214 protein-coding genes, 1 tRNA gene, 1 pseudogene and 1 riboswitch (2 of these 217 running past the window's edge) are annotated in these 230,686 nt (G+C 66.1%); of the genes and pseudogenes, 86 read left to right on the top strand and 130 right to left on the bottom strand.

The genetic code is table 11. The annotated features are described in order from the left end of the window. Positions 1–608, top strand: the 3' portion of a protein-coding gene (locus LG299_RS16190; RefSeq protein WP_404432085.1) for a Mur ligase family protein. 1,051 nt of this gene lie to the left of the window's left edge; only the last 608 of its 1,659 coding nucleotides appear in the window; its start codon lies beyond the left edge, outside the window; its stop codon occupies positions 606–608. Between the two features lie 7 nt (positions 609–615). Here the strand turns inward: LG299_RS16190 and LG299_RS16185 are convergent, their stop codons facing one another. Together LG299_RS16185 and LG299_RS16180 are read right to left on the bottom strand one after the other, a co-directional pair. Next, a complete protein-coding gene (locus LG299_RS16185) occupies positions 616–1,698 on the bottom strand; it encodes a 1-deoxy-D-xylulose-5-phosphate reductoisomerase (RefSeq protein ID WP_404432083.1) in 1,083 nt (360 codons plus the stop codon). Between the two features lie 62 nt (positions 1,699–1,760). Then, on the bottom strand, positions 1,761–2,747 hold the full coding sequence (locus tag LG299_RS16180; RefSeq protein WP_404432081.1) for an FKBP-type peptidyl-prolyl cis-trans isomerase: 987 nt from the start codon (positions 2,745–2,747) through the stop codon (positions 1,761–1,763). A gap of 141 nt (positions 2,748–2,888) precedes the next feature. Between LG299_RS16180 and LG299_RS16175 the strand changes: the two genes are divergently transcribed. After that, positions 2,889–3,605 (top strand): lysophospholipid acyltransferase family protein, encoded by a 717-nt coding sequence (locus LG299_RS16175; protein ID WP_404434926.1) that lies wholly within the window; start codon positions 2,889–2,891, stop codon positions 3,603–3,605. Between the two features lie 15 nt (positions 3,606–3,620). Here the strand turns inward: LG299_RS16175 and LG299_RS16170 are convergent, their stop codons facing one another. Next, a complete protein-coding gene (locus tag LG299_RS16170) occupies positions 3,621–4,091 on the bottom strand; it encodes an OsmC family protein (RefSeq protein WP_404432079.1) in 471 nt (156 codons plus the stop codon). 52 nt (positions 4,092–4,143) lie between these two features. Between LG299_RS16170 and LG299_RS16165 the strand changes: the two genes are divergently transcribed. Next, positions 4,144–5,133, top strand: a complete 990-nt coding sequence (locus LG299_RS16165) for an asparaginase (RefSeq protein ID WP_404432077.1) — start codon at positions 4,144–4,146, stop codon at positions 5,131–5,133. A 72-nt stretch (positions 5,134–5,205) separates the two neighbouring features. After that, a complete protein-coding gene (gene ald, locus LG299_RS16160) occupies positions 5,206–6,321 on the top strand; it encodes an alanine dehydrogenase (RefSeq protein WP_404432075.1) in 1,116 nt (371 codons plus the stop codon). Positions 6,322–6,441: 120 nt separating this feature from the next. Here ald and LG299_RS16155 read toward each other — a convergent pair whose 3' ends face one another. The 5 genes from LG299_RS16155 to LG299_RS16135 form a co-directional block, all read right to left on the bottom strand. After that, positions 6,442–8,052 carry an APC family permease gene (locus LG299_RS16155; protein ID WP_404432073.1) on the bottom strand — a complete coding sequence of 537 codons (1,611 nt, stop codon included), beginning with the start codon at positions 8,050–8,052 and terminating at the stop codon, positions 6,442–6,444. Between the two features lie 30 nt (positions 8,053–8,082). Beyond that, positions 8,083–10,947, bottom strand: a complete 2,865-nt coding sequence (locus LG299_RS16150) for an FtsK/SpoIIIE domain-containing protein (RefSeq protein ID WP_404432071.1) — start codon at positions 10,945–10,947, stop codon at positions 8,083–8,085. A gap of 66 nt (positions 10,948–11,013) precedes the next feature. After that, positions 11,014–11,814: a PP2C family protein-serine/threonine phosphatase gene (locus LG299_RS16145; RefSeq protein WP_404432069.1), complete on the bottom strand. Its 801-nt coding sequence runs from the start codon at positions 11,812–11,814 to the stop codon at positions 11,014–11,016. Between the two features lie 116 nt (positions 11,815–11,930). After that, positions 11,931–12,923: an aldo/keto reductase gene (locus LG299_RS16140; RefSeq protein ID WP_404432067.1), complete on the bottom strand. Its 993-nt coding sequence runs from the start codon at positions 12,921–12,923 to the stop codon at positions 11,931–11,933. A 40-nt stretch (positions 12,924–12,963) separates the two neighbouring features. Continuing rightward, positions 12,964–13,689, bottom strand: coding sequence for a large exoprotein (locus LG299_RS16135; RefSeq protein WP_404432065.1), 726 nt, complete (start codon positions 13,687–13,689; stop codon positions 12,964–12,966). A 176-nt stretch (positions 13,690–13,865) separates the two neighbouring features. On the opposite strand from LG299_RS16135, the gene LG299_RS16130 reads away from it, so the two are divergent. Further along, a complete protein-coding gene (locus LG299_RS16130; RefSeq protein WP_404432063.1) occupies positions 13,866–14,369 on the top strand; it encodes a DUF4282 domain-containing protein in 504 nt (167 codons plus the stop codon). A gap of 3 nt (positions 14,370–14,372) precedes the next feature. Here LG299_RS16130 and LG299_RS16125 read toward each other — a convergent pair whose 3' ends face one another. The 13 genes from LG299_RS16125 to prmC all read right to left on the bottom strand — a co-directional run bounded on the left by LG299_RS16125 (position 14,373) and on the right by prmC (position 25,455). After that, on the bottom strand, positions 14,373–15,122 hold the full coding sequence (locus LG299_RS16125) for a YaaA family protein (protein WP_404432061.1): 750 nt from the start codon (positions 15,120–15,122) through the stop codon (positions 14,373–14,375). Continuing rightward, complete coding sequence (locus tag LG299_RS16120) at positions 15,123–15,383, bottom strand: F0F1 ATP synthase subunit epsilon (protein WP_404432059.1); 261 nt, start codon at positions 15,381–15,383, stop codon at positions 15,123–15,125. It abuts the gene before it with no gap. 1 nt (position 15,384) lies between these two features. Then, entirely contained in the window at positions 15,385–16,845 is a 1,461-nt protein-coding gene (gene atpD, locus LG299_RS16115) for a F0F1 ATP synthase subunit beta (protein WP_404432057.1), read from the bottom strand. A 35-nt stretch (positions 16,846–16,880) separates the two neighbouring features. Continuing rightward, entirely contained in the window at positions 16,881–17,777 is an 897-nt protein-coding gene (locus LG299_RS16110; protein WP_404432055.1) for a F0F1 ATP synthase subunit gamma, read from the bottom strand. Between the two features lie 20 nt (positions 17,778–17,797). After that, positions 17,798–19,435 (bottom strand): F0F1 ATP synthase subunit alpha, encoded by a 1,638-nt coding sequence (gene atpA, locus LG299_RS16105; protein WP_404432053.1) that lies wholly within the window; start codon positions 19,433–19,435, stop codon positions 17,798–17,800. A gap of 78 nt (positions 19,436–19,513) precedes the next feature. Then, entirely contained in the window at positions 19,514–20,305 is a 792-nt protein-coding gene (locus tag LG299_RS16100; protein WP_404432051.1) for a F0F1 ATP synthase subunit delta, read from the bottom strand. Next, complete coding sequence (locus LG299_RS16095) at positions 20,305–20,859, bottom strand: F0F1 ATP synthase subunit B (protein WP_404432049.1); 555 nt, start codon at positions 20,857–20,859, stop codon at positions 20,305–20,307. Before LG299_RS16095 ends, LG299_RS16100 begins: the two co-directional genes overlap by 1 nt. A 28-nt stretch (positions 20,860–20,887) precedes the next feature. Continuing rightward, entirely contained in the window at positions 20,888–21,124 is a 237-nt protein-coding gene (gene atpE / locus LG299_RS16090) for an ATP synthase F0 subunit C (RefSeq protein WP_404432047.1), read from the bottom strand. Positions 21,125–21,169: 45 nt separating this feature from the next. Beyond that, positions 21,170–21,847, bottom strand: a complete 678-nt coding sequence (atpB, locus tag LG299_RS16085; protein ID WP_404432045.1) for a F0F1 ATP synthase subunit A — start codon at positions 21,845–21,847, stop codon at positions 21,170–21,172. Between the two features lie 249 nt (positions 21,848–22,096). After that, entirely contained in the window at positions 22,097–22,612 is a 516-nt protein-coding gene (locus LG299_RS16080; protein ID WP_404432043.1) for a hypothetical protein, read from the bottom strand. Next, positions 22,609–23,769 carry an MraY family glycosyltransferase gene (locus LG299_RS16075; RefSeq protein WP_404432041.1) on the bottom strand — a complete coding sequence of 387 codons (1,161 nt, stop codon included), beginning with the start codon at positions 23,767–23,769 and terminating at the stop codon, positions 22,609–22,611. The genes LG299_RS16080 and LG299_RS16075 overlap by 4 nt, the downstream gene beginning before the upstream one ends. A gap of 30 nt (positions 23,770–23,799) precedes the next feature. Further along, positions 23,800–24,531, bottom strand: coding sequence for an L-threonylcarbamoyladenylate synthase (locus LG299_RS16070; protein WP_404432039.1), 732 nt, complete (start codon positions 24,529–24,531; stop codon positions 23,800–23,802). A gap of 45 nt (positions 24,532–24,576) precedes the next feature. Next, on the bottom strand, positions 24,577–25,455 hold the full coding sequence (gene prmC, locus LG299_RS16065) for a peptide chain release factor N(5)-glutamine methyltransferase (protein WP_404432037.1): 879 nt from the start codon (positions 25,453–25,455) through the stop codon (positions 24,577–24,579). Positions 25,456–25,592: 137 nt separating this feature from the next. Between prmC and cysK (LG299_RS16060) the strand changes: the two genes are divergently transcribed. Genes cysK (LG299_RS16060) through epsC form a run of 3 tightly spaced genes read left to right on the top strand, consistent with a single transcriptional unit; the run spans position 25,593 to position 28,088 of the window. Further along, entirely contained in the window at positions 25,593–26,531 is a 939-nt protein-coding gene (gene cysK, locus LG299_RS16060; RefSeq protein WP_404432035.1) for a cysteine synthase A, read from the top strand. Between the two features lie 25 nt (positions 26,532–26,556). Then, entirely contained in the window at positions 26,557–27,510 is a 954-nt protein-coding gene (gene cysK / locus LG299_RS16055; RefSeq protein WP_404432033.1) for a cysteine synthase A, read from the top strand. Then, positions 27,507–28,088, top strand: coding sequence for a serine O-acetyltransferase EpsC (epsC, locus tag LG299_RS16050; protein WP_404432031.1), 582 nt, complete (start codon positions 27,507–27,509; stop codon positions 28,086–28,088). Before cysK (LG299_RS16055) ends, epsC begins: the two co-directional genes overlap by 4 nt. Positions 28,089–28,113: 25 nt before the next feature. Here epsC and LG299_RS16045 read toward each other — a convergent pair whose 3' ends face one another. Genes LG299_RS16045 through LG299_RS16030 form a run of 4 tightly spaced genes read right to left on the bottom strand, consistent with a single transcriptional unit; the run spans position 28,114 to position 32,282 of the window. Further along, positions 28,114–28,518 (bottom strand): hypothetical protein, encoded by a 405-nt coding sequence (locus LG299_RS16045; protein WP_404432029.1) that lies wholly within the window; start codon positions 28,516–28,518, stop codon positions 28,114–28,116. Positions 28,519–28,556: 38 nt separating this feature from the next. Next, positions 28,557–29,630: an ABC transporter ATP-binding protein gene (locus LG299_RS16040; RefSeq protein WP_404432027.1), complete on the bottom strand. Its 1,074-nt coding sequence runs from the start codon at positions 29,628–29,630 to the stop codon at positions 28,557–28,559. Beyond that, positions 29,627–31,225 (bottom strand): ABC transporter permease, encoded by a 1,599-nt coding sequence (locus LG299_RS16035; protein WP_404432025.1) that lies wholly within the window; start codon positions 31,223–31,225, stop codon positions 29,627–29,629. The genes LG299_RS16040 and LG299_RS16035 overlap by 4 nt, the downstream gene beginning before the upstream one ends. Positions 31,226–31,229: 4 nt before the next feature. Continuing rightward, a complete protein-coding gene (locus LG299_RS16030) occupies positions 31,230–32,282 on the bottom strand; it encodes an extracellular solute-binding protein (protein WP_404432023.1) in 1,053 nt (350 codons plus the stop codon). 112 nt (positions 32,283–32,394) lie between these two features. On the opposite strand from LG299_RS16030, the gene LG299_RS16025 reads away from it, so the two are divergent. Beyond that, the gene (locus LG299_RS16025; RefSeq protein WP_404432021.1) at positions 32,395–32,805 is read left to right on the top strand and encodes a PPOX class F420-dependent oxidoreductase; all 411 of its coding nucleotides are present in this window, start codon (positions 32,395–32,397) and stop codon (positions 32,803–32,805) included. 18 nt (positions 32,806–32,823) lie between these two features. On the opposite strand, the gene prfA is transcribed toward LG299_RS16025, so the two are convergent. From prfA to lysA, 6 genes are all read right to left on the bottom strand, one after another. After that, positions 32,824–33,903 carry a peptide chain release factor 1 gene (gene prfA, locus LG299_RS16020; RefSeq protein ID WP_404432019.1) on the bottom strand — a complete coding sequence of 360 codons (1,080 nt, stop codon included), beginning with the start codon at positions 33,901–33,903 and terminating at the stop codon, positions 32,824–32,826. A 21-nt stretch (positions 33,904–33,924) separates the two neighbouring features. Then, on the bottom strand, positions 33,925–36,033 hold the full coding sequence (gene rho / locus LG299_RS16015; protein WP_404432017.1) for a transcription termination factor Rho: 2,109 nt from the start codon (positions 36,031–36,033) through the stop codon (positions 33,925–33,927). 208 nt (positions 36,034–36,241) lie between these two features. After that, a complete protein-coding gene (gene thrB, locus LG299_RS16010; RefSeq protein ID WP_404432015.1) occupies positions 36,242–37,171 on the bottom strand; it encodes a homoserine kinase in 930 nt (309 codons plus the stop codon). After that, complete coding sequence (thrC, locus tag LG299_RS16005; protein ID WP_404432013.1) at positions 37,168–38,301, bottom strand: threonine synthase; 1,134 nt, start codon at positions 38,299–38,301, stop codon at positions 37,168–37,170. The genes thrB and thrC overlap by 4 nt, the downstream gene beginning before the upstream one ends. Position 38,302: 1 nt before the next feature. Then, complete coding sequence (locus LG299_RS16000) at positions 38,303–39,604, bottom strand: homoserine dehydrogenase (RefSeq protein ID WP_404432011.1); 1,302 nt, start codon at positions 39,602–39,604, stop codon at positions 38,303–38,305. Beyond that, on the bottom strand, positions 39,601–41,016 hold the full coding sequence (lysA, locus tag LG299_RS15995; protein ID WP_404432009.1) for a diaminopimelate decarboxylase: 1,416 nt from the start codon (positions 41,014–41,016) through the stop codon (positions 39,601–39,603). The genes LG299_RS16000 and lysA overlap by 4 nt, the downstream gene beginning before the upstream one ends. Positions 41,017–41,175: 159 nt before the next feature. Between lysA and LG299_RS15990 the strand changes: the two genes are divergently transcribed. Beyond that, a complete protein-coding gene (locus LG299_RS15990; protein WP_404432007.1) occupies positions 41,176–42,627 on the top strand; it encodes a glycosyltransferase family 39 protein in 1,452 nt (483 codons plus the stop codon). On the opposite strand, the gene LG299_RS15985 is transcribed toward LG299_RS15990, so the two are convergent. From LG299_RS15985 to LG299_RS15975, 3 genes are read right to left on the bottom strand one after another with little or no spacing between them, the layout of a single operon-like run. Then, complete coding sequence (locus LG299_RS15985; RefSeq protein ID WP_404432005.1) at positions 42,624–43,445, bottom strand: DUF2993 domain-containing protein; 822 nt, start codon at positions 43,443–43,445, stop codon at positions 42,624–42,626. The two genes, LG299_RS15990 and LG299_RS15985, sit on opposite strands and share 4 nt — an antisense overlap. A gap of 5 nt (positions 43,446–43,450) precedes the next feature. Next, complete coding sequence (gene argS / locus LG299_RS15980) at positions 43,451–45,115, bottom strand: arginine--tRNA ligase (protein ID WP_404432003.1); 1,665 nt, start codon at positions 45,113–45,115, stop codon at positions 43,451–43,453. Between the two features lie 41 nt (positions 45,116–45,156). Beyond that, positions 45,157–46,017: a transglutaminase family protein gene (locus LG299_RS15975; protein ID WP_404432001.1), complete on the bottom strand. Its 861-nt coding sequence runs from the start codon at positions 46,015–46,017 to the stop codon at positions 45,157–45,159. Between the two features lie 138 nt (positions 46,018–46,155). Between LG299_RS15975 and LG299_RS15970 the strand changes: the two genes are divergently transcribed. Both LG299_RS15970 and LG299_RS15965 read left to right on the top strand, forming a co-directional pair. After that, positions 46,156–46,968, top strand: coding sequence for an SGNH/GDSL hydrolase family protein (locus tag LG299_RS15970; RefSeq protein WP_404431999.1), 813 nt, complete (start codon positions 46,156–46,158; stop codon positions 46,966–46,968). A 42-nt stretch (positions 46,969–47,010) separates the two neighbouring features. Then, positions 47,011–47,086 (top strand) — tRNA-Arg (locus tag LG299_RS15965). Between the two features lie 24 nt (positions 47,087–47,110). Here LG299_RS15965 and LG299_RS15960 read toward each other — a convergent pair. From LG299_RS15960 to LG299_RS15935, 6 genes are all read right to left on the bottom strand, one after another. Continuing rightward, complete coding sequence (locus LG299_RS15960) at positions 47,111–47,623, bottom strand: hypothetical protein (RefSeq protein ID WP_404431997.1); 513 nt, start codon at positions 47,621–47,623, stop codon at positions 47,111–47,113. A 125-nt stretch (positions 47,624–47,748) separates the two neighbouring features. After that, on the bottom strand, positions 47,749–49,272 hold the full coding sequence (locus LG299_RS15955) for a SulP family inorganic anion transporter (protein ID WP_404431995.1): 1,524 nt from the start codon (positions 49,270–49,272) through the stop codon (positions 47,749–47,751). 280 nt (positions 49,273–49,552) lie between these two features. Further along, positions 49,553–49,873: a DMT family transporter gene (locus tag LG299_RS15950; protein ID WP_404431993.1), complete on the bottom strand. Its 321-nt coding sequence runs from the start codon at positions 49,871–49,873 to the stop codon at positions 49,553–49,555. Between the two features lie 9 nt (positions 49,874–49,882). Further along, positions 49,883–49,947, bottom strand: a riboswitch (guanidine-III (ykkC-III) riboswitch). A gap of 75 nt (positions 49,948–50,022) precedes the next feature. Then, a complete protein-coding gene (locus LG299_RS15945) occupies positions 50,023–50,910 on the bottom strand; it encodes a type II CAAX prenyl endopeptidase Rce1 family protein (protein WP_404431991.1) in 888 nt (295 codons plus the stop codon). Next, a complete protein-coding gene (gene trmB / locus LG299_RS15940; RefSeq protein ID WP_404434925.1) occupies positions 50,910–51,593 on the bottom strand; it encodes a tRNA (guanosine(46)-N7)-methyltransferase TrmB in 684 nt (227 codons plus the stop codon). Before trmB ends, LG299_RS15945 begins: the two co-directional genes overlap by 1 nt. 112 nt (positions 51,594–51,705) lie before the next feature. Then, entirely contained in the window at positions 51,706–52,545 is an 840-nt protein-coding gene (locus tag LG299_RS15935; protein ID WP_404431989.1) for a DUF3097 family protein, read from the bottom strand. Between the two features lie 171 nt (positions 52,546–52,716). On the opposite strand from LG299_RS15935, the gene LG299_RS15930 reads away from it, so the two are divergent. The 4 genes from LG299_RS15930 to LG299_RS15915 all read left to right on the top strand — a co-directional run bounded on the left by LG299_RS15930 (position 52,717) and on the right by LG299_RS15915 (position 56,977). Continuing rightward, positions 52,717–54,717: a TPM domain-containing protein gene (locus tag LG299_RS15930; RefSeq protein WP_404431987.1), complete on the top strand. Its 2,001-nt coding sequence runs from the start codon at positions 52,717–52,719 to the stop codon at positions 54,715–54,717. Between the two features lie 100 nt (positions 54,718–54,817). After that, positions 54,818–55,579, top strand: a complete 762-nt coding sequence (locus tag LG299_RS15925; protein WP_404431985.1) for a PspA/IM30 family protein — start codon at positions 54,818–54,820, stop codon at positions 55,577–55,579. 94 nt (positions 55,580–55,673) lie between these two features. After that, positions 55,674–56,495, top strand: a complete 822-nt coding sequence (locus LG299_RS15920; RefSeq protein WP_404431983.1) for an arginase family protein — start codon at positions 55,674–55,676, stop codon at positions 56,493–56,495. Next, on the top strand, positions 56,492–56,977 hold the full coding sequence (locus tag LG299_RS15915) for a Fe-S oxidoreductase (protein ID WP_404431981.1): 486 nt from the start codon (positions 56,492–56,494) through the stop codon (positions 56,975–56,977). Before LG299_RS15920 ends, LG299_RS15915 begins: the two co-directional genes overlap by 4 nt. On the opposite strand, the gene LG299_RS15910 is transcribed toward LG299_RS15915, so the two are convergent. The 3 genes from LG299_RS15910 to LG299_RS15900 are packed head-to-tail and all read right to left on the bottom strand — an operon-like array spanning position 56,961 to position 58,658. Beyond that, positions 56,961–57,419: an SIP domain-containing protein gene (locus LG299_RS15910; RefSeq protein ID WP_404431979.1), complete on the bottom strand. Its 459-nt coding sequence runs from the start codon at positions 57,417–57,419 to the stop codon at positions 56,961–56,963. The genes LG299_RS15915 and LG299_RS15910 overlap by 17 nt on opposite strands. Positions 57,420–57,456: 37 nt before the next feature. Then, positions 57,457–58,185 (bottom strand): tyrosine-protein phosphatase, encoded by a 729-nt coding sequence (locus LG299_RS15905; protein ID WP_404431977.1) that lies wholly within the window; start codon positions 58,183–58,185, stop codon positions 57,457–57,459. After that, positions 58,182–58,658, bottom strand: a complete 477-nt coding sequence (locus tag LG299_RS15900; protein WP_404431975.1) for a carboxymuconolactone decarboxylase family protein — start codon at positions 58,656–58,658, stop codon at positions 58,182–58,184. The genes LG299_RS15905 and LG299_RS15900 overlap by 4 nt, the downstream gene beginning before the upstream one ends. Positions 58,659–58,705: 47 nt before the next feature. On the opposite strand from LG299_RS15900, the gene LG299_RS15895 reads away from it, so the two are divergent. The 8 genes from LG299_RS15895 (at position 58,706) to LG299_RS15860 (ending at position 66,217) form a co-directional block, all read left to right on the top strand. Further along, complete coding sequence (locus LG299_RS15895; protein ID WP_404431973.1) at positions 58,706–59,653, top strand: alpha/beta fold hydrolase; 948 nt, start codon at positions 58,706–58,708, stop codon at positions 59,651–59,653. Between the two features lie 143 nt (positions 59,654–59,796). Next, complete coding sequence (locus LG299_RS15890; RefSeq protein ID WP_404431971.1) at positions 59,797–61,299, top strand: ABC transporter substrate-binding protein; 1,503 nt, start codon at positions 59,797–59,799, stop codon at positions 61,297–61,299. Beyond that, a complete protein-coding gene (locus tag LG299_RS15885; protein ID WP_404431969.1) occupies positions 61,296–62,246 on the top strand; it encodes an ABC transporter permease in 951 nt (316 codons plus the stop codon). Before LG299_RS15890 ends, LG299_RS15885 begins: the two co-directional genes overlap by 4 nt. Beyond that, entirely contained in the window at positions 62,243–63,172 is a 930-nt protein-coding gene (locus LG299_RS15880) for an ABC transporter permease (RefSeq protein WP_404431967.1), read from the top strand. Before LG299_RS15885 ends, LG299_RS15880 begins: the two co-directional genes overlap by 4 nt. Continuing rightward, complete coding sequence (locus LG299_RS15875; RefSeq protein ID WP_404431965.1) at positions 63,169–63,957, top strand: ATP-binding cassette domain-containing protein; 789 nt, start codon at positions 63,169–63,171, stop codon at positions 63,955–63,957. The genes LG299_RS15880 and LG299_RS15875 overlap by 4 nt, the downstream gene beginning before the upstream one ends. Beyond that, entirely contained in the window at positions 63,957–64,775 is an 819-nt protein-coding gene (locus tag LG299_RS15870; protein ID WP_404431963.1) for an ABC transporter ATP-binding protein, read from the top strand. Before LG299_RS15875 ends, LG299_RS15870 begins: the two co-directional genes overlap by 1 nt. 37 nt (positions 64,776–64,812) lie before the next feature. After that, entirely contained in the window at positions 64,813–65,880 is a 1,068-nt protein-coding gene (locus LG299_RS15865) for a M4 family metallopeptidase (protein ID WP_404431960.1), read from the top strand. After that, positions 65,861–66,217: a protealysin inhibitor emfourin gene (locus LG299_RS15860; RefSeq protein ID WP_404431958.1), complete on the top strand. Its 357-nt coding sequence runs from the start codon at positions 65,861–65,863 to the stop codon at positions 66,215–66,217. The genes LG299_RS15865 and LG299_RS15860 overlap by 20 nt, the downstream gene beginning before the upstream one ends. Here LG299_RS15860 and LG299_RS15855 read toward each other — a convergent pair. The 4 genes from LG299_RS15855 to LG299_RS15840 are packed head-to-tail and all read right to left on the bottom strand — an operon-like array spanning position 66,176 to position 69,157. Next, entirely contained in the window at positions 66,176–66,787 is a 612-nt protein-coding gene (locus LG299_RS15855; RefSeq protein WP_404431956.1) for a GNAT family N-acetyltransferase, read from the bottom strand. The genes LG299_RS15860 and LG299_RS15855 overlap by 42 nt on opposite strands. Positions 66,788–66,796: 9 nt before the next feature. After that, on the bottom strand, positions 66,797–67,492 hold the full coding sequence (locus tag LG299_RS15850; RefSeq protein WP_404431954.1) for a uracil-DNA glycosylase: 696 nt from the start codon (positions 67,490–67,492) through the stop codon (positions 66,797–66,799). Between the two features lie 13 nt (positions 67,493–67,505). Beyond that, positions 67,506–68,375: a metal-dependent hydrolase gene (locus tag LG299_RS15845; protein ID WP_404431952.1), complete on the bottom strand. Its 870-nt coding sequence runs from the start codon at positions 68,373–68,375 to the stop codon at positions 67,506–67,508. Continuing rightward, entirely contained in the window at positions 68,372–69,157 is a 786-nt protein-coding gene (locus LG299_RS15840) for an SDR family oxidoreductase (protein ID WP_404431950.1), read from the bottom strand. The genes LG299_RS15845 and LG299_RS15840 overlap by 4 nt, the downstream gene beginning before the upstream one ends. 129 nt (positions 69,158–69,286) lie before the next feature. Between LG299_RS15840 and LG299_RS15835 the strand changes: the two genes are divergently transcribed. Together LG299_RS15835 and LG299_RS15830 are read left to right on the top strand one after the other, a co-directional pair. After that, on the top strand, positions 69,287–70,609 hold the full coding sequence (locus LG299_RS15835; RefSeq protein WP_404431948.1) for a bifunctional o-acetylhomoserine/o-acetylserine sulfhydrylase: 1,323 nt from the start codon (positions 69,287–69,289) through the stop codon (positions 70,607–70,609). An 80-nt stretch (positions 70,610–70,689) separates the two neighbouring features. Further along, positions 70,690–71,709 carry a DUF2332 domain-containing protein gene (locus LG299_RS15830; RefSeq protein WP_404431946.1) on the top strand — a complete coding sequence of 340 codons (1,020 nt, stop codon included), beginning with the start codon at positions 70,690–70,692 and terminating at the stop codon, positions 71,707–71,709. A gap of 17 nt (positions 71,710–71,726) precedes the next feature. Here LG299_RS15830 and LG299_RS15825 read toward each other — a convergent pair whose 3' ends face one another. Together LG299_RS15825 and LG299_RS15820 are read right to left on the bottom strand one after the other, a co-directional pair. Then, entirely contained in the window at positions 71,727–72,422 is a 696-nt protein-coding gene (locus tag LG299_RS15825; RefSeq protein WP_404431944.1) for an SDR family NAD(P)-dependent oxidoreductase, read from the bottom strand. 75 nt (positions 72,423–72,497) lie between these two features. Continuing rightward, positions 72,498–73,451 carry a hypothetical protein gene (locus tag LG299_RS15820; protein ID WP_404431942.1) on the bottom strand — a complete coding sequence of 318 codons (954 nt, stop codon included), beginning with the start codon at positions 73,449–73,451 and terminating at the stop codon, positions 72,498–72,500. A gap of 103 nt (positions 73,452–73,554) precedes the next feature. On the opposite strand from LG299_RS15820, the gene LG299_RS15815 reads away from it, so the two are divergent. Next, complete coding sequence (locus LG299_RS15815; protein ID WP_404431940.1) at positions 73,555–74,760, top strand: homoserine O-acetyltransferase; 1,206 nt, start codon at positions 73,555–73,557, stop codon at positions 74,758–74,760. A 1-nt stretch (position 74,761) separates the two neighbouring features. Here the strand turns inward: LG299_RS15815 and LG299_RS15810 are convergent, their stop codons facing one another. The 4 genes from LG299_RS15810 to LG299_RS15795 all read right to left on the bottom strand — a co-directional run bounded on the left by LG299_RS15810 (position 74,762) and on the right by LG299_RS15795 (position 78,040). Next, positions 74,762–75,526: an NUDIX domain-containing protein gene (locus tag LG299_RS15810; RefSeq protein WP_404431938.1), complete on the bottom strand. Its 765-nt coding sequence runs from the start codon at positions 75,524–75,526 to the stop codon at positions 74,762–74,764. Positions 75,527–75,531: 5 nt separating this feature from the next. Beyond that, positions 75,532–75,861 (bottom strand): MTH1187 family thiamine-binding protein, encoded by a 330-nt coding sequence (locus LG299_RS15805; RefSeq protein ID WP_404431936.1) that lies wholly within the window; start codon positions 75,859–75,861, stop codon positions 75,532–75,534. A 43-nt stretch (positions 75,862–75,904) separates the two neighbouring features. Further along, complete coding sequence (locus tag LG299_RS15800) at positions 75,905–77,134, bottom strand: hypothetical protein (RefSeq protein ID WP_404431934.1); 1,230 nt, start codon at positions 77,132–77,134, stop codon at positions 75,905–75,907. Between the two features lie 66 nt (positions 77,135–77,200). Further along, a complete protein-coding gene (locus tag LG299_RS15795) occupies positions 77,201–78,040 on the bottom strand; it encodes an NAD(P)H-hydrate dehydratase (protein WP_404431932.1) in 840 nt (279 codons plus the stop codon). A gap of 28 nt (positions 78,041–78,068) precedes the next feature. On the opposite strand from LG299_RS15795, the gene LG299_RS15790 reads away from it, so the two are divergent. After that, complete coding sequence (locus LG299_RS15790) at positions 78,069–79,139, top strand: NADH:flavin oxidoreductase/NADH oxidase (protein WP_404431930.1); 1,071 nt, start codon at positions 78,069–78,071, stop codon at positions 79,137–79,139. 9 nt (positions 79,140–79,148) lie between these two features. Here the strand turns inward: LG299_RS15790 and LG299_RS15785 are convergent, their stop codons facing one another. From LG299_RS15785 to LG299_RS15775, 3 genes are all read right to left on the bottom strand, one after another. Then, positions 79,149–80,207: a hemolysin family protein gene (locus LG299_RS15785; RefSeq protein ID WP_404431928.1), complete on the bottom strand. Its 1,059-nt coding sequence runs from the start codon at positions 80,205–80,207 to the stop codon at positions 79,149–79,151. Further along, positions 80,204–81,547 (bottom strand): hemolysin family protein, encoded by a 1,344-nt coding sequence (locus LG299_RS15780; RefSeq protein WP_404431926.1) that lies wholly within the window; start codon positions 81,545–81,547, stop codon positions 80,204–80,206. Before LG299_RS15780 ends, LG299_RS15785 begins: the two co-directional genes overlap by 4 nt. Positions 81,548–81,660: 113 nt before the next feature. Beyond that, positions 81,661–83,115 carry a GuaB1 family IMP dehydrogenase-related protein gene (locus LG299_RS15775; protein ID WP_404431924.1) on the bottom strand — a complete coding sequence of 485 codons (1,455 nt, stop codon included), beginning with the start codon at positions 83,113–83,115 and terminating at the stop codon, positions 81,661–81,663. A gap of 176 nt (positions 83,116–83,291) precedes the next feature. Between LG299_RS15775 and LG299_RS15770 the strand changes: the two genes are divergently transcribed. Both LG299_RS15770 and LG299_RS15765 read left to right on the top strand, forming a co-directional pair. Then, positions 83,292–86,996 carry a multifunctional oxoglutarate decarboxylase/oxoglutarate dehydrogenase thiamine pyrophosphate-binding subunit/dihydrolipoyllysine-residue succinyltransferase subunit gene (locus LG299_RS15770; protein WP_404434924.1) on the top strand — a complete coding sequence of 1,235 codons (3,705 nt, stop codon included), beginning with the start codon at positions 83,292–83,294 and terminating at the stop codon, positions 86,994–86,996. 96 nt (positions 86,997–87,092) lie between these two features. Further along, positions 87,093–88,010 (top strand): diacylglycerol kinase, encoded by a 918-nt coding sequence (locus LG299_RS15765; RefSeq protein WP_404431922.1) that lies wholly within the window; start codon positions 87,093–87,095, stop codon positions 88,008–88,010. Here the strand turns inward: LG299_RS15765 and LG299_RS15760 are convergent. The 3 genes from LG299_RS15760 to LG299_RS15750 all read right to left on the bottom strand — a co-directional run bounded on the left by LG299_RS15760 (position 88,007) and on the right by LG299_RS15750 (position 89,122). Beyond that, entirely contained in the window at positions 88,007–88,249 is a 243-nt protein-coding gene (locus tag LG299_RS15760; protein ID WP_404431920.1) for an anti-sigma factor family protein, read from the bottom strand. The genes LG299_RS15765 and LG299_RS15760 overlap by 4 nt on opposite strands. Continuing rightward, positions 88,246–88,839: a sigma-70 family RNA polymerase sigma factor gene (locus LG299_RS15755; protein WP_404431918.1), complete on the bottom strand. Its 594-nt coding sequence runs from the start codon at positions 88,837–88,839 to the stop codon at positions 88,246–88,248. Before LG299_RS15755 ends, LG299_RS15760 begins: the two co-directional genes overlap by 4 nt. A 70-nt stretch (positions 88,840–88,909) precedes the next feature. Further along, positions 88,910–89,122, bottom strand: coding sequence for a hypothetical protein (locus LG299_RS15750; protein WP_404434930.1), 213 nt, complete (start codon positions 89,120–89,122; stop codon positions 88,910–88,912). Here LG299_RS15750 and aroA point away from each other — a divergent pair. From aroA to bcp, 3 genes are read left to right on the top strand one after another with little or no spacing between them, the layout of a single operon-like run. Continuing rightward, entirely contained in the window at positions 89,100–90,377 is a 1,278-nt protein-coding gene (aroA, locus tag LG299_RS15745; protein ID WP_404434923.1) for a 3-phosphoshikimate 1-carboxyvinyltransferase, read from the top strand. The genes LG299_RS15750 and aroA overlap by 23 nt on opposite strands. Continuing rightward, a complete protein-coding gene (gene rsgA / locus LG299_RS15740) occupies positions 90,374–91,438 on the top strand; it encodes a ribosome small subunit-dependent GTPase A (RefSeq protein WP_404431916.1) in 1,065 nt (354 codons plus the stop codon). The genes aroA and rsgA overlap by 4 nt, the downstream gene beginning before the upstream one ends. A 27-nt stretch (positions 91,439–91,465) precedes the next feature. After that, on the top strand, positions 91,466–91,930 hold the full coding sequence (gene bcp / locus LG299_RS15735) for a thioredoxin-dependent thiol peroxidase (RefSeq protein WP_404431914.1): 465 nt from the start codon (positions 91,466–91,468) through the stop codon (positions 91,928–91,930). A 6-nt stretch (positions 91,931–91,936) separates the two neighbouring features. On the opposite strand, the gene LG299_RS15730 is transcribed toward bcp, so the two are convergent. Continuing rightward, positions 91,937–92,344: a histidine kinase gene (locus tag LG299_RS15730; RefSeq protein ID WP_404431912.1), complete on the bottom strand. Its 408-nt coding sequence runs from the start codon at positions 92,342–92,344 to the stop codon at positions 91,937–91,939. 250 nt (positions 92,345–92,594) lie between these two features. On the opposite strand from LG299_RS15730, the gene LG299_RS15725 reads away from it, so the two are divergent. Further along, entirely contained in the window at positions 92,595–92,843 is a 249-nt protein-coding gene (locus LG299_RS15725; RefSeq protein WP_404431910.1) for a WhiB family transcriptional regulator, read from the top strand. Positions 92,844–92,852: 9 nt separating this feature from the next. On the opposite strand, the gene LG299_RS15720 is transcribed toward LG299_RS15725, so the two are convergent. Genes LG299_RS15720 through LG299_RS15710 form a run of 3 tightly spaced genes read right to left on the bottom strand, consistent with a single transcriptional unit; the run spans position 92,853 to position 96,274 of the window. Then, on the bottom strand, positions 92,853–94,340 hold the full coding sequence (locus LG299_RS15720) for a sensor histidine kinase (protein WP_404431908.1): 1,488 nt from the start codon (positions 94,338–94,340) through the stop codon (positions 92,853–92,855). 39 nt (positions 94,341–94,379) lie between these two features. Next, a complete protein-coding gene (locus tag LG299_RS15715) occupies positions 94,380–95,648 on the bottom strand; it encodes a CpaE family protein (protein WP_404431906.1) in 1,269 nt (422 codons plus the stop codon). Continuing rightward, positions 95,645–96,274 (bottom strand): SAF domain-containing protein, encoded by a 630-nt coding sequence (locus LG299_RS15710; protein WP_404431904.1) that lies wholly within the window; start codon positions 96,272–96,274, stop codon positions 95,645–95,647. The genes LG299_RS15715 and LG299_RS15710 overlap by 4 nt, the downstream gene beginning before the upstream one ends. Positions 96,275–96,372: 98 nt before the next feature. Between LG299_RS15710 and LG299_RS15705 the strand changes: the two genes are divergently transcribed. Next, positions 96,373–96,654, top strand: a complete 282-nt coding sequence (locus tag LG299_RS15705) for a helix-turn-helix domain-containing protein (RefSeq protein ID WP_404431902.1) — start codon at positions 96,373–96,375, stop codon at positions 96,652–96,654. Positions 96,655–96,665: 11 nt separating this feature from the next. On the opposite strand, the gene LG299_RS15700 is transcribed toward LG299_RS15705, so the two are convergent. After that, entirely contained in the window at positions 96,666–97,268 is a 603-nt protein-coding gene (locus LG299_RS15700) for a hypothetical protein (RefSeq protein WP_404431900.1), read from the bottom strand. 128 nt (positions 97,269–97,396) lie between these two features. On the opposite strand from LG299_RS15700, the gene LG299_RS15695 reads away from it, so the two are divergent. Next, positions 97,397–97,831 carry an Rv3235 family protein gene (locus tag LG299_RS15695; protein WP_404431898.1) on the top strand — a complete coding sequence of 145 codons (435 nt, stop codon included), beginning with the start codon at positions 97,397–97,399 and terminating at the stop codon, positions 97,829–97,831. Between the two features lie 65 nt (positions 97,832–97,896). Here LG299_RS15695 and LG299_RS15690 read toward each other — a convergent pair whose 3' ends face one another. Then, positions 97,897–99,123, bottom strand: coding sequence for a pyridoxal phosphate-dependent aminotransferase (locus tag LG299_RS15690; RefSeq protein ID WP_404431896.1), 1,227 nt, complete (start codon positions 99,121–99,123; stop codon positions 97,897–97,899). A gap of 50 nt (positions 99,124–99,173) precedes the next feature. Continuing rightward, entirely contained in the window at positions 99,174–101,996 is a 2,823-nt protein-coding gene (secA, locus tag LG299_RS15685) for a preprotein translocase subunit SecA (protein WP_404431894.1), read from the bottom strand. Positions 101,997–102,178: 182 nt separating this feature from the next. Between secA and LG299_RS15680 the strand changes: the two genes are divergently transcribed. The 3 genes from LG299_RS15680 (at position 102,179) to LG299_RS15670 (ending at position 106,052) form a co-directional block, all read left to right on the top strand. Continuing rightward, positions 102,179–102,769 carry a PadR family transcriptional regulator gene (locus tag LG299_RS15680; RefSeq protein WP_404431892.1) on the top strand — a complete coding sequence of 197 codons (591 nt, stop codon included), beginning with the start codon at positions 102,179–102,181 and terminating at the stop codon, positions 102,767–102,769. 96 nt (positions 102,770–102,865) lie between these two features. After that, positions 102,866–104,608, top strand: coding sequence for a DEAD/DEAH box helicase (locus LG299_RS15675; RefSeq protein WP_404434922.1), 1,743 nt, complete (start codon positions 102,866–102,868; stop codon positions 104,606–104,608). Positions 104,609–104,699: 91 nt separating this feature from the next. Beyond that, positions 104,700–106,052 (top strand): hypothetical protein, encoded by a 1,353-nt coding sequence (locus tag LG299_RS15670; RefSeq protein WP_404431890.1) that lies wholly within the window; start codon positions 104,700–104,702, stop codon positions 106,050–106,052. A gap of 87 nt (positions 106,053–106,139) precedes the next feature. Here LG299_RS15670 and hpf read toward each other — a convergent pair whose 3' ends face one another. The 5 genes from hpf to mtrA form a co-directional block, all read right to left on the bottom strand. Further along, entirely contained in the window at positions 106,140–106,799 is a 660-nt protein-coding gene (gene hpf, locus LG299_RS15665; protein ID WP_404431888.1) for a ribosome hibernation-promoting factor, HPF/YfiA family, read from the bottom strand. Positions 106,800–106,887: 88 nt separating this feature from the next. Further along, the gene (locus LG299_RS15660) at positions 106,888–107,571 is read right to left on the bottom strand and encodes a ComF family protein (protein ID WP_404431886.1); all 684 of its coding nucleotides are present in this window, start codon (positions 107,569–107,571) and stop codon (positions 106,888–106,890) included. Between the two features lie 94 nt (positions 107,572–107,665). After that, entirely contained in the window at positions 107,666–109,342 is a 1,677-nt protein-coding gene (locus LG299_RS15655) for a GerMN domain-containing protein (RefSeq protein WP_404431884.1), read from the bottom strand. Beyond that, positions 109,339–111,018 carry an MtrAB system histidine kinase MtrB gene (mtrB, locus tag LG299_RS15650; RefSeq protein WP_404431882.1) on the bottom strand — a complete coding sequence of 560 codons (1,680 nt, stop codon included), beginning with the start codon at positions 111,016–111,018 and terminating at the stop codon, positions 109,339–109,341. The genes LG299_RS15655 and mtrB overlap by 4 nt, the downstream gene beginning before the upstream one ends. 7 nt (positions 111,019–111,025) lie before the next feature. Continuing rightward, the gene (gene mtrA, locus LG299_RS15645) at positions 111,026–111,706 is read right to left on the bottom strand and encodes an MtrAB system response regulator MtrA (protein WP_404431879.1); all 681 of its coding nucleotides are present in this window, start codon (positions 111,704–111,706) and stop codon (positions 111,026–111,028) included. Between the two features lie 182 nt (positions 111,707–111,888). Here mtrA and LG299_RS15640 point away from each other — a divergent pair, with 182 nt between their 5' ends. From LG299_RS15640 to LG299_RS15615, 6 genes are all read left to right on the top strand, one after another. After that, entirely contained in the window at positions 111,889–113,229 is a 1,341-nt protein-coding gene (locus LG299_RS15640) for a hypothetical protein (RefSeq protein WP_404431877.1), read from the top strand. Further along, a complete protein-coding gene (locus tag LG299_RS15635) occupies positions 113,226–113,897 on the top strand; it encodes a DUF4129 domain-containing protein (protein ID WP_404431875.1) in 672 nt (223 codons plus the stop codon). Before LG299_RS15640 ends, LG299_RS15635 begins: the two co-directional genes overlap by 4 nt. Then, on the top strand, positions 113,894–115,084 hold the full coding sequence (locus LG299_RS15630) for a DUF4350 domain-containing protein (RefSeq protein WP_404431873.1): 1,191 nt from the start codon (positions 113,894–113,896) through the stop codon (positions 115,082–115,084). The genes LG299_RS15635 and LG299_RS15630 overlap by 4 nt, the downstream gene beginning before the upstream one ends. Continuing rightward, complete coding sequence (locus tag LG299_RS15625) at positions 115,081–116,046, top strand: AAA family ATPase (RefSeq protein ID WP_404431871.1); 966 nt, start codon at positions 115,081–115,083, stop codon at positions 116,044–116,046. Before LG299_RS15630 ends, LG299_RS15625 begins: the two co-directional genes overlap by 4 nt. 4 nt (positions 116,047–116,050) lie before the next feature. Beyond that, a complete protein-coding gene (locus tag LG299_RS15620) occupies positions 116,051–117,352 on the top strand; it encodes a DUF58 domain-containing protein (RefSeq protein WP_404431869.1) in 1,302 nt (433 codons plus the stop codon). 93 nt (positions 117,353–117,445) lie between these two features. After that, positions 117,446–118,240: an aquaporin gene (locus LG299_RS15615; RefSeq protein WP_404431867.1), complete on the top strand. Its 795-nt coding sequence runs from the start codon at positions 117,446–117,448 to the stop codon at positions 118,238–118,240. Between the two features lie 66 nt (positions 118,241–118,306). Here LG299_RS15615 and katG read toward each other — a convergent pair whose 3' ends face one another. Genes katG through LG299_RS15600 form a run of 3 tightly spaced genes read right to left on the bottom strand, consistent with a single transcriptional unit; the run spans position 118,307 to position 122,103 of the window. Further along, positions 118,307–120,580, bottom strand: a complete 2,274-nt coding sequence (katG, locus tag LG299_RS15610) for a catalase/peroxidase HPI (RefSeq protein WP_404431865.1) — start codon at positions 120,578–120,580, stop codon at positions 118,307–118,309. Between the two features lie 46 nt (positions 120,581–120,626). After that, positions 120,627–121,067, bottom strand: a complete 441-nt coding sequence (locus LG299_RS15605; protein WP_404431863.1) for a Fur family transcriptional regulator — start codon at positions 121,065–121,067, stop codon at positions 120,627–120,629. 40 nt (positions 121,068–121,107) lie between these two features. Next, positions 121,108–122,103 (bottom strand): stage II sporulation protein M, encoded by a 996-nt coding sequence (locus tag LG299_RS15600; RefSeq protein ID WP_404431861.1) that lies wholly within the window; start codon positions 122,101–122,103, stop codon positions 121,108–121,110. Between the two features lie 16 nt (positions 122,104–122,119). Between LG299_RS15600 and LG299_RS15595 the strand changes: the two genes are divergently transcribed. Beyond that, complete coding sequence (locus LG299_RS15595) at positions 122,120–122,965, top strand: RDD family protein (RefSeq protein WP_404431859.1); 846 nt, start codon at positions 122,120–122,122, stop codon at positions 122,963–122,965. Between the two features lie 23 nt (positions 122,966–122,988). On the opposite strand, the gene ahcY is transcribed toward LG299_RS15595, so the two are convergent. Beyond that, on the bottom strand, positions 122,989–124,506 hold the full coding sequence (gene ahcY / locus LG299_RS15590; protein WP_404431857.1) for an adenosylhomocysteinase: 1,518 nt from the start codon (positions 124,504–124,506) through the stop codon (positions 122,989–122,991). 40 nt (positions 124,507–124,546) lie between these two features. Beyond that, entirely contained in the window at positions 124,547–124,753 is a 207-nt protein-coding gene (locus LG299_RS15585) for a DUF3499 family protein (RefSeq protein ID WP_404431855.1), read from the bottom strand. A 93-nt stretch (positions 124,754–124,846) separates the two neighbouring features. Between LG299_RS15585 and LG299_RS15580 the strand changes: the two genes are divergently transcribed. Then, on the top strand, positions 124,847–125,290 hold the full coding sequence (locus LG299_RS15580; RefSeq protein ID WP_404431853.1) for a metallopeptidase family protein: 444 nt from the start codon (positions 124,847–124,849) through the stop codon (positions 125,288–125,290). 4 nt (positions 125,291–125,294) lie between these two features. On the opposite strand, the gene LG299_RS15575 is transcribed toward LG299_RS15580, so the two are convergent. The 4 genes from LG299_RS15575 to manA form a co-directional block, all read right to left on the bottom strand. Further along, complete coding sequence (locus tag LG299_RS15575) at positions 125,295–126,713, bottom strand: DUF5719 family protein (protein WP_404431851.1); 1,419 nt, start codon at positions 126,711–126,713, stop codon at positions 125,295–125,297. Continuing rightward, positions 126,710–129,553 carry a glycosyltransferase gene (locus tag LG299_RS15570; protein WP_404431849.1) on the bottom strand — a complete coding sequence of 948 codons (2,844 nt, stop codon included), beginning with the start codon at positions 129,551–129,553 and terminating at the stop codon, positions 126,710–126,712. The genes LG299_RS15575 and LG299_RS15570 overlap by 4 nt, the downstream gene beginning before the upstream one ends. Positions 129,554–129,630: 77 nt before the next feature. Beyond that, positions 129,631–129,957, bottom strand: a complete 327-nt coding sequence (locus tag LG299_RS15565) for a WhiB family transcriptional regulator (protein ID WP_404431847.1) — start codon at positions 129,955–129,957, stop codon at positions 129,631–129,633. A 180-nt stretch (positions 129,958–130,137) separates the two neighbouring features. Further along, positions 130,138–131,292 (bottom strand): mannose-6-phosphate isomerase, class I, encoded by a 1,155-nt coding sequence (gene manA / locus LG299_RS15560; protein WP_404431845.1) that lies wholly within the window; start codon positions 131,290–131,292, stop codon positions 130,138–130,140. Positions 131,293–131,333: 41 nt separating this feature from the next. Between manA and LG299_RS15555 the strand changes: the two genes are divergently transcribed. The 4 genes from LG299_RS15555 to LG299_RS15540 all read left to right on the top strand — a co-directional run bounded on the left by LG299_RS15555 (position 131,334) and on the right by LG299_RS15540 (position 135,873). After that, complete coding sequence (locus tag LG299_RS15555; RefSeq protein WP_404431843.1) at positions 131,334–132,731, top strand: O-antigen ligase family protein; 1,398 nt, start codon at positions 131,334–131,336, stop codon at positions 132,729–132,731. Next, the gene (locus LG299_RS15550; protein ID WP_404431841.1) at positions 132,728–134,041 is read left to right on the top strand and encodes an O-antigen ligase family protein; all 1,314 of its coding nucleotides are present in this window, start codon (positions 132,728–132,730) and stop codon (positions 134,039–134,041) included. Before LG299_RS15555 ends, LG299_RS15550 begins: the two co-directional genes overlap by 4 nt. A 31-nt stretch (positions 134,042–134,072) precedes the next feature. Then, positions 134,073–135,065, top strand: coding sequence for a glycosyltransferase (locus LG299_RS15545; protein WP_404431839.1), 993 nt, complete (start codon positions 134,073–134,075; stop codon positions 135,063–135,065). A 61-nt stretch (positions 135,066–135,126) separates the two neighbouring features. Further along, on the top strand, positions 135,127–135,873 hold the full coding sequence (locus tag LG299_RS15540; RefSeq protein ID WP_404431837.1) for a hypothetical protein: 747 nt from the start codon (positions 135,127–135,129) through the stop codon (positions 135,871–135,873). A 44-nt stretch (positions 135,874–135,917) separates the two neighbouring features. On the opposite strand, the gene LG299_RS15535 is transcribed toward LG299_RS15540, so the two are convergent. Next, the gene (locus LG299_RS15535; protein ID WP_404431835.1) at positions 135,918–137,369 is read right to left on the bottom strand and encodes a hypothetical protein; all 1,452 of its coding nucleotides are present in this window, start codon (positions 137,367–137,369) and stop codon (positions 135,918–135,920) included. 213 nt (positions 137,370–137,582) lie between these two features. Between LG299_RS15535 and LG299_RS15530 the strand changes: the two genes are divergently transcribed. Continuing rightward, a complete protein-coding gene (locus tag LG299_RS15530; protein ID WP_404431833.1) occupies positions 137,583–138,476 on the top strand; it encodes a hypothetical protein in 894 nt (297 codons plus the stop codon). 6 nt (positions 138,477–138,482) lie between these two features. Here the strand turns inward: LG299_RS15530 and LG299_RS15525 are convergent, their stop codons facing one another. From LG299_RS15525 to LG299_RS15480, 10 genes are all read right to left on the bottom strand, one after another. Then, a complete protein-coding gene (locus LG299_RS15525) occupies positions 138,483–139,490 on the bottom strand; it encodes a 3-oxoacyl-ACP synthase III family protein (protein ID WP_404431831.1) in 1,008 nt (335 codons plus the stop codon). A gap of 24 nt (positions 139,491–139,514) precedes the next feature. After that, a complete protein-coding gene (locus LG299_RS15520) occupies positions 139,515–140,282 on the bottom strand; it encodes an SDR family NAD(P)-dependent oxidoreductase (protein WP_404431829.1) in 768 nt (255 codons plus the stop codon). Continuing rightward, positions 140,275–140,499: an acyl carrier protein gene (locus LG299_RS15515; RefSeq protein ID WP_404431827.1), complete on the bottom strand. Its 225-nt coding sequence runs from the start codon at positions 140,497–140,499 to the stop codon at positions 140,275–140,277. The genes LG299_RS15520 and LG299_RS15515 overlap by 8 nt, the downstream gene beginning before the upstream one ends. 52 nt (positions 140,500–140,551) lie before the next feature. Then, positions 140,552–141,763 carry a glycosyltransferase family 4 protein gene (locus LG299_RS15510; protein ID WP_404431825.1) on the bottom strand — a complete coding sequence of 404 codons (1,212 nt, stop codon included), beginning with the start codon at positions 141,761–141,763 and terminating at the stop codon, positions 140,552–140,554. Positions 141,764–141,835: 72 nt separating this feature from the next. Then, a complete protein-coding gene (locus tag LG299_RS15505) occupies positions 141,836–142,576 on the bottom strand; it encodes an ABC transporter ATP-binding protein (RefSeq protein ID WP_404431823.1) in 741 nt (246 codons plus the stop codon). Further along, positions 142,576–143,385, bottom strand: coding sequence for an ABC transporter permease (locus LG299_RS15500; protein ID WP_404431821.1), 810 nt, complete (start codon positions 143,383–143,385; stop codon positions 142,576–142,578). Before LG299_RS15500 ends, LG299_RS15505 begins: the two co-directional genes overlap by 1 nt. A gap of 21 nt (positions 143,386–143,406) precedes the next feature. After that, positions 143,407–144,609: an L-2-hydroxyglutarate oxidase gene (gene lhgO / locus LG299_RS15495; RefSeq protein ID WP_404431819.1), complete on the bottom strand. Its 1,203-nt coding sequence runs from the start codon at positions 144,607–144,609 to the stop codon at positions 143,407–143,409. A gap of 29 nt (positions 144,610–144,638) precedes the next feature. Continuing rightward, positions 144,639–145,775, bottom strand: a complete 1,137-nt coding sequence (gene glf / locus LG299_RS15490; RefSeq protein ID WP_404434921.1) for a UDP-galactopyranose mutase — start codon at positions 145,773–145,775, stop codon at positions 144,639–144,641. A 10-nt stretch (positions 145,776–145,785) separates the two neighbouring features. Continuing rightward, positions 145,786–146,469, bottom strand: a complete 684-nt coding sequence (locus tag LG299_RS15485) for an acyl-ACP--UDP-N- acetylglucosamine O-acyltransferase (RefSeq protein ID WP_404431817.1) — start codon at positions 146,467–146,469, stop codon at positions 145,786–145,788. After that, on the bottom strand, positions 146,466–147,425 hold the full coding sequence (locus LG299_RS15480) for a lysylphosphatidylglycerol synthase domain-containing protein (RefSeq protein WP_404431815.1): 960 nt from the start codon (positions 147,423–147,425) through the stop codon (positions 146,466–146,468). Before LG299_RS15480 ends, LG299_RS15485 begins: the two co-directional genes overlap by 4 nt. 159 nt (positions 147,426–147,584) lie before the next feature. Here LG299_RS15480 and LG299_RS15475 point away from each other — a divergent pair, with 159 nt between their 5' ends. Both LG299_RS15475 and LG299_RS15470 read left to right on the top strand, forming a co-directional pair. Further along, on the top strand, positions 147,585–148,691 hold the full coding sequence (locus LG299_RS15475) for a DegT/DnrJ/EryC1/StrS family aminotransferase (protein WP_404431813.1): 1,107 nt from the start codon (positions 147,585–147,587) through the stop codon (positions 148,689–148,691). After that, positions 148,688–149,638, top strand: a complete 951-nt coding sequence (locus LG299_RS15470) for a Gfo/Idh/MocA family oxidoreductase (RefSeq protein WP_404431811.1) — start codon at positions 148,688–148,690, stop codon at positions 149,636–149,638. Before LG299_RS15475 ends, LG299_RS15470 begins: the two co-directional genes overlap by 4 nt. Before the next feature lie 122 nt (positions 149,639–149,760). Here LG299_RS15470 and LG299_RS15465 read toward each other — a convergent pair whose 3' ends face one another. The 11 genes from LG299_RS15465 to rfbA form a co-directional block, all read right to left on the bottom strand. Next, on the bottom strand, positions 149,761–150,198 hold the full coding sequence (locus LG299_RS15465; RefSeq protein WP_404431809.1) for an acyltransferase: 438 nt from the start codon (positions 150,196–150,198) through the stop codon (positions 149,761–149,763). A 57-nt stretch (positions 150,199–150,255) separates the two neighbouring features. Beyond that, complete coding sequence (locus LG299_RS15460; protein ID WP_404431807.1) at positions 150,256–151,182, bottom strand: NAD-dependent epimerase/dehydratase family protein; 927 nt, start codon at positions 151,180–151,182, stop codon at positions 150,256–150,258. A gap of 33 nt (positions 151,183–151,215) precedes the next feature. Beyond that, positions 151,216–152,346 carry a DegT/DnrJ/EryC1/StrS family aminotransferase gene (locus LG299_RS15455; RefSeq protein WP_404431805.1) on the bottom strand — a complete coding sequence of 377 codons (1,131 nt, stop codon included), beginning with the start codon at positions 152,344–152,346 and terminating at the stop codon, positions 151,216–151,218. Positions 152,347–152,516: 170 nt separating this feature from the next. Beyond that, a complete protein-coding gene (locus LG299_RS15450) occupies positions 152,517–153,377 on the bottom strand; it encodes a glycosyltransferase family 2 protein (protein ID WP_404431803.1) in 861 nt (286 codons plus the stop codon). A gap of 11 nt (positions 153,378–153,388) precedes the next feature. After that, positions 153,389–154,162 (bottom strand): hypothetical protein, encoded by a 774-nt coding sequence (locus LG299_RS15445; RefSeq protein ID WP_404431801.1) that lies wholly within the window; start codon positions 154,160–154,162, stop codon positions 153,389–153,391. Between the two features lie 180 nt (positions 154,163–154,342). Continuing rightward, positions 154,343–155,584, bottom strand: a complete 1,242-nt coding sequence (locus tag LG299_RS15440) for an ABC transporter ATP-binding protein (RefSeq protein WP_404431799.1) — start codon at positions 155,582–155,584, stop codon at positions 154,343–154,345. Then, on the bottom strand, positions 155,584–156,504 hold the full coding sequence (locus tag LG299_RS15435) for an ABC transporter permease (RefSeq protein WP_404431797.1): 921 nt from the start codon (positions 156,502–156,504) through the stop codon (positions 155,584–155,586). The genes LG299_RS15440 and LG299_RS15435 overlap by 1 nt, the downstream gene beginning before the upstream one ends. Before the next feature lie 58 nt (positions 156,505–156,562). Then, entirely contained in the window at positions 156,563–157,744 is a 1,182-nt protein-coding gene (locus tag LG299_RS15430; protein WP_404431795.1) for a glycosyltransferase family 2 protein, read from the bottom strand. A gap of 88 nt (positions 157,745–157,832) precedes the next feature. Beyond that, positions 157,833–159,746, bottom strand: coding sequence for a rhamnan synthesis F family protein (locus tag LG299_RS15425; RefSeq protein WP_404431792.1), 1,914 nt, complete (start codon positions 159,744–159,746; stop codon positions 157,833–157,835). Then, complete coding sequence (locus LG299_RS15420) at positions 159,743–161,575, bottom strand: rhamnan synthesis F family protein (protein ID WP_404431790.1); 1,833 nt, start codon at positions 161,573–161,575, stop codon at positions 159,743–159,745. The genes LG299_RS15425 and LG299_RS15420 overlap by 4 nt, the downstream gene beginning before the upstream one ends. Before the next feature lie 95 nt (positions 161,576–161,670). Further along, complete coding sequence (rfbA, locus tag LG299_RS15415; protein WP_404431788.1) at positions 161,671–162,543, bottom strand: glucose-1-phosphate thymidylyltransferase RfbA; 873 nt, start codon at positions 162,541–162,543, stop codon at positions 161,671–161,673. A gap of 88 nt (positions 162,544–162,631) precedes the next feature. Between rfbA and rfbB the strand changes: the two genes are divergently transcribed. Next, positions 162,632–163,630, top strand: a complete 999-nt coding sequence (rfbB, locus tag LG299_RS15410; protein ID WP_404431786.1) for a dTDP-glucose 4,6-dehydratase — start codon at positions 162,632–162,634, stop codon at positions 163,628–163,630. Further along, entirely contained in the window at positions 163,630–165,042 is a 1,413-nt protein-coding gene (gene rfbD / locus LG299_RS15405) for a dTDP-4-dehydrorhamnose reductase (RefSeq protein WP_404431784.1), read from the top strand. The genes rfbB and rfbD overlap by 1 nt, the downstream gene beginning before the upstream one ends. Before the next feature lie 15 nt (positions 165,043–165,057). Here the strand turns inward: rfbD and LG299_RS15400 are convergent, their stop codons facing one another. From LG299_RS15400 to LG299_RS15370, 7 genes are all read right to left on the bottom strand, one after another. Then, on the bottom strand, positions 165,058–167,652 hold the full coding sequence (locus LG299_RS15400; protein ID WP_404431782.1) for a hypothetical protein: 2,595 nt from the start codon (positions 167,650–167,652) through the stop codon (positions 165,058–165,060). Positions 167,653–167,761: 109 nt separating this feature from the next. Then, complete coding sequence (locus LG299_RS15395) at positions 167,762–168,889, bottom strand: glycosyltransferase (protein ID WP_404431780.1); 1,128 nt, start codon at positions 168,887–168,889, stop codon at positions 167,762–167,764. 4 nt (positions 168,890–168,893) lie between these two features. Beyond that, complete coding sequence (locus LG299_RS15390; protein WP_404431778.1) at positions 168,894–170,342, bottom strand: LCP family protein; 1,449 nt, start codon at positions 170,340–170,342, stop codon at positions 168,894–168,896. Next, positions 170,339–170,806: a 5-(carboxyamino)imidazole ribonucleotide mutase gene (gene purE, locus LG299_RS15385; protein ID WP_404434920.1), complete on the bottom strand. Its 468-nt coding sequence runs from the start codon at positions 170,804–170,806 to the stop codon at positions 170,339–170,341. Before purE ends, LG299_RS15390 begins: the two co-directional genes overlap by 4 nt. Positions 170,807–170,904: 98 nt before the next feature. Continuing rightward, positions 170,905–172,041 (bottom strand): 5-(carboxyamino)imidazole ribonucleotide synthase, encoded by a 1,137-nt coding sequence (locus tag LG299_RS15380; RefSeq protein ID WP_404431776.1) that lies wholly within the window; start codon positions 172,039–172,041, stop codon positions 170,905–170,907. Positions 172,042–172,074: 33 nt separating this feature from the next. After that, on the bottom strand, positions 172,075–172,632 hold the full coding sequence (locus LG299_RS15375) for a PH domain-containing protein (RefSeq protein WP_404431774.1): 558 nt from the start codon (positions 172,630–172,632) through the stop codon (positions 172,075–172,077). A gap of 78 nt (positions 172,633–172,710) precedes the next feature. After that, on the bottom strand, positions 172,711–173,508 hold the full coding sequence (locus tag LG299_RS15370; RefSeq protein ID WP_404431772.1) for a biotin--[acetyl-CoA-carboxylase] ligase: 798 nt from the start codon (positions 173,506–173,508) through the stop codon (positions 172,711–172,713). Positions 173,509–173,631: 123 nt separating this feature from the next. Here LG299_RS15370 and LG299_RS15365 point away from each other — a divergent pair, with 123 nt between their 5' ends. Both LG299_RS15365 and LG299_RS15360 read left to right on the top strand, forming a co-directional pair. Further along, on the top strand, positions 173,632–175,221 hold the full coding sequence (locus LG299_RS15365; RefSeq protein ID WP_404431769.1) for an acyl-CoA carboxylase subunit beta: 1,590 nt from the start codon (positions 173,632–173,634) through the stop codon (positions 175,219–175,221). After that, entirely contained in the window at positions 175,218–175,454 is a 237-nt protein-coding gene (locus LG299_RS15360) for an acyl-CoA carboxylase subunit epsilon (protein ID WP_404431767.1), read from the top strand. The genes LG299_RS15365 and LG299_RS15360 overlap by 4 nt, the downstream gene beginning before the upstream one ends. A 266-nt stretch (positions 175,455–175,720) precedes the next feature. Here LG299_RS15360 and LG299_RS15355 read toward each other — a convergent pair whose 3' ends face one another. Genes LG299_RS15355 through LG299_RS15340 form a run of 4 tightly spaced genes read right to left on the bottom strand, consistent with a single transcriptional unit; the run spans position 175,721 to position 180,046 of the window. Further along, the gene (locus LG299_RS15355; protein WP_404431765.1) at positions 175,721–176,800 is read right to left on the bottom strand and encodes a hypothetical protein; all 1,080 of its coding nucleotides are present in this window, start codon (positions 176,798–176,800) and stop codon (positions 175,721–175,723) included. Then, a complete protein-coding gene (locus LG299_RS15350; RefSeq protein ID WP_404431763.1) occupies positions 176,797–178,041 on the bottom strand; it encodes an ATP-binding protein in 1,245 nt (414 codons plus the stop codon). The genes LG299_RS15355 and LG299_RS15350 overlap by 4 nt, the downstream gene beginning before the upstream one ends. Further along, positions 178,038–178,718, bottom strand: coding sequence for a response regulator (locus LG299_RS15345; RefSeq protein WP_404431761.1), 681 nt, complete (start codon positions 178,716–178,718; stop codon positions 178,038–178,040). The genes LG299_RS15350 and LG299_RS15345 overlap by 4 nt, the downstream gene beginning before the upstream one ends. Next, positions 178,715–180,046, bottom strand: coding sequence for a class I SAM-dependent RNA methyltransferase (locus LG299_RS15340; RefSeq protein WP_404431759.1), 1,332 nt, complete (start codon positions 180,044–180,046; stop codon positions 178,715–178,717). Before LG299_RS15340 ends, LG299_RS15345 begins: the two co-directional genes overlap by 4 nt. A gap of 47 nt (positions 180,047–180,093) precedes the next feature. Here LG299_RS15340 and LG299_RS15335 point away from each other — a divergent pair, with 47 nt between their 5' ends. Together LG299_RS15335 and LG299_RS15330 are read left to right on the top strand one after the other, a co-directional pair. After that, complete coding sequence (locus LG299_RS15335; RefSeq protein WP_404431757.1) at positions 180,094–180,786, top strand: Maf family protein; 693 nt, start codon at positions 180,094–180,096, stop codon at positions 180,784–180,786. A 75-nt stretch (positions 180,787–180,861) separates the two neighbouring features. Beyond that, positions 180,862–182,628 (top strand): acetyl/propionyl/methylcrotonyl-CoA carboxylase subunit alpha, encoded by a 1,767-nt coding sequence (locus tag LG299_RS15330; protein WP_404431755.1) that lies wholly within the window; start codon positions 180,862–180,864, stop codon positions 182,626–182,628. Positions 182,629–182,736: 108 nt separating this feature from the next. Here LG299_RS15330 and LG299_RS15325 read toward each other — a convergent pair whose 3' ends face one another. Further along, positions 182,737–184,185, bottom strand: a complete 1,449-nt coding sequence (locus LG299_RS15325) for an NAD(P)H-quinone dehydrogenase (protein ID WP_404431753.1) — start codon at positions 184,183–184,185, stop codon at positions 182,737–182,739. Positions 184,186–184,277: 92 nt separating this feature from the next. Between LG299_RS15325 and LG299_RS15320 the strand changes: the two genes are divergently transcribed. The 4 genes from LG299_RS15320 to LG299_RS15305 all read left to right on the top strand — a co-directional run bounded on the left by LG299_RS15320 (position 184,278) and on the right by LG299_RS15305 (position 188,882). Then, positions 184,278–185,111 carry a purine-nucleoside phosphorylase gene (locus LG299_RS15320; RefSeq protein WP_404431751.1) on the top strand — a complete coding sequence of 278 codons (834 nt, stop codon included), beginning with the start codon at positions 184,278–184,280 and terminating at the stop codon, positions 185,109–185,111. Beyond that, positions 185,108–186,802, top strand: coding sequence for a phospho-sugar mutase (locus LG299_RS15315; protein WP_404431749.1), 1,695 nt, complete (start codon positions 185,108–185,110; stop codon positions 186,800–186,802). The genes LG299_RS15320 and LG299_RS15315 overlap by 4 nt, the downstream gene beginning before the upstream one ends. A gap of 72 nt (positions 186,803–186,874) precedes the next feature. Next, on the top strand, positions 186,875–188,263 hold the full coding sequence (locus LG299_RS15310; RefSeq protein ID WP_404431747.1) for an MFS transporter: 1,389 nt from the start codon (positions 186,875–186,877) through the stop codon (positions 188,261–188,263). 34 nt (positions 188,264–188,297) lie between these two features. Next, positions 188,298–188,882, top strand: coding sequence for a GNAT family N-acetyltransferase (locus LG299_RS15305; RefSeq protein ID WP_404431745.1), 585 nt, complete (start codon positions 188,298–188,300; stop codon positions 188,880–188,882). 172 nt (positions 188,883–189,054) lie between these two features. Here the strand turns inward: LG299_RS15305 and LG299_RS15300 are convergent, their stop codons facing one another. After that, positions 189,055–190,983 carry a BglG family transcription antiterminator gene (locus LG299_RS15300; protein WP_404431743.1) on the bottom strand — a complete coding sequence of 643 codons (1,929 nt, stop codon included), beginning with the start codon at positions 190,981–190,983 and terminating at the stop codon, positions 189,055–189,057. Between LG299_RS15300 and LG299_RS15295 the strand changes: the two are divergent. From LG299_RS15295 to LG299_RS15250, 10 genes and pseudogenes are all read left to right on the top strand, one after another. Next, positions 190,877–191,278, top strand: a pseudogene (locus LG299_RS15295) (hypothetical protein); the annotation flags it as partial. The gene LG299_RS15300 and the pseudogene LG299_RS15295 overlap by 107 nt on opposite strands. Positions 191,279–191,542: 264 nt before the next feature. Continuing rightward, positions 191,543–191,815: an HPr family phosphocarrier protein gene (locus LG299_RS15290; protein WP_404434919.1), complete on the top strand. Its 273-nt coding sequence runs from the start codon at positions 191,543–191,545 to the stop codon at positions 191,813–191,815. A 3-nt stretch (positions 191,816–191,818) separates the two neighbouring features. After that, positions 191,819–193,507 (top strand): phosphoenolpyruvate--protein phosphotransferase, encoded by a 1,689-nt coding sequence (gene ptsP, locus LG299_RS15285; protein WP_404431741.1) that lies wholly within the window; start codon positions 191,819–191,821, stop codon positions 193,505–193,507. Between the two features lie 16 nt (positions 193,508–193,523). Then, the gene (locus LG299_RS15280) at positions 193,524–195,086 is read left to right on the top strand and encodes a PTS mannitol transporter subunit IICB (RefSeq protein ID WP_404431740.1); all 1,563 of its coding nucleotides are present in this window, start codon (positions 193,524–193,526) and stop codon (positions 195,084–195,086) included. Positions 195,087–195,245: 159 nt separating this feature from the next. Next, the gene (locus tag LG299_RS15275) at positions 195,246–195,683 is read left to right on the top strand and encodes a PTS sugar transporter subunit IIA (protein WP_404431739.1); all 438 of its coding nucleotides are present in this window, start codon (positions 195,246–195,248) and stop codon (positions 195,681–195,683) included. After that, a complete protein-coding gene (locus LG299_RS15270) occupies positions 195,683–196,834 on the top strand; it encodes a mannitol-1-phosphate 5-dehydrogenase (protein ID WP_404431737.1) in 1,152 nt (383 codons plus the stop codon). Before LG299_RS15275 ends, LG299_RS15270 begins: the two co-directional genes overlap by 1 nt. Positions 196,835–196,897: 63 nt before the next feature. Continuing rightward, positions 196,898–197,626, top strand: coding sequence for a TSUP family transporter (locus tag LG299_RS15265; RefSeq protein WP_404431735.1), 729 nt, complete (start codon positions 196,898–196,900; stop codon positions 197,624–197,626). A gap of 107 nt (positions 197,627–197,733) precedes the next feature. Further along, positions 197,734–199,107 (top strand): flavin-containing monooxygenase, encoded by a 1,374-nt coding sequence (locus LG299_RS15260; protein ID WP_404431733.1) that lies wholly within the window; start codon positions 197,734–197,736, stop codon positions 199,105–199,107. Then, positions 199,104–200,078 carry a bile acid:sodium symporter family protein gene (locus LG299_RS15255; RefSeq protein WP_404431731.1) on the top strand — a complete coding sequence of 325 codons (975 nt, stop codon included), beginning with the start codon at positions 199,104–199,106 and terminating at the stop codon, positions 200,076–200,078. Before LG299_RS15260 ends, LG299_RS15255 begins: the two co-directional genes overlap by 4 nt. Continuing rightward, positions 200,075–201,028, top strand: coding sequence for an SDR family oxidoreductase (locus tag LG299_RS15250; protein WP_404431729.1), 954 nt, complete (start codon positions 200,075–200,077; stop codon positions 201,026–201,028). The genes LG299_RS15255 and LG299_RS15250 overlap by 4 nt, the downstream gene beginning before the upstream one ends. Before the next feature lie 128 nt (positions 201,029–201,156). Here the strand turns inward: LG299_RS15250 and LG299_RS15245 are convergent, their stop codons facing one another. The 8 genes from LG299_RS15245 to LG299_RS15210 form a co-directional block, all read right to left on the bottom strand. Then, positions 201,157–202,272, bottom strand: a complete 1,116-nt coding sequence (locus LG299_RS15245; RefSeq protein WP_404431727.1) for an adenosine deaminase — start codon at positions 202,270–202,272, stop codon at positions 201,157–201,159. Positions 202,273–202,325: 53 nt separating this feature from the next. Beyond that, positions 202,326–203,621, bottom strand: coding sequence for a thymidine phosphorylase (locus tag LG299_RS15240; RefSeq protein WP_404431725.1), 1,296 nt, complete (start codon positions 203,619–203,621; stop codon positions 202,326–202,328). Beyond that, positions 203,618–204,019 carry a cytidine deaminase gene (locus LG299_RS15235; RefSeq protein ID WP_404431723.1) on the bottom strand — a complete coding sequence of 134 codons (402 nt, stop codon included), beginning with the start codon at positions 204,017–204,019 and terminating at the stop codon, positions 203,618–203,620. Before LG299_RS15235 ends, LG299_RS15240 begins: the two co-directional genes overlap by 4 nt. A 2-nt stretch (positions 204,020–204,021) precedes the next feature. After that, a complete protein-coding gene (locus tag LG299_RS15230) occupies positions 204,022–205,302 on the bottom strand; it encodes an ABC transporter permease (protein WP_404431721.1) in 1,281 nt (426 codons plus the stop codon). Then, entirely contained in the window at positions 205,299–206,642 is a 1,344-nt protein-coding gene (locus LG299_RS15225; protein ID WP_404431719.1) for an ABC transporter permease, read from the bottom strand. Before LG299_RS15225 ends, LG299_RS15230 begins: the two co-directional genes overlap by 4 nt. Beyond that, positions 206,639–208,153 carry an ABC transporter ATP-binding protein gene (locus tag LG299_RS15220; protein ID WP_404431717.1) on the bottom strand — a complete coding sequence of 505 codons (1,515 nt, stop codon included), beginning with the start codon at positions 208,151–208,153 and terminating at the stop codon, positions 206,639–206,641. The genes LG299_RS15225 and LG299_RS15220 overlap by 4 nt, the downstream gene beginning before the upstream one ends. Before the next feature lie 92 nt (positions 208,154–208,245). After that, a complete protein-coding gene (locus LG299_RS15215) occupies positions 208,246–209,370 on the bottom strand; it encodes a BMP family protein (RefSeq protein ID WP_404431715.1) in 1,125 nt (374 codons plus the stop codon). Between the two features lie 150 nt (positions 209,371–209,520). After that, positions 209,521–210,636: a mannose-1-phosphate guanylyltransferase gene (locus tag LG299_RS15210; RefSeq protein ID WP_404431713.1), complete on the bottom strand. Its 1,116-nt coding sequence runs from the start codon at positions 210,634–210,636 to the stop codon at positions 209,521–209,523. Between the two features lie 223 nt (positions 210,637–210,859). On the opposite strand from LG299_RS15210, the gene sdhC reads away from it, so the two are divergent. The 10 genes from sdhC to LG299_RS15160 all read left to right on the top strand — a co-directional run bounded on the left by sdhC (position 210,860) and on the right by LG299_RS15160 (position 219,803). Beyond that, positions 210,860–211,300: a succinate dehydrogenase, cytochrome b556 subunit gene (gene sdhC / locus LG299_RS15205; protein ID WP_404431711.1), complete on the top strand. Its 441-nt coding sequence runs from the start codon at positions 210,860–210,862 to the stop codon at positions 211,298–211,300. After that, complete coding sequence (locus tag LG299_RS15200) at positions 211,300–211,752, top strand: succinate dehydrogenase hydrophobic membrane anchor subunit (protein WP_404431709.1); 453 nt, start codon at positions 211,300–211,302, stop codon at positions 211,750–211,752. The genes sdhC and LG299_RS15200 overlap by 1 nt, the downstream gene beginning before the upstream one ends. A 72-nt stretch (positions 211,753–211,824) precedes the next feature. Beyond that, positions 211,825–213,666, top strand: coding sequence for a succinate dehydrogenase flavoprotein subunit (gene sdhA, locus LG299_RS15195; protein ID WP_404431707.1), 1,842 nt, complete (start codon positions 211,825–211,827; stop codon positions 213,664–213,666). Between the two features lie 17 nt (positions 213,667–213,683). After that, positions 213,684–214,448, top strand: coding sequence for a succinate dehydrogenase iron-sulfur subunit (locus LG299_RS15190; protein WP_404434917.1), 765 nt, complete (start codon positions 213,684–213,686; stop codon positions 214,446–214,448). A gap of 22 nt (positions 214,449–214,470) precedes the next feature. Beyond that, positions 214,471–215,715: a YihY/virulence factor BrkB family protein gene (locus LG299_RS15185; RefSeq protein WP_404431705.1), complete on the top strand. Its 1,245-nt coding sequence runs from the start codon at positions 214,471–214,473 to the stop codon at positions 215,713–215,715. A 35-nt stretch (positions 215,716–215,750) separates the two neighbouring features. Beyond that, entirely contained in the window at positions 215,751–216,596 is an 846-nt protein-coding gene (locus tag LG299_RS15180) for an exodeoxyribonuclease III (protein ID WP_404431703.1), read from the top strand. A gap of 49 nt (positions 216,597–216,645) precedes the next feature. Further along, positions 216,646–217,650, top strand: coding sequence for a tryptophan--tRNA ligase (gene trpS / locus LG299_RS15175; protein ID WP_404431701.1), 1,005 nt, complete (start codon positions 216,646–216,648; stop codon positions 217,648–217,650). Between the two features lie 159 nt (positions 217,651–217,809). Then, positions 217,810–218,340: a DUF1697 domain-containing protein gene (locus tag LG299_RS15170; protein ID WP_404431699.1), complete on the top strand. Its 531-nt coding sequence runs from the start codon at positions 217,810–217,812 to the stop codon at positions 218,338–218,340. A gap of 4 nt (positions 218,341–218,344) precedes the next feature. Then, positions 218,345–218,908, top strand: coding sequence for a GNAT family N-acetyltransferase (locus tag LG299_RS15165; RefSeq protein WP_404431697.1), 564 nt, complete (start codon positions 218,345–218,347; stop codon positions 218,906–218,908). Positions 218,909–218,942: 34 nt separating this feature from the next. Further along, positions 218,943–219,803: an Fpg/Nei family DNA glycosylase gene (locus LG299_RS15160; protein ID WP_404431695.1), complete on the top strand. Its 861-nt coding sequence runs from the start codon at positions 218,943–218,945 to the stop codon at positions 219,801–219,803. Positions 219,804–219,805: 2 nt separating this feature from the next. Here the strand turns inward: LG299_RS15160 and glpK are convergent, their stop codons facing one another. The 6 genes from glpK to LG299_RS15130 all read right to left on the bottom strand — a co-directional run bounded on the left by glpK (position 219,806) and on the right by LG299_RS15130 (position 228,579). Further along, positions 219,806–221,335, bottom strand: a complete 1,530-nt coding sequence (gene glpK, locus LG299_RS15155; RefSeq protein ID WP_404434916.1) for a glycerol kinase GlpK — start codon at positions 221,333–221,335, stop codon at positions 219,806–219,808. A gap of 79 nt (positions 221,336–221,414) precedes the next feature. Next, positions 221,415–223,145: a glycerol-3-phosphate dehydrogenase/oxidase gene (locus LG299_RS15150; protein WP_404431693.1), complete on the bottom strand. Its 1,731-nt coding sequence runs from the start codon at positions 223,143–223,145 to the stop codon at positions 221,415–221,417. Positions 223,146–223,273: 128 nt separating this feature from the next. Beyond that, entirely contained in the window at positions 223,274–224,605 is a 1,332-nt protein-coding gene (locus LG299_RS15145) for an ABC transporter substrate-binding protein (protein WP_404431691.1), read from the bottom strand. A gap of 61 nt (positions 224,606–224,666) precedes the next feature. Beyond that, positions 224,667–225,587, bottom strand: a complete 921-nt coding sequence (locus LG299_RS15140) for a carbohydrate ABC transporter permease (protein WP_404431689.1) — start codon at positions 225,585–225,587, stop codon at positions 224,667–224,669. Next, on the bottom strand, positions 225,584–226,492 hold the full coding sequence (locus tag LG299_RS15135; protein WP_404434915.1) for a carbohydrate ABC transporter permease: 909 nt from the start codon (positions 226,490–226,492) through the stop codon (positions 225,584–225,586). The genes LG299_RS15140 and LG299_RS15135 overlap by 4 nt, the downstream gene beginning before the upstream one ends. A gap of 26 nt (positions 226,493–226,518) precedes the next feature. Next, positions 226,519–228,579, bottom strand: a complete 2,061-nt coding sequence (locus LG299_RS15130; protein WP_404431687.1) for a beta-galactosidase — start codon at positions 228,577–228,579, stop codon at positions 226,519–226,521. Between the two features lie 121 nt (positions 228,580–228,700). Between LG299_RS15130 and LG299_RS15125 the strand changes: the two genes are divergently transcribed. After that, the gene (locus tag LG299_RS15125; protein ID WP_404431685.1) at positions 228,701–229,720 is read left to right on the top strand and encodes a LacI family DNA-binding transcriptional regulator; all 1,020 of its coding nucleotides are present in this window, start codon (positions 228,701–228,703) and stop codon (positions 229,718–229,720) included. A gap of 19 nt (positions 229,721–229,739) precedes the next feature. Here LG299_RS15125 and LG299_RS15120 read toward each other — a convergent pair whose 3' ends face one another. Next, positions 229,740–230,675: a helix-turn-helix domain-containing protein gene (locus LG299_RS15120; protein WP_404431683.1), complete on the bottom strand. Its 936-nt coding sequence runs from the start codon at positions 230,673–230,675 to the stop codon at positions 229,740–229,742. Between LG299_RS15120 and LG299_RS15115 the strand changes: the two genes are divergently transcribed. Next, on the top strand, positions 230,665–230,686 hold the 5' portion of the coding sequence (locus LG299_RS15115; protein WP_404431681.1) for a phytanoyl-CoA dioxygenase family protein. 905 nt of this gene lie beyond the right edge of the window; the window shows 22 of its 927 coding nt (coding positions 1–22); its start codon is at positions 230,665–230,667; its stop codon lies off the right edge, out of view. The two genes, LG299_RS15120 and LG299_RS15115, sit on opposite strands and share 11 nt — an antisense overlap.

Genomic DNA, 230,686 nt, shown 5'->3' with positions numbered 1-230,686 from the left:
AAAGGCTCGTCGCCGCGCTCGACGGCCAGCGCATCGATGCCTACCTGCCCGGCCGAACACAACTCGTCTCGGGCGACCGAGGCCCCGCTGTGTATGTCGACTTCGGGCACTCCCCCGACGCGTTCGAGAAGACTCTCGCGGCAGTTCGCCGCGTCACCCCGGGCCGGGTGGTCATGCTGTTCGGCGCCGACGGCGACCGCGACGCCACCAAGCGGCACGACATGGGCCGCACCGCGGTGCTCGGCAGCGACATTCTTATCGTCACCGACCACCACCCCCGCCACGAAGATCCCGACTCGATTCGGGCGACCCTCATCGAGGGCGCGCGGCGCGCGAGGACGGATGCCGAGATCTACGAGTTCTCGCCCCCCGAGCGGGCGATCATCGAGGCCGTGAAGCTCGTCGGTGACGGTGACGCGATTCTCTGGGCCGGCCCCGGCCACCAGGACTATCGCGACGTCCGCGGGGTCCGCACGCCGTACTCGGCGCGCGAACTCTCTCGCCGGGCCTTGCGCGCTGCGGGATGGCCTGTGCCCGAGTCGCGCTGGCCCGTGCCGTACCCCGCCGACGAGACGCCCGCGTCAGATCCGCAGCGCCCGGCCTTTTGAGAAGGCGTCAAGATGCCGCGATCGCACGGTCTGCAGCATCCCGCGCCCACGCTTCTGCCTCGGCCAGCGATTCGCGCGAGAGCGCTGCAGGAGGCTCGTGCTCATCGACGATCCGCTCGACCGTGTCGAGAATTCCGAGGTAGGTCAGGCGCCCCTCGTGGAACGCGTCGACGGCTTGCTCGTTCGCGGCGTTGAAAACGGCGGGGTAGGTGCGGCCGGCGCGCCCGACCCTCTTCGCGAGCGCGACCGCGGGGAACGCGCGTTCGTCGAGCGGCTCGAATGTCCAGGATCCCGGGACCGTCCAGTCGATCGGCGCACCGACTCCTGCCACACGGTGCGGCCAGTCGAGTCCGAGTGAGATCGGCAGACGCATGTCGGGCGGCGAGGCCTGCGCAATCGTCGAGCCGTCGACGAACTCCACCATCGAGTGAACGATCGACTGCGGATGCACCACGACGTCGATCCGGTCGTAGTCGATGCCGAAGAGCAGGTGTGCCTCGATCACCTCGAGGCCCTTGTTCACGAGTGTCGATGAGTTGGTGGTGACGACCCGGCCCATGTCCCACGTCGGGTGGGCGAGCGCCTCCGCCGGGGTCACGCCCGCGAGCTGGTCACGCGATCTGCCGCGGAATGGCCCACCTGAGGCCGTCAGCACCAGCCTGCGGACCTCGTCGTGCGTGCCCGAACGCAGCGCCTGTGCGATCGCGGAGTGTTCCGAGTCGACGGGGACGATCTGGCCCGGAGCCGCGAGCGCTGTGACGAGGTCACCACCGACGATCAGCGACTCTTTGTTCGCGAGCGCGAGCGTGCGTCCCGTTTCCAGCGCAGCGAGCGTCGGGCCGAGTCCCACCGAGCCCGTGATGCCGTTGAGCACAACGTCGCACTTGACATCTCGCACAAGCTGTTCGGCTTCGACGGCACCGAGTGCCGTGTTCTCGACGCCGAACTCGACGGCCTGCGCCTCCATCTCGGCGCGTTTCGAACCGGCAGAAAGACCGACGATCTCGAAGCGCTCAGGGTTGGCGCGGATGACATCCAACGCCTGGGTGCCGATAGAACCGGTGGACCCGAGAATCAGAACGCGACGCATCCCGTCAGCCTATCGAGCGGACGGGATGCGTCGCGGGTGCCGCCACTGGGCGGGAAGTTCTCCTACTGGGCAGGCACAGCCTGGACGGCAAGGATGTCGATCACGAAGACAAGGGTTTGACCGGTCAGGTCTTCTTCGTTGATCTCGCCCTCGCCGTATCCGGCAGACGGCGGGAGCACGGCAATGACCTGCGACCCGACGGTCTCGCCGATGACGGCGTCTGCAAAGCCGGGAACCACACCACCGCTGGTCGAGAACGAGAACGGTGCGGCGCCCCAGCTCTGGTCGAAGACCTCGCCCGAGTTCCACGAGACGCCCTGGTACTGCACCATGACAGCGTCACCGTCTGCCACGACAGCGCCGTCGCCCTTGATGAGCGTGGACTTCTCGAATTCGGTCGGCAGATCGCCCTCAGGCAAAGTCACCGTCGGGACGCCGTCCTCGTCGAGCTCAACGGTGGGCATTCCGTCCACGGGGTCCTGCGCCTCGCCCGACGCGGTGGTGGCAGTTTCGGTGCCGAGCACGTCAAGTACCCACACGGCGGCCGAGGACTGCTCGGTCTGGGGAAGGGCCATCACGATGCGCGAGCCCACGGTGGCGCAACCGAAGAACTGGTCCGCGCCGCTGCCGAAGATGACCGAAACGGGGAGAATCGGGGTCTCGTAGCCCTCGACCGCTGCCTCTTCGCCGGTGGCTGCGTCGAAGACGGTCAGCGCGTAGTCGACGAGGTCGCCGTCCTCGATCGCGTCGCCGTCACCCTCGATGATCACGGTGCGCTCAGAGCTGGTGATCTCCATAGGAGACGTGAAGGTCGCGGTAGCGGGTTCACCCTGCTCGCCCTCCACCTCGACCGCGTCGGAGTTCGCACCGGACGGCACAGCCGAGCTGCAGATGTCGGTGGCAGCCGAGTCGGTCGAGGACGGCGTGGCATCGGGTGTGGCTCCACCGGCGCACCCGGCCAGCAGGAGGGCCAGAGTGGCAGCGGCGGAAAGAGCGACGAGCGGGCGAGTGCGCACGAAAATACCTCGGGTATCGATAGGGGTAGGCATCCATCCTCCCCCACCTTTCCTTTGACCCCGCTGAGAACCGCCATTCCGATACGGGAATGAAATCGGGGGTACCCTCGACGGGTGACGTCCGAAGTGGCACCCGAGCCCAGCGAAGAAGCGCCGCGCGAGCCTGCCAGCCGCATGGGCGCCACTTACGCGATCGGTCGCGGAATCATCACGCCGCTCGCGCGAGTGATCTACCGACCTCACATCGAAGGCAAGAACAACGTGCCGCTGTCGGGTCCGGTGGTCTTCGCCAGCAATCATCTGTCGTTCATCGACTCGATCGCGATCCCTGTGGCGGCCCCGCGTCCGGTGCACTTCTTGGCGAAGTCCACCTACTTCGACGGCACGGGCCTCTCGGGGTGGGCATCGCGGACCTTCTTCACCTCGATCGGCGCGATCCCGGTGCAACGCGGCGCGGGCCAGGCTGCGCTGGACGCTCTCGACCAGCAGCGCAAGCTTCTCGACGAAGGAAGCGCGGTCGCGCTCTACCCCGAGGGCACCCGCTCGACCGACGGCCGGTTGTACAAGGGTCGCACCGGCGTCGCCTTCCTCGCGCTGCAGGCCGGCGCACAGGTCGTGCCGGTCGGCCTGATCGGCACCGACAAGGTCATGCCCATCGGCGCCAAACGGCCCTCACTCCGCCACCGCATCACCGTGCGCTTCGGAGAACCGATCGATGTGTCACACCACGGCCCCGCGTCATCCGGCAAGGCTCGCCGCCAGGCGACGGACGAGATCATGGCCGCTATCCATGCCCTCTCCGGCCAGGAGCTCGCGAACGCGTACAACGAAGTGCCTGCGCACAACCCGATCGAACGAATCAAGCAGGTTCTGCCGCACGAGCGGCTCTAGCTCCTCGCGGCGCCGTCAGTCGACGACGATGACCGGCTCGTGCCGCACGGGAAAGTTCACCGAGTTCGCAATGAAGCACAACTCGTGCGCCTTTGCGTGAGCGGTGGTGGCAGCATCCACCATCGACGCGTCGGCGACGGTCACTCTTGGGCGCAACACAACCTCGGTGAAGGCGCCCCCGCCCTTGCCGTCTTCGAGCATGGTTCCGGATGCCTCGTCCGCATAACCGGTGACCACCACCCCGACACCGACGCACACGTGCAGGTACGACAGCAGGTGGCACTCGCTCAGTGCCGCCAGCAGTAGGTCCTCGGGGTTCCACCGCGCGGGATCCCCTCGGAACGGCTTGTCGCTGGAGGCGAGAAGGTCAGGCTTTCCATCGATCTCGATCGTCACGGCGCGGTCGTAGTCGCGGTAGCCGCTCGTGCCTGTGCCGCGGTCTCCGGTCCACGTCGCCCGGACGGAATATCGATGCTCACCGAACATGCGCAACAGTCTGTCATGCGGACGGCGGGTCACCCGGCGGTAGGCTGACGACGTGCCGCAGACCTTCGCTACGACCGATGCCGTCGAACTCGCCGTCGTCGAACGCAGCGGCTTCATCGAGTCCCGCCATGCCGGGGTCGCCGTCGTGCTGTCGGCGGATGGCACCACCGTTGAACAACTCGGCGATGCCGCAGCGCTCGTTCTCCCCCGCTCGAGCATGAAGCCTCTGCAGGCACTCGCGATGCTGACCGCCGGGCTGAAGCTCGACGGCGAGCGCCTGGGCCTCGCCACGGCGAGCCACTCGGGTACCGATCGGCATGTGTCGGTCGTTCGCGACATCCTGGACTCTGCGGGACTGGGCGAACAGGCCCTCGGCTGCCCACCTGCCTGGCCCGGCGACCAGCGCACACGCGACGAGCTCGTCCGCGAGGGTTCCGAACCCGCGCGCGTGCGCATGAACTGTTCGGGCAAGCACGCGGCGATGCTCGGGACGTGCGTGACGAATGGGTGGGATGCTGCCACCTACCTCGACCCTGAGCACCCGTTGCAGGTGCACATCCGGGACGTGATCGAGAGACTCGTCGGCGAGAAGATGGCGGCACCCGCGATCGATGGATGCGGAGCCCCCGTGTACGCGATGTCGCTCCTGGGCCTGGCGCGAGCGATCCACCGCATCGGCAACTCCTCGACGAGTTCGCCGTTCGCCCTCCATCGCAGCGCGGGTGCACTCGTGCAGGCCGTGCGCGAGAACCCGTGGACGATCGACGGCCCCGACCGCCCCGACACGGTCGTCATCGAACGCCTCGGCGTCTTCGCCAAGGGCGGCGCCGAGGGGGTCATGGTGATGACCGCGCCCAACGGCACGACCGTCGCTCTCAAGTTGCTCGACGGTTCGGGGCGCGCGGCAACGGCCGTCGCTCTTCGCCTGCTCGAACGAGCGGGCGCTCTCGCTCCCGCCGATGTCGCGGACGCGATGTCGAAGCTTTCGCTGTCGATCCTCGGCGGCGGTACACCAGTCGGGGCGATCCGCCCGGTCGTTTGAACAGCATGTTCTAGAGTCGCTCCCACCAGGAGCACAATCGCGCTCCAAAGGCGGAGCGGAAAGGATCACACGATGAGGATCAGCATCCCCACCGAGGTCAAGAACAACGAGTATCGCGTCGCCATGACCCCCGCCGGTGTCCACGACCTCGTCGCGGCAGGTCACGAGGTCTTCGTCCAGCGCGGAGCAGGGCTCGGTTCGTCGATGCCGGATGCCGAGTACGAGGCCGCCGGCGCCACAATGCTCGAAGACGCCGAAGACGTATGGGCGCGCGCTGAGCTGCTGCTGAAGGTGAAAGAGCCCATCGCAAGTGAGTACAGGTACTTCCGCGACGATCTCGTGCTCTTCACGTACCTGCACCTCGCCGCCGACCGACCGCTGACCGATCAGCTGGTCGCCGACGGCGTCACCGCCATCGCCTACGAGACCGTGCAGGGTGCAGGCGGCGGACTCCCCCTCCTCGCCCCGATGAGCGAAGTAGCCGGGCGTCTGGCCCCCATGGTCGGTGCCGCAACCCTGATGCGCTCGGCGGGCGGCCTCGGTCTGCTGATGTCCGGCGTTCCGGGCACGCGTCCGGCGAAGGTCACGGTCATCGGCGGCGGCGTCGCCGGCGCCAACGCTGCGGTGATCGCCGTGGGCATGGGCGCTGACGTCACCGTGTTCGACACGAACGTAGGCCGCCTCCGGTACCTGGACGATCACTTTCAGGGACGCGTGAAGACCGCAGCATCCAACCCCCTCGATTTGGACCGTGCGGTCGTCGACTCCGATATGGTCATCGGTTCAGTGCTCATTCCGGGAGCCAAGGCACCCAAGCTCGTGACGAACGACATGGTCTCGCGCATGCGCCCCGGCTCGGTGCTGGTCGACATCGCGGTGGACCAGGGCGGATGCTTCGCAGACACGCACCCGACGACCCACGCCGACCCCACCTTCGAGGTGCACGGCAGCATCTTCTACTGCGTCGCGAACATGCCGGGCGCCGTGCCGAACACCTCGACGTCAGCGCTCACCAACGCGACACTCCCCTACATCCGTCAGGTCGCCCGACGCGGGTGGAAGGATGCGCTCCGCGTCGACGCGGGCCTCGCCGCCGGCCTGAACACCGTTGGCGGCACTGTCGTCAACGCCGGTGTCGCTACCGCGCACGGACTCGGCCTCGCAGACCTGACCTCAGCCCTGAGCTGAGTGCGCGTTGCGGTCCGGGCTCAGGCCTGGACCGCCGAGCGCTACAGATTCCTACGAGCGCTACGTCGCTCGACGCCGCGCTCGCATGAATGTGCCGCGCTCGCGTGCCGTGAAGCTCGCCTACCGTCCGACAAGCCCGCCGTCGATCGACCGGCCGTACTCGGTGGGGTCGTCGGGGACGAGCACCGGGGTGTCACGGTTCAGGCTCTCGCCGCGGAAGAATGCCTTCGATCGCGGGAAGAAGTACCACAGCACCATCAGCAAGACACCGAACGCAAGCGAGCCGATGCCGAGCACGAAGACGCTGCCGATTCCCCAGTCCGTCACGTACCCGTAGTCGGGCTGGTACATGTCGATCGCGGACTGCACGAACGCGTACGTGAGCATGAGCGAGCCGAGCAGTGGGAAGAGGAACCGGAAGACGAAGTTGCGCGCTGAGGTGAAAAGCTCCTTGCGGAAGTACCAGACGCACGCGTACCCGGTAATGCCGTAGTAGAACGCGATCGCCAATCCCAGGGAGAGAATCGAGTCCTGCAGGATGTTGTCGCTGATCAGCGTCATGCCGACGTAGTAGATCGACGCCACGATCCCCATGACCAGTGTCGAGAACGACGGGGTCTTGTATTGCGGATGAACGGTGGCGAACTTCTTCGGAAGCGCTCGGTACGCGGCCATCGCCAGCGTCCCTCGGGCCGTCGGCAGGATCGTGGTCTGCGTCGAGGAGATCGCCGAGATCATGACGGCGACCACCAGCACCCAGCCGACCGGGCCGAGCAGGCCGTCCTTGATGGCGAGGAAGAAGTCATCGGCGTTGGCTTCGTTGCCCAACCCCGTGCCGGTCTCACCGAGCCCCGCGTACATCATGGCCGCAACCGTCACACCGACGTAGGTGAAGAGCAGGATGACCGTCGTGAGAAGTGCCGCGCGACCCGGGATGCGCTTGGGGTCCTTGGTCTCTTCGTTCAATGCGAGGCAGGTGTCCCATCCCCAGTAGATGAACAGCGCCAGCAGGATGGCCTCGATGAAGCCGCTCCATTCGCCGATCAGGAACGGGTTGAACCACTCCCAATCGAACGGAGTGGCATCGGGTGCCGATCCCGCGAAGAAATGCCAGAGCGCCGCGACGACGAAGATCGTCAGGGCCAGGTACTGGATCGCCAAGAGGACGTTCTGGATCTTCTCGCCGATTTCGACCCCGCGCCAGCTCACCCAGGTCATCGTGGCGATGAAGACCACACCGGTGGCGGTAACCAGCGGCACGTTGTCCGAGAGCAGAGCGTCCTCCGACGTGCGCACGATCCCGTCGATCAGCGCCCAGAAGTAGATGCCGGCGATCTGCGCGAGGTTGGCGAGCACGACCATTCCGGCGACCGCCACGCCCCAACCGCCCATCCAGCCGACCCACGGTCCGAACGCTTTGGTGCCCCACGTGAAGGTAGTACCGCAGTCGGGTACAGCGTTGTTGAGTTCGCGGTACGCGAAAGCGATGAAGAGCATCGGTATGAACGCGATGACGAACGCGATGGGCGCCTGGGCACCGACGGCCAGGACGACGAAGCCGAGCGTGGCGACGAGCGAGTACACCGGCGCCGTAGAGGCCAGGCCGATGACGGTCGAGCCCCAGAGTCCGAGTGTTCCCGCTGCAAGTCCCTTGCCGTCTGGGCGGTCGATTGTTGCAGGTGATATAGCCACACCCCGACGGTAGGTGCCACCCCGACGCCGGTCAAGCATGCGCGCGCGACGTTCCGGCCTAAGGTCGCCCTACGAGAGGACGATTCGGATCGGATCGGCACCAGAGTGCATCAACCACGCGCGCGAGCGGCCGGGCTCTGCGTAGGGCGGGAGAGTCCGCGATCCGGTCAGCGTCCGGAACTCCGCCGCGCACGAGGCTTCGATCACGAGGTCATGGTCGGCACGCGCGGTGGTGAGCAAGCGCCAGTGGCGCTGCCACTCGTCGGGGTCGCCACTGATGACCACCGGTCCGTTCGCGGTGACCGAGGGGTCGGCGACGTAGTCGTCGAGTGACAGCGACGGGATGCCTCGCGCCGCCCATTCCTGCATCGCCGTGCGCAGCATCGCCGGACGACGGGTGACGAGTGCGGTGATGGCCGCCGACGGTTGCCACGCGGGGGTCACATTGACTGCGTGGGATAGCCCGGCATGAACCGCGGAAGGGAGAGCCACCTGCACCGCGAGCGTCCCAAGACGGCCTCTGCCTGGCGTGGTGTCGGGACTGTAGTGCGCGGCCTCGCCTCCCGCGGCGATGTGGTCGGCCCGGCTCGACGTCGCGAGCACCAGTCGACGCGGCAGGAGGTCGGCAAGTCGCGCCGCGGGTCCGGCCAGACGATGCGCCGCAGCGACGACGAGAACACCCGCCTCGGCCGCGCCACGAAGGAAACGTTCGAGCCGGTCGAGAAGTTCGTGGGCATGATCGTGCGGCAGGCGAGTGGATGCTGCATCCAAGTCATCGATGATCACCAGGGTTCCCCGAGCAGGCGGAGAGTCCACAAGAGCCGTGACCGCATCCCACAGGCCTTCGGCGTCCGCCGGAACCCGGATCACAGCGCCAGGCGCCTGAGAGGCGAGGGTTTCGAGCGCGGTGGACTTTCCTGCACCCGGACCACCCACCACCAACAGCCCACGATCACCGGGCGCCAGCCCGACCGAACGTTGGCGCTGCTGCTCGGGTTCGTCCGCAAGGCCGAGCACCAGCATCCCGTCTTCCGCTGGCACATCCTCGAGGCTGATCTGCGACGGGAGCGCCGGCAACCACGGCCGACGGGGCACCGGGCCTTCCGCCGCCCGGGTGATGCGATCGACATCCTGCGTGCTCGAGAGCGCGATGCGCATGCGCCGCGGAGTGGTATCACACGCCCGACGCACCAGGGCGAGGCCGCGGCCTTCAGCGGTCCCGGGAATTGTCGCGGCATCTTCGACGCCGACGACCGCGCGACTGTCCGCGCCGTCGGCCACCCGCAGGCTGATACGCAACGAGCAATTGGCCAACAGGCTGTCGCGAATGACACCCGAAACCCGCTGCGTGCCGAGGATGAGGTGCATACCGAGAGCGCGACCGCGCGCCGCGACGTCGCCGAACACGGCGTGCAACTCAGGGTGCTCACCGAGGAGGGCCGCGAACTCATCCACGACGATCACCAGACGCGGCACCTCGACGCGAAGATCCAGCACGTCGCGTGCGCCCACACGGGCCAGCTCTGCCTCGCGCCACCGGACTTCTGCACGCAGACTCTCGATCGCCCGTCGTGCGCCCGCGCCGTCAAGATCGGTAATGACCCCGGTGACATGTGGCACACCCTTCAGCCCGTCAAATGCCGTGCCGCCCTTGAAGTCCGCCAGTAGGAAGCTCACCTCGCGTGTCGAGTGCGCATCCGCGAGCGCAAGGATCCACGAGATGAGCAGCTCGCTCTTGCCCGATCCGGTGACTCCGGCGACGACCGCGTGCGGCCCATCGGTGACGAGATCGATGACGGATGCCTCACCGCCTGCCCGCGCGAAGGCAGCCGGCAGAGCGCCCCGCTGCGCGGGCCGTGCCGCCGCGATCAGGTCACCGAGGAGAACGGGCTCGTCGTCCGTGTCGACGATGCCCAGCGTGCGAGTCGCGCGGTCGGAGAGCTCACCCGCGATCAGCATGGCCTGGTCGAGACCGACGGCTTCGACCTCGAGAGCAGTCACCTCGCCGGCGTAGTCGAGGTGAGCGATCGTGGGGCTGCTCACCCGGAGCACGGCCGAGCATGACGGCGGAATCGGCGCCCCGGTCGGAACGACGGCGAACACGATGTCGGCCTCCGGCGGCACGATGTCGTCACCGCTCACCAGGGTGAGTGTCCGCGGTGCGGCGCACCGTGCGTGCGGAAGAGCCTGAGCCCACTCCATCCCGGTACGCGGCACGGCCGAGACCTTCAAGGTGCCGGGTGCGTGCGCCAGGCAGAGTTGCAGGACCAGCGCCCTGTGCACGGCTGAGGCCACCACCGGAGGACCGACGACCGCGATCCCCGCGGCAAGGGGGAGCACGACGGGAGCGTGACGCAGTCGACCAGCGCGCGAGCGCAGGGCTGCAGCATCCGGATCCCCTGCTCCGCCTGTGATCTGCACCTCGCTCGGCATCTCCCCCGCGCCGACAACGACTCCCTCCGACCGTGCGGCGGTCGCGCGCCAAATCTCAGCGTCGCGGCCCAGCAACGACACTGCGTCCGGATACAACGCCCACCGCTTGCGACGCTCCCGCCCATGGCGGGCTTCAACCTCGGTAGAAACGCGCGCGCGAGCAACGGCCGCCTCCGCGCGGGCGCGGCGGCGGCCACGCCGCGCTGCACGTAGACCATCAATGACGGCTGCGACGGCGATCAGCGGCCCGAGGGCTGCAAGCAACAGCGAGAGAATCGAGCCGGTCACCAGCCACAGCACGACAGCACCGACGATCGGAACGAAGGAGGCGACGATCGGCAGCGGCGGGCGCAGCGGCGGCGTGTAGGCGTCGGGAAGCCGCAATGAATCGTCGTCGAACCGGCGATCGTCACGCGGATCTTCATCGGAGCGTGGTGACGCCGTTCGATCGACGCGGTTCGAAGCTACGGCGGCGGGTTGGGGCGCGAAAGTGGTGAGCACCTCCACAGTCCATCGCGGCGAACAGCACGCCAACTGCCGCGCAGCCGAAACTGTGAGCGATTCCGCTCAGTCGGCGTCTGGGGAGGAAGGGACGGCACTGCTGGGCAGTGCCGCGTCGAGGACGACGATCGTGACGTTATCTCGCCCACCGTTTTCGAGCGCCGCCTCAAGCATCGCGTCCACTGCCTCGGCGGGGTCAGCGTTCTCGGTGAGGAAGTGCAGGATGCCGTAGTCGGTGAGCTCTTTGGTGAGGCCATCCGAACAGATCACGAACCGATCTCCGTCGATCACATCCAACCGCACGTAGTCGGGTGTGACACCGTTGCTCGGTCCGACGGCGCGTGTGATCACGTTGCCGTAGGGGTGGTTCTCGGCTTCTTCGGGGCTCAGTCGGCCTGCGGCGATGAGTTCTTGCACCACGGAGTGGTCTGTGGTGATCTGCACGATTGACCCATCGCGCGCGAGATACACGCGCGAATCGCCGATGTTGAGCGTCACCCAGTGGGCGGGTTCGGTAGTCGCGTCCAGATAGACCCCGGTCACGGTGGTGCCCGTGCCGTCGTCGGTTGTTTCGGGGTGCCCGGCGATGTCTTTGACCGCGCGCGAGAGCGCCTTCTCGATCGATCTCGGGGTCACGTCTCCTGAGGTGGCGACCGCCGATAGACGGTCGATCGTGCTCGCGCTCGCGATCTCGCCACCGATGTGACCACCCATACCGTCCGCGACGATGAACAGCGGAAAGCTCGTCAGCATGGCATCCTGGTTGATTTCGCGCCGACGGCCGGTATGCGTCACCGATGCCCAGCGCAACTCAAGTGCGCCGCCGGGAAGATCGATCGTCTGCGAATGAGTGGATGCTTCAGCCACGCCGTCCCCTCCCCCTCGCCGACAAATTCGCCCCGACAATAGTCGCGACGACGTGCTCACATACTAGTCGGTTTGCCTCGTGCCCCCCGGTGTGGAGCCGCGCGGGCACGTGTCGCTCAGACTTTTGCGGCCGGATCTTCGGCGAGCGGGAAGAACTCATCGATCGCGGCAATGTCTTCTGCTGCGGGTGTCCACGCCGAGCCCGCGGCAGCGTTTGCGCGCACCTGATCGACGTTCGTCGCACCGGCGATCACGCTCGCGAGGGCGGGACGGGCAAGCAGCCAGCCGAATGTCGCCTGAAGCATCGTGATCTCGCGATCGTCGCAGAACGCCTGGAATGCCTCGAGGGCATCCCAGGGCGCGTCCTCCCAGACGTGCTTGCGCTGCCGCATGATCCGAGAGTCCTGCGGTGCATGCTCGCGGCTGAACTTTCCGGTGAGCAATCCGTTGTGCAGCGGGAAGTAGGGGAACAGCCCGAGGCCGAACCGTTCTGCGGCCGGCAGCACTTCGCGTTCGGCCGCACGTGCGAGGAGACTGTAGTGATTCTGCGCCGACACGAACGACACCAGGTTGCGCTCGCGGGCGACGTAGTGCGCCTCCGCGAGCTGCCAGCCGGTGAGATTCGAGTGCCCGATATAGCGGACCTTGCCCTCGCGCACGAGGTCGGTGAGCGTATCCAGCGTCTCTTCGATCGGTGTCTCCGTGTCGGGGGTGTGCAGTTGATACAGGTCGATCCACTCCGTCTGCAGACGGCGGAGGGATGCCTCGACCGCTCGCCGGATGTACGCCCTCGATGCCTTCGCTCCCGAAGGCGGGTAACCCATGTCGCGGCCGGAGTGGCCGAACTTCGTCGCGAGGATCACACTGTCGCGCTTTCCGCGCAGCGCCTCGCCCATGAGTGTTTCTGAAAGCCCCGGCTCGCCGCCGTACATGTCGGCGGTGTCGAGCAGCGTGATGCCGGCATCGATGGCCGCATCCAGGACCTCGATCGTGCCTTCGAGAGTCTCGGTGCGGGTGCCGGGCCGACCGAAATTGTTGCAACCGAGTCCGACCGCTGAAACGACGAGTCCGGATGCGCCGACACGACGCTGTGGCATGGATGAAGTCATACTTCCACGCTAGTACGGTGCCCGCTCGGCGGACGCCGAGTCAGGGCTTCGGATCTTCCGCCGGTGGTACGGGCGGCGGCGAGTAGCCGACGGGAGGCCCGGAAGGCGCCGGCGGGGCAGCAGGAGGCGCTGACGGCGCCGGGGGTGGTGAGTAGCCGACGGGAGGGCCTGAGGGCGCCGGAGGCTGCCCGTAGCCAGCGGGCGGCTGGTAGCCAGCCGGGGGTTGCGGAGGCTGATATCCCACCGGCGGCGGCGCATAGCCGGTGGGCGGAACGGCGCCCGCCGACGTCTGCACCGGAACGCCTTGCCATATCGTGCGGTCCGAGAGGAGGGCGTTGCCGGCCCACGGCGCGGGCGGAACGTTCGGGTTCCACCGCGAGGAGTCGAATGCGTTGATGCCGTACCAGACGATGGAGAGGAAGAAGAAGAGCACCATCCAAGCGGGCCCCTTCTGTAGCTTGAGCCCCACACGCCACGCAGCCATCAACAGGAGGACGAAGGTCGCGAGCGAAACGAGCGAGCCGATGATGGCCACGTTGCCGAGCACCGCCGTCGCCGCGAAGGCGATCAGGATGAGCCACGGGCTGAGGTCGCCGAGCTTCGAAAAGACCATCAGGTTGTAGACCGGCACCCAGGCTCGCCACGCGCCCTGCACGCCGGCTTTCTCGAAGATCTTCATGAGGAAGAACGAGCTGATCGCCCAGACGATGAGACCGAAGACCGTGATCCCCGTCAGCAGTCCCGGATAGTCGAAAACATTGAACATGAGTGTGCTCCTCAGCGGGAATGGCACGGATTCATGAAGCCGCTGCCCCACGCCTCACATGGTAGCGATGCAACCGTTCGCGCCCCACTCTGCGGATGTGGCGCGTCACGGGTCGTGCGAGCCCGCCGCGATCACTAGCCTGGCGAGTACGCCTGTTGCAACACGGAAGGATCCTCATGAGCGACAACCCGCCCGTCCCGCCGCTTCCCCCTCAGCCCGCTGAAGAAGCCGCCCGCACGGGAGGCGCCCCCGCCACGACGCCGACGGCGGCTGCCTATGATCCGTCAGCAGACCCCGACAACACCGGCGTTCCCACGTCTCTGCACGGCGAGGTCGATGACATCGGGCGGGGCTTCGTCAGCGCCCTCTTCGACATCTCGTTCCGAACATTCATCACGCGGCGCCTCGCCAGCGTCTTCTACCTCGTCGGCTTGATCGCGATCGCCATCGGGTTCATCGTCTACCTCGTCAGCGGCATCATCTCGGGTGTGTCCTACCTTGTGAACGGAAACGTCGGGGCGGGTCTCTCGCTGATCGTGGCGACGCTGATCCTCGTACCCGTCATTGCGATGTTCTCCGTGATCGCACTCAGGTTCGTGATCGAGGGCGTCGTCGCGCTGATCGCTATCGCCGAGAACACCGAACGTACCGCCGAGAACACCGGAACCAGCCCGCGTTGAGCCTCACGCGAAGAGTTCGAGCTCGCCGGACTCTCCCTCGCGGACACGGTGGCCCGCAGCATCCAACCACCGCACCAGCCCCGCCCGCGAACTGACCCGCGGGCGGGCCTCGGCGAGCGAACGCACCAGCGCACCCTTCGCGCGTTTATTGAAATGGTTGAGCGCGCGCACAGCGCCGGACTCAGACTCCGACACCACGCGCACATAGACCGACGGCACCGACGAGGGCACAGGCCCGAGCGCAACGTACGCCTCTGACCTGAGGTCGAGGATGAATGGGGCGGATGCCGCCGCCAACGCCTCCGTCACCGCAGCACCCCACAGCCGCCGCAGAGGCGGCAGCCCCGGCAGTGACGCTGCCGCGGCGAGACGATAGGCCGGTACCCGGTCCAGCGCACGCACCGGGCCGAAGGGCGCGGAGTGGATGAGCACATGCGCGCCCAACCAACGTCTGCCCGCCGAGCCCAGGGACGCCGCATCGAGGGCGTCGTAGAGCACACCTGTGTAGCGGTCCACCGCGGGCATGGTCGGTGCCGTGCGAATCTCGGCGTTGACCATGATCTCGTCGAGTTGGGTCGCGCTGAGCTTCAGTACCTTGGCTGCGGCATCCGGATCCTGCGACAACGCGACGAGCGCATCGATCGTCGCCTCACGCTCCCTGGCGAGCTGTGGCAAAGCGAGAGCGGGAGGATCGAGGACGTGCCTCGATCCCCCCGCTCGCTTGGTCTCGGATGGAGGTAGTAGTACGAGCACTCAGGCGATGAGTGCCGCGTTACCCGCGACAATCGTCAACTCGTCGCGTTCCATCGAAAGGAACCCGTCCTGGGCGTTGGCGATGATCTTCTCTCCGGAGGTCTGGGTGATGCGCACCTGACCCTCGGCGAGGATCGCCAGCACCGGCTCGTGACCGGGCATGAAGCCGATCTCGCCCAGCACGGTTTTGGCGACGACGAGCGACGCCTCTCCGGACCAGACCTCCGCGTCAGCGGAGACGAGACTCACCTTCAGCGGCATGTCAGCCGTTCTCCTTCTGGATCTTCGCCCACTGCTCTTCGACGTCGTTGATACCACCGACGTTGAAGAAGGCCTGCTCGGCCACGTGGTCGAAGTCACCCTTGACGATGGCATCGAACGACTCGATGGTCTCCTTGATCGGAACCGTCGAACCCTCGACACCGGTGAACTTCTTCGCCATGTAGGTGTTCTGCGAGAGGAACTGCTGGATGCGGCGTGCGCGCGAGACGACGATCTTGTCTTCTTCGGACAGCTCGTCGACACCGAGAATCGCGATGATCTCTTGCAGTTCCTTGTTCTTCTGGAGGATCTGCTTGACGGCCGTGGCTACGCGGTAGTGGTCCTCACCGATGTAGCGCGGGTCAAGGATTCGGCTGGTCGAGGTCAGCGGGTCGACGGCCGGGTACAGACCCTTCGATGCGATCTCACGCGACAGCTCGGTCGTCGCGTCAAGGTGCGCGAACGTTGTTGCCGGAGCGGGGTCGGTGTAGTCGTCAGCGGGAACGTAGATCGCCTGCAGAGAGGTGATCGAGTGACCACGCGTCGAGGTGATGCGCTCCTGGAGCACACCCATCTCGTCGGCGAGGTTCGGCTGGTAACCCACGGCGGAGGGCATGCGACCGAGCAGAGTCGAAACCTCGGAACCGGCCTGGGTGAAGCGGAAGATGTTGTCGATAAACAACAGCACGTCCTGCTTCTGCACGTCACGGAAGTACTCCGCCATCGTCAGAGCCGACAGGGCTACGCGCAGACGCGTTCCGGGCGGCTCATCCATCTGGCCGAAGACGAGTGCTGTCTTCTCGAAGACGCCCGCTTCTTCCATCTCGTGGATGAGGTCGTTGCCCTCGCGGGTGCGCTCGCCGACACCGGCGAACACCGACACGCCACCGTGGTCCTGCGCAACGCGCTGGATCATCTCCTGGATGAGGACGGTCTTGCCGACACCGGCACCACCGAACAGACCGATCTTTCCACCGAGCACATACGGGGTCAGCAGGTCGATGACCTTGATGCCGGTCTCGAACATCTGAGTCTTGGACTCGAGCTGGTCGAAGTTAGGCGCCTTGCGGTGGATGGGCCAACGCTCGGTGATCTCGACCTGTTCGCCGGGAGTTCCGTTGAGGATCTCACCGATGACGTTGAACACCTTGCCCTTGGTGACGTCGCCCACAGGAACCGTAATCTGGTCGCCCGTGTCGCGGACTTCCTGACCGCGGACCATGCCGTCGGTCGGCTTCAGCGAGATGGCGCGAACGAGGTCGTCGCCGAGGTGCTGCGCGACCTCGAGGGTGATCTCGTTCGACTCGCCGTCGACCGTGATCGTGGTCTTCAGCGCGTTGTAGATGTCGGGAATCGAGTCATGCGGGAACTCGATGTCAACGACCGGACCCGTGACGCGTGCGACGCGACCGACGACCGGCGCGACCGTGGTCGATTCCGTCTTGTCTGCGGTGAGGCTCATGGCTTCTTCTCTTTCGTGTTCTTTAGGAACAGTGTCTATTTGCCGGACGACAAGGCGTCGGCGCCGCCGACGATCTCGGCGATCTGCTGCGTGATCTCGGCCTGGCGCGCGTTGTTGCGCAGGCGCGTATAGGTGGTGATGAGCTTGTCTGCGTTATCGCTGGCGGACTTCATCGCTTTTTGCGTCGCGGCGTGCTTGGCTGCCGACGACTGCAGGAGGGCGTTGAAGACGCGGCTCTGGATGTACACCGGCAGGAGAGCGTCCAGCACGACGCCAGCATCGGGCTCGAACTCGTAGAGCGGGTAGACCTGCGCGGTCGCCGTCTCTTCGGCCTCGACGACTTCGAGCGGGAGCATGCGCACCGTCTCGGGCGTCTGCGTCATCATGCTCACGAAGCGGTTGTACACGAGGTGAATCTCGTCCACGCCACCGTCTTCGCCCGAGCGGTCGTAGGCATCGAGCAGAACTGCCGCGATCTCTTCGGCGGTGTGGAAGTGCGGCGTATCAGTGTCGCCCGTCCACTCTGCCGCGCTCTGGATGCGACGGAACTGGAAATAGCCGACCGCCTTGCGTCCGACGAGGTAGAACACCGGCTCTTTGCCCTGCTGACGCAGAAGCTCGGCCAACTCGACGCCCTCGCGCAGAACCTGCGAGTTGAAGGCGCCGGCGAGGCCGCGGTCAGAGGCGAAGACCACGACGGCGGACCGACGGATCACTTCGCGCTCTTTCGTGAGCGGGTGCTCGATGTTGGAGTGTGTAGCCACGGCAGAAACGGCCCTGGTCACGGCCCGCGCGAAGGGTGAGGACGCGCGCACTCGCGCCATCGCCTTCTGGATGCGCGAAGCCGCGATGAGTTCCATCGCCTTCGTGATCTTCTTGGTCGTCTGAGCAGTGTTGATCTTCTGCTTGTAGACCCGGAGTTGTGCGCCCATGGTTGTTGCCTCAGACCGCCTTAGCGGCGACCCTTGACGATCTTCTCCTGGTTCACGTCTTCTGCCTCAGCCGCTGCGACCTCTTCGTGGCCGAGCTTGCCGATCGCCTGACCCTTGCCGGCCTGGAACTCGAGGATGAACTCGTCGGTCTTCTTCGCCAGCTCTGCGGCCGTGTCGTCATCAAGGACGTTCGTGTCGCGGAGGGTGTCGAGGATCGTCGTGTTACGACGCAGGTAGTCCAGCAGTTCGCGTTCGAACGGCAGCACGTCTTCGACCTCAATCGAGTCGAGCTTTCCGTTGGTGCCGGCCCAGATCGAGACGACCTGCTCTTCGACGGGGTACGGCGAGTACTGGGGCTGCTTGAGCAGCTCAGTGAGTCGCGCACCACGGGAGAGCTGACGGCGGGATGCTGCATCCAGGTCGCTCGCGAACATGGCGAACGCCTCGAGCGAGCGGTACTGCGCCAGTTCAAGCTTCAGCGTTCCGGAGACCTTCTTGATCGACTTGACCTGAGCGTCACCTCCGACACGCGAGACCGAGATACCGACGTCGACCGCCGGACGCTGGTTGGCGTTGAAGAGGTCGGACTGGAGGAAGATCTGGCCGTCGGTGATCGAGATCACGTTGGTCGGAATGTACGCCGAGACGTCGTTCGCCTTGGTCTCGATGATTGGAAGACCAGTCATGGACCCTGCACCAAGCTCGTCAGACAGCTTCGCGCAGCGCTCGAGCAGACGGGAGTGCAGGTAGAACACGTCACCCGGGTAGGCCTCGCGTCCCGGAGGACGACGCAGCAGCAGCGACACGGCGCGGTAGGCCTCGGCCTGCTTGGTCAGGTCGTCGAAGATGATCAGGACGTGCTTGCCGCCGTACATCCAGTGCTGGCCGATGGCCGAACCCGTGTAGGGAGCCAGGTACTTGAAGCCGGCGGGGTCGGATGCGGGGGCCGCGACGATCGTCGTGTACTCCATCGCACCAGCGTCCTCGAGCGCGCCCTTCACGGCGGCGATCGTGGAACCCTTCTGACCGATGGCGACGTAGATGCAGCGAACCTGCTTGTTCTCGTCGCCGGACTCCCAGTTGGCCTTCTGGTTGATGATCGTGTCGATCGCGATCGCCGTCTTGCCGGTCTGGCGGTCACCGATGATGAGCTGACGCTGGCCGCGACCAACGGGGATCATGGCGTCGATCGCCTTGATACCGGTCTGCATCGGCTCGTGCACCGACTTGCGCTGCATGACGCCAGGAGCCTGCAGCTCGAGTGCACGGCGACCCTCGGACGCAACGGCGCCGAGTCCATCGATCGGGTTACCGAGCGGGTCGACAACGCGGCCGAGGTAGCCATCACCGACGGCGACGGAGAGAACCTCGCCCGTGCGGGTGACCTGCTGGCCGGCTTCGACGCCGGAGAACTCGCCGAGGACCACGACACCGATCTCGTGCTCGTCAAGGTTCAGAGCGAGACCCTGGGTGCCGTCGGCGAAGTTGACCAGCTCGTTGGCCATGACGCCGGGGAGCCCCTCGACGTGGGCGATGCCGTCGGCCGCGTCGATGACGGTGCCGACCTCGGTCGCCGCTGCGCCCGTGGGCTCGTAGGCGGCGACGAAATCCTTCAGCGCGTCACGGATGACGTCGGGGCTGATTGACAGTTCTGCCATTGTGTTCCTTCGTTCGGTGGGGACGGTGCCCCGAAGTCTCCGCGTCCGATCGATCAGATCGATGCGGGAAGTCTGTAGTTATCCAGCCAGGCGCTGGCGAAGATCCGCCAGGCGCGACGACACACTCGCGTCGATCACATCGTCGGCGATCTGCACGCGCAGTCCGCCCACGACCGTGGGGTCGACGACAGTGTTCAACGACACCTCGCGGCCGTAGCGCTGTGACAGCGTGCCGGCCAGACGCTCGAGCTGAGCGTCCGCCAAGGGCATCGCCGACATCACTGTGGCAACGATCCGTCCGCGCTGATCGGCGACAAGCGATGTCGCCCGCGTCAGCATCTGACGAACGCGACGCTCGCGCGGCTGCTGCACCAGGGAGGCGACGATCAGCGTGGTGGCTGCGCTGGCGCGACCACCGAGGAGCTTCTCGATCAGAACACCCTTTTCGGATGTCTTGCCCAAGCGGCTTCCCAGAGCAAGCTCGAGCTCCGGGTTCTCAGCGACCGTGCGCGAGAACCGAAAAAGCTCCGCCTCGACGTCGGCGTTCGGCTCGGAAAGAGCTGCCGAACGGATCGCGAGCTCTTCGATGCTGTCGACGAGGTCATCGGCCGACGACCAGCGCTCGTCGACTGCGCCAGAAAGCAGGGCCACGGTGATCGGCGAGAACACGGGGCCGAAGACATCCGTGACGACCTTGCGACGAGCCGCCGGGGCGGCCGCGGAGTCGGCGAGCGCGCCGCTCAGCTGCGACGAGTCACCGATCGCGCGCGCCGCGGCGAAGAGTTCGCCGGCGACGGTCAGATCGATGCCCGACGTGGCGTCGAGCGCCTTCGTCGTCGCTGCGAGTGCCTGAGTGGTCGCGCTACCCATTACTTCGTCGCCGTCTCTGCCTCGAGCTCGGCAAGGAAGCGATCCACGACAGCCTGAGCCTTCGCGTCGTCGGAAAGCGTCTCACCGATCACTCCACCGGCCAGGTCGAGCGCCAGGGTGCCGACCTCGCTACGGAGCGAGACGAAAGCGCTCTGGCGCTCTGCTTCGATCTGCGCGTGGGCGGAAGCGGTCAGGCGTGCAGCTTCGGAGGTAGCGGCATCCTTCGCCTCAGCAAGAATCTTCTTGCCATCCTCGCGGGCGGCGTCGCGGATCTCACCGGCCTCCTTGCGTGCATCAGCCAACTGCGCGGTGTACTCGACCAGCGCGGCCTCGGCCTTGCGCTGTGCCTCGTCTGCCTTGGCGATGTTGCCTTCGATCGCTGCGCCGCGCTCGTCGAGCATCTTCTTCATCTTGGGAAGGGCAACCTTCCAGAAGATGAAGAGGATGACGATGAAGCACACCAATGACCAGACGATGTCATAGATCGCCGGGAGCAGCGGGTTCGGCGCCGTCTCGCCCTCTTCAGCGGCGAATGTGACAAGAGCGTTCAGCATCCTGTCTCCTTACGTCGTGAGGTGGGGATCAGAAGCCGAAGATGAAGGCGGTGGCGATGCCGATGAAGGCGAGCGCCTCGGTGAAGGCGATACCGATCCACATCAGAACCTGCAGGCGACCTGCGAGCTCGGGCTGGCGGGCGACACCCTCGATCGTCTTGCCGACGACGATGCCCACGCCGATGGCCGGGCCGATAGCGGCGAGGCCGTAGCCGACCGTCGCGATTGATCCGGTGACCTGGGCGAGAACGGTAGTTGCGTCCACGGGTTGGTTTTCCTTTCGGTTACGGGTGGCTGAGCCGACCCGGGATTAGTGCTCTTCCGCCACCGCGAGCTGGATGTAGACCGCGGTGAGGAGGGCGAAGACGTACGCCTGGAGAACTGCCACCAGGAGTTCGAACAGAGTGAAGACGAAGCCGAAGGCAAGCGAGCCGACTCCGAGGAGTGTCCACCAGCCGCCGGCGGTGAAGAAGAAGAACTGCGTCGCGGCGAAGAACAGCACCAGCAACAGGTGGCCGACCATCATGTTCATGAGGAGTCGGAGCGTCAGCGTCACCGGGCGGATGACGAACGTCGAAATCAACTCGATCGGGGTGACGATGATGTAGATCGGCCAGGGCACACCCGCCGGGAAGAGCGAGTTCTTGAAGAAGTTCTTGGGGCTCTTCTTGATGCCGGCGTAGATGAAGGTGAAGTACGACACGAGCGCCAAGAGCAGGGGGACTGCGATGATGCTCGTGCCTGCGATGTTCAAGAACGGGATGATTCCCGTGATGTTCATGAACAAGACCATGAAGAAGATCGTGGTCAGGATCGGCAGGAACCGATCGCCGTCCTTCTTGCCCAGCAGATCGTGCGCAATGTTGACGCGGACGAAGTCCAGTCCCATCTCGACGAGGCTCTGGAATCGTCCCGGCACGATCTGCATGCGACGGGTGCCGAGCCAGAAGATGAGGACGAGGGCGATGGTGGCGAGGACCTGGATCATGTTGATCCGGGTCATCTCGAACCAGGTGCCCTCAAAGAGGATGGCGTCGGGGAAGAACTCCCAGATAGATGGCGCGTGGAACTCGCCATCGTCCGATTCGGCGGCAGTGGCGATCAGGCTCGCAGCTTCAATTAACAGCGCTGGCTCCAGCTTCGGGGCACCGGCGTAAACCGTTGCGACGATGGTCGGTGAGAGTCACTCCGCAAGCACTCGGATCGAGCGGGCGGGCGCAGAGTCAGCCTATCAAACTCAGCGGGTCCCTGAGTTCGCTTCGGGGTCGTTCTCGACCACCGGGGCACCGCCGACCGCATCATCGGGGTCTTCGGTCGGCAAAGTTATGTCGCTGACGTGCGGAATCCGCATCCGCGTGAGAACAACGACGTCGATGACGAGCGACGCAATGATGCTCACCACGACGGCGACGAAGAAGATCTGAGCATTCAGCCACGGCTGGCCACGTAGGACGACCAGCACGACGATGAACACGACGAGCTTGAGAATCCAGCCGCCCATCACGATGCCGAAAAAGATCTGGACGTAGAGCGGGTCGGCATACCAGCGGTTGGCGATCAGGATGCTGGCACCCGTGATCGCGAGAAATACCGCAGCGAGCACCACCCCGGTCAACGCGCTCCACAGTCCGGTCTGGCCGTCGACGAGGTAGCCGATGATGGCTCCGGCAAGAGCGAGAACGCCGGTAACGATCGCCGACCAGACGAGCGTCGTCCGAAGAATCGGGGTACTCGATACGGGATTGGTAGTCATAGGGATCTCTCTCGGGCGGGCTCGATCGACACGTCACGGCGTCGCGAGGGGAGGAAAGTAAGGACGAGGCACACCGCGACACCGACGACGCCGAAGGCGACGCCGAGGAGATACTCCCCCGGCCAGTCGGATTGCGTACCGATGTACATGAGAAGGAACGACAGGCTCACCACGGCCGTCCACGCGTAGAAGATCAGCACGGCATCACGGTCGGAGTGGCCCATGTCGAGCATCCGGTGATGAAGATGTTTGCGATCGGGCGAGAACGGCGACTTGCCCGCGCTCATGCGGCGGATCACCGCCAGGCCGAAGTCCAGCAGAGGCAAGAGCACGATCACCACCGGGAGAAGGATCGGGATGAACGCACCGAGCAGCTGCGAGCGGCCGAACTCATCGGGGTCGAGCATCTGCGGCGTGAGGTTGCTCGTGACGGCGATGGCCGAGCACGCCATGAGCAGGCCCAGCATGAGGGCGCCGGCATCCCCCATGAACAGGCGCGCAGGACTCCAGTTCAACGGGAGGAACCCGATGCACGCGCCGATCAGCACGGCCGCGATCAACGAGGCCAGGTTGAAGTAAGTACTCGCCCCCTGGTCGCGCACAAGAAGGTAGGAGTAGGCGAAGAACACGCTGTTGGCAATCAGGCACACACCGGCGACCAGACCGTCGAGGCCATCGATGAAGTTCACGGCGTTCATCACCACGACGATCGAGAACACGGTGAGGACGAAGCTCGCCCAACTGGAGAAGATCGTCATCCCGCCGATGGGCAGTGTGTAGATCTGCAGCTCACCAAACCACGCGATGATACCGGCGGCCAGAAACTGTGCGCCGAGCTTGATCATCCAGTCCAGGTCCCAGAGGTCGTCGGCGACACCGACGACGACGATCAGGAACGTGGCGCCCAGCACAGCCCATACACGTTCGGGCTGGGCCCAGATGATCGCGAAGAACGGGTTCTGCGACGACACCAAGAAGGCGGCTGTGACGCCCAGGAACATCGCGATTCCGCCGAGCCGGGGCGTCGGGGTCTTGTGAACGTCACGTTCGCGGATGCCGGGGTACAGCTTGTACTTCATGCTCAGTCGCCAGACAGCCCATGACAGGAAGAAGGTGACGGTCGCGGTGAAGAGAATCGTGAAGACGTACTGCTTCACCGGTCACCCCGATTCACTGGTCGTCCTGATTCACTGATCGCCCGCAGCCGGTTCGGCGGCAACGGCGGTCTCGTCGACAGCGGCGGGCTCTTCGGCAGGGTCTGGTTCGAGCAGATCGCCGAGCACCGTGCGGAGCTGCTCCCGCGAAATCGCGCCGTCGCGAAGCACGCGTACGAGCGGGTCGTCGCCGCCGACGAGGCTCGTCGCATCGATGATCGTCGAGGCGATGCCGGTTGCCGCGGGGCCGGCGTCGAGGTACACCGTGACACTGTCACCGAGCATGTCTTTGGCGTCCTGAGCGACGACGGCGGCCGACATGCCGGTCAGATTCGCGCTCGACACGGCAAGGGGGCCGGTCTCTTCGAGCAGTTCTCGGGCCAGGTGGTGGTCGGGCATGCGCACAGCGACCGTGCCATGCGTCTCGCCGAGATCCCAGGTCAAGGACGGCTGCGCGGGCAGAACGATCGTCAGTCCACCCGGCCAGAACGCCTCGACGAGTCGCTCGATGGGCTCGGGGAGTTCGGCAACGAGCGCGCGCATTGCGGGGATACCGGAGACGAGCACGGGCGGCGGCGACTGACGTCCCCGGCCCTTGGCCTCGAGGAGTGCCTTGACCGCTGACGCGCTGAAGGCATCCGCGGCGATGCCATAAACGGTGTCGGTCGGCATAACGACGAGCTGGCCGCGTGCGATGGCCTTGCGAGCCTCGCGCATTCCCGGAAGCAGCTGCGAGTCGTCGCGGCAATCGAAGAGGGTTGACATGGCCCGATCAGTCTAGTTGTGACGAGCCTGAGCCTTCCCTCAGCGTCACGGGCGGATCGCGGTCGTCGCGCGATCGCGCATCGTCAGATCGGGATGAGTGGATGCTGCGCGCCACCCGTCTGCGGTGAGGATCGCGCGGATCTCTGCGCCCTGCCACTCGCCGTGTTCGATGACGATCATCCCGCCGGGGTGCGCCAGGCGGAGGCCCACGCCGCTCAGTACACGTACGACGTCCAGGCCGTCCGCTCCCCCGTAGAGCGCCACCGGCGGATCGAAGAAGCGCACCTCAGGGTCACGCGGGATCGCAGCATCCGGAACATACGGCGGATTGGACGCCACTACCGAGACGGTGCCGTCGAGTTCAGGGAAGGCACGCGCGAGGTCGATGAAGGCGAGCGTGGCGTTCTCGGCTCCGATCAGGGCGAAGTTCTCCTTCGTCCAGATGAACGCATCGACCGAGTTTTCGGCAGCGAAGACTCGGGCATGCGGCACTTCGGTCGCCATGGCCAGGGCGATCGCGCCGCTACCAGTTCCGAGATCGACGGCGACGGGAGCTTCGGAGGCCGCTGCTCGGAGAGCATCGATCGCCAGTTGCGCCACCATCTCGGTCTCGGGTCGCGGGACGAAGACTCCCCGGCCCACACGCAGATCGAGGTGACGGAACGGTGCGTGACCGGTCAAGTGCTGCAGAGGTTCGCGGCTGGCGCGACGACGCACGAGCACGTCGAGGCGTTCGACGTCACCGGGTTCGATCGCGGCGCGGCGGATGAGCGCAGCTTGTACTTCGCCTCGAGACTGCCCGAGCACGTGAGCGACCAGCAATTCAGCATCCACCGTCGGGTCGGCGACCCCCGCCTGCGCGAGAAGGTCGACAGCGCGCCGAAGCACGTCGGAGAGCGGGAGGGAGCTGGGTGCAGAGGGCATGACGGCGTCAAGCCTATGCCGCCGGCAGCGGCGCGGCGATGTCATAGAACGACTCACACTCGCGCTCCCCGCACGGACAGCGAGACCGCGCCGTAGAGTTGTCTCCGCAAGATTCCGCCGCGCGAAAGGCCCTTGAAATGACTGGCATCCTCCCCGACATCACCGCCGCCTTCGGGAACACCCCGCTCGTGCGCCTGAACCGCGTCGCGGAGGGCCTGGCAGGCAACGTCCTTGCCAAGCTCGAGTTCTACAACCCGGCATCCAGCGTGAAGGATCGCCTCGGCATCGCGATCGTCGACGCCGCAGAGGCCTCGGGCGACCTGCAGCCGGGCGGCACGATCGTCGAGGCGACGAGCGGAAACACCGGCATCGCCCTGGCGATGGTCGGTGCCGCGCGGGGCTATCGCGTCGTGCTCGCGATGCCCTCATCGATGTCGATCGAGCGGCGCCTGCTGCTCAAGGGCTACGGCGCTGAGTTGGTGCTCACCGATCCCGCGCTGGGGATGAAGGGCGCGGTCGCCAAGGCCGTCGAGATCGCCGAAGGCATTCCGGGCGCGGTTCTGGCCCGTCAGTTCGAGAACGAGGCGAACCCCGCGATTCACCGCAAGACGACCGCCGAAGAGATCATCCGCGACACCGAGGGGGCCGTTGACTACTTCGTCGCCGGCATCGGCACCGGCGGCACCATCACCGGTGTCGGTCAGGTGCTCAAGGAGCGCGTGCCAGGGGCGAAGGTCATCGCCGTCGAGCCTGCTGACTCGCCGCTGCTGACCAAGGGAACCCCCGGCCCGCACAAGATTCAGGGCATCGGACCGAACTTCGTGCCCGAGATTCTCGACCAATCGGTGATCGACGAGGTCATCGATGTCGAGTTCGCGGACGCGGTCACCACCGCGCGCGCGGTCGGAACGAAGGACGGCATCCTCGTCGGCATCTCGTCGGGTGCCGCCGTGTGGGCGGCACTTCAGATCGCCGCACGCCCCGAAGCAGCCGGCAAGAACATCGTCGTGGTGATCCCCTCCTTCGGTGAGCGCTACCTTTCGACCCCTCTCTTCGAGGATCTGCGCGAGGATTGAGGTTCACCTCAACGAAAGGGACGCCGTGACGGGCTACCACCCCGACATCACCACCGCCTTCGGAAACACTCCGCTCGTGCGACTCAATCGCGTGGCAGAGGGGGTGGATGCGACGATCCTGGCCAAGCTCGAGTTCTACAACCCGGCTTCCAGCGTCAAGGATCGCCTCGGCATCGCGATCGTCGACGCTGCAGAGGCATCCGGAGAACTCCAGCCGGGTGGGACGATCGTCGAGTCGACGAGCGGCAACACCGGCATCGCCCTGGCGATGGTCGGAGCCGCGCGCGGCTACCGCGTCATCCTCACGATGCCCGCCTCGATGTCGAAAGAGCGTCGCACGCTGCTCGCCGCGTTCGGCGCAGAACTCGTGTTGACCGACCCCACGAAGGGCATGTCGCACGCCGTTGATGAGGCCAAGCGCATCGTGTCCGACACGCCCGGCGCGGTGTGGGCTCGGCAGTTCGAGAACGAGGCGAACCCCGCGATTCACCGCAAGACCACGGCAGAAGAGATCCTGCGCGACACCGACGATCACGTCGACTACTTCATCGCCGGCGTCGGAACCGGAGGGACGATCACCGGCGTCGGCCAGGTGCTGAAGGAGCGCGTACCCGGCGTCAAGATCATCGCCGTCGAGCCGGCCGACTCCCCCGTCCTCACCAAGGGACACCCCGGTCCCCATAAGATTCAGGGCATCGGGCCCAACTTCGTCCCCGCTGTGCTCGACCGCGACGTGATCGACGAGGTGATCGACGTCCAGTTCGACGATGCCATCCGTGTCGCCCGTGAGACGGCGACGAAGGACGGGATCCTGGTGGGCATGTCCAGCGGAGCCGCGATCTGGGCTGCGCTCGAGGTTGCCGCGCGACCGGAGGCTGCGGGCAAGACCATCGTCGTGATCATCCCCTCAGCGGGCGAACGGTATCTCTCCACGGCGTTGTACGAGCACGTGCGCGAACCGGAAAAGGCAAAAGCATGAGCCTCATTCGCACGGCCTTCGCAGCGGTCCGCGAAGACATCACCGCGGCGAAGCTGCGCGACCCTGCGGCGCGAAGCTCGGGCGAGATTGCTCTTCTGTACCCCGGCCTGCATGCCATCTGGGCGCACCGAGTGTGGCACGCGCTGTGGCGCCGACGCCTGCGCTTCATCGCGCGACTCGGGTCGCAGGTCACCCGGTGGCTCACCGGCATCGAGATCCACCCCGGGGCGACGATCGGGCGCCGCTTCTTCATCGACCACGGCATGGGCGTCGTCATCGGCGAAACCGCCGAGGTGGGCGATGACGTCATGCTCTACCACGGGGTGACCCTCGGTGGCCGTCAGCGCGAGGGTGGCAAGAGGCATCCGACCATCGGTGACGGTGTCGCCGTCGGTGCCGGCGCGAAGATCCTCGGGCCGATCACGATCGGCGCTCGCTCTCTCGTCGGCGCAAACGCCGTCGTCACCCGCGATGCTCCCGACGACAGCGTGTTGGTGGGCGTCCCTGCGAAGGCCCGGCCGCGCAAAGACGGCGAAGACAGCCGAGCGCTCCTGACGACGCTGGAATATCACATCTGATCTGTGGGTCGCCCGACGTGAAGGGCTAGGCGCGCCGTTCGTCGACCTTCTTCTTGATGAAGATCATCGGGAGGAAGAGGGTCGCCAGCGCCGTCACGAGCCATACGATCACCGGCGCCAGAAGCCACGTCAGCAGCACGGGCTCGCCGATCGTGATGCCCATGTCGGGCAGCACGGCGACGACGACCAGTGCGATCAGCGTCGAGATGATGCCGACGCCGCCCAACAGCGCCGGCGCGTTACGGCGCGCGACCGAAGCGATCCACGGGGTCAGTATGCTTTGCAGCACCGCGAAAATGACGCAGGCCAGCAGGAAACCCCACCAGTGCGTCCAATCGATCGAAAAGCCGGGAAGGACCCAATCGGCTACGAGGAGACCGACGGCGGCCGAAAGAAGAAAGATGAACGCCCGGATGAGGAACATGATCATGGGGCGAGCATAGTCCCGCGACTCGGTGCGACCTCGAATCACTTCGGTGCGAAAGCGAGCCCGGGACGCTGCGCTGCCAAACGCACAGAATCGCCGATGCTCGGCAATTCGACCGCCGTCATTCGAATGAGCACCGACGGACCGTCGAAGAGGTCCGCGGTGATCATCGCATCGTGGCCGGCGTAAGAGATCGCGGCGATCCGCGCATCGGCGCCGGCAGCGGCGTGGGCGAGCAGGTCGGGTCGCGGGACGATCCACTCGGGACGAAGCATCAACCGCACATCATCACCGTCCGCCGGAGCGAAACCGACGGCATGCGCCTCGACCGCGCCGAGTGCACACAGCACCCGACCGTGGCGCCACCGCCCTTCGAGTTCGACGACATCACCCACGAAGGAGGCCACCCAGTCGCTCGCAGGGTTCTGATAGATCTCTTCCGGGGTCGCGAACTGCGCCAGGCGCCCGTCATGGATCACAGCGACGCGATCTGCCAACGAGAGCGCTTCCTCCTGGTCATGGGTGACCAGGAGAGACGTGGTGCCCTGCGCACGCAGCAGTTCTGCGACCTCGCGGCGAAGACCCGTGCGCAGTTGGGTGTCGAGTGCTGCGAAGGGCTCATCCAGCAGGAGCAGATCAGGTCGCGGCGCGAGTGCGCGAGCGAGGGCGACGCGCTGCGCCTGCCCACCCGAAAGCTGGTGGGGCGCTCGGCCGGTCAGCTCTTCGAGCCCCACCAATCGAGCAAGCTCCGCGATACGCGTGGCGCGCGTTTGGCCACCCGCACCGCGGCCTCCCCGCCGAGGCACAGCGAAACCGATGTTCTCCGCCACCGATAGATGGGGAAACAGCGAGGCTTCTTGAGGCACCCACCCGACACCCCGCCGTTCGGGGACGACGGTGCGCCCGGCGCGCGAGATCTCTCGACCCCCGATCACGATGGTGCCCGAGCGCAGGGGCAGCAATCCCGCGATGGCCAGCAGAAGTGTGGTCTTGCCGCAGCCGGACGGACCGAGCACGGCGATCAGTTCGCCACTGGCCACAGTGAGCGACACGTCGTCGATCGCAAGCGTAGAGCCGTGCGCCACGCTGGCTCGGTCGATGACGAGCTCGCTCACAGTTCCTCCTTGGCCGCGCTCCGAACGCCCGACAGCACGACTGCGGGCACCGCCGCAACCAGTACAAGCAGCGCCGCATAGGGTGCTGCGGCGCCGAACTCGAAGACGACCGTACGGTTCCACAATTCGGTGGCGAGAGTCTGAAAACCGGTGGGCCGCAAGAGCAGCGTTGCGGGCAATTCTTTCATGGTCGCGATGGCCACCAGCAGTGCGCCGATTCCGATGCTGGGCAGCGCCAGCGGAACCGTGACTCGCCACCACGCCTGGAGTGGTGAGTGGCCCAGAGTGCGCGCGACGGCGACCAGGCGGGGCGGCACATCGCCGAGCCCGGCCCGCATCGTTCCGATCGCTTTGGGCATGAACAGCACTGCGTAGGCGAAGACGAGCACCGCAATGCTCTGATACAGACCCGGCACGACCGCCAGTGCAAAGAAGACCAAAGAGAGACCGACCACGATCCCCGGCACCGCGTGCCCGAGGTACCCGACCGACTCGATCGCTGCGACGAGGCGGCCCCGGTGGCGTGCGGTGAGCGCAGCGATCGGCAGCGCGAGCAGGATCGCCAGAATTGCCGCAGCTATCGCGACCCCGACCGTCGAAACCACCGCCTGAAGCAGGCGCGGTCCATCGATGGCTCGCACGGTCTCGGCATCGAGCAACGTCGAAAGCAATCCCAGCAGGGGCACGATCACGCCGACGAGCGGCGCAACCGCAACGACGGGCAGCAGAGAAAGCAGCACCGGTCGACTGACGGCGCGCGGCGCGACCGCGCGTGCGGCTGCGCGGGGAACGTTGCGGCGCGCGGTGCGCTCACCGATCACGACCACCAGCGCGAGAACCACCAGGAGCAGGGCGAGGGTCGCCGCCTGTGCGCGGTCAAAACTCGCCGAGTAGGCGGCGTTGATGCCCCACGTGAGCGTCGGATATCGCATCATCGCCACAAGGCCGAAGTCGCTCAACGCGTAGAGCGCCACGAGCAGCGATCCCGCAATGGCGGCCGGACGCACGCTTGGCCAGGTCGCCACCAGAAATGCTCGCCACGGGCCCCGACCGAGTGTGCGGGCAACGCCCTCGAGGTCTCCGGATGCACCTCTCAGGGCCGCCGCAACCGGCAACGACACGTACGGAACGGTCACCGCTGTCAGCAGGATCCAGCTCGGAACGAAGCCGTTGAGCCCGGGAAGACCGACGAGCCACCCGTACCCGGCCAGGTAGGACGGAACCGCGAGTGGAAGGGCCGAGATCAGTAGCCAGCTGCGCGCGAAAGGCACCCGCACTCGAGTGAGCACAAACGCCACCGCGACGCCGAGGACAAGTGCGGATGCCGTCGTCGCTGCCGCGAGCGTGAGCGAGTTGGCGGCGTACTGCAAGACCCGAGTACCCGTGAGGGTATCGATGATGGTCGGGAGACCCGCTTCGGCTGCCCGCACAAACAGATACACCAGCGGAATTGCCGCTGCCGCGGCCGACACCAATGCTGCGACGAGCAGCGCGAGCGGGGCGCGACGTGATCGTGCACCACCCGACCGTGCCCGGGCGTCGTCGGCAATGAGGGCCCCGGTGGCCCTCGAAGCGCGCTCGGGTGCGATCGTCATCGACTCAGATGAGCCCCGCATCGGTGAGCAACTGCTGCGTAGCGGCGAGATCGTCGAGATCACTCAGATCGAGGTCGGGGTTCACAAGGCTCTCGATGCTCGGCAGACCCTCCGGAGCATCGATGCCTGGAAGGAGCGGGTACTCGAACGTCTGCTCGACGAAGTACGTCTGGGCGGCTTCCGATACGAGGAATCGCAAGAATTCGAGCGCGTCAGCATCGTCTGCAGCGCCGGAGAGGATGCCGGCGCCGGTCACGTTCACGATCGAGCCCGCATCCCCGGCCGTCAAGAACTTCAACTGCGCGCGCATGTTCTCGGCGCCGGCCTCGGCTGCCGCCGCGTACCAGTAGTAGTGATTGATGAGCCCGGCATCGAGCACTCCCTGGTCGGCCGCGGCGAGAATCGCGCGGTTGTTCTCGAACACCTGAGGGCTTCCGGCGGCGAGGTCATCGACCCAAGTGGTCGCGGCATCCTCACCCTCCAGCACACGGAGCGCGGTGACGAAGGACTGGAAGCTGGCGTTGCTCGGCGCGACTCCGAGCCTGCCCGCCCACTCCTCGGTGACGTACTCGTCAATGGTGTCGGGCAGGTCGGCGGCATCGAAGCGCTCGCCGTCGTAAACGACGACCCGTGCGCGACCGGTGACTCCGACCCAGGTGGCGTCGGTGGAGGTGAATCCGGCCGGCACTGCTTCGGCGATGTCAGCAGGCAGGGCTGCGAACAGCCCGTCCTGGCTCAGCGCCCCCAGGGCGCCGGCATCCTGCGACAAGAACACATCGGCGGGGGTGGCATCGCCCTCTTCGAGAAGCAGCGCACCCAGTTCGGCGGTGTTGCCGTAGCGTACCTCGACCTCGATTCCGGTCTCTTGCTCGAATTGGTCGATGAGGGGTTGGATAAGGGCCTCATCGCGTCCGGAATAGAGCGTGAAGGCGCTGTCGCCCTGCGCGGGGCGAGCGTCGCCGGTCTCTTCGGGAGCGGGAGTGGTCCCGGCGCACCCTGAGAGCAGGAGCCCGGATGTTAGGAGGGCAGCGAGCGAAAGACGAGCGGTGACGCGCATGGGGAGAAAGCTCCAGAGTGAGAACGAGTGCGGGAATCGAGGAGTTGACGTAGGTAAGGCTACCCTTGCTGACGCGATCGAGACCAATCCAGCGTCACAGTAGGCTCCGAGGATGACCGAAACGCCGCAGACCGGCCCGACCGCGCGCGTGAGCAGCGATGGTTGGCGATTCGTGACCGAGTACCACCTCGCCACGCTCTCGACCATCGCACCGTCTGGCCTGATTCACGCCGTCGCGGTCGGCTTCACCGTGTCAGGCGGCATTGTTCGCATCATCACCAGCGACGGAAGTCAGAAGGTTCGCAACGTCGAGCGGGATTCACGCGCGACCGTGGCTCAGGTCGCGGGGCCGCAATGGCTGAGCATCGCCGGAACCGCCAGCATCGAACGGGACACGGATGCAGTCGCCCACGCGGTGTCGCTCTACGCGACGCGCTATCGCCAGCCCCGGGTGAACCCGAAGCGCGTTGTCATTCAGCTCGTTCCCGAGCGTATCCTCGGCTCGTCCGGCTTGCTCGATTGACGGGGCAGTGAGCCCGGGTCAGTCCTCGGAGCCGAGCGCAGAAAGGCGCTCTTCTTCATCGGCCGCGATGCACGACTCGATGATCGGGCCGAGGGCTCCGTCCATCACCTGATCCAGGTTGTACGCCTTGTACCCGGTGCGGTGATCGGCGATCCGGTTCTCCGGAAAGTTGTACGTGCGAATGCGCTCGGAGCGGTCCATGCCGCGGATCTGCGACTTTCGAGCGTCGGATGCTGCGGCATCCAGCTCCTCCTGCTGTCGTGCGAGAATCCGCGCACGCAGGACACGCATCCCGGCCTCGCGATTCTGCAGTTGCGACTTCTCGTTCTGCATCGACACGACGATCCCGGTCGGGAGGTGGGTGATACGCACGGCGGAATCGGTGGTGTTCACCGACTGACCGCCCGGTCCTGAGGAACGGAAGACGTCGATCTTGAGGTCGTTCGGGCTGATCGCGACCTCATCGGGCTCATCGACCTCAGGAAAGACCAGCACGCCCGTCGTGGAGGTGTGGATGCGGCCCTGGGACTCCGTGGCCGGCACCCGCTGCACGCGGTGCACACCGCCCTCGTATTTGAGGGACGCCCACACCCCCTGAGCGGGGTCGGTCGAGGAACCCTTGATCGCGACCTGGACGTCCTTATAGCCGCCGAGATCAGACTCGGTGCGCTCGAGCATCTCGGTCTTCCACCCGCGAGAGGCGGCGTACTGCAGATACATGCGCAGGAGGTCAGCGGCGAACAGCGCGCTCTCCGCGCCGCCCTCGCCGCCCTTGATCTCCATGATCACGTCACGGGCGTCGTCCGGGTCACGCGGGATCAGCAGACGTCGAAGCTTTTCTTGTGACTCTTCGACGCGCTCTTCGAGAGCGGGAACTTCGGCGGCGAACGCCTCGTCTTCCTTCGCGAACTCTTGCGCTGCTTCGAGGTCGCCGGTGGCGAGCACCCACGCATCGTACGCAGCGACGATGCGTGAGAGCTCGGCATAGCGGCGGTTCACCCGCTTGGCGCGGCCTGCATCAGCGTGCACGGCCGGGTCGGAGAGTTCCTCCTGGACGGCCTTGTGCTCGTCGATGAGGGTCTTCACCGATTCGAACATGAACTCTCCGAACGACGTGCGTCAGCGGATGCTGTTTTCGTGCCCGTGGCTGTTGCCACCGCCGGTCGGCGTCGGGATCGACTTCTGCATCTGAACCAGGAACTCAACGTTGGACTGCGTCTCTTTGAGCTTTCCCAGCACGACCTCGAGGGCCTGCTGCGGGTCGAGCCCTGCCAGAGCGCGGCGGAGCTTCCAGGTGATCTTGACCTCATCTGCCGACAGCAGCATCTCTTCACGACGCGTGCTCGAGGCGTTGATGTCGACCGCGGGGAAGATGCGCTTGTCGGCGAGCTGACGCGACAAGCGCAGTTCGCTGTTGCCGGTGCCCTTGAACTCTTCGAAGATCACGTCATCCATCTTGGAGCCGGTCTCGACGAGCGCCGTGGCGAGGATCGTGAGCGATCCACCGTTTTCGATGTTGCGCGCGGCACCGAAGAACCGCTTGGGCGGGTACAGAGCCGACGCGTCAACGCCACCGGAGAGCACACGACCCGACGCGGGAGCGGCGATGTTGTACGCACGGCCCAGGCGGGTGATCGAGTCGAGCAGCACGACGACATCGCGACCGAGCTCGACCAAGCGCTTGGCGCGCTCGATGGCGAGTTCGGCAACCGTGGTGTGGTCTTCGGCGGGGCGATCGAAGGTCGAGGCGATGACCTCGCCCTTGACCGTGCGCTGCATGTCGGTGACTTCTTCGGGGCGCTCGTCGACGAGGACGACCATGAGGTGGACCTCAGGGTTGTTCGTGGCGATGGCGTTCGCGATCTGCTGCAGGACGATCGTCTTGCCCGCCTTGGGCGGCGCGACGATGAGTCCGCGCTGGCCCTTGCCGATCGGCGCGACGAGGTCGATGATGCGCTGGGTGAGCTTCTCGGGTGCTGTCTCCAGACGCAGGCGCTCCTGCGGGTAGAGCGGAGTGAGCTTGCCGAACTCGACGCGGTTGGCCGCATCTTCGACCGAGAGGCCGTTGACGGCATCGACCTTGACGAGCGCGTTGTACTTCTGCCGGCTGGACTGCTCGCCCTCACGGGGCTGCTTGATCGAGCCGACGACAGCGTCGCCCTTGCGGAGGTTGTACTTCTTGACCTGGCCGAGCGAGACGTAGACGTCGCTGTTGCCGGGCAGGTAGCCCGACGTGCGCACGAACGCGTAGTTGTCGAGCACGTCGAGGATTCCCGCGATGGGGATCAGGACGTCGTCCTCGCCGATCTCTGTGTCGAACTCGTCACCCTGGCTGTTCGCCGGGCGGCGCTTGTTGCGCTGGCGACCGCGGCCGCCCTGCCCGTCGTCATCGGAGTCGGATGCGGCAGCCTGCGACTGCGGCTGGTTCTGGCCCGCCGGCTTGGCGTCGTTGTTGTTCTGGCCGCCCTGCGCGTTTCCGCCCTGTGCGTTGCCGCCCTGACCGTTCTGACCGTTCTGCGTGCCCTGGCCACCGCGGCTACGGCTGCGGCTGCGGTTACGGCTACGGTTTCGCGACGACGACTCAGCGCCTTCGGCGCTGTCCGCGTCTTGTGCGCCTTCGGCGTCGACAGGTGTCTCGGCGGGCGCATCGCCGGCCTCGGGGGCGGCGTTGTCAGTGTCGGATGCCTCGGCAGTGCCGGTTTCGACGTCGGGGGTGGCGGGGGTCTCCGCGTCCGGCGCGGCAGCATCGGCCGGCGCGGCAGCGTCGGATGCACCCTCGGGGGCAACCTCGGCGCCGGGCTGCGCAGCAGCCTCGGCGGCGGCTTCGGTGGCGGCGATGACCTCGGGGTCGGTGCTCTTGGCCCGGCGCGGGGCGCGCTTGCGCACCGGCTTGGTCACGGGCGCCTCAACGACGGGCTGCTCAACTACGGGCTGCTCCGCGACGGGCTGCTCAACTACGGGCTGCTCCGCGACGGGCTCCTCGACTACGGGCTGCTCCGCGGGCGCCTCGGGTGCGACCCCCTCGGCGGTAGCCTCGGGCGCCGCCGTCTCGTCAGCGACGGGCTCGTCAGCGACAGGCTCGTCAGCAGGCTGCTCTTCGGCAGCGGGGGCTTCGGTGGTCTCGGCGACGGTCTCACCGGTTTCGACGACGTTCTCGGCTGATTCGGGCGCTTCCGTGCGCTCGTCAGCCGAAAGGTCGGCTGTCTGGATCTCGGAGTTGGACTCCACGAGTTCTCCCTTGTGAATTTAGGAAATGGATATGCACTTCCGCACAGATCCCACACGGCTCTATGCCGCCACACGGCATATGCCGGTCGGGCCGCCCTTCGACAGGCTGGGACTGTTCCTCGCGGAACCGGCCTCAGACGAGATCGAGAATCGGCACGGGGGGTGTGCGGTGGTTTCGCAGATTTGCGACGGAGGCCAGATTCACCGGTTAGGTGGAACCCTCCGCGTACTCCCTCACTGTACCACCCTTGACATCGACGGCCAGCATGAGGGTTTCCCACGGGGTGTCGCCCGCACTCGAGGCAACCGCGGCCGCCTCAAGCCTGCGACCGGGCCCGTCGGCCAAGACCAAGACGCTGGGCCCTGCTCCAGAGACAACTGCCGCGAACCCCTGCGCGCGCAACGCCTGTACCAGTCGATCGGTGTCGGGCATCGCCTGCGCGCGGTAGCTCTGGTGAAGACGGTCGGCCGTCGCCGCCAGCATGAGTTCCGGACTCTGCGTCAGCGCGGCGATCAGCAGAGCAGACCGCGAAACATTGAAGACGGCGTCCTCGCGGGGAACATGCGCCGGCTGCAGACTGCGCGCAACGCTCGTCGACATCGTGAAATCAGGGACGAACACGATGGGCGAGACACCGCGGTGGACGATGAGCTTCTTGTGTTGGGGTCCGTCCTCGTCGACCCACGCGATCGTCAGGCCTCCGAACAGCGCCGGCGCGACATTGTCGGGGTGTCCCTCGAGTTCGGTCGCGAGCCGCAGCAGCGTTTCAGAGCTGAAGTCGACCTCACCCTCGAGCAGGCCCTTCGCGGCCAGCAGCCCCGATACGACGGCAGCGCCCGACGATCCGAGTCCGCGTCCGTGCGGAATCACGTTGCGTGCGTCCAGACGCAGGCCCGGCACCGGACGACCGACAGCCTCGAAGGCGTAAGCGATTGCGCGCACGACGAGATTCGAGGCATCCCTCGGTACGTCGTCCACACCTTCTCCGGCAACGATCACTTCGAGCCTGCCCCCGGGCAGCTCTGTCACGACGAGTTCGTCGTAGACGCTCAGCGCAAGACCCAGGGTGTCGAACCCGGGGCCGAGATTGGCGCTGGTGGCCGGTACCCGGACGAGGACGCGTCGTCCTTCGGTCACGCGTTCGTCCTGGCGTGCATCAGCGAGCCGGGGGTCTGGGGCGGAGCCCCTGAAGGAGAAGGAACAAGATCGAGGACGGATGCCACTTCCGACGTGGTCGCGTCGACCACGGTCGGCTCGACCTGCGTGCCGTCAGCGTTGCGGAGTGCCCACTGCGGGTCCTTCAGTCCGTGGCCGGTGACCGTGAGCACCACACGTGCGCCCTGCGGGACGATGCCGGCCTCGACGCGGTCGAGCAGTCCAGCGACGCTGATCGCCGAGGCGGGCTCGACGAAGACACCGACCTCAGAGGCAAGAAGCTTCTGCGCGGCGAGAATGCGGTCATCATCGATGGCTCCGAACCACCCGTCGGTGGCGTCGCGCGCTTCGAGCGCGAGATCCCACGAGGCCGGGTTTCCGATACGAATGGCGGATGCCACGGTGTCGGGGTTCTTCACGATCTCACCGCGCACGAGCGGGGCAGAGCCTGCGGCCTGGAAGCCGAACATCCGGGGCACGCGCGTCGAAACGCCGCGCTCGGACTCTTCGCGGTAGCCCCGCGAGTAGGCGGTGTAGTTGCCGGCGTTGCCGACCGGGATGAAGTGGAAGTCGGGAGCGTCACCCAGTTGCGACACGACCTCGTACGCGGCGGTCTTCTGCCCCTCGATGCGGTCGGGGTTGACCGAGTTCACCAGGTGCACCGGGTAGTGGTCGGCCAGCTCTCGGGCGATCTCCAGGCAGTCGTCGAAGTTTCCGCGGATCTGGATCAGACGTCCGTTGTGCGCGACGGCCTGGCTGAGCTTGCCCATCGCGATCTTGCCCTCGGGCACGAGCACGGCCGCCGTGATTCCGGCGTGCGCGGCGTACGCAGCCGCAGAGGCCGACGTGTTGCCGGTCGATGCGCAAATGACCGCCTTCGCACCGTGCTCCACCGCGCGAGAGAGCGCCACGGTCATACCGCGGTCCTTGAACGAGCCCGTGGGGTTCATGCCCTCGAACTTCACCCACACGTCCGTGCCTGTGCGCTGCGAAAGCGCGGGCGCCGCAATCAGGGGTGTTCCGCCCTCACCGAGCGTGACGACGGTCGAAGCATCCGTCACTCCCAGTCGGTCCGCATACTCGCGCATAACTCCGCGCCAAAGGTGTGCCATGTCAGTCTCCTTCTACTCGCAGTACCGAGACGACGCGCTGCACGACACCGCTCGCCGCGAGGCGGTCGACGGTTTCGCTGAGGTCGTTCTCAAGAGCTTTGTGGGTGCCGATCACCAGTCGAGCGGTGACGGCGTCTTCGCCGGTCACGGTCTGCTCGACGGTCGCGATCGACACGCGTCCTTCGCTGAGGATGCCGGCCACGGTCGCCAGCACTCCGGGCTGATCGGCCACCTCGAGCGTGATCTGGTACCGGGTGGTGACGTGCCCGATCGGCACGATCGGCATGTTGGCCCGCGTGGACTCCCCCACGCCGACCCCACCGGCGATGTGACGGCGGGCGGCCGAAACGACATCGCCCAGCACCGCCGAAGCGGTCTGCACGCCACCGGCGCCCGCGCCGTAGAACATGAGATTGCCGGCGGCTTCGGCCTGCACGAACACGGCGTTGTTCGCACCGTGGACGCTCGCCAGCGGGTGCGAGCGATCAACCAGCGCGGGATACACGCGCACCGAGATCGACTCCTGGTCGCCAGCGATTCGCTCACAGACGGCGAGCAGTTTGATGACGTAGCCCGCGTGGCGCGCGGCATCCATCATCGTCTTATCGATGCGGGTGATTCCCTCGCGATGAACGGAATCGAGCGGAACCGTCGTGTGGAAGGCGAGGCTCGCAAGGATCGCGGCCTTCTGTGCGGCGTCGTAACCGTCGACATCAGCCGTCGGGTCGGACTCGGCGTAACCGAGGGCCTGAGCGTCGGCCAAGACATCGAGGAACTCGGCGCCTTCGGTGTCCATCCGGTCGAGGATGTAGTTCGTCGTTCCGTTGACGATGCCCATGATGCGCTGCACGCGGTCGCCGGCGAGCGAATCGCGCAACGGGCGGATGATCGGGATGGCGCCAGCCGCAGCCGCCTCGTAATAGACCTGCGCACCGACCTGGTCGGCCGCGTCGAAGATCTCGGGGCCATGAGTTGCCAGCAGAGCCTTGTTCGCCGTGACGACATCGGCACCGGAATTGATCGCCTGAAGGATGTTCGTGCGAGCGGGCTCAATGCCACCCATCAGTTCGATGACGATGTCGGCACCGACGATCAGGCTCTCGGCGTCGGTCGTGAAGAGCTCCTTCGGGAGATCGGTCTCACGCGGAGCCTCGAGGTCGCGCACCGCGATACCCGCCAATTCGAGCGAAGCTCCCGCGCGATCGGCCAGTTCGTCGCCGTGCCGCAGAAGCAGCGCGGCGACCTGCGAGCCCACGGCTCCGGCCCCGAGCAATGCCACGCGCAGCTTGCGGTAGTCGGTCATGCAGTCTCCTTCGAGAAAAGTGTCGCGCCCACACCGGCGTCGCGCGCAAGCAGATCATCGATCGTCTCACCGCGGACGATGACGCGGGCAGTGCCCTCGCGCAACGCCACGATCGGCGGACGAGGCACGTAGTTGTAGTTGCTGGCGAGCGAGAAGCAATACGCTCCCGTGGCGGGGACAGCCAGCAGATCACCCGGACCGATGTCGCCGGGCAGGTACTCTGCGTCGACGACAATATCGCCCGACTCGCAGTGCTTGCCGACGACTCTGACGAGCGTGGGCGCGGCGTCGCTGGATCGCGAGACCAGACGCGCAGAGAACTCGGCGCCGTACAGTGCCGGGCGCGCGTTGTCGCTCATCCCGCCGTCGACGCTCACATAGAGGCGCGTCGCGTCATCGTCGAGGTCGACCGACTTGGTGGTTCCGACCTCGTACAGCGTCACTCCGGCTTGCCCGACGATCGCGCGACCGGGCTCGAAAGCGAGCGCCGGAACCTCGATGCCGCGCACCTCGCACTCGCGCGCGACGGCTTCGACGATTCCCGACGCGAGGTCCTCGATCGGCGTGGGCGCGTCGGCCGAGGTGTAGGCGATGCCGAACCCTCCGCCGAGATTGAGGACCGAGAGGTCACCGCCGGCCAGCAACTCGGCGTGCAGTTCGACGATGCGCGCTGCGGACTCTTGGAATCCGGCGGTGCCGAAGATCTGAGAGCCGATGTGACAGTGCAGTCCCGCGAGCGTCAGACCTTCGATTTCGCGCACACGCGCGGCGATGGCCGGGGCATCCTGCAGCGTGAAACCGAACTTCTGGTCTTCGTGCGCCGTCGCAAGAAAGTCATGCGTTTCGGCGTGCACGCCACTGTTCACGCGCAACAGGACAGTCTGTGTGCCACCCGTGCGCTGAACGATCGCGGCCAAGCGCTCGAGCTCGATCTCACTGTCGAGCACGATCGAGCCGATGCCGATGTCGACGGCGCGCTCGAGTTCGGCGACGCTCTTGTTGTTGCCGTGAAATCCGAGACGCGCGGGGTCTGCACCGGCGGCGAGCGCCACGGCGAGTTCTCCCCCCGTGCAGACATCGACAGCAAGCCCCTCCTCGGCGACCCACCGCACGACCTCTGTGGTCAGCAGCGCCTTGCCCGCGTAATACACACGCACCTGCGTGCCGTGTCGGCCGGCTGCGGTGCGAAAGGCCTCGAGAGTGCGGCGCGCATGTGCGCGAACGTCGTCTTCGTCGATCACATAGAGGGGTGTGCCGAACTCTTCGCGGAGCTCAGCGACCGAGACTCCGCCGACACGCACCACGCCCTCGTCATCGCGGGCGGCGCCTGTCGGCCATACCCCCGGGGGCAGCGCATTGGCATCGGCCGGCGGCTCGAGCCAATCGGGTGCGAGCGTGGTGCGGGCGGACACGGGGAGCCAATCGTGGAAGAGGTGCTTCGGCGCGGAAGATCCGGGCGCGGCCCGAAACAACGGTTGCCGCGGAACGGACGGATCAGGTGCCGGGCGGTCTCCTGAAGTCTAGAGCAACGCGCGATGGCGCATCGAAAGGCGATTGCTAGGCTCGGCCGCATGCGCGCGAGGTTGTCGTGGAAGGCCGTCGCCCCAGCGGCCGTGACGCTGATGATCTCGCTCGCTGTGACGGCGAACGGATACGGATACCACCGCGACGAGCTTTATTTCCGAATGTTGCCGTCGCAGTGGGGCTATCTCGACCAGCCGCCGCTGATCCCTGCGCTGGCACGCGCTCTCAGCGTCATCGACGAACCGTGGGCTTTGCGCATCCCCGCCATCGCGTGCGCCGTCGCGGCGGTATTCGTGATCGCCCTCATCGCGGCCGAGGTAGGCGGCACACCGTTCGCGCAAGGACTCGCGGCGTGGGGTTCGGGCTTCGGTGCGTTCGCGTTGCTGTTCGGTCACGTCATGCTGACCGCGTCCCTCGATCTGGTCGTCTGGCCACTGATCGCGCTTTTCGTCATCCGGGCGGTCGTGCGAGAGCAGCCGCGCTGGTGGCTGCTCGCCGGACTGGTGACGGGCCTCAGCATGTACAACAAGCTGCTGGTAGCCCAACTGGTCGTGGCGCTCGTGCTGGGTCTGTTGATCGTCGGACCGCGGCGCGCGTTGGGGACGCCGCATCCGTACGTCGCCGGAGTCATCGCCGTCGTCGTCGGCGTACCAAATCTCATCTACCAGGCGACCGCCGGATGGCCGCAGTTGAGCATGGGGGCCGCGCTTGCCGAGTCGAACGCGGACGAGGTGCGGGTGCTGATGTGGCCGTTCCTCTTCTTGCTCATCGGTCCGCCGCTCGTCGCGTTCTGGGTCGCGGGGATCATCGGAGTGTTCCGGCGGCCGTCGTGGCGCAACCTCCGGTTTATCGTCGTGGCCCTTGCGGTCGTCGTGCTTCTCACGTTCGCGTTCGGGGCGCAGTTCTACTACCCACTCGGAATCCTCGTCGTCGTGTACGCGATCGGCTGCGTTGTCGTGGCGGATTGGGCGACGACGCGAGGACGGCGTGCCCTGACGGTTTCAGCCGTCGCTCTCAACGCCGTCGTCAGCATCGTGATCTCTCTGCCGGTGGTCCCCGAGTCCGTTATCGGAAACACCCCGATCGCCGGGATGAACCAGGCAGTGGCCGATCAGATCGGCTGGCCCGCGTATGCTGCGACGATCGAAGAGGTCGCACACGGGGCGGATGCCTCGGTCGGCACGATCGCCATCATCACTCGTAACTACGGCGAAGCCGGTGCGCTCGATCGGTTCGGATCCGCTGATCTGCCGCCCGTTTTCAGTGGCCACAATGCCCTCGCGGCCTACGGGCCTCCGTCGGACGCGGTCACGACCGTCGTGTTCGTCGGACGAGTGTCCGATGACACCGCGGCAGGGTTCGATGCCTGCACCGTCGAGGGTGAACTCGACAACGGCCTCAATGTCGACAACGAGGAGCAGGGCGTACTCATCACGGTCTGCTCGGGCCGCAGCGCACCGTGGACCGATCTCTGGCGCGACATCACTCACCTGGACTAAGCGCAGGAACCGTTCTCGAGCTGCGCCGGGTTGGTGAGTACATCTTGAGCGACGTCGAAATCGGCCACCACCACCTCGCCGTCGACGCGCATCCCCGTCAGCGAGAGCCCCGCGGGAAGATACTGTGCGACGCAGACCGGCCAGTCACGTATGACGATGTCTGCCACGGCGCCGAACCGGTCGCGCAACGCGTCCGCCGAGATCTCAGCTCCCGCGAGCTGAAGCGACTGTGGCGTCAGGACGATTCCGCCATCCACCGCCGACGGCGTGAGTGCCACGGCGATCGGGATGCTGATGCCGAAGAACGTGAGTTCGATCGACATCGTGAGGTTCGGAGCATCCAGCCCCAACGTCTCAGCAGGGAACTGGTCGACGGTCTCCATCAAGGTCCGCAACTGTTCCTCATCGATGCGGACAGTTCCCGACGCGCCGTCGATCTCGCCGTTGCCGCGGACCGGAACTTCTGTCGCCTGGAGGGTGATGTCTGCGGTCATCGGGCCGATGGTCACGTCGTCGGAGGCGATGCTGATCTCGTCGAGGGTGCCGCCGATCAATTGCGGAAGGATCGCACCCGGCACCGACACATCGACGGGGTGGTCAGCGGGGAGCGCCAATTCTGAGACGATCTGTTCGCGAATGGTCTTGGTCACGAGGTCTCGCGCGATCGCCTCGCCGATAAACCACGCACCGACCGCGAGCGCGGCGACGATGACAAGTGCCACCACCCAGCCCCACCCGGTGCGACGGCGACGCGGAACGGGGTGAGCCTGCGCCCAGTCCGGAAGCGGCTGGGTCGGTTGGGTGTCGGCCGCACTCATCGGCGCTACATCCGCTCCGGTGCGCTCACGCCGAGCAATGTCAGCCCGTTGCGGAGCACCTGGCCGGTCGCGTCGTTGAGCCAGAGCCGGGTGCGGTGGACAGTCTCGACGGGCTCATCGCCGAGTGGAATCACGCGGCAGTTGTCGTACCAGCGGTGGTAAAGACCAGCCAGTTCTTCGAGGTATCGCGCGATGCGGTGAGGCTCGCGCAACTCAGCGGCGAACGCCACAAGCCGCGGGAACTCCTGCAGCGCACCCAACAGCGCGGACTCCGTCTCGTGGTCGAGGAGTTCGGGCGAGAACTCCGAACGGTCGACGCCGGATGCCGCGGCATTGCGTGCGACGTTGTGTGTGCGCGCGTGGGCGTACTGCACGTAGAAGACGGGGTTGTCGTTCGTCTTCTTCTGCAGAATGTCAAGATCGACGTCGAGGTTGGAGTCGGCCGATGAGCGCACGAGTGCGTAACGCGCAGCATCCGTCCCCACGATCTCGACCAGGTCTTCCATCGTGACCACCGTGCCCGCACGCTTGGACATGCGCATCGGCTGGCCGTCTTTGACGAGGTTCACCATCTGCCCGATGAGAATCTGCAGGTTGACGCCCGGCTCGTCACCGAACGCGGCCGTCATCGCCATCATTCGCCGCACGTATCCGTGGTGATCAGCGCCGAGCATGATGATGCAGCGGTTGAAGCCCCGCTCACGCTTGTTGAGGTAGTAGGCGAGGTCGCCCGAGATGTACGCAGGGTTGCCGTCGGACTTGATGACGACCCGGTCTTTGTCGTCACCGAAGTCGGTCGTCCGCAGCCACAGCGCACCCTCGGACTCATACATGTGCCCGAGCTCTTGCAGCCGCGCGATGGCGCGATCGACCGCGCCGGAATCGTGCAGGTCGTTCTCGTGGAAGTAGACGTCGAAGTCGACGCCGAACTCGTGCAGGCTCTGCTTGATCTCGGCGAACATGAAGTCGACGCCGATGGAGCGGAACGCCTCCTGCTTCGCTTCTGCGTCGAGTGCGTCGATGTCTCCCTCGTAGGCAAGCGCCACGCGGCGGGCGATGTCGTGAATGTAGTCTCCGCCGTAGCCGTCGTCGGGCGTCGGGTCGCCCGCGTGGGCTGCCACCAGGCTGCGGGCGAATCGATCGATCTGGGCACCGTGGTCGTTGAAGTAGTACTCCCTGGTGACCTGGGCGCCCTGCGTAGCGAGAATGCGCGCGAGCGAGTCACCCACAGCGGCCCACCGGGTTCCGCCCAGGTGGATCGGCCCCGTCGGGTTGGCAGACACGAACTCCAGGTTGATGACTTCGTCAGCGCGAGTGTCATTGGTGCCGAAGGCGGCTCCGGCATCGACGATCGTCTGGGCAAGAGCACCGGCGGCCGCGGCATCCAGTCGAATGTTGATGAAGCCGGGGCCGGCGACCTCGACACTCGCGATGCCGTCCAGCGATGACAGCCCGTCCGCGATCTCGGCGGCGAACTCGCGCGGGTTCGTCCCCAGGTTCTTCGCAAGCTTCATCGCGGCGTTGGATGCCCAGTCGCCGTGGTCGCGGTTCTTCGGCCGCTCGAGGGGAAAGTCCGCGACGGTGAGTGTGCTCGCGGAACCCGGGCGTCGCGCCTCGGCCAGCGGGGCGATGACGGCGAGCAGGGCGGCGGCGAGAGCGTCAGGATTCATAACCTGACAATTCTAGGCGGCGCACGCTGTGCGCCCGCCGGTCACGCGATCTGGATCAGCGAGGTGAAGTCGTCGTTCGTTGCGGCGAAAGGATCGAGGTCGGACGCCTCGGCGTCCCTGGCCGCAACCTCGAACTCGGAAGCCTCTTCGGGCATGACCCATGCGTCGACCCGCATCCGCTGCAGTCCGACATAGCCACCGTGGTAGCTGAGGAACGCGCAGTCCGAGGCATCCCGCCCCGTCGCGATCCGCACCAACGACCCACGGTGCGCCAAGCGAGTGGCGTCGATGACATACCAGGACCCGTCGTAGTACGCCTCGGCGACGGCGTGGAAGTCCATCGGCCGCAGGCCCGGCGCGTAGCACGCGGCGTAGCGGGCTGGCATGTCCATCGCGCGCAGGAGCGCGATAACGACGTGCGCGTAGTCGCGGCACACGCCCTGGCCGGTCATCAGGGTCGTCACGGCACTGTCGGTGCCGTGGCTCAGACCCGGCGTGTATGTGGTGCTCGAGCTCACGAAGTCGGTGACCGCGGCGATGAGTTCATGACCCTGGAGTCCCTTGAACTGCCGGCGCGCCTGCTGGAAGACCTCATCGGACTGGCAGTAGCGGCTCGGACGCAAGTACGTGATCGCTTCGAGGTCGCTCGTTCGGTTGGACGAGGTCTGTCCTTCGATGTGCGCCTCGTACCGGATCTCGAGCAGGCCGGCCTCGCCGGTGAGGCGGTGCAGGCGGCTCCCGGACTGGTCGACGATCTCGGTCGGGGTGTATACGCGGTCGCCCTGGATGAACGTCAATTCCTCACTCACGACCGGGACCTGCTGGCCTGCGGTGATCTGAAGAATGAGGTCGACGGAGGCCCCCAGTTCGAGGTCTAGTTCGGCGGTCACGACACGTTGCACCGAAGTATCCTCGCACGCCGAATCCCCCGCTCCGAACCGCCTGTGGAACGCCCACATTGCGATGTTGCAACAGCGGCTTCTGCACTGTCGAAAACACCTCATTGTGGTGTTCTGCGGCGGGTGACTTACCCTCGTGGAATGAACTCGGCCGGACGCCTCCGCGCGCGGCGTTCGTGGCTGACGATGATCCTCGCCGCGGTCGCGATCGTCGGCGTGTGTCTGCTGGGGATGTGGCGACCGTGGAATGCGGTCAGTCCGCCCGATGCCGGGGGTAGGGATGCCCCGCAGTCCGTCGCAGCACCCGCGCTTCTCGCCCTCCCCGAGACACCGCGCGTACTTGTCTTCGGCGACTCGTGGGTCTACGGTTCGGCAGCCACCGTACCGACCGAAGGCTTCGCGTATGTTCTGAGCAACCGACTCGGCTGGGATGCCGTGATCGACGGGGTTCGCGGCAGCGGGTATGTGAAGCCGGGCATCGATGGCGGATCGTACGGGGAGCGCATCGCGGCACTCGACCCAGCACTTAACCCCGACCTCGTGATTCTTGAGGGCTCCATCAATGACCGCCGACTGTATCCGGACGGATACCGGGATGCTGTCACCTCCGCGTGGAACAACCTTGCCGCCCTCTACCCTGAGGCTCGGATCGTGATCCTCGGCCCTGCGCCACAGGTTCTGCCGCTCGAGCGCGCGACGGGCCTGATTGACCAGACGCTCTCTGAGCTCGCTGCCGAGCGCGGCTGGTGGTACATCTCGCCGATCTCCGATGACTGGATCACCGAGGCCAACTACCTCGATGTGATCGACACGGGCGAGATCGGCCGAAACCACCCGTCGAGCGAGGGTCACGCATATCTCGCCGACCGCCTCGGGGAGGCGCTGGAGGCGATTCGCGACGACACGACCGTCATCGCCGAGGCCCCTCCGCACGCGGACTCCCTCGCTCCCTGAGGCAGGTCGAGCCCGCTCACGGGTGATAACCTCGTCCGGTGCGCCTCCGTAGCTCAGGGGATAGAGCGTTGGTTTCCGGTACCAAAGGTCGCTGGTTCGATTCCAGTCGGGGGCACCAGTAAAGACAAGGGATCGCGGGTCTTCAGGACTCGCGATCTTTTGTTTGCGACGGCACCGAGGCTGCCGCGTGCAGCCGCAGCGCGTGCGTGACGCCGAAGACGGCAATCGCAACGCGATCGGCGGCTGCCACGGGGGTCTGCCCGATAGGGACGAGTTCAGGCACGGTCGCGTCAATCTCGAGGCCGTTGTGGAGCACTGTTGCACCGCCGGCGGCGCGCACGTTCTTCAGCCATTGAGTGCCTTCGCCGTACGGGAGGGTGATGTAAAGCTTGTCACCGACGCGCTGCACGCCCACCGGGGTGTCGTAGATCCTGCCGCTGACCCGCCCTGGTACACGCACGATGGCCCACGGCGACGCGACGGTGCCAGCATCCCGCAACGCACCGGGATTCATCATGTCGCGCTGCATCACCCGCGCGAAACGCAGGACACGCGGATCTCGGGTGCGAACGCCGACGACGAACACAGCCGCCGCGGCAATGACGGCGCCGACCGCAAGGGCCAAAGCAACAGAGAGCACGCGGATCACGGCCACTCCCCCACTCTCGCCGCACCACGGGGCCGACGCAAGGGGATCGGCCTTCCGACCCTCGCGCAGCGCTCAGCGGCGCGGCATCCATCGACGGAGGGTCACCGCGCCGACGCTACCCGGCCCGATAGTCAGAGGCCACTACCGAGCCCGCCGCTGAGCCGGCCGTGAAGCTTGGTGGTTGCCTCGTTCATACCCTCGAGGGTCACGGCCTTTCCGCGGCTCTCGTACTTGGTCACGACGGCGTCGAGGGCGGCGACGGTCGAGGCATCCCAGATGTGTGATCCCGACATGTCGATCACGATGTGGTCGGGGTCGTGGGAGTACTCGAACTGGGTTGTGAGGTCGTTGCTGGAGGCGAAGAAGAGTTCACCGTTGACGGTGTAGCGCACCGTCGGCGTGACCGCTTCCTTGTCGGTGTGACGCGTGACGGTGACGAAGTGCGCCACGCGGCGGGCGAAAAGCACCATCGCAGCGAGCACTCCGGCGCCGACACCGATGGCGAGGTTGTGCGTCCAGACGGTGATCGCCACGGTGATGAGCATCACCGCCGTCTCGCTCTTCGGCATCCGCTTCAGGGTCGAGATCTTGACGCTGTGCCAGTCGAAGGTCGCCACTGACACCACGATCATCACGGCCACGAGCGCCGCCATCGGGATGACGGCGACAACATCGCCGAGAACGAGCACCAGGATGAGGAGGAAGACACCGGCGAGGAAAGTTGAGATCCGGGTGCGGGCACCTGACGCCTTGACGTTGATCATGGTCTGACCGATCATCGCGCAGCCACCCATGCCGCCGAACAGGCCGGAAAGAACGTTCGCCGCTCCTTGTCCGAATGCTTCGCGCGTCTTGCGGGAGTGGGTGTCCGTGATCTCGTCGACGAGTTTCGCGGTCATCAGCGATTCCAGGAGGCCGACGATCGCCATCGCTGCCGCGTACGGAGCGATGATCGTCAGCGTCTCGACGGTGAGGGGGACGTTCGGGATGAAGAGCTCGGGAAGACTCTCGGGCAGATCGCCCTGGTCGCCGACGGTCGGCACATTGAGCGAAAAGACGACCGCCGCTGCGGTGAGGAGCACGATCGCGACCAGAGGCGCGGGAACCACCTTGGTAATCCGCGGCATGAGGTACATGATCAGCAGCCCGATCACAACCAACGGGTAGACGAGCCACGGCACGTCGATGAGCTGCGGGAACTGCGACGTGAAGATGAGGATGGCGAGTGCGTTGACAAAGCCGACCATCACCGACCGCGGGATGAAGCGCATGAGCTTCGCCACTCCGAGCGCAGCGAACACGATCTGAATGATCCCACCGAGGAGCACTGTAGCGATGAAGTACTCCATGCCGTACTCACGAGCGACGGGCGCGATGACGAGCGCGACGGCTCCGGTTGCGGCCGTGATCATCGCGGGCCGGCCGCCCAGGAAGGAGATGGCGACCGCCATCACGAACGACGAGAACAGGCCCAGCCGTGGATCGACTCCCGCGATGATCGAGAACGCGATCGCCTCGGGAATCAACGCGATCGCGACCACGAGCCCGGCAAGCACTTCGCGGGTGAGGATGCGAGGGCTCCGCAGGGCCTGGAGGACCGTGGGCTCGATCCGGTAGCGGTCTTTCGGATCTTGGACGGGAATGACGTCGGTCATGGCGCTCCTCCGGCAGGCAGACCCTTGAGTCTAGGCGGCGGAGCGAACGTCACTGCGCAGCGAGGAGTTCGAACGGCACAAACGAAGATCGCCCCGGGGCCGAAGCCTCGAGGCGATCATCAGTACGATTTTCGGTTTCTGTTTCGGTTCTCTTGCGAGTTCTTTCGTTTCCGTTGTCCTTCGTGCTGATGAACTTACTCCGTTGCTCACACACGTCAAGAGTTCGGCTCGAAGTCACTTCGACATCATGTTGAGGGTGAGGGATGCAGCATTCGCTGCCCTACTCGTGACCGACCATTTTCAGCCCGACGACGCAGCCGACCAGGCCGAGGATCAGCAGCGTTTTGACGATGGAGAACTCCTCGTCGCCGGTGATCATCGCGTAGGCGACCGTGAGTGATGCGCCGATACCGACCCAGACCGCGTACGCGGTGCCGGTCGAGATCTCGCGCATGGCCCAGGCGAGCCCGCCCATGCTGGCCACAAGCGTGACGCCGAACACGACGGTCGGCCACAGCTTGGTGAAGCCCTCGGACTTGCCGAGCGCGGTAGCCCAGACGGCCTCGAGGACGCCGGAAAGAATGAGAATGATCCACGACATGACAATGCTCCTGGCCAGTCTTGTCGCGTTCCGGGTACTGATCCGTCGTCCGGGGATCCAGTGAGGATCCGTGACTCCACGATAGCGATGGTGCCTGTGCAGGCACTGGGCAGAACCGGGCAGTCCGCGGTGGTGAACCTCGGCGGTGGCTAAACCAGGAACAGCCAGTCGAGCATGCCGGGGTTGTGCGCGTGCACGAGCACCGCGAAGACGACCGCATCGAAGAGGAGGTGCACCGTCACGACGTAGGTGAGCGAGCGCGTCTTCATGAAGATGAAGCCCTGAAGGAGCGCGAACGGGATCGTGAGCAGCGGCCCCCAGGCTTGATATCCGAGTTCCCAGAGGAACGAGACGAAGACCACGGCCTGCAGCACATTCGCCTGCCACATCGGGAAGTGCCGACGCAGGAGCACGAACACCGTGCAGATGAAGAAGAGCTCGTCCCAAATCCCCACCGCGCCGACGCCGACGAACAGCCGGGCGATCAGGTCAGGGGTGTCGACGACCGGCCAATTCTGGTACACCCCCGAAGTGATGAAGTAGAACGGCAGAATCAGCCAGCCGAGGATCAAGACCGCGACAAGCCAGGTCCACTGGAAGGTCGTCCACTTTCCGCCGCCGCGCCACGGAAACCGGATCGCATGATCGCGGTAGACGAAACGAGAGATTGCATACGGCACGACGACCGCTCCCCCGAGAGCCAGCGCGAAGCGCACGAAGGCGAGGTTATCGAGTTCGGCCTTGAGCGGGATCGCGCTCACGATGAGAAGACCCACGGCGATCAGCGACAGGTCCCGCAACAGACTCGGTGGGCGAACGGATGCCTCGGCATCCGTCGACACATCATCCGCACCCTCGACTCGGCGCGACACGATCCACGCGCTCACCAACGACGCGATCAGCAGCGCCCAGCCGAGCCACGGTATACGCATCACGAAAAAGGCGGGTGCAGCGAGACAGACCAGGAGCGCGGGAATGAGACCCCACGACCACGCCGGGCGGTCGGTGAGCGGAACGGTCGAGGAATGCGCGGGCATCAGGCCTCGGGTCCCGTCGTCGAAGGAACCGCACGGCGGTAGGCAAGATCGCGGATGGCCCGGCCGACCTTGACGCCCTTGCGCTCGAACGCGGTCACGACCCGTCCCTCGAAGCGGGGCGCCCATTCCCCCTCGAACGCGCGCTCGAATGCGGGGCTCGCATCAATCACGTCGCGCATCTGCAGAGCGTAGTCCTCCCAATCGGTGGCCAGGCGCAGCACCCCTCCGGGCCGCAGAGCCTGCGCCGCTTTCGGCGCGAACTCGTCGGTGATAAGTCGGCGCTTGTTGTGCTTGTTCTTATGCCACGGATCGGGGAAGAAGATCCACAGTTCATCGAGCGAAGATGTCGGAAGCAAATGCTCGAGCACCTCGGGTGCGTTCGCCTCTACGAGCCGGAGGTTCGTGAGGCCCGCGCGCTCGGCGTCGAGCATCGTGCGGGCCAGACCCGCGCGAAACACCTCGATCGCGAGGAAATTGACGTCGGGGGCGGATGCTGCGGCATGCACGATCGCGTGCCCCTGTCCGGATCCGATCTCAGCGATGAGCCCAGCCTCGCGCCCCCAGACAACCGCGGGGTCGACCTCTGAGCCGGGCAGAACACTCGTGACCCCGGCATCCCGCGGCACGTCGATCACGACCTCGGGCGCCAGCTCCTCCCACGCGCGGTCCTGAGCGTCGGACATGCGACCGCTGCGGCGGACGAACGACACAGGTCGCTCACGAAAGCGGGCTTGCTCATCGGCAGAGTCGGGCACTCACCCAGGCTACCTAGCCCTCGCCGGTAGATCGTTCGTGTTATTCCGGCCCGTCGGTGACGAAGTCGATGAGTTCTTCGACGCGGCCGAGCAGCGCGGGGTCGAGATCTCGGTAGCTCTTCACCGACGCGAGGATCTTCTGCCACGCGCGGGCGATGTCCGTCTGGTCGCGCGCCGGCCAGCCCAGCGCACGGCACACCCCCACCTTGTATTCGATGCCGCGCGGAACCTCGGGCCACCGGGCGATACCCACCGACGCCGGGAGCACGCACTGCCAGACGTCGATGTACGGGTGGCCGACGATACGCAGGTACCGGCCGTGGCGCCCACGGAGCACCTCGTCGGTCAGTCGGGTCTCTTTCGACCCCGGGACGAGGTGATCGACGAGGACGCCATAGCGCCGCTCGGGCGACGGAGGGTCTTCATCGAGCATGGGCGCGAGCAGGTCGACGCCCTGGAGATACTCCACGACCACGCCTTCGGCGCGCAGGTCGTCGCCCCAGACCTTCTCGACGAGTTCGGCGTCGTGCCGGCCCTCGACGAGAATCCTGCTCGCGCGAGCGACGCGGGCGCGAACCTCGGGGCCGGCGAAAGAGCCGGACGCCGTGCGCTTGGGGCCCGTAGCGGCAACGACCGCCGGCACCAGCACAACGGCAACACCCTCGATCAGGAACCCCGGCCCGAGCGGGAAGAGTCGACGCCGACCGACTCGGTCTTCGAGCTCGACGTTGCCCCCCGCCACCCCGACAACCGCGCCGCAGTAGCCATCGGCGGCGACTTCGACCACGAGGTCGCGAGTTGCCTCGACGCGTGCCAGGGGCTTCTGCGCCCGCTCGCGCCACCCGGTCGCAAGTACGTCAGCGCCGTAGCGATCATCCATTCGAAACCTCCGAACCGGTTACGCTAGCGCCGAAATTCGAGCCCGGATGCCGCGACCCGCCGACTCGGCCCAATACCCAGCGTTCACTCATGCGGCCTTTTGTTCCCTGCTCTCGCCTGAATAGACTCAACGATCGGGGGCCCGAGCTTCGCGACCCTCAGGGAGGGTTCGATGCGCGCGGGATGGGCAGTGTCGCTCACGGCAGTCGTCACTTTGATGCTCGCCACTCTGGCAGGTGGCGCATCTGCAACCGACCCGGTGAGTCTGGGTTCGCAGTACGTCGTGGACGAAGTCGGTGCACTCTCGGACGCGCAGGCGACGGCCGCGGAGTCGCGCCTCGAGTCGCTCTACGAGTCGACAGGCGTCGACCTCTATGTCGTGATCGTGGATGCGTTCACCAATCCCACGAACTCGCAGGATTGGGCTGACGCGGTTGCGGAAAGCAACGGTTTGGGGCCTACCCAGTACCTGCTGGCGATCGCGAGCGAGTCGCGCCAGTTCTACATCTCTGCCGACAGCACCGGACCATTGAGCGAGTCCGAGGTCGCGGGAATCGAAGCAGCGATCAAACCGCAGTTGAGTTCGGGTGACTATGCGGGTGCGATCGACACCGCTGCATCCGGGTTCCAGTCCGCCCAGAGCTCGAGTGGGATGTCTGGCGGGGGTTTCTTCCCCGGAATATTCGTGTTCGTCCTGATTGCTGCGGGGGTCGCATTCCTGATCTGGATGTTCATGCGCCGCCGCAAGAAGGCACAGGCTGGCCAGGTGGGCGGCTCGGCAGAGCAGCAACCTGCCCTCAGTATCGAAGAACTGCAGACGCAGGCCTCCTCTGCACTCGTGCAGACTGATGACGCGGTCAAGACGAGCGAGCAAGAACTCGGCTTCGCCAGGGCCCAGTTCGGCGATGCCGCCACGGTCGAGTTCGGGCAGGCCTTGGAGAAGGCGAAGTCGAACCTCACCGAGGCCTTCACCCTCAAGCAGCAACTCGACGACCACGTCGAAGACAGTGAAGCCGACACGCGCGCCTGGAACGAGAAGATCGTTCAGCTCTGCGCCGAGGCCAACGCGGGATTGGACGAAAAGGCCGCCGCCTTCGACGAGCTGCGCAAGCTTGAGCAGAACGCACCGGAGGCGTTGGCCCGTGTTCACGATGAACGTCAGAAGGTGGGCGCCGCCCTCGCGGACGCAGGCACTCACCTGCAGACTCTCGGAACCTCGTACGCACCCGAGGCCCTCGCGACGATCGCCGACAATCCAGAGCAAGCCACTCAGCGGCTGAGCTTCGCCGACGAGCAATTGGCGTTGGCCGAGACCCTGATCGGTGCCGGAAAGGGCGGCGAAGCCGCCGTCAGCATCCGAGCGGCCGAAGAAGCCGTCGGGCAGGCAGATCTTCTCGAGAAGGCGATCGACAAGCTCGGCGCAGATCTGGCCGCGGGCGAGAAGGATGCCGCGGCGCTCATCGCGGAACTCGAAAGCGACGTCGCCGTCGCCTCGGCACTGCCCGACGCTGACGGCGCTCTCACGCCGGTGATCGCCTCGACCACACAGCAGATCGCGACGGCACGCGGGTACCTTTCGGGTAACCAGCGACGGCCCCTCTTCGCCCTGCAGGGATTGACCGCCGCGAACGACCAGATCGACTCGATCGTTCAGGGCATGCGGGACGCACAGGCCCAGCGCCAGCGCGCCAGTCAGATGCTCGGCCAAGTCATGCTGCAGGCCCAGGGACAAGTCTCGGCCGCCGAGGACTACATCACCTCTCGTCGCGGTGCGATCGGCGCCGAAGCCCGCACCCGGCTCGCGGAGGCAGGATCCTCTCTCGTGCAGGCACAACAACTGCAGGCCAGCGACCCCGAGGCCGCGATGCAGTGGGCACAGCGAGCGAACCAGCTTGCGGGCCAGGCCATCCAGCACGCCCAGAACGATGTCAACGCGTTCGGGGGCGGAGCTCAGATGGGCGGCGGTTCATCGGGCGGCAGCGGCAACATGATGGGCGCGATCCTCGGCGGTATCGTGATCAATTCCCTTCTCGGCGGGGGCGGCGGGGGCCGGTCCTCCGGCGGCAGCATGGGCGGCCTCGGCGGAATGTTCGGCGGCGGCGGCGGCGGTTTCAGCCCGGGCAGCTTTGGCGGCGGGGGTACCCGCGGCCGTCGAGGAGGTGGACGCTTCTGACCTGGGTCTCGGCCGCGCCCGGAGCGCACATCCTCACAATCTTGTTCCTTGATTCACTCGAACCACACGAACCACAGATCACGAAAAGGAAGGACACCTGATGGCCAAGCAGTCCATCTTCGGTCGCATCTCTACCCTCATGAAGGCGAACATCAACGCGATGCTCGACTCCGCCGAGGATCCTCAGAAGATGCTCGACCAGCTGGTGCGCGATTACACCAACTCCATCGTCGACGCGGAGTCGGCGATCGCCGAAACCATCGGCAACCTGCGTCTGCTCGAGCGGGACCACGAAGAGGACGTGCAGTCCGCGCGGGAGTGGGGCAACAAGGCTCTCGCCGCGTCGAAGAAGGCAGATGAGCTTCGCGGCACCGGCAACTCCGCCGACGCCGATAAGTTCGACAACCTCGCCAAGGTCGCCATCCAGCGCCAGATGAGCGAAGAGAACGAAGCCGCCGCCCTCGCCCCCTCGATCGCAGCACAGACGGAGGTCGTCGCCAAGCTCAAGGACGGCCTCAACGGCATGAAGCAGAAGCTCGAGCAGTTGAAGTCCAAGCGCTCCGAGTTGCTCGCCCGCGCTAAGACCGCCGAGGCGCAGACCAAGGTGCACGACGCGGTCAAGTCGATCGACGTGCTCGACCCCACGAGCGACCTCGGTCGTTTCGAAGACAAGGTCCGCCGCCAGGAGGCGATCGCACAGGGCAAGCAGGAGCTTGCCGCCTCGACACTCGACGCGCAGTTCAACGAGCTCGAGGACGTCGGCGAGCTCACCGAGGTCGAGGCGCGCCTCGCCGCGCTCAAGACCGGCGGCAGCGCACCGCAGAGCGCGATCGACGCGCCCAGCGCGCCGTACACGCCGTAACACCGGCTGTTCGAGGGCGTCGCATCGTTCGGATGCGGCGCCCTCGTGGCCTGCGTGGGATGCGGGTGTCGCCCCGCTGAGCGAAGATGAGACCATGACCCGCTTCGTGATCGTCCCGCAGTGGCAGGGATCCCCCTCGTCTCGTGCGATGCAACTTGTCGACGGAGCTCAGGCGATCGCGGGCGACCTTCCTCGTTCCGCGTGCACCACCGTGGAGGTTCCGCTCGAAGCGGGCGACGCGGCCGGCACCGGCGTGCACCGCTACAGCGCCCTGCTTCGCACGCGACACCTGCTCGACGATGCACTCGCTTCCGTCGCAGAACCTGCGCTCATCGTCGGTGGCGACTGCGGTGTCGCGGTGGGGGGCATCGCACACGCCGCCCGTCAGCATCCGAACCTCGCGGTCGTGTGGCTGGACGCTCATCCCGACCTTCATGCCCCCACGTCGACGGTGACCGGAGCTTTCTCCGGCATGGCGCTGCGCGCCGTCCTCGGCGAAGGCCCTGGCGAGTTGTCCGTGCCGACCGGTGTCATTCCCCCAGGTCGCGTGGTGCTGGCAGGCGCCCGCGAGTTCGACGACGCAGAAGTTCCGATGGCAGAAGGGCGCGGCATCCGTGTCCTGACCGCAGACGCGCTCGCGTCCCCCGACGCCCTGGCCATCGCCGTCGCCGCGACCGGAGCCGACGCGGTCTACGTGCACGTCGACCTCGACGTCCTCGACCCGTCAGCCTTCACCGGAGTGACCTCGGCAGTGCCGTTCGGCGTGCAACCCGCCGACCTTCTTGCCGTGATCGCGCGACTTCGCGAGCAGGTCCCCCTGGTGGGCTCCAGCCTCGCCGGTTTCGCCCCCTCATCCGCAGCCGCGGCCATCGACGACCTCGGCGCGATTCTGCGCATCGTGGGAGCGCTCGCGTGAGTCCGATCCCCACCCCGCCGGTGACGTGGCATGAAGACGCCGAACGCGCGCGGGAACGCGGTAGCCGCATCGATCGATTCATCCCGCCCTTCCTCCTGAACTCCCCCATCAGCCTCGTGGGCTATTGGTACGGGACTGCGGTGGGCTGGGTGTGGGGGACGATCTGGAGCACCGGTCGGGTGGAGAAGCGCGAAGGGCTGTGGGTCTTCGGCGGTATGCCCCAGTGGGCGTTCGGGCGCGGCGGAGTCTGCGTGGGCGGTTGTTTCCTGACGGGCGAAGTGCGCCCAAGCGATCTCGTCCTGCGACACGAGGCCGTCCACGCTCGCCAATGGCGCACCTACGGCTTTCTCATGCCGCTGATGTACGCCATCGCAGGGAGGAACCCACTCCGCAATTGGTTCGAAATCGAAGCAGGGCTCGAGGACGGCAACTACGTGCCGAGGCCACGACCGCGCGGGCGGAAAGTCACCGAGCGGGAGTGAGTCCGAAACGCTCGGGAGTCGCGATGACGTCCGGACGGATGCCCATCTCGACCAGGTGGTCGACGATGTCGGCCGTGCCGAGGTAGCCACCCAGCAGGTGGATGCGGGTTTCGTCCTCACCGTCGCAGAACATCTCGTCCGCCCAGGCGTTCACCGCGCGCGCGATGGCCTGACCAGGAACGCATCCACGACCGGTTCCGGGGTCTCCGGTACGCTGCGACCGATCGAGCCAGGTCACGGTCATGCGCGCGGGCATGGCGATGTCGGCGTGGAACGAGGCATCCGGAATCTCGATGAAAACTCGACCGGTCGAACAGATCGGCAAAGTCGCGGCGAGCAACTCGAGATCGACGACCGACGATTCGTCGGCCGTGATCAGGTGTTGCACACGTGTGTGGCGCGATGCGCGACATGTGGCTGCGGTGTGCTCGGCGAGATCCATGAGAGCTCCAGTATACCTGAGCGAAGGCTTGCCTAACTTAGGTGAGCATAACTCGCTGGAGCTCGCGGAGTTCGTCCTCGCTCACCCCGTGCGCCTGCAGGTACTCCCCGGCCGATCCGTATCGTTCCGTCAAGCCGTCCAAGAGCGCCCGCATCACCTCGGCCGGCGACCGAGTCGCGAGGTCGCGAACGTTGACAGCATCCGGATGCTGCAGCCGCAGGTACTCCAGAATGTGCCGGTTGCGCGCCTCCGACAGGAGCACCTCTGTGCGGGCGTAGTCGGCGATGATCGCCGCGTGATCGACCCCGGCTGCGGCGAGCGCGATCGCGATCGTCACTCCGGTGCGATCCTTGCCCACGGTGCAGTGGACGACGACCGGCTGATCGACCAGAAGCCCGCGGATGACCTCCACGACCCGAGGCGCCGAGCCATCGACGATGCGGCGGTACATCTCGGCGAGCGTGAGGTCTTCTTCGAACATCGACGACACCGAGCCGGTGAACAGCGGCACCCGCTGCGTCTGCACGTCGAGGCCATCGATGCGGCTCGGGGCATAGGCGATCTCTTCGTCGGCGCGCAGGTCGATGATGCGCCGGATGCCGAGAGCCCGGAGTGCCCCTCGGCCGTCGTCGTCGAGCCGAGCGAGGTTTCCCGAACGGAACAGGACGCCCGCCCGTGTGACGGTCGGTCCCGCCGGAAGACCGCCGATGTCACGGAAGTTCGAAACCCCGCTGACTCGCGGCCCGTCAGAGTCCCGGGTCGTCACGCCTGCGCGTTTCGCCGCGGAGGCACCGGGTAGCGGCCGGCGATCGCGACGCGGTTGAACGCGTTGATCGATACCAGCAGCCAACTGAGCGCGACGTACTCCTGCTCGCTCAGCACGCCCCCGACGCGGTCGTACACATCGTCGGGGATTCCGCCCTCGTGGATGAACACGAACGCCTCCGTGAGCTCGAGCGCGGCACGCTCGCGCTCGGTGAACACACCGGACTCGCGCCAGGTCGGCAGCTGAGCGATGAGGTCGGCGTCCAGGCTCGCCGCAATCGCACGGTCGACGTGTACGCGGACGCAGTAGGCGCAGCCGTTCAATTGCGACGCGTGGATCTGAACGAGCTCCTTGAGCCGGGGGTCGATCCCCGCTTCGGCGCTGAGTTCTCCGACCGTCTTGGCAAACGCATCCAGAGTGTCGTACGCACCACGGGCGGACTTGGCGAGATGAACGCGTGCCTGTTCGGTCATTGTTCCAGCGTACCGACGGCGCGTCGGTGGTCGCGTCGTGAGAGACAATGGATGCCGTGAGCGATCCCATCGATGAGTTCTCGTTCCTGGCCGAGCAGGCCGCCGACGCCGGCATCACTGCTCCTCTCCCCCGCGGCGAGCGCATTGCCGTCGGCCTTCCGGATGGCCGCACCCTCAGCGCCCTGCGGTATGGCGAGGGCACGCCCGTGGTGACCTTCCTGCACGGCGCCGGACTGAATGCCCACACGTGGGACACCACGATCCTCGCGCTGGGCCTTCCCGCGCTCGCGATCGACCTCCCCGGGCACGGCGACTCGTCCTGGCGGGAAGACATGGCTTACGTCGCCCGGCCGCTTGCGGCTGATGTGATCGTCGGGATGGATGCCTGGACCGAAGGCCCGCAGCTCCTCGTCGGGCAGTCGCTCGGAGGGCTTACTGCTGCTGCCGCTGCTGCCTCCCGTCCTGATCTCGTGCGCGAACTCGTCGTGATCGACATCACCCCCGGCATCGACCCGAACGGCGGAGCCAGTCAGATCCGCCAGTTCTTCGCGGGGCCGACCGACTGGGCCTCGCGCGAAGAGCTCGTCGAGCGCGCGCTGTCGTTCGGGCTGGGCGGCTCACCGAAGGCGGCTGCCCGCGGCGTGTACTTCAACTCCCGCGTCCGCCCCGACGGCCGTGTCGAATGGAAGCACCACTTCGCCCACCTTGCGAACATGATGAGCGCACACCCCGAGGCTGCGCAGGCTCAGGATGCGAAGCAAGACGCCGTCTCTGCGGTGCTCGGTGAGTCCGGCTGGCAAGACCTCGCGGGCGTCGCCGCCCCGCTCACGCTGATTCGCGGAGACCATGGGTATGTGACGGAGGCGGATGCTGAAGCCTTCGCCGCACGTCTGCCCGAGGCATCCGTCGTCGTCGTCCCGACCGGACACAACGTGCAAGAAGAGATTCCCCTACCGCTGGGCGAAATGCTCCGCGAGCGCGCCGGGAAGGATTAACGCTTCTGTTGCGTTGTGAGTACGCGGTGCAAGCCCGGCGCGCACCGTTCTCTAGGCTTATGAACCGCACCGGCTCTCTTTGCCGGTCACCCGAGGCACTGGCATCCCGCACAGCACGCGGATGCACCCCGAAAGGACACACCATGTTCGGTCGCACTTCTCTTGCGGCAGCAGCCCTGCTCGCGGCCGGAGCGCTCGTGCTCTCCGCCTGCACCGGCGGCACGACCCCGACACCGTCGAACACCGGTGAGCCCGACCCTGACGCGTCCGCGATCATCCGGCTCGTACTCGAACCCGGCAACCTCGACATCCGCGAGACCGCGGGCGCGGCTCTCGACCAGATCCTCGTCGACAACATCTACCAGGGCCTGGTGTCGCGCACCCCCGAACAGGAGATCGTCCCCGGACTCGCGTCGGACTGGACGATCTCGTCGGATGCGCTGACCTACACCTTCACCCTGCGTGAGGGCGTGGTCTTCCACGACGGTCAGGAACTCACCCCGCAGGACGTCGTATGGTCGCTGCAGACCCGCAAGGACACCCCCGGGTGGCGCGACTCCGCCCGCCTGGCGAATGTCGCGTCGATCACAGCGGATGGCCAAGAGATCACCCTGACGCTCACCGAGCCCGACTCGAGCCTGCTGTGGAACCTCACCGGGCGTGCGGGCATCATCCTCAAAGAGGGTGACACCGTCGACTACAAGACCGCGGCCAACGGCACCGGGCCGTTCGTGCTCGACACGTGGCGTCAGGGTGACAGCATCACCTACACCCGCAACGACGCCTACTGGGGCGACGCCGCGCAGGTCGCCGAGGTCGTCTTCGACTACATCCCCGACAATCAGGCCGCCCTCAACGCCGCCCTCGCCGGTGAAGTCGATGTCGTCACCGGTTTCGACGCGAACCTCACTGAGCAGATCGAAGCAGATGGCGGCTTCACGGTAGAGCTCGGGCAATCCACCGACAAGGGCACGCTCGCGTTCAACCAGACCTCCGGCCCGCTCGCTGACCAGCGCGTGCGCCAGGCGATCCGTCACGCGATCGACCACGAGGCGTTCGTCGAAGCGGATGCCTCTGGATCGACTCTTTTCGGGCCCATCCCCGAGCTCGACCCGGGTCACGAAGACCTCGCAGACGTAGCCCCCTTCGATGTCGAGGCTGCGCAGGCGTTGCTGGCCGAGGCCGACGTTGAAGACCTCGAACTGACGCTCACGATCCCGAACTTCTACTCCACGACGATCCCGCAGATCCTCGTGTCGAACCTCAACGCGGTGGGCATCACTCTGCAGGTCAACGCGGTCGACTTCCCGACGTGGCTCAACGACGTCTACATCAACCAGGACTACGACCTGAGCTTCGTCCTGCACACCGAAGCGCGCGACTTCGAGAACTGGGCGAACCCCGACTACTACTTCACCTACGACAACGCCGAGGTGCAGGATCTCTACGCCCAGTCGCTCGCGGCCACCGACGAAGCCGAAGCGGCCGAACTCCTCGCCGAAGCCGCCCGCATCGTCTCGGAAGACGCCGCCGGCGACTGGCTCTTCAGCGGAGCATCGGTCGTAGCCGTGGGCAGTAGCATCACGGGTATGCCCTCGATCAACGTGAACGAGCGTCTCGACCTGGCAGAGCTCACCAAGAGGTGATCAGGTACGCGCTGACGCGACTGGCCCTGCTTGCGCTGGGCCTGCTCGTCGCCAGCGTGCTGATCTTCGTCACACTGCGTGTTCTGCCCGGCGATGTCGCTCAGCTCATCGCCGGGGTGAACAGCACTCCGGAACAGATCGCGGTGATCCGGGAGCGGCTGGGCTTGAACCAACCCCTCCCCACGCAATATTTCGAATGGATCGGCGGAGTTTTCCGCGGTGATCTCGGAACATCGCAGATCACCGGATCGAGCGTCGCGGCCGAACTCGCCGAAAAGGCGCAGGTCACCGTGCCCCTCGGCGTCCTGGCCCTCACGATCGCCGTGCTCTTCAGCGTTCCGCTGGGAGTGCTCTCGGCCATGCGCCGCGGACGCGCAGACGGCACCGCGCTGAGCGTCGGCGCGCAGACGCTCGCAGCCGTGCCCGTGGTGTGGGCCGGAATGATGCTGGTTGTCGTTTTCGCCGTGTGGCTGGGCTGGCTACCCGCGCAGGGGTTCCCTCGCACGGGGTGGTCGACGCCGTGGCTGGCGCTGAAGGCCCTGATTCTCCCCGCTCTCACGATCGGCATCGTCGAGGGTGCCATGCTCATGCGGTTCGTCCGTTCGGCGACGCTGCAGGCCGTCGGGCAGGACTTCGTGCGTACCGCGGCGGCGAAGGGTCTCACTCGCAACACCGCGCTCATCCGCCATGGTCTGCCCGTCGTTGGCCTTTCGGTCATCACGGTGCTCGGCCTTCAGGTCGCCGGCATCATCGTCGGCGCCGTCGTCATCGAGCAGTTGTTCAATCTGCCCGGAATCGGCCGGATGCTGGTGGCCGATGTCTCGGGACGCGATCTGTTGAAGGTGCAGGGCGAACTGCTGGTGCTCACCGGCTTCGTGCTGATCGTCGGGTTCATCGTCGACCTCTTCCACCGCCTCATCGACCCGCGACAGAGGGAGGCGACATGACCGGCTCCCGCACGACCGGCCCCCCTCAATCCGAAGCCGTGCACCGCGCGCCGTCGCGCTGGGCGTGGCTGGGCCGACTCTGGGCGCTGTCCACGGGGCGATTCGGCATCATCGTCGTCCTGGCGATTCTGATCACGGCGATCCTCGCGAACTTCTGGACACCGTTCGACCCCGCGCAGGTGAACATCCCGAACCGCTGGGCGCCACCGGGCTGGCCGCACATCTTGGGTACGGATGGGTCGGGCCGAGACATCCTGAGCCTGATCATGGCGGGCGCGCGCACGACCGTGTTCGTCGCGGTCGGCGCCGGAATCGTCGCCACGGTGATCGGAGTCACCCTGGCGGCACTCGGCGCACTGACGGCCCGCTGGGTGCGCGAGTCGGTCGCGGTGTTCGTCGACATTCTGATCGCGTTCCCGGTGCTCATCATCGCCATGATGATCTCGACCGTCTGGGGCGGGTCGCTCTGGGTCGTGATCTGGTCTGTCGGAATCGGCTTCGGCGTGAACGTTGCCCGCGTCACGCGCCCCGAGCTTCGGCGCGTCTTGCACAGCGACTTCGTGCTCGCGGGGCGCGCTTCAGGCCTGACCGCAGCTCAGAACCTCGTGCGCCACCTTCTGCCCAACGTCGCGCCGGTGTTCATCGTGCAGCTCTCGTGGGCTATGGCCGTCGCGGTCCTGGCCGAGGCCGGCCTGTCGTACCTCGGGTTCGGCGCCCCGGTCACCGAGCCCTCCTGGGGTCTTCTGCTCGCACAACTGCAGCAGTACATCTCGGTCTATCCCCTCTCGGTGCTGTGGCCCGGGCTGGCGATCACGATCACAGTCCTGGGACTGAACCTCCTCGGCGATGGCCTGCGCGAGGCCACCGACCCGACGTTGACCAGGTCGACGCCCCGGATGGCGCACGTTCCGGAGGTTGTCGCATGAGCCTCGAAGTTCAGAACCTCACGATCGACATCGGCGGTCGCCGCGTCGTCGACGGCGTCTCGTTCGAGGTGCCCGACGGCGCACGCGTAGGCCTGATCGGAGAGTCCGGTTCGGGCAAGTCCCTCACTGCCCTGGCGATCTTGGGGTTGCTCCCCGACGGCGCGGTGGCGGGCGGGTCGATCCGGTGGAACGGTCGAGAATTGCTCGGCCTCGACGATCGCGAACTGGCAGAGCTGCGCGGCGACGAGATCGGCATCGTCTTCCAAGAACCCCGCACCGCGCTCAACCCCATTCGTACGGTCGGTCGTCAGATCGCCGAGTCGGTTCGCATTCACGAAGGATTGTCGAAGAAGGATGCCGCGGCCCGCGCGGTGGCCGAAGCATCCCGCGTCGCTCTTCCTGACCCCGAAAAGATCATCGCTCGTTACCCCCATCAGCTCTCGGGCGGACAGCGCCAGCGTGTCGCGATCGCGATGGCTCTGGCGTGCCGCCCACGGCTGCTGATCGCCGACGAACCGACGACGGCGTTGGACGTGACGATCCAGGCCGAGATCCTCGCGCTGCTGCTCTCGCTCGTGCAAGACGACGGGATGTCGCTCGTCTTCATCACCCACGACCTCGCCGTGTTGTCGCAAATCGCCACCTTCGGCGTCGTGCTCGAAGACGGGCGGGTCGTCGAGGCTGCCCCGGTCTCTCAGTTGCTCACCGCGCCCACCTCGCCCATCACGCAGGGCTTGCTGCGCGACGCCACAGCGACGCTGTGGCGACCTGGGGGTGTGGACTGATGGCTTCGTCCACGAGCGGTGCCCAGCCGCTGATCAGAGCACGCGGGTTGACCCGCCGCTACCCGGCACCCAAGACCAGACTCTTCGGGCCGAAGGCCTTCACCACCGCGCTCGAAGATGCCGACCTCGACGTTTTTGCGGGCACATCGGTGGGCATCATCGGCGAGTCAGGCTCGGGCAAGTCGACGCTCGTGCGGCTCCTGCTGGGACTGGACACTCCCACAGCCGGAACGGTCGAGTTCGACGGACGGAAAGTGGATGCCGCGGCCTCCGCGAGATCGTTGCATTGGCTCCGCCGCGAGACCGGCATGGTCTTCCAAGACCCGTACGCATCGCTCGACCCGCGTATGAGCGTGGGCCGCATCGTGGGCGAACCCCTCTGGGCTCTCGGGATCGACGGCGACCGTCGTGCCCGCGTGCGCGAGGTGCTCGAAGACGTCGGGCTCGAGGCGAGCATGGCCGACCGGTTCCCGCACGAATTCTCCGGCGGCCAACGCCAGCGCATCGCGCTCGCGCGAGCGATCGTGCATCGCCCCCGCGTCCTCGTGGGCGACGAGCCGCTGTCGGCGCTCGATGTCACCGTGCGCGCGCAGATTCTGGCGCTCATCACCGAACTCCGGCAGCGCGACGGGCTCACCCTCGTAATGGTCTCGCACGACATCGGTATCGTGCAGAACCTCTGCGACGAAGTCGTCGTGATGAAGGACGGGCGCATCGTCGAGGACGGGCCCACCGAGAAGGTGCTGATGCAACCTCAGGTGGCCTACACCCGGCGGTTGCTCGCCTCGATTCCGGTGATCGATCCGGGCGGCGTCTGAGGCAGACACTGTCGCGGGTCGGGGTTAGCCTCAAAGCATGGTTCACGCGATCATTCCCCCGTATCTGCTCGCTCGCATCGCCTCGGTGCAAGAGCCTTCTTGGGCGCACGCCGCCCGAGCGGCGCGAGCCACGCTCGCGGCCCCCCGCACGTACCGACCGGTGCGCACGCGGCTGCGTCTGTCGATCGACGAAGACGGTTCGCTGGTCGCTGAAACGGCGCCCGCCCCCGACCGGACGATCTCTGACGCCCAGCAGCGCGAGCGACTGCCGGGCGTACGCGTGCGCAGCGAAGAAGACCCCGCGACGGGCGACGCGGCCGCTGATGAAGCCTTCGATGGGCTCGGCGCGACCTTCGACTTCTTTTGGGATGCGTTTGCTCGAAACGCTATCGATGGTGCCGGGGGGCAGCTTCTTGCCACAGTGCACTACGGCCAGGACTACGACAATGCGTTCTGGAACGGCGAACGTATGGTGTTCGGCGACGGTGACGGCGAGGTGTTCGCCGGGTTCACCGGGTCGCTGTCGGTCATCGCGCACGAACTCTCACACGGCGTGATCGATGCCGCGGGCGGGCTGGCGTACCGTAACCAGTCCGGGGCGCTCAACGAGTCGGTCGCCGACGTGTTCGGCGTCCTCACCGAGCAGCACCACCTCGGCCAGACGAGCGAAGAAGCGACCTGGCTGGTCGGCGAGGGGCTGTTCACGGACGCCGTGCAAGGAGACGCCCTGCGCTCACTGGCAGCGCCCGGCACCGCGTACGACGACGACGTGCTCGGGCGCGACCCCCAACCGGCCCACATGCGCGACTTCGTCGTGACGACGGACGACAACGGCGGGGTTCACATAAACTCCGGCATCCCGAATCACGCGTTCTACCTCACCGCCGTCGCCCTCAGTGGCGCGGCGTGGGAACGCGCCGGTTTGGTTTGGTACCGCACGCTGACATCGGGCGAATTGGGCACCACGCCCGACTTCGCCGAGTTCGCCGCCACGACAGTGCGGGTGGCCGAGGCGGAGTACGGTGAGGATTCTGAGGAGGCCGAAGCCGTCCGCGCAGGGTGGGCAGGCGTCGGGATTGACCCTGATGAATCCGTCGTGCTATGAGGCGCCCCCGCCGCCGGTGACGGTTGCTGTCACCCGCACGGGCGGTATAGCGGGGCTGCGCCGCGAGTGGCGGGCCGAGCCACCGGAGGACGAAGCATCCACGTGGCACAGCATGATCGAACGCTGCCCGTGGGACGATCGAACGGCTGCGGATGCTGCTCCCGGCGCCGATCGATTCCTCTGGCGCATTCGCGCGCGGTGCGCCGACGAGCCCGAGCATGAGGCCGAGCTGGCGGAGGACGAGGTTGTCGGCGCGTGGCGTGATCTCGTCGACGCGGTCAGAAACTGGGCGCGCCTATCGACCGAAAAGCCGTCGCCGCCCCGCACGCTTGAGTGACTTCTGCAGGTAGATCGTGCCGAGCCAGCGGCCGAACTTGAAGCCGACCCGGCCCATGCGGCCGACTTCGACGAATCCGAGCTTTTCGTGGAGGGCGACGGATGCTTCGGCCCCCTTGTCGCTGATCACTGCGACCATCTCGCGGATGCCCGCCTGCTCGCACGCCTCGATCAGCGCGACTAGGAGCGCTTTTCCGAGGCCCTTGCCGGTGGCCGCCTGACCGAGATAGATCGAGTTTTCGACGCTGTACCGGTACGCGCTCTTGCTCGACATCGGTTGGACGAGGGCGTAGCCGAGGATCTGACCCGACGGTGACTGCGCGACGATGAACGGCAGCCCCAGCTTCTGCAGCTTCTCGATCTTTTCGCGCCACTGCGCCAGCGTCCACTTCTTCTCGTCGAAGGTCACGACCGAGTTCGTGACGTAGTAGTTGTAGATTTCGCGGATGTCGGGAATATCGCGGGTTTCTACTGGGCGGATCTCGAACGCGAAGGCGGGCTCGGGTGCGGGCTGGCGGCGCAGATGACGAGGAAGCTTGCGCTTGTCGCGGTCGTATTCCTCCTCGAGCATTCCGACAGCCTACGCGGGGTCGATTCGCCAGTCGACGGGCGCCGCGCCGCGCTCGACCAGCAGGTCGTTCGCGCGTGAGAAAGGGCGTGAGCCGAAGAATCCGCGATGGGCGGACAGCGGGGACGGATGCGCGGACTCGATGATGGCTGTCGTGCCGAGCAGAGGCTTCAGGCTCGCCGCATCCTTCCCCCAGAGAATGGCGACGAGGGGCTTGTCGCGAGCGACCAGCGTGCGGATGGCGTGTTCGGTCACTTTCTCCCACCCCCAACCGCGGTGGGACGCGGGCTTGCCCGGCGCGACCGTCAGTACGCGATTGAGCAGCATCACGCCCTGGTCGCTCCACGATGACAGGTCACCGTGCGCGGCCGGCGGAACGCCCAGGTCGGATTCGAGCTCGCGATAGATGTTCGTCAGACTCCGCGGGAGCGGCCGCACATCGCGCTCGACGGCAAACGACAGACCGATCGGATGCCCCGGCGTCGGGTAGGGGTCCTGCCCGACGATCAGCACCTTCACGCCGTCGAGCGGCCGCTGAAATGCCCGCAGCACACGGTCGCCGCTCGGAAGGTAGGGATGGCCCGCGGAGACATCGACCCGCAACTTCTCGCCCAGGCTCGCAAGGTCTGTCGCGACGGGTTGGAGCGCCTCGGCCCACGCCGGGTCGACGAGGCCGGCCTCGGCAAGTTCACGGAGCGTCATCGCCATGAGGTGGTCCGCGCTAGGCGGGTATCGCGACGGTGCTCATGACGACCTCGAGCCCGCCCTCCACCGTTGTGGAGGTGAGCGAGACCGTGACGGCGGAGAGGTCGGCGAGGGATGCTACGTGCGTTCCGCCGCACGGGATGCGCACAGTGGCCCCGGGCAGGGCGCACACCCAGGCTCGCCGATCGGCGAGCCCCGGACCGTCGCACTCGATGTGCGCGTCGCCCCCGGCGGCGATCCACTCGGCGAGTAGCAGGTTCGCTCGGCTCGCGACGGCGTCGAGGTCGTCCAGTACCGCCGGATCGAACCCCTTTCGCCGCAACGATTTGCCGATCCGGTAGACATCGCGCGACCCGAGCGGGACGATCCGCGATTCCTGAGTCGCGAGGGCGTCGAATCCCGGCGCGCCCAGCGCGTCGGTCGGCGCGTCCTTGCGCCAAGCGCCCGCGAGCGCCGCGTCCAGAGCAAGCGAGGCGAGATGGCAGGCGGTGTGACCCGCAGAAAGCGCGGCGCGATACTCGACATCGGCTTCGACCCGGATGGTGTCGCCCTTGCTGATGGCTGCGCCCTCGACGAGATGAGCGACGACGAACGTCCACCCTTCCGTGCCGGTACGCACCGAGACGTCACGGCCGAGCAAGAACTCGTCTCCATTGCTCGCGCCGACAACCGCTTCGACGATGTCGATGGTCGAGTCGTCCGAAAGCACCAGGGTTCCTCGGTCGCTGGGCTGATCTGGCCAGGCCGTGTCGACGGGGTGGAACGCGGTCTGATCGAGCACGACCGCTGTGCGTCCGTCGCCCGCGTCGGCCAGATGGACGACCGTTCCCACGGACGAGGTCTGCCCCGACGGGTAGAGAACGACCGTCGCGTGGTCGATGGTCATTGCTGAAGACCGCGCACCGTCAGCGGGCCGCGCGCGAGGAGGTGCTGGGCAGACTGAGCGACGGGACGCATGGTGATGAGGTCGAGGTTGACGTGCGCCGGAGCATCTAGGGCATAGCCGATGACATCGGCGACGTCGGCGGCCGTGAGCGGCGCCTCGACGCCGTCATAGACGAGCTCGGCGGCGTTCTGGTCGCCGCGAAGCCGGTTGACGGTGAACTCGGGGGTGTAGACCATCCCCGGTGCGATCTCCACGACGCGGATCGGCTCACCGTTCAGTTCGAGCCGGAGGGCATGGGCGATCATCGCTTCGCCCGCCTTCGTGGCGTTATACCCCGCCCCACTCGCGTAGGCGATCTGAGCGGCCGTCGAGGTGACGAACACGGTGTCGGCGTGGCCGTCGGCGGCGGCCGCATCCCGCAGTTGGGGAAGGATGGCGGCGACCAGTCGCTGCACGGACAGCACGTTCACCTCGAACATCCACTGCCAGTCTGCGGCCTGGGCGTCCTCCACGCGGTCAGCCCCTCTCGCGCCGCCTGCGACGTTCACCAGCGCATGCACGGGGCCGGTCTCAGCCAGCCACGCCGCGAGCGCGTCGATATCTGCGCTATTCGTGAGGTCGGCGGCGAACGCCGCCACGCCCGTCTCCACCTCCAGCGCTGCGAGTCGATCTGCCCGCCGCGCGACCGCGACGACATCCCACCCCCGCGTACGCAACGCTCGCGCCGTCGCCTCACCGATACCCGAACTAGCGCCGGTCACCACGGCACGCCTCTTCATCATGGCTACACGCTACCCGCGCGGGAGGTTACGTCACATTTCCCTGCCGTTGCCGGCAACACGGGGTCTGCGTACTGTCGAATTCGGCCGACGACATCTGGGTCCAGGCCACCGAACACGCAGGAGCACACGATGTCCGCACCCGAGAACTGGCGCTTCGAGACCAGGCAGATCCACTCCGGCGCACAGCCCGATCCGGTGACCAAGGCGCGCGCCACACCGATTTATCAGACGACCTCCTACGTCTTCGACAACGCCGACCACGCGGCGAACCTCTTCGCTCTGGCGGAGTTCGGAAACATCTACACCCGCATCCAGAACCCCACCCAGGCGGTCGTCGAAGAGCGCGTGGCCGCCCTCGAAGGCGGCACGGGCGCACTGCTGGTGGCCAGCGGACAGGCCGCCGAGACCTTCGCAGTCCTCAACATCGCCGAGGCTGGCGACCACATTGTCTCGTCGTCGTCGATCTATGGCGGTACCTACAACCTGTTCAAGTACACCCTCGCCAAGCTGGGCATCGAGACGACCTTCGTCGAGAACCAGGACGACCCGGCCGAGTGGGCGGCGGCAGTGCGCCCGAACACGAAGCTGTTCTTCGCTGAGACGATCGGCAACCCGAAGATCAACATCCTCGACATCCGCCTCGTCGCCGATGTCGCGCACGAGAACGGCATCCCGTTGATCGTCGACAACACGATCGCGACGCCATACCTGATCAAGCCGTTCGAGCACGGCGCCGACATCATCGTCCACTCCGCCACGAAGTTCCTCGGCGGTCACGGCACGGTCATCGGCGGCGTCATCGTCGATGGCGGAACGTTCGAGTGGTCGAAGAACGTCGACAAGTTCCCCGGTCTCACGCTTCCCGACCCGAGCTACCACGGTGCGTCCTACACCGCCGCCGTCGGCGATGGGCTGGCGTACATCATCAAGGCGCGCGTGCAGTTGCTGCGCGACCTCGGTGCCGCGATCGCCCCGCAGAGCGCCTGGCTACTCATCCAGGGCATCGAGACGCTGTCGCTGCGCATCGAGCGTCACGTGCAGAACGCGCAGGAGATCGCCGAGTGGCTCGAAAACCATGAGGACGTCGCGTCCGTCAACTACTCCGGCCTGCCCACCTCGCCCTGGTACGCGAAAGCGAACCAATACGCACCCAAGGGCGTCGGCGCGGTGCTGTCGTTCGAACTCAAGGGCGGCGTTCAGGCCGGCCGCGAGTTCGTCAACTCGCTCACCCTGTTCAGCCACCTCGCCAACATCGGTGATGTGCGCTCGCTGGTGATCCACCCCGCATCGACCACGCACTCCCAGCTCACTCCTGAGCAGCAGCTCACCACAGGTGTGACGCCGGGCCTCGTGCGCCTGTCGGTCGGGCTCGAGAACATCGAGGACCTCAAGGCAGACCTCGAGCAGGCGCTCGCTGCTGCCCGCCGCGTGTCGGAGGCAGCTCGCGCGTAATTCCCCGTGCAAGGGACCAGATGCCCCGGCCCCACAAGGGCCGGGGCATCCGTCCGTGTGAGCGCGCGTACATTGGGGGCGTGGACGACGCAGAGACCTCCCGCATCGCCGCGTTCTACGACGACTTCGGACGGCAATGGGCGCGAAGGACGTCGCCACTCTATGAAGAGTGGGCGATCAGCATTGCGTCGGATCCTGAGTTCGTCGGGCGTATCGCGACGCTCCCGCGGGCCTTGCAGCAGCCCAACCTGCTCTTTGCTTCGGCACGGTGGGTCGGCGCTCCGCTCGTGCCTTTCGTCCAGACCAGGGACTGGTTCCTCGCGCATTGGACTGACATCGTGGCGACGGGCTCCACGCGATCGACGCAAACCAACGAGGTCGGCCGCTGTGCGACGTGGTTGCCGCCGCTCTCGCGGATCGACGGCCCGATCGCCCTCCTCGAGGTGGGTACCGCCGCAGGGCTCTGCCTCTACCCCGACCGGTACAGCGTCGACTACGCCACTCCCTCCGGCCCGCGACGGTGGGACCCGGCGACCGGACCGAGCAGGGTGGAACTCGCGTGCCTGCTCGACGATGACGCATCCGTCCCCACGCGCATGCCCGAAATCGTCTGGCGATGCGGGATCGATCTGAACCCGATCGATGTCAGCGACCCGGCAGCGATCGACTGGCTCGCGACGCTCGTGTGGCCTGGCCCCGACCATGATGCACGTGTGACACGGTTGCGTGCGGGGGCGGCGCTGGTAAGTGCGGATCCGCCCGAGATCGTTCGTGGTGACCTGCTTGAAACGGTGACGGATGCGGCATCCGCAGCTCCCGCGGACGCCACAATAGTGATCTTCCACAGCGCCGTACTGCTTTACCTCGACTTCACAGGGCGACAGAAGTTCGCGGAGATCATGGCCGGACTCGGCGACGCGATCGGGCGCCGCGTCGTGTGGCTCTCCAACGAGAGCTCCGGAACCCTGCCGGCGATCGATGAGCATCTTCCCGCGAACGTCACACCCCGCGGGCGTTTCATCCAGACCTGGAACGGTCGACCGATCGCGCTCGCGGGAAGCCACGGAGCGGTCTACGAGACGCGATCGTTCGCCGAGTGACTGGTTCTGCGGACGGGTCAGCCGCGCACTTTTGGGCGCAGGCTTGACAGTCCGCCGTCGATTCCGAGCACCTGACCGGTGATCCAGTCGTTCGCCGAATCCAGCAGAAACACCACACCGCGAGCGACATCCTCGGGGGTACCGAGTCGGCCAATGGCATGCATCCCCTCCGACACCTTGCGCGATCCCTCCGTCGCCGTCAGCGCTGCGGTCAACTTCGTCTGGGTGAGGCCTGGCGCCACCGCGTTGATCCGCAATCCCTGCGCGGCGTAACTCGACGCTGCCGAGAGCGTGAGGCCAACGACTCCGGCCTTCGCCGCGGCGATCGCGTCGTGGTTCGACAGGCCCGCAAGCGCGGCGGCGGACGAGACGAGCACCACAGAGCCGCCACCTCGCATGTGACGCCCCGCCGCCCGGACGGTCGCGAACGCGGTGGTGAGTGATGCGGCGACGACGTCGTCGTACTGCTCGCGGCTGGTCAGGTGCGCGGGCTTGAGCACCATCGACCCGGCGAAGCAGGCGACCCCGTCGATCGGTCCGGCCTCGGTGAACGCCCGCTCGACCGCGGCGAAGTCGCTCGCATCGAGCAGGATATCGACGTCAGGGCCGGAAGCGCGGGCCGTCGTGATCACCACGTGACCGGCAGAGCGCAAGAGATCACAGGTCGCTGCGCCAATGTCACTGGATGCAGCGATGATCAGGTACCGAGCCATAGGTGTTCCTCCGCCGCCATTCTGTGCCGACGGCGAGGGCACTCGGGCCGGATCGACGAAATCCCCGCCACACCTCTAGGCCCAAGAGTCCGCCCATCTCAGAACGCGCAGCGCGCGCAGCGTGACCCACCGGCTCGGGCGCCCCTCACCCTCTTGCTCGAAGCTGAAGAGTCTCGGCCCTTCATGGGTGAGTTCGAGGCTCCACAGACCCATCGGCAATTGAGCACTCCGCAGCAAAGCGACCGCCTCACCACACCGCGGATCACCCTCGGGCCGCGCGAGGCGGAAGTACTCCAGCGCACGAAGGTAGTCGAAGTACCAGCGCACGGGATAGGACGCCATCCCGAAGCGGGGGTCGATCAGGGCACCATTGGAGACGCGCCGCAGGAGCGAGCGCTCGAGCAGATACTCCTCGCCGCGACGGCGGGTGGTGGCCGCGGCATCCGGATCCTGCACGGTGCCCGATTGCTCCCACGCCCACAGGCCCTCGAGGGCGCAGATCGTCGAGTGGAAAGACGACGCACTCGTGCCGTCTTCGTCCCAGCAGTTCCAGCCCCCGTCGGGCAACTGGCTGGCCAGGAGGGTCTCGGCGATCGCGTGGCCGTCTTCACCGAAATAGGCGGCCACCGCGAGCGCGGTGCCATTGATGCACGGCTCGGTCTCGCCCTCGAAATACGGTTCGTTGTCGTGTTCCCAGCGCACGTTCTCGCGAACGCGCGCTATCGCCGCCCGCACGCGCGGGTCGCCCGGGTCGATGCCGAAGTCCATGAGTTGCTGGAGCGAGAAGTGGGTGGCGGTCCACGCGTCGAAGAACGGTCGGCTCTCATCGGCCCACCCCGGCCGATAGGTGCCGCCGTCCCAGCGGCCATCCGCGGACTGTTCGGCCAGCAGCTGCGCACCCCAACCTTCGTCCGCAACGCGAGCGCGCTCGCGGGCGATGTCGTCTGCCGATGCATCCGTCAGGTCGCGCAGCACCTGCCACCTGATCGCCGGATCACCGCTGCGCAGGTACTCGACCACTTCGTCCATACGCACACGGTAACGCGGGCCTCGGACAGCCGCAGCGCCTCCGTGCACGCGCGCCACGTAACACGGGGCCGCCCTGCGCCACCGACCGGCGAGAATGGCAGGCATGGACTGGCAGACCTCCGAAGACACCGTGCCGTCAGCACCGGTGACCGAGGCCGACGCGCGTCTGCTCCTGGGCCGCCCGCCGGCGACCGGTGCGTGGCGTGACGGCGACCCCGCCGGGGCTCGCCACTTCGCGACCTTCGGGTCGTTTCGCACCGAAAGCCGTGCGAGTCTGCCCGCGTTCCGCATCGCGTACGAGACCTGGGGCGAGCTGAATCCTGCCCGCGACAATGCGGTCCTCGTGCTGCACGCTCTCACCGGCGACAGCCACGTGCGCGGACCCGCGGGGCCTGGCCACCCGACTTCGGGCTGGTGGGAAGACATCGTCGGCCCGGGCGGACCAATCGACACAGACCGATGGTTCGTGGTGGCCCCGAACATGCTCGGCGGATGCCAGGGGTCAACCGGACCCGCCAGCATCGCGCCGGATGGCTACGAATGGGCCTCCCGCTTTCCGTACCTCACGATCCGCGACCAGGTCACAGCCCAAGCGCGCCTCGCCGACAGCCTCGGCATCGATGTCTGGGCAGCTGTCGTGGGCGGATCGATGGGTGGCATGCACGCGCTTGAGTGGGCCGCCGGCCTCCCCGACCGGGTGAGCCGGGTCGGAATCCTCTCCGCTCCACCCGTCAACACGGCCGACCAGATTGCACTCAACTCGGTGCAGCTCGAGGCGATCGGTATCGATCCGAGGTTCCAGGGCGGCGAGTACTACGACGCCGGCGACGGCGCGGGGCCGAGCCGTGGCCTTGCTCTGGCACGTCGCATGGCGCTGCTCAACTACCGCTCCCCGACCGAGTTGAACCAGCGGTTTCAACGGACGTGGCAGTCCGACGTGAGTCCGTTCGGGCACGGTGGGCGCTTCGCGGTGGAGAGCTACCTCGACTTCCACGGCAACAAGTTCACGCGCCGCTTCGATGCGAACACCTACATCCGCCTGGTCGAAGCGATGAACTCGCACGACGTCGGCCGAGACCGCGGTGGCGTCGACGACGCGCTGGCCGCCGTCACCGCAACGGCGCTCGTCCTCGGAATCGACAGCGACCGGTTGTTCCCGATCGACGGGCAGCACCGAATCGCCCGCGGAATCCCGAACACTCTCGACGGAAACGAAGCAGTCGTGCTCGTCAGCGACTTCGGCCACGACGGGTTCCTCATCGAGACGCACACCGTGGGCGCGCACTTACGGCGCTTGCTCGCGAGCTGACTCAGCCGGATCGGCCTTCGGGTAGGTCAGCTCGTCGGTAGGTCCACGGGAGAGCGCCGATTTCCAGACGATGGCGGGATGCCCCACCCAGGCCAGCGTCCGCATACTCGGCATCTCCCTGCCACAGCATCATCGGGCCCTCGGCTCCGCGCCGACCCACCGTCTCGAAGTGCTCAACTCCCCGCAGGCTCGCGGCACCCAGCAGCGCGGCGGCGTTCGGCTGAACACCGAGTTCGTGCAGCGTGACCCACGTGGGCGGGTACAGGGTGACCTCACCGCGACCGTGGCGAGCGAGCATGTCGAGCGGGCGCACCCACTGGGCCGCGACGACCTCGTCCGGGGCGAGCGTCTGCGCTCCGCCGGGATCTTCAGCGAGGAAGAACCAGGTGCGAATGCGCAACGGCAGGCCTGGCGGCGGATCCCAGCACGACAGCGGAACCAAGGTGGCGGCGTCCACTACCAATCCGGTCTCTTCGTGTGTTTCGCGCGCCGCCGCGCGCCGCGCGGATTTCGCTTCGTCGCCCTCCACGCGGTCATCGTCTTCGAGCTTGCCGCCGGGAAAGACCCACGCCCCCGCGAACGAGCCTCGATCAGGCCGCTCGATCATGAGCACCTCTGCGCTGTGAGCTCCGTCGCGCACGATCACGACCGTTCCCGCTACGGGGACGGCCGGATCTGTTCCGTCAGCCGGATGCCGCGGCCGAGACTCTCCGACGGCATCAGCGAGTGCCCGCAGGGTGCGGGCAGCGGGCGAAGAATCGTCCACTGGACTCAGTCCTCGTGCGCGTCGAGTGCGTTCTCGAGACGCTGAACCTTGCCGTCGAGTTCGCCGGTCCACCCGGGGCGGATGTCGGCCTTGAGCACGAGCGAGACTCGTGAGCCGAAGGGAATCACTGCCTCGGTTGCGCGCTTGACGACGTCGAACACGTCATCCCACTCCCCCTCGATCTCGGTGAACATCGAGGTCGTGCGGTGCGGCAGGCCGCTCTCGCGGACGACGCGCACCGCGGCGGCGACGGCATCGTGAACGGATGCCCCGGGCGAAGGCTCTCCGCCCGACCGAGGCGAACCACTGGGTGCAACAGAGAAGGCGACGAGCATGCGCCCAGCCTAGAGCGTGATCAGCCAACCAGCCTCGGCGACCTCAGGGTAGCGAGGTCGCGGCATCCTGTCGAATCGATTCGAAGACCCGTTTCGTCGGTATGCGGACGAGTGACGCGATCGTCCACACCCACAACGCGACCAGGAGCAGATTCCGCACGGTGAGGCCGGTCACCGCGAAGATCTCCGCACCGATGACTCCGCCGTAGGTGATCGGGTAGACGATCTGAGTGAGCAACGCCGCGACGAGCCCGACGAGGGCAGGCGCCCACCAGCGCCGACGGTCAAGCACGAGTCCGAGGGCGAGCGGCGCGATGATCCAGGTCAGGTACTGCGGAGACCCCACTTTGTTCAACACGATGAACCCCAGCACGAGGCTCAGCGCCAGCGGCGGAAAGAGTCTGACGTAGGTCGCGCCACGCCACGCCTTGAACGCACCGAGAGCGGCGAGCGCCAGCATCCCTACGATCAAGAGCGGAGTCATGACGGCGATCACCGCGTCGAGGTGGGCGCCGGTCACCTGATAGGTGAGCAGATCGGTGTCGTAGTAAACCGAGAATCCTTCGAGTCCCAGCGCCGTGCCCCACAGATAGAAGCCGCTGACGGGCGCCTCCACCTGCAGCCCACGTCCGGCCTGCTCGGTGACGAAGCCCAGCGCGTGACGGGCACCACCGAGAAGCGCCACCGCGACGAGGGTGATCGCACTCACCGCGAGCGCGCCGCCGATGAGGAAGAGACGTTGCCGCACCGCGATGACGGCAGCGCCCAAGAGCGCGGCGGGCCAGACTTTGATCCACGTCGCGATCGCCAGCAGAACGGAGGCGAGCCACGGCCTTCCGACCAGCCACAGGCAGCCCGCGATCGCGAGCGGCACGGTGATACCGTCCAGGCGATACATTCCGACCGGCCCCAGCAGCAGGATGAAGACCAGCCAGAACCAACCAGCGAGCCAGCGGCCGCGAGATCTGCCATTGCCGACCAGCACGGCGAATGCGGCGGCATCGCACAGAGTCACGACAATCGCCCAGGCAATGGTGTACCCGGCGATCCACTCCAGCCCCTGGGTGAGCACCAGCGGAACGAGCGCGAGTTGCGGGTAGATCCAGGTGAAATCGATCCCGGGAATCCCCGCACCGCTCAGGGCCTGCAGCGTCCACGGTTCGTAGACGAGGTAGACGTCGCCCATAGGATTGTTCGGCAACACGAACCCGAGAACAGCGACGGCGACATGGACGACGACGAACCCGACCCAGAGTCCCGCTCGCCTCGACACGGTTCCATCGTAGGCGGCGGCCGGGCACGACCTGGGCGCGATTCCGGATGCCTCCCCGGTCGCGCATCACCGTTCGGCGAGCACTTCTCCGACGGCTCGTGGCAGGGCTTCGGCAACGTCCATGGCCGTGATGGGCCCCCCGGCGGAGCCATACGCGGCGGAGGCAATGGCCCCTGCCCGAGCGTGCAGCCACGCGCCGGAGGCGGCGTGCGCGGCCAGCGACGCGGCATCCGCCGGCGCATTACCGGCCCCTGCCGCAGCGACGAGCGCGCCGATGGCCCCGGCCAGAACGTCACCCGTGCCAGCGGTGGCCAGCCACGGGACGCCGGCGTCGACGCGGAGGACCAATCCGTCGGGCGTCGCGACGAGTGTCGAAGATCCTTTGAGCAGCACGACGGCGTCCAAGGCGGAGGCGGTTTCGACAGCAGCGGCGGTGCGATCTTCAGGGGCCCCACTCAGATGCAGCCCTTCGCGCAGACGCGCGTGCTCACGATCGTGCGGCGTCACGATCACCGGCGCGGATGCGCCGAGCGCAAGGTCCAGCGCCCCCGCGTCGACGATGACGGGTTCGGTCCGCGCCAGGATTGCCCGCAGTGCGCCTGTCTCTGCGCGCGACCGCGTCGAGGGGTCTGTGCCCGAGCCGATCACCCACGCGTGCACCCGGCCGTCCGCAGTCACGGTCTCTGGGCGTCGCGCCAGCACGAGGTCGCGCGACGGACCGAGGTAGCGGACCATACCGACGCCGGTACGCCACGCGGCCTCGACACCGAGCACCGCAGCTCCGGGGTATTCAGTCGATCCGGTGCGCAGCCCGACGACCCCGCGGGAATACTTGTCGTCTCCATCCGTTGGCATCCGAAGCACGCGCGCGACATCCGCACTCGACCATGTGACCACCTCGACCATGTCGCCACCCTATGACGCTGGAGCCTCAATGAGCCTGCTGTACACCCCCTATTCGATCCGCAACCTGACGGCGCGCAACCGCCTGTGGGTCGCACCGATGTGCCAATACAGCGCGATCGACGGGGTGCCGCAGGAGTGGCACTACACCCACCTCACGCAGTTCGCATCCGGCGGCGCGGGCATCGTCATGGCCGAGGCGACCGCTGTATCGGCGGAGGGTCGCATCTCGCCCGAAGACACCGGCATCTGGAACGACGAGCAGGTTCAGGCATGGGCGCCGATCGTCGCCGGCATCCGTTCGCGCGGCGCGCTCGCAGGCATCCAGTTGGCCCACGCGGGCCGCAAGGCCTCAACGTATTCGGGCTTCACCGACGATCACGGCTCTGTGCCAATCAAGAACGGCGGGTGGCAAACCGTTGCCCCGTCCGCCATCGCGTTCGAGGGCTACGACACTCCTGGCGCGCTCAATCTCGCCGGCATCGACAAGGTCGTCGCCGACTTCACCGCCGCCGCGCTGCGCTCGCTCGAGGCCGGGTTCCAGGTACTCGAGGTACACGCCGCACACGGCTACCTGCTGCACCAGTTCCTGTCGCCTCTGTCGAACCACCGCGAGGACGAGTACGGCGGGTCGCTCGAGAACCGCGCCCGCCTCCTGCTGCGCATCATCGATGCGGTGAGGGATGCCGCTGCCGACGCCGCCCTTTTCGTCCGGTTCTCGGGCACTGACTGGGCAGATGGCGGCTGGACGATCGAAGAGACCACTACCGTCGCCCGCTGGGCTGCCGACCGTGGAGCGGATTTCTTCGACATCTCCAGCGGCGGACTCGTCGCCCACCAGAAGATCACCACCGGCCCGGGCTATCAGGTCGCGCTGGCTGCCCACGTGCGGCGCGAAGCCGGCGTTGCCGTCAACGCGGTCGGACTCATCATCGACGGACCGCAGGCCGAGTCGATCCTCGCCGCGGGAGACGCCGACGCCATCATGTCGGGGCGCGAGTGGTTGCGCGACCCGCACTTTGGTCTCCGCGCCGCGCGCGAGCTCGATGAGCCGATCGACTACTGGCCGATCCAGTACGTGCGGGCAAGCCGCCGCCACTGAACCGAGCCGTCAGTAGCCGCGGCGGCGAGTGGCGTCCTGCACCTCGCCGACGAGCTCCTCGATCACGTCCTCGAGGAACAGCACACCGGTGGTCTCGCCCTCGGTCGTGCGCACCTGCGCGAGGTGGCGCCCCGCCCGGCGCATGAGCGCCAGCGCGTCCTCGAGGTCGGTCGATTCGAGCACGGGCACCATGTGGTGAATGCGCTTCGCCGGAATCGTGCGTACGACGTCGGTCGACGCATCCGGCCCCTCTGCGGCACGCAGCACATCTTTGAGGTGCACGTAGCCGACGGGCGCAGCATCCGCATTCACGATCACATAGCGCGAAAAACCGTGCTTGGCGACGGCCCGTTCGATCTCATCGGGCGTGGTCGAATCGGGCAACGTGACGAGCCCGGCAAGGGGCACCGCGATGTCTTTGGCCTTCTTGTCGGTGAACTCGAGCGCCGCCGAAAGCGTGCCGGCGAAATCATCGAGGACTCCCTCGATGCGTGACTGATTCACGATCGTCGCCACCTCATCGAGTGTGAAGGTCGACGCGGCCTCATCCTTCGGCTCGACCCCGAACAGCCGCAGTACGTGGTTGGCGATCCAGTTCAGTACTGCGATGACGGGGTAGAAGACCTTCGAGACCCACACGAGCGGGGTCGCGAGCATCAGGACAGCGCGGTCCGGAACCGAAAACGCGAGGTTCTTCGGCACCATCTCACCGAAGACCACGTGCAGGTACGACACGATCAGCAGGGCGATGATGAACGCGATGACGTCGACGGTGCCCTCGTCGAGGCCCGTGAGACCAAGGGGTTCAGCCAAGAGGTGGTGGATCGCAGGCTCAGAGACGTTCAAGATCAGCAGCGAACAGATCGTGATGCCCAACTGGCTCGTCGCGAGCATCAGCGTGGCGTGTTCCATTGCGTACAGGGCCGTCTTCGCCGAACGCATGCCCTTCTCGGCCAGCGGTTCGATCTGCGAGCGCTTCGCGGAAATGACCGCGAACTCTGCCCCGACGAAGAAGGCGTTGACGATCAGCAGGACGAACAGCCATGCAATTCCTGCCCAGTCGCTCATCGCTTCTGCCCCCCTTCGCTGGTCGTCGAGGCCGGCTCGGCGGCGCCCGGCATAGGCTTCGGCGTGAACGTCACACGATCCACACGGCGACCGGCCATGCGTTGGACCTCGATGGTGCCGTCTTCGATCTCGAGGGTGTCACCCTGCACAGGGATGCGCTCCAGCGTGCTCATGATGTAGCCGCCGATGGTGTCGTAGACATCACCCTCGGGAATGCGGATGCCGGTGCGATCGAGAAGCTCGTCGGGTCGAAGCTCGCCGGGGAAGACGATCGAGTCATTGCCGCGCACGATCCCCGCGCGCCGTCGATCGTGCTCATCGAGAACTTCTCCGACGATCTCCTCGACGAGGTCTTCGAGCGTGACCACGCCGGCGGTGCCGCCGTACTCATCGACGACGATCGCCATCTGGTAACCACGGGCGCGCAGTTCGCTGATGAGCACATCAAGATGCACAGCCTCCGGCACGCGGAGCGGTTCCGTGGCGAGGGCTGCGGCGGGCACATCTCGGCGGCGGTCACGGGGAACGCCGACGGCGGCCTTGAGGTGCACGATGCCGGTGATGTCGTCCATCGACTCGTCGTACACCGGAAAGCGACTGTGGCCGGTGCGCCGTGCGAGCTGGATCACGTCTTCGGCGGAGTCATCGGCGGCGAGCGCATGGATGCTGGGACGCGGCGTCATGACGTCGGCCGCGCTGAGTCGGGCAAAAGTGAGGCTGCGATCCAGGAGTGTGGCGGTGTCTTCTTCGAGCACGCCGGCGCTGGCTGAGCGACGGACGAGACTGGAGAGCTCTTCGGCGGTGCGGGCGCCGGACAGCTCTTCTTTCGGCTCGATCCCGATCGCACGCAGGACACCGTTGGCGCTGCCGTTGAGCACGGTGATCGCGGGGCGGAACACGAAGGTGAACGCCGTCTGGAACGGGATCACGAGCTTCGCGGTTTGACGAGGCACGGCAAGCGCGAAGTTCTTCGGCACGAGCTCGCCGAGGATCATCGAGAGGATCGTCGCAAGCGAGATCGCAATGATGACCGCCAGCGGGCTGATGAGACCTTCCGGCATCCCCCAGGCGGTGAACACGGGTCGGAGCAGGTTGGAGATCGCCGGTTCCATCGCGTAACCGGTCAGCAGCGTCGTGAGCGTGATGCCCAGCTGCGCGCTCGAAAGGTGCGTCGACGTGATCTTCAACGCGTTGATCGTCATCGACAGTCGCGACTCACCCGCATCGCGGCGTGATTCGAGATCGGCTCGGTCGAGGTTGACGAGGGCGAACTCACTCGCCACGAATAGGCCGGTGCCGATTGTCAGCAGAAGCCCCACGCCCAACATGATGTAGTCCATCACGCATCGCCCCCGATCAAGATCAGGGAGGGGTCGTGGGGCGGGCGTTTACTGGGAGGGTCGTCCATCGTCTGGCTATTCTACGCGAATGGATGCCTCGGTCCGCCGTGAGATCACCAGCTGACCGGTAGCGCCTTGCCCTCTTCGTAGCCCGCGGCGGACTGCAGGCCGACACGCGCGCGGTCGTGGAACTCGGCCACCGTCGCCGCGCCTGCGTAGGTGAACGACGACCGCACACCCGAGGTGATCATGTCGAGGAGGTCTTCCAGCGAGGGCCGCAGCGGGTCGAGATAGATCTTCGACGAGGAGATTCCCTCGGCGAACAGCTCCTTGCGCGCAAGTTCGTAAGGATCCAGGCGTCCGAACCGCTCGTGCACGGCCTTGGTCGACGCCATCCCCCACGACTCTTTGAACGCACGGCCCGAGGCATCCGTCTGCAACTCCCCCGGAGCCTCGATGGTTCCGGCGAACCACGAGCCGATCATCACCGAGGTTGCGCCGGCTGCGAGCGCGAGCGCGACGTCGCGCGGGTAGCGCACGCCGCCGTCCGCCCACACGTGAGCGCCCATGATGCGGGCGGCCTCCGCGGTCTCGAGCACGGCAGAGAACTGGGGACGACCGACAGCGGTCATCATGCGCGTCGTGCACATTGCACCCGGGCCTACGCCGACCTTCAAGATGTCGGCGCCCGCGGTGACGAGGTCGTGCACGCCTTCGGCGGTGACGATGTTTCCGGCAGCGATCGGGATGCCGAGGTCCAATTCCGAGACTGCGCGCAGGGCACGCATCATCCCCTCCTGGTGACCGTGCGCGGTGTCGAGCACCAGGACGTCCACTCCGGCAGAGGCAAGCGCCCTCGCCTTGGCGGCGACATCACCGTTGATCCCGACCGCGGCCGCAACGATGAGACGCCCGGAGGCATCCACTGCGGGGCGGTACAGGGTCGAGCGCAGGGCACTGCGGCGAGAGAGTGTGCCGACGAGGTGACCGTGGTGCAGAACGCAGACGGTTTCGGCGCCGGTTGCGACGATGAGGTCGAAGGCATGGCGTGCACTTTCGACGTCGTCAGCGTCGATGGATGCTGCGCGCCCCCGTGCGAGGTCACCCAGTCGAGCATCTGGCAAGGCTGTGGCGAGCCGTGTGGCCGGCACGACGCCGAGGATGGTGTCGATGCGTATGTCGTCGCCCGCGGCGGCGACAACGATCCCGTGGCCCTCTGTCGCAGGGAGCAGACGCGCGGCGTCGGCAACCGTTGCATCGGGGCCGAGGACGAGCGGCGTGTCCCAGGCGACCGGCTGGGACTTGACCCAGCGGATCGCCGCGTCGAGGTCTTGCAACGCCATGTCCTGCGGCAGAACGCCGAGCCCACCGCGACGGGCCAGAGTGGCCGCCAGGCGCGGCCCGGTGACGGAGTTCATGTTCGCAGACACCAACGGAATCGTGGCGTTCGAGCCGTCTCCGGGAGAGAGATCGACGTCCAAGCGACTCGTGATCGCCGACCTCCGGGGAACCAAGAACACATCCGAATAAGTCAGGTCGACGTTGGGCATCTCACCGTAGAACTCCATGTCACACAAGGGTAGTGACTGTAGCTGTGCGGTAAATGATCCAGATCTTTCTGTCTTCACGGACGTTCGAACCGGGTAGCCCGCGTCAGACTGGGCTACGCTTAAGAGTCGTGCGTGTGGGCACACGTGTCCCGCACGACACCCAGATCTTCACCGATGAAAGCAGGCGATTCAGCGTGTCGAGCCAGGTGACGGGCCTCGGGGTTTCGAACGAAGGAGAGTTCGGAGCTAACGAGTGGCTCGTCGAGGAGCTGTACGAGCAGTTCACCATCGACCCAAACTCCGTCGACAAGGCGTGGTGGCCCATTCTCCAGGACTACCGCCCCGTCGACACGACCGAGACAACGGCTCCGCCACCCGCGCCCGCCGAGTCGGTCACAGAGGCCGCACCGCCGAAGGTGGAAGAGCATCGCCCGGTGACTGCGCCGATCCCTGTCATCGGCGCACAGCCGGTCGCTCGGACGACGACCCGGCCCGCGTCCCCCCAGCCCATTCCCGCCCAGGCGCCGAACGTGGCGCCCTCTTCTTCAGACGATTCCGCCGAAGACGACAAAGTCACTGTCCTCAAGGGCATGCCCAAGGCCCTCGCGGCAAACATGGACGAATCGCTGACGGTACCGACCGCGACGAGCGTGCGCACGGTGCCCGCGAAGCTCATGATCGACAACCGCATCGTGATCAACAACCACATGTCGCGCACGCGCGGTGGAAAGGTGAGCTTCACCCACCTGATCGGATGGGCGCTCATCCGCGCTCTCAAAGAGTTCCCGAGCCAGAACGTCTTCTACGCCGAGGTCGACGGCAAGCCGTCGGTGGTCGCCCCCGCGCACATCAACCTCGGTATCGCCGTCGACATCCCCAAGCCCGATGGCACGCGTGCGCTTCTCGTTCCGAGCATCAAGCGCGCCGACACGCTCACCTTCGGTGAGTACCTCGCCTCTTACGAAGACATCATCGCCCGCGCCCGCGCCAACAAGCTGACGGCCGCGGACTTCCAGGGCACGACGATCTCGCTCACGAACCCGGGCGGCATCGGTACGGTCCATTCGGTTCCCCGCCTTATGAAGGGACAGGGCTGCATCGTTGGCGCTGGTGCCCTCGAGTACCCCGCCGAGTTCCAGGGCGCCAGCGAGAAGACGCTGAGCGAGCTGGCGATCGGCAAGACGATCACCCTCACCAGCACATACGACCACCGCGTGATCCAGGGCGCGGGGTCCGGCCAGTTCCTCAAGACAGTGCACGAGTTGCTCATCGGTCAGCGCAACTTCTACGAAGACATCTTCGCGGCTCTGCGCATTCCGTACGCGCCGATTCACTGGGGCAACGACATCAACGTCGACCTCGCCGAGCGCGTCGACAAGACCGCGCGCGTGCAGGAGCTCATCAACTCGTTCCGTGTGCGTGGCCACCTCATGGCCGACATCGACCCGCTCGAGTACGTTCAGCGCACGCACCCCGACCTCGAGATCGAGAACCACGGGCTCACCTTCTGGGACCTCGACCGCGAGTTCGTCACGGGCGGATTCGGCGGCAAGCGTCAGGCGAAGCTTCGCGACATCCTCGGCGTCCTTCGTGACTCCTACTGCCGCACTATCGGTGTCGAGTACATGCACATCCAGGACCCCGTGCAGCGCGCGTGGTTCCAGGAGAACATGGAGGTCAAGTACCAGAAGCCGAGCCACGACGAGCAGCTCCGCATCCTCGACAAGCTCAACCAGGCCGAGGCGTTCGAGACGTTCCTGCAGACGAAGTACGTCGGTCAGAAGCGCTTCAGCCTCGAGGGCGGCGAGTCGCTGATTCCTCTACTGGATGAAATCCTGCAGGGAACCGCCGAGGCTGGCCTGGATGGCGTCGCCATCGGTATGGCCCACCGCGGACGCCTCAACGTGCTCACGAACATCGCCGGCAAGACGTACGGCCAGGTCTTCCGCGAGTTCGAGGGCTCTGTCGCCATCGGTTCGAAGAGCGGCTCGGGCGATGTGAAGTATCACCTCGGCACGGAGGGCACCTTCGTCGACGACCGTGGCGCAGAGGTGCCGGTCTACCTCGCCGCAAACCCGTCTCACCTCGAGACCGTCGACGGCGTGCTCGAGGGCATCGTCCGCGCACGTCAGGATCGCAAGCCCATCGGCACGTTCTCGTGGCTGCCCCTCCTCGTCCACGGTGACGCGGCCTTCTCGGGCCAGGGCGTCGTCGTCGAGACTCTGCAGATGTCGCAACTGCGCGGCTACCGCACGGGCGGCACTATCCACGTCGTCGTCAACAACCAGGTCGGATTCACCACGACCCCGCAAGACGGCCGTTCCTCCGTGTACGCCACCGACGTCGCCAAGACCATTCAGGCGCCGATCCTGCACGTGAATGGCGATGACCCCGAGTCCGTGAACCGGGTAGCCCAGGTCGCCTTCGCGTACCGCGAGCGCTTCCACCGTGACGTCGTGATCGACCTCGTCTGTTACCGCCGTCGCGGGCACAACGAGGGTGATGACCCCTCGATGACGCAGCCGCTCATGACCAACCTCATCGAAGCTAAGCGCTCGGTGCGTCGTCTGTACACCGAGGCGCTCGTCGGTCGCGGTGATATCACCGAAGAAGAATACGAGCAGGCCAAGCGCGACTTCCAGAACCGGCTCGAGGTCGCGTTCACTGAAACGCATGCCGCCGAGACCGGGTCCAGCGATGTCGTCGAAGATGTCGACGACGTGATCGTGGTCGGCGCTCCTGAGACGACCGGTGTCTCGCGCGAAGTCGTTCAGCTGATCGGTGACACCTTCGTCAACAAGCCCGAAGGCTTCACGGTTCACACGAAGCTGCAGCAACTGCTCGACAAGCGTCACGACATGAGCCGCAACGGCGCGATCGACTGGTCGTTCGGTGAGTTGCTCGCCTTCGGTTCGCTCCTGCTCGAGAAGACGAACGTGCGTCTCGCCGGGCAGGACTCGCGACGCGGCACGTTCGTACAGCGTCACTCGGTCCTCCACGATCGCGCCAACGGCCAGGAGTGGATCCCGCTCTCGAACCTCAGCGCTGATCAGGGACGCTTCTGGGTCTACGACTCGTTCCTCAGCGAGTACGCGGCGATGGCGTTCGAGTACGGCTACTCGGTCGAACGGCCCGACTCCCTCGTCTTGTGGGAAGCCCAGTTCGGTGACTTCGCCAATGGAGCCCAGTCGGTCGTCGACGAGTACCTTTCGTCGGCTGACCAAAAGTGGGGTCAGCAGTCGAGCGTCGTGCTGCTCCTTCCCCACGGCTACGAGGGTCAGGGGCCCGACCACTCATCGGCCCGCATCGAGCGCTACCTGCAGATGTCCGCGCAAGACAACATGACCGTCGCGCGTCCGTCTACGCCCGCGTCGTATTTCCACTTGCTGCGGCGCCAGGCGTACGCCCGCCCGCGTCGCCCGCTGATCGTCTTCACCCCGAAGGCCATGCTGCGTCTGCGCGGAGCGACCAGCCCGGTGGATGACTTCCTCACCGGCAAGTTCGAGCCCGTGTTGGATGACGATCGCTCGCTCGACAAGGCCAGCGTCAAGCGGGTTCTGCTGCACTCGGGCAAAATCCACTGGGACCTCAAGGCCGAACTCGAGAAGAACCCGAACCCCGAGATCGCCTTGGTGCGCCTCGAGCAGTTTGCTCCGGCCCCAATCGACGAGCTCAACTCCGTGATCGACAGCTACCCGAACGCGCAGTTGGTGTGGGTTCAGGACGAGCCCGAGAACCAGGGCGCGTGGCCGTTCATCGCGCTCGAGGTCGTCAAGCACCTCCACGGTCGCACGATTCGTCGTGTCTCACGGCCGGCTGCAGCATCCACCGCGACGGGCTCGCCGAAGGTTCACGCGATCGAGCAGGCCAAGATCATGCAGAAGGCATTGACGCTCTAGCCCTGCTCCGTGTGGACGGGGCACGCGTGGGATCATGAATCCGCGCGTGCTCGTTCTTGCGCGCGCCTGTGATCTCGCCGTGGAGGATCCGCTCACATGAACGTCATGCTGCTGGCCAATCCTGCTGCGCGCGCGGGTGCGCGCACGGGAGCGGCAACGCAGGCGGCTGAGCGGCTGCGCGACCACGGAATCCGCACGACGATCATCAGCGGCGGCAGCGCCGAGGAATCCAGCGAGCTTCTACGCACCGCAGTCCGCCTCGGAACGGATGCGGTGGTCGTCGCGGGCGGCGACGGAACGGTGAACCTTGCCATCCAAGAGGTCGCGGGCACCGGCATCCCTCTCGGCGTCATTCCGGCGGGCACCGGCAACGATCTCGCCGCGACGGTGGGGCTGAAGGAACTCGACATCGCCTCGGCCGCCGAGGCGATCGCGGCGGGCGAGACGCGCACGATCGACCTGGCACGGGTGACTCGATCGGACGGGACGACCCGGTATTTCGGCACCGCGCTCGCGAGTGGGTTCGACTCGAAGGTGAACGACCGTGCGAACGCAATGCGCTGGCCGCGCGGCGGGTCGCGATACAACATCGCTATCCTGATCGAGTTCTTGACGCTGAAAGGCATCCCGTACGAAGTGGAGCTCGAGCTCGCGGACGGCACGCGGGAGCGCATCGCCCGGGACCTGGTCATGGCCACCGTGGGCAATGGCCGCACGTATGGTGGCGGCATCCCGATCTGTCCCGACGCCGATCCCGCCGACGGCCTGCTCGATGTCACGATCGTCCGCCCGGCAGGACGCCTGCACCTCCTGCGACTGCTCCCCCGCGTCTACAGAGGCACGCACACTACTGTGCCTGAGGTGTCGACCTACCGGGTGCGCTCCGCGCGTCTCTCATCGTCGGGCGTCACCGCGTATGCGGACGGTGACCCGATCGGAACGCTCCCGCTCACGGTCGATGTCGTGCCCAGCGCGTTGCGCGTGTTCGCGCCGCTGACTCCGAAGTCGGGTTAGACGCTTGCCCGCGCCTCGCGGAGCTTCGCCAGCACGAGGTCGCGAAGCTCTTCGGGAGCACTCTCTTTGCAGGCCCGGGCGACGACCTCAGTGAGTGTTCGCGCCACGTGCGCTTCGTCGGCGCATCCCTCGCAGTGCGCGAGGTGCTCTTCGATGTCGCCGCGCTCGGTCTTGCAGATCTCGTTGCGCAGGTACTCTTCGAGGTCCTTGCGGGCCTTGTCGCAGCCGCAGTCGGTCATTTCTTGGCTCCTGTTGCGGCAACGTCGATGCCGCGTTCCTTCGCGTAGTCGGCCAAGAGGTCACGCAGCATTCGTCTGCCACGGTGCAGACGGCTCATGACCGTGCCGATGGGGGTCTTCATGATGTCGGCGATCTCTTGATAGGCGAAGCCCTCGACGTCGGCGAGGTACACCGCCAAGCGGAAATCTTCGGGGATCGATTGCAGGGCGTCTTTGACGACGGATGCCGGCATGTGATCGATCGCTTCGGCCTCTGCCGACCGACTCGTTGTCGCGGTCGTCGACTCGGCGCCGCCGAGCTGCCAGTCTTCGAGGTCGTCGATCGTGCCCTGATACGGCTCGCGCTGCTTCTTGCGATAGGTGTTGATGTACGTGTTCGTAAGGATGCGGTAGAGCCAGGCCTTCAGGTTCGTGCCCTGGGTGAAGGTCTTCCACGAGGCGAAGGCCTTCACGAACGTTTCTTGCACGAGGTCTGCCGCGTCCGCAGGATTGCGGGTCATCCGCATTGCGGCCGCGTACAACTGGTCCATGAAGGGCAATGCCTGCTCTTCGAACTGGTCGCGGTTCTCTTGCGCCGTCTGCTCGCTCATCACGCGCCATTGTACGGCGCTGTCCTCAAGGCCCGCAGTGAGCTCTGCGAACGCCGCCTCGACCGTAGGGTCATGCACTGTTGCCGTCACTCGGGGTCGCCTCTCGCTCGATCACGGGGAAGTCATCCGCGGTCAGTCGCACACGGTCAGTAAAGTAGAACCCGATGACAGCCGAGCGGTATTCCCACATCCCTGCGAAGACTCCCCGCGGGGCCTGGGCCGCGCCCACCGCGACCGGCCCCCTGCGGGCAACTGTCACCGTGCCGGGGTCGAAGTCACTCACGAACCGCGAGTTGATCCTGGCTGCCCTCGCGGACTCGCCGAGCCGCCTCTCAGCACCCCTGCACTCGGATGACTCCGCCCGTATGGTCGATGCTCTCCGAGCCCTGGGAGTGGGCATCGAGCTTGTCGCGGGCACCGGCCGCTACGGTGACGACATCGTCGTGACACCGAAATGGCCACTCGGTGGTCAGGCCGTCGTCGATTGCGGGCAAGCCGGTACGGTGATGCGCTTCGTCGCTGCCCTCGGCGGCTTTGCTAAGGGTGACATCACCCTCACCGCACATGAAAGTGCCCTCCATCGTCCGATGGGCGCGATGATCAAGGCGCTCCGCGATGTCGGCGTCGACATCGACGATGGCGGTCACTGGGCGCTGCCGTTCACCGTGCGCGGGCACGGCCATGTGCGCGGCGGCGAAGTAGTGATGGATGCGGGCGCGTCCAGCCAGTTCGTCTCGGGCCTGCTGCTGGCTGCTCCGCGCTTCGATGTCGGTCTGCGCCTCATCCACTCGGGCGAGCGCCTGCCGAGCATCCCCCACATAGACATGACCGTCGAAGCACTCGCACACCGCGGAGTGCACGTCGAACGCCCAGCGCCCGGTGAGTGGGTGGTTCCCGCAGGCCCCATCCGCGGCAAAGACGTGGCGATTGAGCCCGACCTCTCCAACGCCGCACCGTTCCTCGGAGCGGCGATGATCGCCGGTGGCTCGGTCACGGTCACGGGCTGGCCCGTCCACTCCACGCAACCCGGCGCGATGCTCACCGACATCCTCACGCTCATGGGCGCCCGCGCCGTGCGCCGCGGCGGTGCCCTGACGGTCACCGCAGGCAGCCGCATCCAAGGCGTCGACCTCGACCTTTCGGCCGCAGGCGAACTGACCCCCACCATTTTCGCGCTGGCCGCATTCGCCGACGCACCGACCACGCTCTACGGCATCGGACACATCCGCGGCCACGAGACCGATCGCATCGCGGCACTGGTCGGCGAACTGCGTGGGCTCGGTGGCGAAGCGCACGAGCTCGAAGACGGCATTCGCATCGTTCCGCGTGAGTTGCACGGCGGCCGCTGGCGCGCCCACCACGATCACCGACTCGCGACCACCGGTGCGCTGGTCGGCCTGGCCGTGCCCGGCGTCGAGGTCGACGACATCGGCACCACTGCCAAAACCATGCCTGAGTTTCCGCAGTTGTGGCAGAAAATGCTCGCGGGCGATGGTGACACCGCGTCCCTTGCGCCGGAGGCGATGCAGGCATCGTGAGTTGGCTCGAACCGGACGACGACGATGATGACGAGTTCGACGAGTCGCAGGTGCGGATGCGTCCGAACCCCAAGGCGAACCGGCCGCGAACCAAGCGCAGGCCCGCCCATGCCGATGCACAGATAGCACGCGTCCTGGGCGTCGACCGTGGCCGGTACAACGTCCTGGTGGACGAGGACGGCCCCGACGAGCACACGATCCTGGCGGTGCGAGCACGGGAACTGCGCAAAATGCCGATCGTCACCGGCGACCGCGCACGCGTCGTCGGCGACACCACCGGCGACGACGGCACGCTGAGCCGCATCATCGGCATCGAAGAGCGTTCGTCGCTCCTACGACGGAGCGCCGACGACACCGATCAGGTCGAGAGGGTGATCGTCGCCAATGCGGACCAGATGCTCGTCGTCGTTGCCGCCGCAGACCCCGAGCCCCGCGCCCGACTCGTCGACCGCTACCTCGTTGCCGCACTCGATGCGGGGATGCGGCCCCTCCTCGTCGTGACCAAGACCGATCTCGCCGACCCCGCCGAGTTTCTCACTCACTTCGACGGCCTCGATCTCGAGGTCTTCACCAGCGCGCAGGAGGAGATGCCGCTCGAACGCGTGGGTGCAGCGCTCGTCGGCCACTCCACGGTCTTCGTCGGCCACTCGGGAGTTGGCAAGTCCACCCTCGTCAACGGACTCGTCCCCGAGGCGAAGCGGGCCACCGGACACGTCAACGAGGTGACCGGGCGAGGTCGTCACACCTCGAGCTCGACGGTCTCATACCGCTACCGAGGCTCGCAGGGTTCCGGCTGGGTCATCGATACTCCCGGCGTCCGTTCCTTCGGGCTCGGCCACGTCAATACGTCGAACATCCTGAAGGCCTTCACCGAACTCGACCTGATCGCCCAGGAGTGCCCGCGCGGATGCACGCATCTTGCGGACGCACCCGACTGCGCGCTCGTCGAGGCAGTCGCTGCGGGCCGACTCGGTCCGACCGGCGCCGCACGTCTGGACTCGATGCAGCGACTACTCCAAACCTTCGGCGAGAAGGCCGGAAATCAGACGAGCGGCGGCTGAGGCATCCGCCCGTTCTAGAGTGGAATCGTGACCACACTCGATATCGGCACCCCCGCTCCCGACTTCACGCTTCTGAACCAGGACGAGCAGCCCGTCAGCTTGTCGGCGCTGCGCGGCACGCCCGTCATCCTCTTCTTCTATCCCGAGGCTATGACCCCGGGCTGCACCACCGAAGCGTGCGACTTCCGCGACAGTCTCGTGCCGCTGCAGGCCGCCGGCTACACCGTGCTCGGCATCTCGCGCGATCTCCCCGAGAAGCTGCAGCGCTTCCGCGCGCGCGATGGGCTCACCTACGATCTGCTGAGCGACCCCGACCGCACGACTCACGAGGCGTACGGCGCCTGGGGCGAGAAGATGAACTACGGCAAGGTCGTCGAGGGCGTCATCCGCTCGACCTTCGTGGTGGACGCTGACGGCAACATCGCCCACGCTCTCTACAACGTTCGCGCCACCGGGCACGTCGCACGTGTGCGCGGCCTTCTTGAGGTCTGACGCGACCTAAAGGTTCTCGTGGGGGCTTTCGTGCGCGGATGCCTCACGCCCGGCGTCTCGCGCGACCAGAATCAGGAGCACGAAGGCGACCAGGGCGGGTGCCGCGATGAGCGCCGCGGTAAGCGGATGCGCGAAGTCCCCGGTAGCCGCGCCCAGCGCGACGGCCAGGATGAGGACCTGCGTGACGATCGCGCCCGACCGACCCCATGAACGACCGTTGTAGATCGCGACGGCGAAGGCCAAGACAGCGATGCCGCCGACCACAGTCAGGACGAGTAACGCCAGAGCGCTCGAGATCGACGCCGTATCACCCGTGACGACTGCCACGAGCTGCCAGCCGGCGAGAGCCAGAATCGCCGCTCCTTCCAGCCCCACGAGGATGGCCGCCCACGTCGCGATTGTCCTTGTCCGCATTCCCTACGATCTCCTCGAGTTCTGCCATCGGCTTTGTGTGAAACCTCATGCTGCGAAGGGAACGCACAGCAAGATCGGCAGAAACCTGTCTGCAATCCCTTGATCATGACCATGTGCTATGGGACGATTGATGAAGCCGTGTGCTCCCACACCGACGTGGGGCGAGCGTTCGCTCGCACTACCCACAGGGTACCGGACCCCGATTCGCGGGACCCATACGCCCGACTACTTCGCTACAAGGAGCACCACCATGGATTGGCGCGACAAAGCCGCCTGCCTCACTGTCGACCCCGAGCTGTTCTTCCCCGTGGGAAACACCGGCCCGGCCGTCGATCAGATCGAGAAGGCAAAGACCGTCTGCGCAACCTGCACGGTGACCGAGATCTGCCTGCAGTACGCTCTCGAATCCGGTCAGGACTCCGGAGTGTGGGGCGGTCTGTCCGAGGACGAGCGCCGCGCACTCAAGCGTCGCGCTGCGCGCGCTCGCCGCGCTTCCTGACGCGTCTCGCTAGGCACGCTCGCGGTCGATGTAGCGCAGGGGAATCTCGATCGTCACCTCTGTGCCACTACCGGTCGCGGTGTGCCAATCGATCGTGCCGCCCAGCTCACCCTGAATCAGGGTGCGCACGATCTGCGTACCCAGACCTCGGCCGACCTGTCCCTCGGGCAGCCCCACTCCGTTGTCACGGACGGTGACCTCGAGACGCTCGGCCGTGCGGTCGGCGATGATCTCGACCTCGCCCTCTTTGCCGGCGAGCCCGTGTTCGACGGCGTTCGTGACGAGCTCGGTGAGCGCGAGAGCGAGCGGTGTCGCGTACTCGCTCGGCAGTGTGCCGAAGCGCCCTGTGGTGCGCGTCTGTGCGCGCGTGGTGGGCGCAGCGGCGACTTCGGCGATCAACTTGAGCGCCCGGTCGAACACGTTGTCGAAGTCGACGTTCTGCGCGAGGCCCTCCGAGAGGGTGTCGTGCACCACCGCGATCGCTGAGACCCGGCGCATGGCCTGTGTGAGGGCTTCGCGCGCCTCGTCCGAGTGCGACCTGCGCGCCTGGATGCGCAGAAGCGAGGCGACCGTTTGGAGGTTGTTCTTCACCCGGTGGTGAATCTCGCGGATGGTCGCATCCTTCGTGATGAGTTCTTGCTCCTGGTGCCGGATCTCGGTGACGTCGCGGCACAACACAATCGCGCCGATCCGGTTGCCGTAGTCGCGGAGCGGGATCGTCCGCAGTGACACGGTCACCCCTCGCGCTTCTAGGTCGGCACGCCACGGGGCGCGCCCTGCGACCACGACTGGCAACGATTCGTCGAACTGACGGTTGTCCGGCAGCAACTCGGTGACGACTTCGACGAGCGACTCCCCCTCGAGTTCGTCTTCGAACCCGAGACGGTTGAAGGCCGAGAGCGCGTTCGGGCTCGCGAAGGTCGTGACCCCATCGACATCTAGGCGGATCAATCCGTCGGACGCGCGCGGGGCGCCACGGCGGGGAGAGGTGGGCGCGGAGAGGTCAGGGAACTCCCCCGACGCGATCATGCCGAACAGGTCGTCGGCACAGTCGTTGAACGTGATCTGCTGGCGGCTGGGGGTGCGCGTTTCACCGAGGTTGGTGTGACGCGTGAGCACGCCGATCGCCACCGCGGTCTCACCCTGACGCGCGCGCATGATCGGCACCGCGCGCACACGGGTGGGAGTCTCTTCGAACCAGTCCGGCGAAGCCGAGTCGACGATCTTGCCGCCCTGGAACGCATCGCGCACCTGAGTGCGCCACTGGGGCCTGACCCGATCACCGACGATGTCGCGGTAGAAGAGTGTTGCTGCGCCGCTCGGGCGGGTGTGCGCGACGGCGATGAAGGCGTCATCAGCCGTCGGCACCCAGATCACGATGTCGGCGAATGCGAGGTCTGCCAGAAGCTGACCGTCACCGGCGAGACGATGCAACCACTCGATGTCGGCCTCACTCGACCGGCCCTGGGCATTGACTAAATCACTGAGCGTCGACACCGTTCCAGCGTAGACGGAGCAGCCGTCCGCTCGATGCGGTCAGGCAGCCGCTTTCGAACGACGGATGCTGCGACCCGCCCGAGCAGGCACCGTCGCGGGTGCCGGAACAATCGCTTCACCGACGAAGCGGCGCAGCGCGAGGGTCACCGGGGACTTCGGTGCCACCTCGGCGATCGGACGCGCCGCCAGCAGCGCAGCATCGGCCGACCTCGGGTCTTGCGGCACGAACCAGACGTCGTCGATGCCGCCGAACCGGTCGAGGGTGCGCCGCACCTGGCCGCGGGCATCGATGCCGAGCGAGCCCGGTCGCAGGCGATTGGCGAGGACGGCGATGGGAGTGGCGCCGATAGTCGCGCGAAGCTCGGCGTGCGCGCGCAGGAAGCGTGACACTCCGATCGGATCAGCCCCCGCGACAGCGACCACCAGATCGGCCGCGCAGAGCGCCGCCAGCGTGGCGGCATTTCGGCGGGGTCCGTCCAGGTCCGAAACGATCTCTTCGTCGCGCTCCAGCGAGGCCGCCACATCGACCACAGTGAAGTCTGCCCATTCGCGGCATGCTGCGAGCGCTCCCGTCACGCGCGGTCCGGTGAGCTCTGGCCAACGGGACGGACGATTGAGCCCGGTGAGAACGTCGACGCCGTTCTTGCCGAGGGGTGTCGCGATGCGGGTGAGCTCACGCGGATCCAACCCGCCGAGGTCAGCCTGACGGCAGGCCGCGGCAAACCCCGGCCCCTCATCGGCGAGCCCCAGCGAGAGAGCGATCGAGGGCGAGTGGGTGTCAGCATCCACCAGCGCGACATGGCGTCCACCCCGCGCGAGTTCAACCGCGAGTTCGATCGCGATCGTTGAACGACCGGGCGCTCCCGCGGCACCCCACACCGCGATAATTGGGGGGCCGCCGTGGGTCACCCGCGCCTCCGGCAGTGGGGCGAGGGACGGCCCCCGCAGAAGAGCGTCGACGACTGCCCAGGCCTCGACATCGAGCGACAGCGGCTCTGCGAGACCGAACGCAGAGACGATGCGATCCGCAGCCGGCTCGCCCGCCAGGGGAACGATCCGCACGCCTGCGCGGTCGCACGCGCTCACGACTGCCGTCGTGGCGGACTCGCGATTCACCTCCAGCACGAGCACCTCTGCCTCAGCCAGTGCGCGCACGACCCGCTGTGCATCGTCACCGAGCATTCCGTCGACGGCTGCACGCGCGGGTACGGAGGCCTGCACCACCGCGAGCACGTCCATCCCCTCGCGCCGCAGGCCTGCGGCGATCTCGGCACCGCGGGGAGAGTCGACGGCGACGACGATCTTCATCTCGACGCCCCGATCGTGGGCACCACCGACAGAGCGGCCTGGTCAGCGATCGACCCGAGCACAGTCGCGACGTCAGCCCGAGCAATCACAAGTTCCAGCGTGGCGGCGGCGCCACCGATCATCGAGTCGTCGCGCGTGACGGCGACCACGGCGGCATCGGCGACGAGAATCCGCGGAACGTCGTACAGGCCGCGCTCGAGGAGGGGCGCTGACCACACTTCGACCACCGACCCCGCGTCGATCGATGCCGGCACGTCGACCGTGCTGCGCAGCACCACACTCGTAGTCTGTGCGAGTGCGGCTGCGCCCGTCGCGCTCGCTGGAACCAGCTCTCCCGCCTCGATCGTGCGCGTCGCAATGACGCCCTCGTCCAGCGATTCGGGCGACATGTAGGCACCGGCAAGCTGGCCGAGACCCACATCAACGATGCGGAGATCATCGCTGGTCAGCGCTTCACCCGGCACGATGGTGCGCGTCGCGGCGAAGGCGGGCGCCGTCTGTCGCGCGGCCGAAACAACGAACCACACGCCGGCGACCGACGCGACGATCAAGAGTAGTCCGAGGACGAAACGGGCGTCTCCCCAAGCGCGTCGGCGTGCAGGGCGAGGGGCATCCACAGCGGTCATGAGACCATCGTCACTCAGGAGCCGGAGATGGCCCGGAGGTTATCCACAGGGCCGAGGCGGTCCGGCCGCCTCCCCTGGGGTGCGGCCATAATGGTGGCATGCCCGAGATCCCGACCGCTGAGGTGCGCTTGCTGGCGCCCGCTCAGGCAGCCGAGATCCTCGGCGTATCGGTCGACGAGGTCATGACCCTCGTCCAGCGGGGTGAAGTGCGCGGCGTTCGCGTCGGTGCCCCGGCCCGCTGGCGCATCGAAGAAGCCAGCCTCGCCGAGTACCTCGATGCACAGGCAGAGATCGCCCGGCGCATGGCGCTGTGGAACGAGTCGCAGGAAGCGAGTTTCCCCGAACTCTGGGGCACCGGCCACATTCGTCACGGCGACTGACCGCATCTGCACTAAAGGGCTGCGTGACCGTCCAGGCGAATCCACGCCACCGCGGCGAACGGGACGACGCGAAAGCCCGTGACCGCGTCTGCACGACGCGGCGCACCGGGCTCGTGAAGCGCGATGTCGAAGTGATCCGCTCCGGCGCGATCGATGGTTCCGGCCAAGGCCTTGCCGCCGGCGAGGTGCACCACGACCGCCGTCCGGCGGCGCACCAGATCTCGAAGCGCGTAGCCGAAGGTCATGCGATCAGCCAACGGCGATCGAGTGTCATCCGGTCGTGCGCTGCGAAGGAGATCCGGATGCTGCATCCCGACGCCGATGAGCGAACCGAGTGGTGCGAGCATCGCGCCGCGACGACCCTCCGCAGGCTCAAGACCGACCCAATCGGCTCCGACACCCGAGACTTCGGCCACAACGATCATGCCGTCCGTGAATTCGAAGGTCGGTGAAGGCGTGGACCGATCGCGCTTCACCAACGCGACAAGACGCTCTCGGAGCACGACGCGCGAGAGCCGCAAACGCTCGGCTTCGGTGTCGAGCGCGGCGCGTTCGGCCTCCCATTCGGAGGCGAGTTGGTCTTCGAGATCGTCGAAGAATCTTTCCCAGCGCACCCACGCAGATTAGGCCAATCGTTACGAGTGGATCACGAGTTATCCACAGGTCGCCGACCGGTTCTTCCTGAGAGTTCGCCATGTGTTGTACTTCTGTCAAGACAACCCCCCTGTCGAGATAGGTAGCCATGGCAGCGCAGCCAGCGGGCAATTCCCGCGCATATCCCTACGGTGTGCACGAACTCTCCGAGTTCTTCGCACCTCAGCGGACTTCTTCGTCGTCACTCCCGGACCCCGAGCCGTTCCTCCGCAATCTCACGCGCGGGATCCTCGAGGTCTTCGCCGGTGTGCGAGAGGTCGACCAGCTCGCCCGCTGGCTCACCGAAGACGCATACCGCAAGCTCGTCACCCGAGCGAATCTCGCGACGCGAGCACGTTCAGCGCGCGGTGTGCCCGCCCGCCGCCCGGTGCACACGATCCTGTCGGTACACCAGTCCTCGCCTGCCGACGGCGTGATCGAGGCCACAGTGGTGGTGCAGGGCCCTGCCCGCACTCGCTCCGTGCCCATCCGGCTCGAAGGCATGGACGGGCGCTGGCGCGCGACGTCCCTCGCACTGCTCTAGAGAGCGTCACGACCCGGGCGGGTCGGCCCCAACGATGTGGCCGATCCACTCGACTGCGTCACGCTCTATTGGCGATACGAGGCGAGGAAATTTCCCAGTCGCTCAATCGCCTGGGTGAGCACCCGAGCCTCGGGCAGCGTGACGATGCGCACGTGGTCGTGGGTCGCCCAGTTGAACCCGGTCCCCTGCACGAGCAGAACGTGCTCGGCGACAAGGAAGTCGTACACGAACTTCGCGTCATCCCGGATTTCGTGGACCTCAGGATCGAACCTCGGGAACGCGTAAAGCGCACCCTGGGGCTTGACGCACGACACCCCGGGAATCGACTCCAAAGCCTCCCACGCAGCATCCCGCTGCTCATGCAGACGACCTGAGGGGCCGATGAGCGCGTCGATCGACTGCACACCGGAGAGCGCAGCCTGCACTGCGTGCTGAGCCGGCACATTCGGGCACAGCCGGGTGGAGGCCAGCAGCGTGATGCCCTCGAGGAAGCCTGCTGCGTGCGCTTTGGGTCCGGTGATCACGAGCCAGCCGGATCGGTAGCCGGCAACGCGATACGTCTTGGAGAGCCCGTTGAAGGTGAGCACGAGCAGATCCGGTGCGACCGAGGCCATCGGGATGTGCACCGCGTCATCGAAGAGGATCCGGTCGTAGATCTCGTCGGCGAGCACCAGCAGTGAGTGCTCGCGCGCGATCTCGGCAATGCCCTCGAGAACCTCACGTGAGTACACCGCCCCGGTCGGGTTGTTCGGGTTGATCACGACGATCGCTTTGGTGCGCGGCGTCACCTTCGCGCGGATGTCTTCGAGGTCGGGCTGCCAGCCGTTCTGCTCGTCGCTCAGGTAGTGCACGGGGTTGCCGCCTCCGAGGCTGGTCATCGCGGTCCACAGCGGATAGTCCGGCGCGGGGATCAGTACCTCATCACCCTCATCGAGGAGCGCCTGCATGACCATCGTGATCAACTCGGAGACGCCGTTGCCGAGGAAGACATCTTCGGGTCCGAACGGCGGGAAGGCTTCGTCCTGCTCGTAGCGGTACACCACCGCACGGCGAGCCGACATGATGCCGCGGCTGTCGCTGTACCCGTGCGCGTGCGGGATCGCCTCGATCATGTCGCGCACGATCTGGAACGGGGCCTCGAAACCGAACACCGCGGGGTTGCCCGTGTTCAGCTTCAGGATCGTGTGACCCTCGTTCTCAAGCCGATCGGCCTCGACCAGGGCCTGCCCGCGGATCTCGTAAAGAACATCCCGGAGCTTGCTGGACTGGTCGAGGGTGCGAAGCGGACTCATCGGATCAGGATATCCCCGGCCCGGCGAGGCCAATCGCCCGCGAGTGGCCCTTACTTCTTCTTGTCGGACGCGCGGCGCTGAGCGCGGTTCTGCGGAGCCTGAGTCGCCGCGGGGGACGAAGCATCCGTCCGCTGACCGAAAGCACCGCGCTGGGGTTCAGTCGCAGGAGCGGCAGGCACCTGCGCGGCCCCGGCTGCAGCAGCAGCCTGGCGGAGCTTCGACGTCGCCGCCTGCTGCACCTGACCGCGCTCGTTGCGCACCTCCACCTCGCCAGCGTCGTTGGCCGCGGTGTACTGCAGCCGCTGGGCATCCGCCGGAGCAGCACCCAAACCCTTCGCCTCGACCTGCGTGACAGCCTCACCGTCCTGGCGACGAACTTCAACCTCGAGGTTGTAGAGGTAGCCGACCGACTCTTCTTTGATCTGGCCCATCATCGACTGGAACATCGTGAAGCCCTCACGCTGATACTCGATCAGGGGGTCGCGCTGCGCCATTGCGCGCAGGCCGATGCCGTCCTTCAGGTAGTCCATCTCATAGAGGTGGTCGCGCCAGCGGCGGTCGAGCACCTGCAACACGACACGGCGCTCGAGCTCGCGAGTAGCCGCCGAGCCGAGGGTCTCTTCACGAGCGGCGTAAGCGATCGTGGCGTCTGAGAGGATCTCGCGCTTGAGGCCCTCCGAGGTGATTCCACCGCGACGGCCGGCGCCCTCGGCGACGACCTCGTCGATCGTGACGCTGACCGGGTACAGGGTCTTGAGCTCGGTCCAGAGCGCGTCGAAGTCCCAGCTCTCGGTGTGACCCGAGCCGGTGTGGTCGTCGATCACGGCGTTGATGGCGTCTTCGATGAAGTGGCCCACGCGGTCGGCGATGTCATCGCCCTCGAGAATGTGACGGCGGTCGGAGTAGATCGCCTCGCGCTGACGGTTGAGGACGTCGTCGTACTTGAGGACGTTCTTGCGGATCTCGGCGTTGCGCGACTCGACCTGGCTTTGCGCCGACTTGATCGCGCGGCTGACCATCGACGATTCGATCGCGACGTCGTCGGGGAAATTGGTGCGCGCGAGGATTGCCTCTGCCGCACCCGACTGGAACAAGCGCATGAGGTCATCGGTGAGCGAGAGGTAGAAGCGGCTCTCTCCGGGGTCACCCTGGCGACCCGAGCGTCCACGCAGCTGGTTGTCGATGCGGCGCGACTCGTGACGCTCGGTGCCGAGCACGTAGAGACCGCCAGCTTCGACGACCTTCTCAGATTCGCCGGCAACGACATCCTTCATCGACTGGTAGACGGCATCCCACTCCGCCTCGTAGTCGTCGGGAGTCTCGACCGGATCCAGGCCCTTGGTCTTCATTTCGGCCACCGCGAGGAACTCGGCGTTGCCGCCGAGCATGATGTCGGTACCGCGACCAGCCATGTTGGTGGCGACGGTGACCGCGCCCAGGCGACCGGCACGGGCGACGATCTCAGCCTCACGCGCGTGGTTCTTCGCATTGAGGACCTCGTGCTTGATGCCCTTCTTCGCGAGGAGGCGCGAGAGGTATTCGCTCTTCTCGACGCTGACCGTTCCGACGAGCACGGGCTGGCCGGTCTCGTGGCGACGCGCGATGTCTTCGACGACCTGCGCGAACTTGGCCTGCTCGTTCTTGTAGACGAGGTCGGACTGATCTTTGCGGATCATCGGCCGGTTGGTCGGAATCTGCACCACGCCCAGGTCGTAGGTCGACATGAACTCTGCCGCCTCGGTTTCGGCGGTACCGGTCATGCCGGCGAGCTTGCCGTAGAGGCGGAAGTAGTTCTGCAGGGTGACCGTGGCGAGCGTCTGGTTCTCGGCCTTGACCGGCACACTCTCTTTCGCCTCGATCGCCTGGTGGATTCCCTCGTTGTAGCGACGACCGGCCAGGATACGGCCGGTGTGCTCATCGACGATCATGACCTCGTCGTTGATGACGACGTAGTCGGTGTCGCGCTTGAAGAGGGCCAGTGCCTTGATGGAGTTGTTCAGGAACGAGATCAGCGGCGTGTTCGCCGATTCGTACAGGTTGTCGATGCCGAGGTAGTCCTCGACCTTTTCGATGCCGGGCTCGAGCACACCGATCGTGCGCTTCTTCTCGTCGACTTCGTAGTCCACGCCCGCTTCGAGCGACTGTGCGAGCTTCGCGAACTCGACAAACCAGCGGTTGGCCTCGCCCGAAGACGGGCCCGAAATGATGAGCGGCGTGCGGGCCTCGTCGATGAGGATCGAGTCGACCTCGTCGACGATGGCGAAGAAGTGGCCGCGCTGGACGAGATCTTCTTTGCGCCACGCCATGTTGTCGCGGAGGTAGTCGAAGCCGAACTCGTTGTTGGTGCCGTACGTGATGTCGGCGTCGTACTGCTGACGGCGCACCTCGGGGATCTGCCCCGCGGTGATCGTGCCGGTGGTCATGCCGAGTGCGCGATAGATGCGACCCATGAGTTCGGACTGGTACGACGCGAGGTAGTCGTTGACCGTCACGACGTGCACGCCCTTACCGGCGATCGCGTTGAGGTACACCGGGAACGCGCCGGTGAGCGTCTTGCCTTCACCGGTCTTCATCTCGGCGATGTTGCCGAGGTGAAGCGCCGCGCCACCCATGATCTGCACGTCGTACGCGCGCTGACCGATCGTGCGCTTCGCGGCTTCGCGAACAGCGGCGAACGCCTCGGGCATCAGCTGATCGAGGGACTCCCCCGCCTCGTGGCGCGCACGAAGTTCGACGGTTTCACTTCGGAGCTCTTCGTCGGTCAGGTGTGCGTAGTCCTCTTCGAGGGCGCCTACAGCTTTCACGACCTGCTGCAAGCGCCGGAGGATACGTCCTTCTCCGGCGCGGAGCAGTTTCTCGAGCGGGTTGGCCACGGACGATCTCCATCTTTCGAGTGCGGCGCGAAAACGGCGCCGATGCCGCCTGGCACAGAGTCCAGGCATACCCGCCTATGTTACCCGCCCGTGATCTTGGAGTGGGCTGAGTGTGGATGGGTGTGGATTTTGGGTATGTATATACTCCGAAACTACATACGTGACATGCACAGGAGACGACGATGTCGGTCAGACAGAGCTTGTTGGCGATCCTCGATCAGGGACCTTGCTACGGCTATCAGCTACGCACCGAGTTCGACCGGCGCACAGGGTCGACCTGGCCACTGAACGTCGGGCAGATCTACAACACCCTTGATCGTCTCGAGCGCGACGGACTGGTCACGAGGGGTGACGTTGACGCGCAGGGTCACGTCTACTGGCAGATCACTGATGCCGGCACCGCCGAAGTCCGCGACTGGTGGCGTTCCCCGGTGCAACGCAGTGCCGGGAGCCGCGACGAACTCGCGATCAAGCTCGCGGTGGCAGCGACCCTGCCGGGAGTGGACGTCGCTGGGGTCATACAGTCGCAGCGCCTTGCCTCGACTGCACGCCTCACGTCGCTGCAGGCCGCCAGCGCCGCCGATCCCGAGCCGGAGAGCGCAGAACAGCTCGTGCGCGCACTCGTGACAGATTCCATGACTTTCTCCGTCGACGCCGAGCTTCGCTGGCTCAATCACATCGAACAGCGCCTTGCTCAGCATCCTGCGCGCTCAATGGCTCTGGAACTGGCAACTGGGCGACCCAAACGCGGCAGGCCGGGCCGCGCCGCCTAGCGCGTCCTGTCGTCGCACAGGCGGCACCCAGTACCCTGAAGCGTGACCGAAACCGACACTCCGATCGAGGTCGAGGCTCCGCAGGAGCCCGCCGCGATGACGTTCGCAGACCTCGGACTCGGAGAGTCTGTGCTCAAGGCGCTCCGCGACGTGGGCTACGAGACCCCCTCGGCGATCCAGGCGGCAACGATTCCGACCCTGCTCGCGGGGCGCGACGTCGTGGGGCTTGCCCAGACCGGAACGGGTAAGACCGCAGCGTTTGCGCTGCCGATCCTCGACCAGCTCGACGTGTCGCAGAAGACGCCGCAGGCGCTTGTCCTCGCGCCGACGCGCGAGCTCGCCCTGCAGGTGTGCGAGGCGTTTGAGAAGTACGCCTCACACACGAAGGGCGTGCACGTCCTGCCGATCTACGGCGGACAGGGCTACGGCGTACAACTGTCGGCCCTGCGCCGCGGTGTGCACATCATCGTCGGCACCCCGGGTCGCATCATGGACCACCTCGCCAAGGGCACGCTCGATTTGACCGAGCTCAAGTTCCTCGTCCTCGACGAGGCCGACGAGATGCTGAAGATGGGTTTTGCGGAGGACGTCGAGACGATCCTCGCCGACACCCCGTCCACGAAGCAGGTCGCACTGTTCTCGGCGACCATGCCTTCGACCATCCGCCGCATGTCGCAGCAATACCTCAACGACCCCGAAGAGATCACGGTCAAGACCAAGACCACCACGTCTTCGACGATCACCCAGCGCTACCTGATCGTGTCGTTCCAGCAGAAGATGGATGCCCTCACCCGCATCCTCGAGGTCGAGAACTTCGAAGGCATGATCATCTTCGGCCGCACCAAGAGCGTGACCGAAGAGATCGCCGAGAAGCTCCGCGCGCGCGGGTATTCCGCCGCCGCCATCAACGGTGACGTCGCTCAGCCGGTACGCGAGAAGACGGTCAACCAGCTGAAGTCGGGAAAGCTCGACATCCTCGTTGCCACCGACGTCGCCGCCCGCGGGCTCGACGTCGAGCGCATCTCGCACGTCGTGAACTTCGACATCCCGACCGACACCGAGTCGTACGTGCATCGCGTCGGTCGCACAGGACGCGCCGGCCGCTCGGGCGCGGCCATCAGTTTCGTCACTCCACGCGAGCGCGGACTGGTCTCAGCCATCGAACGCGCCACCCGCCAGCCGCTCACCCAGATGCAGCTGCCGAGCGTCGACGACGTGAATGTGACCCGCCTGGCGCGCTTCGACGACCGCATCACCGCCGCGCTCGGTCAGAGCGAGCGCATCGACGGATTCCGCGACGTGATTGCCCACTACGTCCGCAACCACGACGTGCCCGAGGTGGATGTGGCGGCCGCTCTCGCCGTCGTCGCCCAGGGCGAGTCGCCCCTGTTGCTCGAGCCCGACCTTGCACGCCCGGTCTACGAGCGTCGCGAACGCGATGACCGGTCCGACCGCGGCGACCGCCCGGGTCGGTTCGACCGCGATGACCGCGGCGAGCGTCCCGAACGTCGCCCGCGCACCCCCGGCGCGAACATGTCCACTTACCGCATCGCGGTGGGCAAGCGTCACCGCGTCGAGCCCCGTCAGATCGTCGGCGCGCTCGCCAACGAGGGGGGCTTCAGCCGCGGCGACTTCGGCGCGATCCAGATTCGCCCCGACTTCTCGCTCGTCGAACTCCCGTCGAACCTGCCCCGCGAGACCTTCGACCGCCTGGCCGAGACCCGCATTTCGGGCAAGCTCATCGAACTGCGCCTCGACACCGGCGCCCCCGGTCGAGGCAAGCGCGATGACGACCGACCGCCGCGCAAGCCCCGGCACACATCCAGCGACCAGCACTGACGGCCGCTCGTGTGATCGCCGTGCGCGAACGCGGGCCCGGCGGGCCCCGCGTGCACAGCTTGCGCACGGACGCCGACCATAGGATCGATACATGGCTGGATTCTGGGGCAAACGTAAGCGCGACGAAGCACTCGAGGCTCAGGATGACGACCTTGCACGGCGGGCACGCTCAGCTCTCGTCGCCGCCGACGAGCGCATCCGAGTAACCACCGACGAACTCGCCTTCGCCGAAGCAGAACTGGGCAACGAGCCCACGCAAGATCTTCGTGACGCACTGACCGCGGTGCGGACGCATCTCGCCGAGGCGTTCCACCTGAACCAGCTGAACCACGACGAGATCCCCGACACCGCCGAAGAGTTGCGGACGCGACACGCGCGCATCGTCCAGTTGTGCGAATGGGCCCAAGAGTTGCTCGATGACCGCACCGAAGCCCTCGCCGCGCCCATCGAGCGCGCACGCCGCGGTCCCGAGATCATCGCCGGTGTGCGGGCGGATGCTGCGCGCCAGCGTGCGCGCCTCCCCCACGCCCGCGACACCCTCGCCCGCCTGCGGGCGCGATACAGCGCAGAAGCGATGCAGCGCGTCGAAGCGAACCCGGCAGAGGCCGAGCAGCTCATCGGCTTCGCCGAGCACAGCGCCGGAATCTCGGAGCGTCGTCGCGAAGCCGGGCAACGCGAGCAGGCGAACCTCGCCCTCGAAGCCGCCACCGAAGCTTCCCGCCGCGCGGGTGCCCTGCTCGAGGCCGTCGAGACGTTCGAAGTCGAGGCGCTCCGCGCCGAGTCGACGCTGTCGGCGATCATCGAGGATTCCCGCGAAGACCTGGTGGTGGCTATGCGCGAGCCCGCGAACCCCGGTGTGACCGCGGCCATCGTCGCGCTTCACGAGGCCTTGGCGGCGCTGCCCGCCGCTGGGGTCAACACCGACCCGTTCACGCTCCTCACGCGACTCCGCGAAGCGAACACCGGACTGGATGCCGCGATCGCGGCCGCGCGGGAGCGCGCAGCCCGCGTCATCCCCCCGCTCGAACACGTCCGCCACTCGATCGACGACGCCGACCGCCAACTCGCCGTCGTCCGCGACGTAATCGCCGGACACCGGGGCTGGATCGGCTCAGACGCGCGCACACGCCTCGCCGAGGCCGAGCGGATCCGCATCGATCTCGACCGCTACCTCGGCACCTCGGCCGCCGCCGCGACGACGATCGACGAAGACCACCGCGACCAGGCCATGGCGATGGCCCGCCGCGTCGGGTTCCTCGCCAGTGAGGCCCTCCAGCTCGCTCAGCGCGACATCGACTCTTCCCGCCCGCAAGACCAGAACTGGGGCGGACCGCAGCAGCAGGGCTGGGGCGGCGGTCGGCGCGGCGGTGGCGGGAACGACCTCATGGGCGGCATCCTCGGCGGTCTCGTGATCGGCAGCCTGCTGGACGGCATGTTCGACTGACGAACGTCGGTATCAAACGACGGATGCCGCGGCCTGTGCGGGTGAGAACCCGGGGCCGCGGCATCCGTTCGTTCGAAAGCTTTCGCGCTAGGCAGCGCCCTCTTCAGGAGCCGTCTGGGTCGTGAGCGAAATCACACCGTAGTCCCAGCCCTTGCGGCGATAAACCACGCTCGGGTGGTCAGTGCGCGCGTCGATGAAGAGGAAGAAGTCGTGCCCGACCAGCTCCATACGGTCGACGGCGTCTTCGACGCTCATCCACTCGGGACCGAACTCCTTCGTGCGGATGACGACCGGCGAGTAGTCCGCCTCTTCTTCGTTGCCGGTGATGATCGGAATCTCGCCCGTGCGGACTGCGCGTAGCGCTTCGGCCGAGGCCGGCTGCACGTCAACGCCCGAAATCGATCCGGTCTCTTTGTCGAGTCGCGCACCGCGCGGGTGCTTGCGCGCATCCACTCGCTTGTCTTTCGCACGCCGCAGTTGCTCACAGAGCTTGTCGACGGCGAGATCGAGCGCGACGAACTTGTCGCCGTCGACGGCCTCGGCACGCACGATCGGGCCCTTGCCCGTCAACGTCAGCTCGACCGTCTCGTCCTCGACGCGTCCGTTGTGGTACGCGCGGTGGGTCACCTTGATGTCGAGACGTTGTGCGCGCGGAGCCAGGTGCTCGATGCGTACGACCTTCTCGTCAACCACGCCGCGAAAACGATCAGACACGCTGACGCCCACGCCGACAATGTTGGTTTCCATCCTTGACCTCCTTGTTCCGGTCCACCCGGTCAAGGGCGGACCATCAGTCGCCTTGTCTTGCCCACGCTAGCCCCGCGCAGGTCCTGTGTCACGCGCGAGTTTCAGATGTGTCGGCCGAATGTTCACTCTGTCGTTGATTTCGCCTGGGGGTCGCAGCGATAGTGACTGCTCCGATCACGAGCGCCCCACCTGCTGTGAGGGCCCGCACCGCCTCCTCTATGGTCGCTCCGGTGGTGAGGACGTCGTCGAGCACGATGACGCGGCGGGATGCAGCATCCCGAGCGAGAAGACTGCCTGCAACGTTCGCCCGCCGATCGGCGAGATCGAGACCGCGTTGATCAGCGGTCTGCCGCCGCACGCGCAGCAGCCGTTCGGAGGGGAGACCCGCGCGCCCGGCCACCAGTTCGGCAACGCGAAACCCCCGACGACGAAACGATGCGCGCGAGGTGGGGATGGGAACCAGGGTGCCGCCACCCGCCCGTTCGACCGCGGATCGCAGTGCGGGAGCGAGATCGCGCGCGAGACCCGTGCGGGATTCTTCTTTCAGCGCCCGAATCGCGCGTGCAGGTACCCCCTCGAACCGAAGCCCGCTCCACACCGTGACGGACGCGAGGTCGCGCCGCACGGGCGCTGGCCGGAGGCACTCACTACAGGCCGCACAGAGCGCGATGTCGGGCTCGTCACACCCGGCGCACACCACCGGCAGCACGAGCGCGAGCGCGTCGGCGAACGCGCCACGCACGATGGTCGACAGATCGGCGGATGCTTCCATCCGACCAGCGTCGTCGTCCGAGCGAGAGACGCAACCCGCTCCGCGCGAATCGGTGGACAGTTGCTCCCCCATGCTTGCTGGGGAGAAGAAGACACTACTCCGGCATGCCCTGCTGGGTGGCGAGCACCAGCACATCCGAAACGGTCTCTTGCCAGTTTGCTCCGCGCTTGACGTAGATCTTGCCGTCCGCCCCGCGAAGGCGAACGCTCGAGATGTTGCTTCCGCCGGCGATCGAGGTGACGCCGTCGGGGCCTGCCGCGGGCGCTCCGGGACCTCCGATCAGCTGTTCCAGGACCAGCGTTGACTCCGCGTCGCTCGAAAGAACACCGACCGTGGTGTCATCGAGCCAGGCCAGCCCGACCCCCGTTCCGACAACCGCCCCCAGCAGGATCGGATCGCTCAGCCGGGTCGGCGCCATCATGTCAGGTCCGCGGACGACACCGGCGATCCACACCGCCGTGCGGCCCCCCGAGGTGACAAGGGCTGCGATGCGGGCGCCGTCTCTCGAGACCACCATGGCGTCGATGTGCGTCGCGTCTGGCCACGCTTCGGCGATCTGGATGACACGACCGTCGGGAAGACGCGCAATCACGGATTGGGGATTCGACCTCGGCACACTCCAGATGACACCCTGCGGGTCGATGGACGGGTCAACGAGGTCCGCACGCGAGTCGACCTCTGCGAGCGAACCGTCGGCGCCGACGCGGACCGAGGTGCCTTCGGTCAAACGGACGGCAGCAGCATCCCGATTCGGCGACACTTGCACCGCAGCAGCCGGCACACCGTCCATGGCCTCCGATAGACCCGGGATGCTCGAAAGGTCGTCCCCGACCAAGAATCCGAATCCCTGCTCGATTTGCACGAGGGGTGGTCCCGTCACCGTCGTGCGACGGGTGATCACGGTCTCGGCGCTCAGCGATGCGTTGCCGACAAGCATGTCGACTGACGTGATCCCTGCACCAGCGAGGCTCGCTTCGAGCTGGGTTTGCATGCGATTGAGCGCCGTCTGGTCGACCCCGCCCGCTTCGTTGCTCAGGGTGACCTCTGCCCGACCCGACGCGACCGGGACGGCGGGACTCGCCGTCACCTCGTCGGGAAAGGCCGTTCCGACAGACTCCGCGAGCCACTCACTGCGGGGTTTGTTCACCAGAGCATCGGTGATGCGCGTCGCGATGTTCGTCGTCGCGAACCATCGAACGTCGGGCACGAGGTACGTCCACGTCGGATCGAAGTACATCAGGGAGTATTTGCGGAACACGCTCGTGAAGACATCCCGATCGAGCACGATGCCGTCGGGTGCATCGGTGATGCGCCACTCGCCGTCGCTTTGGAGGGCAAGTTCGAAAGGCAGCGGGGTCGTGCCGCCTTCGCTGGGTTCGTAGGCGCCGCGATCATCGACGGTGGCGACCGTCGCCACCGTCATCGTCACGCTGTCGCTGTCGACCGCCGACGGATCGCGTTCGCTGGAGACGTCGATGATCACGCCCGCATTCGGATTCCACTCCGTCCCCGGCGCCAAGAACTCGAACGCGCGAGACCATCCACCGGCTGGTCCGGAACCGGCACGGATGAATCCCTCGACGATCTCTTCGGGCGTGGCGCCCGGTTGGGGACGGTCGGGGATGAACGACAGGTCGGGCGCGCCCCCCTCCTCATTCGCCGAGAGACCCTCATTGACCGGCCCGCTCGAGGGCAGCCCGGCACACGCCGACAGGACGATCGCGGACAGTGCGGCGAGCGCAGAGATCAGGATGCCGCGACGCCGCCTCATGACAGGCCCCGCACATCGATCGGCTGCGTGAGGCCCAGGTCTGGCGCGCCCGTGACGGAGTCGTCACCGGGATCGAGGGGAATGGGTGAGGGCGCGGTGAGGTGCCGTCCGTTGCGCGGAAGGGTCAGTACGAAGTTCGTGCCGCGTCCGAGCGCTGACCACACGGCCAGCTCGCCGCCGTGGAGGCGCGCATCGCCGAGGGCGATCGAGAGCCCCAGTCCGGTCCCCCCGATCGTGCGCTTGCGGGAGGGATCCGCGCGCCAGAAACGATCGAACACGCGCTCGGCGTCTTCGACCCGCATGCCCAAGCCGTAGTCGCGCACTCCGAGCGCGATCGCCTGCTGGTCACTGTCGACCGTCACGACGATGGGCCTGCCCTCACCGTGCTCGATCGCGTTACCGAGCAGGTTGCGGACGATCCGTCGCACGCGCCGCGGGTCCATGTCGACGGGCGAGTACCCACCCGGTGCGACGAGGCGCACATCGGTGCCGTGCTGCTCGGCGAGCTGCTCCATCGACGCGATCACGTCCTCCGCCAGATGCGCCAGGGACGTTGCTTCGAGCTCGAGTTGCACAGACCCGGCGTCGTAGCGGCTGATCTCGAGGAGGTCGGTGAGAAGCGTCTCGAACCGCTGAACCTGGTTGTTGAGCAGCTCGGCGGCTCGGGCGGTCGCCGGATCGAAGTCGTCGCGCTGGTCATTGATCATGTCCGCTGCCAGACGGATGGTCGTCAGCGGAGTGCGCAACTCATGCGAGACATCCGAGACGAAGCGCTGTTGAACGAGAGAAAGGTCAGCAAGTTCCTTGATCTGCGACTCGATGCTGTCTGCCATGGCGTTGAACGAACGACCCAGCGTGGCGAGTTCGTCTTCACCGCGCACGGGCAGGCGCACATCCAATTGACCGGCGGCGAGCTTCGCGCTGGTCTCGGCCGCCTCGCCGATCGGTGTGGTGACCGAACGAAGGACGAACCACGCGATGCCGCCGATGAGCAGGATCAGCGCGATGCCCACGACCCACAGCGTGCCGTAGATGAAGCCGAGGGTTTGGGATGCTGCGCCGAGATCGAACGCGAGGTACAGCGCGTAAGCACCGACCTCGGGCACCTGCAGCTGTTGACCGACCATGATCCCCGGAATTGAGCTTCCGTCCGAGCCTGTGAGCGCGACCGACTGCCAGCGCTGTTGATCGGGTGACTGCGCGACCTGTTCTTGGAGCTCATCAGTGATCGCTCCCTCGATCTGCGGATCGCCAAGAATGAAGTTCTGCGGAGCGATGGGAGAAGGAGTGGTCTCGATGCGGAAGCCCGCGGCGAAGTAGCTGGAGGCCTGCTGGGCGAGCTTCGTGTTGACGTCCGACATGAGCGCTTGGAGCTGCTGGGCGTTTCCTTGCACCTCCGCCGAATCGAGCGTCTGTTGAGCGATCGCTGTTGCGCGGCGGGAGTCGGCGAGGACTTGATCCTTGCGCGAGGTGAAGAGGTCGTCCTGCACCGAGATCGCCATCCACAGACACGCGATCAGCACCGCAAGCGCGGTCAACGCGAGCGTGACGAGAATCGTCCGAAATTTCAGCGACCGACGCCACAGGCTCGCCAAGTTCTCGGGCCACGACCTCCAATCGCGCAGACGAAGGAGCGAGGTCCGGGATGCCGCGCCTTTGGCGCCTCCCGTTGACACAGTCTTCTCAGACGACGGCACCAGCGCGGTAGCCGACCCCACGCACAGTGGTCACGATCTTGGGATTATCGGGGTCGAGCTCGACCTTGGCCCGCAGGCGCTGGACATGCACGTTCACCAGTCGGGTGTCGGCCTTGTAGTGGTAACCCCACACCTGCTCGAGGAGCATTTCACGCGAGAACACCTGCTGCGGCTTGGATGCGAGCGCGACGAGCAGTTCGAACTCGAGCGGCGTGAGCGCGATCGGAGTCTCGCCCCGACGCACCTCGTGGGCAGCGACATCCACCGTGAGATCCCCCACGCGTTGCACGTCGCCGGTCGAGGCTGCAACCGGGCGCAGACGCGTGCGGATACGCGCGACGAGCTCTTTCGGGTTGAAGGGCTTGACGATGTAGTCGTCGGCGCCCACCTCGAGTCCGCGGACGACATCGGCGGTGTCGGTGCGGGCCGTGAGCATGATGATCGGCACGCCCGACTCCGCACGCATGCGACGGCAGATCTCGATGCCGTCCATCCCAGGGAGCATGAGGTCGAGCAGGACGAGGTCAGGTCGCTCGGCACGCCATACATCGACCGCCTTGGCGCCGTCGGCGCAGAAGACGGTGTCGAAGCCCTCCGTGCGCAGCACGATGCCGATCATCTCGGCGAGGGCGGTGTCGTCGTCGACTACCAGGATTCGTGAAGTCATTGAAACGCGATCGTCCTTTGCGTAAGGCAACGGGCACCACTGGTCGCGGCATCCCCATGCGTTTACACAGAGTAATGGACGTGGCTGTACGCACACCTAATATGCCGCGCAGAGCACGTCCGAGGCGATATGACACGATAGTCATCCAGCCCGATCGGGCTCGACCCGCAAGGAGGCCCCGCGTGACCGCCTATCCGGCATGGACACCGGCATCCCGTCCGGGGATCATCCCCCTGCATCCGCTCGGCTTCGGCACGATCCTCGGCCGTTCGTTCGTCGCGTTGCGCCAGAACCCGCGGGTCCTGCTCGGGTTCGCCCTCATCGTCCAGACGGTCACGTACATCGTCGTCCTCGTTGCCATCGGCGGCGTGGCGTGGGCGAGCTTCTCGCGTCTGGACACTCTGCAACCCGGCTCGGATGACTTCAACACCGTCATGGCGGGGTCTGTTGCCATCACCTCGATCGCCGGCTTGATCCTCGGCCTCCTCGCCGGCGCAATGGGCACGATCGTCCAGGCGGTCGTGGTCACCGAGGTCACCCACGCGGCCGTGGCCGAGAAGCTCCCCTTGGGTGCGCTGTGGGGTCAGGTCAAGCCCATCGTGTGGCGCCTCATCGGCTATGCCATCCTTCTGACTCTCGCCGTGGTCGCCCTCGTCGTGGTTGTCGGTGGCGCACTGGTGGCCATCGCGCTCGTTGCGGCGCCCGTTGCCGTATTGGCGAGCGTGTTGCTCGTGTTCGCCGCGATCCCGCTCGTCTGGTGGCTGACGGTCAAGCTGTTGCTCGCCCCGGCTGCGATCATCGTCGAAGGAGCAACCATCGGCGGTGCCATCCGGCGGTCCTGGACCCTCATCCGCGGACGATTCTGGTCATCGCTCGGCGTGATCTTTCTGATCTCGATGATCTTCGGCGCTGTCGGTCAGGTCATCGGGCTGCCGTTCACCTTCTTGACCAGCGGACTGACCTCGATCATCTCGCCCACGGGAGATCCCGACACCACGGCGATCATCACGATCATCGTGTCGCTCGGGGTCACCTATGCCGCGCTGTTGCTGATTCAATCGATCGCCGTCGTCGTGCAGTCCACCGCGACCGCATTGATCTACATCGACTGCCGGATGCGCCGCGAGGGCCTCGATCTCGATCTCTTGGCCTACGTCGAGCGACGGGATGCCGGGACCACCGGCCTCGCGAACCCCTATCGAGAGCACATCGGTCGCGAGATCGTACGGTCGGGCTACGCCCAGCAGGGCTACCCCCAGCCTGCGTACGCCCAGCAGGGCTACCCCCAGCCTGCGTACCCACAGAAGGGCTACCCCCAACAGGCATACCCGCCGCAGCCCGGCTATCCGCAATCTGGGTTCCCGACGCCGGGCGGATACCCGCAGCAACCGCCGTACGCCCCTGCCCAGGCTCCGCAGCAGCCGCCACGCCCGACACTGCCGACCGAACAGGCATCGCCCACGACGTGGGCCGCGCCCGGTGGAGCCCGTGATCAGACCGATCCCGACTCGCCGTGGTCGTGAGCCCGTTCCGGTCGTGGTCTGCCGAGGTCGCTCCGCTCATCCCGGACGGCGACGAGGCGCGCCGCTGGGCTGAGGAAGAGCTCGCCGACCCGGTCTACGACATCGCCGAGCCCACGACCTTCGACCGGATCGCGCGCGCGGTGGGTGACTTCATCAGCGGGCTGTTCTCCTCTGAGCCGTCCGCGGAGTGGGGCACGACGCTCGCGCTGATCGCCGCGTGCATCGTGATCGCCCTCATCGTCATCGCCTTCGTGATCTGGGGCGTTCCCCGCTCCATCCGGCGCGCACCCCGTGCTCTCGGAGAACTGTTCGGCGAAGCCGAAGAGCGTTCGGCCGATGAGCTGCGGCGGGTGGCAGCATCCCACGCGGCAAAGTCGGAATGGGACGCCGCGATCATCGTGCGTATGCGTGCTCTTGCACGCTCGACCGCCGAGCGCGCGGTCGTTCGCACGCCACCGGGAGCAACCGTGCACAGCTTCGCCCGCTCCGCGGCGAAGGTCTTTCCTGCCTCGGCCACCGACCTCGAGACGGCCGCCTCGATCTTCGACGACGTCCGCTACCTGCGCCGTCCCGGATCCGGCGAACTGTACGAACAAGTCGCGGGTCTCGACCGCACGATCGCGGCGGCGCGACCGCGTGAGACCGAACCAGTCGGTGCCAGCCGATGACGATCGCACCGAGCCGGGCCCCGGAGGTGGACGTGGCGCCCTCGCGTCCTCGCCGAGTCCTGCTCTGGGTCGGCATCGCGATCGCAATTCTGGTGGTCGGGGCAGTCGGTGCCTCCCTCTCCAACCTCGGTAGTTTCACCGAGCGCGATGCGATGGACCCGGAGTCGCCGGGCCCAAACGGCACCCGCGCGCTCGCCGAGATCCTCCGCGACCGCGGCATCGAGGTCGTTGTCACGGACGAACGGCTCACCGCGCTCACCGCGCTCAGCGAGCAGGACTCAACGCTCGTCCTGCCCGACTCCCCTGCACTCTCAGACGATGCGGTGCGCGAATTGGGCACGGCCGCGATGGACCTCGTCCTGATCGACCCACGATCGCGCACTCTGCGGCTCTTCCTTCCTGGGTCGGAGGTCGACGGGGTCCGCTTTGGAACTCTCATTGAGCCCAGCTGCGAGCTCGCCGAGGCGCAGCGTGCCGGGGGCATTGCTCCAGGCACCGTCTTCGAGCCAGGGGGTGGGCCCGTCAGCGCGTGCTACGCAACGGAATCGGGCGCCGGGCTGCTGGTCGGGGAGGACGGCACGCATCGCATCTCGGCGGTCGATGGGCGCGCACTTTTTGTCAACTCGGCGCTGGCCGACAATGGCAACGCGGCACTCGCCCTGAACCTCATGGGTCGCTACTCCACCGTCGTCTGGTACGTGCCCACTCTGGCCGACACCGACCTGCCGAACGCCGAGCCGACCCTGGGCGAACTCACCCCACCGTGGGTGAGCCCCGCGATCGTCCTTCTCCTCGCGGCGGGGCTCGCGGCCGGCATCTGGCGCGGTCGGCGGTTCGGCCCTCTGGTCGCCGAGCGCCTCCCGGTGACCGTGCGGGCTTCTGAGACGACCGAAGGGCGCGCGCGGCTCTACGCGGGCTCGCGGGATGCCACCCATGCCGCCGATCAGCTGCGCATCGCGGCGCTGGAGCGGATCGGACGCGACCTGGGCCTCGGTCCCGCGGCCGGCGTCGACGAGATCGTGGATGCCATTTCTGCTCAGACAGGACGAGATCGCGCGTCGATCCGCACGGTCCTGGTCGATGACATGCCGCGCAGCGACGCCGATCTCATCTCCCTTTACACGCGACTCTCGGACCTCGAGGGGTCTGTGCACGCCTCCCAGCATCCCGAAAGGAACACCCGATGACTGAAACTTCCGACGTCGCCCTGCGCGAGACGATGAACCGCGTCCGCCTCGAGGTGGGCAAGGCGGTCATCGGCCAGGACGGCACCGTGACCGGCCTCCTCATTGCCCTCCTTGCGCGCGGCCATGTGCTGCTGGAGGGCGTGCCGGGCGTTGCCAAAACACTTCTCGTCCGCGCGTTCAGCACGGCGTTGGGTCTGGACACCAAGCGGATCCAGTTCACGCCCGACCTCATGCCCGGCGACGTGTCGGGATCGCTCGTCTACGACAGCCGCACCGGAGAATTCGAGTTCCGCGAAGGCCCGATCTTCACGAACATCGTCTTGGCAGACGAGATCAACCGCACCCCGCCGAAGACCCAAGCCGCACTGCTGGAGGCGATGGAGGAGCGCCAGGTGTCGACTGACGGTGTGACTCGCCCGCTCCCCGACCCCTTCATGGTCGCCGCAACGCAGAACCCCATCGAGCACGAAGGCACGTACACCCTGCCCGAAGCTCAACTGGACCGGTTCCTGCTGAAGCTGATCGTCGACGTGCCCGCACGCGACGCCGAGGTCGCAGTCCTGCGGCGTCACGCGGAAGGCTTCGACCCGCGCGATCTCGCCGCGGCGGGACTGCGCCGCGCGGCCACCGCCGAGGAGCTTCGCGCCGCGCAGCGGGCCGCAGCATCCGTCGCCGTTTCTGACGATCTGCTCGCGTACGTCGTCGACCTCGCTCGCGCGACGCGCGTGAGCCCGTCGGTGCAGGTGGGGGTGAGCCCGCGTGCGGCGACCGCGCTGCTGGCTGCGGCGAAGGCATGGGCATGGCTCGGCGGCTACCCCGCCATCACTCCTGACCACGTGCAGACGATGCTGGTTCCGACGTGGCGGCACCGCGTGCGGCTGCGCCCCGATGCCGAACTGGAGGGTGTTTCAGTGGATTCGGTGCTCAGTTCGGTCATGCAGCAGACCCGCGTACCTCTCTAGACCCATGTACATCACCGGCCGCCTTCCCCTGCTCGTCGCCCTCGGCGTCGTGCCCGTCGTTCTGCTGTCTGTCGCGGGGGTCAGCGGGTGGGTCGCAACGGGCGGCTGGTTGGCGTTGTGCACGGTGCTGGCACTGGCGGATGCTGCGGCCGCCCCGAGTCCGCGGGCCATCATCGTCGAACGCGCGGCGCCGAAGCGCGCCCTGCTCGGCGAGAACGTCATCACCGAGGTCCGCCTCCGAAACACCGGGACGCGTACCCTTCGCGGACGCCTGCGCGACGCGTGGCAGCCGACGGCCGGTGCTCCACTCGAGCGGGTGGCTGTCTCGGTCGCTCCCGATGAGGTGCAGACGGTGAAGGTTCCGCTCCGTCCGCGTCGACGTGGCGAACTCGTTTCTCGATTCGTCGTCGTTCGCTCCGATGGCCCCTTGCGATTCGCCGGACGCCAACGCCGCATCGATGAGCGCGGTGCCATACGCATCCTCCCCCCGTTCACCTCGCGGCGTCACCTCCCCTCGCGCCTGGCGCGGCTGCGTGAAATGGATGGGTCCACGAGTGTGCAGGTGCGCGGGCAGGGCACCGAGTTCGACAGTCTGCGCGAGTACGTCCGCGGAGACGACGTGCGTTCGATCGACTGGCGCGCGACGGCCCGCTCTTCCAGCACAATGATCCGCACCTGGCGCCCCGAGCGCGACCGGCAGGTCGTGATCGTGATCGACACCGGCCGCACGGCTGCCGCGCGTGTGGCCGACGGCGTGCGGTTGGATGCGGCCATGGAGTCCGCGCTGCTGCTGGCCGCCCTCGCCCGACAAGCAGGCGACCACGTGCACCTGCTCATGTTCGACCGCGTCATCCGTGCGCGCGTGAGCCGAGTGGACGGCCCGGCGCTTCTCCCTGCTCTCGTCGACGCGATGGCTCCGGTCGAGCCGCAGCTGATCGATACGGATTGGGATGCTGCGTTCGCTCAAGTGCGAGCGCTCACTTCACGCCCCTCGCTGGTCGTGGTGCTGACCGCACAGGATGCCGTCGATTCCGCTCGAGGGTTCCTCGGATCGCTCCCCTCGCTGACGGCCCGCACGCGAGTACTCGTCGGATCGGTGACCACCGAAACCCTTCCCCTCCCCGAACGACCCGACGCGGCCGACATCTATCGCTTGGCCGCCGTGGCGCGTGCGGAGCGCGAATCGTCCCGTGTCTCGAAGGCGATGAAGCGGGCCGGCGCTGAAGCGATCGCGGCCGACCCAGAGTCCCTTCCGACGCGCATCGCTGACCGATATCTCGCCCTCAAAGCGGCCGGACAGCTGTAGAACGGTCGTCGTACACTTCGTGAAACCCGCATGGCTTCCTGAGAATCCGCTGAGCATAGCGCTACGCTCGGCGGCGAAGGAAAGGAGTCCGCCATGTCGGATAACACCTCGGAGCCCAAGACCTCCACCAAACTCATCGCCGAGGCGCTGGGCACATTTCTGCTCGTGTTCGGCTCAATCGGAACAGCCCTCTTCGCCTCCAGCTTCGGCGTAGCCGAAAACAACACGCCGCTCGGCGTCGGGTTTCTCGGCGTCGCACTCGCCTTCGGCCTGACGCTCATGGCGGGTATCTACGCGTGGGGCTCGATCTCGGGCGGCCACTTCAACCCGGCAGTCACGTTCGGCCTCGCAGTGGCCGGCCGTTTCGCGTGGAAGGACGCGCCCGGCTACATCGTCGCGCAGATCGTCGGCGGCGTGGTGGCCACCACCCTCCTCGTGCTGATCGGCACCTTCGGACCGGATGGGTGGCTCTCGGCCGCACAGGACGGCGGCTTCGCCAGCAACGGGTACGGCGACGGTGCGTTCGGTTCACCGGGCGGCTTCGGTCTCGGCGCAGCGATCATCGCCGAGATCATCTTCACGGCGATCTTCATCATGGTGATCCTCGGTGTCACGAACCCGAAGCGCGGCGCGGGAAACCTCGCCGGCCTCTCGATCGGCCTGACGCTGACCTTCATCCACCTGGCCTCGATCCCGATCGACAACACGTCGGTCAACCCTGCGCGCTCGATCGCTACCGCGATCTACGGCGGCCCCGACGCGCTGCTGCAGCTGTGGGTCTTCATCGTGTTCCCGTTGGTCGGCGGTGTCCTCGGTGGACTCCTCCACCGCGCGCTCTTCGAGCCGGCCGCGCCGAAGCCCATCCAGGCTCCGGCCCGCGTGAAGTAGGCTCGCGCATCTCAACGCAGAGCGGCCCGTCCCCCATTCGGGGACGGGCCGCTTCTGCATACGGGATCAGACCAGGTCGAAGCGATCGAGCTCGGTGACCTTGCCCCATGCCTTGACGAAGTCGCGGACGAACTTCTCGTGGGCGTCATCCGAGGCGTAAACCTCGGCGAGCGCGCGCAGTTCGGAGTTCGAGCCGAACACCAGGTCAGAGCGAGTGCCGATCCCGACCTTCTCGCCGGAACCGTCCTTCGTCCCCAGGAACGCGTGCGAACCCGGGTCGAGCGGCTTCCACGTGGTGCCGAGGTCGAGAAGGTTCACGAAGAAGTCGTTCGTGAGCGCGCCCGGGCGTTCCGTGAATACCCCAAGCTCAGAACCGTCGTAGTTGGTTCCGAGCACGCGGAGGCCACCAACGAGGACCGTGAGCTCGGGTGCGCTGAGCGTGAGCAGGTTCGCACGGTCCAGCAGCAGGTATTCGGCCGGAAGCTCAGCGAGCGGGCCGTAGTAGTTGCGGAAGCCGTCAGCCGCGGGCTCCATGTACCGGAACGAGTCGGCGTCGGTCTGCTCGGCAGACGCGTCGGTACGACCCGGGTGGAACGTGACGCTCGCCTGCACTCCCGCATCTGCCGCCGCCTTCTCGACACCGGCGTTGCCCGCGAGCACGATGAGGTCGGCGAGCGAGACGCGCTTGCCGTCCGTGCGGCCCTCGTTGAACGAGGACTGCACACCCTCGAGCACGTCGAGCACCTTGGCGAGCTGGGTCGGGTTGTTGACTTCCCAATCCTTCTGGGGTGCGAGGCGAATGCGCGCACCGTTCACGCCACCGCGCTTGTCGCTGCCGCGGAAAGTTGATGCTGCCGCCCAGGTCGTAGCGACGAGTTCGCTGACGCTCAGGCCCGACTCGAGGATCTGCGCCTTGAGGTGCTCGGCATTCGCGTCGTCGATCAGCACGTGATCCACAGCGGGCACCGGGTCCTGCCAGATGAGCTCTTCGGCGGGGATCTCGGCGCCGAGATAGCGCGCCTTCGGACCCATGTCACGGTGCGTCAACTTGAACCAAGCACGAGCGAAGGCGTCGGCGAAGGCCGCGGGGTCTTCGCTGAACTTCTTCGAGATCGGTCCGTAGATCGGGTCCACGCGCAGCGCGAGGTCAGTGGTGAGCATGCGGGGCTCACGGCGACCGTCCGAGTGGGCGAGGGGAACCATGTCGGCGCCGCCGCCGTTGATCGGACGCCACTGGTGAGCCCCTGCCGGGCTCTGGAAGAGCTCCCACTCGTACGCGAACAGGATGTGGAAGAACTCGTTGTCCCAGCGGGTCGGGTGGTAGGTCCATGTGACCTCGAGGCCCGACGTGATCGTGTCGTCGCCCTTTCCGGTGCCGTACGCGTTCTTCCAGCCGAGGCCCTGCTCCTCGAGGCTGGCTGCCTCGGGGTTGTCGCCGACGTTGGTGTCGGGAGCAGCACCGTGGGTCTTGCCGAAGGTGTGTCCGCCGGCGATGAGCGCGACCGTCTCTTCGTCGTTCATGGCCATGCGACCGAACGTCTCGCGGATGTCGTGTGCCGCGAGCAGCGGGTCGGGGTTACCCTCGGGACCCTCGGGGTTGACGTAGATAAGGCCCATGTGGGTGGCACCCAGGGGTCCGCGGAGCTTGCGGTCAGGACCGGTGAAGCGCTGGTCGCTGCCCATCCACTCCGTCTCGGCACCCCAGTACACGTCGTCGTCCGGCTCCCAGACGTCGGGGCGACCACCGGCGAAGCCGAAGGTCTCGAAGCCCATCGACTCCAGCGCGACGTTGCCCGCGAGGATCATGAGGTCAGCCCATGACAGCGACTGGCCGTACTTCTTCTTCACCGGCCACAGCAGGCGACGAGCCTTGTCGAGGTTGACGTTGTCGGGCCAGCTGTTCAACGGAGCGAAACGCTGCTGACCAGCTCCACCGCCACCGCGGCCGTCGGTGATGCGGTAGGTGCCGGCGGCGTGCCATGCCATGCGAATGGCCAGGGGTCCGTAGTGACCGAAGTCGGCGGGCCACCAGTCCTGCGAGGTGGTGAGGGCGTGCTCGATGTCGGCCTTGACGGCGGCAAGGTCCAGCGCCTCGAAAGCCGCCTTGTAGTCGAAGTCCTCACCGAGGGGGTTCGAGACGGCGGGGTTCTTGGCGAGGATCTTGAGGTTCAGCTGGTTCGGCCACCACACGCGGTTGGCAGAGCCGGACGTGGGGTGCGGCTGTGCGTTGTGCACGACCGGGCAACCACCGGCAGCCTGCGGCTCGTCGGTGACCAGGACGTCCTGTTCGACCTCGGTCTCGCCGCCGATGCCGGTGACGGTCTCATCGTGATCAGTCATGGGTGTTTCCTTCCAGGAAATGGTCGGTGGAATGGGAGTGGGATTGTCAGTGAGTGGATGCTTCGGCACACGCCGGGCAGAGGCCCCAGTACGTGACCTCGGCAGTCTGCAGGGTGAACCCGCGCGCGTCGGACGGAGTCAGACACGGCGCGCTACCGTGTGCGCAGTCGACGTCTTCGATCGCGCCGCAAGAGGTGCACACCAGGTGGTGATGGTTATCGCCCACGCGTCGCTCGAACAGACCGGGGTGCCCGGCCGGCTCGATGCGCTGCACGAGACCCGCCTCGACGAAATCGGCCAGCGCGTTGTAGACCGACTGAAGACTCGTCTGCGGAACGCTGCGCAGCACGCTCTGGTACAGCGCATCGGCAGTGGCATGCGGCGAGGCCTCGAGCGCCGCGAGAACGGCACGGCGCGAATCGGTGACGCGGAGCCCCGACGCGCGAATTGCCTCTGCCGAATCGGCGGCAAGGGCTGGGGAATGCATGCCTACAGTCTAGCGGTCTTTTGAGTGAACCAAAAGAGGATCACCCCGCAACGAGCGTGGGCGTGCCCGCTTCGTACTCGGTGAGGTCGCCGGTCTCGCCTCGTCGCGCTGCGCGGCCGCCGACGACGACCATGTACATCACGAACAGCACCAGCGCCGACGATCCGATGCCGATCTTCACCGGCCACGGCCACGGCTGTGCCGTGACGAAGCCCTCGATGAGACCCGCGACTCCGAGGGCAAGCACCAACCCGATCGCGATCGTGGCGAGAGACCGCCCGGCCGCCGCGAGCGATTCGCCACGCGACTGCCGCCCCGGCGCGACCCAGGCCCAGAAGATGTGGAGTCCGGCTGCCCCCGCCACAAAGATGCAGGTGAGCTCGAGCAGGCCGTGCGGCAGGATGAACAGCACGAACACATCCGCGCGACCGAACTCGATCATGACTGCGGCCGCCGTGCCGACACCGACCGCATTCTGGATCAGCACCATGAGCGGCCAAATCCCGGTGATGCCGAAGAGCACGCACTGTGCGGCGATCCACGCGTTGTTCGTCCACACAGTCCCGGCGAACACCGCTGCGGGGTTCTCGCTGTAGTAGTTCGTGAACTCGTTCTCGGCGTAGTACTGCAGCTGCGCCCGAGACCCGAGGCTGGCGACGAGTGCAGGATCAGCCGATACCCAGAGCGCGACGGTCGTCCCGATGGCGATGAAGGCGATCGCAATGACCAGCGTGGTCCAGCGGACCCGATACAGTGCGGCCGGGAGTTGCAGAGCGAAGAACCGCGGGATGTGTCGCAGGACGTTCTCGGGGGCGCCGGTGAACGCCAGACGGGCTCGCGCCAGAATCGTCGACACATGATCGCCCTGAGGGGTACGACCCGCCGAGGTCTTGAGGTCGGCGAGATCCGCCGAAGCCGCCCGGTAGCGAGTGACCAGCTCGTCGACCTCGGCTCCGCTCGGCCTGCGGAGCCGGCTGAGGGCATCCAGCCTCGCCCACTCCTCGCGGCGAGCGGCAGTAAGCGCATCGAGATCCATTTGGTTTACTGTACCCATGCCCGACTCCGCCGCTCTCGCGATCGTCGTCCATCAGGATGAGGTGCTCACCGGTGAAGCGGTCGCGCTCGACGTACAGCCGGTCGGCTACTTCCTGCGGGCACTCGGAGCGCTGATTGACATCGTGCTCGGCATCCTGATCTTCGTTCTCTTCATCTGGGCCATTTCGTGGCTCTATGGCATCAGCCTGTTCGACGGATCGATTCTGCCGATCATCACGATCTCGCTGCTGGTGCTGATCACCGTCGTGATCCCGACCTCCGTCGAAACGATCACCCGCGGGCGCAGCCTTGGTAAGCTCGCCGTCGGCGGACGCATCGTCCGCTCGGACGGCGGTGCCTCAGGCTTTCGCCAGGCCTTCATCCGGGCGCTCGTCGGCGTGTTCGAGCTGTGGTTCACCCTCGGTGCTGTCGCAGCGATCGTGGGGGCGTTCACGCCCCGCTCGCAGCGGCTCGGTGATCTGTTGGCCGGCACGTACTCCGAGCGAACTCGCACTCCGCAGCTACCCGAGTACGCCCCCGGCGTGCCGCCTCCCCTGCTGGCGTGGTCACAGACGGCCGATGTGGCGCGGCTTCCCGATCGCCTTGCGCGACGGATCGCGCAGTTCACCCATCAATCCGCAGCGATGCAGCCGGACGCCCGCGCACGGATCGCGGCATCTCTCACGAACGAAGCCGCGGCGTTCGTCTCACCCATGCCCGTGGCGACCCCGGAGATGACCCTGTACGCGATCGCCGCCGTGCGGCGCGAGCGCGAGCTTCGAGGCATCCTTCTGGAGAACCAGCGTGTCGCGTCGCTTGCCACGGCGGGAGCGGACGCCCCGCGCGGATTCCCGCAGCGCTAGCGAAGCAACACCTTCGCCGCGTGTCAGTAGCGGTAGTGGTCGAGCTTGTAGGGGCCAGCGATCGGCACGCCGATGTACGCGGCCTGTTCGGCGGTGAGGGTCGTCAGCTCGACGCCGAGCGCCGCCAGGTGCAGGCGGGCCACCTTCTCGTCCAGAGTCTTCGGAAGGGTGTAGACCCCGATCGGGTACTCGTCGGTCTTGGTGAACAGCTCGATCTGAGCGAGCACCTGGTTGGTGAACGACGCACTCATGACGAAGGACGGATGCCCCGTCGCGTTTCCGAGGTTCATCAGGCGTCCCTCGCTGAGCACGAGAACACTGCGACCCGTGGGCAGACGCCACTCGTGCACCTGCGGCTTGATCTCGATCTTCTCGGCCCCGGCGACCGCTTCCAGGCCTGCGATGTCGATCTCGTCGTCGAAGTGACCGACGTTGGCGACGATCGCGAGGTGCTTGAGCCCGAGCAGGTGCTCCGGAGTGACAACTCGAGTGTTCCCCGTGCCGGTGATGAGGATGTCGATCTGGCCGAGCACTGACTCGAGAGTCGTGACCTGGAATCCGTCCATCGCCGCCTGCAGCGCGCAGATCGGGTCGATCTCACCGACGATGACCCGCGCACCTTGGCCGCGAAGTGCCTCAGCCGCACCCTTGCCGACGTCGCCGTAGCCGACCACGAAGACCACCTTGCCGCCGATCAGGACGTCAGTGGCACGGTTCAGTCCGTCCGGAAGTGAATGGCGGATGCCATACGTGTTGTCGAACTTCGACTTGGTGACCGAGTCGTTCACGTTGATCGCGGGGAAGAGCAGGCGCCCTGCGGCACCGAGTTCGTAGAGGCGATGGACGCCCGTGGTCGTCTCTTCGGTCACCCCGATGATGTCTTTCGCCATGCGGGTGAAGCGCTGCGGGTCGCGATCGAAGCTTGCCCGGAGTGTCTCGAGCACAATGCGGTACTCACCCGAGTCGGCGTCAGTGGCGGCCGGCACCGCGCCGGCTGCCTCGAACTCCACACCCTTGTGTACGAGGAGGGTGGCATCTCCCCCGTCGTCGAGGATCAGGTTCGGCCCGTCGAAGCCCTCTGCCGACCAGTCGAAGATACGGTCCGCCAGGGCCCAATACTCCTCGAGGGTCTCCCCCTTGAAGGCAAACACCGGCACACCTGCGGGCTCATCGACGCTGCCGTGAGGCCCCACGACGACGGCGGCCGCCGCCTCATCCTGCGTCGAGAAGATGTTGCAGCTGGCCCACCGGACCTGCGCACCGAGCGCCGTGAGCGTTTCGATGAGCACTGCGGTTTGCACGGTCATGTGCAACGAGCCCGCGATCCGCGCTCCGCGCAGGGGCTGGGTGGGTCCGAATTCCTCACGAAGAGCCATCAGTCCGGGCATCTCGTTCTCGGCAAGGCGCAGCTGGTGTCGGCCGGCTGTGGCGAGCGAGAGGTCGGCGACGACGTATTCGAACGCGGGGGCGGATGCCGAGGGTTCGGTCGTTATGGCCTGGTCGTTGAGAGCGTCTGCGGTGAGAGAGTCTGCGGAGGGCATGCCGTCATTGTTTCATGCGGACGCCCGGCGGGGTTCGGACTCAGACGCGCAACGTCTCGTGACGGACGACGACCCAGCCCTTCGGGACGGAGAGTCGTTCGGTGTGGATTGCGCAGAGGTCGTGGGCGTGCGGATCACCGGTCGCGCCGAGCGGACCCACGACGGCCATCTGGTCGGGGTAGTCGTACGTCAATGTCGACACGGCCTCGCGGGCACAGGCGACCTTGGAACACAATCTCTCGCGCATTGCCCCGACGTTAGTCTCGGCGGCCCCGAGCGGTGGGATGCCGCGCCGACCACCGCCTCAAACCTCCGGGCCCGGAACTCCTAGGATGGTCGCATGGCGTGGCGGCGGAGCACCTCGAGCGCGGGCAGCGCGAAGCGCCGTCCGTCTCGTCACGGACGTCACGGCCGCGAAGAACGCAGCCCCGTAGTGCGACCCCCGCTGCGTCCGTTGGATACCCGGATGGATCGCTTCGACCTTTCGGTCGGCACCGCGGCGGAATTCCTCCGCTCGGCATGGCCGGAGTTGCGAGAAGTGAGCTTCGAAGTCGCCGATATGCCCGCCGCGAGCGATGACGACGGAATCCCGCGCTGGGCGGTCTTCTCCGACCAGAAGCGGATCGTGCTCTTCCGGTTGCCGATCGAGCGCCTGAGCCATCTGCACCGCGACGACGAGTTGCATCGCCGCATGATGATCGAGGGTTGCGTGTTCCGTGCCGCGGCCGAGTACCTCGACCGAGATCCCTGGGATCTCGGTCCCGAACGGTTCCGCTACTTCTGATCCGCTACGGGTAGATGGTGACGTCAGAGGCCGCAGCATCCGCCGGCCACAACGGGAACCCCGCGATGCCGAACGCGTCGGAGAACGCCAGTGCGGCACGCACCGGCGATCCGCCGGCATCGATCGTGTAGATCTCGCCCGCCCTCACCTGGACCGCCGCGCTCGCCCCGGACGGCACCTCTACGGTGATGGCTGCCGCCGCCCCGGTCGGGGTTATCGACACCGTTGCCGCAATATCGCCCGGGTTGACGAGGGTCAATTGCGGAGTGGGGCCTGAAGGCACAGCGAACAGGCTCGGAACCTCGATGAGCGGCGCGGCTGTGTACCAGGCGAAGTCGTCGCCTTCCCCGAAACCAGTGGTCTGCCAGACGGATGCTGCGACCGGCGCGCTCGCATCGACTTCGACGACATACAGACCCACCGGCAACCCGCCGAGGTCGACCTCGGTGGGAATACCTGCGGTGAGCGGAACCGAGGTGGGCGGGAGCGCAGGCTCGCGACTTCCCACGGTACGGACGGTGACCGTTGCGCTGGCGTCCGCCTCGGGCGACAGCATCCGCAGAACCGTCGTCGCGTTGGATGCGCCTTCTTCACCCGGAGCCGCCGTGACCTGAACACCCGGGATGGTTTGGATGAGTTCGGTGGCGCGCTCGGCACCGAACTGATCGACGCCGCCCGTCAGGAGCGTGCGAGTGAGGCTGGATTGCAGTGCGGCCTGGATCGGCGCGCCCTCGGCGCTCACATGGATGACCGGACTCGCCTCGCCCAGTGCGAGGCCGGCCAGCGGCACGATCCGCTGCGATCCCCCGGCGACGACGAGGTCGGATCCGCCCGCGGGGTTCTGCGCACCCGTCGCGCCGTACACGGTCAACTGCACAGTCGAGGCCACGGTACCGGGGTTTGAGAGGATGACGTAGTCGGCGGCTCCGGTTGCAGCCGATCCACCGACGAGCCAGGACTCCAAGAGCGGGGGGCGGCACGCGGATGCGGTGAACCCGGCGATATCTTCCGCGGCCACGGTCGCCGCTCCCGACGCCGCCACGTCCGTGCGTGCATCATTGAAAGGCGGCGCGGTGAACGCGAGCGCACCCTCGCCCGCACCGAGCTCCTCGGCAACGAGCACCTGTGGGTTCGGATCGGGCACACCGATCGGAACTCCGGCGGTCACCGTCTGCGAGGCGACCGTGGCGAGTTGGCCGGGGCGTGCGAGGTCTCGTCCCTGAGTCACGAGGCCACCGACGCACGAGATCACCGACGCAGCCGGGGCTGGCGTTGTCGTCACCTGAGCAGGTTGCCGCGTGAGTGTTGGCCACGGAGTTGCCGTGGCTGCCACCACTCCGGCGACCGCCGTCAGGGCGACGAGCGCGCCCGCGAGCGTACGCGTCCGCGTCGAACTCCAGCGGGACTTCTGATGATCGCTCATCGGTCCTCCTGCCAGTGCGGTCCGACGACGCGCGGTGTGCGCCGAGCCTCACGACGAGTCGCGGCGGTCGGAATCGCCAGAAGCAGGGCGATCGCGGTGATCGCGATGTATGTTGCGCTGATGATGCCCGCAACAGCGGTGGCTGATATCGGCGTAGAGGGCCGATCGGCGGCAGGTGTCGCCACGCGCCAGAGCACGCCCTTCGCGGTCGAGCCGACAGCATCCATTCCGTCGCGTTGATCAATGGCCGCCTCCGCACTCAGGCGCAGCATTCGGGCCTCATCGGACTCGGGCGCAATCGACGGCGCAAGCAGCACGAAGCCCACTCCTCGGAGTGCGATCTCCTGCACGATATCGTCTGCGGCGCCAGTGATGAGGCCCGCGGCGAATCCCGCGACGAGTTCGTCCGCATCGGTCGGCTCGGTGCGGGTCGCCACGACGGTGGACTGGGCGCCGAGCGTCTCGCTACCGCCCCACACGACTCGGGCCGATACCCCACCGGCGTTCTGCGGCGTCAGCACCAGAGTTCCGACATCCGGGTTGTCGGCACCCTGCGCCGCCACATAGGCCGGGAGGGTGCTCTCCGGTCCGTTCTGAAGAAGAGCTGTTCCCCGGAACATCGCGGTGAGCGAGGGAACGGAGAGCACGAGGAGCGCGAGGATGATGATGGTGGTCACGCTCCCCCGGATCACGGCGAAGCGTGGCGCTATGCCGACGTCCAGGGTGGCGAGAGCCGCGCCGAGAATTCCGAGCCACGCGAGGCTGAGACCGCCCCCCGGCCACAGCGGCACAGGAAGGGACTGCGCAAAGGCCACCGAGACGCCGACCGCAGCGAATGCGGTGCCGAGCCCGAGTGCGGCGACGCCGAGGAGCAGAACTCCGGCAGCCCACCGCCGAGTCAACGGCGCCGCGAGGGCGACGAGGGCAAGAGGCGCGGCCAGCAGCGGCACCCACCACAGCGGCACACCGCTGAGCATGCTCGCCCATCCGGCCATGTCCGGCGTCGGCAACCCGAAGGCGAGGAGCGCCCGGCCCTGCTCGTCGGCGGCGACCTGAGCGCCAGTCCATGTGACGCCGGGGTCCGCCAGCATCCACCAAGCGTCGCCCGATTCAACCGAGCGCCAGACGAAGGGTGCGGCGAGGGCCAGCGAGGGGAGAATGAGCCAGATCATTCGCATCAGGGCGCGCCGTACCAGGATGGCCGCAAGGATCGTCGCCGCCAGCCACACCACCACCAGCGCGGGTGCGAGCGACGGTGCGCACGCCACGACCGCGGCGAGCAGAAGGGATGCTGCGCCCGCCCCGGTCCATGATCGATGGGCGACCGACCCGGCGAAGAAAAGCCAAGGCAAGAGCAGGTGCGCGATGAGCGCCGCTGGACGCCCGTCCGTGAGCGCAGAGAGGAAGGAGGGCGCGAGCGCCCAGACTGCGCCGCCCATGAGGCGCAAGATGGGGCGCTCCGTCACTCGTGTCGCGGCGTACCACCCACCGAGCGCCGCGAGTGGGAGCGCGAGGATCCACAGGACTGCCAACGGACGCGATGGCTCGAGCGGCCACAACGAGCCGAGCCCCGCGACGAGAAGCGCAAACGGATCCGCCGGCCCGATGGTGTCGAGTCCCAGGGCGCGCGTGCCGTAGGCCGTGTCTGCCCAGAGTTGACCCACGTTCGTCCGCAAAGGCTGCAGACCTCCGCCGCCGAGGATCGTCCACGCCAGGAGCGAGGGGAACGCCGCGACCGACGCGACGAGTGCCACCAGGACGAGCCACACCCCTCCCCCGGAGAAGAATGCGCCCTCGGTGCGAAGTCCCGCTCCGTGGTCGACGGGGTCGTCGTCCAATCGCTCTCGCAGCTCGGCTCGGCTGACTCGGAGCGGGGCGAGGCGACTCCATGACGCGTTCCGGCTACGCCTGATGCGTTGGCGTGAGCGAGCGATCGCGACCGGACGCAGGCCGGCGACCAACGCTGCCGCCCATTCCGGACCGATCCGCGCCGGTTCCTTCCGGAAAAGGTCCAACACGCTACGCCAAACCGCGAGCGGCAGGATCGCCAGCCACAGCAGCGGCACCGCCCACGGCTGCGCGTACGCCAGTCGTCGGTGGAGCTGCGCAACCCGTTCGCCATACGCCGCACGGCGACGCCGGTGAGCGGTTGTCGGCGCAGGAAGCCCCGCCGCCCCGTCGCCCGACACCGAGACCACCGCCGTCGGCACGAGGGCGACGCGGAATCCTGCCAAGCGCGCTCGCACGCCGAGATCGAGTCCTTCGTCGGCTCCGGCGAGCGCGGGGTCCAGCCCGCCGAGCGACCTCCAGGTCTCCGTTCTGACCAGGATGGCGCGCACGTCCGCGCCCAGAACATCCTCGATGCCGTCGTGCTGGCCCTGATCGAGGTCGCCTGCCGCGCGATCCACCGCGCGACCGAGCCCGGTCATCGACATTCCCAGCGACACGATCGAGGAGCGGTCAGAGGCTCGCACGAGCTTGGGTGCGACGAACGCCACCAGAGGAGAGAGTTCGAGACTTCCCGTCAAACGAGCGAGCGCGTCGCGCTCGGGTGCGGTGTCCTGCGCCAGCAGCCAGAGCGCATCATCCTGGGTTTCAGATGTGGCCGCGGCAACCGCGGAGGCATAGCTGGTGGACGACGGCAATCGCAGGACACTCACGTCATGCTGTGCCTCGATGACCTCGTCGACGAGAAGGTCGGCACCGCACAGCACGATGGTCGTCGAATCCGTGGGTCGCGTTTGCCCCGCGAGCGCGGCTAGGGTCCGCCGCAGATGATGCGCGGCGGGTGTGCGCCCGTCAGGACGCACGACGAGGACAGCGTGGACTCGGGCGGGCATGACGTGGTCAGCCTAGGCGGGCTCCTCGCCCACCCGTCGTCATACGCGCCGGGTCTGCAGGATCGGCCGTCGCGGCGTCAGCCGGCGCGACGCTTCAGCTTGCGACGTTCGCGCTCGCTGAGACCGCCCCAGATGCCGAAACGTTCGTCGTTCTGGAGTGCGTACTCGAGGCAGCGGTCCCGCACGTCGCATGTCGTGCAGACGCGCTTGGCATCGCGGGTCGAGCCGCCCTTTTCTGGGAAGAACGCTTCTGGGTCGGTCTGGGCACACAGCGCGTCGCTCTGCCAGCTCAGCGGATTGCCCTCGTCGACCTCGACCTGGCGACGCACACCCGGTACGCCGAGGTTCACAGGATCGACGAACCAATTTTCGGGAACTCCTGATCGGTACTGAGAGCCCGTCATGTGTTCCTCCCCCCGTTGTCCCCCGGCACGCGGTCCGCGTGTAGAAGTAATTACACCCGTGTAGTTCGCTCTGGTCAAGTCGCAGATACTAAAGCCTCAGGTGCCCCTTTAACCTTTACGACGCGCCGACGGCGTGTCGCGCTCTGATAACGGCCAGACGAGCCCTCGGGGAGGAGGCACTCACTGGCCCGGAGTGGCGAGGAAGACCACGCCTTCACCCTCGACGAGCAACTCTTGTTCGTCCTGCGTGACGAGAACGGCCGTTCCGGGCGCGAGCGTGTGTCGCGCCCCGCTCCTGGCGCCCACGATGGTGGGCGAACCCTCCGTCGCCACCGCGATCGCGATGCCGGCGACCGGAAGGGTCGCGGACGCACCTTCTGCCGAATGGGCGACGAGCAGGGCGAAGTCGTCGACCGGCACCGTGTACCGGCTGACACCGGCACTGACCGGCGAGCCAACCACGATCGGGGGCACACCTGTTTCAGGAGTGAGCACGACCAGCAGCTCATCGACATCGATGTGCTTGGGCGTCAGTCCCCCGCGCAACACGTTGTCGCTGGCCGCCATAAGCTCCACGCCCAGGCCCGAGAGGTAGGCATGAAGCACCCCGGCCGGCAGAAAGAGGCCATCCCCCTTCCGCAGGGTGAGGAAGTTCATCAGCAGCGCCACGACAATGCCGGCATCGCCGGGATACTCGGCGTCGATCGAGCACGCGAGCTCGAGTTCCGCCGCGAACTCGGCCGATTCGGCGGTGCGGGCAGCGTCGATGATCGCCGCGACGTCGGCGGCAGCATCCGACGACAAGAGCCAGGCGATCGCCGCCACCGGTGAGTCATCCGCTCCACGCAACCGCACTGCGAGTCCGTCCGCCGCGGGTCCGATCGCCGCGAGCAGTCGCAGCGACGCGTCGAGCGGTCGGAGCCCCGCGAGCGCCAGGAAGCGATCGCTCACCGCAACGATCAGCTCGGGCTTGTGATTCGCATCCCGGTAGGTGCGGTCGGGAGCATCCACGGGGATGCCCGCGGCCTCCTCACGCGCGAACCCGATCGCGGCCTGTGTGAGCGACGGGTGCGCTTGGATCGAGAGGGGGGATGCTGCGGCGAGGAGCTTCAGCAGGTACGGCAGCCGCTGCGGGGCCTGAGCGCCTGCGGGAGGATCGCTCAGCCACTGGTCCAGCGTGCGCCCGTCCGCCGTGCGCGCTGGGCTGCCCAAGTGATCGCCGAACCACACTTCTGCCTCTCGCACTTCGGTGGGCTCACGGCCTTCGAGGTCGGCGAGCAGCGTCGTGGAGCCCCAGGCATAGTCGCGGGGAGTGTTCGAAAGAGGAACAAGCATCTCCCCAGCCTAGACAGCGCGCGGGGTACCCTTTTGGAACGATGGCCGTCCACTCCCAGCACCCTGCCTCGGCCCCGCCGACCGCGCCGGTCCGCGAGCGGACCCGGCACCTGATGTTGCGCGGCTGGTGCATCTTCGTGCTCTTCATTGCACTGTCGGGCACGGCCTGGGTGCACGCCTTCGGCGAGACCATTGCCGCCGTCATCACCATCGCCGCGACACTGCTCTCGGTCGGACTGTGGTTCGGAACCAAGCCCAGCGTCCAATGGCGCCGTCTCCCCTGGTTCGTCGTCGCTTATGTGGGCTGGGCGGTGCTGTCCATCACCTGGTCGGCATGGCCGATGGCAACGGCGTTGACCCTGCTCCTGCTTCTTCTCACCACGACGCAGGCGCTCTTCGTCGGCGCGGTGCTGACCTGGCGCGAGCTCGTGCGCGCGATCGCCTCGGCACTCAAGTGGGTCGTCGGGCTCTCGCTCGTGTTCGAGCTCTGGGTGTCGATCTTCGTGAAGGCACCGATCCTCCCCGGATTCGTCGTCGCGAAGGCGGATGACCCGATCGAGTATTGGTCGCGCAACAACCTTTTCGACGGTGGGCGCATCCAAGGCATCATGGGCAACGCGAATCTGCTCGGCCCTGTCGCTCTCTTGGCGATCATCGTCTTCTCGATCCGCTTGACCGCAGGTGCCCCGCGACGGGCGCTCCTCTGGGGCTGGATCGTGTTGTCCGCGTACCTCCTCTACCGGGCGAGCTCCGCAACGTCGTATGCGGCCGCGGCCGCCGTCGTGGTCGTACTGACAACGGTCCTGCTCATGCGCCGCACACAGAAGCCCGGCCAGCGGACGCCGCTGTACATCGGGTACGCCGCGATCGCCGTGGTGGGAGGCGCTGGCCTGTGGTGGGGGCGTGACGTGATCTTTACCGCCCTCGGTCGCACGTCGGACCTCACCGGGCGCGAGGGCATCTGGCAGACCGTCCTCGAGCGCGCGAATGAGCGCCCCCTCATCGGCTGGGGGTACTCCACACCGTGGGTGCCGTGGGACCCGGCCTTCGACGGCTGGATCGTCGATCACGGTGTCACGGTGATGCAAGCCCACAACACGTGGATCGACCTGTACCTGCAGCTCGGCCTCGTCGGGGTGGTCCTCTTCGGCATCCTTTTCCTCGCGTTCGTCTGGCGCGCCTGGTTCTTCGCCGTGGATCGCCCGCGATGGGATCTGAAAGCCGATCGGCCGTATTCGTCGCTCACTCTCCTGCCAACCCTGGTCGGGACCATCCTTCTCGTCCAGAGCTTCGCCGAATCCAGCCCTCTGCTGGTGTGGGGGTGGATGTTCTTGGTCATGCTCGGGTTCAAAATCAAGCAGGCCCCACACATTGGCGTAGGACCCGCAGAACAGGGTGCCGCGATCGAACGCGGCGAGTTCACCGCGCAGGTCCCGTGAGCGGCGCCGAAGGCCCCTCCACGACCTGGGTGAGCGGCCTGGTTGCCTCGGCACTCTTCGCCCGCGCCTACACGCTGGCAGTTTTCGGGGCGGTCTTCGCGTCATTCGCCATCGAGCGAATCGCGGGTCGCGTCACGTACGTCACCATCGTCGTCGGACTCTGCGCAGTGGGCGCCATCATGCTGACAGCCCGACGGCGAGAACTGTCGTTCGTGCGCTTGGTGCCCACGACACTCGTCGTCTTTCTCGCGTGGACCCTGGTGAGCGTCTTCTGGAGTTCGGACCGCGGGGCGTCTTTCTGGAGCTGGGTCTCCACCGCCGCAATCGCGTTCCTCGCCGTCACCATCGGGCACGTCCGCGACACGCTGCAGACTGCGCGAGCGGTCGGCGATGTTCTTCGCGTCCTTCTTGCTGTGTCGCTGGGCATCGAAATCCTGGCGGGCGTCCTGCTCGATATGCCTCTCACCTTCCTGGGTGTGCAAGGCAACATCGCTCAGCTCGGCCCTATTCAGGGCATCTTCGGAACGCGAAATCTGCTGGGCTTCGTTGCCGTCATCGCGCTGATCACTTTCCTCGTCGAGTACCGCACGCAGTCCGTGCGTCCGGGTGTGTCCGTGGTGTCGGTGGTGCTCGCCGGTTCGCTTGCGGCGCTGAGCGACTCCCCCACCGTCCTGGTGTTGGCGGTCGGCGTCGGGCTCGCGGTAGGAGCGCTGGCGCTGGTGCGACGCACACGCCCAGAACGCCGCGCAGCCCTGCAGTGGGCTCTCGGCGCGGTGGTCGTACTCGGAGTCATCGTCGGTTACGTGGCGCGGCATCCGCTCATTGCGTGGATCGGTGCCGGCAACGATCTGTCGATGCGCGTGGACCTGTGGAACCTGATGGTGGAGTACGTCCGCGCGCGACCGGTCCAAGGGTGGGGGTGGTACGGGCCGTGGAACAGCCGGGAGTTCCCGTTCAACTACATCAACTTTCAGCTCGACGCCTCGCATGCGACAGGCCTCAACGCCTACTTCGACGTCCTTCTCCAAGTCGGCTGGGTGGGGCTCACGATCTTCGTCGCCCTAGCCGGCGTCGCACTCGTGCGGTCGTGGATCGACGCCAGTGAACGAAAATCGATCGTTTATGCGTGGACTCCGCTCGTACTGGTGGCGCTCCTGCTGGACTCGATGTTCGAGAGCTTCACCCTCGCGGGAATGGGATGGATGCTGCTGGTCGTCTGCGCCGTACGTGCCGGGCACTCGCGCTCATGGCGTGAGCGGATCGACGCCACGGGCCCGGCACTCCCGCCTCTCTCGCCGCTCCAAGGTTGAGTCGGGGCGCGCAGGGTAGAATCCAGACGCCATGTCTTCCCCTTCTTCCGCGCCGCTGACCGAGGCGGCCGTGCCGTTCGATCCTGCCTCCGCGACCATCGCCATCGTGACCTACAACCGGTCGGGGTTGCTCTCGCGCCTGCTGACGAGCATCACCGAGATGGACCCCAAGCCCGGCCATGTCGTGATCGTCGACAACGCCTCGACCGACGACACCACCGAGGTGGTCGAGTCGTTCCGCGAGGGACTGGGCGCCGAGCTGGTCTACCGCCGACTCGACACCAACACCGGTGGCTCCGGCGGCTTCAGCGAGGGAATGAAGGTCGCCTACGACCTGGGCTCGACCTGGGTGTGGCTCATGGACGACGATGTCGAGGTCATTCCCAATGGTCTCGCGCGCATGGGTGCGTGGGCTCCCCGGTTCAAGAGCATCCAGGGTCGCCGCTACGACTACGACGGCAGCGAGTTCTACTGGCAGTACCGGATCGCAGAACCCCTCGGCATCCCGATTCCGTTTGCTCCCGCGGGCTTCGACGAGTCCGGTTTCAAGCCGATGAACTCGGGATGCTTCGAGGGCATGTTCATTCACCGCGACATCGTCGAGCAGATCGGCCTGCCCGATCCGCGTTTCTTCATCTACTGGGACGACCAGATGTACGGGTGGCTCGCATCCCGCAAGACCACCTCGGTGATCGTGAACGAGTTCGTGCTTCGCCGCACGCGCGAGATCAAGCAGTGGGACATGGGCATCCGCCACATGAACGCCTCCAGCAATGCGTACCGGTACTACATCATGCGCAACCGCGGCCACATGAAGAACTACTACCGTTCGCTCGGGGTCTACAACCCGATCCTCTTCGGTGCCGGCACGGCACTGACTTTCGGCAAAGAGGTCATTCGCCTCATCGCGGTCGAGCGCACGGTCCGCGGGACATCGAACCTGTTCCGCGGGCTGCGCGACGGTAAGAAGATCACGAAGGATGCCTCGTGGCGGCCGATGCCCCCGCTCGTGGATATCTCCTGAAACACGGGTAACTCATGTGGCGCCTGCAAGATCGCAGCGACACGAAAACGCGAGGACAGCGATGCACGAGGCATTCATCACGATCGATGTCGACTGGGCGCCTGATTGGGCGATGCGCCGCCTGCTCAATGATCTTCTCGAGGCCGAGTTGAGATCGACGTGGTTCATCACCCATGAGACTCCGGTCCTCGACGAGCTCCGAGCGCGGCGTGACCTCGTGGAGCTCGGTGTCCACCCCAACTTCCAGCCGGGCTCCAGTCACGGTGCGACACCTTCCGCGGTACTCGCCGAGTGCATGCGCATCGTGCCGGAAGCACGCACCATGCGCACACACTGCCTCGTGCAGTCGACGCCGATCTTGCAGACGGTCGTCGACGAGTCACCGCTCGTCCTGGATGCAAGCGTCTACATCCGCGACCTCACGAGCGTCCGGGTGTCGGAGCTACCTCTGGACCGCGGTCGCTCCCTCGCACGCGTCCCCTATGTGTGGGAAGACGACCTCGAGTTCTTTGCGCGCGACCCTCACTGGGATGCCGTCTCATTTCTGGCGGGGCGCAGCGATCGAGACGAGCTGACGGTGATGGACCTTCACCCGATCCACTACGTCCTCAACAGTGCTGATGTGAAGCCCTACCAGGCGTTGAAAGCGGCCGTTGGCGACACCAGGATGGTCGACGAGGTGCAGGCTGGCGAGTTCGCGAACAAGGGCGCGGGAACCGCAAGCTTCGTCGCCTCGTTGCGCGACGCGCGGCGCGAGCTCGCCATCGAGTTCAATACGCCGCTGTCCCAGCTGGCCAATCGCATTTGAGGCGAACGTCGGACCGACGCTGATCGCGGATTCCGTCGGCGAGGCTAGATCCAGACGCCCGCAGTAGTGATCACGCCCACGATTCCCAAGCCCGCGAGCACGATCGCGAACCTTTGCTGTGGAATGAGGATCAGTGCGAGCAGAACGAGGAGTGGGGCGAAGGCCATCGAATACCGCGCGACGATGCCAAATTCGACTCCGAAGTTGAGAGCATTCGACACTCGCAGTGCCGCCGGGTACAGCACGATCGTGAGAAGCGTCCCAGCCGCGAGCATCTGATGAGTTCGGAAAGTACGCACCCGCGTCACGGTCGACAGAGAACTGTCCGCCGTGAACCCTGTGCCGCCCGTCGCCTCGCCTGCATCCCCGCGGGACTTCATCACGACTCCGAAGACCGCGAGGACCACCGCTCCGACGACGGCAATCGTCACCCACAGTGGGATCCCGCCTGCCGCGGCTCTCAGCGCGACCGAGACCGGTCCACCGCTGGGTGGCATCCCGAGGTTCCACTCGGTCCAGGGACTATGGAAGGCGAAGAGCTCCTGAATCGCTCCCCTGATCACTCGGCCCCACCCCTGGAGCTGGTAAGGGCCGTACACGTCGGCATTGCTTACAGTGGCGGTTGCCGAGATGTATCGACCCCACGCGATGACGGGTGCTACGACGATGAGACCGAGCACGAGCGCCTGCCAGAACTTCGGCCGCCAGGCCCCCTCGAACTGCCATCCGCGCGCACGCGCGATGCTCGCTGCGAAGATCAGCAAAATGAAGCCGCCAACGGGAAGCGAACTGATAACCGCAGTCGACGCGGCAAACACCGATGCGAGGGCGAGCCACACAAACCCTCGCCCCCGTTGGACCCAAAGCAGCCCCGTTCCTGCGACCAACGCGCCGGCGAGGGGCCCGGTCGAATTAGGGGTCACCATCGTCCCCATCACGAAAATGCTCGTTGCGGCCGCCGGAAGCGTGACCGCGGCAATGAGGCCCCATCTACGGATGCCGAGCACGTAGGCGAAGACGCCACCGACCGCGAACCCCAGCCACACCAGAAGCCCGCTGAACACCCTGTACTCGGTGAGACCGCTTTGCGGACCGAAGACCGCGGTCGAAACCGCGCGGAACGCTTCGGCTCCGAGGAAGTACGTCGGGTAGTGGATGTAGCCCGAGGTGTACTGCCCCGAGGTCACGTCGCGCACGTTCAAGAGAGGGTCACCGCACCCGTGGATCAAACCACCTGCCTGATGCCCTACGCCGCACGCCCACTCGTCAACGACCTCTTCTTCGTAAAGCGCCCCGCGATAAGAGAGCTCCCCGTCATGCATTTTGAGCGCCGTGTCGTAGTGCGCGTGCTCGTCGAGAAACGACATCGGATGGTCATCTGATGCGATGACGACGAGCGAAGCCCCGAGGAAGACGAGGATCAGTGAAGCGATCCAGATGAAGATCGCCTGGTCGTGGCGACCGGCCCACGCTCGGATCGATCGATCTGTACTCATTGGCCGTGAACTCCTCAAGCTGGCCATCGAGTGGCAGGGGTCGTGCGGAAGCCGGTGGAAAGATGGATGCACCGTGGGGACCGCACTATTCTAGTGGCGCGCCCAGATCGGACCCTGGGGCTTTGCTGGGGGCAGCGTCTACGTCCGCGCGCAGCGCGTGGACGAGACGCCACAGATCCGAAGATGCCGCGCCCCCGCCCATAGACTGTTGCGGTGATCACGCAGCAAGACCTCGCCCGCTCGACCGGTTGGAGCGCCGAGGCGTCCTTCTCTGTGGCCCGACTGGATCTCGCTGGCAACGATCCCGGATCCGACATCTTGAGCTTTCTCGATGACGCGAAGTTCCTCGCCGGAGCATCCCGCAACCCGGCACTCAGAGTACTCCTGGTCAACCCGGAGCTTCTCGACGAAGCACGCGAGCGAATTCCTCCCCGCACGAAGCTCATCGCCGTTGATGATCCCCGGTGGCACTTCTACACTCTGCACAACACGCTCGCCCTTGAGGGGCCCCTCGAGAACGAGCCGTCGATCATCGATCCGAACGCACGGATTCATCCGCAGGCTTTCATCGACGACGTCGGCGTCATCATCGCCGGCGGCGTCGTCGTCGAACCCCACGCGACTGTACTGAGGTCGGCGCGAATCGGCGAAGGCGCGGTGTTGCGCGCGGGCTCGGTCGTCGGCACCCCCGGCTTCGAGCACAAGCGAACGTCTCGAGGCGTGCTCTCCGTCGTGCATGACGGCGAGACGAGGATCGGCGCCGGAACCGAGATCGGTTCACTCGCTACCGTGGCCCGCGGTTTCGCGCGCCGCCACACCGTTGTCGGAGCTGACTGCCGAATCGACAGCAATGCGATGATCGCCCACAGCGCTCAGCTGGGCGAACGTGTTTTCGTCGCGGCGGGTGCCGTGATCGCCGGGAGCGCCGACGTCGGCGACGATGTGTGGATCGGCCCTGGGGCGACGGTCATCGACCGCGCCAGGATCGGTGCGGGCGCGCGAGTAGCCCTCGGTAGCGTCGTCTTTACGAAGGTCGCGCCCGGTTCCACCGTAATGGGAAACCCCGCACGCCCTGCGAAGATCACGCCTCGGCGAACAGCCGTCTGAACCTGATCACCAGGTGGCGACGAAGCCGCCCCACGAAAGTCCGACGCCGAAGCCGAGCAACATCACTCGCATCCCGGGCTTGAGGACACCTTGACGCTCAGCCTCGGTGAGGGCGATCGGGATCGTGGACGAGACCGTGTTGCCAAAGTCTGCGAGTGCAACGAAGAACTTCTCGGCCGGAACGCCGAGCTTCTTGCGGAGGTGCTCGAGCATGAAGGCGTTTGCCTGATGGAAGACATACAGATCAATGTCCTCGCCCGTCAGTCCAGCCTTCGCCAGGATGGCATCGACCGAGGAGGGAACGACGTCGAGCGTGAAGTTGAAGATGTCAGGCCCGTCCATGTAGAGGTCGTAGCCCGTCGATTCCAGGGCGCGTGCCGTCACATCCGACTTCGGCTGTAGACCCTCGCCCGCGCGAAGGCCGCCATGCGGCACGATCAGGCTTTTCGCGCCCGCGCCGTTCGTTCCGTAGGTGATCCCCGAGATCGATTCGGCATTTCCGTCGTCCGCCACAAGAGTCGCCGCTGCGCCGTCGCCAAAGATCGTGCGCACCGACTTGTCAAGCGGATTGATGAACTTCGTATACGTGTCGGCTGTGATCACGAGGACGTTTGAAACCTGGCCTGACTCGATGAGTCCCTTGGCCAGGCCCAGGGCATAAATGTAGCCCGAGCAACCGAGGGTGATGTCGGTCGCTCCCGTCGAGGTGGGCAGCCCCAAACGCTCCTGGACGATGCAGGCGGTGGAGGGGAGGTAGTAATCGGGGCTCTGCGTGCAAACGATGAGGTACTCGATCGACGCCGGGTCGATATCTCGCCCCTCGAAAAGCCTTCGACCGGCAGCGGTCGCGAGATCGGACGAGAACTCATCTGGACCGGAGATGTGGCGACGATGGATGCCGGTCTTGCTGGCGATCTTCTCGACGCTCCACTCGGGGAACTGAGCCGCCAGATCTTCATTGCTCAAGACAGATTCGGGCAGGTAGTAGTCGACGGCTGCGATGCGGGCGCTCATGGTCTCGATTCTACGCGCCGGTCGTCAGCGCGCGGTGTAACCGCCGTCCACGACGAGCGCAGTCCCGGTCACCCACCGCGATGCGGGCGAGAGCAGGTAGAGTGCCGCATCAGCGACGTCCTCAGGAGTACCCACGCCGAGCGGATGAGCTCCTTCGATGCTCGACCAGGCGGTCGTCCCCACTGTGTCCTTGATGCCCGCGGTCAGCGCCGTCATGACGATCCCAGCGGCAATGCAGTTGACACGGACACCCTCGCGGGCGAGCTCGAGTCCCAGAGATTTCGACAGAGACGCGATCGCGGCCTTGGTCGCCGCGTAAAGGCTCACACCCGCCTCACCCACAAGGCCAACAGCGGACGACATGAGGACGATGCTCGGATGCTCGCCGCGAACTTTCGCGTGACGGAACGCCTTGGAGAGCATGAGTGCGCTGGTGACGTTGACTTCGAAGAGCTCGGCGATGCGCGCGTCGGCCATGCCTCGAAGCGGTGTCGCATCGTGGATGCCTGCAGCGTGAACGAGGCCGTCCAGGCGTCCAACCTGCTCGACCACGCGGGTGAACGCTCGCGGGATTTCGGCGAACTCGGTGACGTCGAGAGGCAGAGCGAGATGGCCTTCGCCATCGAGCGAACCGACGACACGATCGAGTGCGTCGACACGGCGTCCGACACAGACGACGCGTGCGCCGTGGCGGGCCGCAGCGATCGCGGTGGCTTCACCGATGCCGGAGGTAGCCCCGGTCACGACGATCACTCGGTCGCGCAGGGCTAAGTAGTCGGGAGCGTCAGACACCCGTGTTGACGAGCGCGTGAAGGTCGGCGATCGTCCTTGCGTCTGCGAGCTTGTCTGCGTCGATGGTGACTCCCGTTGCAGTGTCGACATCGGCGATGAAGCTGATGTTCGCGAGCGAATCCCACCCCAGGGCATCGAGCTCATCGGTCAACGCGAGCTCGCTCGCCTCGACTTCGAGGATCTCAGCGACCATGTTGAGCAGAGCGGTGTCATCCATGCGCCCAGCATACCTCGGGCCACTCAAGCCAGCGCTCAGTGTTCACGGGCAATCAGCGCGCAGACACGAGCTCTTCGAGCACCTCGAGGTGACGAGCCGCGACCCGTTCGATCGTAAAGTGCTCCTCAATAAGTCGGTGAGCGTTCGTTGACACTTGCCGACGCGCGGCTGCGGGATCCTCCAGAACCCTCATGAGCACTCCGGCGAGAGCACTCGGATCCGCGCGTGGCTCTCTGCTGCTCACCGGCGGCGCGATGTAAAGCTCCCGTCCGTCCTCCACAAGGATGTCGAGGAAGTTGTCGGTCTCGATGGCGGCGATGACGGGCGTCCCGGCCGCGAGCGCCTCGAGACTCGCGGTACCGAAACCGAGTCCCTCAAGCTCGTGCACCTCAACGTCGGCTGCTGCGAGGAAGTCGGGCACGCGCGCCTGCGGAACGGCACCCGTCGTTATCAACGCGTGCTCGACGCCCAGGTCTTTCGCGATGTGGAGGAATTCGTCGTGATAGACGCCGCCCACGACGACGACGACCAGATCCGGGAACTTCTCCAGAACGAGAGGCAGCGCACGTACGAGAGCGATTCGACTGCGCTGCGGAATGACGTGACCGATGGATACGACGACGCGTCGTCCCTCCAGCCCGAGCTCCTTTCGGATCCCCGAAGCCTCGCCCCCACGCAGGACCTCCGGATCGATGCCCACAGGAATCGAAACCTTGCCGCTGATGGCGCGCCTGTAGCGCTTGTCGATGTACCGGTCCATGAGGATGTCCATCACCACGACCTTCGGCCTATGCATCCGCATGAGAGGCGCCACAAGGATGCGGTCGGCCACGGTGTAGACGAAGTCGTTGAACTTGCTAAGCGGCGTCTCCAGTCGCGTGTGGATGCTCAAGAGCGTCGGCACGCCACGCCTGCGCGCCCACCACCCCGAAAGCCACGTGAGGTCGAAGAACTGGCCATGCTGATGCACGACATCGGGGGCGAACTCGTCGAGCAGGTCGAAGACCCGGCTCTTCGCCTTCGGCGAAGAGGTGAACCCGATGTCGAAGTTGGCGGCGAATCGCGTCTTCGGCAGGGTCCAGGCGTGGATCCGCACGATGCGGACGCCGCCGTGCACTTCTTCCGCCGGCGCATCCCCGTAAGTGGCGGTGAGCACGAGGACCTCGTGGCCAGACTGTGCGTACTTATGCGCGAGGTGCTGCGACAGGTGCGCGGACCCGCCCGATCGTGGCGGGTAGAAGTTGTTGACTACGGCGATTCTCATTGCGTGACCATTCAGCGTATCGGGGCGCGCCCTCGGCGCAACCGGAAAATCCTAACAAGCCCACTCTGGGACTCAGGTGTAGTCGGCGTTGTACCGGTCGAGCACCTCTGCGATCGGAGCATCCATCGCGAGGCGTCCCTTGTCGAGGTAGAGGCCCCTCGTGCAAAAGCGACGCAAGTCCTTCTCGTTATGCGACACGAAGAAGAGCGTGCGGCCTTCCGCCAGGAGCTCATCGATCCGCATGTAGCACTTCTCTCGAAACGCCCGGTCGCCGACGGCAAGCACCTCATCCACGAGCAGGATGGGCTCATCAAGCTGAGACACGACGGAGAACGCGAGACGAACCTTCATGCCGTTTGACAGGTGTTTGTAGGGCATGTCAACGAACTCGTCGATCTCGGCGAACGCGATGATCCCGTCAAACCGGCCGTCGACCTCGGCGCGCGACATCCCGTGCAGGCCCGCCGCGAGGCGCACGTTCTCGCGCACCGTCAGGTCTCCCACGAAGCCGCCGGTGATCTCGATGAGCGGAGCGACTCCCCCGCTCACGGTTACGGCACCCTCATCCGGAAGCAGGACTCCGGCAACGAGCTTGAGGAGGGTCGATTTGCCCTGCCCGTTGCGGCCGACGACGCCGATCGAATCACCGGGGCGTACGTCGAAGGACACGTCACGCAAAGCCCAGAACTCCCCCGGGCGCGTGCGCCGCTTCGCGCCGGCAAAGAGATCCTTCAAGCTGCGACGCCCCCGGCGATTGCGGCGGAACCGCACCCCGAGACCGCGGACCTCGATCGCGGGATCGGATGCCGACATCACAGCTCCTTCAAGACGGGCCGCTCAAGGCGGCGGAATGTGAGGAGACCCAGGACGAAGAACCCTGCGGACATGAGCGCGCCGACGATGACGCTCAGCGTGTCCCAGGACTCCGGGAAGAACCCCATCCGGTAGAGCGTGAAGATTCCGGACAGCGGATTGAATGCCGCGAATTCGGAGAAGATGCCGGGCAGGTCGGAGACCGAGTAGATGACGGGCGAAGCGTAGAACAGCACGCGCAGAATGAGCTTCGTCGTCCGCTCCAGGTCGGAGTAAAGGACGCACAGAGGCGCGACCAGGAGGCCGAGGCCCACGAGAAGCATCGCTTGGAGAACGACCGCCACCGGGAACCACATCAGACCCCACCCGATCTGCACGGGTGTCGAACTCGTGAAGGTCGCGACCACCACGAATAGAGCGAGCACGGGAAGCGAACAGAGGAACTCGATTCCTTTGCTCAAGACAATGCGATTCACCCAGATCGATCGTGGGATCGCCGTCGAGCGCACGAGTCGCGCATCCTTGTTGAAGGCCCGGGTGAAATCGGAGACGCACGCGTTGAACCACACCCACGGCAGCAGTGCCGTGATCAGGAAGACGATGTACGGCTCATGACCCACGGAACGCTGGAACACCTGGGTGAAGACGAACCAGTAGATGAGGCTCATGACGAGCGGGTCGAGCACCGACCAGAGGTACCCGAGAGCGCTCGTCGCGTAGCGCACGCGCAGATCGCGCGCCGATAGGAGCCACAGCGAGTGGAGATAGCGCCGGGGGGATCCGGAGGCGCCGACGGTGGCTGTGGTCACGGAGTCGAGTCTATGACCGCGTCACGCAGCGGCCGACGACAGGTAGTGCTCGATGACGTAGTCCGCGATCGCGATCGAGCTCGTCGCGGCGGGCGACGGTGCGTTTCGAAGAAGAGTCACGGGCCCGACCTGGTCGACGGCAAAGTCGTCGAGGAGCTCGCCGCCTCTCCCCCAGGCCTGCGCGCGGACGCCGGCGCCGGCCTTGTGCGTGAGGTCGGACATCCGCAACTCCGGCACGAATCGTTGCGCCTTCCTGAAGTAGAGCGGCTTTATGAGAGATCCACTGATCTCGTCGATGCCCATCCTCCAATGCTTCTTCGCGAGAGACGGCGCACCGGGCCAGCGCAGAGACTCCCAGGTGTCGCGCGGAGATATCGTGAGCCACCGGTAGCCCTCGCGCGCAAGCGCTGGCACGGCATTGGGACCGACGTGCACGTTGTCGTAGACGCCTCGGGTGAAGTGGACGCCCAGAAACGGGAACCGTGGGTCCGGAACGGGGTAGATCATCCCGTTCACCAGATCCGTGCGCTCGGATGCGAGCTCCCAGTACTCGCCGCGGAACGGCAGGATCTTGGGCGAGGGATCGGCGCCGACGAATCGGGCGACGACATCGGATTGCAGACCGGCACAGACCACGACACGGTCGAAGACGTGATCCGACACGGGTGTCGAGACGCGGATCTTCCCGCCCTCGACGGTCATCGCGGTGACCTCGTGACCGAGGAGGATCCTTCCACCGTCGGCACGGACGTCTTGCGCCATCGCCTCCGTGATGGTCGAGTAGTCCACGACCGCGGTGTGTGGCGAGTGCACGGCGGCGATGCCGGCGACGTGCGGCTCGATGTCGCGCAGCTGTTGGACGTCGTCGATGCGCGCAAGGTCCGGAACGCGGTTCTCGATGGAACGGCGTTCGATCTCGTCGAGCGCGGCCACTTCGCTCTCGTCGACGGCGACCACGAGCTTCCCGACCTGACGGTACGGGAGCCCCTTCTGCTCGCAGAACTCCCGAATAGATGCCCGCCCCGCGGCGCAGAGCGTCGCCTTCAGTGACCCAGGCGCGTAATACAGGCCTGCGTGTACCACGCCCGAGTTGTGCCCGGTCTGATGCTCGGCCAGCCGACCCTCCTTCTCGAGGACCGTGACCTCGTCGCCGCGGGCGGCGAGGGCACGCGCGAGCGCGACGCCGACGATTCCTCCGCCCACGATCCCGACACGTTCAGGCATTGCAATGCTCCATCTCTATCCCCTGCTCGTTACGCAAGGTGGTTGTTCCACATCGAGAGCGCGGACCCGATCGCCATGTGCATGTCGAGGTACTGGTAGGTACCGAGTCGGCCGCCGAAGTGCACGTCCTGCTCGCCCTTGCCGAGTTCGCGGTAGGCGAGTACTCCGGCGCGGTCGTCGGCGGTGTTGATGGGGTAGTACGGCTCGTCCTCACCGGTCGCGAAGCGCGAGAACTCGCGCATGATGACGGTCTTGTCTTTCGGGTACCGGTCTTCACGTTCGGGGTGGAAGTGGCGGAACTCGTGGATGCGGGTGTACGGGACATCCGCGTCGGCGTAGTTCATGACGCTCGTTCCCTGGAAGTCACCCGTCGGGAGGACTTCCTGCTCGAGGTCGATCGTTCGCCAACTCAGCGCGCCCTCTGAGTAGTCGAAGTAGCGGTCAACAGGCCCGGTGTACACGATGGGGACCTGGGCGACGGTGGCCTTCTTGTGCAGGGGCTGCGACTCGTCGAAGAAGTCGACGTTCAGTTTCACCTCAATGTTGGGGTGGTCGGCCATCCGCTCGATCCAGGCCGTGTATCCGTCCGTGGGGAGACCTTCCCACGTGTCGTTGAAATACCTGTTGTCGTAGGTGTAGCGCACCGGGAGGCGGCTGATGATCTCGGCGGGGAGGTCTTTCGGGTCGGTCTGCCACTGCTTGGCGGTGTAATCACGGATGAACGCCTCGTACAGCGGTCGTCCGATGAGAGCGATGCCCTTTTCTTCGAGGTTCGAGGCATCCTTCACATCGATCTCGCCCGCAAGCTCGTGAATCAACGTGCGTGCCTCATCGGGCGAGTACCCCGCCTGGAAGAACTGATTGATCGTGCCGAGGTTGATCGGCAACGGAAAGACGACACCCCGATGGTTGGTGTACACCCGGTGCACGTAATTCGTGAAAGTTGTGAACCGGTTCACGTACTCCCACACCGTGGGGTTCGACGTGTGAAACAGGTGTGCACCGTATCGGTGCACCTCGATACCCGTCTCGGGCTCGTCCTCGCTGTACGCGTTTCCGCCGATGTGGTGACGACGGTCGATGACGGTGACTTTGCGACCGGATGCTGCGGCCCGTTCCGCGATTGTGAGACCGAAGAAGCCCGAGCCGACGACGAGGAGATCCATTCGCGCGACCTCAGCCGTGTACAGCGACGAGCGCGCGCCGGATGTTGTCGGGAAGGTCGAGACCATCGGCGTCAAGACTGATGGAATTCTCGTACGCGTGCTGGAACGCGGCTATTGCGTGCGCGTTTACTCCTAGTCGCTCCAGTCCCACTCGATTCGCACCGCGGACGAGCGCCGGTGTGCCGTATGCCATCGCGAACGGCGGGATGTCGCGAGTCACAGTCGAACCCATTCCTACCATCGCACCCGCGCCGATCAAACGGAACTGGTGCACCTGCGACCCGAGCCCGACGTTGGCACCGTCGCCGACCGTCACGTGCCCAGCGAGCAGGACGCTGGAGGCCAGCGTGACGTTGTCGCCGATACGACAGTCGTGTGCCACATAGACCTGATTCATGAGGAAACCACCGTCACCGACGGTGGTGCGCACCTTCAGCCCAGAGTGAATCTGCGCATACTCCCGGATGACGTTCGCGGAGCCGATGATGACCCCGGCGCCTCGAGAATCGCGATCAGATCGGGGGTGCGCGAACGAACGAACCTCGGGCGGTGCGCCGATGACGACCCCCCCGCCGATCCAGTTCTCGTCACCGACCTCGACATTCCCGCTGAGGACGACGAACGGGCCGATTGTGTTGTCACGCCCGAGACGAACGTCTGGGCCGATGACGGCGGTGGGATGGATGTGGTTCATGGGTAAGTACCGCCCACGTCCAAGCCTCGTTCGACCTGTTCGTCGTAGGGTGCCCGTTCGACGTTGACCGAGCCCTCCGCAGCCAGCCGGCGTCTCATGAGCAGGACGGCGATGGCCGCTGCGCCCGCAGCGGCGACGTCGGCGACGGTGAACATCATGCGCGAGATCACCGTCATTGCGACCGCTTCCGGAAGGGTGAGAAGGAGAGTGAGCGCGCCGATCAGCACCGCCTCACGCGCACCCAATCCCGAAGGCAACAGGAATGCCACCAGGCCGGCCGTGAAACCGATCGACATCGCGCCCGTGATCAGCACAAAAGTGCCGAAGTCGGGGTCGACGAGGGAGTTCACGAGCAGGAAGAGGTGGCCGCCGTAGCAGATGTACGAAGCAATCGCGGCGCCCAATGCACCGGCGATGACCCGGAACGAGACCTGATGATCCAGTGGAGGGCGCCGGAAGACCTTCAGCACGAGGGAGGCGAGCCACGTCATCACCTTGGGATGCAGGCAGATGAGGCCGATGGGGAGCAAGGCGAACAACCACAACAGTTCGGGCTGATCGCGCACGATGATGGGGAGAGCGAAGGCTCCGAGAATGAGCGAGGCCACAACTCCCACTCCCGCGGCGTACAGCGACGTGATGAGCACCCTCGGTCGCGCGATGCCGTACTGACGACCGAGCTCCATCTGCATCACGTACGACCAAACGGACCCGGGGACGTACTTGCCGAGCTGGCCGACGAGCACCACCTGCGCCCCGCGGAGGATCGGGACACGAGCGCCGAGACCGTTCAAGATGATAATCCACGAGAGCGTGCCAAATCCCAGACCCACCGCGACCAGCAACATGGACAGGATGATGGAGGTCGGTGCGATGACTTTGATCGCTTGCGAAACCGCGTCCCATTGCGCAACCAGATAGGCGACGGCGAAACCGACCACGGTCACCAATAGCACGTAGCGCAGTATCAATAGCGCCCACGACCGGGGGCTTCTCTTGGAGGGAATGAGAAATCTGCCTCTCTGGGTTTCGCAACGGCATGCGGCCACACTGGGCGTCGTTGCCTCGCAAGTATGCTTGTGAGGTTCACACTGAAACTCGAGTGAGTAGGTCTCATGATACCCATCACCGTCGTGGAGTTCGGCAGCGAGGAAGAGCAGCTCGTTCTCGAGGTGCTCCGCTCCGGCCGCGTCGCCCAGGGTCCCCTGGTAGCACGATTCGAGGAGCTCTTCGCAGAGATGACGGGCGTCAAGCACGCCATTGCCGTGAATAACGGCACCACGTCGCTCATCGCAGCGATGCAATGCTTCGATCTCGCGCCCGGAGATGAGGTCATCACGAGTCCGTTCACCTTCGCCGCCTCCCTCAACGCGATCTTGGAGGCTGGGGCGACAGCCAGGTTCGCCGACATCTCCGAGGATGACTTCAACGTCGATCCGTCATCCATCGCCGCCCGCATTTCCGATCGGACGCGCGTGCTCATGCCCGTGCACCTGTACGGGCAGGTTGCCGACATGGAAAGGATCATGCCGCTCGCCGAGGCGCATGACCTGCGCATCCTCGAAGACGCCGCTCAGGCGCATGGCAGCGCGCAGGGAGGCAAGTCAGCAGGTAGCTTCGGCGTCGGATCGTTCTCTTTCTACGCCACCAAGAACATCACGACGGGCGAAGGAGGCATCGTCACGACTGACGACGACGCACTCGCCGCGCGGTTGCGCATCCTTCGCAACCAGGGCATGCGCGCGCGATACGAGTACGTCATGCAAGGGAACAACTACCGCATGACCGATCTTCAGGCGGCACTGGGCATCCCCCAGATCGGCCGTTACGCGCAGACAGTCGCGAAGCGGGGCGAGAACGCAGCGTATCTGTCCGAGGGACTCGCCGGCGTCGACGGGCTCATCACTCCGCGCGAGATGCCCGGGCGCTCGCACGTCTGGCACCAATACACAATTCGGATCACCCCTGACGCTCGCCTGTCCCGCGACGAGTTCGTCGAGAAGGTGACTGCCGCCGGTGTCGGCGCAGGCGTTTACTACCCGCACCTCGTCTTCGACTACGACGCTTACCGTGACCGTCCAGACGTGGTCATCGAACCCACTCCTGTCGCCGAGCGGATCGCTCGCGAAGCTGTTTCGTTGCCCGTGCACACGCATCTCACCCGCGCGCAACTCGACGAGATCATCTCGACGACGCGTCACATCCTCGGAGCGGACGCGTGACCCGCATTGCCCTAGTCGGCGCAGGAACGATGGGTTCGTATCACGCGCGCGTTGTGGCGTCTTCGAGTCGGGCCGAGCTCGCACGTGTGATCGATGCCTACCAGCCCGTCGGAGAAAACATCGCGGAGCGCTATGGCGCGCGTTGGAGCGCCGAGCTCGGAGACCTCGACGGGATCGATGCCGTCATCGTGGCCGCCTCCACTGAGGCCCACTATCCGCTTGCGAAGCAGGTACTCGATGCTGGCATCCCACTCCTCGTGGAGAAGCCGGTCGTGAACGACCTCACCCGCTCACGCGAGATCGTGGAACGGGCAGAGCAGCTTGACGTGCCGATTCTGTGCGGGCTCCTCGAGAGGTTCAACCCCGCCGTGATGACAGCCCGCCATCTGATCGAGAACCCCGTCCACGTCACGGCCACGCGCCACTCCCCGTACGCGCCGCGCATCAAGACCGGCGTCGCGTGGGACCTCCTGATCCATGATGTTGACCTCGCGATCAACATCCTCGGCGCGCGGCCAGTGACCACAACCGGCGCCATCGGCTACTTCCACCCCGATTCCGTCGCGGGCGCCGAGGATGTGGCATCGGCCACCCTCGGCTTCGACGGCGGCCAGGTCGCGCAGCTGTCTGCTAGTCGGATCGGACAGAAGAAGGATCGCACCATGACGGTGCATGAGCTCGATCGACTGATTGAGATCGACCTTCTCCGACGGGACGTCACCGTCTACCGACATGGGGTCATCGATCCTTCAGACGACGACGGTCGCGGCTATCGCCAGCACACCTCGATCGAGATCCCGGAGATCACCAACGCGCGAGAGCCGCTCGCCGCGCAGTTCGACCACTTCCTGGATCTCATCAACGGTTCGGCTGATGCTGCGGCCGAAAGGCGCGCGATCCTCCCGTCGCACGCGGTGATCGCGGAACTCCTCTCACCGCGCGCGTAGCCGGACGTCGGGTGCGGCGCCCGACGCCCTCGGCTGTGACGACCAAACCGGATGTCAAAGGTCGCTAAGTCCATCAGCGTCCTGTGAGACGTCCATCACGGCTGTCAGGCGAATGACCGAGATCACGGGGGTGTCGTCAAGAACGTCGGCGCGGTCGGTTCGGTGAGATCGACGGTACCGATTTGCCGCGCGGGGACGCCTGCGACGATCGCCCGGGACGGGACATCGCCGGTGACGACGGCGCCTGCGGCAACGACGGCCTCATCACCGATCGTGACTCCCATGTTGACGACGGCGTTCGCGCCGATGAAGACACGATCACCGATGACTACGGGCGCCCTGTCGACGATCGCGTACTCGCGTCCGGAGACGCAGCGCTTGGCACTGGAATGCGTGTAGATGTGCGCACCGGACGAGATGTCGCACCCCACCCCGATCTCAAGGCCGCCCGAACCGTCAATGATCGTGAAGGCTCCGATCCAGGTTCCCGCGCCGACGATGGGTTCGCCGATCACCCACGCATGGGGATTGAAGCGATTCTCTGGGAGGCCCGCAGTCATGGTCGGCCTTTCTGACGCTCCCGTGCGCGGAGCAGGATGCGCACGGGAGTATCGACGTCAGGAGTTCTGGACGAGACGGGTCATCCCGTCATTCACGTCGACGATCGCCGTAAACCCGAGCACTTCCTGTGCACGAGTGATGTCGGCAGCTCGGCGCGACACGAGGACATCGCGCGGGTTGAACTCCGGCTCCACATCGGCGCCGACGGCGGCGATAAGGATACGTGCGAGCTGCTCGACCGTCGTATCAATCCCGGTGCCGACGTTGATCGGGACGTTGCCCTCCTCCGATGTAAGGGCGAGGACGACCGCGCGGGCGATGTCGGTCACGTGGATGAAGTCCATCGACTGCTTGCCCTCACCGTCGATGACGGGAGCCTCACCGCGCTTGAGGCGGTTGACGAAGTGGTTGATGACCGACGTATAGTACGCAGTCGTCTTTTGGCCCTCGCCGTAGACGTTGAAGAAGCGCAACGCGATCCACGACAATCCCGAGCGGCGGTGATAGTAAGCGAGGATGTCCTCGCCCGTGCGCTTGCCGATGCAGTACGGGGTCAACGGGTTGAGCTTGTCGTCCTCGTGCATGGGCAATTTCTCTGGGTCGCCGTAGACCGATGCGCTCGATGCCTGCACGATGCGCTTGACACCGAGCGCCGCCGCCGCCGCGACGACGTTGTGCGTGCCGACAACGTTGATGTCGAAAGACGAGTACGGGTCGGCGACGCTCTTGTTGATGGAGTCGGCGGCGAGGTTGATGACGTAGTCGTATCCGCGCATGGCCGCGAGGACGGCGGCGCCGTTGCGAATGTCTTGGTCGACGACATCCACCCGACCGCTCGCAACCAGCGCGTTCGCCCGATCGCGGTCACCGCGGACCATGTTGTCGAAGATGCGGACGCTCCATCCCTCATCCAGCAGACGCTCCACAACATGGAGGCCGATAAAACCCGCTCCGCCGACGACGAAGACCTTCTTTTCAGTCATTGCAAACCCTTCTCTGGTGGTCATTCGGGGCGCTCACCGCGCCAGGTCGACAGCTTCGGCAAGCACCTCGACGACCCGATCCACGTCGGCCTCGGCGAGGTTGGCGTGCATCGGAATGGCGAGATGGCGCATCCACAGGTTCGCGGATACCGGAAGGTGGCCCTCGAAACCGTAGACGGGCTGAACATGTGAGGCGTAGGTGCCGAAGTTGCACTGGACGCCGTTGGACCGCAGGTGCTGGGCGACGAGACCACGGTCGATTTCGCTGTCGAGCGTAATGACGTACGACTGCCAGGGGTGCACCCGATCATCGAGAGCGATCGGCGGCGTGACACCTGCGATATCAGGGAGACGCTCACCGTACATGGCGGCGAGCTCGCCTCGACGGGCGACGAGGCCGTCGAGCCGATCCAGTTGGGCGAGCATGATCCCCGCGGCGACATCCGACATGCGGTAGTTGTAACCCGCTTCGTCGAACGAGGGGATCGGCAGGTCGGTGCTGGCCTCGCGAGTAAGAGCTGGTGCGATGCCGTAGGTGTGGAGCTTACGAGCGTGGTCGGCCCACTCCTGATTATCGGTCGTCAGCGCCCCGCCCTCGCCCGCGGTGATGCCCTTACGCCCATGGAAGCTGAAGGTGGCGATATCGGCGAGGCTGCCCGCGCGGCGGCCCTTGTAGGAGGCACCCGCGGAACAGGCCGCATCCTCCACGAGCCAGAGCCCGTGCTTGTCGGCGATGACTCGCAACTGGTCGAAGTCGGCAGGCTGACCGAAAACGTCAACGGCGATGATTCCGACAGTGCGTGGAGTGATCGCCGCTTCTACCGCAGCCGGGTCGATGGTCCAGATGTCAGGACGGATGTCGGCGAAGACAGGCGTGGCTCCGGTCCAGACGACACTGTGCCCGGTCGCAGGGAAGGTGTAGTCGCCTACGATGACCTCATCGCCCGGCCCAGCTCCGAGGACGGCGAGGGCAAGGTGCAGGGCAGAACCGCAGTTGCTGGTCGCCAATGCATGCGAGGTGCCCGCAGTGGTCGCGAAGCGACCCTCGAACTCGCGACACGTGGGTCCGGCGCCCGAGAGCCAGCCTGACTGGAACACTCGACTGACGGCTTCGAGTTCCGCCTCTCCGACGGTGGGCTCGCCGAGCGCGACGGTGTGCGGCATGATCTGCCTTCCTGTGATTGGGACGTCTGGGGCTACTCACCACGACGTTGAGTCAGTTTATCCCGACGGCCCTGTGCGCAAGATGCACAGGCGGTGTAGGGCGTGGTCACGGTCGTGGTGACCTCGTAGATCCGCATCGTCGTCGGGCCGTCGCATGACTTCTTCGGCGACTACCTCGTTCGATAGGTGATACCGTCACGCCATCCGCGGAAGAACGCCGTGATCTTCTCGCGTCGACCGCTCTCGCGCAGGAGAACCTTCGCCCACGCCTTCGCTGTGAAGATGAGATCTTCCCAGAACCAGTGGCCCAGCCCGAACCGCTTGATGAGGATCATCCGATTGCGCGCCATGTAATAGTGACGAAACGGCGAGTAGTTCGACAGGAATATCCGCTGCCCGAGCAGTGTGGTGGGATCGGAATCTCCAAAGCGATGCTCGAGGACGGCGTCAAAGACCTTGTAATTGCGCATGCCGTAGAGACGGGCTCGTAGACAGATGTCGTGGTCGACGTAGTCGATGAAGAGTGGCTCGTCGTGGAGGCCGATGCGGTCGACTAGTGCTCGCGAAAACAGGGATCCGGAGCTGATGAGCACCGGGACCGCTCGTGCACCGCGACCGGACTCGCGACGGTAGATGACTCCCGTCGCGTGCGAGCGCAATGCCGGAGCGATGATGCCTGCAGAAGGTCCGGCCGCGGCGTGGGCCGCGAGCAGACGATCAAGCATGCTCTCCGTCACCGTGCTGTCCTGATCGAAGATCCAGACGAAATCAGCGCCGTCGGCGAGACCAGCACGCATTCCGGCATTGAACCCAGCTGCGACCCCGAGATTCTCGGGATACGCGAGCACGGTGACGGCCTTCTCAGCGGCGAGGTCTGCGAGCAAGCCTCGCGACGTGTCGTCAGCGGCGTTGTCGACGATGTAGACGTGGTCAGCCTGCCGCAGCAGTTCGCGCACATTCTCGATGATGGCCGGCTCCGGATGGTACGAGAGGACCACCCCCACGACGCGTGGTTGCGTCGATTCGGTCATCTGATCCCCTTTCACAGCGCCCTCCCCTTCGCGAGCTCTGTTTTCAGGTACTCCCAGAACTCCTGCTTGAGATCGATCATCGCAAGATACTGGTTCGAATCCTCCAGCGTGAGCTCTATGGGAGTGTCGACCTTCTCGACCCGCCAGCCGCGTGATGCTGCGAAGGCGCTCGTCCACAAGTCCTCGATGAACGCGAACCGACCAGGCAGCCGCGTGAAGAACCCCCGCTCACGCACGATTGAAGAGTCGCACACGGATCCCCCGGTGCCAACGTAAGTGGCCTGTTGACCGGGAGCCGCCTCAGCGCGCTCCCAGTAGTTGCCGACGATCACGAACGCCCAGAAGCCCGCATAGGTGTTCGGTGCGAACGCGTCCAGAAGGTCCCTCACGAAATGGCTCGAGACGTTCTGGTCATCGTCGAGCATGAGGAATGGCTCCGGCGTCGAACGCCTCGTGATCCCGTGCGCCACGATGAAGCGAGCAATGCCCCCGACGTTCCACCTACTGCTGTAGAACTCGATGCTTGCCAGCGCTCCCGGCGCGCCGAACGCCTCGATCTCGCGCAGGTAGAGGGCATCATTCTGGCGCTTGTTGTTCCATAAGATCAGGCGAATCGGCGGGGCGTCCTCTTGCACAGAGAGCTGACGAAGGACCTCCCCGAGACGTTGCGGGCGATTCCACAGACACATGATGAGCGGCACCGCGCCAGTACGATCCTCTCCGGCCAAGCGCTGCAGTCTGACTCCGAGAGCCACGTGCGCCAGGACGTTGAACCGCCAGACCATGTACCCGACGCCGACCCGCGCAAGGCGCGGAGCAGTCGCACACCAGCGGAGCAACCGCCCCGCAAACCGTCGCGCGCGCCCGGCGATGCGACGAGCGCGCCGGAGCAGGGCTCGAGGCGCCCGGGGCAGTCGCCGGATGAAGGAACGCGGATCGGATGGCGAGGACACGACGTCGGTGGGCTACGCCGACGCGCCGAGGTCGATGAACTCGGGAATCATATAGATGATTCCGGCAGCGGGAGCGAACGGTGCGGCGTTGAACGAGGCCGCAAGGCGGACGTCATCGAGATGTCGCCCAGCTGAGTCCATGAGAGACACATTCACGAAGTACTTGCCCTCCCCGAAGCGCGCGTCACGCAATCGAAACTGGACGGTACGACGCCCGACCAACCGTGAGAGCTGAACTCCCATGCGGTCGTTGGTCGTGCCGTAGACGGCGGTCCCCAACACATTGTCGATCTGTATGGCGCACCTCCAGTTCTCTACTGGAGCCGTCGATTCGAGTTCCACCGAGACGATGATGTCGCTGCCGGGCAACACCTCTCCGCTTGCGTTGCCGTCTATCACGGCGAGGTCGACGCTGACGATGTGCGGAAGCACACCGGAGTAATCGGCATCCTGCTCGGTGTGCTCGTGCTGATCCTCGTCGTGGCGCCGCTCTTCCAGCAGATCACGGAAGCGCGCGACAGCCGTGGAGGGGTCTCCGTCGTACACGACGACGCCCCTGTTCAGGAGCACCGCGCGATCACACAGCTCGCTGATCTGGCCCAGCGAGTGACTCACGATGATGATCGTGCGCCCCTCCGCCTGGAAGGAGCGGATCTTGTCGAGGCACTTGCGCTGGAAGGCCTCATCGCCGACCGCGAGCACCTCATCGACCAGGAGGATGTCGGGGTCGGTATGCACCGCCACCGCGAACGCCAACCGGACGTACATGCCGGACGAGTAGAACTTCACTTGGGTGTCGATGAAGTCGCCGATTCCCGAGAATGTGACGATGTCATCGAATCGGTGGCTGGTCTCCTCCCTGCTGAGCCCGAGCACGGCGGCGTTGAGGTACACGTTCTCGCGCCCAGTCAGGTCGGGGTGAAAACCGGCGCCCAGTTCGAGCAGCGCCGCCAGGCGACCGCGCTGCGCGACCGATCCTGTCGTGGGTTCGATGATTCCGCCGATGACCTTCAGGAGGGTGCTCTTGCCCGAGCCGTTGTGCCCGATCAGACCGATCGTGCTTCCTGCTTGGATGTCGACGCTCACGTCTCGCAACGCCCAGAAGTCCTGTCGATGCTCGCGCCCCGCGCGGCCGAGCGTGACGATTCGCTCTTTGATCGACGAGTCCTTTCGGACCGTGAATCGCTTCGAGACGTCGCGGATGCGGACGACGTCGGGAGCGGAAGTCGATCCGGAAGTGGCTGAGCTGGTCATCAGATCTCCTGCGCGAAGTTTCCCTGCAGTCGCAGAAAGACGCGGTGGCTCGTGAAAAGAAGAACCAATCCGATGACCAGCGCGATTGCGAGCCGAAGAAGGAGCTCGTCAGGCTGCACCGCATCAGCGCCGGCTACCCAGAACGCCTCCTGGAAGCCGATGACCGCGAGGGTGAGGGGATTGTTCGTGTAGACCTCGAGCAGGAACGACGGTCCCAGGATGTCGCTCACCATCTGCCACGAGTAGACCACGGGACTTGCCCAGAAGAGCAGCAATGTACCCACTTCGACGAGGTACTGGACATCGCGAAGATAGACGTTGACTGCGGAGAACAGCAGTCCGAGCGCGGTCCCGTACACGAGCAGCACTGCGACTGCGGGAAAGACGTAGAGGATCTCGATATGCAGAGGCGGCTTGCCCACGAGCAACGTGGCGCCGATGAGCACAACAAGTTGCACGAGGAAGTTGAACAGGGCGGAGCCGACACTAGCGAGCGGGAACACCTCACGAGGGAGGTAGACCTTCTTGACCAGCCCCGCGTTTGCAAGGATCGACCCCGTTCCGCCCACGACGATCTCGGTGAAAAGGCCGACGGCGACGAGGCCCGAGAAGATGTATACAGCGAAGTCATCGATGCCCTTCGCCGCGCCGATGAACTGGCCGACGACGACGAAGTAGATCGCCAACTGGATGAGCGGGCGCGCCAACGACCAAAAGAAACCGAGCGTCGAGTCCTTGTACTTGGCCTTCAGGTCGCGACGGATCAGCAGATCGAGCATTTCGCGCTGCGCGCCGAGCGCCCGCACAGAGGCGGCGATGTCCTTCGGGCGCATACCCGTCGATGCACCCACCGGGCGCATGGGCAGCTCGCGGAGCCTCTGGAAGCGCTCCAGGGCGGCGTTGTCGGGCGAAGAGGACATCCTCACGATCCTACCGACGCGAAGCTGAGTGACTGCCTCGATCGGGCGGCAGCTCCGGTCAAGACCGGGATCGGCGCAGGACGCGGCGCGCGACAGCTCCGATTTTGTCGGCAACCCGGACAACCAAGCGGTCCTTCTCACTACGGAGCAGTGCGGCAAGGTGGTCCCGCTCGGCCGCGAGTCGATCTCGATCCGCCACCGCCGAATTGCGTTCGCCGATGGCGCGGTCACTCACACGATGTGCTTCTGTGAGTTGGTCGCGCACCTCGAGATATCGGGCGTCCGCTGTCGCCTCGAGTTGTGCCATCAGGCGACCGATCTCGGCGAGCTCCTGACTCTCTGCCGCGGTGTAGACGATGTCAGGGCGGTGCCCAGTCAGCATCGGTGATTCGAGCACGGTGAGGCGGCCATCCTCAGTGAGGGAACCCGATGCGAGGAGCTCGACCACCTCTTCCGGCGTTGGATGCTTGGCGACGTACGCAGCCTCGAGCCGGCCTCCCTGCCAGCGCCTGAAATCCTGCATTCCATGGTGTCGCGGGCTCGGTGTGAGGTCGGGATTGGCGACGTAAGCCTCGCCCGCCGCGCGAACCTTGTGCTCGTATTGCCGCCACGAACGCCACGGAAGGTGCAGCACCTCAAGGTCAGAGCTCGTGGCGCCGTCGCCCCACCCGGGAGCGGTCACGAAGTGATTGCCCTGGCTGACCTCGACCGCGGCATGCGCGCGGTGCACCGCATCCGCCGTCGGGTGAAAAGGGATTCCGGATCGGTGGAGTTCGTCGTCCGCGCGCGTATCGCGGAAGCGCAGCCGCGTCAGTCCGCTCCCGTCCTTCGCCGGAGCCCCGGTGAGGTTGACGACGGGCACAGTGAGGTATGGCGTCGCATCAACGACTTCTGCAAGGACATCTCGGACCGTCTGACTCGGATCGGTCGTCACCCAGAACTCGTCCGCGTCCGCGTTGATCACCCAATCGGCGCCCAAATGCGATGCCGCGTACCGAGCCATCTTCGTGACCGTCGTGTACTGCTGCTTGCGATGCACGGGATCGTCCCAGACCGTTGCGAATCCGTCGTCGACGAACCCGCGCAGTATGGCAGGGGTCTCGTCAATCGAGCCATTGTCGGTGACGAGGACGTGGTCCACGCCCTGGGCCTTATGATGCTCTAGCATCGCGGCCAGGATGTCTGCTTCGTCGCGAACCATGAGCGTCATGACGATCTTCAACGCGGGATTCCTCGGCATTCGATGATTCGGGTATCGGCATACGTAATGCTCGCCTGTCATCTTGGCACGGATTGCGTACGTTTCTCGCGGGCTGGGGACAACCTGATCAGGGCGACCGGCGCCGCAACCTCCCGACCGTGCGGCCGAACCTGCTCGACGGATCGATCAGCCAGCCGAGTTTTCGGCCGAGACGTGGTCGCAGTCCGAAGTACATGCGCACGAAGTCGCGCAGGCGCCCCTGCCCGACGTATCCCGCGCGCTTGAGGAAGAGGATTCTGTCGACGCTGTCGCCCGGGATTGTGGCGGACATCTGATCGAAGTTGAATTCCATCGAGGTATGGCTGATGGCCATGTACTCCGCTGTCGAGACCGTCCGCGTGTGGTACCCCAGTTCGGCAGCCGCGTACGAGGGCAACCGCTCGAGAACATGGGCGAGACCGCCGTCGCGGTAGGCCTCGGCTCCCCCGAAATCGGCGAACTTCCATTTGTGCTCTACAAGCAGCCGGAGCGCCTCCGGGCGAGCGATGTACATCGAGCCGTAGGGCGCGAGCGGAGAGATCTCGTCGAGCGGCACATGGATGCCGAGCCGCCGGCAGAGCTTCTCGAATGCGGGCTTGTTCGACCACCAACCCCGCCCCATTGTGGGGTAGCCGATATGGATCGTCGGCGGATAGACCATGCCCAGCCCCGACTCCTTCTGAAAGAGCGCCAGCACGTTCGCGCTGTAACCGGGACTGTTGAGCAGATTGTTGAACTGCTGCGACTTGAAGTGACGACCCACGTTGAATCCGTCTTGCGGAGTCTTCTTGGAGTGCAGCTTCACCACCAGGTCGTACTCCCCGCTGAGCAGCACATCGCGGCACCCCACGAGGAAGGCACTCTGATCACGCCCGTCGTTCGAGGCCATCACGCGCACTTCGACTTTGCGACCCGCACGGGCGCGACCCGCGAGGATCACTCGGATCGCGTCGGCACGGTCGGCATCCGGTGTAGTCACGACTATGTCGGAGATCGTCGGCAGCGTGTCAATCAGATCCACCATCTCGTTGGTCATCTCGACGTAGAAGATGTGCAGAATCGCGGCGATGCGGAAAGGGCGATCGGGGTCGTAGGACACGTCGATCTCGGGGAGCACCTCGAGCATCGCCGCATCGGTGTTCAAGATCTTCGGCTCGACGTTCTTGGCGAGGTTCCGCAGGATGAGCTCGACGGGATACCCGTACCGATCGGCGTCTGCCAAGATCCAGCGTCCGATGACGGCGTGGCGGTCGAGGAACGGCGGATAGTGAAAGAACGGCCGCCGCTTCAACACCGGACACCCGTCAGCAAGCAGCAGATCCGGATTGAACAGCGCCGGATGATCCGTCGGATAACCCTCCGACCCGAACGCCACCTCATGCCGGAAACCCCGTGACGCGAAGTACTCCGTGAACACCGCCTCATGCTTCAACACCGCATCGAAGTAGTCCGGCATCTCCGGCAGATCACGCCAATACGCCGCCCACTCGGGCGACAAGAACATCTCCCTGCGCACCGCAATCCAAAACGACTGCAGGTGATAGTGCAGCACACCCTTGCCCGTGAACGGATTCGGCTCCTCCCGGGCATGATCGGTCATCCCCCAGAAATGAGCCTCCCCCGCCCCCATCCGCTCGAACACCGGCCCATACGGACGCACCGGACCAAACCACGTGTCATTGGTCAGCAGGATCTCATCGAACTCCGCGATCCCCGCACCCACATGATCCAACGCATCCCGATGAGCCCAGATATCGAACCCGACATTCTCCCGCACCAAGATCTCATCCGACACCGGCTCCAGCTTCGCCCGCCCCGACTCCGACAGCGAACCATTCACCACCACCAGCACGCGCGCCGCATGCTCCCGCAAACCCGCCAACGCGAACGGGATGTAATCCTCCACATCCCCACGCCGATCCCACACCACATACACCACAAGACGACGACCACCCACCGGAAACACCCCCGGCGCCACCAACCGACCCCCCGATTCCGTCACGCTCTCCCACTCACTCGAGCGCGCGCTGACTTAAGGGAGACCACACCGAAGCGCGCGAGCCGATAGAACGGATCGATCGCGCGCGACACCCTCGGGTGGTTCAGCCGCAGGTACATGCGGGCAAGGCCCGCCACGCCACCATGACCAGTCCACCCTGCGCGGTGAAGGAATTGGATCTGTTCGATCGGGTACCCCGGAGTCGTGGATGAAATCTGGTCGAGCTTGTACTCGAGTGACGTGTGGCTGATCTCGGCGTGCTCCGCATTCATGATCGTGCGGACGTGGAAACCTCGTTCGCCCGCCGCATACGCGAGGAGGCGTTCCTGCGTCGGCCCGAGGGGGGCATGCGGGAAATCCTTCGACGGCGCGTAGTCGTCATAGGTCCATTCCCTTGAGATCAGCACGCCGAGTGCGTCAGGGCGTCCGATCCACATCCCGCCCAACGGCGCGAGCGGAGAGACCTCGTCGATGGGCACGCGGATGCCGAGTTCACTCGCGATCGCTTCGGCCCGGGGACGGTAGTACGACCACGCACGACCCATCGTTCCGATGCCGATGTGCACCGTCGGCGGAAACACTGCCCCTAGGCCAGGCTCTCGCTGGAAGAGTGCGAGCACGTTGGCGGCGTAGCCGGGTGTGCCGAGGAGGTTTTCCAGCTGATGTCGAGTGAAGTACCGACTCGAGTTGTAGGACTTGCGCGATGACTTCTTGGAGTGAATCTTCACAATGAGGTCATACCCGCCATCCCGTACGACATCGCGACAACCGACCAGGAACGCACTCATGTGGCGTCCGGCCTTTGAGGGCACAAGTCGGAGGTCGCGGCGCCCGAAGTTGAGGTCCCTCCGGCGTTCGAGCACCTGCCCAATGGCGACAGCACGCTTCTCCTCGTTGGTCGTGATGAAGAGATCGATGGGACCCGGCAGCCCCGCCACACGCTCAAGCATCTCCTCCGCCATGTCGACGTGGACGATGTTGAGGATCGCGGCGATGCGGAAAGGGCGATCGGGGTCGTAGGACACGTCGATCTCGGGGAGCACCTCGAGCATCGCCGCATCGGTGTTCAAGATCTTCGGGGCGACATTGCGCGCGAGATCCTGCCAGAGGTGGGCCATCGGGTACCCGTACCCCTCCACCTCGCGCAGGATCTCGCGTCCGATGACGGCGTGGCGGTCGAGGAACGGCGGATAGTGAAAGAACGGCCGCCGCTTCAACACCGGACACCCGTCAGCAAGCAGCAGATCCGGATTGAACAGCGCCGGATGATCCGTCGGATAACCCTCCGACCCGAACGCCACCTCATGCCGGAAACCCCGTGACGCGAAGTACTCCGTGAACACCGCCTCATGCTTCAACACCGCATCGAAGTAGTCCGGCATCTCCGGCAGATCACGCCAATACGCCGCCCACTCGGGCGACAAGAACATCTCCCTGCGCACCGCAATCCAAAACGACTGCAGGTGATAGTGCAGCACACCCTTGCCCGTGAACGGATTCGGCTCCTCCCGGGCATGATCGGTCATCCCCCAGAAATGAGCCTCCCCCGCCCCCATCCGCTCGAACACCGGCCCATACGGACGCACCGGACCAAACCACGTGTCATTGGTCAGCAGGATCTCATCGAACTCCGCGATCCCCGCACCCACATGATCCAACGCATCCCGATGAGCCCAGATATCGAACCCGACATTCTCCCGCACCAAGATCTCATCCGACACCGGCTCCAGCTTCGCCCGCCCCGACTCCGACAGCGAACCATTCACCACCACCAGCACGCGCGCCGCATGCTCCCGCAAACCCGCCAACGCGAACGGGATGTAATCCTCCACATCCCCACGCCGATCCCACACCACATACACCACAAGACGACGACCACCCACCGGAAACACCCCCGACGCAGTCGGCGACGGACCGACCGGCGGCATCAGCGGTTGCCCTGCGCGAGCGCCTTCAGCAGGTAGGCGCCGTAGCCGCTCTTGACGAAGGGCTCGGCGCGTGAACGGAGCTCATCGTCGCTGAGGAAGCCCATACGCCACGCGACCTCTTCGGGGCAGCCGATCGACAGGCCCTGGCGCTTCTCGACCGTACGAATGAAGTCCGTAGCCTCACTCAGGGAGTCGAACGTCCCCGTGTCGAGCCATGCCGTCCCGCGTGGAAGCAATTCAACTCGGAGGTCGCCGCGCTCCAGGTAGACCTTATTGACGTCGGTGATCTCAAGCTCCCCGCGCGGCGACGGCTTCAGGTCCTTCGCTATCTCAATGACGTCGTTGTCGTAGAAGTAGAGCCCGGGTACGGCGTAGTTGCTCTTCGGGCGAGACGGCTTTTCCTCGAGCGACACGACGCTACCGGCGTCGTCGAACTCGACGACGCCGTAGGCAGTTGGGTCGTCTACCCAATATCCGAAGACAACGCCACCGGTGAGATCCGTGTACTGACGCAGACGAGTGCCCATCCCCTGCCCGTAGAAGATGTTGTCACCGAGTACGAGTGCGGCCGAGTCGGATCCGATGTGCTCTTCACCCAGGATGAACGCTTGCGCGAGACCGTCGGGAGAGGGCTGGGTCTTATAGGTGATCGAGACGCCGAAGCGATCCCCGTCGCCCAGAAGCCGCTGGAACTGCTCAGAGTCCTGCGGCGTCGTGATGATGAGGATGTCGCGGATCCCCGCCAGCAGCAGGGTCGAGAGCGGGTAGTAGATCATCGGCTTGTCATACACCGGTACGAGTTGCTTCGAGATCCCGAGCGTGATCGGGTGCAGCCGGGAACCCGTGCCGCCAGCCAAGATGATTCCGCGCATTGGTCTAGTGTCCCATTGCGTCGCATGGGAGCCAACCGAGAGCCTCGCATCTGTCGAGTCCACAAGAAGCACCCACTACCCTGGAACGATGCGCAGACTCCTCGTCACCGGGGGTGCCGGCTTCATCGGCTCCAATTTCGTCCACCACGTCATTCAGCACACTGACGACCATGTCACGGTGCTCGACAAGCTCACCTATGCGGGCAACCGCGCGTCCCTCGACGGCCTTCCTGCCGATCGCCTGACATTCGTGCAAGGCGACATCATCGATGCCAAACTCGTCGACCGCCTGACCGCGGACGCGGACGCGGTCGTGCACTATGCCGCGGAGTCACACAACGACAACTCGCTGCACGACCCGCGGCCCTTCCTCGACACGAACATCATCGGCACCTTCACGCTGCTCGAGTCCGCCCGCAAGCACAGCACCCGCTTCCACCACATCTCCACCGACGAGGTCTACGGCGACCTCGAACTCGACGACCCCGCGCGTTTCACGGAGCAGACTCCGTACAACCCGTCGTCGCCTTATTCCTCGACGAAGGCCGGCAGCGACCTGCTCGTGCGCGCGTGGGTGCGCTCGTTCGGCGTGCGCGCGACGATCAGCAACTGCTCCAACAACTACGGCCCCTACCAGCACGTCGAGAAGTTCATCCCCCGCCAAATCACCAACGTGCTACGCGGCATCCGCCCCAAGCTCTATGGCAAGGGCGAAAACGTCCGCGACTGGATCCACGCTGACGACCACTCCTCGGCTGTCCTGACCATCCTCGACAAGGGCGAGATCGGCGAGACATACCTCATCGGCGCCGACGGCGAGAAGGACAACAAGACCGTCGTCGAACTCATCCTCCACCTCAGCGGACAACGCGTCGACGGCTACGATCACGTGACCGACCGCGCCGGCCACGACCTGCGGTACGCGATCGACTCCACCAAACTCCGCACCGATCTGGGCTGGACTCCGACCTACCAGGATTTCGAAGCCGGCCTCGCCGCCACCATCGACTGGTACCGTGCCAACGAGGCCTGGTGGGCACCGGCGAAAGACGGCGTCGAAGCCTTCTACGCGGCGAAGGGCCAGTAGTGACCGAGTACGGCAAGCCCCTGGAGCCGACGCAGACGACGATCCCCGGCCTGGTGGTCTGGGAGCTTCCGCTCCACGGCGACAGTCGCGGATGGTTCAAAGAGAACTGGCAGCGGGAGAAGATGACTGCGGCAGGGCTTCCTGACTTCGGGCCGGTGCAGAACAACATCTCTTTCAACGATGCCGTCGGGACGACCCGCGGCATCCACGCCGAACCATGGGACAAGTGGGTTTCGGTGGCGACCGGCCGCATCTTCGGCGCCTGGGTCGACCTGCGAGAGGGGTCGACCTTCGGTGCTGTGTACACCACCGAGCTCGACCCGTCGCGGGCGATCTTCGTGCCCCGCGGTGTGGGCAACGCGTATCAGACCCTCGAACCCAACACCGCCTACGCCTATCTCGTCAACGACCACTGGTCGCCCGATGCCGAGTACACGTTCCTCAACCTCGCCGACGAGTCCGCCGCGATCGCGTGGCCGATCCCGCTTGCAGACGTCGAGATCTCATTCAAGGACCGCGCGCACCCGCGACTCTCCGACGTTGTGCCCATGGCACCACGCAAGATGCTCGTCATCGGTGCAAACGGCCAATTGGGCATGGCGTTGCGCGCGGAGTTCGGGGACAGCGCGCACATCGAGTACGCAACGCGCGACGACCTCGATCTCGCATCGGCGGAGCTGACCTCTGCTCGACGCTGGCGAGACTACGGCGTCATCATCAACGCGGCCGCCTACACAGCCGTGGACCGTGCAGAAACGGCGGAAGGCCGGGCGGATGCGTGGGCCGCCAACGCTACGGGCGTCGGCGCTCTCGCCCGCATCGCGGCGGAGAACGCTGTCATCCTCGTGCACGTGTCGAGTGACTACGTCTTCGACGGGTCCTGCGATCGTCCCTACCGCGAAGACGACCCGCTGTCACCCCTCGGTGTCTACGGTCAGACGAAGGCTGCCGGAGACATAGCTGTCACCACTGCAGCGCGGCACTACGTCGTACGTACGTCGTGGGTGATCGGTGAGGGCGGCAACTTCGTGCGGACCATGGTGTCGCTCGCAGAGCGAGGCATAGACCCGAAAGTCGTCGACGATCAGATCGGCCGCCTGACATTCACATCGGACATCGCGCGAGGCATCCGTCACCTCATCGAGAGCGGGGCGCCGTTTGGCGTGTACAACCTGACGGGAGCGGGCGAGCCGACCTCGTGGGCGGACATCGCGCGCGCCGTCTTCACGCTCACCGGCCATGACCCGGAGCGCGTCACAGGTGTCTCGACCAAGGCGTACTTCGCCTCGGCAACGGCTCCCGTCGCGCCTCGGCCACGCAACAGCGTGCTCGAAATCGAGAAGCTGGCTACCACAGGCCTGGTTCCCACAGACGCGCACGACGCGTTGCGTGAGTACCTCGCGGCGCGCTGATCGGCGTCCGACCGCTCATCCCGTAGCGCTGATGGTGCCACCCTCGAAGCTCTGGGCACACGTACCGTTCGCGCATGTCATCGCAGACGTCGGCCATCCATAGCGTCCCGCGGCGCCACCGGTAGCGAAGTACGCATCGCGCACCGCACCCGACACTGCAAACGCAGCACCGACGGATGGCTTGTAGAACACCGCACCGTTCGCGAAGCCCTCCGCGAACCCGCCACCGTTGTACGCGTAACGAACGAAGCTACCCGCGGTACGAGTCCCGAGGACCCCGCTGGACGCATTGTGCGCGGCATCGATCGCCGGATCGCCGACACGCGCGCCCGCAGCGGCGGTCCACAGCAACCAGCCGCCGTCGAACTGCTGACGACACCCCGTCGACCCTTCGCACACGGCCGCACCCGTCGGGAAGCCCAGCGAACCCGCCGCACCTCCCCGCGCGAAGTACGCATCACGCACCGCGCCCGACACGAAGAACGCCGGACCACCCGACCGGTAGTACGCCGAACCATTCGCGAACACCTGCCCGAGCCCGCCACCGTTATAGGCCACCGACAACACACCCGACAGAGGAACACCCCAGGTGCCCGCTGCGCCACCCGCCGCCTCAAACAACGCCCGCACCGGACTCACCACAGGAAACACACCCGCCGAGGATGCCACCACAGTGCCACCCTCGAAGCTCTGGGCACACGTACCGTTCGCGCATGTCATCGCAGACGTCGGCCATCCATAGCGTCCCGCGGCGCCACCGGTAGCGAAGTACGCATCGCGCACCGCACCCGACACTGCAAACGCAGCACCGACGGATGGCTTGTAGAACACCGCACCGTTCGCGAAGCCCTCCGCGAACCCGCCACCGTTGTACGCGTAACGAACGAAGCTACCCGCGGTACGAGTCCCGAGGACCCCGCTGGACGCATTGTGCGCGGCATCGATCGCCGGATCGCCGACACGCGCGCCCGCAGCGGCGGTCCACAGCAACCAGCCGCCGTCGAACTGCTGACGACACCCCGTCGACCCTTCGCACACGGCCGCACCCGTCGGGAAGCCCAGCGAACCCGCCGCACCTCCCCGCGCGAAGTACGCATCACGCACCGCGCCCGACACGAAGAACGCCGGACCACCCGACCGGTAGTACGCCGAACCATTCGCGAACACCTGCCCGAGCCCGCCACCGTTATAGGCCACCGACAACACACCCGACAGAGGAACACCCCAGGTGCCCGCTGCGCCACCCGCCGCCTCAAACAACGCCCGCACCGGACTCACCACAGGAAACACACCCGCCGAGGATGCCACCACAGTGCCACCCTCGAAACTCTGGGCACACGTACCGTTCGCGCATGACTCGTCGGCCGTTGGCCAACCAAGTGGCCCGGCCGCACCGTTGAGAGAGAAGTACCCACCACGCATCGGGTCGCGCACGATGAACGTCCCCGCCGTGCCCGAGTAGAGCGAACCCGCCGAGAAAAGTTGGCCTATCCCGTTGCCGGTCGAGAGTGCGAGCGTTTGTTGATTGAGCGCAGGCCATCCCATGTTGCCGTCCGCGCCACCTCGGACGAAGTAGTAGTCACGCAGCGGCCCCATCCGCACGGTCTTCGCCCCGTGCGCGTAGCTCCAGTAAATGGACCCGAACTCGTACGCTGTCCCGAATCCTCCGCCATTCTTGGTGAGCTCGACCAACCCGGTCGTGGCCGCGCCCAGGCTCGCGGCGCCACCTTGGGCGTTGTACTCAGCGAGGATTTCGGCACCGGCGTCGCGCTGGGTCGACCCGAACCAGTCGGTGAAGAACTGGAAGAAGTTGCGATTGCCGTAGCTTGCACACGGGTCAGGCGACGCGCTGTAACCCGCGGCCAGGGCACTCCCTGTCGGCTGATAAGGGGTGTAGTAGTAGAGGTTCGCCGTGGCTTGGTTTTGGATGTACACCGGAGAGGTGCCGCAGGCGGCATTGGGGTGGTAGCGCACATTCCACGTGTTGCCCGGCGCATACCAGGTGAAGATCCTCGTGGTCCCAGGCGGGTTGGCGTACCGCTTCAGTTGCCAGGCCGCTCCCTGGACTTGGTTGAAGAATCCGTAGTACCGAGTGTCGCACGCGGCGGTGTCGGGACACCCTTGCCCCATCGCCGCTTGATAGTTCCAGGCAGACGGTGCCGAGGACAAGATGAGGCCCTGCTCCTTCTGAAGCATCACGAGCAGGACCTGCGGGTTGATTCCGCACGACTGCGCGACCTTGTAGATGATGCGGGATGCACGTTCCCGCGTTCCACCTTGATAGGCGCCGCACATGGCGTCAGCGGGGATGGAACGCGTGTTGTCGTACCAGTCTTTGAGGCAGACGAAGTTCGACGAGCACGTGCGCACTTTGCCGTCGAGGAACGTTTGGATTTGCGCCTCGGTCATCGTGCCGCGGTTGAAGAACACTGCGTCACTGATGATATTGCCCGGATTGAACTTGGACAGATCTGCCATCTTCACCGGGCCGCCGAGAGCGGCCTCACTGAGTGATGCGGGGAGCGATGCTGCCTCCACCGAAGCCGGCGTGCTCCCTGAGGCGGGCGCCGCCGTGAGTACGCCGAGCACCAGTGCTACAACGGCCGTCACACTGGAAAGAATCGTCCTGAATGACACTTCGGAGATCCCCTTTGGTAGGAGGTGTGTGATCAGTGTGACGGAAGTTACTCCTGAGCACCACTCCCGCGCGGAATCGTACTCAGAGCTCGGCGTGGAGCTGCCAGACCCGATCGGCCGCTTCGCGCCAGGAGAACGCGCGCCCGCGGTCGCCCGAGAGCACCGCGAGTCGCTCGGCCGAAGAGGCCGATGACACCGCTTCGGCGAGCGCCGCAGCGAGAGATTCGGCGAGGGACGAAGCATCCGCCCCCTCTGCCAGCACCCCACCCTCGAAGATGACCTCACGATGCACGGGAGAGTCGGCGGCGATCACCGGCACACCGAGGGCGAGCGCGTCGACGACCCGCCACGGAAAAGCCGTGCGCTGGGCCGGGGCGACCAACGCAACGGTGGCGCCGAAGACTGCGGCTCGGTCGGGAGCCGCAAGAGCCCCGCGCAGGTGCATGCGTCGCTCGGGAATTCCGGATGCTGCAGCCAGGTCTGACATGGCCGGCTCTTGCCCTTCGGGTACGTCGACGACCACGACGGGTAGATCGACTCCGGTTTGCGCGATGGCCGCGAAAGCCACCGCGAGCGCATCGGAAGAGGCGGAACCGCCCGAGAGCAGCAGGAATCCCTCCGGGAGATTCAGCTCACGCCGGCGTCCGACCTCATCGCTCGGAACGGCGAAGCCGTAGGGCGCGGCCCCGGCAATGACGCGGATCCGGTCGCCGAGCTTGGGGGCGATCTCTGACAGACGCGCCAAATGGATGTGCGTCGGCACGACGACGGCGTCGGCATGCTTGACCGCGCGCTTGAGCATCGCCCGATTCCAGCTGACGGCGGAACGGCCGAGCTCGTCGGGTGACTCCCAGGCGCGAAGGTCCCACATCGTGATGACCGTCTGGTCATTGTCGTGCACACGATCGTGCCGCACGAGCGGCGCGAGCAGCGTTGGCGAGTGGATCATTCCCCCACCGATACCGGTGCCGACCCCCATCTGCAGCGCGGTGGCCAGCTCGCGGCGCGCTAACGCTGTGCGACGTACTCCGGCGATGCCCGGCACCGCCGCCGCACTCGGGTCTCCGCCGGCAGGCAAGATCGCCTCGACCTCGCAACCGGCAGGCTCGGCGATGACGAGCGCCGTCGCGAGTTCGCGGGATGCCTCGGCCAAGCCGGCATCCGTCGGCGCAACGAGTTGGTCGAGCATGACTCTGAGAGTCGCCGTCATGGAGCTATCCCTCGGTTCCCGGCGTGGGGGTCGGCGGGTGCAACGCCTGTCGGACCAGCTCCTGCACATACGCATAGTCGGGGTTGTACTCGTCGATACCGCCCTCAGGCGTCAATTCGATCGCCGTCACGGGCTGCTCTTTGGCCTTCAGGGCGAGCTCGGCCAGCACCGGACTCAGCGACTCGGGCAGATCGGTGTCGACGATGTCGGAGCCTGCCTGCGCGACGTCCTGGAAGCGGGTCAGGACGGTCTGCGGTGTGAACTGCGCGAGGATTGCCCGCTGCAGAATTCGCTGACGCTCCATCCGGTCGAAATCGCTCGTCGTGTAGCGGGAACGCGCGTACCACTGCGCCGTTTCGCCGTCCATGCGCTGGTTTCCTGCCTCGATCCACCCGGTCGCCCACTCCTCGACGGGCTGGCCGGGGTACGCAGGCCCGCCGCCCTCGGGAAGTCGCTCGGCCACGCTGATCTCGACGCCACCGAGCGCATCGATCAGCGACGCGAACCCGTGCATGTCGATGAACACGTAGTACGGAATCTCGATTCCGAGGATTCCCTCCGCGGCATCCTTGGTGGCTTCGACGCCGGGTGCAGAGCCGTTGTCGACGGCATCGGGGTACAGGAGGTTCCCGTCCTGGCACACCTCGACCTCGGTGCGCAGCTGGTTGACACCACTGCCCCACCCGCAGTTCGGGTCGGCATGGCCCTCGTGGCCGTTCGGGTAGCGGTCCTGCATCGGGCCCGCCGAGAAGGGGAAGTTCGGCATGTCGCGTGGGATGCCGGTGATCGTCGTCGCCCCCGTGGTGGCGTTGATCGAGGCCACCGAAATACTGTCGAAGCGCATGGAATCGCGACCCTCGCCGCTGTCGGCCCCGAGAAGGAGGATGTTGTAGTAGCCGTCCGAGGGGGGAACCGCAGGGCCACTGCCGCCGAAGATGTCGCCGATGGTCCCACGCAGGGTCCCCGCGGCGGTCGCGGCATATGCGGCGCCACCGCTGGATACCACCAGCAGGACGGCGGCGAGCCCCATGATGCCGAAGCGCGCCACACTGCCGGTGCGCACGAGGCGCACGATTCGGAGGGTGTCGATCGTCAGCACGAGCCACAACAGCGCGTAGGCGAACGCGAGCACCTGCGCGAGCAGGAGGACGAAGAAGTTCGTGGCCAGGGTGAGGAAAACCGTCTGCCACAGCAGCGCGCAAAGAGCCACGAGAACCACGACCACCCACAACGCCAGTGTCGCCGCGAGGCCGATGCGACCCAGGCGACGGTTGCCCGCAAGAGTCTGTGCCGAACCGGGGATGAGGAAGTTCAGAATCACGAGCCACCACCCGCGCCGCGTCATGACGGGACGCGAGGAGGCATTCGGGTACCGCATCGGACGCTCGTCGAGCATGCTCGGCGCAGCGGTCGGGGCGGCGACCCGCGGGCGCGGCGGGGTGGCCACGCTCACAGGGAGTCCTTCAGACGCCGGTTCTTCGCTTCGACCTGCGCTTCGAGATCACGGGCGTAGGCGTCGATCGCCGCGGCGGTGGAAGCATCCGTCGTCCCCAGAATTCGCGCCGCAAGCAGTCCCGCGTTCTTCGCTCCATTGATCGAGACGGTCGCGACCGGAATACCCGCCGGCATCTGGACGATGCTGAGCAGCGAATCCATGCCGTCGAGGGTCGCGAGCTGCACGGGAACCCCGATGACCGGCAACCCGGTGACGGAGGCGAGCATGCCCGGAAGGTGGGCGGCGCCACCTGCTCCGGCGATGATCACGCGGAGCCCGCGGTCCCGCGCCGAGCGTCCGTAGCGCAACAGCTTGTCAGGCGTCCGATGCGCCGAGACCACTTCTACTTCGTGCTCGATGCCGAACTCACTGAGCACCTGGGAAGCGTCGCTCATGATGCGCCAGTCCGAGTCCGAACCCATGACGACACCGACGAGAGGGGACTCTGAGGAGTGCAGGGCAGGGGTCACCAGTAAAGGCTAGGGCGAGAGCCTGGAAGAACACCGCAACGGCGCGGGTTTCAGCCCAGGAAGACGGATGCTGCGGCCCGGGCTTGATAGACCGCGTCATCGAGGTCGGGGCCAGCCGCCGTGACGTGACCGACCTTGCGGCCGGGCCGGGGCGCCTTGCCGTAGGTGTGCACCTTCGCCTCGGGATGGTCGGCCATCGCGGCCGCGAACCGCTCCTCGAGCCCGCCGTCCGCAGGACCGCCCAGGATATTCACCATCACCGACCAGGCCGCGCGCGGCGACGGGTCACCCAGAGGCAGATCGAGTACGGCACGCAAGTGCTGCTCGAACTGTCCGGTGACCGCGCCGTCTTGACTCCAGTGCCCGCTGTTGTGCGGACGCATCGCCAATTCGTTCACGAGCAGACGCTCGTCGGTGGTCTCGAACAGCTCGACCGCGAGCATCCCGGTGACGCCGAGCCCTTCAGCGATCGTCTCGCCGATCTGACGGGCAACGTCGATCAGCCGGGCGCCCGCGTGCGGCGCGGGGGCGATGACTTCGGCGCAGACCCCGCCCCGTTGCACGGTCTCGACCACCGGATAGGCCCGCATCTGCCCGGACGGGCGACGGGCGACCTGCTGCGCGAGCTCGCGCGAGAAGTCGACCAGTTCTTCCACGAGCAGGGCACCTCCACGTGCATCCTCGGCGAGAGCGGCGAACCAGTCGTCGGCTTCGGTCGCCGCGTGAACGACGCGCACGCCCTTGCCGTCGTAGCCTCCGCGCGGGGTCTTGACGACCGCACTCCCCCCGTGCGCATCGAGAAAGTCCTGCAAGTCCTGCGTGGTCGTGACGGCCGCCCATTCGGGCTGCGGCATCCCGAGCTCCGCCAAGCGCGCGCGCATCACGAGCTTGTCCTGCGCGACGGCGAGTGCTTCCGGGCTCGGATGCACCGACACACCCGCTGCGACGAGATCGGCCAGTACGTCCTGGGGAACATGTTCGTGGTCGAAAGTGATGACGTCGACGTCGCGGGCGAACTCCAGCACCGTCGCAGAGTCGCGGTAGTCGCCCACGGCAGATGCCGCGAGCGCGGCCGACATTCCGGCCTCTTCGGCCAGAACTCGAAGGTCGATGCCGATCTCGACCGCGGGGGCGATCATCATGCGAGCCAATTGGCCGCCGCCGACAACTCCGATGCGCAATGTCATGCGCCCATCATCCCAAAACTGCGGGGTCGCCCTCTACGGAAGAGGTGGCGCGGGCGGCAGCGGCGGCTGCGCATCGCGGTGCGCAAGAATCTGGTTGACCTCGACCTGATCTACGAGCACTTCGTGCACGAGCTCAGCACTGGGCACGTTCGCCATACGGATCGGCTCGTCCACGCCGTTGGAGAGTGTCAGGGTTCCCGCGCCCCACATCCGCTGCAGCAGCCCACGTCGCACCTGGACGCTATAGCCCCGCAGGTGCGCGAGTTCTCGTCGGCGCGCGATGACGACTCCGCGGCGCTCGATCACGCGTCGAGTGGTGATCGTGTACACGTGCGACCACCACGAGAGGAACGGCAGGAGGACGAGCAGGAAGAGGATGATGGCGGCCGCGGTCAGCAGCATCCAATTCTGAAACGGTGCAGGAAGATTGCCGAAGAAATAGCCCGTCACGCCGGCGACGGCGATGAGCACGAGAGCCGACCAGGTCAGCCGACGGGCATGGCCGCGAAAGCGGGCAACACGCAACTCAGGCGTCGGCGAGCCGGGCGCCGGGGTGATCGGCCGCCCACCGAAACTCATCGGCTGCGTCATGATCCCATTGTGCTGTCGAGCGCCGACACCGGTGTGTTGCCCCGCCGCCCGCGTGTCGAGCAGCGGGGGAAAACTCGCTCAGCGCACGTGCTCGACGTCTCCCGCCGAGACGGCGTGCTCTACCCCGAGCGGGTCGACCACGACCAGGCGGCCGTCCACGTCGATGCGCTGAGCGCGACCGATGAGCGCTTCGCTCGCCGGGAGCGACACCACAACGTCGCGCCCGAGGGTCACGCACAGCGACTCGATCTCACCCAGGACACCCGACGCCGCCGCATCACCGCCAGAAGCGGCGAGCGCCTGCACCTGCTCGTCGAGCGCCGTCAGATAGTCCGCAAGCAACCGGTCTTCGTCAGCCTCGAGCCCCAGTGTCAGAAACGACGATGCGGTATCGACCGGCAGATCGGTTGCGCTCATGCGCGTGTTGACGCCCGCACCCACGACGATGGAATCAGGATGCCCCGGCACGACCTCGGCCAGGATCCCGCAGATCTTCCCACCGTCCATCAGGACGTCATTCGGCCACTTCAGTCGAGCCGAATGCCCGGTGCCGTGGGTCTGCGCCTCGATCGCGCGGGTCATCGCCGCTCCAGCGATGAGCGGAATCCAGCCGCGCGATGCGGGCGGTATAGCCGACGCATCCACCAGCACAGACACCGCCAGTCCGGTGCCCGCAGGAGCCGTCCAACTTCGGTCCAACCGCCCACGGCCCGCGCGCTGGTCGTTCGTCAGCAGCAGCGAGAGGTGCGGCCACTGATCGGGGGCGTCGGCCACATGTCGCACGAGATCGGCATTGGTGGAATCGGTGGTCTCGATCGCCTGAACGCGCGGACTGATCGCGGCGACGAGAGGAAAGCCTTCTGCGGGAAACGGCATCCTTTCACGCTACTGCCCGATGACGAAGGATGGGTGGGCATCGCCGAGTGGGACAGCGGATCGGTGAAGCGCTTGTGTGAACCCTCCAACCTCCGGGGAGAGTGCGCCGATAGGGTGGAATCCGTGACCGATCAGCCCGACCTCTTCACCACTGCAGGCAAGATCGCCGACCTGCGCGCCCGCTATCAAGAGGCGGTGCTCGACCCCGAAGTGGTCGCCAAACAGAAGCAACACGCGAAGGGCAAGGGCACGGCGCGCGAGCGCATCGAGCTTCTCGTCGATACCGGCTCGTTCGTCGAACTCGATGAGTACGTCCGGCACCGCACCACGGCCTTCGGCATGGACAAGTCCCGCCCGTACGGCGATTCCGTCGTGACAGGGACGGGCACCATCCACGGTCGCACTGTGGCGGTCTACGCCCAGGACTTCTCTACCTTCGGCGGATCGCTGGGCGAGGCGGCCGGCGAGAAGATCATCAAGGTCATGGAGCTCGCCCTCCGCAGCGGAATCCCGATCGTCGGCATGCTCGACTCCGGTGGCGCCCGCATTCAAGAAGGCGTGGTCGCACTCGGCAAGTACGGTGAGATCTTCCGCCTGAACACCCGAGCATCCGGAGTCATCCCGCAGATCTCGATCATCATGGGACCGGCTGCTGGTGGCGCGGTGTACTCCCCCGCCCTCACCGACTTCGTCCTGATGGTCGACAAAACGAGCCAGATGTTCGTCACCGGCCCCGATGTCATCAAGACGGTGACGGGTGAAGACGTCGGGATGGAAGAACTCGGCGGCGCGTATACGCACAACACCCGTTCGGGTGTCGCGCACTATCTCGCCGAGGACGAAGACGATGCGATCGACTACGCGCGGACCCTCCTCGGCTTCCTCCCCGACAACAACATGTCGGAGCTTCCGGCGTACGAGCCGGTTTTCGAGTTCGAGACGACCGATGCTGATCGCTCGCTGAACACGATCATCCCCGACTCGCCCAACCAGCCGTACGACATCCACCAGGTCATCCGCCGGATAGTCGACAGCGAGGACTTCCTCGAGGTGCAGCCGCTGTTCGCCCCGAACATCGTGATCGGATTCGGGCGCATCGAAGGACGGTCGGTGGGCATCATCGCCAACCAGCCGTCACAGATGGCGGGGACCCTGAACATCGAAGCGGGCGAAAAGGCAAGCCGGTTCGTGCGGTTCTGCGACGCGTTCTCGATCCCGATCGTGACGCTGGTCGACGTCCCCGGCTATCTTCCCGGCACCGATCAGGAGTGGACCGGAGTGATCCGCCGCGGCGCCAAGCTGCTCTACGCATATGCCGAAGCGACCGTGCCGCTGGTCACCGTGATCCTCCGCAAGGCCTACGGCGGCGCGTACATCGTGATGGGTTCGAAGCAGTTGGGCGCAGACATCAACCTCGCCTGGCCTACCGCTGAGATTGCCGTCATGGGCGGGCAGGGCGCGGTCAACATCCTCTACCGCGGCGAAATCAAGAAGGCTGAAGAAGCCGGTGAAGATGTCGCGGCTGTCCGCACGCGCCTTGCGAACGAGTACACCTACAACGTCGCCTCGCCCTTCCTGGCCGCCGAGCGCGGCGAGCTGGACGGAATCATCGAGCCCGCTCAGACCCGCGTGGCCATCGCCAAGGCGTTGCGGGCGCTGCGCGGCAAGCGCTCGACGCTTCCGCCCAAGAAGCACGGGAACATTCCGCTGTGAGCGCCGACTCCCCCCCGGTTGATCCCACGGCCGTCGCCGTCGACGTTCGTCGCGGTGACCCGACGCCGGAAGAGCTCGCTGCGCTCATGGCTGTCGTCAGCGAGTCGTATGCCAGCGAGGCCGCGGCGACCGTAGTCGAAGACACGGCTGAGCGCACGGCGTGGTCTATCTCGCAACGCGGTCTGCGCGCACCGCTCCCTCGCGATGTCGGTTGGGGCCGGTTTATCGGCTAGGTCTCGAAATTGGGGGCATTTGTCCCCCAAACGACCTACAGACAACGCTCTGAATCCGTCAGATACTTGAGGGGCTGGAACGCGTTTTCGCGTTCGGCCGGCCTTCATCGCCTTCCGGGTGATGCCAAGGTTCGGCCAAACGAGCGGTTTTCGGGTAACCGCTCGCGAGGCGAGGGGCGGGCGGCTTCGCCGCCCCTCGCCTTCTTCGGTTGTTCGGTCCTCGCCCCGACTCCCCTCCCCCGCCGGGACGAGGACCGAATCCGACTTCAGCGGGTCGGGCGCTCGATCTCGCGCCAGAGGTCCACGGCATCCTCGTCCGACGGAAGGTGTTGATCTCCACGGTGCAATGCCGGTGAACGTCCGACGACGGTGACCGCCACCGTGTCGTGCGGCGACGTCCGGATGATCAGTCGGTCGGACTGCGCAGTACGCAACGTCTCAGCCAGTTCAGCGCGGACGACGGTCAGCGCCGTGTCGTCGAGTCCCTCCAGTCCGCCTTCATCGAGCACGGTCACGTTGGCGCCGCGGCGACGCGCGCGCTCAAGGGCGTCGCGCACGTCGTCATCTAGAAGGCCGGGAGCCCGGAGCTCGTCGCGCAACCGCCCCTCGGCGAGCCGAGCTTCGACGCGGTCTTCGGCGCTGAGCGCTCCCGCCGCAGCAACGGTGCGGGTGAGAGTGGGGCCGGCGATCTTCAGCGCACGCTGGATCTGAACGCGACGTTCTCGCTGCCGCACCACCTGCGCCGATTGCCAGCCCGAGGCCGCCCGTTGCAGTTCGGTGAGTTGCGCGGTGTCGCGGGCCGCGCGATCCAGTGCTCCGAGGAGCAATTGGGTCACTCCAACCCAGAGGAACGCCCCTACCAACCCCAGCGCGAGGGCCGGGAGAGGTCGCATCCACGCCATCGACGCGACAGCGAGCAACGCGATTCCGCTCCAGGCGACCCATGGTCGCCCACGCACCATGACGATCGTCATCAGCGCACCGATTCCGCCGAGATACCAGGTGGCGAACGATGCCGTGCGCGCGTCCTGTCCGACGCCGTACGCCACAGCGCTCGGAATGATCGCGGCGCAGGCCAGCCCCAGCACCGCACCCCACACCGGGAGTCGTGTCGTCGCGCCCCGCGCGGACATGGCGGTCGGATCAGCGGGGTTGGTCGGTGCCGCTGGCTCGCCACCCTCCGGTTCCCAGAACACACAGAGCCAGGTTGTGACCAAGAACAGGACGAGGGTGGCCACGACAACGTACGGATGCGGAACGGGTTCGGTCCACCACAGTCCTCGCACCGCGAGATACGCGGTGAAGGCGACGGCGAGACCGACAAGGATGTTGCGGACGCTGATCATGCGGCACCCCGCAGCCAGGTCAGTCGCACAGAGGTCCCTGCGTCGCTCGAGGTGATCGCCGTCGTTCCTCCCACCGCCGCCACCCGCGCGACGATCGATGCGCGGATGCCGAGTCGGTCTTCGGCGACGTCGTCGACCGCGAAGCCCGAACCGTTGTCGATGACGTCGATCCGCACCCAGACCCCGGTCGCGGTCACCCGCACCGACAGCTCGGATCCCTCTGCGTGCTGTAGCGCATTGGCCACGGCCTGGGTCGCCGCGAGCGCCAGCGCGCGAGCGACGCGGCCGGGTAGCGGAGCGACGCCGCGTACGTCACGCTCGACCTCGATGACGACGCCGAGTTCGGCGGCCGCCGCTTCGATGTCGTCGGCGATGGTTCGCGGTTCACGAGGGGCGTCGCTCCCCTCCTCGGCACCCTGCTCGGTGTTGGCCAGGCGCGTGAGCGCCTCACGCGCCATCGCCGTGGCGAGCATCTGCGCGCGCGGGCTTTCGGCACGCTCGGCCGCGATCAGAGCGGCCAACACGCTGTCGTGCATGAGTGCAGCCACCGCGACGCGTTCTTGTTCGGCCGCGTCTGCGGCTGCGGCCCGGGCGTACGAATGGACCGCTCGGGCGCGTGTTTCATCGACGTTCGCCGCCACGGCGCGAAAGACCCACGCCAACGTGAGCACGATACCCCCGATGATCAGCGTGAACGATACGTCGAGCCCGACCGCCAGCCAGAAGCCAGGGGTGAATCCGCCCTGCACCAGCCGCACAACGCCGAACATCACGGGCGCCAGCACCGTCCACACGATCTGCAGCGGAAGGGGGAAAGCGAGCACAGCGGCGAGGGTGGCGATGTTGACGAGATACCAAATCCAAGGCAGATCCGTCGCCTGCGGCTGGGAACCCGCTGTCGCGATCGGCCAGATCGCCAGCGCGAGCACGAAGATGACCGCGAAGGCGCCAGCGGCCAGGCGCACGCCTCTCCCGAGCACACACGCGAGGATCATCGCGCCGAGCGACACGAACACGACGGTGACCAGCGGATCACGCCACGCGGCCTGCTCTTCCGTGCTGCCGAGAATCGCGAACACGGCCTGTATGCCCAGCACCAGCGAACTCAAAGCCGCGATGAGCATGAAAATGCGTTCGATCCGAATGCGCGTGAAGGATCCCGCCGCCCCCGTGGCACCCCGTGTCGGGGCGATGTGCCCCCAGGCATCCTCGAGGGTGGCGGCGTCCGACGCGGTGGTCACCTGCGGGCGTCCTCGGCGAGATCGGCCGGTCCGTCCGGCTCGGCGAGGATGCCGTCCTCCATAGCCCGGCGGAGCAGATCGATCTTGGTCGGGGCGGGCCGACCGACCTCGACATACTTGATGCGCACTCGAGTGATGTTCTCTTTGGCTGTGGAGTACGCGACCCCCAGCTGATCGGCGACTGCTCGCAGCGGAAGACCTGCGGCGTACAGGCGCAGAACGTCACGCTCGCGTGCCGACAGTTGCGCGTCGGCGAACGCGCGGTCGCCGTCCACGGCACTGGCCCATTCGACGTTGTTCAGGGGCTCACCGTGGGCCACGGTGCGGATCGCACTCGTCACGTCGTCGATCGGGGAGGACTTGCTGACGACTCCGGCGGCACCGACGGCCAACGCCTCGCGGACCGCGGCCGGGCGATCGGCGACGGAATGGATGAGCACGCTGGAGCCGTCGGCGGCCAGCCTGCGCACGTTCTCGGTCACCGTCGTGCCGTCGCCGAGGGTGAGATCGAGCACGACGACGTCCGCGGGGGGCGAACCACTGAAGGCGCGCCAGTTCACGTAGTCGGTCACGGTGCTCCCCGAGAACACCACGACGAGCGTCGTTGCGCGGACGCATGCGGCCTCAAGTCCGAGACGAACCGACTCGTGGTCGTCGATCAGCGCGATCCTGGTCATGGCGTCGTGCCCGCGCCTTCTCGGGTGAGGAGTGCGACGGCCTCGACGTGGTGGGAGTTCGGAAAAAGGTCGACGGCGTCGACGCGGGAGGTCGCGTATCCGGCCGCACGGAAGGTACCGAGGTCGCGTGCCAGTGCGACAGGGTCACAGGCGACGTAGACGACTGTCGCCGGTCGCATCGCAGCGATACCCTCAACGACCTCACGTCCGGCGCCGGCACGCGGCGGGTCGAGAAGCACGACTCCGCGTGAGAGACGTTCGCGTTCGACAGCGGATGCTTCGGCCAGGTGCCGACCGATCCACCGGTCGACGCGACCGGTCACGGCGCGCGCGCCGGACCATTCGGCGAGGTTCTCGGACGCATGGAGGGTCGCGCGCTGATCGGATTCCACACTGGTGACGTGAGTGTGCTCGCCAGCGAGCCCCGCCAGCGTTGCGGCGAACAGTCCGACACCGCCGTAGAGGTCGAGGTGCGAGGCATCCGAATCGATTCCCACGCTGTGAAGAGTCTCGGTGACGAGCGAGGTGAGCGAGTGGGCCGCAAGGCGGTGCACCTGCCAGAATCCGCCGACATCGACCCGGAACTCCTTGTCGCCGACGCGTTCGATCACGACCTCACGACGCGGATCGGGTCCGCGATCGCTGCGGGTCCGTCGCGGCGCTCCCGTGACCGGGCGGACGTATTCGGGCCGCGCCAGAACGCGCACCTCGCCATCAGCGGGTTGTACCAGGTCGACGCGCCCGGTCTCGCCGTGACGGATGTCGAGGGCAGCGCTTTCGAGCGCGGCGGTGGCCAGCGGAAGGTCATCGACGGCGATCACCCGGTGACTACGCCCGGCGTACGGGCCGACGCGACCTTCGGCGTCGACGTGCAGGCTCACCCGTGTACGCCACCTGGTGCCGTCGGAGGTTTCGATCTGAGCGATCTCACCGCCACGAGAGAGGACGGATGCGGCAGGCGACATGGTGACCGGCGCCTCGAGTCCGCCGATCCGCTGAAGCGCATCGTGAATGACGGTCGACTTCAACTCGCGCTGGTGGGCGAGGTCGATGTGCCCGAAGTCGGCGCCGCCCGGGCGGCGCTCGGGGCGAACATCGATGTCGGCCTGACGCCACACGTGCGCGCGGCGATGGGGAGAGGCATCCAGCACCTCAATCGCATCGCCACGCCAGAACGAGTTCTTTCCGGTGTCGGTCAGTCGGACGCGCACGCGCTCGCCGGGAATCGAGTCGGGCACGAACACGACGCGTCCTTCGTGGCGCCCCACGAACACGCCGCCGTGGGCGACTCCTGTGATCTCGAGGTCAATGAGGTCGCCGTCAGCCATTGTTCGAGCATCCCACAGCACACGTCCCGCACGACTACCGTTACTTCATGCGCGTCTGCCTGGCCTCGACTTCACCCGCCCGTTCGATGTTGCTGCAGCAGTTCGGGATCCGTCCGCTCACCGTCGCCCCCGCTGTCGATGAAGAGGCTGTCATCGAGGCGGTCGAAGCTGCCGAGGGCCGCACACTCGCCCCCGACGAGCACGTTCTGCTGCTCGCACGCCGCAAAGCAGCCGAGGTCGCCGCCCGCCTGGTCGATGACATCCCCGACTTCGACGGCATCGTGATCGGCGGCGACTCGATGTTCGAACTCGCCGGCGAGGTGCTCGGCAAACCGCACACACCGGAGGTCGCCACCGCACGGTGGCGCGCGATGCGCGGGCGCACGGGTGTGCTGCACTCCGGTCACGCCGTCGTGCGCGTTCAGCCTGGCGCGGCATCGCGCGAAGTCCACGCGGTGGCCGAGGCATCCGTCACCTTCGCCGCCGACGTGAGCGACGCAGAGATCGACACCTACGTCGACTCCGGCGAGCCCCTCCAGGTTGCCGGGGCCTTCACGGTCGACAGTCTCGGTGGCGCGTTCATCGAGCGGGTGGAGGGGGATCCCTCCACGGTGGTCGGAATGTCGCTCTCGACGCTTCGGCACCTGGTCCGCGCGCTCGATGTCGAGTGGACCGCACTCTGGAACACGGTCGACCCCTCGCTCACCCCGCCGGAGGATGCACGTCCGGGGTTGTCGTAGGACACCCACGTTTTTGGCTGGTTCTTGTGCGAGCCAGCCAAAAGCGCAGCCGACGCCGTCGGTAGGCTGGCATCCATGCCCTCCATCGCCAAGGTGCTCATCGCTAACCGCGGCGAGATCGCCGTCCGTGTCATCCGCGCCGCGCGCGATGCCGGCAAGTCCTCCGTTGCCGTCTATGCCGACCAAGATCGAGACGCGATGCACGCGCGCCTCGCCGACGAGTCATATGCGCTTGAAGGCACGACGAGCGCCGAGACGTACCTGTCGATCGAGAAGATTCTCTCGGTGGCCCGCCGCTCCGGCGCGGACGCCGTCCACCCGGGCTACGGATTCCTGGCCGAGAACGCAGAGTTCGCCCGTGCGGTGATCGGCGCCGGTCTGATCTGGATCGGTCCCTCCCCCGAGGCGATCGAGTCTCTCGGCGACAAGGTGACCGCACGGCACGTGGCCGAGAAGGTCGGCGCACCCCTGGCCCCCGGTACCCCTGGACCCGTCGCCGATGCGTCCGAGGTCACAGCCTTCGCCGAAGAGTTCGGCATGCCCATCGCGATCAAGGCCGCGTACGGCGGCGGTGGGCGCGGACTCAAGGTCGCGCGCGAGTTCGACGAGATCACCGAGATGTTCGAGTCGGCGACCCGCGAAGCGATCTCAGCCTTCGGGCGAGGCGAGTGCTTCGTCGAGAAATACCTCGACAAGCCGCGACACGTCGAGACGCAGTGCTTGGCGGATGCCGCGGGCAACGTCGTCGTCGTCTCGACGCGCGACTGCTCCCTGCAGCGCCGCCACCAGAAGCTCGTCGAAGAAGCCCCGGCGCCGTTCCTCAGCGAAGAGCAGAACCGCATCCTGTACGACTCGTCCAAGGCGATCCTGCGGGAAGTGGGCTACGTCGGAGCCGGAACGTGCGAATTCTTGATCGGCGCGGACGGCACGATCTCGTTCCTCGAGGTCAACACCCGCCTGCAGGTCGAGCACCCCGTTTCTGAAGAAGTGACCGGCATCGATCTCGTCCGCGAGCAGTTCCGTCTCGCCGAGGGCGAAGAGCTCGGCTACGGCGACCCCGAGACTGTCGGCCACGCGATCGAGTTCCGCGTCAACGGTGAGGACCCGGGCCGTGGTTTCCTCCCGCAGCCGGGCCCGATTCATGTCTTCAAGACCTTCGGCGGCCCGGGCATCCGCCTGGACTCGGGCGTGACCGCGGGCGACAGCGTCTCGGGCGCGTTCGACTCCCTGCTGGCGAAGATCATCGTCACCGGTCGCGACCGCGCAGAAGCACTCGAGCGTGCGCGGCGTGCGCTGGACGAGTTCGAGGTCGCGGGCCTCCCGACCGTGCTGCCGTTCCACCGCAAGGTCGTCCGCGACCCCGCGTTCACCGCGGAGGACGGCAACTTCGGCGTCTACACTCGGTGGATCGAGACCGAGTTCGTGAACGACATCCCACCGTGGGATGGCGAGCTCGAGGCCCCGGCGGCCGCCGAAGCCCGGCACACCGTGGTCGTCGAGGTCTCGGGCAAGCGCCTCGAAGTCAGTCTCCCCGACCGCATCGTCGCCGCACCGACGAAGATCGGTCGACCCACCGCCGTGCCACCCTCACGCCGCACCCATTCGACGACCGTCATGGCCGGAGCCTCCGGAGACGCCGTCAAGGCCCCCATGCAGGCGACGATCGTGAAGGTCGCCGTCGAAGAGGGCCAGCAGGTCGTCAAGGGCGAACTGGTGGTCGTGCTCGAAGCGATGAAGATGGAGCAGCCGATCCAGGCGCACAAGGACGGCACCGTCGGCGGGATCAATGCGTCAGCCGGCACCACCGTCTCGGCCGGTCACCAACTCCTGACCATCAGCTGACGCCTGACCGCGAGAACCCAATCCCGCGACGAGAACACCGGTGTAGACCGAGCTTTCGTCGGCGGACTGGGTTCTCGCGGTCAGCGCGGCAGAGCGACTCGTCCGGGCTCAGCCGTCCTCGTTGGCCCGATCGACGATGTGCATCGCCCTCGCAGCGTCGGTGATGCTGCCGGTGAGCGAGGGGTAGACCGCGAATACTCGCGAGAGCTGATCGACGGTGAGGCGACGTTCGACGGCGATCGCGATCGGATAGATCAGTTCGGATGCTCGGGGCCCGACGATCACGCCACCAATGACCGTGCCGCTGCCCTGACGGGCGAGAAGCTTCACGAAACCATCCTTGAAGCCCATCATCTTCGCCCGGGGGTTCGACGTGAGCGGGAGCTTGTGAACGACGGCGTTGATCAAGCCTTCCTCGACGTCCTTCTCCTGCCACCCGATCGTGGCGATCTCGGGTGCGGTGAAGATGTTCGAGGTGATGCGTCGGCGCTCGAGCGGAATGACGACATCACCCAACGCGTGGAACACGGCCGTGCGTCCCTGCATCGCCGCCACTGAGGCGAGCGGCATGAAGGTCGTGCAGTCACCGGCCGCGTAGATGTTCGGCACCGACGTGCGCGCGACGCGGTTGACCTGGATGTGGCCGGACTCGGTCAACTGGATGCCGGCTTCTTCGAGGCCGATTCCTGCGGTATTCGGGATGGATCCCACGGCCATGAGGCAGTGGCTGCCCTCGATCGTGCGTCCGTCGGACAGCGTGACCAGGACGCCGTCCTCCGTGCGCTCGACCTTGTCGGCGCGGGCCTTGGACAACAGCTTCATGCCGCCGCGCTTGAACACGCGCTCGAGGACGGCCGCCGCATCCGCATCCTCACCCGGCAACACTTGCTCGCGGCTGGAGATCAACGTGACCTGTGCGCCCAGATTCATGTAGGCACCGGCGAACTCGGCACCGGTGACGCCCGACCCGACCACGATCAGGTGCGAGGGCAGCGACTTCATGTCGTACAGCTGTGTCCACGTGAGGATGCGTTCGCCGTCGGGCTTGGCCGTCGGCAACTCGCGCGGCGATGCTCCGACCGAGACGACGAAAGTGTCGGCTTCGACGCGGTCGAAGTCGGTCCCGCCGGGGCCTGTCGAGACGATGACCGCGGTGTCGCCCTCGAGCCGACCGTGACCCGAGATGATCCGAACACCCGCTTCGACCAGCGTGGCGCGCATGTCGTCGGACTGCTGACGAGCCAGGGCCAGCAGACGCTTGTTGACCGCCGTGAGGTTGATCGCGATCTCGGGCTTGAGGGGCTTACCCTCGGCCGTCTTCGCGAAGAGCTGCACGCCGAGGTCTCCGGCACCGGCGATCGCGATGGCCGCATCTGCGGTGGCGATCAAGGTCTTCGACGGAACGACATCGGTGATGACAGCCGATCCACCCACGCCCGCGCGCTCGACGAGCGTGACTTCAGCTCCGAGTTGCGCGGCGGCGAGTGCGGCTTCATAGCCTCCGGGACCGCCACCGATGATCGCGACGGATTGAGTGCGCTCGAAGCTCAAGGACATGGCATCCATTCTCTCCCCCAGGCGGCCTGTACCACGACACGTCTCGTGCGCGTATCTGGCACTGCGCGCCGCAGGTTCCTAGAGTGGTGGGCATGTCAGAGATCTCCATCAACCCGCTCGACGATCCGAATGCGGATCCGTTCGAGGTCGCCGCCGCTGCCGCCGCCGACATCGGACGACTCACTGGTGTGGAGCGGCATGACATTGCCCTGACGCTGGGCAGCGGATGGGGTAAGGCTGCCGAACTGCTCGGCGAGACGGTCGCAACCTTTCCCGCCACCGAGGTGACCGGGTTCAGCGCCCCCGCTCTCGAAGGACATGCCGGCACGCTGCGCAGTGTACGCACGCCCAAGGGGCGGCACGTGCTGGTCATCGGCGCACGCACGCACTTCTATGAGGGCCACGGGGTGCGCAGAGTCGTGCACAGTGTGCGCACAGCGGCCGCCGCCGGAGTGCGCACCATGGTGCTCACGAACGGCGCCGGCGGCATCAAGCCGAACTGGAAGCCCGGCACTCCCGTGCTCATCAGCGATCACATCAACCTCACCTCGGCTTCACCGCTCGAGGGCGCGACCTTCATCGATCTCACCGACCTCTACTCGATGCGACTGCGGGATCTCGCACGCACGATCGACCCGAGCCTCGACGAGGGCGTCTACTGCCAGTTCCGCGGACCGCAGTACGAGACGCCCGCCGAGGTGCGCATGGCCAAGACATTCGGCGGACATATCGTCGGAATGTCGACCGCGCTCGAAGCGATCGCCGCCCGACAGACGGGCATGGAGGTTCTCGGCTTCTCGCTGATCACCAACATGGCGGCAGGAATTCAGACCACGCCGCTCAGCCACCAAGAAGTCATCGAAGCCGGCCGCGACGCCGAGCCGGTCATCTCGTCGTTGCTCGCCCGCGTGATCGGGGCGATGTGAGCGCGGTCGATCCGGCGTTGCGCGATCAAGCGCAGTCGTGGCTCGCGCAAGACCCGGACCCTCAGACGCGTGAAGAGTTGCGTTCGCTGCTGACGGCAGCACAGGACGGGGATGCTGCGGCGGCAGCCGATCTCGCCGATCGGTTCGACGGCCGCTTGGCGTTCGGCACGGCAGGGCTCAGAGGCGAGCTCGGTGCGGGCAGCAACAGGATGAACCGCGTGTTGGTCTGCCAGGCCGCGGCGGGACTCGCTCGCTACCTCTTGGCGAACGTCAACCCTGACGGCGAGACCCCGACGGTCATCGTCGGCTACGACGGACGGCGCAACTCCGACGTCTTCGCCCGCGACTCGGCCGAGATCTTTGCGGGAGCGGGGCTACGCGCCATCCTCCTCCCGCGTCTCCTTCCCACGCCCGTGCTCGCATTCGCGGTGCGCCACTACGCCGCCGCCGCCGGTGTCATGGTCACCGCATCCCACAACCCGCCCAACGACAACGGCTACAAGGTGTACCTCGGCGGCGCCAATGAGGGCGCCCAGATCGTCTCACCCGCCGATGCCGACATCGCCGCGCACATCGATGCGGTCGCAGCCGACGGCGACATTGCCGCGCTGCCGCGCTCGCTCGCGGTCCAGACGGCCCCTGAGTCGGTGGTCGAGGAGTACATCGCCGCGACGGCCGCCGTCGCACCCGCGCCCGAAGGCGCGGAGGGTCTGGCCTGGGTCTACACCGCCATGCACGGCGTGGGGTGGCAGACGCTGGCACGCATCGTGGAGGATGCCGGGTACCCGTCGCCTGCCCTCGTCGACGCCCAGATCCAGCCCGATGGCGCTTTTCCCACCGTCGCGTTCCCCAATCCCGAAGAGCCCGGAGCGATGGACTTGGCGTTCGAGACCGCGCGTGCGGTGGGCGCCGAGCTGATCATCGCAAACGACCCGGACGCCGACCGGCTCGCCGTGGCGATTCCGGACGACTCTGTCGATGGCGGGTGGCGCAAACTCTCGGGCAACCAGATCGGATTGCTGCTGGGCTGGCGCGCCGCTGCGCACGCGGCCGAAGCCGGTCACACCGAAGGCGCTTCACTGGCGTGCTCGCTCGTGTCGTCGCCCGGGCTCGCCGCGATCGCCTCCCACTACGGCCTCGACTTCCACTCCACCCTCACCGGTTTCAAATGGATCTCGCGCGCACCCGGCATCATCTTCGGGTTCGAAGAGGCACTGGGCTACCTGGTCAACCCCGACACCGTCCGCGACAAGGACGGAATCTCGGCAGCAATCGCGATGCTCGGTATCGCGTCCGAGGCACGCGGCCGCGGAGCGTCGGTCGCTGATCTGCTGAGTGAGTTCGACGCGACCTTCGGGGCCTTCGCCAGCGATCAGGTATCGATCCGGGTCGACGACGTCTCGACGATCGGGCGCATCATGGCGGCGCTGCGGGCGCAGCATCCGTCCGCCATCGGCGATGTGGCCGTTGATCGAGTCGACGACCTGCTCGAAGGCGTGGACGGCTTCCCTCCCGGTGACGTGCTGCGCCTCTGGCTCGTCGACGGATCGCGCATGATCGTTCGCCCGAGCGGCACCGAGCCGAAACTCAAGATCTACCTCGACGTGCAGGCGGACACCCGACAGGGGGCCGACGAGCGCATTGCAGCTCTTGCGGCGGGAGCCCGGGCGCTCCTCGACGACCTCGCCTGAGCGAACGTCCGACCTCGCGGCTAGGGTGTCTGTGCGCGACTTTTCGCGCGCGGTGCAGGACGGGAGTGGCGGATGGTCGGCGCGCAAGCGGACGATGAGAACGTGACGGATGCCTCGGCATCGGCATCCGACCCGGCGCACTGGCTCCGCAAGACGGTCCTGTTCCTCAGCGGACAGACGGTCAGCCTGTTCGGCTCGATGCTCGTGCAGTACGCGGTCTTCTGGTATCTGACGATCACCTACCAGTCGGGCGTCATCATGATGCTCGCGGCGCTGTTCGGGTTTCTTCCGCAGGCGATCATCTCGATCTTCGGCGGTGTGTGGGCAGACCGGCACAACCGCAAGTTCCTGATCATCGGCGCGGACTCCGCGATCGCTCTGACGACGCTCGCGTTGGCGATCATCATGATGAACGGCATCGACGCGCCGTGGATCATCTTCCTCGCGCTGGCGATCCGCTCGGCCGGAGCCGGCATCCAGATGCCGGCGGTCGCGGCGCTGCTTCCCCAAATCGTGCCCATGCGCAATCTCATTCGGGTGAACGGCATCAACGGCTCGATTCAGTCGGCCATGGCGCTGCTCTCTCCCGCCGCCGCCGGCGCCATCTACGCGTGGTCATCCGCGTCAACGGGCGGTTCATCGGCCGCGCTCGTACCGATCTTCTTCATCGACTTCGTGACCGCGGTGATCGGAATCGGGTTCTTGCTGCTCATTCCCGTGGCCGCCGTGCGGCGCGCGAGCGACGTCGAGACCGGGTACTTCGCCGACCTCGTCGACGGCGTGAAATACATCGCCCATCACGCGTTCGTGCGGTGGCTGCTCATCCTGTTCGCCGTCATCTTCGTGCTCACCGTCGCACCGTCCAACCTCACCCCGCTGATGCTCGTGCGCTCGTTCGACGCGGGCGAGCAGCAGAACGTCGTCAACCTCGCCGTGCTCGAGGTCGCCTTCAGCATCGGCATGGTGCTCGGCGGCATCCTGGTCGCGTCGATCTTCGCGAAGCGCAGTCGCATCGGCATGATCATCACCTCCTCCGTGGTGTTCGGCGGACTGTCGATCGGCTTGGGTCTGTCGGGCAACATCTGGCTGTTCTTCGGGTTCATGTTCCTGGTGGGTCTCGCGGTGCCGTTCTTCTCGACACCGTCCTTCACGCTTCTGCAAGAGACCGTCGAGCCCGAGCGTCAGGGCCGCGTCTTCGGCTTCGTCGGCATCGTGATGGCACTTGCCATGCCGTTGGGCATGCTCGTCTTCGGACCCCTCGCCGATGTCGTGTCGATCGAGGTCCTGCTGATCGCCGCCGGAATCCTGACCTTCGTGGTGATGGCTGCGGCGCTCCTCCTCCCCGCTGGCAAGCGCGCCATCGCTGCGGCGCGGTCAGCCTCACAGCTGCCGGGCGATGATCCGGCCGAAGCGGCCGCCGCGGTCGAAGAGGCCATGCACCCGCAGGACCCTGATCGGTAACGTCGTCGCCGGAGTCGGGATCTAGGCTCGAAGGATGCTGCTGACAGACGCCCTCGTGCTCGAGAACCCGTGGGTTCGGCTCGAGCCGCTCGATGTTTCGCACGCCGACGACCTCGCCGCCGCGGCGGCAGGGCTTGAGCACGCCTGGTACACGTCCGTGCCGACGCCCGAGACGATCGAGTCAGACATCGCCCAGCGACTGGCCTGGCGCGACGACGGCATGATGAACCCCTGGGCCGTGCGACGGCTCGACAGCGGACGCGTCGTCGGCATGACGACGTTCTGCAACATCGACCAGCCCAACCGGCACGTCGAGATCGGCTACACCTGGATCGGAGTGGACGCCCAGCGCACCGCAGTGAACTCGGCGATGAAGCTGCTCACGCTGGGCCACGCGTTCGAGCGGTGCGAGGCGATAGCGGTCGAGTTTCGTACTCACTGGCACAACCAACAGTCCCGCGCGGCGATCGCCCGGCTCGGCGCGAAACAGGACGGCGTCCTGCGCAACCACAAGCTCGGCCCCGATGGCACGCTCCGCGACACCGTGGTGTTCTCGATCCTTCCGGCTGAATGGCCCGCCGTTCGCCTCGGCCTTCAGCAGCGCCTCGCCCGCGGCTAGCGCCTGGCCGCGGCATCCGCCCGCCGGTTCGTGTGCTCACACGTGCGAGTTGCAGGGGGAACCGGTGTCTCCGGCGCTGTGAGGGCGCCCAACAGCGAAGTGGGCCTGCAACTGGCACGCCTGGCGGACATCCGGGCCTCGGCGTCCGGCCTCGGCGTCCGCCGGTGACAACTCAGCCGTCGATGACGGCGACGAGCTCGTCCAAGAAGGCCGCGAAGTCAGTGCCGCGCCGGACGATGCGCTGCACACTGTCGCGCTCGCTGAACACTTCGACGAACTGCTCGAACACGGTCTGGAACGCCTCGCGATCGTTCTCGGAGAATGCGACCATCGCGACCACCTGCACGCGCCCCTCGCCCCACGCGATCGACGGATCGGCGATGCCGATCGCGATGGCCGTGCGAGTCGCTGTCATTCCCAGGGCGTGGGGCACCGCGAGCGCGTCGGTGAACCCGGTGGACGAGAGCCGCTCACGCTGAATCGTCCTCGTGACGTAGTCGTCGTCGATCACGCCCTGCGCTGTCAATAGTGCGCCGAGCCGCCGGATCACCGCCTCCTCGTCGAGCCCGTCCAGGCCGCGGAGGAAAGCCGAGGGCTCGAAGTACCCCTCGAGTTCGGAGCGCAGGCGCGTCAAGCGACGAGCGCGACGGATGCGACCGGCCGCGGCCTGCACCCGCTCGACGTCGGACTCGGTGAGGAACGGCTGGATGCGCACAATTCGCTCGCCGCGGTCCGCCGCAGCGGCCGGGTCGATCGTGGTGAGCACGAGGTCGGTATCGATCGACGACCAGTCGGGGTCCACGCGAGTCTCGACGCCGACCACCTCGATCGCTTGCCCGAGCGAGCGGTCCACGCTCGACCGCAGCAGTTCGTGCAGCTCGTAATAGCCGGGGCACACGATGGTCGCGGTCAGAAGCTGATCAGCCCGTCTACTGCGCTCGAGGCGACCGCCGACGTGCATCGCGATGTAGGCGATCTCGTCGTCGAGCAGCGGAATGCCGAGCCGCTCGTGCAGGCCGTTGGCGATGAACACGGCGACTTCGAAGATCATCGGGTACGTCGACTTGAGCGAGCGCGTGAGCGGATTGCGCGACCATGCCTGTTCCCGCGACCGGTGCAGGAGGTTCTGCACGTGGAGCGCCAGACGCACGATGAAATCCTCGTCGGCGATGTCGACAAGGAATTCGGATGCTGCCTCCCCGACGACCTCGCGCACGACGTGCTCCACTTCGGGCTCGAGGCTTGCGCGCGCCTGATCTTGCGGCGCAGCGCCGCCGGGTGCGACGACCCGGGTGAGGACAAGGGTCGTGAGGTGCTTCAGGTCTCCCCCGCCGAGGCGCACACCGAAGTGCCGCTCAGCGAGCTCATCGAGGATCTCGGCGACCCCGGGATGCGAAGCACGGCCGTCCTCGGCCGCCGATTCGAGCGGCCGGTCGCGCGAGACCCGGTCGGCGGCGATCGCGATGTGCATCACGACGTCCGAGATGCCGAACTCGTTGACGTACCACCCGAGCGCGCCCAGGCGCGCGACCAGATCGGTCTTGAACGGGCCGAACGCGTTCGCACCGACCGAGCCTTCGCCGAGCGTGCGGCGCAGCGCTGCGAGATCGAAGGATCCAGCATCCATTTCATCGTGCGCGAGCCGGCTCAGCAGGCGCCGCTGAGCAGCCTCGGTCCCGCGGAGCCGCGCACGAGCGGCAGACCGCTCCAGCGTCAGCTGCGTGCCTCCGAGCAGACCTCGCACCCGCGCGAGGTCGGCATCGAACGTGGCTGAACTCACGTGCAGGCGCTCCGCCGTATCGAACACGTCGATGCCGTCAGAGGAGTCGAGGAGTTGCCTGACCAGGGTGTGCAGACGGTCACGGGGGGTGCCGGCATCCGCTTCTGCGCGTAGTGCTGTCGCCGCATCACTCCCCGCGCGGTACCCCGAGGGCCCTGATTCGATCGCGACTCCCGGGCTCACGCGCGCGTTCGCGCCGGTCACATACGAACGGATGCTGCGGGGCGTGACCCCGAGGGCGTCAGCGAGTGTCGCGGCGGTCGCCCACTCGCCATCGCGCGCGAGAAGAGCCAGCAGTCGGTCCTGCTTCGCTCGTGTCACGGAAGACTCCTGTACGCGCCGTCGGGTGGCTTTGCCAGTCAACCACGTCGCGCGCCTCGAGAGCCCGAACGCTTTCCGCCCCTGCGGAAGAACGACTGGTTGTCCGCTCCCAGCGTTTTCACAAGAATGGGCACAGGAAGGCGGGTCAATGAGGATCCTGGTGGTTTGCGGTGCGGGTGCGTCCAGCACTTTTGTCGCGCAACGCGTGCGGCACGCCGCGCACGACCGGGGACTTGAGTACATCGCCTTCGCTGGCACCGAGCAGTCGCTTCCGATTGATCTCGATGCTGCGGACGTCGTCCTCGTGGGGCCGCACCTCGCTCATGCGCTGACGCGCATCGAGCGAGACGCCGCCCTCCGCGGAACGACGGTCGTACTGCTGCCGTCCGACATCTTCAACGATCTCGACGGTACGCGGACACTCGAATTGGTCCGCGCCGCGGTCGGAGGCTCCGGGGGGACCCTCCAGACCGCGGGCAGCCTGCCCCTTCCCCTCGCAAACGCCGGCGCGCCCGCCACTTCAGACCACCCACCGCACGACGAGAGAAAGGACAGGCTGATGCCCCTCACCCGGACAGTCCGGATCGGCTCCTCCCACGGCCTGCACGCCCGCCCCGCAAAGCTTTTCGCACAGGCTGCCAAGGAATCCGGCATCCCGATCACCATCGCGAAGGATGCCGGTAAACCCGTGAACGCGGCAAGCATTCTCGGCGTCATATCGCTCGGAATCGAGCAGGGCGACTACATCACTCTTACTGCGGACGGCGACAACGCCGAAGCGGTGCTGGACACCCTGAGCGAACTGCTCGCGACCGATCACGATGCGGAGTAGATCATGGCTGAGCTTCGTGGAGTAGGAATCGGCCTGGGAGTAGCCCAGGGACCCGTCGCGCGGATGGCAGAACCTCTGCCCGCACCCAGCGATGCGGCGAGCGAGATCAGCGCGGACGAAGAGACGACCCGCGCCCGTGAGGCCGTCGCGGCCGTCGCGCGTGAACTCGAAGCCCGTGGCGCCCAGGCGGGCGGCGCGGCACAGGATGTGCTCGAGGCGCAGGCCATGATGGCCGAAGACCCGACACTCGAATCCGAGATCGACGACCGTATCGCTGCGGGCAAGACTGCGGAGTTTGCGGTGCACGATGCGTTCGCGTCGTTCCGCGCGCAGTTGGTCGCGATGGGCGGCTATCTCGGCGAGCGCGCCGCCGACCTCGACGACGTCGCGCAGCGGGTCATCGCGCGTCTTCGCGGTGTCGCGGCACCTGGCGTTCCCGACCCCGGGCACCCGTTCGTGCTGGTCGCCAAAGACCTGGCTCCGGCCGACACTGCGCTCCTGGATCTCGACAAGGTGCTCGCGCTCATCACCACCGAAGGCGGACCGACCTCGCACACCGCGATCCTCGCCCGCGAGAAGTCGATCGTCGCGGTCGTCGGTACGGTCGGCGCGAAGGATCTCGCCGAAGGCGAGATGGTGATCGTGGATGCCGCGAAGGGCGTCGTGACGACGAACCCCTCGGCGGCAGACCTCGACCAGGCCCAGCACCGTGCCGATGCGCGCGCGTCGGCCTCATCGGCTCCGATCACCGACGGTGCTCTCGCGGATGGCACCCCGGTGCCACTGTTGGCCAACCTCGGCAAGCCGGGAGGTGCCGCAGAAGCGGTGGAACTCGGCGCCGAGGGCGTGGGGCTCTTCCGCACGGAGTTCCTCTTCCTGAGCTCGAGCCAGGCACCCACGATTGAACAGCAGCGCGAGGCGTACACCGAGCTGCTCGCGGCGTTCCCCGGCAAGAAGGTCGTCGTACGCGTCCTCGACGCCGGAGCCGACAAGCCGCTGGCGTTCCTCAACGACGCGCACGAAGAGAACCCGGCACTCGGGCTCCGAGGCATCCGTGCCCTGCGTGCGAGCGAAGACATCCTGCGTGAGCAGTTGACGGCGCTGGCGCAGGCGGATGCTGCCACCGACGCCGACCTGTGGGTCATGGCGCCGATGGTGGCCACGGTCGAAGAAGCCGACTACTTCGTCGACATTGCCCGGGACTACGGCGTCAAGACCGCCGGAGTCATGGTCGAGGTGCCGTCTTCGGCACTGCTGGCCGACCGGATCCTCGTGAACAGCGATTTCGCCTCGATCGGCACGAACGACCTCACCCAGTACACGCTGGCGGCAGACCGACTGCTCGGCTCGGTGGCATCGTTCCAAGACCCGTGGCACCCCGCGGTGCTGCGGCTCATCCGCGAGGTCGGCGACGCCGGTCGCGCGAACCGCAAGCCCGTCGGCATCTGCGGCGAGGCAGCGGCTGATCCGCTCCTGGCGGTCGTCCTGGTCGGCCTCGGCGCGACGTCGCTGTCGATGGCGCCCACGGCCCTCGCGGACGTGCGTGCCTCACTCCTCGAATACTCCCTCGACGATGCCCGAACGATCGCCGAGGCAGCCCTGGCCGCGAATGGCGCGGCCTCTGCCAGAGATGCGGCCCGTGCGGCCGCAGAATCCCGAACGGCCGCACGCGCGGCCACACAATCCGAATGATGAAGGAGACACAGCCATGACAACGGCGTCAGTGCCCCAGGCGGGCACCAACAAGGCGCGAGTCGGAGTCCAGCGCTTCGGCACGTACCTGTCCGGCATGATCATGCCGAACATCCCTGCGCTCATCGCCTGGGGTATCTTTACGGCGTTCTTCATCGATGTGGGGTGGACTCCGAACGCCGACCTTTCGACAATCGTCGGACCGTTCATCCACTACCTTCTGCCGATCATCATCGCCTACACCGGTGGAGCCATCATTTACGGCGTCCGCGGCGGTGTCGTTGCCTCCATCGCCGTCATGGGCGCGATCGCGGGCTCCGACAAGCTGATCGCCGACTTCAACGCCGGACTTGCCGAAGGAGCCTCGCAGCTCGGGCAGGTGCACATGTTCATCGGTGCGATGATCATGGCACCGATCGCGGCGTACACGATGCGCTGGCTCGACAGCCTGTGGGAAGGCAAGATCAAAGCCGGCTTCGAGATGCTCGTGAACATGTTCTCGGCCGGCATCTGGGGCTTCGTCTTGGCCGTCATCGGGTTCTACCCGATCGCCTGGCTGGTCAACGGCGTCATGTCAACGCTCAGCAACGCGGTCAACTGGCTCGTAGAGATGAACCTGCTCCCTCTCACGAGCATCGTGATCGAGCCGGCGAAGGTGCTGTTCCTCAACAACGCCATCAACCACGGCGTTCTCACCCCGCTGGGAATCCAGCAAGCAGCCGACGCTGACAACAGCGCGTCAATCCTCTTCCTGCTCGAGGCGAACCCCGGTCCCGGCCTCGGTTTGCTGATGGCCTTCGCGATCTTCGGTCTCGGCGCGGCACGTGCCTCGGCTCCGGGCGCGGCGATCATCCAGTTCTTCGGTGGCATCCACGAGGTGTACTTCCCGTACGCGCTCATGAAGCCGGTCGTCATCCTCGCGCTCATCGCCGGGGGCATGACCGGTGTCACGACGAACATGCTCATGGGAGGTGCGCTTCGAGCGCCTGCCGCTCCAGGCAGCATCTTCGCGGTCCTGGCGCAGACGGCTTCCGGCTCGTATCTGGCCGTAATCCTGTCCGTCATCCTCTCGGCCGCGGTCACCTTCCTGATCGCTGGGATCATCCTTCGCGCCTCGCGTAAGCGCGACCTCGAGGCGATGGCAGCGACCGACGACGCCTTCGGCGCTGCGATCACGCAGACCGAAGCGGCCAAGGGCAAGTCTTCGGACGCGCTCGGCGGCCTGCGCGGCGGTGCCGCAACGGCGGCGGGCGGCGGCATCGAGCCCGCGACCATGACCGAGCGTCACGTGTCGAACATCGTGTTCGCGTGCGACGCCGGTATGGGTTCGTCGGCGATGGGAGCCAGCGTCCTGCGCAACAAGATCAAGCAGGCCGGCATCGAGGGAGTCACGGTCGTCAACAAGGCGATTGCGGCGCTGGACAGCTCGGCCGACCTGGTCATCACGCAGAACCAGCTCACTGACCGTGCGCGTCAGCAGACACCCGACGCGATCCACGTGTCGGTCGACAACTTCATGAACTCGCCGAGGTACGAAGAGGTCGTTGAATTGGTGCGCGACCAGCAGACCAAGGCGTAGCACACAGACAGCTGCGGGGTCGGACGGCGGGAGGCCTCCGGCCCCGCGGCCTTTACGGTCACGGGGTTCGCTCCAGGCGAGCCCCGTGGCCATTCCTTGAACTTCTCGATACGTTCGATATGACGTCCGCGGCACTCGCGGAGACAGAAAGGCACGAAGATGGCACTCGATGTTCTGAGCCTCGGTCAGGTCCGCATCCACTCCGGAAGCGCGACGCGAGAGGAGGCGATGAAGGAAGCTGCTGACATCCTCGAGTCCGCAGGCGCCGTCACCAGCCGCTATTACGACGCGATGCTGCAGCGCGAAGAAACCGTCTCCACGTACATGGGCATGGAGCTCGCGATCCCCCACGGCACGAACGAAACGAAAGCCGAGATTCTTGCTTCCGCACTGTCGATCACGCGGTACGACGGAGGGGTCGACTGGGGCGGAGAGCCCGTGACCTTCGTCGTGGGCATCGCCGGTCGCGGCGACGAGCACCTCGAGATCCTCTCGAAGATCGCCATTCTCTTCTCGGATGATTCCGAGGTGCAGCGACTCAAAGCGGCTGAGAGTCCCGAAGAACTCTTCGAGATCGTCTCGGCTGCGGGCGTCTGATGAAGGCTGTCCACTTCGGCGCGGGCAATATCGGCCGAGGTTTCGTGGGCCTACTGCTGCACCAGGGCGGGTACGAACTCATCTTCTCTGACGTCGCGGCACCCCTGGTCGACGCGATCAACGCTGTCGACAGTTACACGGTCCATGAAGTCGGCGAGGGCGGCAAAGACACCGTAGTCACCGGTTTTCGCGCGATCAACAGCGCCGAGCACCCTGACCAGGTGATCGATGAGATCGCCGGCGCCAACATCGTGACGACCGCCGTCGGCCCGACCATCCTGAGGTTCGTCGCCCCGCACATCGTCGCCGCCCTCGCGCTGCGCGACCCGTCGTCTCCCCCGTTGCAGATCATGGCGTGCGAGAACGCGATCAACGCCACCGATCTGTTGCGCGACGAGATCATCGGCCTCGCCGGCGGCGCGTGGGATGCCCTCGCCTCCCGCGCCGTCTTCGCCAACACCGCCGTCGACCGTATCGTGCCCGGGCAGCCCGACGGAGGCGGCGTCGACGTCACCGTCGAGCCCTTCTACGAGTGGGCCATCGAGCGTCCGCCCTTCGGCGACAACCCTCCGAACATCCCCGGGGCCCACTTCGTCGACGACCTCGCGCCGTACATCGAGCGCAAGCTCTTCACTGTGAACACCGGCCACGCCACGACGGCCTATTTCGGTGCACGCGCGGGTGTGGAGAAGATTTCGGATGCTTTGGCGGGCCCCGAGATCGCCGCACAGGTCGCAGCGACTCTGGAAGAGACCTCGGCCCTCTTGGTTGCCAAGCACGGCCTCGACCCGGTCGCGCAGGCGGACTACCGCGCGACCATCCTGAAGCGCTTCCGCAACGACGCGCTGCCCGACACCGTGTGGCGCGTCGGACGTCAGCCCCTGCGCAAACTGTCGCGGAATGAGCGGTTCATCAGTCCCGCCGCCGAGGCCGCGGAGCGCGGTCTTTCGGTCGATGCGCTGGTGGCCGCCATGGGTGCCGCACTCGAGTTCGACGACGCCGAAGACCCGCAGTCGGTCGACCTGCAACGGATGATTCGCGAGCAGGATGCGGCATCCTTCACCGCGTCCGTCACCGGAATCGGTCCCGAGCATCCGCTTTTCGCTCGCGTTCAGGCGGTCGTTCAGGCACGCCAAGCCGACCTCGGCTGACGGGGTCGGCACGACGGCCGTCGTGCGCGGACGCTTTGATCGAGCCACGTAGACTCTCCCGTCGTGACTTTCGTCCTCGCTCTTGCCGCTCTCGCCGCGTTCGTGGCAGCGGTCATCCAGCGCATCACCGGACTCGGTTTCGTGCTCGTCCTGATCGGTCCAATCGTGGCGCTGTTCGGCCCGGTCGAGGGTGTCACGATCGGGGTTCTCCTGGCTCTGGTTGCGTCCTCGAGCGCCGTTCCTCTGGTCTGGCGCCAGGTGGAGTGGGGCCGCACGTGGTGGCTCATCTGGCCGGGACTCATCGCCGCACCGTTCGGGGCGCTGTTGATCCGACTGCTCCCCGAAGCCGCTCTCCTCCTCCTCATCGCCGCCATGGCGTACTTCGCACTGATTGCTGGCTGGATCCCCGCTCTCTCGGCTTCGCTCCGCGGACGCCCGGGAGCAGTGGTCGCAGGCTCTGCGGCGGGTTTCATGCACGTCGCAAGCGGGCTGTCAGGCCCGGCATTGGCGGCCTACGCGGTCGGCGACAAGTGGGAGCAGCGCCGCTTCGCGGCGAGCGTCCAGGTGATCTTCGTCGTGTTCAGCGCGGTGTCGGTCGCTCTCCGCGGGCTTCCGGTCTCGCCCATCCCCGACGTGTGGATCCTCGTGGCGGCTACTGTCGCCGGCATCATCGTGGGCACACTCCTGACCCGGTTCGTGCCGCCGCGCGTCGCGCGCACAGCCATGCTCACGATCGCGTGGGCCGGAGCGACCGTGGTGCTGGTGCGCGGAATCCTGGCACTGTTGTTCTGAACTCTCCACAGCCTCTTACGGTGCAATTCAGAATTTCAGTTAAGAACGGCTAACATCGTCAGGTTGTCCGAGCGTGGGTTCGACACGAAGACGTGTGGGAGAGAGTGATGAGCGAGCACAAATACGCGATCATCGGGGCGGGGCCTTCGGGCCTGTCCGCGGCGCGCGCGTTGCAGCGCGCGGGTATCGACTTCGACGGGTACGAGGCATCCCGCGGCGTCGGCGGACTGTGGGACATCGATAACCCGCGCTCGACGATGTATGAATCCGCGCACCTCATCTCGTCACGCACGACGACCGAGTTCGCCGAGTACCCGATGGACTCCACCGCCGACTACCCGAGCCACAAAGAGCTGATCCGCTACTTCCGCGACTTCGCCGATCACTTCCGTCTCACCGAGCGCTTCGTCTTCGACACGAAGGTCACCGCCGTCGAAAAGACGGACGACGGGTGGATGCTGCGCACCGCCGGCCTCGACGGTGAGAGCGAGCGCCGCTACGCCGGAGTGATTCTCGCGAACGGCACGCTGGCAGAGCCCAACATCCCGGACTTCCGCGGCGAGTTCACCGGCGAACTGCTGCACACCTCGCAGTACAAGAGCGCATCGCAACTCACCGACAAGCGGGTGCTGGTCATCGGTGCGGGCAACTCCGGCTGCGACATCGCCGTGGATGCGGTGCACCACGCAGCATCCGTCGACATGAGCGTGCGCCGCGGCTACTATTTCGTGCCCCGCTATCTGTTCGGAAAGCCCTCTGACACCCTCAACCAGGGCAAGCCGCTGCCGGCGAAGATCAAGCAACTCGTCGACACCCGCGTACTGAAGGCGTTCACGGGCGACCCGGTGCACTTCGGCTTTCCGAAGCCGGACTACAAGCTGTACGAGTCGCACCCGATCGTCAACACCCTGATCCTGAACCACCTCGGCCAGGGCGACCTGCACATCAAGGCCGACATCGAGCGGTTCGACGGGCAGACCGTTCACTTCCGCGATGGGTCATCGGGCGAGTACGACATGATCCTCCTCGCCACCGGCTACACCCTCGACTATCCGTTCGTGGCTCGCGAAGACCTCAACTGGACAGGCTGGTCGCCCAAGCTCTTCCTCAATGTCTTTCCGCCTTCGTTCAACGGGCTGTACGTCATGGGCATGATCGAGGCGTCCGGCATCGGTTGGCAAGGCCGCTACGAACAGGCCGCGCTGATCGCCGAGTATCTGCGTGCCGTCGAAGAGCACCCCGAGCGCGCCGCCGCGTTCCGCGCGCGCGTCATCACCCAGGCCTGGCCAGACCTCACGGGCGGGTACAACTACCTGGGACTTGAGCGCATGTCGTACTACGTCAACAAAGACGCGTACCGGGGCGCGGTGCGCGTGGCGGCCGAGTCCCTGCGCAGTGACATCACAGAGGCGCCGCGGCGCGGCATCGGTCCCGCGCTTTCACGACTGCCCCGCCCCTCGAAGAAGAGGACACCCGCATGAATCCCGACGACATCATCCTGAACTTCAACCCCGGCACGTTGGTCATCCTCAACGTCGTCCTGGGTCTGATCATGTTCGGCATCGCCCTCGACACCACGGTCGACGACTTCAAGGTCGTCGCACGCAAGCCGAAGACGTTCATCATCGCGATCCTGGCGCAGCTGATTGTGCTACCCGCGGTGACGTTTGTGCTCACCCTGATCCTGCCGGTCACCCCGTCGATGGCGCTCGGTATGATCCTTGTGGCCTGCTGCCCGCCCGGCAACATCTCGCAGGTGCTGACCCACCGCGCGGGGGGAAACGTCGCCCTATCGGTTTCGATGACCGCCGTCGGCAACCTCATCTACATCTTCGTCCTGCCCTTGTCAGTCGCGTTCTGGGGGTCGCTGCATCCCGCCGCTCGCGAACTGCTGACCGCGGTCGAACTCAACCCGTGGCAGATGCTCGTCGACATCTTCTTGATCATCGGCCTGCCCTTCATCGCCGGTCTGCTGATCCGCAACCGCTTCGAGCGGTTTGCGAAGCTCGTGCAACGGTGGGTGAAATGGTTCTCGCTCCTCGCCCTCGTCGGCTTCATCGTCGCTGCGCTCGCTGGCAACTGGACGTACTTCGTCGCCTTCCTCGGGATCATCATCCTTGTGGTCACGATCCACGACGCGGTTGCCCTGGCGATCGGCTACGGCACCGCCGTCGTCGGCGGCCTCGGCACCCGCGAGCGCAAGGCGATGACCTTCGAAGTCGGCATCCGCAACGCTGGACTCGGCCTCGGCCTGATCTTCACCTTCTTCGGAGGTCTCGGCGGCATGGCGATCGTCGCCGGCTGGTGGGGAATCTGGGACATCATCGCGGGCCTCATCGTCGCTGCACTCTGGGCCCGACACACCAAGCGCCGCACCGGATCGGTGAAGGGTGACTCGTCGCGTCACGCTGCGACAGAGAGTCCGGATGCTTCCGCCGGGGCATCCGCATGACACGAGTCCTCGTCACAGGCGGTGCGGGCTTTCTCGGCTCGCACGTCGTTGCGGCGCTTGTCGCTCACCCCGGAGTGGAACTGGTCGTCGCCGGCGATGTGCGGCGGCCGGAGCATCCGATCGAAGACGTCGTCTACGACGAGTGCGACGTGACCCGCACCGGATCACTCGGCCCTCTGCTGGAGCGACACGAGATTGACACCGTCGTGCACCTGGCCGCGATCGTGAGCCCGGGCCGCGATCACGACCTCGAGTACCGCGTAGACGTCGACGGGTCGCGCAACGTCATCGACGCGTGCGTCCAAGCGAGGGTGAAGCGCCTGGTGGTGTCATCCTCCGGTTCCGCCTACGGCTACCACCCCGACAACCCTGCCTGGCTTACCGAAGCTGACCCGGTGCGCGGCAACGACGAATTCCCCTACTCCCGCCACAAGCGACTGGTCGAAGAGATGCTCGCTGTTGCGCGGGTGGAGCATCCCGAACTCGAACAGGTGACCTTCCGCATCGGGACGATCCTCGGCCCGACCGTGCAGAACCAGATCACTGCGCTCTGGGACGGCGGGCGCATCCTCGCCATCGCCGGCTCGGACTCTCCCTTCGTCTTCATCTGGGTCGACGATGTCGCCGCCGCCATGGCGCGAGCAGCCACCGACGGCCCTGCCGGCATCTACAACGTCGCTGGCGACGGCAAGCTCACCGTGCACGAGATCGCCGCGCGCCTCGGCAAGCCGCTGCTGACGGTGCCGGCGGGCGTGCTCGCCTTTGGACTGGGGGTCGCGCGCGCCCTGCGCCTCACCGTCCACGGCCCCGAGCAGGTGCGGTTTCTCCGCTATCGGCCCGTGCTCGCCAACGCCCGGCTGAAGGAGGTCTTCGGCTACACCCCCGCCAAGAGCTCAGCCGATGCCTTCGAGGCGTATCTGGAGTCCCACCCGGGCGTCGCCCGGCGCTGAGCCGCGGCATCCGCGACCGGCCCGTCCCAGTGAATGTGACGCGGCCGTCAAGAATGTGTCGCGAGTGGTCGCATCGGCTGCGTCACAGCGACCATAGGGCACCCTTTTGCCTCGCGGCCGGGTAAGAACTAGCGGGAGAAGCCCTCGGCGATCAGCTCGATGAGCTCTTCGCGCTCCTCGACCGGCAGGAAGGCCCCGGCCGCAGCGTTCAGTTGGAACGCCTCAAGGTCGTCGAGGGTGTAGTCGAAGGTCTCGGCCAGCAGGGCGAGCTCGCGAGTCAGTGATGTGCGGCTCATGGTCCGGTTGTCGACGTTCACCGTGACCGAGAAGCCGAGCTGGTACAGCAGGTCGAAGGGGTGGTCTTCCATGGTCGTACCCCACGCGGCGATCGCACCGGTCTGCAGGTTCGACGACGGCGAGAGCTCGAGCGGAATCTCGCGGTCGCGCACCCATCGCGCAAGGTCGCCGAACTTCACGTAAACCTCGTCGGCCTCGCTCGAGACGACCTCGAGGTCTTCGGCGATGCGCACTCCGTGGCCGAGCCGCAGAGCGCGCCCGTCGATAAGTGCGCCGCGGATCGAGTCGAGTCCGGCCGCCTCGCCGGCGTGCACGGTGGCAGGGAAGAACTCTGACGCCAGGTAGTCGAATGCCACGCGGTGGTTGCCCGCAGGGAACCCGGCTTCGGGTCCGGCGATGTCGAAGCCGACGGCGCCGCGTCCACGCCACGCTACGGCGAGCTCGGCGATTTCGAGCGACCGGTCCGTGTGGCGCATCGCGGTGATGAGCTGACCGACACGGATGTCGTGGCCTGCGCGTTCCGCGGCATCTTCGCCCGCCTCGATCCCCTCTTGGACGGCGGCGACGACCTCGTCCAGCGAGAGCCCGCGGGTGAGGTGCTGCTCAGGCGCCCAGCGGACTTCGCCGTAGATCACGCCGTCGGCGGCGAGGTCTTCGACGAACTCGCGCGCGACCCGGGTGAGGCCTTCTCGGGTCTGCATGACGCCCGTGGTGAGGTCGAAGGTCTTCAGGTACTCCACCAGGGAGCCCGAGTCGCTCTTGTCGGCGAACCAGTCCGCGAGCGCGTTGCCGTCGGATTCGGGAACGTCGAGTCCGATGACGTCTGCCAGTTCGATGATCGTCGCGGGGCGCACCCCGCCGTCGAGGTGGTCGTGCAGCGAGACCTTCGGAAGCCCGCGGATCGAGAGCCCCTGCAGGTCGGCGTCGCCGTGCTGGTCGATGGACATTCGAACTCCTCGGGTTGTGCGAAAAAGATGAAGAAGGCGGCGGATGCTGCGGCTCAGGCCGTGATGCGTTCGAGCACCAAAGGGGTCGTCGCGGGAGCATCCGGGCCGATGTCGTACGATCCGTCGAGCGCTTCCAGAGCGCGGTCGAAACGGGTGTCATCGTGCCCGAGCAGGGTGAACAGCGGCTGACCAGCCGTGACTTTGTCGCCCGGCTTGACGTGCAGGTCGATGCCGGCGGCGTGCAGCACGGGATCTTCGGCGCGGGCGCGCCCGGCGCCAAGCCGCCAGGCGGCGATACCGAACGGGAGCGCGTCCATCCGGGTTACGAACCCCGATGTCGTGGCAGTGACGATGTGGGTGTCGTTCGGCGCGGGGAGCGAAGCATCCGGATCCCCATCCTGCGCGCGGATCATCGAGCGCCAAGCGTCCATCGCGCGTCCGTCGCGCAACGCCGCCTCGACGTCTGCGTCAGGCTGACCGGCGAGGGCCAACATTTCGCGCGCAAGAGCGAGGGTGAGCTCGACCACATCGGCGGGGCCGCCGCCGGCGAGCACCTCGACCGACTCGCGGACTTCGTTGGCGTTGCCGATCGCGAGCCCGAGCGGAGTGTTCATGTCGGTCAGCAGAGCCGTCGTCGACACTCCCGAGTCGGTGCCCAGCGCGACCATCGTGCGCGCCAGCTCTCGGGCGCGATCCACGTCGCGCATGAAGGCGCCCGACCCGAACTTCACGTCGAGCACGAGCGAGTCGGTGCCCTCGGCGATCTTCTTCGACATGATGCTCGAGGCGATCAGCGGGATGGCCTCGACCGTGCCGGTCACGTCGCGCAGGGCATAGAGTTTCTTGTCGGCCGGGGCAAGGCCCGACCCTGCCGCGCAGATCACCGCACCGATCTCACGCAGTTGGCGGAACATCTCGTCGTTCGACAGCGCCGCGCGCCAGCCCTTGATCGACTCGAGCTTGTCGAGGGTGCCACCCGTGTGGCCGAGTCCTCGACCAGAGAGTTGCGGCACCGCGACACCGAACGCTGCGACGAGTGGCGCCAAGGGCAGCGTGATCTTGTCACCGACTCCGCCGGTGGAGTGCTTGTCCACCGTCGGCTTGCCGAGCCCCGCAAAACTCATGCGCTCGCCCGAGGCGATCATCGCGTCGGTCATCACGCGGATCTCGTCACGCTCCATGCCGTTCAGCAACACAGCCATCGCGAACGCGGCCATCTGCGAGTCGGCGACGTAGCCGCGCGTGTACGCGTCGACCATCCACCGCAGGGCGTCTTCGGGGACAGCTCCCCCGTCGCGCTTCGTGCGAATCACATCGACCACGTCGTGCGGCTCGACCGAGTTGCTCATCGCCCGGCCTCTTCGAGGTCGCGGGGGCCGAAGGCATCCGGAAGCACTTCATCGATGGTGCGGATGCCGGACACGGTCTCGAGGAGCATGCCCGGGATCGCGAATTCGTACAGGAGCTGCCGGCAACGACCACACGGCATTATCGTGTCGCCGTGCCCGTTCACGCACACGAACGCCACAAGGTTTCCGCCGCCTGACATCTGCAGCTCAGAGACCAGCCCGCATTCGGCGCACAGGCCCACGCCGTACGACGCGTTCTCGACGTTGCAGCCGGTGACGATGCGGCCGTCCGAGACGAGGGCGGCTGCTCCCACCTTGTAGCGCGAGTACGGTGCGTACGCCCGCTGCATCGCGTCGGTCGCAGCAGCGCGAAGTTCGTCCCAATCGATGTCGGTCAACGTCATCCCTTTATGTATGGTTTGCCCGCAGCCGCGGGCCCGCGTATCTGTCCCGCGAAGCCCGCTACGGCGAGAATCGTGACGAGGTACGGGAGCATGAGCATGAACTCACTCGGAATCGGGGTCTCGAGCACCGTCAGCAGGTTCTGCAGATTCGTCGCGAACCCGAAGAGCAGGGCCGCGAGCGTCGCACGGATGGGGTCCCACCGGCCGAAGATCACCGCGGCGAGGGCGATGAACCCGAGGCCGGCCGTCATCTCTTTGGTGAACTGGCCGACCGAGACGAGCGTGAAGTACGCACCGCCGATGCCGGCGATCGCGCCGGCGAGCGACACGTTCCAGAACCTCGACATGTTGACCTTGATGCCGACGGTGTCGGCGGCCTGTGGGTGCTCGCCGACTGCGCGCAGGCGCAAGCCCCAGCGTGTGCGGTAGAGGCCCCAGGCAACGATCGCCACCGTGAAGTACATGAGGTACACGATGAAGGTCTGGTTGAACAGCACCGGTCCGATGATCGGGATGTCACCGAGCAGCGGGATCTCAATCCGCGTGAACCGCACGGGGCGGTTGAGCGCGGCCTCGTTGGGCACCAGCAACGCCCCGTACAGGAACCCGGTGACTCCGGTGACGAGCACATTCAGCACGACTCCGACGATGACCTGATCTACGAGGTACTTGATCGAGAAGGCCGCGAGCACAAAGGCGACGAGCACGCCGCCGATCATCGCGCCGATGAGGCCGACGAACGGATTGCCCGTGATGCTCGAGAGCAGGGCGGCGCTGAACGCTCCGAGCAGGAACTGCCCTTCGATAGCGACGTTGACCACGCCTACGCGCTCGCCGATCACACCGCCGAGGGCACCGAAGATCAGCGGCACCGACAGCGAGACTGCACCGAAGAGCAGACCGGTGACCGGAACGAGTCCGTCAGCGGCCGCCCAGGTGAGGAACGCGAAGATCGCCAGCACGCCGTAGGCGATCGGCAGCCAGAGTCCCGTGCGGCGGTAGGACCAGGCATCCCACAGCGCCCACAGCGTCAGCAGCACGAGGACGACGAACACACCCCAGCTGGTGGCGGCCGTGGGCACGCTGACGTTGGGCAGGTCGATGGAGGATGCGGGGTCGCCGAGCCGGAACGTGCTCACACCGTCGCGCGGCACGAACAAGAACAGCAGGAACAACAGCACCGTGGCGATGCTGAGGCTGATCGCCATCTTCCAGCGGCGCACCTTGACGGTGGTGAGCTGCGAGGCTCCTGCCGAGGTCGGAGCAAGCGTCGTCATGACATCACCGCCTTCTTCGCGGCCTTGGCTCTGGCCTTCGCCGCCTTCTCTGCGTCCGTCTTCGGGAGGAAGAAGATCGTGCGGATGAGCGGGGGTGCCGCGATGAACAGCACGATCAGCGACTGGACGACCAGGACGATGTCGACGGGGATGCCCTGGGACGCCTGCATCGTGAACGAACCGGCCTTGAGTGCACCGAACAGGATGCCGGCGGCGAACACTCCCCACGCCCGGCTGCGGCCGAGAAGTGCAACCGTGATCGCGTCGAAGCCGATCCCCGCGTCGATATACCCGTCGAAGCCGGAGGTGACCGACCCCTGGATCTGGTTCATGCCGGCAAGGCCGGCAAGACCACCGGCGAACAGCATGGCGTAGATGTACATGCGCTGCACCGAGATGCCGGCTGCGCGCGCAGCGTGCGGGTTCTCACCGACAGCCCGCAGGCGGAAGCCGAGGCTTGAGCGTTCGACGAGCCACCACACGAACACCGTGGCAGCGATGACGATGATGAAACCCCAGTCCAACAGCGGGAAGCTCGGGCCGAACAGTTCGGGGAACTGGGCGTTCGCGGGCGTGGGCGCCGAGATCGGCTGGTCTCCCGCAGGGCGCTGCAACAGGCCGGGCGTGCGCACCATCCATGTCACCAGGTAGAAGGCGATGTAGTTGAGCATGATCGTCAAGATCACCTCGTGGGCCCCGGTGCGTGCCTTCAACAGACCGACGATGCCACCCCAGAGCGCGCCACCGGCAATGCCCGCGATCAGGGTGATCGGCAGCTGCAAGAACATCGGGAGGTCGAGGTTGAACGTCAGGAGTCCAGCAACGGCACACGCGATGAGGATCTGACCACGGCCACCGATGTTGAACAGTCCGACGCGGAACGCAAGACCCACACCGAGGCCTGCCGCAATCAGCGGCGCGGCGAACCCGAGTGTGTTGGTGAGTGGGCGAATCTGGGCGGTGAAGTCAGCTCCACGCGGATTGAAGATCGATCCGCGGAAAAGCGCTTCGTATCCGCCGTAGACGGCACTCCAGATCGCGGCGAACGTGTCGCCCGGTCGCTGGAAGAAGTAGCCAGCCGCCGTCTGCACGTCTTCGTTGGTGACAGCCATCATGATGCCGCCGACGATCATCGCCGCAACAATGGCCAACACCGTGGTGACCCAGTTGCTGCGCAACAGCTCCTTCAGAAAGACGTTCTGCCGGGGTGCCGGCTCGAAGTCCGCCGCAGATGGCTCAGGTTCATTGCCCTTACCGGTGAGGGGACCTCCCACGGAGGGCAGTTGCTCCGGAGGGAGCCCGTCGAGGGGACGTTCTCCGTCGGGGGTCTGACCGCTCATGCCGCCGCCTCCTCTACTTTTTCGCCGGCCATCATCAGGCCGAGCACATCACGAGGGGTGTCTCCGGGCACGATGCCGATGATGGTGCCGCGGTACATCACGACGATCCGGTCAGCGAGCGCCGCGACCTCGTCGAGCTCGGTGGAAACGACCACAACTGGGACCCCTGCGTCCCGCGACTCGATGATGCGTTTGTGGATGAACTCGATGGATCCGACGTCCACACCGCGGGTGGGCTGTGCGGCCACGAGCAGCTTGAGTTCGCGGCTCATCTCTCGCGCAATGACGACCTTCTGCTGGTTGCCGCCCGAGAGCGTCCCGGCGAGGGTGTCAGGGCCTTGTGTGCGGATGTCGTACTCGGTGATGCGCTCCTTGGCGAAGGCGTCGAGCGCGCCGCGGCGAATGGTGCCCGCCGTGACGAACTCCGCGTCCGAGGAACGATCCAAGATGAGGTTCTCAGCCACGGTGAACGCGCCGACAAGCCCGTCCTCTTTGCGATCTTCGGGAACGAATCCGACGCCTTCGTTCAGGATCGCGCGTACGCCTTTGCCAACGAGTTCGACCCCGTCGAGGCTGATCGATCCGGTGATGCGGTCGGCGAGGCCGACGATGGCCTCGACGAGCTCGGTCTGTCCGTTGCCTTGCACTCCGGCGACGGCGATGACCTCACCCGGGCGCGCATCGAAGCTGACGTTGTCGACGACGGCGATGCCGTCGGGAGTGAGCACGCGCAGGTCGCGCACGGAGAGTCCGCCTTCACGTACATTAGGCGGATTCTTCTGCACGGTCAGCTCTACGGCACGCCCGACCATGAGCGATGCGAGTTCGACGTTTGATGCGGTGGGGGATGCTTCGCCCACGACTTTGCCGAGGCGGATCACGGTGATGCGATCGGCGACTTCGCGCACCTCACGGAGCTTGTGGGTGATGAAGACGATTGAGGTGCCTTCGTCGCGGAGCTGGCGCATGATGCCCATCAGCTCATCGGTCTCTTGGGGTGTCAGCACAGCGGTCGGCTCGTCGAAGACGAGCACCTTCGCGTCTCGAGAGAGCGCCTTGATGATCTCGACCCGTTGCTGCACGCCGACGGGGAGGTCGCCGACGATCGCGTCGGGGTCGACATCGAAGCCGAAGCGCTTCGCTACGTCGCGCACGTGCTGCCGGGCTTTGGGCAGGTCGAGCGCCCCGAGAGCCTTGGTGTCTTCGTGGCCGAGCATGACGTTCTCAGCGACGGTGAAGACGGGGATCAGCATGAAGTGCTGATGCACCATGCCGATGCCGGCGGCCATGGCATCACCCGGGCCGCGGAAGTGCTGAACGGTGTCGTCCAGCAGTATCTCGCCCTCTTCGGCCTGATAGAGGCCGTACAGGACATTCATCAGAGTGGACTTACCTGCGCCGTTCTCGCCCAGGAGGGCGTGGATCTCACCCGGCTTGACCACAAGGTCGATGTGGTCGTTTGCGACGAGGGACCCGAACCGCTTGGTGATTCCGCGGAGCTCGAGCTTCATATGTGAACCCTATCGAGACAGTCGTACGGGCTGGAAGAACCGCGGCCGGGTGGAAGCATCCACCCGGCCGCGGTCACGGTACTGCGTGCGAACTACGGGGAGCTCGGCGAGGTGACCTCGAGCTCACCCGAGATGATCTGCTCCTGGAGAGCGGCGAGCTCGTCGAGCAGGCCAGCCGGAAGCTGCGACTCGAACGAACCGAAGCTCGAGAGGCCCACACCCTCGTTCTCGAGGGTGCCGACGTACGGTGCAACGTCGAAGTCGCCGCTGGCGGCCGAGATCGTCGCGTCGTACACAGCAGTATCGATGCGCTTCATGATCGAGACCAGCACCTTGTCGGCAACCGAGGGGTCAACGACAGCGAGGTCGGAGTCGACACCAAGGAGGAGGACGTCGGAACCAGCGTCGTCAATGGCTGCAGCGGCGCTCTGGTAGATCGGGCCACCGACGGGAAGGATCACGTCGACGCCCTGGTCCAGCACACCCTGTGCGGTCTGCTTTGCGACGTCGTTCGCGGCGAAGCCACCGGTGAACGAGCCATCCTGAGCTGCGACGTCCCACCCGAAGGTCTCAACCGTCTTGCCCATGTCTTCGTTGAACTTCGCGACGCCATCGATGAAGCCGTCCATGAAGATCGTGACCGGCGGGATCGTGATGCCACCGAAGGTGCCGACCTTGTTGACACCGGCAGCGTCCGACCACGAAGCGGCGGCGTAGCCACCGAGGTAGGCAGCCTGAACGGTGTCGAACACGAGGGGCTTGATGTTCGGCGCGTCGGTCTCGCCGTTGAAGTCAGCGTCGGCGTAGTCGTCGATGATCGCGTAGTCGATCTCGGGGTTCGCCGTTGCCGAAGCAATCGTGTCGGCCGACAGCTTGAAGCCGACGGCGACGATGAACGTGCAGCCCTCGGCCACGAGGTTCTCGAGGTTGGGCGCGTAGTCGTTGGCGGAGCTGGACTCGACCTCGATGAAGTCGACGCCGAGCTCGTCGGCCGCGGTCTCGATGCCGGTGAGTGCCGACTGGTTGAACGACTTGTCGTTGAACCCCCCGTCGTCCGACACGAGGCAGGGCAGGAAGCCCTCGACGGCCGGGCCGGTGCTTTCGCTGGCTTCGCCGGACGGGGTGGACTCGGGCGCAGCGCCACAGCCAGCGAGGACGAGCGCGATACCCGCCGCCGCCGCGATGCCGGCGAGCTTCTTGGTGCGTGAGATGGTCAACTCAGCCTCCAGATCGATGGCCCCGCGGCTCTCACGGGGACGGTAAAGGTTACCTAGTGTGACGGTCCGCTTGCGTGTCGGACCGACACCTCGGACGCAATGGTTACAAAGACGCAATAGTCACGACATATCAGATGCCGAAGCATCCGTTCAGAGAACGTCTCCACGGCCGGTCAGCTTGAGGGCATCGACGACGCCCTTGACCCGCTGCGCGTGCTCGCTCGTGGTGACGAGGAGGGCATCCGCGGTGTCGACGATGACGATGTCCTTGACCCCGATCACGCTGATCACGCGAGCCGTTTGCGACACGACGATGCCGCTCGATGCATCGGCGAGCACCCGCGCATTCGCGCCCAGGATGGCCAGGTTCTCTTTGCGTCCGCCTGAGTTGAGCTTCGCAAGACTCGCGAAGTCACCCACGTCGTCCCAGTCGAAGTGGCCAGGGATAACGGCGAGGCGTCCCTTCTCGGCAGCCGGCTCGGCGACGGCGTAATCGATGGCGATCTTCGTCAGCGTCGGCCAGACACGGTCGACGACCGGGCCGCGCGCGTCACGGTCGTCCCATACCTCCGCTAGCTCCATGAGTCCGGCATAGAGCTCGGGCTGGTTCTCGGCTATCTCGCCCAGCAGGACATCGGCGCGCGAGATGAACATGCCGGCGTTCCACATGTACGACCGGTCGCCGTAGTACTCGCGAGCGGTCTCGAGATCGGGCTTCTCAACGAATCGTTCGACGGATGCTGCTTCCGGAGCGCCGTCGACGGGCAACTCCCCACCCTTCTTTATGTAGCCGAATCCGACGGACGGCTCGGTGGGAGGAATTCCGATCGTGCAGATGTAACCCTCCCTGGCAACCGCGACCGCCTGCTGAACGGCGAACTCGAACGTGCGGGTTCCGCGGATCACGTGATCGGCCGCGAACGAGCCGATGATCACCTCGGGTTCGCGACGGGAGAGGATCGCCGCGGCAAGTCCGATCGCCGCGGCGGAATCGCGCGGCTCCGACTCGAGGATCACATTGAGGTCGGCGAGCTCTGGCAACTCGCGCTCCACGGCTGCGCGGTGGGCGCGGCCTGTCACGACCGCGATGCGGTCGGGACCCGACAGCGGCGCCAACCTGTCCCACGTGTCCCGCAGCAGGGTCTGACCCGACCCCGTGAGGTCGTGCAGGAACTTGGGAGCATCGGCGCGGGACAGCGGCCACAAGCGGCTGCCGATCCCGCCAGCGGGAATGACGGCGTAAAAGTCCTCGATGGGCTCTGGCATGTCTCCACGGTAGCGGCCGCGCGAGTCGTAAAGATTTCAGCTTCTTTACCGGTGAGAAGACCCCCTCCAAAAGGATGGTGGCAAAGGTGGGCCTTCGTCGCCGCTACTCCAATAGCGGGAATAGGATGAAAGGGCGTCCAGGTGACGCGCCGGCTCGGTAGTGCACGGGCCATTCGGAGGGGCAACGGATAGCCCCCCAGCAGTTCTATCAGGGAGGACGGCCGTGTCGGCACCAGCTCGCCTCATACCGGCAGTTTCGGAGACCACCTCACGCGTTCCCCGGGGAACGCTCTATCGCGGCCGCGAGGGAATGTGGTCCTGGGTTTTGCACCGCATCACCGGCATCGCGATTTTCTTCTTCTTGCTCGTGCACGTGCTCGACACCGCGCTCATCCGAGTGTCGCCGGAGGCGTACAACGCCGTGATCGGCACGTACAAGAACCCCATCATGGCGATCGGTGAGGTTGTCCTCGTGGCCGCGATCGCCTACCACGCGTACAACGGACTGCGCATCATCGCCGTCGACTTCTGGCCCTGGGCCACCCGCCACCAGCGACAGCTCTGGTGGGGAGTGCTGGGACTGTGGGCCGTGACCATGGCCGGCTTCACACCCCGTCACCTCATGCTCGCCTTCGCGGGCTTCGGCGGCGAGGGAGGCCACTGATGACTACGATCGCTGACCCTCGTTCCCCCCGCACGTCTGTGCGCCGCTCCGGACCCAACCTCGAAAAGTGGGGCTGGATCTACATGCGCGTCTCGGGCGTAGTGCTGGTCGTCCTGATCTTCGGGCACCTCTTCATCAACCTGATGGTCGGTGAGGGTATCCACGGCCTCGACTTCGCGTTCATCGCCGGCAAGTTCGCCACCCCGTTCTGGCAGTGGTGGGATGTCGCGATGCTGTGGCTCGCCCTCATCCACGGCGCCAACGGCATGCGAACGATCGTCAACGACTACGTGCTGAACGAGCGCACGCGCAAGGTTCTGGTGTGGGCACTATGGCTCTCCGCCGGATTCCTCATCGTCCTCGGCACCCTGGTCGTGTTCACCTTCGACCCGTGCCTCGGCGTCGAGAACAGCACGACCGAGTGGCTGATCGAAATGTGCGCAGCGCAGTGAGCGGCAACAGCATCCGTCCCCGCTAGATGACGACGCAGTACCTGACGAAGTAGAAACAGAGGCATCCCACACGTGAGCACCCAGACCCCCGCAGGCGTCAGCACCTCCAGCTACGTCAAGGACGGCGTCCACTACCACGAGTTCGACATCGTCATCGTGGGCGCCGGCGGCGCCGGCATGCGCGCGGCGATCGAAGCCGGTCCCGGCGCGAAGACCGCCGTCATCTCCAAGCTCTACCCGACCCGCTCGCACACCGGTGCGGCCCAGGGCGGTATGGCAGCGGCGCTGGCGAACGTCGAAGAGGACTCGTGGGAGTGGCACACCTTCGACACTGTCAAGGGTGGCGATTACCTCGTCGACCAGGATGCGGCTGAGATCCTCGCGAAGGAAGCGATCGACGCCGTCATCGACCTCGAGAACATGGGTCTGCCGTTCAACCGCACACCCGAGGGCAAGATCGACCAGCGCCGATTCGGCGGCCACACGGCCGATCATGGCAAGACTCCCGTGCGTCGTGCGTGCTACGCAGCCGACCGCACCGGGCACATGATCCTTCAGACGCTCTTCCAGAACTGCGTCCGCCTCGGCATCAACTTCTTCAACGAGTTCTACGTCCTCGATCTGATCACGGTCGACAAGGTCGACGGCTCGAAAGAGATCGCCGGCGTCGTGGCGTACGAGTTGGCCACCGGCGACCTGCACGTCTTCCACTCGAAGGCCGTCATCTTCGCCACGGGTGGCTTCGGCAAGATCTTCAAGACGACCTCCAACGCGCACACCCTGACCGGCGACGGCGTCGGCATCGTGTGGCGCAAGGGGCTGCCGCTCGAAGACATGGAGTTCTTCCAGTTCCACCCGACCGGCCTCGCGGGCCTCGGCATCCTGCTCACCGAAGGTGCCCGCGGTGAAGGTGCGATCCTTCGCAACGCGAGTGGCGAGCGCTTCATGGAGCGCTACGCGCCGACGATCAAAGACCTCGCGCCGCGTGACATCGTAAGCCGCTGCATGGTCCAAGAGGTCGCTGAGGGCCGTGGCGCAGGCCCGCACAAGGACTACGTGCTACTGGACTGCACCCACCTCGGTGCCGAAGTACTCGAGACCAAGCTCCCCGACATCACCGAGTTCGCGCGCACCTACCTGGGCGTCGACCCGGTCGTCGAGCCGGTTCCGGTCATGCCGACCGCCCACTACGCAATGGGCGGCATCCCGACGAACAACGACGCACAGGTCCTCTCGAACAACACCACCGTCGTCCCCGGACTGTACGCGGCGGGCGAGTGCGCCTGCGTCTCGGTGCACGGCTCGAACCGTCTCGGCACGAACTCGCTGCTCGACATCAACGTCTTCGGCAAGCGCGCCGGCAAGAACGCCGTTGAGTACGTCAAGACCGCCGAGTTCGTTCCGCTCCCCGAAGACCCGGCCAAGGAGGTTCGCGAGCTCATCGAGGGCCTGCGCAACAACCAGGGCACCGAACGTATCGCCGTCCTCCGCAAGAAGCTGCAGGACGAGATGGACCGCAAGGCGCAGGTGTTCCGCACCGACGAGTCGCTCGGCGAAGTACTCGATGTCATCGAAGAACTGCGCGGCCGGTTCAAGAACATCCACGTGGATGACAAGGGGAAACGGTTCAACACCGACCTGCTCGAGGCAGTCGAGCTCGGCTTCCTCCTCGACATCGCCGAGGTCGTCGTCGTGACCGCCCGCAACCGCGAAGAGAGCCGTGGGGGTCACATGCGCGACGACTTCCCCACGCGCAACGACGAGAAGTACATGCAGCACACGATGGCGTACCTGTCTGGGGATGCCGGGTCTTCGCAGTCCGCCGACCACATCCGCCTGGACTGGAAGCCCGTCGTGTTCACGAAGAACGAAGCCGGCGAGTTGCGCTACCCGCCGTTGGAGAGGAAGTACTGATGTCGACGGTCGTCGCAATGGACGAATCCACGCTCGAAGCTGCTCAGGAGCCCGTGCAGGACACCGGCATCCAATCGTTCCTCGTCACCTTCATCATTCGTCGCTTCGACCCTGAGGTAGACGAAGAGCCGCGCTGGGTCGACTACGACGTCGAGCTCTACTCGACCGACCGAGTTCTGGATGCCCTGCACAAGATCAAGTGGGAGGTCGACGGCTCGCTGACGTTCCGCCGCTCGTGCGCCCACGGCATCTGCGGCTCCGACGCGATGCGCATCAACGGTCGCAACCGGCTCGCGTGCAAGACACTCATCAAGGATCTCGACATCTCGCAGCCGATCTACGTCGAAGCGATCAAGGGCCTTCCGCTCGAGAAGGACCTCGTCGTCGACATGGAGCCGTTCTTCGCGTCGTTCCGCGAGGTGCAGCCGTTCCTGATCTCGGGTTCCGTTCCCGAGAAGGGAAAGGAGCGCATCCAGTCGATCGTCGACCGCGAGATCTTCGACGACACCACCAAGTGCATTCTCTGCGCGGCATGCACGTCGTCGTGCCCTGTTTTCTGGACCGACGGGCAGTACTTCGGACCCGCCGCGATCGTCAACGCGCACCGCTTCATCTTCGATTCCCGCGACGATGCCGCGGACGTGCGCCTCGACATCCTCAACGACAAAGAGGGCGTGTGGCGGTGCCGCACCACCTTCAACTGCACCGAGGCATGTCCCCGAGGCATCGAGGTCACCAAGGCCATCGCCGAGGTCAAACAGGCGGTTCTGCGCGGCCGGTGACCCGCTTCGATAACCTGGCCGTGTGAGCACACACCACCAGCCGGCTTCGCCAGAGGAGGCGCACTCTGCGGCGCTGAAAGCTGCGAACGAAGAAGAGACGCTTCGCCAGCGGTGGGAAGAAACGCAGGATTCGTTGCGGGTGCGCTTCGAGCAGCCGATCAGCCGCGCCACGGTGGCAACCGAGAGGGTGCTCGGCTGGTTTCCGGTGCGCGTGTGGCGTCACTTTCTGCAGCACAACGGCTTTCTCCTCGCCGCCGGCGTGAGCTACCAGGCACTGTTCGCGATCTTCGCTTCGGTCTATGTGGCGTTCGCCATGGCGGGGCTCTGGCTGGGCGGCAGTACAGAGGCGATCAACGCGATGATCGAACTCATCAACAGCTACCTCCCCGGGCTCATCTCCGACGACGGTTCCGGCCTGTTCACGACGCAGCAGGTGACCGCGATCGCGACCGGGAGCGCGAGCACACTTGCCATCACGGGTGCGATCGCTCTGATCACCGCGATGTGGACGGCAATCGGCTTCGTCACCTTCGCCCGGCGTGCGGTTCGCGACATCTTCGGCATTCCACCGGACCGCCGCAGTTACTTCCTGTTGAAGGCTCGGGACCTGCTCGCTGCCGTCGCGTTCGGTGTCGCTCTCGTGCTCGGGTTCTCGCTGACGTCACTCGGAACGTGGGCTCTCAACCTGATCTTCTCCCTCTTCGGATGGAACACGGCCACGGGGCTGTATGAGCTGGGAGTGCGCGTCTCAGCGCTCGCCGTCACGCTCGCTCTCTACACCGCGACCCTCGCCGCGCTCGTGAAGTTCCTGACCGGGGTGACCCTGCACTGGCGTCAGATCTGGCCGGGTGCGGCCCTCGGCGGCGCGGCGATCACGGTGCTCCAGATCGGCGCCGGATGGCTTCTCATCTATACGCCGTCCAACCCGCTGCTGGCGACGTTCGCGATCTTCATCGGGCTCTTGTTGTGGTTCCGCATCATCGGGGTGATCATTCTGGTCGCCTCTGCGTGGATCGCCGTCGCCGCAAACGACAGAGACATGCCCCTTGTGCTCCAGACCGAGGCCGAGCGTCTCGCAGAGGAACACAGAGCGCTCCTACTCGCCGCCGAGGTGCGCCTACGCACGGCGGAGAGTGAACGCGCAGTCGCACCGTGGTTCCGCATCCCGTTCGCCGATCGAGCCGTGCGTCAGGCCGAGAACGAACTCGATCAAGTGAGAGCCGCCGCTCCTCCGGCGCCCGCGAAAAGAGGTTCGCTGCTCGAGTGATCTGCGGTGTCGGCGGTCGCAGCTAGGCTCTCTTCGTGTCACGCCGCCTTCGCATCGCCTCCATCAACGTCAACGGAATCCGTGCAGCAGCCCGCAACGGCATGCTCGCGTGGCTCGAAACCGCCGACGTCGATGTGATGGCTCTCCAAGAAGTGCGCGCTACCGCGGCCGAGCTTCAGTCCGCCGTTCCGGGCTGGCAGATGGTCAATGACGAAGCCCTTGCCAAGGGGCGCGCCGGCGTCGCCATTCTCTCGCGCGACGCGCCGCTCACATCTCGCACGGTACTCGGTGTCGAGGGCCTCGACTCGGCCGGTCGCTGGATCGAAGCCGACTTCGAGGTCGACGGCGAGCGCATCACGGTCGTCAGCGCCTACGTCCACACCGGAGAGGCCGACTCACCGCGCCAAGACGCGAAGTGGGCGTTTCTGGATGCAATGGAGACACGGATGCCTCAGCTTCGGGCCGAATCTCCGCTCGCGCTGATCATGGGCGACCTGAACGTCGGGCACCGAGAGTTCGACATCCGCAATTGGAAGGGGAACGTCAAGAAGTCCGGGTTCCTCCCCCGTGAGCGGGCCTACTTCGACCGGTTCCTCGGCGAAGCCGATGCCGCGGTAACGGGCGTCGATGGATCGACCGGCACCGGACTCGGTTGGGTCGACATCGGTCGCCGCACGCACGGCGAGGTCGATGGGCCGTACACCTGGTGGTCGAGCCGGGGCAAGGCGTTCGACAAAGACACCGGGTGGCGGATCGACTACCACCTGGCCACTCCGGCCCTCGCCGACCGCGCGAGCAACTATCGGGTCGTTCGGGCTCCTTCGTGGGACACGCGGTGGAGCGATCACGCGCCGGTCGTCGTGGATTACTCCATCGGCTGAGGTTCCCGCGCGGGTCGGGGGTGCAGCATCCGCTCAATAGACTGGTGCGATGTCCAAACCGCGTCTCTATTCCGGCATGCAGCCCTCGGCCGATTCCCTTCAGATCGGCAACTACATCGGGGCGCTCATGCAGTGGCGCGATCTGCAAGAGACCTACGACGCGTTCTTCTCGGTCGTCGACCTGCACGCGCTGACGCAGCCGAACGACCCCGCTGAACTTCGCGAGAAGACCCGCCGAACAGCCGCGCAGTACATCGCCGCGGGCATCGAGCCGTCGAAGTCGGCGCTGTACGTGCAGTCGCACGTGCCTGCACACGCGGAGCTCGCCTGGATTCTCTCGACCATCACGGGGTTCGGCGAGGCCGGGCGCATGACTCAGTTCAAAGACAAGTCGCAGCGGTATGGCGCCGACACGACGTCGGTCGGGCTCTTCACCTACCCCGTACTCATGGCGGCAGACATCTTGCTGTACCAGACCGACATTGTGCCGGTCGGTGACGACCAGAAGCAGCACGTCGAGCTCACACGCGATCTTGCCGAGCGGTTCAACTCCCGCTACGGGCAGACCTTCCAGGTGCCGATTCCCGTGATTCAGCAAGACACCGCGAAGATCTACGACCTGCAGAACCCGACGGCGAAGATGTCGAAGTCTGCCGAGTCCGACGCGGGCGTGCTGTGGTTGCTCGATGACCCTGCGCTCTCAGCGAAGAAGATCATGCGCGCCGTCACCGACTCCGAAGGTGTCGTTCGCTACGACCGCGAGAACAAGCCCGGTGTGTCGAACCTGCTCGTGATCTTCGCCGCTCTCACTGGCCGTCAGATCCCTGCGATCGAGGACGAGTACGCCGGTCGTGGCTATGGCGACTTCAAGAAGGCTCTCGCCGAGGTCGTGGTGAACGAGTTCGGCCCGGTGCGCGCACGCGCGCTCGAGTTGATGAACGACACCGCCGAGCTCGACCGGGTGCTTGCCGCCAACGCCGACAAGGCCACCACGGTCGCTGACCGGACTCTCGCCGACGTGTACGACAAGGTCGGGCTGCTCCGCCGTAGGTAGACCCGTTGGGAAGCCGGCGCGGGGACTTGGACGCAAATCGAACAGGTGTGGGCGCCGGCGTCGCCGGATTTCTGCGGTTCGGGGGCGGTCAGCCAGACGATTGCGTCCGGGTTCACAGGCCGGCCCAGGAGTGTCGCGGGGTGGTCGTACGATCGTCCCGTGCAGCACGTCGCGTTCTTCCGCAACGTCAATCAGGGTCAGCGTGGGCATCCGTCGACCGCCGACCTGGTCGGCGCGTTCGCGGCTGCCGGGTGCCCCGACGCCGTGCCGTTCCAGAGCAACGGCACGCTGGTGTTCGCCGCCACTGACCCCGAGGCCGTCCTCCCCCATGCGATCATCGCACTCGCGGATCGCACGGGACTCGAGCGCGAAGGATTCGGGATGCCACTGCCCGCGCTCGCGCGGATCGTCGATGCGCACGCGGGCGAGGCAGATGCTCGCCGCCGCGAGTTGACGCTGCATACGGGCGCCATCATCGACCTGTCCGATCCGGACGTGGAGCGCGAAGCCGCCCACCGACGGTGCACGGTCGTCCATTCCGGACCCGGCTGGGGGGTTTTCCTCAACGAGCGCGACCACGAGAGCAACGGCACTGCGGTGGTCGAACGCCTGACCGGCGCGCGAGCGACGTCTCGCGGGATCCCGACACTCGTCCGTCTCGTCGACCGGTTCGCCGGGCCGGTAGCCTGAGCCGATGGAGCCTGTGACCCTGCGGACCGACCGGCTCGAGCTGTCGGCTCCGCGCCCCGAAGACGCAGACGCCATCTACACCGCGTGCCAGGACGCCGACATCCAGCGGTACACGACCGTGCCGTCCCCCTACCTCGCCTCGCACGCGGAAGATTTCATCAGCCGATGCGCCAACCACTGGCAACTCGGTACAGAGACCACATGGGTTATGCGGGAGAACTCGGTCCTGGCAGGCGTGGTGGGACTGCACGACATCGGTCGCGGCAACGCCTCGCTCGGCTATTGGGTTGCTCCCGCCGCACGCGGGAGAGGGCTCATCGTCGAAGCCGCTCGAGCCGTGATCGAGTGGGCGTTCGCTCCCACTGGCGCAGACCTCACCCGTGTCGAGTGGAGAGCCGTTGTGGGAAACGTCGGTTCGGCGCGGGTCGCCCGCGCTCTGGGGTTTCACTACGAGGGCACACTCCGCGCGGAGTTCACCAACGCGACCGGACGCTTCGATGGATGGGTTGGCGGCCTTCTCCGCAGTGACGATCGGATGCCACAACCCTGGCCGGTGCTCGAAGACTGAGGCGAGGGTCGACGGTGCGTGGCAGGATGGCCGCATGCCAGAGATGCCCGAAGTACAGGGGCTCGTGGACTTTCTGCGAGGTCGCCTGAACGGTCGCACGATCACTCGCGCGACGGTGGCGAACATCGCCGCGCTGAAGACATACGATCCCCCGATCGAATCGCTCGTCGGAGTCACCGCGACCGGGGCCGAGCGCCACGGCAAGTTCATCGACATCGCCACCAGCGGTCCACACCTGGTCTTCCACCTGGCCAAGGCGGGGTGGCTGCGTTGGTACGACGAGCTCAGCAACACCCTCATCCGCCCCGGCAAGACGCCGATCGCGCTGCGCATCGCGTTCGACGACGGATCGGGCTTCGACCTGACCGAGGCGGGAACCAAGAAGTCACTGGCGTACTACGTGGTGCGCGACCCGTCCGACGTCCCGGGCGTTGCCCGGCTCGGGCCCGATCCCCTCGACCCGATCTTCGATCGAACGACACTCGCCGACCTGTTGAAAGGGCGGCGCACCCAGATCAAGGGAGTCCTGCGCGATCAGTCGATCATCGCCGGGGTGGGCAACGCTTACTCCGACGAGATCCTCCACGCGGCCAAGATGTCTCCGTATGCGCTCGCGGCGAACCTCAGCGACGAAGAAGTCGATCACCTCTTCGCCGCACTGCAGCAGACGCTCGCCGAGGCAGTGGCAGAGGCATCCGGCAAGCCACCGGCAGACCTGAAAGACGCCAAACGGCGCGGAATGCAGGTGCACGCACGGCGCGGCGCGGCGTGTCCGGTGTGCGGCGACGAGGTGCGCAGCGTGTTCTTCGCCGACAACTCTCTCGAGTACTGTCCGACTTGCCAGACCGGGGGCAAGATCCTCGCCGACCGACGACTGTCGCGCCTGCTCAAATAGCCTCAGTCGGCCGCGGCGGTCGTTCCCATGAGCACGCGGGCATCGTCATCGACCCAGTCCATAGATTTGGACACCGCCTTCTTCCACTGCCGGTATCGGCGTTCGCGTTCGTCTTCGCCCATGACGGATTCGAAACGACGATCCTCCTGCCAGTGCGCGCGGAGATCGTCGCGCGACCCCCAGACACCTGTCGCGAGCCCGGCGGCGTAGGCGGCGCCGAGTGCGGTGGTCTCGACGACCTTCGGGCGCACCACCGGGAACCCGAGGATATCGGCCTGAAACTGCATCAGGGTGTCGTTGCGGGTCATTCCGCCGTCGACACGAATCTCGGCGAGTGAGCGCCCGGTGTCGGCGACGACAGCTTCGACGACATCGCGGGTTTGGAAGGCCGTGGATTCCAGTGCTGCTCGGGCGATGTGGGCCTTGTTCACGTACCGGGTGAGGCCGACGAGCGCGCCACGCGCGTCGGGCCGCCAGTAGGGGGCGAACAGACCGGAGAAGGCGGGTACGAAATACGCGCCCCCGTTGTCGTCGACCGATGCTGCGAGCCGCTCGACGTCGCGGGACTCTTGGATGATGCCGAGGTTGTCACGCAGCCACTGCACCAACGACCCGGTGACAGCGATCGACCCCTCCAGCGCGTAACGCGCAGGCTCACCCTCACACTGGTAGGCGAGCGTGGTAAGGAGACCGTGCTGCGAACGCACGACCTCGGTGCCGGTGCCGACAAGGAGGAAGTTGCCGGTGCCGTACGTGTTCTTCGACTCCCCCGCCTCGAACGCCGCCTGCCCGAACGTCGCCGCTTGCTGGTCACCGAGGATACCTGCGACGGGAATCCCCCGCGCAACTCCGGGCACCTGGACGTGCCCGTACACCTCGGACGATGACCTGATCTCGGGCATCATCTTCTTCGGGATGCCCCACACGGCCAAGAGGTCGTCAGACCACTCGAGCTTTCGCAGATCCATGAGCAGCGTGCGCGACGCGTTCGTCACATCGGTGATGTGCATGCCGCCACGAGACCCGCCGGTCAGGTTCCACACCACCCAACTGTCGGGTGTTCCGAACAGCAGGTCGCCAGCCTCGGCAGCTTGGCGCGCTCCGGCCACGTGCTCGAGGATCCAGGCGATCTTCGACGCCGAAAAATAGGTGGCGAGGGGGAGCCCTGTGACCTCGGCGAAGCGATCCGAGCCACCGTCCGCCGCTAGCTCGTCGATCCGCGGTTGGGTGCGCGTGTCCTGCCACACGATCGCGTGATGAATCGGCCGGCCGGTGCGACGATCCCACACGATCGCGGTCTCGCGTTGATTCGTGACCCCGAGCCCGGCGATCGCCCCGGCGCCGAGTTTCGCCTGCGACATCGCCGCCGACACCACCCACTCGGTGTTGGTCCAGATTTCCATCGCATCGTGCTCGACCCAGCCGGCCCGCGGAAGGATCTGGGAGTGCTCACGTTGAGCCGACGAGACGATCCGCCCGTGAGCGTCGAAGACGATCGCTCTGGTCGAGGTCGTTCCTTGATCGACTGCCATCACGTGTCCGCCATCGGAACGATCCGCCACGGCACCCTCCTCATCGAGTCTCGGCGCCAACGAGGCGCCTGCGGTCAGGCTACCGCCGGGTGGTGGATGCTTCGTGCCAGGACGGATCTGCGGCGTGAACTCGTGCCATCGCCCGGTCGGACTCGATTGCCTGGGTCGCGGCATCCCACCCCATCACCGGCGCAATCATCGCAGCGATCTCGGCGACGGACTCGGCCGTGACCGCGCCCGTGAAGGCGAGGCTCGTGCGACGTTGAAGAACGTCGTCGAGGTGGACGACGGCCTCGGTGCGCGCGAGATGACGCAGTTCGCCGGAGCTATAGGTTGGGGTCGTGGTCAGCGGCGCGTCGGCCTCATCGGCCAGAATCGCATCGATGACCTCGGCTGCCACCGTCCCGTAGCGATCGAGCAGCACTGACGCGCGCGCGGTGCCGATGCCGCGCTCGTGGGTGTCGATCCACTGGCGTCGGGCGCGCTCGGTCGAGGGGTATCCCTTGCCTCCACCGATCGGAAGGCCCTTGGTCGACCGGCGCCGGGGGTGCGCGAGCAGCTCAAGTGCTCGGTCTGCGAGGTTCTCGGCCGACGCGCGGAAGGTCGTCCACTTGCCGCCCACGAGGCTGAGCACGGTCGGCGACGACGGGCCGGTCAAGGGTTCAGCCTCGATGCGGTAGTCGCGCGATACGAAGCCGGGAGCGAGGTCGCCGTGCCCGGGGAGCGGACGCACACCTGAGAACCTGTAGACGATCTGCGACCGGTCGACCTTCACTCGGGGCAGAACGTGAGCGACGAGATCGAGGAAGTAATCCACCTCGGCCTCGGTGCACACGATGGGGTCGGCCATGTTGTGTTCGAGGTCGGTCGTGCCGACCAGCACCCGGCCCTTGAGCGGGTAGATGAGCACGATCCGTCCGTCCTTGTGCTCGAAGAAGAGTTCGCGTCCGCCCGTTGCAGCGAGCAACTCGGGGTTGTCGAGCACGATGTGCGACCCCTTGGTGCCGCCCATATATGAGGTGGGGTCGCCGAGTCCGAAGTTGGTGAGGTCGGTCCACGGACCCGAGGCATTGATGATGACGGATGCGGCAAACCCGAACTCGTCCCCCGACTCGGCGTCGCGCAGCATGACGCGTCCGCCGTCGGCCCCGACCGCCGCGGTGTAGTTCGCCGCACGAGCGCGATCACCGCCGGCGGCGTGTCCGTCACGCAGCAGGTCGAGCGCGAGCCGCTCGGGGTCGTGGAGCGAAGCATCCCAGTACGTCGCCGTGTACTTCACGCCGGGGTTGAGCTGCGGCAACTGTGCAAGGGCACGCTTACGCCCGACGAATGCATGCGGGGGTACCGTGCCCTTGCCGAACAGCCCGCCGCCGCGCGAGAAGGAGTCGTAGATCACGAGGCCGATCTTGATCAGCGCGGCTCCGCGTTCGCGAGGCTTGCCTGCGCCGTGCCGCAGAAAGCGGAACGGAGCGCTCAGCACACCCGAGAACGTCGTGAAGATCGGAATCGTCGTCTGCAACGGGCGCACGTAATGCGGTGCGGTCTTGAGCAGTCCGTTGCGTTCAGTGACGGCTTCGTGCACGAGACGGAACTCACCATTCTCGAGGTAGCGAACCCCACCGTGAATCATGTGCGACGATGCCGCTGAAGCACCACTGACGAAGTCCGCGCGCTCAACGAGGGCGACATCCACACCCTGCAGCGCGAGATCGCGGAATGTGGCGACTCCGTTCACTCCCCCGCCGATGATCAGTACGTCGGCGTACGGGCGCGCATTCAGTTGCTCGAACCCTCTCGATTGCTCAGACATTTCGTCTCCTTCCCCTCTTCCAGGCTACGACGCGCAGGCATGCCCGGCGCCGATTGAGAACAGACCGCCGCGCCGCGGGATCGGATGGCTCCAACCCCGCGGCGCGGTGGTGTTTTGCCTCGCGCTGACTACTCCGCGACCGGGATGGACTGCGCCTCGAGAGCCGCGATCGTCTTCTCCTGGCCCTCGGCAAGGGCATCGGCGAGGGTTCCGTCACCCGAAATCGCCGCCTTGAACCCGTCCGACACATCGGCGTAGGTCTGGGTCATGGTCGGCCCCCAGACGAAATCGGGGTTGACCTCCCCGGCAGCCTCGGCGAAGACGTCGTAGATCTTCTGGCCGCCGTAGAACTCCACGCCTTCCTGCAGCACCGGCAACTCCAGCCCGGCCTTGGTCGCCGGGTAGATCGCCGCGGTTTCGTTGAGCGAGGTGAGCGCCTCTTCAGAGGAGTTCAGCCACAGCGCGAACTTGGCGGCTTCGTAGAGGTGATCAGTGCCCTTGAAGACGGCGATCGACGATCCGCCCCAGTTGCCGGCGGCCGACTGCCCGGCTTCCCACTGCGGGGCCTTCGCCACCGACCAGTTGCCCGCGGTGTCAGGCGCCCCGCTCGCGATCGAGTTGGCGCCCCAGACGGCAGAGTTCCACGTCCACACCTCACCGGAGTTGTAGGCGTTGTTCCACTCGTCGGTCCACGGCGGGTACACCGCAACCAGGTCGTTCTCGATGAGGTCCTGCCAGTAGTCGGCGACCGTCGTGGAGACATCGCCGGTCAGTTCGACCGTCCACTCGTCGCCGTCGTTGCCGAACCACTCGCCACCGCCCTGCCAGACGAACCCGGCGAACTGGTTGATGTCGGACTGCGAGAAGTTGGTGATGTACCCGCCGAGTTCGCGGATCGTCACCGCCGCAGCGCGATACTCCTCCCAAGTGGTCGGCACTTCGATGCCGTTCTGCTCGAACAGATCGGAGCGATAGAACAGGGCCATCGGGCCCGAGTCCTGCGGGACGCCGTACACCTCCGATTCGGTGCCGAGCGTCACCTGCCCCCACGTCCATTCCACGAACTGGTCTTCGGCAGCGACGATCTCCTCGCACGCGGCGAGGTCCTCGAGTCCGTCCTGCACCCGGAAGTTCGGGATCGCGTCGTATTCGATCTGGCCGAGGTCGGGCGCATTACCCGCCTCGAGCTGATTGAAGAAGTTCTGGTACGTCCCGGCGTTGCCGGACGGCCCCGTCTGCACCTCGACCTGAATGTCGGGGTTGGCGTCGTTCCAGATCGCGACGGCGTCTTCGATGCCGGGGATCCAGGACGTGAAGGTGAGCGTGACTTCGCCGTCCGACGGCGCACAGGCTGCGGCGTCGCTGCCGCCTCCGCCGTCGCCGCCCGCGGAACACGCAGCCATCGTCAGCGCGACGGTCGCGAGCACCGCCACGCCTCCTACTCGTTTCATGTGTCGCATTTCTCTCTTCTCTCGGTGGTGTCTTGCAGGGAGCCGACCGGTCGGATCCGGCCGGGGTCTGTCACTTCAGCGCGCCCGAGCCGAGGCCCGTGCGCCAGTAGCGCTGAAGCAGAAGGAACGTGATGATCAGGGGAATGATCGACAACAGCGCGCCGATCAGCACGAAGCCGCGCAGCTCGGGGAACTGGTTGATCGTGGAGTTCCACGCGTAAAGCCCATAGGTCACGGGGAACAGCTCTTCGCTGCGGAGCATGATCAGCGGAAGGAAGAAGTTGTTCCAGATGCCGACGAACTGGAACAGGAAAATCGTGATCATCGCCGGCAGCATGAGCCGGATCGACACCGTGAAGAAGGTGCGAACTTCGCCGGCGCCATCGAGCCGGCTCGCCTCCAGGAGCTCTTCGGGAACACTCGCTTCGGCGAAGACCCGCGCGAGATAGACACCGAAGGGACTGACGATGCTGGGCAGAAACACGGCCCAGAACGTGTTGGTCAGCTGTACTTGACTGAAAAGCAGGAACAGAGGCAGCGCGAGGGCCGTGGCGGGGACGAGGACACCGCCCAGAATCACATTGAACATGAGCTCGCGGCCGCGGAATCGGTACTTCGCGAGCGCGTACCCGCACATTCCCGCCACGATCGTCGCCACGAGCGCTCCGACACCGGCGTAGGCGACGCTGTTCGCGATCCAGCGCAGGTAGATGCCGCCGTCGTAGCTCACGAGCGAGACGATGTTCTGCCATAGCGCCAGCTCGGCGAACCAGAGCGGGTTGGTGGTGAACAGATCGGCACGATTCTTGGTCGACGCGACCAGAAGCCACCAGATCGGAATCAGGAAGTAGAGGGTGAAGACGAGCATGATCACCATCGCGACCGTGCGCGAGATCAGGCTTTCCCGCGGCCCTCGATGGGTACTCGTCGCGCGGACCCGCCGAGCAGATCCGGGCAGGACGGTGGCCTTGGTGTCGGTCACGCCGCTCATGAGTCTGCCTTCCGTCGGGTAATGCGCAAGAACGTGAACGAGAGCACGAAGGTAGCCAGCGCAAGGACCACCGAGAAGGCCGCCGCAAGGTTGACGTTCGGGATCGCCGAGGTCGCGTAGATCGTCATGTTCGGGGTGTACGTGCTGGTGACCGCCGAGCTGAACGAGCGGAACACCTGCGGTTCGGCGAGCAGCTGCAGAGTTCCGATGATCGACAGGATCGCCGTCAGAACAAGGGCCGGACGCACCATCGGAATCTTGATCGACCACGCGATGCGCATCTGACCCGCGCCGTCCAATCGAGCTGCCTCGAACATCTCGGTGGGGATCGCCAGCAGCGACGAGTAGATGATGAGCATGTTGTAGCCGACGAACACCCAGGTCACGACGTTGGCGATCGCCCAGAGTACGAGATCTGCCGAGAGGAAGTCCACATTGCCGGTGAGGACGGTGAACGGCGACAGATTGGGTGAGTACAGGAACCCCCACATGATCGCCGCAATCACGCCGGGAACAGCGTAGGGAACGAAGAAGGCGAGCCGGAAGAACTTCTTGCCCCGCAACAGAGGGGAATCCAGCAGCAGCGCGAAGAGCAACGCGAGTGCGAGCATGACCGGAACCTGAACGATGCCGAACAGCAGAACCCGCCCGACGGACTCCCAGAACGCCTCGTTCTGGAAGACGAGCGCGTACTGCGACAACCCACCGAAGACCTCGTTGGCCTGACCGAACGTGCCTTCGCGCTCGATGACCAGGAGGGACTTCCAGATCGCGTACCCGATGGGGAGCAGATAGAAGAGCAGAAAGAGAATCACGAACGGTGCCGTGAAGATGAGGATGGCCCCCCTGTGCTGGATGCGACCTCGACTTCGGGCAGGTTGTCGGCCGCCGCTCTTGGGGGTCACGAGAGCCTCGGTGGCAGTTTGCGCGGTCACGGTGTGACGTCCTCTCGGATCACTCGAACGCCCCCGGCAGGAACACGGATGGTTCCGGAGGCTACTTCGCCCGTCACGAGGTCGAAACCCTGGGCGCTGTGGAGCACGTCATCCGTGCCGTTGTTGATGATGAAGCGATAGGTGCGGTCGTCGCCCGCCCTGCGCACGACGTCGACGTCGGCGCTCGCGCCCGCCACACGGTTCGCTCCCGCGGCGGTCAGCGCACTGTCGACGATGCGAGCGAGACCGGCGTTATCGGGCAGCGTCGCGAGGTACCAGGCGTCACCCGAGCCTGCGGTTCCACGCCGGCGGGTGAGCGCGGGCATGCCCCCGGAAGGGCCGCCCACGAAGCGATCGATGACATCCGTATCGTCAGCAACGAGCCGCTCGGTCCAAAGTGAGGCGACCGTGCCGGATTCGAGCACCACCACCTCATCGGGGAGCACGGGCGCGAACTCCTCGACGCGAATGCCGAGAAGGTCGCGCCAGGGGGCCGGGTACCCTCCCGCGCGGACGCGGTCGTTCTCATCGACGATGCCGCTGTAGAAGGTGACGAGAGCGTGCGATCCGTGAGCGACGGCAGCGTTGAGGATCTCAGCTTCGTCATCGCGCACCAGGTGCAGTCCCGGGGCGACCACCAGCCGATAGCCGGACAGATCGGCTCCGGGTCGCACGACATCGACACCGGCACCTGACGCGCGCAATGCTCGATGCAAGGCCCACACCTGGTCGAGGTACGACACCGAAGAGCTCGGGCGATTCTCGGCATCGGTCGCCCACCACGCTTCCCAGCTGAAGAGCAGTGCGACGTCGGCCACGACCCGGGTGCCGGCGACCTCGCCCATGCGGTCCAGCACTCCCCCTAGCTCGAGCGCTTCGCGCCAGAGTGCCGAGTCCGTACCGGCGTGGGGTAGCAACGCGGAATGGAACTTCTCGGAGCCCTGCAGCGACGCACGCCATTGGAAGAAGCACACCGAGTCGGCTCCGCGAGCGACGTGCTGCAGCGAGTCTCGGATCATCTGCCCCGGCGCCTTGGCGAGATTGTGCGGCTGCCAGTTCACCGATCCGGTCGAGTGCTCCATCAGCATCCACGGAGCGCCCTTGGCGAGGCCACGCGTCAGATCAGCGGCGAACGCGAGCTCGGCCGCGGGATCGTCCAGCCGATGATCGAGGTAGTGGTCGTTGGCGATCACGTCGACCTCGGGTGCCCACTGCCAGTAGTCCATCTCGCGAATGTGCGCGGTGACCATGAAGTTCGTGGTGATCGGCACGGCGCTGTGGCGGCGGATGACAGCGTGCTCCGCCCGGTAGTAGCCGAGCAGCTCGTCGGAACTGAAACGCGAGAAGTCCAACACCTGGCTGGGATTGCGGGTGGAGAGCGTGAGGCGCGGTGTGCCGATCTCGTTCCAGTCGGTGTACCGCTGGCTCCAGAAGCTGGTTCCCCAGGCGCGGTTGAGAGCGGCGATGGTTCCGTAGCGCGCATGCAGCCAGCGCCGGAAAGCGGCGGCGCTGACATCGCAGTGGCAGTGGGCGTTGTGACATCCGAGCTCGTTCGACACGTGCCACAGGGCGAGCGCGGGGTGCTCGCCGTAGCGCTCGGCGACCGCTTCGACCAAGGTGAGCGCGTGCTCGCGGAAGACCGGCGAGCTGGGGCACCAGGCCTGCCTGCCGCCGGGGAACCTCGTCGTGCCGTCAGCTGTGACCGGAAGGATCTCGGGATGCCGCGTCGTCAGCCAGGGCGGAGGCGAGGAGGTACCCGTGCCCAGGTTGATCCGGATGCCGGCGTCATGCAGAAGACCGATGACCTCATCGAGACCCGAGAAGTCGAAGGACCCATCCGGGCTCTGCAGATGCGACCATCCGAAGATATTGACTGCGACGAGGCTGACTCCGACTTCGCGCATCAGCGCGATGTCTTCGCGCCATACGCTCGGGTCCCACTGCTCGGGGTTGTAGTCGCAACCGAAGTCGATGCCGCGGTGTGCGTAGCGGGGACGCGCAGAGCGCTGCTCGGCCGTAGCTAATGGGCGGTTCACGGGACTCCCGGTCGACGTCATCGGCGATGTGTGCACGTGCACAGACATGTGTGAAAAAAACATCCACCGCATCTCTGTGAACGTACACAGAATGACATCACCTTCACCGGGTGTCAAGCACTTTCGGCGATACAGTTAGTCCGTGTCGACGACTTCGGGACGACCGCGCCGCGCGACGGTGCACGATGTGGCGGTGGTGGCCGGCGTTTCGCGCGGCACGATCAGCCGCTATGTGAACGGTGACCCGTATGTGTCAGCATCTGCTCGCCACGCCATAGAGGCGGCGATCGCGGAGGTCGGCTATGTGCCCAACACCGCGGCGCGCCACCTGGTCATGCAACGCACCGAAACGGTCGCCTTCATCGTCCACGAGCCGCACTCTCTCTTCATCGAGGATCCCAACATCGGCGGGATCCTGCTCGGCGCGAACGCTGCCCTCTCCGAGGCAGACCATCAGATGGCCGTGCTCATCATCGACACCGAACGCGATACCGAACGCGTGGCGAAGTACCTCTCAGGCGGCTCGGTCGACGGCGCGATCATCGTCTCTGCTCGCGCCTACGACCCCGTCGCCCGGGTGGTCGAGAGACTGCGGCTTCCGGCCGCGTTCGTCGGACACCCGCCGGGCGCGACATCCGCCGCATTCGTCGTCATCGACAATCGCGGCTCCGCGCACGCGATCACCGAAAGGCTGATCGGCACCGGCCGGCGAAGAATCGGAATGATCGCGGCCGCGCTCGACCGCGACTCGGGATCCGAGCGGCTCGCGGGCTTCGCCGACGCGCTCGGCGATCGCTATGACGACAACCTCGTCGAGCGCGTGCCCCTGTACTCGTACTCGGCGGGCCGAGACGGAATGAACGCACTCCTTGATCGCGCACCCGATATCGACGGAGTCTTCGCCGCGTCGGACGCGGTGGCTGCCGGGGCCATGGAGGCTCTCCGCGCCGCGGGTCGGCGCGTGCCGGAAGATGTCGGGGTCGTGGGATTCGACGACAGCGCCTGGGCCCGGCGCACACTGCCCGCCCTGTCAACCGTTCGCCAGCCCGCAGAAGGCCTCGGGCGCCAAGCCGCCACGCTCGTGCTCGAGCAGTTGAGGGGCGACATCACCCCCCGCGAGGTGCTGCTGGAGTCCGAGATCGTCTGGCGCGAGTCGGCCTGAGTCCGGCTCACCGATTGCGTCACACAGAGCGCAGACGCCGGCGGTACGCGGCGGGCGTCTCACCGCACCAGCGGCCGAAGCGCTCGTAGAACTGGCTCTGCGAACGAAATCCCGCGGCGAAGCCGACATCGGGAACGGGGGTGTCTGTCGTCAGCAGGAGCTGCTGCGCGGCCGCCACGCGCGACTGCGCGAGGTACTCCCCGATCGTGATTCCCAGCGCGGAACGGAAGACGGTCATCGCGTACTGCGGGTTCAGGTGGACGTGCGCGGCGACGTCGCTCACGGTGATGTCGTCACTCGAACGGTCTGAGAGAAATGCCGCCATGGCCGCTGCCGATTCGCGCGGCGCACCGCGACCGCCATCCGTCGACGGCGCGCCGAGGGGACGCACCTGGTCGGCCCGATCGGCGACGCGGAGGGCGAACGCCTGGATCTCGAGTTCAGCGACGCGACGGCGCACCCCGGCGCCCTGAAGCTCCCCGCTCCACCTCGGCGCGCCTTCGTGCAGGCCGAGCCCGGGGCCGCCGGGGAGGGCCACGACCTCGCCGCCGAGCATCCGTAGCATGAAAGACGCGGGCAATCGCCACGCCAACGCACGGTGCAACGGCAAGGTGAGCCAGGTCTCGATCCCGGGCTCCTCTCCCCCGACCAGTTGATGCGGGCGCGCCGCCCAGAAGACGGCGATCGTTCCTGCGGGGATCACCTGCGTGCGGCCGTCGATCACATACTCGAGGTCGACGTCGGCGTGGTTGAACTCGAGGTCATCGTGACGATGTGCGGCCGTCATCCCGCGTGTTGCCCCCTGCCAGCATGCGAGACCGAAGGATGCCTTCTCGTCGCCCGAATAACTCATGATCCCGGAATCTTCGCACACCGAGACGGAAGAAACACGGAATGATCCCTCCGTACCGTGGATCTGTACCCACCACAGAAGGAGAGAGATCGTGTCGATCATCGCCGCACGCG

This window comes from Microbacterium lacus, from assembly GCF_044794305.1.
Taxonomy (GTDB): Bacteria; Actinomycetota; Actinomycetes; order Actinomycetales; family Microbacteriaceae; genus Microbacterium; species Microbacterium lacus_B.
The sequence above is the reverse complement of the archived record's forward strand: the minus strand, read 5'-3'. Positions and strand labels throughout refer to the sequence as shown.

What these genes read in the sequence shown, in the direction of transcription:
- LG299_RS16185 (WP_404432083.1), bottom strand. Translation starts at nt 1,698, where the DNA reads ATGCGTCGCGTTCTGATTCTCGGGTCCACCGGTTCTATCGGCACCCAG.
- LG299_RS16180 (WP_404432081.1), bottom strand. Translation starts at nt 2,747, where the DNA reads ATGCCTACCCCTATCGATACCCGAGGTATTTTCGTGCGCACTCGCCCG.
- LG299_RS16175 (WP_404434926.1), top strand. Translation starts at nt 2,889, where the DNA reads ATGGGCGCCACTTACGCGATCGGTCGCGGAATCATCACGCCGCTCGCG.
- LG299_RS16170 (WP_404432079.1), bottom strand. Translation starts at nt 4,091, where the DNA reads ATGTTCGGTGAGCATCGATATTCCGTCCGGGCGACGTGGACCGGAGAC.
- ald (WP_404432075.1), top strand. Translation starts at nt 5,206, where the DNA reads ATGAGGATCAGCATCCCCACCGAGGTCAAGAACAACGAGTATCGCGTC.
- LG299_RS16155 (WP_404432073.1), bottom strand. Translation starts at nt 8,052, where the DNA reads ATGCTTGACCGGCGTCGGGGTGGCACCTACCGTCGGGGTGTGGCTATA.
- LG299_RS16140 (WP_404432067.1), bottom strand. Translation starts at nt 12,923, where the DNA reads ATGACTTCATCCATGCCACAGCGTCGTGTCGGCGCATCCGGACTCGTC.
- LG299_RS16135 (WP_404432065.1), bottom strand. Translation starts at nt 13,689, where the DNA reads ATGTTCAATGTTTTCGACTATCCGGGACTGCTGACGGGGATCACGGTC.
- LG299_RS16130 (WP_404432063.1), top strand. Translation starts at nt 13,866, where the DNA reads ATGAGCGACAACCCGCCCGTCCCGCCGCTTCCCCCTCAGCCCGCTGAA.
- LG299_RS16120 (WP_404432059.1), bottom strand. Translation starts at nt 15,383, where the DNA reads ATGCCGCTGAAGGTGAGTCTCGTCTCCGCTGACGCGGAGGTCTGGTCC.
- atpD (WP_404432057.1), bottom strand. Translation starts at nt 16,845, where the DNA reads ATGAGCCTCACCGCAGACAAGACGGAATCGACCACGGTCGCGCCGGTC.
- LG299_RS16110 (WP_404432055.1), bottom strand. Translation starts at nt 17,777, where the DNA reads ATGGGCGCACAACTCCGGGTCTACAAGCAGAAGATCAACACTGCTCAG.
- atpA (WP_404432053.1), bottom strand. Translation starts at nt 19,435, where the DNA reads ATGGCAGAACTGTCAATCAGCCCCGACGTCATCCGTGACGCGCTGAAG.
- LG299_RS16100 (WP_404432051.1), bottom strand. Translation starts at nt 20,305, where the DNA reads ATGGGTAGCGCGACCACTCAGGCACTCGCAGCGACGACGAAGGCGCTC.
- LG299_RS16095 (WP_404432049.1), bottom strand. Translation starts at nt 20,859, where the DNA reads ATGCTGAACGCTCTTGTCACATTCGCCGCTGAAGAGGGCGAGACGGCG.
- atpB (WP_404432045.1), bottom strand. Translation starts at nt 21,847, where the DNA reads ATGATCCAGGTCCTCGCCACCATCGCCCTCGTCCTCATCTTCTGGCTC.
- LG299_RS16080 (WP_404432043.1), bottom strand. Translation starts at nt 22,612, where the DNA reads ATGACTACCAATCCCGTATCGAGTACCCCGATTCTTCGGACGACGCTC.
- LG299_RS16070 (WP_404432039.1), bottom strand. Translation starts at nt 24,531, where the DNA reads ATGTCAACCCTCTTCGATTGCCGCGACGACTCGCAGCTGCTTCCGGGA.
- prmC (WP_404432037.1), bottom strand. Translation starts at nt 25,455, where the DNA reads ATGCCCTCTGCACCCAGCTCCCTCCCGCTCTCCGACGTGCTTCGGCGC.
- cysK (WP_404432035.1), top strand. Translation starts at nt 25,593, where the DNA reads ATGACTGGCATCCTCCCCGACATCACCGCCGCCTTCGGGAACACCCCG.
- epsC (WP_404432031.1), top strand. Translation starts at nt 27,507, where the DNA reads ATGAGCCTCATTCGCACGGCCTTCGCAGCGGTCCGCGAAGACATCACC.
- LG299_RS16045 (WP_404432029.1), bottom strand. Translation starts at nt 28,518, where the DNA reads ATGATCATGTTCCTCATCCGGGCGTTCATCTTTCTTCTTTCGGCCGCC.
- LG299_RS16035 (WP_404432025.1), bottom strand. Translation starts at nt 31,225, where the DNA reads ATGACGATCGCACCCGAGCGCGCTTCGAGGGCCACCGGGGCCCTCATT.
- LG299_RS16030 (WP_404432023.1), bottom strand. Translation starts at nt 32,282, where the DNA reads ATGCGCGTCACCGCTCGTCTTTCGCTCGCTGCCCTCCTAACATCCGGG.
- LG299_RS16025 (WP_404432021.1), top strand. Translation starts at nt 32,395, where the DNA reads ATGACCGAAACGCCGCAGACCGGCCCGACCGCGCGCGTGAGCAGCGAT.
- prfA (WP_404432019.1), bottom strand. Translation starts at nt 33,903, where the DNA reads ATGTTCGAATCGGTGAAGACCCTCATCGACGAGCACAAGGCCGTCCAG.
- thrC (WP_404432013.1), bottom strand. Translation starts at nt 38,301, where the DNA reads ATGGCACACCTTTGGCGCGGAGTTATGCGCGAGTATGCGGACCGACTG.
- LG299_RS16000 (WP_404432011.1), bottom strand. Translation starts at nt 39,604, where the DNA reads ATGACCGACTACCGCAAGCTGCGCGTGGCATTGCTCGGGGCCGGAGCC.
- LG299_RS15990 (WP_404432007.1), top strand. Translation starts at nt 41,176, where the DNA reads ATGCGCGCGAGGTTGTCGTGGAAGGCCGTCGCCCCAGCGGCCGTGACG.
- LG299_RS15985 (WP_404432005.1), bottom strand. Translation starts at nt 43,445, where the DNA reads ATGAGTGCGGCCGACACCCAACCGACCCAGCCGCTTCCGGACTGGGCG.
- argS (WP_404432003.1), bottom strand. Translation starts at nt 45,115, where the DNA reads ATGAATCCTGACGCTCTCGCCGCCGCCCTGCTCGCCGTCATCGCCCCG.
- LG299_RS15970 (WP_404431999.1), top strand. Translation starts at nt 46,156, where the DNA reads ATGAACTCGGCCGGACGCCTCCGCGCGCGGCGTTCGTGGCTGACGATG.
- LG299_RS15955 (WP_404431995.1), bottom strand. Translation starts at nt 49,272, where the DNA reads ATGACCGACGTCATTCCCGTCCAAGATCCGAAAGACCGCTACCGGATC.
- LG299_RS15950 (WP_404431993.1), bottom strand. Translation starts at nt 49,873, where the DNA reads ATGTCGTGGATCATTCTCATTCTTTCCGGCGTCCTCGAGGCCGTCTGG.
- LG299_RS15945 (WP_404431991.1), bottom strand. Translation starts at nt 50,910, where the DNA reads ATGCCCGCGCATTCCTCGACCGTTCCGCTCACCGACCGCCCGGCGTGG.
- trmB (WP_404434925.1), bottom strand. Translation starts at nt 51,593, where the DNA reads ATGTCCGACGCTCAGGACCGCGCGTGGGAGGAGCTGGCGCCCGAGGTC.
- LG299_RS15935 (WP_404431989.1), bottom strand. Translation starts at nt 52,545, where the DNA reads ATGGATGATCGCTACGGCGCTGACGTACTTGCGACCGGGTGGCGCGAG.
- LG299_RS15930 (WP_404431987.1), top strand. Translation starts at nt 52,717, where the DNA reads ATGCGCGCGGGATGGGCAGTGTCGCTCACGGCAGTCGTCACTTTGATG.
- LG299_RS15925 (WP_404431985.1), top strand. Translation starts at nt 54,818, where the DNA reads ATGGCCAAGCAGTCCATCTTCGGTCGCATCTCTACCCTCATGAAGGCG.
- LG299_RS15920 (WP_404431983.1), top strand. Translation starts at nt 55,674, where the DNA reads ATGACCCGCTTCGTGATCGTCCCGCAGTGGCAGGGATCCCCCTCGTCT.
- LG299_RS15910 (WP_404431979.1), bottom strand. Translation starts at nt 57,419, where the DNA reads ATGGATCTCGCCGAGCACACCGCAGCCACATGTCGCGCATCGCGCCAC.
- LG299_RS15900 (WP_404431975.1), bottom strand. Translation starts at nt 58,658, where the DNA reads ATGACCGAACAGGCACGCGTTCATCTCGCCAAGTCCGCCCGTGGTGCG.
- LG299_RS15895 (WP_404431973.1), top strand. Translation starts at nt 58,706, where the DNA reads ATGGATGCCGTGAGCGATCCCATCGATGAGTTCTCGTTCCTGGCCGAG.
- LG299_RS15890 (WP_404431971.1), top strand. Translation starts at nt 59,797, where the DNA reads ATGTTCGGTCGCACTTCTCTTGCGGCAGCAGCCCTGCTCGCGGCCGGA.
- LG299_RS15880 (WP_404431967.1), top strand. Translation starts at nt 62,243, where the DNA reads ATGACCGGCTCCCGCACGACCGGCCCCCCTCAATCCGAAGCCGTGCAC.
- LG299_RS15875 (WP_404431965.1), top strand. Translation starts at nt 63,169, where the DNA reads ATGAGCCTCGAAGTTCAGAACCTCACGATCGACATCGGCGGTCGCCGC.
- LG299_RS15870 (WP_404431963.1), top strand. Translation starts at nt 63,957, where the DNA reads ATGGCTTCGTCCACGAGCGGTGCCCAGCCGCTGATCAGAGCACGCGGG.
- LG299_RS15865 (WP_404431960.1), top strand. Translation starts at nt 64,813, where the DNA reads ATGGTTCACGCGATCATTCCCCCGTATCTGCTCGCTCGCATCGCCTCG.
- LG299_RS15860 (WP_404431958.1), top strand. Translation starts at nt 65,861, where the DNA reads ATGAATCCGTCGTGCTATGAGGCGCCCCCGCCGCCGGTGACGGTTGCT.
- LG299_RS15855 (WP_404431956.1), bottom strand. Translation starts at nt 66,787, where the DNA reads ATGCTCGAGGAGGAATACGACCGCGACAAGCGCAAGCTTCCTCGTCAT.
- LG299_RS15850 (WP_404431954.1), bottom strand. Translation starts at nt 67,492, where the DNA reads ATGGCGATGACGCTCCGTGAACTTGCCGAGGCCGGCCTCGTCGACCCG.
- LG299_RS15845 (WP_404431952.1), bottom strand. Translation starts at nt 68,375, where the DNA reads ATGACCATCGACCACGCGACGGTCGTTCTCTACCCGTCGGGGCAGACC.
- LG299_RS15840 (WP_404431950.1), bottom strand. Translation starts at nt 69,157, where the DNA reads ATGATGAAGAGGCGTGCCGTGGTGACCGGCGCTAGTTCGGGTATCGGT.
- LG299_RS15835 (WP_404431948.1), top strand. Translation starts at nt 69,287, where the DNA reads ATGTCCGCACCCGAGAACTGGCGCTTCGAGACCAGGCAGATCCACTCC.
- LG299_RS15825 (WP_404431944.1), bottom strand. Translation starts at nt 72,422, where the DNA reads ATGGCTCGGTACCTGATCATCGCTGCATCCAGTGACATTGGCGCAGCG.
- LG299_RS15820 (WP_404431942.1), bottom strand. Translation starts at nt 73,451, where the DNA reads ATGGACGAAGTGGTCGAGTACCTGCGCAGCGGTGATCCGGCGATCAGG.
- LG299_RS15815 (WP_404431940.1), top strand. Translation starts at nt 73,555, where the DNA reads ATGGACTGGCAGACCTCCGAAGACACCGTGCCGTCAGCACCGGTGACC.
- LG299_RS15805 (WP_404431936.1), bottom strand. Translation starts at nt 75,861, where the DNA reads ATGCTCGTCGCCTTCTCTGTTGCACCCAGTGGTTCGCCTCGGTCGGGC.
- LG299_RS15795 (WP_404431932.1), bottom strand. Translation starts at nt 78,040, where the DNA reads ATGGTCGAGGTGGTCACATGGTCGAGTGCGGATGTCGCGCGCGTGCTT.
- LG299_RS15790 (WP_404431930.1), top strand. Translation starts at nt 78,069, where the DNA reads ATGAGCCTGCTGTACACCCCCTATTCGATCCGCAACCTGACGGCGCGC.
- LG299_RS15785 (WP_404431928.1), bottom strand. Translation starts at nt 80,207, where the DNA reads ATGAGCGACTGGGCAGGAATTGCATGGCTGTTCGTCCTGCTGATCGTC.
- LG299_RS15780 (WP_404431926.1), bottom strand. Translation starts at nt 81,547, where the DNA reads ATGGACTACATCATGTTGGGCGTGGGGCTTCTGCTGACAATCGGCACC.
- LG299_RS15775 (WP_404431924.1), bottom strand. Translation starts at nt 83,115, where the DNA reads ATGGAGTTCTACGGTGAGATGCCCAACGTCGACCTGACTTATTCGGAT.
- LG299_RS15765 (WP_404431922.1), top strand. Translation starts at nt 87,093, where the DNA reads ATGAACGTCATGCTGCTGGCCAATCCTGCTGCGCGCGCGGGTGCGCGC.
- LG299_RS15760 (WP_404431920.1), bottom strand. Translation starts at nt 88,249, where the DNA reads ATGACCGACTGCGGCTGCGACAAGGCCCGCAAGGACCTCGAAGAGTAC.
- LG299_RS15755 (WP_404431918.1), bottom strand. Translation starts at nt 88,839, where the DNA reads ATGAGCGAGCAGACGGCGCAAGAGAACCGCGACCAGTTCGAAGAGCAG.
- LG299_RS15730 (WP_404431912.1), bottom strand. Translation starts at nt 92,344, where the DNA reads ATGCGGACAAGGACAATCGCGACGTGGGCGGCCATCCTCGTGGGGCTG.
- LG299_RS15725 (WP_404431910.1), top strand. Translation starts at nt 92,595, where the DNA reads ATGGATTGGCGCGACAAAGCCGCCTGCCTCACTGTCGACCCCGAGCTG.
- LG299_RS15715 (WP_404431906.1), bottom strand. Translation starts at nt 95,648, where the DNA reads ATGAAGATCGTCGTCGCCGTCGACTCTCCCCGCGGTGCCGAGATCGCC.
- LG299_RS15710 (WP_404431904.1), bottom strand. Translation starts at nt 96,274, where the DNA reads ATGACCGCTGTGGATGCCCCTCGCCCTGCACGCCGACGCGCTTGGGGA.
- LG299_RS15705 (WP_404431902.1), top strand. Translation starts at nt 96,373, where the DNA reads ATGCCCGAGATCCCGACCGCTGAGGTGCGCTTGCTGGCGCCCGCTCAG.
- LG299_RS15695 (WP_404431898.1), top strand. Translation starts at nt 97,397, where the DNA reads ATGGCAGCGCAGCCAGCGGGCAATTCCCGCGCATATCCCTACGGTGTG.
- LG299_RS15690 (WP_404431896.1), bottom strand. Translation starts at nt 99,123, where the DNA reads ATGAGTCCGCTTCGCACCCTCGACCAGTCCAGCAAGCTCCGGGATGTT.
- LG299_RS15680 (WP_404431892.1), top strand. Translation starts at nt 102,179, where the DNA reads ATGTCGGTCAGACAGAGCTTGTTGGCGATCCTCGATCAGGGACCTTGC.
- LG299_RS15675 (WP_404434922.1), top strand. Translation starts at nt 102,866, where the DNA reads ATGACGTTCGCAGACCTCGGACTCGGAGAGTCTGTGCTCAAGGCGCTC.
- LG299_RS15670 (WP_404431890.1), top strand. Translation starts at nt 104,700, where the DNA reads ATGGCTGGATTCTGGGGCAAACGTAAGCGCGACGAAGCACTCGAGGCT.
- hpf (WP_404431888.1), bottom strand. Translation starts at nt 106,799, where the DNA reads ATGGAAACCAACATTGTCGGCGTGGGCGTCAGCGTGTCTGATCGTTTT.
- LG299_RS15660 (WP_404431886.1), bottom strand. Translation starts at nt 107,571, where the DNA reads ATGGAAGCATCCGCCGATCTGTCGACCATCGTGCGTGGCGCGTTCGCC.
- LG299_RS15655 (WP_404431884.1), bottom strand. Translation starts at nt 109,342, where the DNA reads ATGAGGCGGCGTCGCGGCATCCTGATCTCTGCGCTCGCCGCACTGTCC.
- mtrA (WP_404431879.1), bottom strand. Translation starts at nt 111,706, where the DNA reads ATGACTTCACGAATCCTGGTAGTCGACGACGACACCGCCCTCGCCGAG.
- LG299_RS15630 (WP_404431873.1), top strand. Translation starts at nt 113,894, where the DNA reads ATGACGATCGCACCGAGCCGGGCCCCGGAGGTGGACGTGGCGCCCTCG.
- LG299_RS15625 (WP_404431871.1), top strand. Translation starts at nt 115,081, where the DNA reads ATGACTGAAACTTCCGACGTCGCCCTGCGCGAGACGATGAACCGCGTC.
- LG299_RS15620 (WP_404431869.1), top strand. Translation starts at nt 116,051, where the DNA reads ATGTACATCACCGGCCGCCTTCCCCTGCTCGTCGCCCTCGGCGTCGTG.
- LG299_RS15615 (WP_404431867.1), top strand. Translation starts at nt 117,446, where the DNA reads ATGTCGGATAACACCTCGGAGCCCAAGACCTCCACCAAACTCATCGCC.
- katG (WP_404431865.1), bottom strand. Translation starts at nt 120,580, where the DNA reads ATGACTGATCACGATGAGACCGTCACCGGCATCGGCGGCGAGACCGAG.
- LG299_RS15605 (WP_404431863.1), bottom strand. Translation starts at nt 121,067, where the DNA reads ATGCATTCCCCAGCCCTTGCCGCCGATTCGGCAGAGGCAATTCGCGCG.
- LG299_RS15600 (WP_404431861.1), bottom strand. Translation starts at nt 122,103, where the DNA reads ATGGATCTCGATGCGCTTACTGCCGCTCGCCGCGAGGAGTGGGCGAGG.
- LG299_RS15595 (WP_404431859.1), top strand. Translation starts at nt 122,120, where the DNA reads ATGCCCGACTCCGCCGCTCTCGCGATCGTCGTCCATCAGGATGAGGTG.
- ahcY (WP_404431857.1), bottom strand. Translation starts at nt 124,506, where the DNA reads ATGCCCTCCGCAGACTCTCTCACCGCAGACGCTCTCAACGACCAGGCC.
- LG299_RS15585 (WP_404431855.1), bottom strand. Translation starts at nt 124,753, where the DNA reads ATGCGCGAGAGATTGTGTTCCAAGGTCGCCTGTGCCCGCGAGGCCGTG.
- LG299_RS15580 (WP_404431853.1), top strand. Translation starts at nt 124,847, where the DNA reads ATGGCGTGGCGGCGGAGCACCTCGAGCGCGGGCAGCGCGAAGCGCCGT.
- LG299_RS15575 (WP_404431851.1), bottom strand. Translation starts at nt 126,713, where the DNA reads ATGAGCGATCATCAGAAGTCCCGCTGGAGTTCGACGCGGACGCGTACG.
- LG299_RS15570 (WP_404431849.1), bottom strand. Translation starts at nt 129,553, where the DNA reads ATGCCCGCCCGAGTCCACGCTGTCCTCGTCGTGCGTCCTGACGGGCGC.
- LG299_RS15565 (WP_404431847.1), bottom strand. Translation starts at nt 129,957, where the DNA reads ATGACGGGCTCTCAGTACCGATCAGGAGTTCCCGAAAATTGGTTCGTC.
- manA (WP_404431845.1), bottom strand. Translation starts at nt 131,292, where the DNA reads ATGCTTGTTCCTCTTTCGAACACTCCCCGCGACTATGCCTGGGGCTCC.
- LG299_RS15555 (WP_404431843.1), top strand. Translation starts at nt 131,334, where the DNA reads ATGGCCGTCCACTCCCAGCACCCTGCCTCGGCCCCGCCGACCGCGCCG.
- LG299_RS15545 (WP_404431839.1), top strand. Translation starts at nt 134,073, where the DNA reads ATGTCTTCCCCTTCTTCCGCGCCGCTGACCGAGGCGGCCGTGCCGTTC.
- LG299_RS15540 (WP_404431837.1), top strand. Translation starts at nt 135,127, where the DNA reads ATGCACGAGGCATTCATCACGATCGATGTCGACTGGGCGCCTGATTGG.
- LG299_RS15535 (WP_404431835.1), bottom strand. Translation starts at nt 137,369, where the DNA reads ATGAGTACAGATCGATCGATCCGAGCGTGGGCCGGTCGCCACGACCAG.
- LG299_RS15525 (WP_404431831.1), bottom strand. Translation starts at nt 139,490, where the DNA reads ATGAGCGCCCGCATCGCAGCCGTCGACTACTACCTGCCCGAATCTGTC.
- LG299_RS15515 (WP_404431827.1), bottom strand. Translation starts at nt 140,499, where the DNA reads ATGGATGACACCGCTCTGCTCAACATGGTCGCTGAGATCCTCGAAGTC.
- LG299_RS15510 (WP_404431825.1), bottom strand. Translation starts at nt 141,763, where the DNA reads ATGAGAATCGCCGTAGTCAACAACTTCTACCCGCCACGATCGGGCGGG.
- LG299_RS15505 (WP_404431823.1), bottom strand. Translation starts at nt 142,576, where the DNA reads ATGTCGGCATCCGATCCCGCGATCGAGGTCCGCGGTCTCGGGGTGCGG.
- lhgO (WP_404431819.1), bottom strand. Translation starts at nt 144,609, where the DNA reads ATGCCTGAACGTGTCGGGATCGTGGGCGGAGGAATCGTCGGCGTCGCG.
- glf (WP_404434921.1), bottom strand. Translation starts at nt 145,775, where the DNA reads ATGGATCTCCTCGTCGTCGGCTCGGGCTTCTTCGGTCTCACAATCGCG.
- LG299_RS15485 (WP_404431817.1), bottom strand. Translation starts at nt 146,469, where the DNA reads ATGAACCACATCCATCCCACCGCCGTCATCGGCCCAGACGTTCGTCTC.
- LG299_RS15475 (WP_404431813.1), top strand. Translation starts at nt 147,585, where the DNA reads ATGATACCCATCACCGTCGTGGAGTTCGGCAGCGAGGAAGAGCAGCTC.
- LG299_RS15465 (WP_404431809.1), bottom strand. Translation starts at nt 150,198, where the DNA reads ATGACTGCGGGCCTCCCAGAGAATCGCTTCAATCCCCATGCGTGGGTG.
- LG299_RS15460 (WP_404431807.1), bottom strand. Translation starts at nt 151,182, where the DNA reads ATGACTGAAAAGAAGGTCTTCGTCGTCGGCGGAGCGGGTTTTATCGGC.
- LG299_RS15455 (WP_404431805.1), bottom strand. Translation starts at nt 152,346, where the DNA reads ATGCCGCACACCGTCGCGCTCGGCGAGCCCACCGTCGGAGAGGCGGAA.
- LG299_RS15450 (WP_404431803.1), bottom strand. Translation starts at nt 153,377, where the DNA reads ATGACCGAATCGACGCAACCACGCGTCGTGGGGGTGGTCCTCTCGTAC.
- LG299_RS15445 (WP_404431801.1), bottom strand. Translation starts at nt 154,162, where the DNA reads ATGGTCTGGCGGTTCAACGTCCTGGCGCACGTGGCTCTCGGAGTCAGA.
- LG299_RS15440 (WP_404431799.1), bottom strand. Translation starts at nt 155,584, where the DNA reads ATGACCAGCTCAGCCACTTCCGGATCGACTTCCGCTCCCGACGTCGTC.
- LG299_RS15435 (WP_404431797.1), bottom strand. Translation starts at nt 156,504, where the DNA reads ATGTCCTCTTCGCCCGACAACGCCGCCCTGGAGCGCTTCCAGAGGCTC.
- LG299_RS15430 (WP_404431795.1), bottom strand. Translation starts at nt 157,744, where the DNA reads ATGCCGAGGAATCCCGCGTTGAAGATCGTCATGACGCTCATGGTTCGC.
- rfbA (WP_404431788.1), bottom strand. Translation starts at nt 162,543, where the DNA reads ATGCGCGGAATCATCTTGGCTGGCGGCACGGGTTCCCGGCTGCACCCG.
- rfbB (WP_404431786.1), top strand. Translation starts at nt 162,632, where the DNA reads ATGCGCAGACTCCTCGTCACCGGGGGTGCCGGCTTCATCGGCTCCAAT.
- LG299_RS15395 (WP_404431780.1), bottom strand. Translation starts at nt 168,889, where the DNA reads ATGACGGCGACTCTCAGAGTCATGCTCGACCAACTCGTTGCGCCGACG.
- purE (WP_404434920.1), bottom strand. Translation starts at nt 170,806, where the DNA reads ATGGGTTCGGACTCGGACTGGCGCATCATGAGCGACGCTTCCCAGGTG.
- LG299_RS15380 (WP_404431776.1), bottom strand. Translation starts at nt 172,041, where the DNA reads ATGACATTGCGCATCGGAGTTGTCGGCGGCGGCCAATTGGCTCGCATG.
- LG299_RS15375 (WP_404431774.1), bottom strand. Translation starts at nt 172,632, where the DNA reads ATGACGCAGCCGATGAGTTTCGGTGGGCGGCCGATCACCCCGGCGCCC.
- LG299_RS15370 (WP_404431772.1), bottom strand. Translation starts at nt 173,508, where the DNA reads ATGCCGTTTCCCGCAGAAGGCTTTCCTCTCGTCGCCGCGATCAGTCCG.
- LG299_RS15355 (WP_404431765.1), bottom strand. Translation starts at nt 176,800, where the DNA reads ATGATCAGCGTCCGCAACATCCTTGTCGGTCTCGCCGTCGCCTTCACC.
- LG299_RS15345 (WP_404431761.1), bottom strand. Translation starts at nt 178,718, where the DNA reads ATGACCAGGATCGCGCTGATCGACGACCACGAGTCGGTTCGTCTCGGA.
- LG299_RS15340 (WP_404431759.1), bottom strand. Translation starts at nt 180,046, where the DNA reads ATGGCTGACGGCGACCTCATTGACCTCGAGATCACAGGAGTCGCCCAC.
- LG299_RS15335 (WP_404431757.1), top strand. Translation starts at nt 180,094, where the DNA reads ATGCGCGTCTGCCTGGCCTCGACTTCACCCGCCCGTTCGATGTTGCTG.
- LG299_RS15330 (WP_404431755.1), top strand. Translation starts at nt 180,862, where the DNA reads ATGCCCTCCATCGCCAAGGTGCTCATCGCTAACCGCGGCGAGATCGCC.
- LG299_RS15325 (WP_404431753.1), bottom strand. Translation starts at nt 184,185, where the DNA reads ATGTCCTTGAGCTTCGAGCGCACTCAATCCGTCGCGATCATCGGTGGC.
- LG299_RS15320 (WP_404431751.1), top strand. Translation starts at nt 184,278, where the DNA reads ATGTCAGAGATCTCCATCAACCCGCTCGACGATCCGAATGCGGATCCG.
- LG299_RS15310 (WP_404431747.1), top strand. Translation starts at nt 186,875, where the DNA reads ATGGTCGGCGCGCAAGCGGACGATGAGAACGTGACGGATGCCTCGGCA.
- LG299_RS15305 (WP_404431745.1), top strand. Translation starts at nt 188,298, where the DNA reads ATGCTGCTGACAGACGCCCTCGTGCTCGAGAACCCGTGGGTTCGGCTC.
- LG299_RS15290 (WP_404434919.1), top strand. Translation starts at nt 191,543, where the DNA reads ATGCCCCTCACCCGGACAGTCCGGATCGGCTCCTCCCACGGCCTGCAC.
- ptsP (WP_404431741.1), top strand. Translation starts at nt 191,819, where the DNA reads ATGGCTGAGCTTCGTGGAGTAGGAATCGGCCTGGGAGTAGCCCAGGGA.
- LG299_RS15280 (WP_404431740.1), top strand. Translation starts at nt 193,524, where the DNA reads ATGACAACGGCGTCAGTGCCCCAGGCGGGCACCAACAAGGCGCGAGTC.
- LG299_RS15275 (WP_404431739.1), top strand. Translation starts at nt 195,246, where the DNA reads ATGGCACTCGATGTTCTGAGCCTCGGTCAGGTCCGCATCCACTCCGGA.
- LG299_RS15270 (WP_404431737.1), top strand. Translation starts at nt 195,683, where the DNA reads ATGAAGGCTGTCCACTTCGGCGCGGGCAATATCGGCCGAGGTTTCGTG.
- LG299_RS15260 (WP_404431733.1), top strand. Translation starts at nt 197,734, where the DNA reads ATGAGCGAGCACAAATACGCGATCATCGGGGCGGGGCCTTCGGGCCTG.
- LG299_RS15255 (WP_404431731.1), top strand. Translation starts at nt 199,104, where the DNA reads ATGAATCCCGACGACATCATCCTGAACTTCAACCCCGGCACGTTGGTC.
- LG299_RS15250 (WP_404431729.1), top strand. Translation starts at nt 200,075, where the DNA reads ATGACACGAGTCCTCGTCACAGGCGGTGCGGGCTTTCTCGGCTCGCAC.
- LG299_RS15245 (WP_404431727.1), bottom strand. Translation starts at nt 202,272, where the DNA reads ATGTCCATCGACCAGCACGGCGACGCCGACCTGCAGGGGCTCTCGATC.
- LG299_RS15240 (WP_404431725.1), bottom strand. Translation starts at nt 203,621, where the DNA reads ATGAGCAACTCGGTCGAGCCGCACGACGTGGTCGATGTGATTCGCACG.
- LG299_RS15230 (WP_404431721.1), bottom strand. Translation starts at nt 205,302, where the DNA reads ATGACGACGCTTGCTCCGACCTCGGCAGGAGCCTCGCAGCTCACCACC.
- LG299_RS15225 (WP_404431719.1), bottom strand. Translation starts at nt 206,642, where the DNA reads ATGAGCGGTCAGACCCCCGACGGAGAACGTCCCCTCGACGGGCTCCCT.
- LG299_RS15220 (WP_404431717.1), bottom strand. Translation starts at nt 208,153, where the DNA reads ATGAAGCTCGAGCTCCGCGGAATCACCAAGCGGTTCGGGTCCCTCGTC.
- LG299_RS15210 (WP_404431713.1), bottom strand. Translation starts at nt 210,636, where the DNA reads ATGCCAGAGCCCATCGAGGACTTTTACGCCGTCATTCCCGCTGGCGGG.
- LG299_RS15200 (WP_404431709.1), top strand. Translation starts at nt 211,300, where the DNA reads ATGACTACGATCGCTGACCCTCGTTCCCCCCGCACGTCTGTGCGCCGC.
- LG299_RS15190 (WP_404434917.1), top strand. Translation starts at nt 213,684, where the DNA reads ATGGACGAATCCACGCTCGAAGCTGCTCAGGAGCCCGTGCAGGACACC.
- trpS (WP_404431701.1), top strand. Translation starts at nt 216,646, where the DNA reads ATGTCCAAACCGCGTCTCTATTCCGGCATGCAGCCCTCGGCCGATTCC.
- LG299_RS15165 (WP_404431697.1), top strand. Translation starts at nt 218,345, where the DNA reads ATGGAGCCTGTGACCCTGCGGACCGACCGGCTCGAGCTGTCGGCTCCG.
- LG299_RS15160 (WP_404431695.1), top strand. Translation starts at nt 218,943, where the DNA reads ATGCCAGAGATGCCCGAAGTACAGGGGCTCGTGGACTTTCTGCGAGGT.
- glpK (WP_404434916.1), bottom strand. Translation starts at nt 221,335, where the DNA reads ATGGCAGTCGATCAAGGAACGACCTCGACCAGAGCGATCGTCTTCGAC.
- LG299_RS15150 (WP_404431693.1), bottom strand. Translation starts at nt 223,145, where the DNA reads ATGTCTGAGCAATCGAGAGGGTTCGAGCAACTGAATGCGCGCCCGTAC.
- LG299_RS15145 (WP_404431691.1), bottom strand. Translation starts at nt 224,605, where the DNA reads ATGCGACACATGAAACGAGTAGGAGGCGTGGCGGTGCTCGCGACCGTC.
- LG299_RS15140 (WP_404431689.1), bottom strand. Translation starts at nt 225,587, where the DNA reads ATGAGCGGCGTGACCGACACCAAGGCCACCGTCCTGCCCGGATCTGCT.
- LG299_RS15130 (WP_404431687.1), bottom strand. Translation starts at nt 228,579, where the DNA reads ATGACGTCGACCGGGAGTCCCGTGAACCGCCCATTAGCTACGGCCGAG.
- LG299_RS15120 (WP_404431683.1), bottom strand. Translation starts at nt 230,675, where the DNA reads ATGATCGACACGATCTCTCTCCTTCTGTGGTGGGTACAGATCCACGGT.